Origin of the sequence: Cohnella ginsengisoli (genome assembly GCF_029525555.1) — a bacterium.
In the GTDB taxonomy this organism is placed as follows: domain Bacteria; phylum Bacillota; class Bacilli; order Paenibacillales; family Paenibacillaceae; genus Cohnella; species Cohnella ginsengisoli.
In genome coordinates this window covers 208,131-438,816 of record NZ_JAPDHZ010000002.1, presented here as the reverse complement: position 1 = coordinate 438,816, position 230,686 = coordinate 208,131, and the positions used below count along the sequence as shown (strand labels likewise).

Below are 230,686 nucleotides of genomic sequence, written 5' to 3'. Positions count from 1 at the left end.
ATGAAAATGATCATCGACGGCACGCCCTTTTCCGCATTTTTGAAGCGAGCGCCCATCTTTAACGTGAAGTTGATCGGTCCCGCCGCTCGCCTGTTGATGTTCAAAGGGCTGTACAGCGGCGACACGCTCGAAACGTGGGCCGAAAAGCTGCTGGCTGCTCGCGGGATCCGAACGTTCGGGGACTTGCCCCCGGGCCGTTTGCGCATCGTCGCATCGGATATAACGAACGGCAAACTTCTCGTGCTGCCGGACGACATCGCGGATTATGGGATGGATCCCCGCGATCTGGGCGTGGCCCAGGCGATCCGCATGAGCGTGAGCATCCCTTACTTTTTCGATCCCGTCATCATACGCAGCGCTTCCGCCTACCGCCCGTTCAAACGCGACAAGCGTCAAAACAAGAGCTTGATCGCGCACGGCTCCTATGTCGTTGACGGCGGACTGCTCAGCAACTTTCCGCTTTGGCTTTTCGAAGAGCCTGATGCGAAGGAGCCCGCGCTGCCGGTGGTGGGCTTCCAAATGGTCGGCAGGCCGAATCCGAAAGGGCATCGGATCAGCGGGCCGTTCACGATGTTCTATGCCATGTTCGAAACGATGCTGAGCGCCCACGACGAGCGTTATATCGAAAAAAAACAACCGCGTGCGGACGATCAAGATCCCGACGCTCGGCGTCCGGACGACGGACTTTCATTTGTCGGAAGCGCAAAGCGAAAGCCTGTACCAATCGGGGTTAAACGCGGGCAGCGCGTTTTTCGACCTGTTCGACTACAGGACGGGGGTATGCCCGCCAGACCTGCCGAATATGCATCCGCATTCCGTCCATGCGTCAAGCGCGCCCAAAGTTCGATTCGGATCTGTCAAGCCGCCGGAACGGCCAAATAAAAAAGGATTGAGGCGGGAGCCTCAATCCTTTTTGCGCAGCGCGCCGTTAAAACGGTCGATCAATGATAGGTCGGCGGCTCGTCGTCGCGTCCCTTGCTGCCTTCGATGACGCGGAAAGGCGAGGGGCTGCGGCGCGGCTTGGCGGCGGTTTCCTTGGCTTGTTGGCGCTTTTTGCTCTGCGCCGCCGCGCGCTGATAGTCCGAGCGAGGCGTTCCTCCGCGGGCCCAGCGGTTCGGCGGAAACTTGTACAAGATCCATACGATCGCGATGAGGACGACGGGAATGATGAGCGCTTGGCCGCCGTTCAAGATGCTGGACGCGATACCGATGGCGACTAACGCCAGGAAGACGACAAACCAAGTTGGCATTCGGTTGCGTTTGCGCAATGAGCGTCCCTCCCGTTGAAGTTGAATTATACGGGCCGAATCTCGCGGTCGAGCTCCCGCATGCGATTGAACGAAGCGATGGAAACGGCTACCTGATCGTCATTCGGTTCTTTGGTCGTCAGCAATTGAAGCCAGAGTCCCGGGTACCCGAGCACACGCAGCCCCGGAATATCGCGAGCCGCGTTCGTCCAGCGAAGCACCTCGTAGGAAATGCCGATGACGACTGGGAGCAACGCGATTCGAATCCATATGCGTTCCCATATCGTGTCCCAATGGAAAATCGGGAACGAGTAAAGCACGACGCCGACGATGACCGTGAACACGAGAAAGCTGCTGCCGCAGCGATAATGAAGGCGCGTGAAACGTTGCACGTTTTCGACCGTCAGCTCGACGCCGGCTTCGTAGGCGCTGATTACCTTGTGCTCGGCGCCGTGATACTGGAACAGGCGCTTGATCAATGGCGTCTTGGATATGAACCAAAGATAAAAGAGCAAGAGCGCGATCTTGATGACGCCTTCCAACAGGTTATGCAGGATCATGCTGCTAAATACGTTTTCGAACAGAAAGCCTTCGAGCAGCGCGGGGACGGTCGTGAATACGAGCTTGCCGAAGACGAACGACAGAACGCCTACCACGGCTACCCCAAGCACCATGGACAGGCTCCATTTTTCTTTTTCCTTCGGCTTCTCGGCCGCTTCCGGCTGCGTCTCGTCCTCCGCGTACGCTTCGGCCGAGAAGTTCAAGTGCTGAGAGCCTTTGGCCGAAGACTCGACGATGCCGACGATGCCCCGGATAAAAGGGATCCGCTTCAGCACCGCGAGCGCCCGGCTCTGCTGCTGCTTGCGGGGGAACTTCAAAAAACGCGATTTCTTGGTTCTTGCGCCGCACCGCGGTCACGTGGACGTTCCGTCCGGCGAACATGACGCCTTCGATCACGGCTTGTCCCCCGTATATGGAGGTCGGTTGTTCTGCCAAACCATTCACCATCTCTCGACGAATCTCTTGAAGCTGAGGGCTTCGAGTATCTTCTTATTTTACAGGATAAGGGCCTGCAATGCTACATGGCCGGGCCGCGAAGCGACTAGCGCTCCGGCATGAAGCCCATACTATGCCGACAAGCGGAAGCTTCCGAAAGGATGGAGCGAAAAAGATGGAACAATCGCAAAACAACAGCGAGGGTACGGGAAGAACGAAGCGCCCCGCGGCTTATTGCCTGACGCTCGGCTTTTTCGCCGGATTGATCTGGGGATCGCTCCGTTGGCTGACGGTCGCGATGAATTTTACGAAGGTGCCGCAGGCTTTTTTTGGCCGATCCGTTCATCAAGCGGGAGCGCCTGGACACGATCGCATGGCATTGCGTCGGTTTGGCGCTGTTTGTCGTCATGTCCGTCGTTGCCGCTTATTTGTATTGGTTGATTCTCGGCAAGCTTCGGGGGCCGTGGCCCGGCTTGTTTTTCGGCGCCGCCTGGTGGGTGCTGTTGTTTTTCTGGATCGGACCGGCGACGGGCGCCGTGCCGTCATACAAAGAGATCGGTCTTGGCAGCGTGTTTACGGAAGGCGCCTTGTATTTGCTATGGGGCCTTTTTTATCGGCTATTCGTTCGCCTTCGAATACCACAACGAGTCCGCGCGCGAGCCGAAGCGGGCGAACGGCGAAGAGAGCGGGCGCTCAGGCGATCCCGAGCCCGCTTGACGGAAGGCTGAACGCGAGACCGCGTGTGGCGACGCCTCGGGACGTTGTGATACAATGACTGATGAATTTATCGCTGAAAATCAAGGAAGGAGTGCCGGACTTGCCCAGTATCTTGGTTCTGAACGGACCGAACCTGAATATGCTCGGCGTCAGAGAGCCGGGGGTGTACGGCACCGCCACGCTATCGGACATCGAGCGGAATCTAAGGGAGGCGGCCGAGCGCGAAGGGGCTTCTCTTTCCTTTTATCAATCGAATCACGAGGGCGGATTGCTGGACGAGATGCATGCCGCATTCGGCCGGCACGACGGCATATTGATCAATCCCGGCGCATACACCCATACGAGCATCGCGCTTCGCGACGGGATCGCGTCCGTCGGTCTCCCGACGGTCGAAGTCCACTTGTCGAACATCCATAAGCGCGAATCTTTCAGACATACGTCGATGCTCGCGCCGGTGTGCGTCGGCCAGATCGCCGGCTTCGGCGCGTACGGCTACGAGCTCGGCCTGCTCGCGCTGCTGCGGCATCTGCGGCAGTCGGCTCGCCCGTAAAGCTTATTTGGAAGAGGAGGCGCGATCGATGAGCGAAGCTAGAATCGCAAGATTAAGAGGCGAGTTGGCGAGCCTTGGCGGTGATGCCATGTTGGTGACGGGCGGACACAATCGGCGTTATCTGACGGGGTTCACCGGTACGGCGGGCGTCGTGCTGGTGACGGCCGGAGGCGCCGTGCTGTTCACGGATTTCCGCTATACGGAGCTAGCGAATGCGCAGGCCGTAGGCGTCGAAGTCGCGGAGCACCCGCCTACGGGTTATTACGATCGGGTCGCGGAGCGTCTGAGAGGCGCCGGCGTCCAGCGGCTGTTGTTCGAGGACGGCACGGTCAGCTACGCGCAATACGCGCTGCTGAAGGAGCGTCTGGCGCCGGTCGAGCTCGTGCCCGCGGGCAAGGCGCTTGAAAAGCTTCGGGCCGTGAAGGACGCAACGGAGCTTGCCGTCATACAGGAAGCCGCCGACGTCGCCGACCGGACCTTTTCGCATATTCTCGGCTACCTCAAGCCAGGCGCGAAGGAATCCGACATTGCCTTGGAGATGGAGTTCTATATGAGGAAGCTGGGCGCCTCGGGCACGTCGTTCGATACGATCGTCGCCTCGGGCGAGCGCTCCGCGATGCCGCACGGGGTGGCGAGCGACCGGATAATCGGGCCGGGCGAATTCGTCACGCTCGATTTCGGCGCATCCTACAAAGGCTACTGCTCCGATCTCACCCGGACGGTCGTCGTCGGTCCGGCGACGGAACGTCACAAAGAGATCTACGGCATCGTGCTCGAAGCCCAATTGCACGCGCTCGCGCACCTGAAGCCGGGAATTACCGGACGGGAAGGCGACGCCTTGACGAGAGATATCATCACGCGGTATGGTTATGGAGATCAATACGGCCATAGCACCGGTCACGGGATCGGACTCGAGATTCACGAGGAGCCGCGGCTCAGCTATTCGGCGCCGGATACGATTTTACTCCCGGGTCATGTCGTTACGGTCGAACCGGGTATTTACGTACCGGGCTTCGGCGGCGTACGGATCGAAGACGACGTCGTTCTGACGGATGACGGGATTAAAATACTTACGCGTTCCCCGAAGGAACTGATCGTTCTGGAATAGGGAGCCACGTTCCTACAGGAGGGAATTTAGCAGTGATTTCCGTTAACGATTTTAAGACAGGCCTTACCATTGAAGTGGACAACGATCTGTGCACCGTCATCGACTTCCAGCACGTCAAACCGGGCAAGGGCGCCGCGTTCGTCCGCTCCAAGCTCAAGAACCTGCGCAACGGCAACGTCATCGAGAAAACGTTCCGCGCCGGGGAGAACGTCGTTCGCGCCCATATCGAAAACCGCGCCGTGCAATACCTGTACAACTCCGGCAGCGAGTACACGTTCATGGACAACGAGACTTACGACCAGTTCAACCTGGACAAGAAGCAGCTCGAGTGGGAAGTCAACTTCCTGAAGGAAAACATGACGGTCAACATCACCAGCTATCAGGGCGAGATTCTCGGCATCAACCTGCCGAACAACGTCGACCTGAAGGTCGTCGAGACCGAGCCGGGCATCAAGGGCAACACGGCAACGGGTGCCACCAAGAATGCGAAGCTCGAGACGGGCCTCAACGTTCAAGTGCCGCTCTTCATCAACGAAGGCGACGTCTTGCTCATCAATACGACCGAAGGCAAGTACATCTCCCGCGCATAAATTTCGACAAAATCCTCCGCGTCCTTCCAAGGATCGGAGGATTTTTTTTCGTTTCTGGGCCGTCGGGCTTATGCTATAATATATTGCTGTATGCACAGTGTAGATGAGGAGTGGAACCGCGTTGTCCTTAATCGTGATGAAATTCGGCGGCAGTTCCGTCGGGACCACGGAGCGGATGCAGCGCGTGGCCCAGCGGATTATCGACAAAAAGCTGCAGGGCCATCGCGTCGTCGTCGTCGTGTCCGCCATGGGCGATACGACCGACGATCTGATCGACAAGTCCAAGGAATTAACCGACAATCCCCCGGCCCGGGAGTTGGATATGCTGCTGACGACCGGCGAGCAGATCTCGGTCGCGCTGCTCGCGATGACGATTCATAAGCTCGGCCATGAAGCCAGATCGTTCACGGGCTGGCAAGCCGGCATCGTGACGGAAGCGGTGCACGGAAAAGCAAGAATATCCGAGATTACGCCGACTCGGCTGCATGCCGCAGTTGACGGCGGGGCGATCGCGATCGTCGCCGGCTTCCAGGGCATGACCGAAGACGGAGAGATCACGACGCTCGGACGCGGCGGCTCCGATACGACGGCGGTCGCGCTCGCGGCGGCGATCAAAGCGGACGTGTGCGAGATTTATACCGACGTGGACGGCATTTATTCCACCGATCCCCGCGTCGTGAAGAACGCGCGCAAGCTGGACGTCATCTCGTACGACGAGATGCTGGAGCTTGCGCATCTCGGCGCGGCGGTGCTGCACCCCGCGCGGTCGAATACGCGAAGCACTACAACGTTCGTCTCGTGGTGCGTTCGAGCTTTACCCAGAATGAAGGAACGCTCGTGAGGGAGGAAGCGGCAATGGAACAAGGGGTCGTCGTAAGCGGCATCGCTTTTGATAAAAATGTAGCCCGCATCAGCATCGTAGGCGTGGCGGATATCCCGGGCGTACTGGCGAAAATCTTCGGCGCGCTGGCGGACGAGTCGATCGACGTCGACATCATCGTGCAAAGCGGCATTTCGAACGGCAAGGCGGACTTCTCGTTTACGGTCTCCTTGGCGGATCGCGCTCGGGCGCTCGGCGTCATCGAACGCGTTCGCGGAGAGGTGCCGTACGACGAGGCGACTTACGAAGAAAACCTCGTAAAAGTATCCATCGTCGGCGCCGGCATGGTGTCGAACCCTGGCGTGGCCGCCAAGATGTTCGACGTGATCTCGAGAGCGGGCGTCAGCATCAAGATGGTCAGCACGTCCGAGATCAAGTGCTCCTGCGTCATCGCGGCCGAGCCTTTGAACGAAGTCGTGCGCGCGCTTCACACCGCGTACGGTCTGGATACGGCGGATGCGGCTTTCGTCGGCGGACCGCAGGACAGACGTTAAGCTTGTCAATGATATTTTAGTTTTTTAAGCTATTATTGGATATTTATAGTCCTTTTGCTAAAATTCATTTAGCAAAGGTCCCTGCCTCCTTCCGCCCCCATGGAGGTCATACCTGTCGAATTGCGATTTGTTTTGTCGTCGGCGGTATTATCCCTTGAAGGAGGAAGCGAGCTTGAGCGAGCAGGTGCTGGAGACGATTTTGGTAGAGTTGAAAGGAATGTCCAAGCGGTTCGACGCGATCGACCGGCGACTGGATGGGATCGATCACCGGCTGGATGGCATCGACAACAGGCTGGACGGGATCGACCACCGGCTGGACGGGATGGATGCGCGGTTGGACGGCATTGACAGGCGCTTGGACGGCTTGGAGGCGACGCTGAATCAAGTGGCTGCCGCAGTCATGGACACGAATGATCGGTTATCGAAGGTGACGGACATTCAGGAAGAGCACGCGATCGCCCTCGATTCGTTGCAGACCGAGCAATCCAGGCAAGGGAAAGCGATCGAAGCGCTCGCCTTCCGCGTGCTGGAGCACGATACGGAGATTAGAGCGCTGAAGCGAGCGAAGTAGTAGCAAGACATGACAGGCCCGTCCGGGTTCGGACGGGTCTTTTTCGCGTTTTCAAATGAATCTCTCATTTTCTCGCAGAGATAGGCAAGTTGTCCGTCTCCGCCGCATAGCGTATACCACGGAGCATGAATCGAGCGAGCGAAAGGAGGTGAGAGCGGCTTGGATAAATCCGTATTCAGCATGGCGCTGCTCCGGATTTTGTCCGGGAGCATCGAATTGACGGCCGCGCTGGTCATGCTGAAGCTGAACGACGTCACCAAGGCGCTAAGCGTAAATGCGATGCTGGCGCTGGTCGGACCGTTGATTCTGATCTCCACGACGACGATCGGCCTTGTCGGCATGTCGGACAAGCTTTCTCCCGTCAAATTAGTCTGGATAGGCGCCGGAGTCGCTTGCCTGCTCATCGGCATTCTTAAAAAATAAGTGAATCGGGTCGCCCAATCTATTAACGGAAAAAGAGACTTCCCAAGCATAAAAGAGAAGCGTCCAAGCATATGCATGGAAGAGCGAAGGACAACTTGCTTACGCCGGAGAGGGGGAGGACGATTGTCGCTGCCGTTGCTGGAACTGTTCCCCGCCGGTCTGCGGGGGCGGCTGGAAAAGCTGCCGGAGACGCTGCTGCTGCAGCTCGAGGAGATTCGCGTCAGGGAAGGAAGACCGCTTGAGATCGGCTACGGAGGCGGCTCGGCATTCGTTTGTCCACAAGGGAAAGCCGTGACGGACAGCGCCGAAGCCTACCGCCCGACCCGCGAAGACTGCAGGGCGTTGCTGGAGCGCGTGACGAACCATTCGTTGTACGCGGTTGAGGAGGAGCTGAGGCGCGGATACGTAACCGTCGCCGGCGGCCATCGGATCGGCTTGGCGGGCCGCACGGTGCTCGAGGGCGGACATGTTCGCCATCTGCGGGACGTCGCGAGCTTCAATATTCGGATCGCGAGGGCCCGAGCCGGCTGCGCGGCGGGACTGCTGCCCGAGCTGCTGGATCCGATCGCGCGGACCGTGAAGCATACGCTGATCGTATCCGCGCCGCAACAAGGCAAGACGACGCTGCTTCGGGATTTGGCCCGCTCGATCAGCGCCGGGCAATGGTACCACCCCCAGGCGCAGCGCTGGGGGGGCGCAAGGTCGGCGTCGTGGACGAGCGCTCCGAGATCGCGGCTTGCGACCGAGGCGTGCCGGCGTTCGATCTCGGTCCGCGCACCGACGTGCTCGATGCTTGTCCGAAGGCGGAGGGGCTCATGATGCTGGTGCGTTCGATGTCGCCGGAAGTCGTCGTGGCCGACGAGATCGGCCGGCCGGAGGACGCCTACGCGCTCAAAGAAGCGCTACATGCGGGCGTGCGGGTCGTCGCGACCGCGCATGCGCTCGACCTGCGCGACGTATTCGCCAGGCCCGTGCTGGCGGAGCTCGCCGCCGAAGGCATGTTCGGCGCCTACGTCCTGCTGTCCCGCTCCGGCGGCGTCGTGAGGCATCGCGTCGTAGGCGCGGACGAGGCGGAGGCGGAAGCGCGCAAGTCGTCGGGCTGCCGATCCGTGCCGGTCATCCGGTCGCCGAACGGGGACGGGGTGCGCCATGCTTAAGCTGGCTGGCGCGGCGCTCATTTTGTTCGCGGGCACGATGATCGGCTTCATGCAAGCCGCGAAGTTCGCGCAGCGGCCCAAGCAGATCCGTCAGCTGCTCCATGCGCTCCAGCGGCTGGAGACGGAGATCGGCTACGGCCAGACGCCGCTGCCGGGGGCGCTCGCCCGGATCGCAGCGGCGCTGACGGCGCCGGTGTCGGCGCTGTTCGCGGAGGCTTCCGCCCGTCTCGCGTCCGGGACCGGGGAGACGGTGTCGGACTGCTGGGAACAAGCCTTCAAGGCTGGATGGCCGGCAACTTCGATGCGTCCGCCCGAGCGGGATACGATGCTGAGGCTCGGCGAGACGCTCGGCGCGAGCGGCGCGGAGGACCAGCTGAAGCATCTGAAGCTGGCGATGTATCAGCTGCAGGCGGAAGAGCAGGCGGCGCGCGACGACCAGCAGAGATACGAGAAGCTGTGCCGAAGTCTGGGAGTGCTCACGGCCGCCCTGGTCGTCATTCTCATGATGTAGTAGGGGGCCGTATTCATGAATATCGACGTGAGCACGATTTTCCAGATTGCGGGCATCGGAATCATCGTCGCGATGATTCATACCGTGCTCAAGCAGATGAACAAGGAAGACATGGCGCACTGGGTCACGGTAATCGGGTTCGTCGTCGTGCTGTTCATGGTCGTCCGGCTGCTGAACGATCTGTTCCAGGAGATCAAGACGATCTTCCTGTTCCAATAGGCGGTCGCTTATGGACATCTTGCAGATCGTCGGCATCGGATTGTTGACGGCCATCCTGATTCTCGTCATCCGCGAACAGAAGCCGATGTTCGCGTTTCTGCTGGCGACCTTTTTCGGCATCGCGGTCTTCCTCGCGCTGATCGGCAAGATCGGCGGCGTCGTCTCGATGATCGAAGAGCTGGCCGACCGTTCCGGCATCCAGTCCGTGTACCTGAAGACGATGCTCAAGATCATCGGCATCGCCTACATCGCCGAGTTCGGCGCCCAGATCGTCCGCGACGCGGGTCTCGACAGCATCGCCTCCAAGATCGAATTCGCGGGAAAAATGCTGATCCTCGTCATGGCGGTGCCGATCATCAGCATCATCATCGAGACGGTGCTCGGATTGCTGCCGGCGGGGGGAGGAGCCTAAAGATGAGTCGACCGGGATTGCTCGAGCGGCGGACAGGCTGGATTCCGTTCGCGCTTCTCATGTGCGCGATGCTGCTGTCGTTCTGGCCGCGCACGGCCGCCGCCGCCGCCGGGGACGAAGGACGTCAAGCCGCTGCCCATGCGCCTCGATCGGAGGCCGTTATCGCGCCGGACAAAGACGGCACGTACGGCACGGACCCGGGGACATTGTCCGGCGAGCTGGCGGAGTCGCAGACCGAAGAGCTAAGCCTGGGGCAAATCGAGCAATTCTGGAACAAGCTCAAAAACGATTACGGCGGATTTTTTCCGGAAGGCGAAGCCCCGACGCTGAGGGAGCTCATGTTTCCGAAAGATGGCGAAGGCTGGAGCGTCAAGGATGTCCTGCTCGCGCTGGCGAGATTTTTCCTTCACGAAGTGCTGTACAGCGGCAAGCTGATCGTCACGATCGTCCTGCTGGCCATCTTCACGATGCTGCTCGAGACGATGCAGAGCGCCTTCGAACGCCAGGCCGTCAGCCAGGTCGCTTATGCGATCGCGTACATGGTCCTGCTCATCATCGCCGTGAACAGCTTCCGGACGGGAGCCGGCTACGCGGCGGACGCGATCGCGGGGATGGTGCAGTTCATGCTGGCGATGGTGCCGCTCCTGCTGACCTTGCTGGCGAGCACGGGAGGCGTGACGACGGTCGCCGTCTTGCATCCTGTCATCGTGTTCATGGTCCACTCGATCGGCACCGTCATCCACCTCGTCGTGTTCCCGCTCTTGTTTTTCTCGGCGGTTCTGCATCTGGCCAGCACGGTGTCCGAGCGATTTAAGGTGACGCAGCTGGCCAATCTGCTCCGCACGGCCTCCGTCGGCCTTCTCGGCGCGATGCTGACCTTGTTCCTCGGCGTGCTGTCGATCCAGGGCGCTACCGGCGCGATCGCGGACGGCGTCGCGCTTCGGACGGCGAAGTTCGTCACCGGCAACTTCGTGCCCGTCGTCGGCCGCATGTTTTCGGACGCAGCGGATACCGTGCTGTCGGCGAGCCTATTGGTCAAAAACGCGGTCGGCCTCGCGGGCGTCGTCATCCTGATTTTTCTGTGCGCCTTCCCGGCCGTCAAGATTCTGACGCTGGCCTTGATCTACCGATTGTCCGCGGCGGTGCTCCAGCCGCTCGGCGACACGCCGATCGTGCAATGCCTCCAGGTCATCGGCAAAACGCTCGTCTACGTATTCGCCGCGCTCGCGTCGGTAGGCCTTATGTTTTTTCTGGCGGTGACGATCGTGCTGACGGCGGGCAACGCATCCATTTTGATGAGATGAGCCGGACGGCGTTCCGGAGGGGGAGGCGAATACCTTGATGGAAGCGCTCGGCGGCTGGCTCCGCCAAGTCGTGGCCGCGGTCCTGCTGGCCGCGCTGATCGATCTGCTGCTTCCTAACCGCACGATGCAGCGTTACGTGCGGCTGGTGGCGGGACTTTTTATCCTGCTGACGCTCGCCGGACCGCTGCTATCCTGGATTCAGGGAGACATGGACGCCAAGCTGGCCGCGGGCATCGAGTGGGCGGAGCGGGAGCCGGTAGGCGGCGAAGACGGCAGCCAGCTTGAGGCCATCATGGCGGAAGCGAAGCGGATCGGAGCCGGCAGGGACGAACAGGCTGCCCAGCTTGCCGTAGCGGGGCTCGAGGCCCGGATCAAGGCAGTCGTCGAGCAGGAAGAGGACGTCAAGGTCGATTCGGTCAAGGTTTCGGCGGAGCAGGCTGCGGACGGAACGCTGGCAGTCGAGGCAGTTCAGATTCGGCTGGTCGTTCCCGAGGCCGGGATCGCGGCGGAAGGCGGCGAGCCGATCGCCGAGGTGAAGACCGTCTCCCCCGGTCGTCGTCGACATCGAGGTCGGAACGGATACGGATGACCGGAGCCAAGAAGACGGCGTCCGTTCGGTGCCGGCTGCAGCGCAGACAGTTGAGGCAGCGGCGGACGACGGTCGGTACGGACGAATCGCGGCGCTCATCGCCGGAAGGTTCGGGATCGGGACGTCCAAGATCGAGGTCGCGGCAACGGGCGGATGACAGGAGGAGCGAGAAATATGGCCAAGTGGCTGCAGAAGCTGGAAACCTATATCGGAGGCGGGCCCGGCGGCCCCAAGCGGGTGAAGACGTTTCGCTGGCTCATCTTGATCGGGCTTGTCGGCGCCGCGCTCATTCTGGCCTCCTCGTTCATCAAGATGAAGCCCGTGACGCCCCCTGACGGGGATGGCGCCGTGCCGCCGGGCGACGGAGACAAGCCGGCGCAGCAAGAGACGTTTCTGGGAACGGGAGAAGGCAAGGACGATCCGTTCGCCGAGATCGAGACCCAGCTCGATATCCGGCTGAAGGAAATGCTGGAGAAAATCGCCGGCGTCGGCACGGCGGACGTCATGGTGACGGTCGATTCGACGGAAGAGACGGTCGTGCAGCTGAACGAAAAGAAAACCCAGCAAATTACCGACGAAACGGACAAAAACGGCGCAAGACGACATATCACCGACGTCACGCAGGACGGTCAGGTCGTGTTATACGAGGTATCGGGCGGCAAATCGCCCATCGTCGTGAAAAAAGATCAAGCCCCGGCTAAGAGGCGTGCTGATCGTGGCGAAAGGCGCGGAGAACGCGACCGTTCGCCGGATGATCTCGGAGGCGGTCGCCTCCGGATTGGACGTGCCGATCCATCGCGTTTCGGTCATGCCGCGCACCGCCAAGTAAGGAATTGCTAGGCAAGCCCAATTCCCAATTCCCAATCCCCAATACGCAGGAGGTCAAAAACAAATGAACAACAAACGGCAAACGATCTGGCTCGTCTCGATGCTCTCGCTTATGGTCATCCTTTCCGCTTATTATCTGTTCACCGAGGACGTCACGCAACCCGATCGCACGGCGCAGGAACAGAAAATGGCCACGGACGCGACCGGCGTGACCGGCGCGGCGGATGACGACGGCATCGAGATTACCTCCGTCGACGGCGCCGGCGGACTAAGCGACGAAGGCGCTGCGGCGGCGAGCGGCGGCAAGTCCGCTTCGACGGACGGCACAGCCTCGCCGGGCAAGGAAGCGTCTGCTTCGCCGGACGCTTCGGCAGTGCCGAATAAAGAGACTTCGGCTTCGCCGGATGCGTCGAAAGGAACGGACAAGGAAGCCGCCGCTTCTCCGGACGCGGGCAAGGACGGCCAATCCGCGGTATCGCCCGCGGACCAGGAAGTGCTGAAGGGCATGAACAACCTCTCCGCGCGCGAGCAGTTCGACCAGATTCAACTCGAACGCGAACAAGCGGCTTCCAAAGCTTACGAAGACTTGGATAAGATCGTCGCCGACAGCTCCAAGTCGCAGGACGAAGCCGCCGCCGCGGTCGAAGAGCAGGGCCGCATCACCGCGACCGAAGAGCGCATCGCAAGCCTGCAGGACAAACTGGTGTCCGACTACGAGAACGCGGTCGTCAAGCAAGAGGGCGACAAGTTCGAGATCATCGTGCAGGCGGACGCGCTCGACTCGAAGCAGGCGGTCAAGATCGTCAAGCTCGCGACCAAAGAGCTTAGCGTAAAGCCGGATGCCGTTTCCGTGCAGTTTATCCAATAATCCGAATTCGCGCGCCGGGCAACCGGCCAAGAGCCGGCCGGCGGGCCGGCTCTTTCCATTTCTTTCGATTATGTTATAATGAGTCCGTTATGGGTACGTACAGGCTTTGCTATTCATACGAAGACGAGATCGGGCCGTACGACGGCTCAGTATGGACGGCGGCTTGCTTTAATTGCCCTTTGAACGAGGGCGGCGAGGCCGCTTGGATTTCATACGGCAAATGAGACAGCCAAGGAGCGTAGGGCGAATATGTTCAAACTTAGCGAAATCAAAGAATTAATCAAACTCGTGGATCAAACCTCCGTGCATGAGCTCGAGATCGAAAACGAGGGCGCGAGGATCTCCATCCGCAAACCCGGACGCACGGAAGTCGTGAACGTACAGACCGCGGCTGCGGTCCCTCATACATACGTACAGGCGGCGGCTCCGGCTCCTGCCGCGGCGGCCGCGCCGTCCGAAGCGTCGCAGCCTGCGGGCCGGGACCTGTCCGGCCTGCACCAGATCGTGTCGCCGATGGTCGGCACGTTCTACCGCGCGCCGTCTCCGGACGCGCCGTCGTTCGTTAACGAAGGCGACAAGGTCCATGACAAGACGGTCGTATGCATTCTCGAAGCGATGAAGCTGATGAACCCTCTGGAAGCCGAAGTGAAGGGCGAGATCGTCGAAGTACTGGCGCAGAACGGCCAGCTCGTCGAATTCGGGCAGCCGCTGTTCCTCGTCAAACCGGAATAACGCGCGCTATTTCCGGCCCCGTACCCCGGCGGCCGGAACTACGAAGGGGGACTTGTGCTTTGAATATCCATAAGATTCTGGTGGCCAACCGGGGCGAGATCGCCGTGCGCATCATCCGCGCTTGCCGCGAGCTCGGCATCTCCACGGTGGCCGTATATTCCGAAGGAGACCGCGAGTCCCTTCACCTGAAGCTTGCGGACGAAGCCTACTGCATCGGACCGATCGCTTCCAAGGACAGCTATCTGAATCTCACGAACATCATGAGCGTCGCCACGCTTACCGAATGCGACGCGATTCACCCGGGTTACGGGTTCCTTTCCGAAAATGCCGATTTCGCGGATATCTGCGAGACGTGCAATATTGTATTTATCGGCCCTTCCGCCGAAGCGATCAGCCGGATGGGGGACAAGGCGGTCGCCAAGCAGACGATGAAGGATGCCGACGTGCCGGTCATTCCGGGCTCCGACGGGCTTGTGGAGGATATCGACGAAGCCGTTCGCGTCGCGAGGGAGATCGGTTACCCGGTCATCATCAAGGCGACCGCTGGCGGCGGGGGGCGGGGCATTCGCCTCGCCGACGACGAGGAGATGCTCGTTCGCGAGATCTCCACGGCGCAGCAAGAGGCGCAAAAAGCGTTCGGCAACTCCGGCGTATATCTGGAGAAGTATTTGACGGGCATGAAGCATGTCGAAATTCAGATCATCGCGGACAAGCACGGCAACGTCTGCCATCTCGGCGAGCGCGATTGTTCCGTGCAGCGCCGCCGCCAGAAGCTGGTGGAAGAAGCGCCATGCCCGGTCATGACGCCCGAGCTGCGCGAGCGCATGGGCCTAGCGGCCGTGCGCGCCGCTCGCGCCGTTAACTATTCGGGCGCCGGGACGATCGAGTTCCTGCTCGGACCGGACGGCAACTTCTACTTCATGGAGATGAACACCCGGATCCAGGTCGAGCATCCCGTCACCGAGCTCATCACCGGCATCGATCTGATCAAGGAAATGATCTCCATCGCCGAAGGCCGCCCGCTTAGCTTTACGCAAGAAGAGGTTCGCTTCGACGGCTGGAGCATCGAGTGCCGCATCAATGCCGAGGATCCGGATCGCGGCTTCATGCCTTCGCCGGGCCGAATCGGGTTCTACCTGCCCCCGGGCGGTCCCGGCGTGCGCGTAGACAGCGGCGCTTATCCAGGTTATATGATCTCGCCTCATTACGATTCGATGATCGCGAAGCTCATCGTGTGGGGACCGACGCGCGAAGAAGCGATCGCGAGAGCGCGCAGGGCGCTCGGCGAGTTCATGATCGAAGGCGTCAAGACGACGATTCCGTTCCATCTGAAGCTTTTGAACCATCCGATTTTCAACAAGGGCACGTTCGATATCAAGTTCCTCGAGGAGCATGACGTCGACGCGCCGTACGGCGAAGCCTAAACCTTCTAGGATCGGCCGAAGACCGGCGGGCGCGCTGCGTCCTTCTTTCGAGGCGCGTACGGAGGTTTGTCATAATTCTTGGCCTTTGCTATAGTATTAATAATGAAGGCCTGGCCGACGACAAGACGCGAGGAGGTGTACCAGCGAATGGAAACATTGGTGTCAGACTTCGAGAAAACCGACATGGGGACCATCCAGATCGCGCCGGAAGTCATCGAGATTATCGCGGGGCTGGCAACGGTCGAAGTGGAGGGCGTCGCGGGAATGAGCGGCGGCATCTCCTCGGGCATCGCCGAACTGCTGGGGCGCAAAAATTTGTCCAAAGGCGTTAAGGTAGAAGTGGGTCAAAGAGAAGCCGCGATCGACGTATCGATCATCGTCGAGTACGGCAGGCGGATCACGGAGATCGCTTCGGAAGTTCAGCACGGCGTCAAGCGCTCGATCGAGACGATGACCGGCCTGAACGTCGTCGAAGTGAATGTCCATGTCCATGACGTGCTGTTCAAGCCGGCGGACAAGATCGAAGAGGAAGATGGGCAACTGCGCGTGAGATGACGCCGGCGTCTGCCGGACACGGCAGTCGTCTCTCTTGGAATTGCGGGTGACGGCGCCTTGATGGCCTGACCTTACGAGGGAGGGCGCATCGGGCGCTTTTTCGACCATATAGGCTGTTCGGCGTTCAGGATAGGTTCATGACAGGAGGAGTCGGTTACGTGTTCAAAGTATGGGACAGGCTGCTGCTATTCATTTATTCCTTGGCGATCGTCGTCGCCTCGGCTTTTGTCGTCGCGGTAGCGCTCGGCGCTTTTTCGATGGAATGGCTGACCGAAGTCGTCGACCAGACGACCGGCGACTATCGTCCGCTGCAGATCGGCGTAATCGTAGTGGCGGCCGTACTGATTCTGATCAGCCTCCGTTTTCTCGTGCTGTCCGTCGGACGTTTGAACGCGGCGGCTCCGACGATCAACCAACGGACGGAGCACGGGGATATCCAGATCTCCATCGAGACGGTCGAGAATCTGGCGCTGAAGGCGGCGTCCCGTTCGAAGGGCGTCAAGGATCTTCGCGCTCGCGTGCGGGTTGCGGAAGCCGGATTGCATATTACGATTCGCGCTTTCGTGGACGGGGAAGGCTCGATCCCGACATTGTCCGAGGATATGCAGCGCACGGTGTCCCAGCAGATCGAAGAGACGACCGGTATTCCCGTTTCGGACGTGACCGTGTATATCGCTAACGTAACGCAGGCGCCGACGACGTTCAAAAGCCGCGTGGAATAGGGGGCCTTGCCATCCATGTGGAGAATATGGTGGGAAAATTACGGCGGCCGGACGCTGGGCGTAGCCGCCGGCATGCTTTGCGGCCTTATTTATTTAATCGTCGGATTCTGGGACATGCTGTTCTGCGCGCTGCTCGTCGGCATCGGTTTTGCCATAGGCAAGCAGCGCGACGAGCGGCGGGGCCCGCTTTTTCATTGGGGCAGACTGACGGAATGGCTGTCCGACAGGTGGCCCGGCGGACGTAGTTAAGACTTAATTCGGGAGGATTCATGAAGCGCAGATTGGCGAGAGAGATTGCGGTACAAAGCCTGTACCAGATGGAGATGAACGGCGTGTCGGCGCAAGAAGCCGTCGATGCCGTAATGGAAGAAGCGAAGGGCGACAACGAGATGGAGACGGAGGTCGCGGAGCTGGCAGCCGTCGACGGCTTTACGCGCGAGCTCGTGCTTGGCGTGAAGTCGAATCAGGATGCGTTGGACGCTCAGTTGGCGGGGTACCTGACCGGCTGGCAGGTCGATCGGCTGTCCAGGGTAGACAGGCAGATTTTAAGGCTGGCCGCCTATGAGATGAATCATCGCGAGGACGTGCCAGCCAAAGTCGCCGTAAACGAAGCGATCGAGCTGGCCAAGCACTTCGGCACGGACGAATCCGGCAAGTTCGTCAACGGCGTGCTGGGGCGGTTGATTCGCGAGCGCGGCCAAACGAAAGGCAAAGACGCCGCCGAAGAAGAAGCCGGGTCGGAACCCGCTTCCGAAGGGGAGGAACAGGCATGAGCGCGCAGATCATAGACGGCAAGCGAATCGCGGCCGAGATCCGCGAAGAGATCAAGCGGGAGACGGAATCCCTGAAGGCGAAGGACGTGCGTCCCGGACTCGCCGTCGTGCTGGTCGGGGAAGATCCGGCTTCGCAAGTATACGTCCGCAACAAAGCGAAGGCGTGCGAGGAGCTCGGCTTCTACTCCGAGGTGCATCGCTTGTCTGCGGAGACGACGCAGGAGGAGCTGCTGTCACTCATCGCGCGGCTTAATGCGCAGTCGGATATTAACGGCATCCTCGTGCAGCTGCCGCTGCCCAAGCATATCGAAGAGAAGGCGGTCATCGACGCCATCTCGGTGGAAAAAGACGTCGACGGCTTCCATCCGGTCAGCGTGGGCAATTTGCTCATCGGCGACGATGCGCTCCAGCCGTGCACGCCTTCAGGCGTCATCGAGCTGCTGAAGCGCACGGGCAACGATCCGGCGGGCAAGCATGCCGTCGTTATCGGCCGCAGCAACATTGTAGGCAAGCCGGTGTCGATCCTGCTCCTTCGGGAGCATGCGACCGTGACGATCTGCCATTCTCGCACGCCGGATTTGCCTGCGGTCGTCCGCGGCGCCGACATCGTCGTAGCCGCCGTGGGCGTGCCGAAGCTCGTCAAAGGCGACTGGGTGAAGCCGGGCTCGGTCGTGATCGACGTCGGCGTCAACCGACTGCCTGACGGCAAGCTTTGCGGCGACGTCGATTATGAAGATGTCTCGCCGGTCGCCGGCTGGATCACGCCAGTGCCGGGCGGCGTCGGACCGATGACGATCACGATGCTCATGCTGAACACGCTGAAGTCGGCGAAGGCCGCGCACGGCATCGAATAGGACGGGGGCGAGGACATGATGGACCAACCGGCCCGCGTCCTCAGCATTCGGGACGTTAACCGCTACATCAAGATGAAGCTCGAGGGAGACCCCAAGCTTCAGGATATTTGGCTGCGCGGGGAGATTTCGAATTTTACCCATCATTCTAGCGGCCATATGTATTTCACGCTGAAGGACGAGAGCGGACGCCTCAAGAGCATCATGTTCGCGTCCCACAATCAGCGCTTGCCTTTCAGGCCCAAGGACGGCATGAAGGTCATCGCGCGGGGCGGCGTGTCCGTGTACGAACGGGACGGTCAATACCAATTTTACGTGACCGCCATGCAGCCGGACGGCATCGGCAGCCTGTTCCTCGCCTACGAGCAGCTCAAGAAGAAGCTTCACGGGGAAGGGCTTTTCGACGAGGCGATCAAGCGTCCTATTCCTAAATATCCGAAATCGATCGGCATCATCACGTCCCCGACGGGAGCGGCCGTGCGGGATATCATCATCACGCTGCAGCGCAGGCATCCATCGGTGGCGATCGTGCTGTATCCGGTCTCGGTTCAGGGGACGGGGGCTGCGCCGTCGATCGTGAAGGCGATCCAGGCGATGAACCGGCTCGCCGAGACGGACGTGCTGATCGTCGGTCGCGGCGGAGGCTCGCTCGAGGAGCTGTGGGCGTTCAACGAGGAGGCGGTCGCGCGGGCGATTCGCGCGTCGGCGATTCCCGTCATCTCGGCCGTCGGCCACGAGACGGACTTCACGATCGCGGACTTCGCGGCCGATCTCAGAGCGGCTACGCCAACCGCCGCGGCGGAGCTGGCCGTGCCCCATATCGCCGAACTGCAAGAGCGGCTCGGCCATCTGGAGCAGCGGATGGCGCGCTCGCTCGGCAGCCAGCTCGGCCGCGCGCGCGAACGATACCGTCATGCCGCCAGATCGCCTTACTTTACGCAGCCTAGGCGTTCGCTGCTCGCTTCGGCCGAACGGCTCGATCGGCTTCGGGACAGGCTTGGGTACCGGACCGGCGCGCTCGCCGACCGCAGCCGGGAGCGGCTCGCGCGCCTGAACGGCCGGCTGGCCGGCTCGAGCCCGACCGAGCAGGCGCTTTACGCGCGCAAACGCAAGGAAGCCGCGGCAAAAGCATTGACCGCGGCCATGCGCGGCATCGTGCGGGACGGACGGAGCGCCTTCGGCTCCGCGATCCGTCAGCTCGACGCGCTCAGCCCGCTTAAGGTCATGGCGCGCGGGTACAGCTTGACTTATGACGAAGAAGAGAAAAAATTGCTTAGGTCCGTGCGCGATACGAAGGTCGGCGACAGACTCGTCGTGCGGCTGGCGGACGGCAAGCTGTCTTGCAGCGTATCGGCGGTGCAGGGGGGAGGCGAATACGAGTGAGTCATGAATCGGAAACGGCGCTTTCCTTCGAGCAAGCGATGGAAAGGCTCGAAGGCATCGTATCCAAGCTGGAGAGCGGAGACGTGCCGCTTGAAGCGGCGATCGAGCTCTATCAGGAAGGCATGGCGCTGTCCAGGCTGTGCGGCCAGAAGCTGGAGCAGGTGGAGCGCCGGATCGAGATGCTGATGGAGGACGGAGACGGCTTGCAGCGCAAGCCTTTCGCTCCGCAGCAGAGCGAGGCAGGCGGCAAAGGAGAGTAATCGAAAAGGTGCAGACGGAAGACATATCGGTCTATCTGGCGTCCCGAAGGACGATGGTCGAGCAGGCGCTCGAAAATGCGATACCCGGAGATTGGCGCGTGAACGAAAGGCTAAAGGAAGCCGCGATCTATTCGCTTGCCGCAGGCGGCAAGCGTCTTCGTCCGATTTTCGTGCTGGCTGCGGCGGAGGCCGTTCACGGCGACGAGAAGGCGGCGAGCCTGGCGATGCCCTTCGCCGTTGCCGTGGAAATGGTGCACACCTACTCATTGATCCACGACGATCTGCCCGCTATGGATAACGATGATTACAGGCGGGGCATCCCGACCAATCATAAAGTGTTCGGCGAGGCGACTGCGATCCTGGCCGGCGACGGCCTGCTGACGCACGCCTTTTATGTCGCGTCCGAAGCGGCGGCGATTGGCGTGCCGGCCGAGCGGACGCTGGCCGTCGTCCGCGACTTGGCCCGCCTGGCGGGGTTTCCGGGCATGGTGGGCGGACAGGCCGACGATATGGAAGGCGCGCAAGGGATCACGTCCATTGACCAGCTCGAGCATATCCACCTGCACAAGACGAGCGACCTCATCGCGTTCTCCTTGCGGGCGGGCGGGCATGCGGCCGGCGCCACCGATCGGCAACTAGAGGCGCTAGCCCGCTTCGGCACGAACGTCGGCTTGGCCTTTCAGATCCAAGACGACATCCTCGATATTACGGGCGATCAAGACAAGCTGGGCAAGCCCGTGGGCAGCGACGAGCGACAGGGCAAAGTCACATACCCCTATTTGATCGGACTCGAGCAAAGCCGCAGGCGCGTCGAAGAGCTGACGGAGCAAGCGATCTCAGCCGTCAGATCGGCGGAGCTGGCCGACAGCGGACGGCTGGAGCAGATCGCAATGCGGCTGATCTCGAGGGATAACTAATAAGCGAATGGGCAAGTTCATATCCGCCCAACGAAGCATTTCTCATCGGTCATCGGCTATCCGGGACCGAAGCGGGGATGCTTTTTTGCTTGTTTAGCGAGACGGGATGTTGGGTAAAAATGTACGATAGGTGCGCTCCGAAATCGGCGCGCAGTTTTTTTATACATAAGGATAGTCTTTAAGTAACGGTCATGACAGCGGACGGCTTGCAGATTCGTATGCAAATGGGAGGGATTAGGGGGGGCGGAGGAGTTTTTAAACGGTCAGTATGTTATAATACGTTTAGACTAAAATCGACGAATCGTGATGCGTTGACTAAATTCAACATAGCAATCGTTTTTGGAAAGCGGGGAATTCCTATTGCTGCTCGACAGCATCCATAGTCCAACCGACCTGAAGCGGCTGTCCACGTCAGAGCTTCCTCAGTTGGCCCAAGAGATCAGACAATTCCTAATTGAAAAGCTGTCCGTTACGGGCGGGCATCTGGCGCCTAACTTAGGCGTCGTCGAACTGACGCTCGCGATGCATTACTTGTACGACAGCCCGACCGACAAGTTTTTGTTCGACGTGGGTCATCAGGCTTATGTCCACAAGATGCTGACCGGACGCATGGACCGGTTCGACACGCTTCGGCAGAAGGACGGACTGTGCGGCTTCGTCAAGCGCGCGGAGAGCGAGCACGACGTCTGGGAGGCCGGCCACAGCAGCACCTCCCTGTCCGGAGCGATGGGCATGGCGCTCGCGCGCGATATGCAGGGGCGGTCCAACAAGGTGATCGCGGTCATCGGGGACGGCGCGCTCACCGGCGGTATGGCGCTCGAGGCGCTCAACCATATCGGCCATGAAAAGCGCAAGCTCACCGTCGTTCTGAACGACAACGAGATGTCGATCGCGCCTAACGTAGGCGCGCTTCACAACTATTTGGGCAAAGTCCGCAGCGACAAGACGTACCGCAAAGCGAAGGACGAGTTCGAGTGGCTGCTGCGCAAGGTGCCGGCGATCGGCGGCAAGCTCGCCAAGACGGCCGAGCGGCTCAAGGACAGCCTGAAGTATCTGGTCGTTCCTGGCATCCTGTTCGAAGAGTTCGGGCTCAAGTATCTCGGACCGGTCGACGGCCACGATACCGAAAAGCTGATCGAAGCGTTCCGCCAAGCGGATAAATGCGAAGGTCCCGTCCTTGTCCACATCCTCACCGTTAAGGGCAAGGGGTATTCCCCGGCTGAAGCGGATTCTCACAAATGGCACGGAATCACCGGTTCCTACAAGATCGAGTCCGGCCAGGTGCTGAAGCCGGTCGGCCCGCCGATGTACACCGAGGTGTTCGGCAACGCGCTGATCGAGCTCGCCGAAAAGGACGAACGGATCGTCGCGATCACGCCGGCGATGCCGGGAGGCTCCGGCTTGCTCGGCTTCGCGCAGCGATTCCCCGGCCGGATGATCGACGTCGGCATCGCGGAGCAGCATGCGGCCACGATGTCCGCCGCGCTTGCGATGGAAGGCATGAAGCCGGTTTATGCGGTCTATTCGACCTTCCTGCAGCGCGCATACGATCAGGTCGTACACGATATTTGCCGGCACAACGCCAACGTGATTTTCGCCATCGACCGCGCCGGCTTCGTCGGCGGCGACGGCGAGACGCACCAAGGGGTTTACGATATCGCTTATCTTCGTCATATCCCGAACCTCGTCTTAATGATGCCTAAGGACGAAAACGAGTTGCGCCGCATGATGGCGACGGCAGTGGCGTACGGCGACGGCCCCATCGCGATCCGCTATCCGCGCGAGCAGGGCAGAGGCGTCGCGATGGACGAGGAACTCGCGCCGATCCCGATCGGCTCATGGGAAGTCGTGAGAGACGGCGACTACGCGGCGATCCTCGCGATCGGACCGATGGTTCACGTCGCCGAAGAAGCGGCGGAGCTTTTGAAGCGCGAAGGTCTGAACGTACGCGTCGTCAACGCGCGCTTCGTCAAGCCGCTAGACGCGGCGATGCTCGCGCAGCTCGCAAAGGAGCGCCTGCCGATGCTGGTGCTCGAAGAGACGGCGGTTGCGGGCGGACTCGGCAGCGCGATCCTCGAGCATTACGCGCAGCAAGGCCTGAAGCCGACCGTACAGCTCGCGGGCGTCCCGGACCGCTTCATCGAGCATGCGACGATCAAGGAGCAGCGCGCCGAAGTCGGCCTGACCGCCGAAGAGGCGGCGAAGCACCTTCGGTCGTTCGCGCTGCTGAAGCGCCAGCGGCAGACGGCGAACTGAGGCGATGACGACGATCCCTAAGGAACGTCTCGACGTGCTGCTCGTCGAGCAAGGCTTTTTCGACAGCCGGGAAAAGGCCAAAGCGGCGATTATGGCCGGACTCGTCCTCGTCGGTACGGAGCAGGTGGATAAGGCGGGGACGAAAATTCCCCGCGACGCCGCGCTTACCGTCAAAGGCGCCGTCCATCCTTACGTGAGCCGCGGCGGCCTCAAGCTGGAAAAAGCGATTCACGAGTTCGGCATCGATTTGAAGGATGCGGTTATGTTGGATATCGGCGCGTCGACCGGCGGGTTCACGGACTGTGCCCTTCAGCACGGCGCTTCGTTCGTCTATGCGATCGACGTCGGCTACAATCAACTGGATTGGAGCCTCCGTCAGGATCCGCGAGTATGCGTGATGGAACGCTGCAATTTCAGGCATATGACGTCGGACCAACTGACGGGCCCGGCGCCTGCATTCGCGTCGATCGACGTGTCGTTCATTTCGCTGAAGCTCATCCTGCCTGCGCTGCGCCCGCTCCTTGGACCCGGAGCGGGCACCGTGGCGCTGATCAAGCCTCAGTTCGAGGCCGGACGCGAACAGGTCGGCAAGTCGGGAGTCGTAAGGGATTCTGACGTTCACCTGAACGTTCTGCGCGAAGTGTTGTCCGCGGCGAACGCGCTGGGCTTTAAGTTGAGAGGCCTGACGTATTCCCCGATTACGGGAGGCGAAGGCAACATCGAGTTTCTCGCGTATTGGCGACTGCCCGATTCATCGTCCGAACAGGCTGCCGGCGTATGGCCCGAAGGCTTGGACGGCGACAGCTTGCTCAGCCATGTCGTCGAAGAGGCGGCGGCTAAGTTCAGGCATCGCGCATAAAAGTGGACAGTCGCCGGCGCCGATTCAGACGAAGGTCCCTAGCGGCAATCGGCACCGGCCGAAAGGCCGCCGGACTACATAGGATTCCGCGTCCGCCGAAGCACGGCCGGCCGGTAGGCGCGCAAGCGCCCTCCGCACCGGTTTTTTTGCTTGCTCCCATAGAGGAAACCCGGCCCGCCGCCGCGAATGAATCAGGATGCGGAGGAGGCGGGGCGATGGCTAGGTTCGGGGACGGTCTGATTTTTGCTGCCGCGGTAGCGGCGATCCTATGGTGGGTCTGGCGCAGGTTCAGGCATTGGCTGTACGAGCCGCCGAGCTCTCGTCTGCGCAGGCTGGCCCGGGACGGAGCGCCCGACGAAGATGACGAGGCGGCGGCGCTGCTGCGCGAGCATGGTTACGAAGCGCTCTCCGGCAAGCACCGGATTCCATTAGGCGTATCGGTCGACGACGGGCCATACGAGGCGACCCGCTTGTATTTCGACTATATCGCCTCCAAGGAAGAACGCTACTACCTCGTGAAGCTGGAGCGGCCGAGGCAGCCCATGGATTGGACGGCCAGCGGGATTCGGGAACGGCTGCTCGTCTATGCGCTTTTGTTTCCCGAGTGCGAAGGCGTGATCGTCGCGGACATACGCGACAGGACCGTTAGAACGGTAAAATTCAAAATAGAGGAGGGCAAAGAATGAAAGGTCAGCGGCAAAGGAAAATTCGCGAGCTCATCGGCGCGAGCGAGATCGAGACGCAGGAAGACCTGGTGGAAGCCCTCCGCGCCCAGAGCTTTAACGTGACGCAAGCGACCGTCTCCCGCGACATTAAGGAGCTGCAGCTCATCAAAGTGCCGCTGGGCGACGGCAGATATAAATATGCCATCGCGCAGGATCAGCGCTTCAATCCGACGATGAAGCTGAAGCGGGCGATGATGGATCACTTTATCCATGCGGAAGCCGCGGAGAATCTGGTCGTCGTGAAGTGTCTGCCGGGTACGGCCGGCACGATCGCTTCGCTGCTGGACGGCATGGATTGGCCGGAGATCGTCGGTACGATCGGCGGAGACGACACGACCTTGCTCATCTGCCGCACGAAGCAGCAGGGCGAAGAGATCGTCGCCCGCATTTTGGATATTATTCGTTAAAAGCCCGGCGACCTGCGCCGGCTGGGGAGGATGAGCGCCACATGCTGCAAGAGCTGTCCATTCGCCACTTGGCGGTAATCGAAAATATTCGGGTATCGTTCAAGCGGGGCTTCGAGGTGCTGACAGGCGAGACGGGGGCCGGCAAATCGATCATCATCGATGCGCTGGGCCTCATCGCGGGAGGACGCGGGTCCGCCGAGATGATCCGCCATGGCTGCGACAAAGCCGAGATCGAGGCGGTATTCGATCTCGATCCAGCGCATCCTGTATGGGGCGTGCTCGACCGGCACGGCGTGAACGCCGATCCCCACGAAGCGTTACTGGTACGACGCGAGCTCCAGGCACAAGGAAAATCGTCCGCGCGCGTAAACGGGCAGCATGTTACGCTGACGATGCTCCGCGAAATCGGCGAGAACCTCGTCAACATTCACGGACAGCACGAGCATCAGTCGCTGCTGCGTACCGACCGCCATTTGGAGTGGCTCGATTCTTTTGCGGGAGACGTCATCGCCTCGCTCAAAACCGAGTATCAAAGCCGGTACAGGGAGTACGCGACGGTCAGCCGCGAGCGAAGGGAACTTGACGAGCTCACTCGCCAGCAGATGCAAATGCTGGACCTTTACCGTTATCAGCTCGAGGAGATCGCCGAAGCGCGACTGAAGCCGGGAGAGGACGAGTCGCTTGCCGATGAGCGCCGCAAGCTCGCGCACGCCGAGAAACTGGCCGAATCGGCGACTGAAGCTTACGACCTCCTGTACGGCAACAAGGGGCTAAGCGTCCTTTCCAAAGCCATCGCGAAGCTGGAGGATATCGTCAAGGTCGACCCGGCCAAGCTCGGGCCGCTCGTCGAACAGCTGCAGTCGGCCTATTATGCCGCCGAGGACGTCGCTTACCAGCTGCGCGATTACAAAGAAAGCATCGAATTCAATCCGGAGCGGCTGTCCGAGATCGAGACGCGAATCGATCTCCTGTTCGGGCTTCGACGCAAGTACGGCGAGAGCGTCGAGGACATCCTGCAATATTATGCCCGAATTCAGGAAGATACGCAGCGGCTTGAAAATCGCGACGAACTCCTCAAGGAGTTGAACGAACGCGAGGTGCGCTTGGAGAGCGAGCTGCGCGCGCTGGCCGAGCGGCTCGGCGCGATCCGCAGAGAAACAGCCGCGCTGCTCGCCTCGGAGATCGAGCAGGAGCTCAAAGGGCTGCAAATGGAACGAGCGGCTTTCGAGGTGCGGCTAGTGAGCACGGACAACTTGACTCCGACAGGCACGGATTCGGCCGAATTTTTATTGTCCACGAACCCAGGCGAGCCTCCGAAGCCGCTGGCCCGCATCGCGTCCGGCGGCGAGATGTCACGGGTCATGCTCGCGCTAAAAGCGATTTTTGCCCGAATCGATCAGATTCCGGTTCTGGTGTTCGACGAAGTCGATACGGGCGTCAGCGGGCGCGCGGCCCAATCCGTCGCCGATAAGCTGTCCAGGCTGGCGGCGCACTGCCAGGTGTTTTGCATTACGCATCTTCCGCAGGTCGCGTGCATGGCGGACGATCAATTCGAGATCGCCAAACGCGTCACCGACGACGGCAGAACGTCGACGCGCGTGCGGATGCTTAACGCCGACGAGCGCGTGGAAGAGCTCGCGCGCATGCTGGGCGGGGTGGAAGTCACCGATCGTACGCGCCATCACGCGCAAGAAATGTTAACGCTGGCCGATGCCCAAAAATCCCGTCAGGACGCGTAAATTCGTGTTTCAAGGAAGGTTTTCGGCAACATAAAAGGGGGGAGGCCGCGGTTACCTTATAGTTACGTCGCCGGGCAGTGTCACGGTTCGCCGGTGTAGTCTGTAGGGAAGTGGTGAGAACTTGAACGGGAAGTCCTCTTGGCGTCGCGTTTTTGGTCTATTCCTAGCGCTTATTCTAGGATTTGCCGTCTGTTCCGCACCGATGCGTCATTATGCCGCATTCCCGAATGAGCTTCGGTTATTCGAGGGACAGGACAAGCACCTTCATTATGCGATGCCGGTGCACGCGCAGGGCTCGCTATCCGATTCGACGGTCGCCGAAGTCAACGGCTCGACGAGCGCGAACCTACGGATCGACCTTAATCATCCGGTGTCCATTCATTCCAAACGCAGCGGTCAAACAGAACTCAAGCTTAAGCTATTCGGCCGAATACCGTTTAAAACCGTCAAGCTGCAGGTCGTACCGGATCTCAAAGTCATTCCCGGCGGCCAAACGATCGGCGTCAAAGTCAAATCGGCGGGCATCATGGTCGTCGGCCATCATCTCGTACAAACCGGCGATCAGTCCCGCGTATCGCCCGGAGAAGAAGCCAAGCTGCGCATGGGCGACCTGATCGTTTCGATCAACGGGGAACCGGTCAACGACGTGAAACGCGTCGCTCCGTTCGCGAAGCAAGCAGGCGCCACGGGACAGCCGCTTAAACTGGTCGTTCAGCGGGGCAAAGCGCAATTTCGAACGACGCTGACGCCGGTTTTCGACCGGGAAGACAAAGCTTGGCGCGTCGGCCTCTATATACGCGATTCCGCGGCGGGGGTCGGTACGTTGACCTTTTACGCGCCTGACCAGGGCGTATACGGCGCGCTTGGCCATGTCATTACGGATATGGACACGCAGACGCCGATCACCGTGGGCAGCGGGCAAATTCTTCAGTCGAACGTCACGTCGATCGCCAAGAGCGAAAACGGCGATCCGGGGGAGAAGCGGGCCGAATTCGTGCCGGGCAGCAAAACGCTCGGCAACGTAGAGCGCAATACGCCTTTCGGCATTTTCGGCCAGATGGGCGAGCTCCCGGGTCATGCATACCAGGCGGAACCGGTACCGGTCGCGTTCGCAGAAGAGGTCAAGGAAGGGCCGGCGGAAATATGGACGGTCGTCGGCGGCCAGAAAGTCGAGCGCTTCAAGATTGAAATCGTGCACGTGTCCCGGCAATCGTCGCCTGCGACGAAAGGGATGGTCATCCGCGTCACCGATCCGGATCTGATCAAACGCACCGGCGGTATCGTTCAAGGCATGAGCGGCAGTCCGATTCTGCAAAACGGGAAGCTGGTCGGCGCCGTCACGCACGTCTTCGTCAACGATCCGGCGTCGGGCTACGGCTGCTACATCGAATGGATGCTTCAGGATGCGGGCATTATGTTAAAGCCGGGCCAAGCAAAATCCAAGGCAGTATGACGCCTTGGATTTTCTCGTTACCTCAAACGACATTGCTTTGTCGAAAAAAACCGAAATAGATCGCCATATGACGTAAATTCTTTATTATATGTCATGCAGATAAAAAAAATAAAGAAAAAAATTACGACAAGAAGGAATTGCAAACGCTTTGTCGAATTCGGATAAGCAGGGAACGGTGAGCGTTTCTAACATCATCTTAAGCTTGTGAGGGAGGATACAACATTGCCGCGGATTGAAGTATTTCTTGCAGACGATAACCGAGAATTCACCAACCTGCTGTCCGAGTATATCGAAGAGCAGGAGGACATGACCGTCATCGGCGTGGCGTACAACGGAGAAGAGGTCATCCGTCAGCTGGAAGAAACCCGGAATATTCCGGATGTGATGATTCTGGATATTATTATGCCTCACCTGGACGGGCTCGGCGTATTGGAAAAGCTGCGGGACATGAACCTGTCCCCCCATGCCGAAGATCATTATGCTCACCGCGTTCGGCCAAGAGAACATCACACAACGCGCGGTACAGCTGGGCGCCTCCTATTATATTTTGAAGCCGTTCGACATGGACGTGCTCGCGAATCGTATTCGCCAGCTTGCAGGCACGCCGTCGCAGATTCCGGTATCCGTTTCTTCGTCAGCATCCTCTTCCTTCAGCGGAGGCTCGCGTTCGAATATCGTGCCGATCGGCAAGCCGAAAAATCTGGACGCCAATATCACGAGCATCATTCACGAAATCGGCGTGCCGGCGCATATCAAGGGCTATCAGTATCTGCGCGAGGCGATCACGATGGTCTACAATAACATCGAGATCCTGGGCGCGATTACGAAAACGCTGTATCCCGCTATTGCCGAAAAGTTCAAGACGACGCCTAGCCGCGTCGAACGCGCCATCCGGCACGCCATCGAAGTCGCATGGACGCGCGGCAACATCGACTCGATCAGCCATTTGTTCGGCTACACGATCAATATCGCCAAGTCCAAGCCGACCAACTCCGAGTTCATCGCGATGGTCGCGGACAAGCTTCGGATCGAGCACAAGGTGAGCTAGGAAACGGGGCGAAATTAAGCAAGATCGATCTGTTCGCGTTCTTCGGGAAACGCCGCTTCATCGTCGGATGCTTGCCGCCGACGATGAAAGCGGCGTTTTTTATGGTCGACACTGCTGGTATACGATGGTAAGATAGGCCTGTTGTGTCCAATTGGTGAACGCGAGAAGAATCCAGAGAAACAGGGGGGAAGGCATGATGAACAATGCGATACAAAGACGCATCGCGGATCTGGAGCAGTACCGTCCGGAACTGACCGCGGAGCCGGATCTCGACGCATTTTGGGGCGAGACGCTGAACGCTGCGAAGGACAAGCCGCTTAACGGTACGCGGCTGCTGACAAAGACGCCGCTCGACAGCATGGAAGCTTACAAAGTCGAATACGAAGGCTTCGACAGTACCCGCATTCACGGCTGGTTCATTTTGCCGAAAAACAGGCCTGCCGACGCCAAGCTCCCTTGCGTCGTTCTTTATCACGGTTACACGGGCAGCAAGGGGTACCCCGAGGATTTCGCGCAATACGCGATGTTGGGCGTCGCGGCATTCGCCGTTGACATACGCGGCCAAGGCGGGGATACGGGTAACCTGCTCGCGCAGCGGCACGGGATGACGCGCGGATGGCTGACGCAAAACATTTTGGACAAAGAAGAATGTTATTATAAAGCGATCTCGATCGATGCGCTGAAGGCGCTCGAGTGGGCCGCGGCGCAGCCGGAAGTCGACGCCGGGCGTATATGCGCGAGCGGCGGCAGCCAAGGCGGGGGGCTCGCGCTGCTTGCGGCTGCGCTGTCGGAGGTGCCTTCCATCGCCGTCGCGCACATCCCCAACATGTGCCATATGGACTTCGGCATTTTAAATTCCACCAGTTCGCTGACGGAAGCCGCCGATTTCCTGAACCGTTTCCCGGAAAAGCTCGACGAGGTGCTGCGAACGCTCAGTTACTTCGACATGATGAACCTGGCGCATCGCATTCGCATTCCGCTCCTCGTCTCCGTCGGTCTCAAGGACCCGGTCACGATGCCGGAGACGATATTCGCCGCCTACAACCGGATCGAGTCGGACAAGCGGATTGAGATTTATCCGTTCCAAGGACATGCGGTAAGCGGAGATCAAAATCGCAAGGCGCTCGAATTTATCCGTTCCCGCTTTAATTTTTAGCTGGCTTTAAGGTATCTTGTCCATAATTTGATATAGTGGATGAATAATTCGTATACACTCAAGGAGGAAAAATAGGAATGAGCGATTTGGAAAAGGACCCGAACAACCCGGTTCGAGAGAACGGCGCGTCGGACGATAATAGCGAGAAAGCGTCCTTTGAATCGGTCGATCCGGCGTTCGAACCGGTCGATCTGGACAAGGAGGGCATCGCGCCGGAAGCTGAAGTGCCGTCGGAGCCTGCGGCAAACACGCCTTCGGCATCGGGAGCCAAAGCATCGGTCATCGTTCCCTGGGTCGTCGCCGTCATCGCGGTCATCGCGCTGGCGGTCGTCCTGATCCGCCAGAACGACGACGGCGGCGGCAACCTGAAAGGCGCGGTCGGCACGCTGAACGGGAAGGACATCACCAAGTCCGAGTTTTATACGGTCATGTACGATCAGGTCGGCAAGGACCAAGCAGGCTCCATGCTCGACAACTACATGACGCTGAAGCTGATCGACGGCGAAGCCGAGAAAGCCGGCTTGACCAAAGCGGCCGCCGAAGAAGCGGTCGCCCAAGAGGTCGTCAAGATCAAGGCGCAATTTAACTTCGCCACGGACGCCGACTTCGAAAACGCGCTGTCCTCTAGCGGCACGACGCTCGAAACTTACAAGAAAAACCAGATTCTGCCGCAGGTCGAGCTTCGCGCGATTTTCGAAAAGAAGCTTGCGCCTAAGGAAGAGGATCTCAAAGCTTATTACGACGCGAACAAAGCCACCTTCGACACGCCTGAACAGGTTCGCGCCTCGCACATCCTGCTGGCGACGAAGGCGGAGGCCGAAGCGGTCCTCAAGGACCTTAAGGGAGGCGCCGACTTCGCGACGGTCGCGAAGGAAAAGTCGACCGACACAGGCTCCCAGGCGAACGGCGGCGATCTCGGTTTCTTCGGCAAAGGCGTCATGAACGAGCAATTCGAGACGGCTGCCTTCAAGCTCAAGAAAGACGAAATGAGCGGCGTCGTCGAGTCGCCGAACGGCTTCCACATTATTCTCGTCACGGACCGCAAGGAAGCCGTCACGTCGACCTACGATTCGGTCAAGGACAAGGTGAAGGCCGCGTATCTCGACGAAAAGGTGAACGAAGGCGCATCCGAATGGATCGAAACGGCTAAAAAAGAGGCAGGCTACGAAAACCTGTTGACGAAAAAAGAAGAGCCGGCCGCATCTCCGGCGTCTTCGACCGCACCTGCCGCTTCCGGGGCCGCTTCTCCATCGGCTACGTCCGCAGCGTCGCCGTCGGCCGGCGCAAGCAAATAAAAACGCATCGAGACTGCATTGCAGCCGCCGCTTTCTCTCCGGAGAAGGCGGCGGCTTTGTTTGATGCGAGGCGGACATTCGTCAAAAACGTTTGAAATCAATAATGATATTCATTATCATTGATACATGCGTATTCGGCCTTGTCTAACCGGAAGCGGCGGGGTATGCTGGTCACATCGCGTTCCGACAGCCGGAAACGAAGACGCACACCGACGGGGCGGCCGAACGGCGGCTGCTGTCGCATGGGAGGAACATGGATTTGATTCGCCGTTTTATGTCTTATTACAAACCGTATAAAGGCTTGTTTTATCTCGATTTTTGCTGCGCGATTTTAGCGGCGCTGCTGGAGCTCGGATTTCCGCTCGCGTTGAACCAAGTCGTCGATAAGCTGCTGCCAAGCAAGGATTGGGAGCCGATCCTATGGGCGTGCGGCGGCCTGCTCGCCGTCTATGTGCTCAACGCCTTCATGCAGTTCGTCGTGACTTACTGGGGTCATATGCTCGGCATCAACATCGAGACCGACATGCGCCGCAACCTGTTCGCGCATCTCCAGAAGCTTTCTTTCAAGTTTTACGACAACACGAAGACCGGTCATCTCATGTCCCGCATGTCCACCGATCTGATGGACATCGGCGAAGTCGCCCACCATGGTCCCGAGGACGTGTTCATCGCCGTCATGACGCTCGCCGGCGCGTTCGGACTCATGCTGTACATTCATCCGGGCATGGCGCTCATCACGTTCGCCACCGTTCCCGTGCTGATCGTGCTGTCGATCTACTTCAACGGCAAAATGACGGGCGCCATGAACAAGATGTTCGGCAGCATGGGGGGATTATAACGCGCGGGTCGAGGACAACATCGGAGGCATCCGCGTCGTGCAGGCGTTCGCTAACGAGGAGCACGAGATGTCGTTGTTCCGCGTCAACAACCAGCTGTTCCGCAAGGCAAAGCTGCTCGGCTACAAAATTCTCGCGCGCAGCTCGACCGCAAGCTATATGCTGATGCGGCTCGTAACGCTGATCGTCATGGTCGCGGGCGCCTGGTATGTGATTCGAGGCGAGCTTCAATACGGCGAATTTCTGGCCTTTGTTTTGCTGACTAACGTACTGTTCAGACCGATCGAGAAAATCAACGCAGTCATCGAGCTGTATCCGAAAGGGATCGCGGGATTCAAGCGCTATATCGAGCTCATGGATACCGAGCCGGATGTGTCCGATGCGGACGGCGCGATCGAAGTCGGCAAATTGGCCGGCGAAATTCGTTATCGGGACGTGTCGTTCGGCTACGAGTCGCACACCCAGGCGCTAAGCGGCATCGACCTGTCCATCAAGGCGGGCGAGACCGTCGCGTTCGTCGGTCCGTCGGGCGCGGGGAAAACGACGCTTTGCAGCTTGCTGCCGCGCTTCTACGAGGTGTCGGGCGGTTCGATCACGATCGACGGCATCGACATCCGCCGGATGAAGCTCGTTTCGCTGCGGCGTCAGATCGGCGTCGTTCAGCAGGACGTCTTCCTTTTCGCCGGCACGGTAAGGGAGAATATCGCTTACGGCAAGCTGGGGGCGACCGAGGAGGAAATCTGGACGGCGGCGCGCAGGGCGAAGCTCGAACCATTCATCCGCGCGCAGCCGCTCGGATTGGATACGGTCATCGGGGAGCGGGGCGTGAAGCTGTCCGGCGGCCAGAAGCAACGTCTCGCGATCGCCCGTATGTTTCTGAAAAATCCGCCCATCCTGATCCTGGACGAAGCCACTTCGGCGCTCGACACCGAGACCGAAGCCGCGATCCAGCAATCGCTGTCCGAGCTTTCCGAAGGCCGCACGACCCTTGTCATCGCGCACAGGCTCGCGACCGTCAAGGATGCCGACCGCATCGTCGTCGTCACCGAGGACGGCATCGCGGAGCAGGGAAGGCACGAGGAGCTCGTAGGGACCGGCGGCATTTACAGCCGTCTACACCAGGCTCAGTTCAGCGCGGTACGCTAGTCATTTAACGTTACAGTCGAGGCAGGTATTGAATCTATGGCAGCAAATTCGAACGGGGCGGGAGCGGAAGCTTCCGCGAAAAAGCTTCGCACCCGGCCCCTGGCGGCGTCCGTCATTTTGATCGGCGGCCTGGCGCTGCTCGCGTTCAGCATGGCCTTATCCATCTCGATCGGTGCCAAGGACATCGGCTTGTCCGTCGTATGGGACGCGATATGGCACTTTAATCGCGATCTGACAGACCATCAGATCGTTCGCTCGCTGCGGATGCCGCGCACGATCGCCTGCATGCTCACGGGCGCGGCGTTCGCGGTCGCAGGCTCCGTCATGCAGGGCATGACGCGCAATCCGCTGGCCGATCCCGGGCTGCTCGGGATTAACGCGGGTGCCGGCTTCATGCTGGCAATCTGTTTTGCCTTTATCCCGCATCTGCTGTTCGGCCAGCTGATCTGGATGTCGTTCGCCGGCGCTGCCGGCGCCACGGCGCTCATCTACGGTCTGGGCAGCCTGTCGCGGGGCGGGCTGACGCCGGTTCGCCTGGCGCTCGCCGGCTCCGCCGTATCGGCGCTGCTGCTCGCGCTCAGCGAAGGCATCGCCCTGAAATACCGGATCGGCCAAAACTTGGACTTCTGGCTGTTCGGCGGCGCCGCGGGCGTCCGCTGGGCGCAGGTGGACGTGATTCAGTGGTGGATCGGCGGCGGTCTGTTGGCGTCCATGTTGCTGGCGCGCTATATCACGCTGCTTAGCCTTGGCGACGAGACGGCTGCGGGTATCGGCGTAAATGTCGGTTTGATCAAGCTGATCGGCGCCGTCGTTATACTGGTCCTGGCCGGCGCTTCCGTGTCGGTCGTCGGCTTCGTCAGCTTTCTCGGGCTGATGGTACCGCACATTACCCGTTATCTCGTCGGCGTCAGCTATCGATGGATCGTTCCGTGCTCGGCGATTTTAGGAGCGCTATTGTTCGTGCTCGCCGATCTGGGCGCCAGAATGGTGCGCCCGGGGTCGGAGACGCCTGTGGGCGCGGTCATCGCCATCATTGGCGTGCCGTTCCTCCTATACCTGGCCAGACGCGAAGGGAGGGAGCTGTAATGGCCGCCAAATCGATCTACGCAGCCTCGGACACGAGGCGAAGAGCGAAGGCATGGTCCACCGTCGTCGGCTTGGCGCTGCTCGTCGTCGTCGTGTTCGTGGTCAGCATGAACACCGGATATATTCGTCTCAGTCCGCTTGACGTCGGTAAAACGCTTTTGGGCTTCGGCACGGAAAAGCAATCGCTTATTTTGTTCCAGTTCCGGTTGCCGCGCATCGTCATCTCGGTGCTGGTCGGCGCCGGCTTCGCGCTCGCCGGCTGCATCCTGCAGGGCATCACGCGCAATCCGCTCGCGGATCCCGGCCTTATCGGCGTCAACTCGGGCGCAAGCCTGATGGTCATCCTGTTCGTCGCGCTGCGCCCGTCCATCAGCGCCTCTCCGCCCTACACGCTGCCGTTCCTTGCGTTTTTCGGCGCGGCGGCGGCCGGCGCGCTCGTCTACTTCCTCGCGTACAAAAAATCGGACGGCGTCTCCGTTCTGCGTCTCGTCCTCGTCGGCATCGCGGTGCAGGCGGGCATCAGCGCGGCGATCATCGTCCTGACGCAGCGCCTTAATCCGGAGCAATACCAGTTCGCCGCGACCTGGCTCGCCGGCAGTTTGTGGGGCGTCAACTGGAAGTTCGTCCTGACGCTGCTGCCCTGGATGGCGGTGCTGATCCCGTTCGTCATGGCGAAGGCCAGGACGCTGAACGTGCTCAGCCTGGGCGATCACTTGTCCGTAGGGCTGGGCGCCCGGCTGCAGCGGGAACGTCTGCTGCTGCTCCTCGCGGCGGTCGCGCTTGCGGGCAGCTGCGTCGCCGTCGGCGGCGCGATCAGCTTCATCGGGCTGATCGGTCCGCACCTCGCCAGACGTCTCGTCGGCTCCAGGCACGAGATCCTGCTGGCCGCTTCCGCGCTGTCCGGCAGCGTGCTGCTGATCGCGGCGGATACGATCAGCCGCATTTCCGACACGCCGACAGGCATGATCGTCGCGATCATCGGCGCGCCGTATTTTATTTATTTGCTGGCGCGCGCCAGATAAAGCGCCGACACAAAAAGAAGGAGCCGCCCCTCGGTCATTTACATGACGATAGGGACGGCTCCTTCACTGCGTCTATGCCAAATCTTAAAGCTCGATCTCGATGCGGCGCTCGCCTGCAGAGCGGCGTACTTTCAGGCCGAGTCCGTCCGCCGCGGACGCTTCGCCGCCGGTCACGGCGCGAACCGCTTCGATCCCGCGCAGCTGAATCGACCAGTCGGCGGTGTCGGCGGCTTCGCCCGTAGCCGTGACCGAGATCGTGCCGCCGCTGCGCTCGGCAGTGACCGCGAGACGGACTGCGCCGTCTTCGCCGACGATATCCGCGGAGGCGGAAGCGCCGTCGCCGAGCTCGAACAGGTGCAGCGTTACGCCGGTCGTATAATCGTAGTCCGGACGGTCGTCGGTCGCGCCGACCGCGATAAGCGATCCTTCGCGGGCGTATAACGGCAGACTCATGTAATCGTAAGTCTCGCGATGCCACGAGCCGCCTTCGACGACTTCGCCGGACAGGAAGTGCGTCCATTTGCCCTTCGGCAAGTAATAGGCCGATTCGCCGTCGCTATTGAAGATCGGCGAGACGAGCAGGGAGTCGCCGAGCATGAATTGGCGATCCAGATAATCGCAGGCCGGATCCTCGCCGAACTCGAGCAGCATGGCGCGCATCATCGGCAGGCCGATGCGGCTTGACTGGGCCGCCTGGGCGAACAGGTACGGCATGAGGCTCGCCTTCAGCTTGGTAAAGCGGCGGAGCACGTCGACCGCTTCTTCGTCGAACAGCCACGGCACCCGGTAGGAGGTGCTGCCGTGCAGGCGGCTGTGGCTGGACAGCAGTCCGAAGGCGACCCAGCGTTTGTAAAGGTCCGGCGTAGCGCTTTGCTCGAAGCCGCCGATGTCGTGGCTCCAGAAGCCGAAGCCCGAGAGACCGAGCGACAGGCCGCCGCGCAGGCTTTCCGCCATCGATTCGAACGTCGCCTCGCAGTCTCCGCCCCAGTGTACCGGGAACTGCTGGCCGCCGGCCGTCGCCGAACGGGCGAACAGCGCGGCTTCGCCGCGGCCTTTTTTCTCCTCGAGCACGTCGAATACGACCTTGTTGTACAGCTGGGTATAGTAGTTATGCATCTGCTGTGGGTCAGATCCGTCGAAGTAGACGACGTCTTCCGTCGGGATCCGCTCGCCGAAGTCGGTCTTGAAGCTGTCGACGCCCATATCGACGAGCGCACGCAGCTTGTCTCCGAACCAGCGGCAGGCATCCGGATTCGTAAAGTCTACGATGCCCATGCCGTACTGCCACAGGTCGCTCTGCCAGACGCTGCCGTCCTTCCGCTTGAGCAGATAGCCTTGCGCCATGCCTTCGTCGAACAGCTTGGAGCGCTGAGCGATATACGAGTTGATCCATACGCAGATTTTGAGCCCCTTCGCCTTCAGCCGATCGAGCATGCCCTTCGGATCCGGGAAGACGCGCTCGTCCCATTCGAAGTCGCACCATTGGTACTCTTTCATCCAGAAGCAGTCGAAGTGGAAAACGGACAGCGGGAGATCGCGCTGCGCCATGCCGTCCACGAAGCTGTTCACGGTCTCCTCGTCGTAATTCGTCGTGAAAGACGTCGTCAGCCACAGTCCGAACGTCCAAGCGGGAGGAAGCGCGGGCTTGCCGGTGAGCGACGTGTAATTGGCGAGCACGTCCTTCAGCGAATCGCCGCCTACGATCATGTATTCGAGCTGTTCGCCCTGCACGCTGAACTGCGTTTTCGACACCTTTTCCGATGCGACCTCGAAAGAGACGAGCTCCGGATGGTTGACGAACACGCCGTAGCCGCGATTCGTAACGTAGAACGGCACGTTTTTATACGCTTGCTCGGAGGCCGTTCCGCCGTCCTGGTTCCAGATATCGACGCTTTGCCCGTTTTTGACGAAAGCGGAGAAGCGCTCGCCGAGTCCGTATACCGTCTCTCCGACCGCCAGATCGAGCTGCTCGCGGAAGTAATGAACGCCGTCCGCGCCCCTCACGAATCCGGTCTGGCGGAATCCGCTGCCGGTCAGCTTGCGGCCTTTATAATAATAAGTAATGCGAAGCGGATGCGCCTTCGCGATCGAGACGCTCGTATCGCCGCTGGTCAGCGTAACCCGATCCTCGTCGTCCTCGATCGTCACTGCAGCGGCTTGTTGACCGCCGGTCAACGGGAAAGCGCCCGGCGACAGCCGTTTGCGTCCCTTGTGGTGATACAACTTTACCCGAATGACGTCGGGAAGGGGGGGGAATCGAACTCGATCGTCGTGAGCGCTTCGTTCAGCGTATTGCCGCGATGCTCGAGATGGCGATGCGGCGCGAACACCGTCAGTTTGTTCGGGGCGATGTCGATGCTGTGCACCTCGTAAGGCGTCAGCACCTCGAAGCCTTCGCGGGTCAGCCAATAGCCGTTGCTGAATTTCATGAAATCGGACCTCCTGTTCGAGCGTAGGAAACCGCTCTCTTTGATTAACATAATACCGATTGATTTATCGAATTTCTTGCAATATTATGTTTAAAAATAACACGATTATGAGGCGGCTGCGAGCGCGTGGACAATAAATTGTTAAAAGAGGACCGCCGACACGGCACGCCGGGCTTCCCGGTCGGTTTCTATCAGCAAGCGCGGACGTCCCAGGAAGGCATTCTCGATTTTCATTGGCACGAAGAGATCGAATTTTTAAGGGTAACGTCCGGGCGCGCCGTGTTCCAAATCGGATTGTCCGCCTACGAAGTGTCCGCAGGAGAGGCTTTGTTCATACCCGGCGGGCTGCTGCACGGCGGATACCCGCTCGATGCGTCGGACTGCGCGTACGAAGCGCTCGTCTGCGACCTTGGCTGGCTGGACGGCGGCCCGGACGACGCGATCTCCGCGCGCTATTTGCGTCCGTTGCAGCGCGGGCGGTCCGGGCCGCCGCATCACTGGACGCCGCATACGCCTTGGGGCCAAGAGGCTATCGCATCGATCGCCGCGATTCAGAGGCTCGAGCATGCCGCCGATCCGGCCCGGGAGCTTCGGGTAAAGGCAGGCCTGCTGACTCTGTTCGCGGATCTGATCGACGCAGGTCAATGGCAATCGCGGTCGCCGGCGGACGAAGGCGAGAGCCATTCGGCAGAGCGGCTGAAGCAAACCTTGGTTTACATGGAGACGAACTTCGCGCGGAAGTTAAGCCTGCGGGAGCTGGCCGACGTGGCCGGCATGAGCGAAGGGCATTTTAGCCGCATGTTCAAAGCGTATATGCGCAGGACGCCGGTCGAATATCTGAACCGTCATCGAATCCGGTATGCGGCGGGCAGGCTGACCGCGTCCGAATCGACGATCTCCGAGGTCGCACTGGAGGCGGGGTTCGATAACTTCAGTTATTTTATCAAGCTGTTTCGCGGCATTTACGGCTGCACGCCAAGCGCCTATCGAAAGGCGGGTTCGGCGGACAAAGGACTTGCATCGCATGCCCGAGAAACAAAAAAAAGAATAGCGCCGCGATTCGCGAAGGCGCTATTCCTTTTTAATCATTTATTGACCGCCCGACTTGCTGCCGTCGCGCGGAGGACGCGGAGGGCGCTTCGCGCGGAAGCGGGGCGACACGTAGTTGTGCTTGCGGTCGCGGAAAAAAATCCAGCCGCCGATGAAGCCGACGCCGACGAGAAATAAAACGAATCCCAGCAAGAAGTGCCAAAGGTCAAAATGGGGATCGGGCAGGTTGACGTTCCCGAACTGCGCGAAATAATCGAACAAGGCGTCCTTCATCAGCAGGAAGCCGTATGCGGCGGCGAGGCCGGGCACGACGAGCAAGAGAATGGCGATCAAGCGCGAGATAACGAGCTTCAACGGTCATGTCCACCTTCCTGTTCTATGCTCTAATGATAGCGATTTATCGAGAATATGTCCATCGTAAATGAGAACGTAAAGGACGTGCGTGCAGGGGATCGTTCGCTTTTAGCAAAAAATGGCGGGAATTGGCCTTCGATCCGCCGCCGAGACGCCGAACTTTTTTTGTTGCGGCGCGAGACGCTATAATGATAGGGTCGGCGGGAATGAAGAAAGCGGCGTGCTTTTCCGAAGACGCCAAGCTCTAAATACATAATCATGCTGCTCCAAAGCCTACAGATCCGGAGGTACCTTCATGCCAATCGAAGTCGACGTCGCCATCCTGGGCGGCGGTCCCGGCGGCTATACCGCCGCCGTCCGTGCCGCTCAAGCGGGACGGAGCGTGGCTATTATTGAAAAGGACAAGCTCGGCGGAACGTGCCTGCATCGCGGCTGCATTCCGAGCAAGACGCTGCTTCGCAGCGCCGAAGTATACGCTACGGTTCGAAGCGCGGCGTCTTACGGCGTCCGCCTGGCCGAGGCCGATGGCGTCAGCGTGGACTGGAGCGCCGTCATGAACCGCAAAGACGACGTGGTCGGACAGCTTCACAAGGGCGTAGAGGCGCTGATGAAGCAAAACCGCATTCAAGTGATCCGGGGAGCCGGCCGGTTGACCGGTCCGTCGATCTTCTCGCCGCGCGGCGGCGCGATCGCCGTAGAGCTCGAGGACGGAGAGTCGGAGACCGTCGTGCCTCGTCATCTCATCTTGGCGACAGGATCGCGTCCGCGGAGACTCGAAGGGCTGCCGTATGACGGCGTTCGCGTCGTGACGAGCGACGAAGCGTTGACGTGGCCGTCGCTTCCGGCCAGCGCGATCATCGTCGGCGGCGGCGTCATCGGCGTCGAATGGGCGTCGCTGCTCGGCGACTTTGGCACGGCGGTGACGCTCGTCGAGACGGCGGACCGCCTGCTGCCCGGCGAAGACAAGGATATCTCCTCGGAGCTGGCCCGCCAGCTCGAGAGGCGAGGCGTGAAGCTGCGTCTGGGCGCGAAGCTGGACGCTTCGTCCTGCGCGTCGGCCGAGGGGGGGCGTGTCCGTCCGCATCGAGACGTCCGCAGGCGAAGCCGAGACGCTCGAGGCGCAGCGCATGCTCGTATCCGTCGGACGCGTCGGCAACGTCGACAACCTCGGCTTCGAAAATACGGACGTCAAGGCGGCCGGCGGGTTCGTGACGGTGAATCCGGCGACGCTGCAGACCGGGGAGCCGCATATTTACGCCGTCGGCGACGTCATCGGCGGCGTGCAGCTGGCGCACGCGGCCATGCACGAGGCGGAGGTCGCGGTCGCCCATATACTCGGGCAGCCGATTCCCCGCACGCCCGACCGCGACGTGCCGCGGGCGATCTACAGCCGGCCCGAGGCCGCGGCCATCGGATGGACCGAGGCGGCGGCCAAGGCGGCCGGCTTCGAGACGCGCGCGGCGAAGCTGCCGATGCGCGTCTTCGGCAAGGCGCTCGTGCACGGCGAGCCCGAAGGCTTCGCGAAGGCGGTCGTCGACCGGAAGACGGGCGATCTGCTGGGCTTCCATCTCGTCGGTCCCCACGCGACCGACCTAATCGCCGAGGCATCGCTCGCAAAGCTGCTGGATGCGGTGCCGTGGGAGATCGGCCGCGCCATTCATCCGCATCCGACGTTATCCGAAGCGATGCAGGAAGTGATGCAGGCCGTCTCCGGCTCCGCTTCGCACGGTTCATAAAGGAAGCAGCGCCAGGCTTTCGCCGCGGCGCTTCGCGCACGCGGTTTCGCCCGTTTTTCAGGCGAGGCCGTTTTGCGTTGCGGGAGCCGGCCGAAGACGCGGCGCACGCTTGAACGGGCCTCACCCGAGACGGATAACCGAACCCCGCTCCGCCCGCGGTTTCTTTTTCGATCGCGCCGCTGTATAATAGGTTCTAGGTTCAAGTATTAAGACCAGGTTATAACACTAACGACAACTTCTAAAACAAATCCTAAAACAAAAGCCGGGAGGGACGCTTCATGACCCAGAAAGGCAGCGTAGACCAACAAGCGCGGCATATCGCGCTGGGCTTGACGGACGAGCGGGCCGTCGCCATGTACGAGACGATGATGCTCGCGCGCAGGTTCGACGAGCGCGGCCAGGTGCTGCAGCGCGCCGGGAAGGTGAACTTCCACATATCGGGCATTACGCAGGAGCCGTCGCAGGTGGCGATGGGCTTTGCCATGGACCGCGACAAAGACTGGTTTCTCCCTTATTACCGCGACTACGGCCTGGTGCTGACGGTCGGCATGACCGTCAAGGAGCTGATGCTGGCGCTTTACGGCAAGGGCGAAGACCCGAACAGCGCCGGACGCCAGATGTCCGCGCACTTCGGATGCCGCAGGCTGCGCATCGCGACGGGCTCGAGCCCGGTTACGACGCAGGTGCCGCACGCGGTCGGCTTCGCGCTCGCCTCGAAGATTCGCGGCGAATCGTCCGTTGCGATCGTCTCGTTCGGCGAGGGCTCGAGCAACCAGGGCGACTTTCACGAAGGCTGCAACTTCGCGGGCGTACAGAAGCTGCCCGTCATCTTCGTCTGCGAGAACAACGGCTACGCGATCTCGGTGCCGCTGTCCAAGCAGACGGCCGGCCGCATCAGCGACCGCGCGCTCGGCTACGGCTTCCCCGGCATTCGGGTCGACGGACATGATCCGCTTGAAGTATACCGCGTGTTCCGCGAAGCGCACGAGCGGGCGCTGGCCGGCGAAGGGCCGACGCTGGTGGAGATCATGACGTACCGCGTCACGCCGCACTCGACGTCGGACAACGACATGGCCTACCGTACCAAGGAAGAGGTCGACGAAAACCGGGCCAAGGACGCGCTGCCGGCTTTCCGCGCGTATCTGGAGCAGCTCGGGCTTTGGTCGGAGGAGCGGGAGCAGGCGCTGCAGCAGCGCATCCGCAAGGAGCTCGACGAGGCGACGGCTTATGCCGAGCAAGCGCCGTACCAGTCGGCGGAGGACGCTTTCCGCTACGTGTACGCCGAAGACAACGGGGAGGTGCGCTAACGCATGCCGGTAATCGAATATATCGACGCGATCCGATTGGCCATGAAGGAAGAGATGGAGCGGGACGACAGCGTGTTCGTCCTCGGGGAGGACGTCGGTCTCAAAGGCGGCGTGTTCGGCACGACCAAGGGACTGCAGCAGCAGTTCGGCGAGGATCGGGCGATCGATACGCCGCTGGCGGAATCCGCGATCGCGGGCGTCGCGATCGGCGCCGCGATGGCGGGCATGAAGCCGATCGCCGAGATGCAGTACTCCGATTTCATGTTCCCTGCGGCCAACCAGATCATCAGCGAGGCGGCGAAGATCCGCTATCGCTCGAACAACGACTGGAGCTGTCCCGTCGTCATCCGCGCGCCGATCGGCGGCGGCGTGTTCGGCGGCCTGTACCATTCGCAGTGCACCGAATCGGTGTTTTTCGGCACCCCGGGCCTCAAGATCGTCGCGCCTGCGACCGCCTATGACGCCAAGGGTCTGCTCATCTCCGCGATTCGCGATCCGGATCCCGTCATCTTTTTCGAAAATAAAAAATGCTACCGTCTCGTAAGCGACGAAGTGCCCGAAGGCGAGTACACGGTGCCGATCGGCAAAGCGAACGTGCTGCGCGAAGGCAGCGACATCACGGTGATCAGCTACAGCATGCCGCTTCATTTTGCGATGCAGGCTGCCGAGGAGCTGTCGCGCGAGGAAGGCATCGAGGCGCATATCCTCGACCTGCGCACGATTCAGCCGCTCGACCGCGAGGGCATCCTCGAAGCGGCCGCGCGCACCGGCAAGGTACTGATCGTTCACGAGGACAACAAAACCGGCGGCATCGGCGGCGAAGTCGCCGCGATCATCGCCGAGGAGCTGCTTTACGACCTCGACGCGCCGATCCGCCGTCTGTGCGGTCCCGACGTACCGGCCATGCCGTACAATCCGGTGGGCGAAAAGCAGTTCATGCTGAACAAGGATAAGCTGAAGGCGGCCATGCTGGAGCTGGCGCGATACTAGAACCGTCACGGGAAGGAGATGAACGGAATTGAGTAAAAAGATTACCGAAATCATCATGCCGAAGCTGGCCGAATCGCTGGAAACCGCGACCGTGGACCGTTGGCTGAAAAAGCCGGGCGACTACGTCGAAATGTACGAGCCGCTCTGCGAGCTTATCACGGACAAGGTAAGCGCCGAGCTGCCGTCCATGGCCCGCGGCGTGCTGGTCAAGGTGCTGGCGGACGACGGCGAGACGGTGAACGTCGGCAGCGCGATCTGCCTGATCGAGACCGAGGAGGCCGACGCCTACGCGGAGATTCCGGGCGGCGCGCTCGCCGCAGGCCTTCAGCCGACCGACGACGCGGTGCGCGCGGCCGAACGCGAGGCGAACGACAGGCCGCCGACGCAAGGGCAGTCTTCGGTGCCGTCCGCAGCGGCCGCGGGCCAAGAAATGCGCCAGCGCTATTCCCCGGCGGTGCTGAAGCTGGCCGCCGAGCACGGCATCGATCTGGCCCGCTTGGCGGGCACCGGCATGGGCGGCCGTATCACGCGCGCCGACGTGCTGGCGGCAGCATCGCCGGGCGGCGCTGCCGGTTCGCAGCCGCAGGCGGCTCCCGCCGCGGACGCGCAGCAAGCCGCTCCGACGCCGGCTGCGCCGGCGAGCGCTAGTTCTGCGCCTTCGTCCTCGAAGCCGTTCGAGCAGATGGATCCCCCGCGTGCAGGTACGCTCGGGCGGTCTTCACCTGTCCGAATCGCCGCGCATCCCGACGATCGAGATCGAGGGTCACGAAGTGCCCGGCCGCGGCGAATATTTCATCGACGTCACCCCGATCCGCAATACGATCGCGACGCGCATGCGCCAGAGCGTGACCGAGATTCCGCATGCCTGGACGATGATCGAGGTGGACGTGACGAACCTCGTCGTGCTTCGCAGCAAGCTGAAGGACGAATTCAAGCGGACGGAAGGCATCAACCTGACGTACATGCCGTTCCTCGTCAAGGCCGCCGTCGGCGCGATCAAGGATTACCCGATCATGAATTCGGTGTGGGCGACGGACAAGATCATCGTCAAGCGCGACATCAACATGGCGCTCGCGGTCGGAACCGAGGATTCGGTCGTTACGCCGGTCATCAAAAACGCCGACCAGAAAAACATCGCCGGCATCGCGCACGAGATCGACGATCTGGCGAACCGCGCGCGTCACGGCAAGCTGAAGCTCGAGCATATGCAGGGCGGCACGTTCACGGTCAACAACACGGGCTCGTTCGGCTCGATCCTGTCCCAGCCGATCATCAACTACCCGCAGGCCGCGATCTTGACGTTCGAATCGATCGTGAAGCGCCCCGTCGTCATCAACGACATGATCGGCGTGCGTTCGATGGTCAATCTGTGCCTGTCGCTCGACCACCGTATTCTTGACGGCGTCATTTGCGGCAGGTTCCTGCAACGGGTCAAAGAAAACCTCGAGAGCTACAGTCTCGACACCAAGCTTTATTGATAAAAGGCTTGAACCGATTCGGCGAGAGGTCGCCCGCGAGCGCGCAAGGCGCGGCCGCGGGCGGCCTTTTGTCGCGGCGCATGCCCGGTTTCGTTCGTTTGCGGCCGCTTCGGGCATGCGCTACAATAGGGAGGTTAACGGGAGGCGAGATGGACATGAGCATGCTGGACACGGCCAAGCTGGGCCGGATCGAGTACGGGGAAGCGTGGGATCTTCAAAAAGCGCTGATCCGGGACATCGGGGCGGGGCAGCGCGAGGATACGCTGCTGCTGCTGGAGCATCCGCCGACCTACACGATCGGCACGGACCGTCATCCCGAGCATCTGCTGATGTCGCCGGACGAGCTTAAGCGACGGGGCATCTCGGTATTCGAGATCGACCGGGGCGGGGATATTACGTATCACGGCCCGGGACAGCTCGTCGGATATCCGCTGCTTTATTTGGACGCCGAAGGGCTTGATTTGCACAAGTATTTGCGGGATCTCGAAGAAGCGCTGATTCGCCTGCTCGCGGAGTTCGGACTCGTCGGCGGCAGGAAGCCCGCGTATACCGGCGTCTGGATCGGCGACCGCAAGGTCGCGGCGATCGGCGTCAAGTTCAATCGCGCGCGTACGAGACGCGGCTTCGTGACGAGCCACGGCTTTGCCTTTAACGTCAAGCGGGGCGTAGAGCAAGAGGGGTTCGGCGGCATCGTGCCGTGCGGCATCCAGGAATACGGGGTCACCTCGCTCGAAGCCGAGACGGGCCTAACGCTCGAGGTCGAGGAGATCGCGGAGCGGGTGCTCCCGCACTTCCGGGACGTATTCGGTTACGGGAGCTTGCGGACCGTCACTGAAGCAGCGATCCGATCGACAGCAGCACGGTAGAAGCCAGCATGGCGATCAGCATGACGTAGACGACGATTTTAAACCAACGCGCGTTGTTCATCGGAACCATCCTTTGCGGCAATATGACTTGAATGAGCATATTTCTTATTTTAACCGATTTCACGCACGCTTACGAGGAGGATCCGCATGGTCCAAAAAAGAACGGCTGATCGAAGAATTCATGGAACTGGTGCAAATCGACAGCGAGACGAAGCACGAACAGGCCATCCGCAAGGCGCTCATCGCAAAGTTCGAGGCGCTTGGCCTTTCGGTCGAGGAAGACGACGTCGCGGAAAAAATCGGCCACGGCTCGGGCAACCTGTTCGCCTGGCTGCCGGCGACGCCGGACGCCGAATCGGCGCCCGTGCTGCTGTTCACGTCGCATATGGACACCGTCGCGCCGGGGCTTGGCATCAAGCCGCGGCTGGACGACGACGGCTATATCCGCAGCGACGGCACGACGATCCTCGGCGCCGACGACAAGGCGGGTCTCGCCGCGATTTTCGAAGCGCTGCGCGTGCTGAAGGAGACGGGCGCATCGCACGGCGCCATCCAGTTCGTCATCACGGTCGGCGAAGAGTCGGGCCTGCTCGGCTCCCGCGCGATGGACGGCTCGCGTCTCAAGGCGAAGTTCGGCTATGCCCTCGATTCTAACGGCAAGGTCGGGGAGATCGCCGCCGCCGCCATCACGAACTCCCGCCAGTACATCACGATTCACGGCAAGGCGGCGCATGCCGGCGTCAATCCCGAGGACGGCATCAGCGCCATCCAGGTCGCGTCCAAGGCCGTCTCCAAGATGAAGCTCGGACGGATCGACAAAGAGACGAGCGCCAACATCGGCCGCTTCGAAGGCGGCGGCGAAGTGAACGTCGTCGTCGACAAAATCAAGATCTACGCCGAAGTGCGAAGCCGCTCGAACGAGAAGCTCCATGCGCAGGCGGAGCTGATGCGCCAGGCGGTCGCCAACGCCTGCGAAGAGACGGGCGCGACGTTCGAATTCGTGAGCGAAGTCATTTATCCCGCTTACAGCTATACCGAAGCGGACGAAGTCATCCAGATCGCGAGCGCGGCGATCCGCAGCGTCGGCCTCAGCCCAAGCCTGTTCGCGTCCGGCGGCGGCAGCGACGCCAATATGTTCAACGGCAACGGCGTGCCTACCGTCAATCTGGCGGTCGGTTACGAGGATATCCATACGACGAAGGAACGGATCAAAGCCGACGACATCGTCAAGGTGACGGAGCTTGTGCTGGCCATCGTCGAAGAAGCGCAGCGTCACTGACGCCCCGCGTCTCCATCTTTAAAAAGCCGGATCAGGCGGCGCGAGCCGCCTGATCCGGCTTTTTCGCGTTTCGGCGGCTCTTTCGGACAGAGCTCAAAAAAGTCGAGCGCCAGACCGCTTGTCGTCTTGCAAGAGGACGGCCTACTGTATCCAGGACCGGGGAGAGAAGCTGGACTGCGGGACGGATTCGTACTCGTATAAAGACGGCTGACGTACAGAACGGCCTTGAGCGAGGCGGTTAGATCGATATGTTCGATCAAGAGGCCAACGCCGTTTAAATAGCGCATTGTCAATCCGGTCATTATCCCTTAAACTGAGGATATTAAGGATAACGATTACCTTATTCGTTGCGAAGATGATATGAGATCATATCGTCTATTTTTATAACGTTTAAGGAAATCGATTACCCTCGCAAAGGAGAGTCAACGAACGATGGAAACGGTCCGTTTAACGACAGCGCAGGCGCTTGTCCGGTTCTTAAACAGTCAAATCGTCGAATTCGAGGGCGCGCGTCAGCGGCTTATCAAAGGCGTGTTCACGATCTTCGGCCACGGCAACGTGCTCGGCATCGGGCAGGCGCTCGAGGCCGAGGCGGGGGGTCTTGAGGTGTATCAGGGACGCAGCGAGCAGGGAATGGCCCACGCGGCAGTCGCTTTCGCGAAGCAGAAGCGGCGCAAGCAGATCATGGCTTGCACCGCGTCGGTCGGTCCCGGCTCGGCCAATATGGTGACGGCCGCCGCGACCGCTTCCGCCAATCAGATTCCCGTGCTGCTGCTCGTAGGCGATACGTTCGCGACCAGGCAGCCGGACCCCGTGCTTCAACAGATCGAGCAGCCATACGACCTGACGCTGACGACGAACGACGCCTTCCGCGCCGTGAGCAAATTCTGGGATCGGATCAATCGTCCGGAGCAGTTGATGTCCTCGCTGATTCACGCGATGCGCGTGCTGACGGATCAGGCGAACACGGGAGCCGTGACGATCGCGCTGCCGCAGGACGTACAGACCGAAGCGTACGACTATCCGGTCGATTTCTTCAAGGAACGCGTGCACCGGATCGGCCGCAGCGTCCCTGCCGCAGACGAGGTTGCGGCCGCCGCGGCGCTAATCAGCGCCAAGCGCAAGCCGCTCATCATCTGCGGCGGCGGCGTCCGCTATTCCGAGGCGGCCGAGGCGCTGAAGCAGTTCGCTACGCGCTTCCATATTCCGTTCGCGGAGACGCAGGCCGGCAAGAGCGCGGTCGAGAGCGACCATCCGTACAATGTCGGCGGCATCGGCGTGACCGGCAATCTCGCGGCCAACCGGCTGGCGCAGGAGGCGGATCTGATCATCGGCGTCGGCACGCGCTACACCGATTTTACGACCGCATCCAAATGGCTGTTCAGACATCCGCAAGCCGGCGTGCTCACGATCAACGTCTCGCCGTACGACGGCTACAAGCTCGACGCGGTCAAGCTGACGGCGGACGCCAAGCTGTCGCTTGAAGCGCTGGAGGTCGAATTGGCCGCAGCGGATTACCGATCCGCATACGACGGCGAGATCGCGGCCGCCAAATCGGACTGGCAGGCGGAATTGAAGCGGCTGCACGAAGCCTGCTACCGCGACGGGGAACCGTTCGTGCCGGAGGTGCCGGGCCAACTCGATGAGGTGCTTGCCGAGTTCAGCGAGCGGTTCGGGTCCGGGTTGACGCAGACGAGCGTCATCGGCGAAGTGAACCGGCTCATTGACGAAGACGCCGTCATCGTCGGCGCCTCGGGCAGTCTGCCGGGCGATCTGCAGCGGATGTGGGAGAGCCGTCGGCCGAATACGTACCACATGGAATACGGCTACTCCTGCATGGGCTACGAGATATCCGGGGCGCTCGGCGCGAAGCTCGCGGAGCCGGACAAGGAAGTGTATGCGATGACCGGCGACGGCAGCTATCTGATGCTGCATTCGGAGCTGGTGACGAGCCTGCAGGAGCGGCAGAAAATCAACGTCCTGCTGTTCGACAACGCGGCGTTCGGCTGTATCAACAATTTGCAGATGGGCAACGGCATGGGCAGCTTCGGCACGGAGTTCCGCTACCGCAATAAAGATACCGGACGTCTGGACGGCGAGCTGATGCACATCGACTTCGCGCAAAGCGCGGCGGGCTACGGCGTGAAATCGTATTCCGTTCGCACGCCTCAGCAGCTGCGCGAGGCGATCATCGATGCGAAGCGCCAGACCGTGTCCACGCTGATCGATATCAAGGTGCTGCCGAAGACGATGACGCACGACTACGATCAATGGTGGCATGTCGGGGTAGCCGAAGTATCCGGCAGCGAGGCGACCGGGCAGGCTTACGCGAGGAAGGAACAGACGCGCAAGGAAGCAAGGCCGTATTGATCGGATCACGAAGCCAAGGAGGAATCGGCATGCTGGAGAAATCGGACATCAAGCTCGCCATCGCCCCGATCGCGTGGACGAACGACGATCTGCCGGAGCTGGGCGGAGAAAATACATTTGAGCAGTGCATCAGCGAAATGGCGCTCGCCGGCTTCGCGGGCAGCGAGGTCGGCAACAAATATCCGCGCAGCCCGGAGGTGCTTCGGCGCTATCTGGCGCCGCGTGGCCTGTCGATCGCAAGCGCCTGGTTCAGCGCCTACCTCCTGACGAAGCCGCTGCAGGAGACCGTGGACGCGTTCGTCCGGCACCGCGATTTTCTCCACGCGATGGGGGCGAAAGTAATCGTCGTTTCGGAGCAGGGCCAGAGCATTCAGGGCTTGCAGGACGTCCCGGTCTTCGACGGCAAGCCTTCGTTCACCGAAGCGCAGTGGCGGTCGCTCGCGTCCGGCCTGCACAGGCTGGGCGAGCTGGCGCAGGAGAAAAGGATGGACATCGTCTATCACCATCACATGGGCACGGGCGTACAGACGGCGTACGAGATCGACAAGCTGATGGCGCTTACCGATCCGTCCCTTGTCTCGCTGCTGTTCGATACGGGCCACCTGGCCTTCTCTGGCGACGATCCGCTTGCCGTGCTGGCGAAGCACGCCGGGCGCGTGAAGCATGTGCATCTGAAGGATATTCGCCCGGCCGTGGTGGAGCAAGTGCGGCGGGAGCGGCTCAGCTTCCTGCAGGCGGTGAAGGCGGGGGCGTTCACGGTGCCGGGCGACGGCGCGTTGGACTTCCGTCCCGTGTTCGCCAAGCTGGCGGAGATGAAGTATGCGGGCTGGCTCGTCGTAGAGGCCGAACAGGACCCGGCCAAGGCGAATCCGTTCGAATACGCAGTCAAGGCACGCCGCTACATTCGCGAGCATACCGGCTTGTAACCGGCCGGATGCCGGCGAGCGGGCCGGCGGACGGCAATCGATCAAGAGGAGGAAAACAATGATTGCCAATTTGATCGTTCCTTCGCAGGCGCCGGATCAAGACGGCAAGGTGCTCGGCATCACGCCGGCGTCTGCAGGCTGGGAATATGTAGGTTTTGAAGTGTATCGGCTGCAGACCGGCCAATCGCTGACCCGGGAGACGGGAGACATGGAGGCTTGCCTCGTTCTGCTGTCCGGCAGGGCGTCGGTCGGCACGCGGCATGCCAGGTGGAACGACATCGGCGCGCGCATGAGCGTATTCGAGAAAATCCCGCCCTATTCGGTCTACGTGCCAAGCGGCGATTCGTTCGCGGTCGAGGCGCTGACCGAGCTGGAGCTGGGCGTATGTCTGGCGCCGGGAAAAGGAAGCTATCCCGCACGGCTCATCCGTCCGTCCGACGTCGGCGTCGAGCGCAGAGGCGCGGGCAACATCGAACGACTCGTTCACAACATATTGCCGGAGCGGCAGGAAGCGGACAGTCTGCTCGTCGTCGAGGTGTTCACGCCCGAAGGACACTGGTCGAGCTATCCGCCCCACAAGCACGACAAGGACAATCTGCCGCACGAGTCGTATCTGGAGGAGACGTACTATCATCGGGTCAACCCGGGGCACGGCTTTGCATTGCAGCGCGTGTACAACGACGACCGCTCCCTCGACGAGACGCTGGCCGTGAAGGACGGCGACGCGGTGCTCGTGCCGGAGGGCTATCATCCGGTGTCGGCGCCTCCCGGCTACGAGGGCTACTACTTGAACGTCATGGCCGGGCCGGTTCGGACGTGGGTGTTCCACAACGATCCGGCGCACGCCTGGATCATGCCGTCCAAGCTCGCCGAGGCTGCGGGCGGCAGCGAAGAGGGAGGAGAGCAGGAATGAACAACCTTTCGTTTCCGGCGGGCAGAGCGCTCGACTTTATCGCGCTGGGGCGCGCCTGCGTCGATCTGAACGCCAACGAGATCCATCGCCCGATGGAAGACACCGTCACGTTCACCAAGTATGTCGGCGGCTCGCCGGCCAATATCGCGATCGGGATGGCCAGACTCGGGATGTGCACAGGCTTTGTCGGCCGGGTGTCCGACGATCAGATGGGCCGCTTTATCGTCCGCTATTTCGAGCGCAACGGCATCGATACATCCGGCATGATTACGGACCGGCCGGGCAGCGTGACCGGTCTTGCCTTCACCGAGATCAAGAGCAAGGACGACTGCAGCATCCTGATGTACCGCGACCATGCGGCGGATCTGAACCTTGAGCCGCGCGACGTCGAGGAATCATATATCGCCAATGCGAAGGCGCTGCTCATCTCCGGCACGGCGCTGGCGAAAAGTCCGTCGCGGGAGGCCGTGTTCGTCGCGCTTCAGTACGCGCGCAAGCATGGCACCGTCGTCCTGTTCGATCTCGACTATCGGCCTTATACGTGGGCTTCCTCCGAGGAGACGGCCGTCTATTACAATCTGGCGGCCGCGCAATGCGACGTCATTATCGGCACGCGGGAAGAATTCGACCAAATGGAATCGTTTGAACGCCATACGGTCAAAGACGACGGCTATACGGCCGGCAAGTGGTTCGATCACCATGCGCGGATCGTCGTCATCAAGCACGGCAAGGACGGCTCGTTTGCCTTCACGAAGGAAGGCGAGCGGATCGAAGGCACGACATTTCCCGCCAATGTGGTGAAGACGTTCGGAGCGGGCGATTCCTATGCGGCGGGCTTCATACATGGCCTCATTCAGGGCTGGGACATCGCGAGGTCGATGGAATACGGCGCCGCGGGCGCCTCGATCGTCATCTCGAATCACAGCTGCTCCGATGCGATGCCGACGCTTGCGCAAGTCGAGGACTATATCGCGCTCTGCAGGAGCGGCCGGTTCGTCAGTCAATCTTAACTCAGGGAGGATCATCCATGTCTACGACAGAAGTACAGACGCTATCCAATTTGATCGGCGGCCGGTGGGTCGCTTCGACCTCCGGCAAGTCGGAGCCGGTATACAATCCGGCGACCGAAGAGATTTTGGCCCGAGTGCCGCTGTCGAACGGCGACGATGTGGATCTGGCCGTCCGAACGGCCAAGGAAGCGTTCAAGTCATGGAGCGCGACGGCGGTTCCCCGCAGAGCCCGCATTCTGTTCCGCTACCAGCAGCTGCTGGTAGAGCATCGGGAGGAGCTGGCGCGGCTCATTACGCTGGAGAACGGCAAGAGCTACAACGAAGCTTACGGCGAAGTGCAGCGCGGCATCGAATGCGTCGAATTCGCGGCAGGCGCGCCGACGCTGATGATGGGCAAGCAGCTGCCCGACATCGCTACGAACCTCGAATCGGGCATGTACCGATACCCGATCGGCGTCGTCGGCGGCATTACGCCCTTTAACTTCCCTATGATGTGCCCATGCTGGATGTTCCCGCTCGCCATCGCCTGCGGCAACGCCTTCGTCCTGAAGCCGTCGGAGCGCACGCCGCAGCTGGCCAACCGGCTCGGCGAGCTGATGAAGGATGCGGGACTGCCGGACGGCGTCCTGAATATCGTCCACGGCGCGCATGACGTCGTGAACGGCCTGCTGGAGCACAAGGACGTGAAGGCAATCTCCTTCGTCGGCTCTCAGCCGGTGGCCGAATACGTATACCGGAAGGGAACGTCCCACGACAAGCGCGTCCAGGCGCTGGCAGGGGCCAAAAACCATACGATCGTCATGCCGGACGCCGACCTGGATTATGCCGTGAACCAGGTGCTGAACGCCGCGTTCGGCTCGGCCGGCGAGCGCTGCATGGCCGCTTCGGTCGTCGTCGCCGTCGGCGAAGCGCATGCGCCGTTCCTGGCGAAGCTCAAGGCGGCGGCGGACCGGATCAAGATCGGCAACGGCCTTGAGGACGGCGTTTTCCTCGGTCCGGTTATTCGCGGCCCGCACAAGGAGCGGACGCTGGGCTACATCGAGACCGGCGAAAAGGAAGGCGCGCTGCTCGTTCGCGACGGCCGCACCGATTCGGCGGTCGGCGGGAAGGGCTACTTCGTCGGCCCGACGATCTTCGACGGCGTCACGACGGAGATGCGCATCTGGCAGGAAGAGATTTTTGCGCCGGTACTGTCGGTCGCGCAGGCCGATTCGCTGGACGAGGCGATCGCGATGGCCAACCGGTCGGAGTTCGCGAACGGCGCTTGCATCTTCACGAAGGACGGCGGCAACGTACGCAAGTTTCGCGAGGAGATCGATGCGGGCATGCTGGGCGTCAACCTGGGCGTTCCGGCGCCGATGGCGTTTTTCCCGTTCTCCGGCTGGAAAAAGTCGTTCTATGGCGATCTGCATGCCAACGGCTCGGACGGCGTCGAGTTTTACACGCGCAAAAAAATGGTGACGGCGCGCTGGTAGCGCGCGGCGGAGGGCATTAAAAATGGCATTGACGTCAATGGGGCCGATGCTTCGGGAAGCATGCCGGGACGGCTATGCGGTCGGTCATTTCAACATAAACAATCTGTCGTTCGCGCAGGCCATTCTGGAGGCGGCGGAGCAGGAGCGGTCGCCGGTCGTATGCGCCGTCAGCCCGGGTTACATTGCCCATCTGGGCGGACTGCGCACGGCGGCCGCGATCGTGCGAGCGCTCGTCGAGGAGCTGGGCATATCGGTGCCCGTCGCGCTGCATCTCGACCACGGCAGCTCTTATGAAATGTGCATGGATGCGATCAAGGCGGGCTTCTCGTCCGTCATGATCGACGCCTCCCACCATCCGCTGGCGGACAATATCCGCATCACGAGGCAGGTGTCCGAGGCGGCGCGGGCGCTCGGCGTATCGGTGGAGGCGGAGCTCGGCCGGATCGGCGGCCAGGAAGACGATCTGACGGTCGCGGAGGAGGATGCGCTGCACGCCGTGCCCGAGGAATGCGAAGCGCTCGTGCGGGAGACCGGCGTCGATTGCCTTGCGCCGGCGCTCGGCTCCGTGCACGGGCCGTACAAGGGCGAGCCGAAGCTGGGCTTTGCGCGAATGGCGGACATCCGCCGCCTGACCGGCGTTCCGCTCGTGCTGCACGGCGGCACGGGCATCCCGGAGCCCGACATTCGGCGGGCGATCTCGCTCGGCACGGCCAAGATCAATGTCAACACCGAAAATCAAATCTCGAGCACGGCGGCTATTCGCGAGATGCTCGCAGCGAACCCCGCTCTTTACGATCCGCGGCAGTATATGGACGCCGCGCGCGAAGCCGTGAAGCATACGGTGATAGACAAGATGCGCTTATTCGGCTCGTCGGGCAAAGCCTGAGTGCCTTAAGTGCCCAATAGAACAGAGACGATCAGTGGGAGGGCATCCGACAAGATGACATTACGGGTAGGCGTGATCGGGACCGGCGCGATCGGCCGGGACCATATTCGCCGCATGACGCAGGTGCTGAAGGGCGCGGCGGTCGTCGCCGTCACGGACGTCAATGCGGCGCAGGCGCAGCAGGTCGCGAACGAATTCAACCTGCAGGCGGCCGTCTATGACAACGGCCTGGATCTGATCCGCGCGCAGGAGGTGGACGCGGTCATGGTCACGTCCTGGGGCGCGACGCACGAGGAATTCGTGCTGGCGTCGATCGCGGCCGGCAAGCCGGTATTTTGCGAGAAGCCGCTGGCCGTGACGGCCGAAGGCTGCAAGCGAATCGTCGAGGCCGAGGCGGCCTTCGGCAAAATGCTGGTGCAGGTCGGATACATGCGCCGTTACGACCGGGGCTACCGCGTGCTGAAGGAGACGATCGACAGCGGCGTTATCGGACATCCGCTCATTTTGCATTGCGCGCATCGCAACGTGTCGGTGCCGGATTTTTATACGCGGGACATGTCCGTCGTCGACACGTTCATCCACGAGCTTGACGTTCACCGCTGGCTGCTGGACGACGATTATGTGTCGGTTCAGGTCGTTCGGCCCAGAAGGTCGAGTCTTTCGGGCGAACATCTGAACGATCCGCTGCTCGTCTATATGGAGACGGCGAAGGGCGTCCGGATCAACGGCGAAATTTTCGTCAACTGCAAGTACGGCTACGATATTCAGTGTCAGGTCGTCGGGGAGACGGGCATCGTCAGCCTGCCGGAGCCGATGAGCGTGACGATGCGCAGCGAGGCGAAGCTGTCGAACGCGCTGCTGACCGACTGGAAGGACCGCTTCATCGAAGCTTACGACATTGAGCTGCAGGACTGGATCGACGCGACGCTGCGCGGGGAGATGAACGGTCCGTCCGCCTGGGACGGCTACTCGGCGGCCGTCGCCGCCGATGCCTGTCTGGCGGCGAGAGATTCGGGCGACATCGTGCGCATCGACATGCCGGAGCGTCCTTCGTTTTATCGATCGAAACATTCGGAATCGGCAGCAGAAGCCATACGTTAGGCAGAAGAACGCCAGGCGGCGAGGAGGCTTGGCGTTCTTCCCATTTTGAAGGCAGTTCGCTATACTGGACACAACATGAAGAGATGAGAGCGTGCTGCGATGAAACCGACGATTTACGATATCGCCCGCGCTGCGGGCGTGTCGACGGCGACCGTATCGAAGGTCATGAACAATAAAGGCAAGATCAGCGAGAAAACGCGCAGCAAAATCAAAAGAATCATGCAGGAGCAGCGTTACGAGCCGAGCGTGATGGCTTCCGCCATGAAAGGGAAGGGCACGCGCACGATCGCCTTCATCATCCCGGATATCGACAACCCGATCTATGCCGAATATTTGAAGCGGATCGAAGCGTGCGGCCACGAGCTCGGCTATACGATCGTCATGGCGACGACGGAGCGCGATCCGGAAAAGGAGGAGCGTCATCTTTCGCTGCTTCGCAGCAAGGTGGACGGCTATATTATCGCAGCGCGGTTCAGCAATCTCGGTCTGTTGAAAGCGTTGATCGAGGACGGCGTGCCGATCGCCCTCTTTTCGCACGAACGCGACGAGCTGTCCGTCGATAGCGTGACTGTCGACGACTATTTGGGCGGCTACCGCGCAACCGAATATTTGATTGAGCTCGGTCATGCCCGCATCGGCATGGTAGGCGAGGATACGATCAGCAGCCAGGAGCGGATTCGCGGCTACAGGCAGGCGCTTCGGGACAGCGGCATCAAGACGGAGGAGAGCCTGATCCGCGTCGGCGGACATACGATCGACGGGGCCGCAGAGCAGGCAGGTCACTTGCTCGAACGAGCGGACCGCCCGACGGCGATCTTCGGCTACAACGACATCTGCGCCGTCGGCGCCATGCTGGCAGCGAGAGCGCGCGGCATCCGCATGCCAGACGAGCTGTCGGTCATCGGCTTCGACGACACGATGCTGTGCCATATCGTGGAGCCGAAGCTCTCGTCGGTATCCATGCCGACGCAGGAGATGGGCGATCAGGTGGTGAATCTGCTAATCCGCAGAATCGAGGATGCGGACATGCCGAAGCAGCGCCTCAGACTGCTGCCGGAGCTGGCGCTGCGGGGGTCGACGAGCCGTCCGGGCGGCGACGAAGCGATCGAGCGTTCGGGTCGGCCGGCAGGTCTATGACGAATAAAAGGCCCCGTTTATTCAACGCGGCCGCTCAGCATCCGGCGAGAATCGGCACGATCAGCTCGGCGAACGGATCGGGTTGCTTGCGCTTGCGGCTGTCCTGGGTCACGACGGCGACGAGCTCGGCTTCCGGTACGACGTACACGAATTGGCCGCCGAACCCGCGGGCGTAAAAATAATCGGAGGGCTGCGCGCGATTGCCGTCATCCTTGCCGGCGGAAACCTTACGCGTAGGCACGCAAGCGCCGCACCACCAATGCCAGCCGTACTCGCCTTCGTAAGGCGGACTTGCCGGAGCGAAGGGGCGAACGGCAAGGTCGGCCCATTCGCCGGGGAATAGCCGCGTACGGCCATGCATTCCCCGGTTCAGCATGAGCTCGCCGAGCTTCAGCAGGTCTGCCGGGCGCAGTCGCAGTCCGAAGCCGCCGGTATGAATCCCCTGCGGATCGGTCTCCCATTCGTACGTCTCGATGCCGAGCGTCCCGAACAGCGTCTGCTCCGCGAATCGTGCGACGGTCATTCCCGTCGCTTCCGACAAGATGCCGGACAACAGTTGCGAGACGCCGGAATTATAAGTCATTCGCGTTCCAGGCGGTTCGGAGAGCGGCTGTTCCAGCACGTGCGCGATCCAATTCGACTCGCGCGTCATGCGCGGGAAGGAATTCAACCCGCCGAATTCGTCCCACCGGAAGCCTGCGGTCATCGTCAGCAGATGCAGCAGCGTCATGTCGCGCTTGCGTATATCGGCGTCGGTTTTCAACTGAGGAAAAAAGGCGGACACCGGCGTAACCCGTGGGTCGGGCAGCAGCCCACGGCCGAGGGCGACGCAGACCAAAGCGGACAGCACGCTTTTCGTGCAGGAATTGATGATAGCCGGCACTGTCTCGAAACTGGGCTCCCGGTAATGCTCGAACAGGAGGCGTCCCTGGCGCTTGACCAGGCAGCTCCGGGGATTCAGCGACGCGATCGCCGCAGGCAGATGGCTCGTGATCGTATGCAAGGGGCGTTCACCTCGGCGTTCAATATAACCCCATTTTACCCGATGCGGTCAATCGATGCGCGCGAGGGAGGTCCGAAATCGGGCGCCGGCGCCGTTTCGTTTTTTTTCTGATAACGTGCGTTGCCGACCGAGAGCGCGACGAGCGCGCCGGCGATCATGACGATCAGCGATAAGATGAAGCCATGCGAGATCGCGCCTCCGATCGCTCCGCGCATGAAGGCGAGCAGGTCCGCGGGCAGCTGCGAAGCACCCTTGATGACCGTCTCGGGATTCGCCAGCGTGCCGGCTTGATCCGAAGGGATGTCGAACTTGGCGATCGCCTCCCGCGAGCTGTCCTTGAGGCTCGCATTGACGAGTACGGCCATGACGGAGGCGCCGATGACGCCGCCGATATTCCGCCAAAAGCCGACGACCGAGGAGGAGATGCCGATATATCGCGGATGCACGGACATCGCGACCGCGGTCTGGCCGAGGCTCATGAGCGGGCCGATGACGCCGAAGCCGAGCAGGAGCATGATGCCGATAACCTGCCAGTAAGCCATGTCGGGAGACAGGTTCATGAGCAGAACGGCCGCTACGACGCCGAGCGACATGTTGGCGAACAGCACCGTACGGAAGCGAAGGCGGGCGACGAAAAACCCGGAGACGATGGCGCCGGCGATCAACGAAGCCATCATCGGCGTCAAAATGCCGTTGGAATTGGTCTTGCCGAGAACGGCCGTCGCGTACAAGGGAAGATAGGCAATAGCGGAAAACATGATGACGCCTTGGCAGAAACAGAGCAGGCTGACGCCAAACACGAGCCGGTTTTTAAAAATGGACAAAGGAAGCACGGGTTCTTCGGCCTTGAGCTCCACGGCGACGAACGTTGCGCCGGCGATAGCGCCAAGCGCGAACAAGCCGAGAATTTGCCAGGAGCCCCAGGCATAATCCTTGCCGCCAAGCTCGAGCGCCATGAGCGCGGAGACTGTCGCTGCGACAAGCAGGAACGCGCCCCAGTAGTCGATGCGCGGCTTCTTCTCCGCCTTCGATTCGCGCAGCGAGAAGACTAAAATGAGCATCGAGGCGATGCCGATGGGCACGTTCACGTAGAAGCACCAGCGCCAGCTCATGTGCTCGGAGATCAACGTGCCGAGCTGGGGACCGGCGACGGAGGACAAGCCGAATACGGCGCCCATCACGCCTGACAGCTTCGCCGCCTGCTTCGGATCCGCGAACAGGGTGAAGATGATCGAGAAGGAAATGGGGAACACCGAGCCGGAGCCGACGCCCTGGATGACGCGAAACCAGATGAGTTGGTCGATCGACTGCGCCATCCCGCAAAGCGCGGAGCCGAGCAGGAATAAGCCGATGCCGATCAAATAAAACCGTTTGCGTCCGAACATGTCGGACAGCTTGCCGAAAATGAGCATCGTGCTGGTAGAAGCGAGCATGTAGGCGGTGAACACCCAAGATACTTTCTCAAATCCGCCGATGTTCTCGATCACCTTGTTAATGCTGGCGGACACGATCGTATTGTCCAGCGAGGCCATCAGCAGGCCTAGCGCCATGGATAACACGATGAGTCCCGTATTTTTGGATACGGTCGACATGGTTTTCGATTCTCCTTTTTCGAGATGGACAGCATGTTTTTAGGACCCACTATTGAGCGTGGACGTTTCAGGCGTCCGATCCCGTAAGTCGTTTGAGCGCCTCGCGCAGCGTTTGGGCTTTCGAGGCATTCAGGTCGATGCCGATATCGAGGCATAGCGTTTTCGACGCCGGCATGTCTTTCGCCGAAGCCGTTTTCATCCGATCAAGCTCCTCCGCGGCCGTATCCGCTTTGCGGATCTCGTCGCGAATCCAGTCGGCGAGCGTCTCTTCGTCCGAATACTCTCCGAAAAACATCCGCACGAGGAAGTCCGAGCGGTAACTGTCTTTTTCGACGGGCGCATGCAAATAGCGTTCGAACTGCGTCCTGCCGTCCCCGGTCAGCGAGTACACGTTCTTGTTGGGCCGACCCTCTTGCACGACGCTCTCCTTGACGATATAGCCCATCGCCTCCATCTTCGCGAGCGTCGGATAGATCGTCCCGAAGCTGGCATCGAAAAAAAGAGAGCGGCATCTCAAGCTTCTGCTTGATCTCGTAGCCGGATAGAGGACCTCGGTGCAGCAAGCCTAAAATGACGTCTTGGCTGTTCATGCGGCGGTTCTTCCTTTCGTATTCTGTATATATTTAACAGGGTCATTATATCGATTCGATATATATCGTGTCAATATAACAATGAAACAGGGACGAGTCGCTTGGCAGCGATTCGTCCCTGTTTTCGAGCACCGGGAGGGCTTATCCCTTTCGCTCAATGAGCTATTTTTGTCCATGTTGAGCGAAAGGGATAAGGTAGCGCAGGCGGTGTTTGTATCGATAGTGAGCGAAGGGGATGAGCCCCCCTCCGGTCCCCGGAGAAGCTTATAATCGCGGGGCCTACCTGCCCTCAGGAGCGCGACCGGATTTCCTGGCGCATGAACGCGACATAAGCGGCGGCGAACGATACGGTCGTCTCCGCGACGATCGCCACGACCTGCGGCCATACGAGCAGGAGGCTCTGGCCGAACGAGAGCGGCGCATTAATGGCAAGATACGCTTGATCCTGCGTGATAAATGGATTCAGCGTCCGCGTATCCGGCAGCATCAGCGTCGAGGCGGCTTCCTGGAACAAATAGGCGGGCGACAGCCGCGACAGCAGCATCATCCAATCCTGATGCCGGATGACGACACTGGCGGCGGCCGTCTCGGCGGGCGATGTCGCATTGCCGACGAGGCTAACGATCATGCCGTAGAAAACGAGGAAAAAAAATCCATAGCGCGATGCCGCAAAGCGCCGAGGTCGCCGCCTGGCGGAAGCGGACGGAAAACAGCAGCGACAGGTTCAGCCACAAGCCGACGTACACGACGGTGATCAACAGCATGACGACGACGCGCCAAAACTCCTCGGGCGTAGGCGGGTAGCCGATCGTGAACAGGCCCATGCCCATGACGAGGAAGCCGAGGGAGAAGATGACGACCGCGATGAGCAAGAGGCCGGCGACAAACTTGGCGTTCAGGAAGTCGTCCCGGTACAGGGGCTGGGACAGCAACCTGCTGAGCGTGCCCTTGTTGCGCTCCGTGTTGACGGAGTCGAAGCCGAGCGCGATGCCGATCAGCGGCGCCAGAAAGGACAGGAACGTCAGGAAGCCCGGCAGCGAGCCGTCGGTTTCCGTGAACATTTTCAGAAACAGAAAGCTGGAGCTGCCTTCGCCGGACGCGGCGCTCGCCGACTGTCCGGCCTTCAGCGCCGAGACGGACGCGTACAGCGAGCCGGCGCATGCCAGGACGACGATGGCAAGCAGGATGACGAACCGCCAGCTGCGGATATGATCGCCGAATTCTTTGCGGACCATAACCCAGAAGGGGGGAAGGGCCGCGGAGCGCGGACGCCGCGGGACGCCGCTCTCCTGTCCCGGCGAGCGCGGGCTTCAGCTTTTCAATGAAGTTGGCCAACGGGATTCCCTCCTTCGAAGTATCGGTGATAAATCTCGTCGAGCCCGTAGCGCAGCGGCCGCAAGCCGAGAAGCGAGGCGCCGCTGCCGACGACGACCGCGGCCAGCTCCGCGGCGATGTCGTCCGTGCCGGTTACGCGGACGGTGACGACGTCGTCCGACCGGTCCGCCGCGCTTAAGGCGTCCTTCTCCTGCAGGTCGACGGCGGTCACTCGATCGAGTCCGCGCAGCGCGGATTCGACGCCTTCGGACCAGCCGCCGACGTCCAGCTCGACGGCATAGGACGAGCTGCCGTCCAGCAGCTGCGACAAAGCGGCAAGGTCGCCTGACGCGATGAGCCGGCCGCCGACGAACAAGCCGACGCGGTCGCAAATCTGCTGGACCTGGTGCAGATGGTGCGAGGACAGCAGCACGGTCAGTCCCTCGTCGCGGCTGAGCTCACGGATCAGCGCTAATAGCTCGCGCACGCCCTCGGGGTCGATCCCGAGCGTCGGCTCGTCGAGAATGACGACTTCGGGCCGCTTGATCAGCACGTCGGCGAGGCCGAGGCGTTGGCGCATGCCTCTGGAGTAGGCGCCCGTTTTTTTGCCGGCCGCGGAGCCGAGCCCAACTTTATCCAGCAGCTCGGTCGCCCTTCGCCTGGCTTCTGCCTCGGGCACCCGATTCAGCATGGCTGTATACATCAGGTTGTCGAGACCGGTCCGATCCTCGTAGAAGCCGATGTCGTCGGGCATATATCCGACTCTGCGCTTCACCTCGATCGGATTGCGCGTGGCGTCGATGCCGCATACGGTCGCCCGCCCGCTCGTCGGCTCGGCGAGTCCGAGCATCATGAGAATGGTCGTCGTCTTGCCTGCGCCGTTCGGCCCGAGCAGTCCGAATATCTCCCCTCTGCGAATGGACAGATCCAGCTCGGATACGGCGGTGAATTCGCCGTAACGCTTGGTCAGGCGGCTAAGTTCGATTACCGTTTCGTCCATGGCTTAACGCCTCCCGTACTTGCGGAACAGCCAATAGACGCCGGCCAGCACGACGAGGATGATGAGCACGCCGATCCAGCCCCACAGCACCGAGGTTTTGACCGTCACGCGGATGGCGGCGTCCGCCGATTTTTCGGATGCCTGCGCAGTCAGCCCGACGACATAATCGCCGGACAGCGATTTGTCCGAGCTATGGATGGTGGCCGTGACGGGCACCGATTCGCCCGCTTTGATCGACGGAATCGTCTTCGGCTCGAACGTGACTTCCCAATCGGTCGGCGCGGTGTTGGTAAGGCTGACGTTGGTCAGCTCGGCGGTTCCCGTGTTCGTCACGGACAGTTCGAGCGTCCGTTTGCCGCCGGCCGTGACGTTTGCGCTAAGGACCTGGTTGCTTGTCGTCAGGCCGATGCCGTAGGTGCCCGTGATGACGGCCTCCATCGTGACGTCGGCGGAGGTGTTGCTGTTGGCGGCATGGACGGGAATTTTGTACGTTTTCGCTTCGGCTTTTTCGGATGGCGTCAGCGTCAGCGTGATCGAAGAGGTCGCGTTAGGCTCGATGTCGACGGCCGTTACGTTATTGCCGCCGGAGCTGAACCGCGCGTCCCAGCCGGCCGGCGGCTCTGCGGTCAGCGCATACTGCTGCTTGCTGGCGGTCCGGTTCGCTAGCGTCAAGTTATAAGTGAAGGTGGAATCGCTGTGGCCTTCCATGTTCGGCTGCTCGGCGCTAAGTTCCGTCTTGTAGGTGCCCTGCTCGGTCACGTTGATCTTGAGCGTCAGGCTGCCGAATGCGCCCGCGTTCAGCTGGAGCGCGTAGCTGCCTTTCGCGACTTCGAACGGCACGAGCACGCTTAACGATGCCGTCTGCGATTCGTGCGGCTTGACCGCGAATTCGGAGATTGGATGACCGCCTGCGGTCAGATCGGTTTTCCAATCCTTGGACGGTGCCGTATAGCTGAGTGCCGCGGTCTGAATGCCGTCGCCGTCGTTGATCAGGTCTACATCGTACGTGATCGATTCGCCCGGCGCCGCGGACAGGCTGACGTAAGGCGTGTACAGCTTGGCGGTTCCCGCGGCCGACGCGGGCGCGGAGAGCCCGAGTACGCCGAGCGCCATTAGCAGTGTCATCGCGAAGTTAGCCCATTTTCCGAATCCTGGTTTGAACATGATTTCAAGACCTCCCGGCAATCTGTTTTTTTTTCACCCTGAGTACGCGGGAAGGAGCGGCGCGGATTTAATTTTGAGCGGGTTTTTTACATAAAAAATCGCTTAAAGCAAGCTTAAAATCAGATAAAAATCGCGTTTTCACATTACGCGGACGGGTCTCGATCTGCTATGAATATAGTAAAAACGATGGTCGACGGAGGGAACAGCGACATGAACGGGACTTCGGCGGAGGCTGTCCTGGAGATGGCCGAATGGCTGAAAAAATGGAGGAAGGCGATCCGCGGGCGTTCGAAAAGCTGTACGAGCAGGCCGTGCCCCACCTCCTGCCGCTGGCTTGCCATCTGCTCGGAGACCGGATGGAGGCGGAGGATGCCGTTCATGACGTGCTCCTTGGCGTCATTCGAAGTCCGGGCCGATACGACGCTTCCCGCAGATCGGCGCAAGCATGGCTCGCCGTGCAGGTGAAAAGCAGATGCCTCGACCGGCTCCGCAAGCGCAGCCGGACGGTGCTGCGCGGCGAGACCGAGGACGCGTCCGCCATAAGCGCGGCGAGCGCGCAGCCGGAGACGGCGGTGCTGGCGCGCATGGAGCGCGAAGCGGTGCGCAGCGCGCTCGGCCAGCTGCCGGGCTTACAGCGCGAGGCGTTGGCGGCCGCTTACTTCACGCCGCGCAGCCACAAGGAGCTGGCCGATGCGTGGCATGTCCCGATAGGAACGGTCAAATCCCGCGTGCGCTACGGCCTGGGTCATTTGCGCAAGGCGCTCGACCGCATGGGCTGGGGAGCCGGGGAAGGAGGCGGAAGGCATGAGTGAACGATCGTGCGGCGTTTCTGAGGAACGCTGGGTCGACCTGCTCTGCGGCAGGCTGGGCGCGCGGGACGCGAAAGCGCTCCTGACGCATAAGGACGGGTGTCGCGATTGCGGCGACGTGCACGCGCAGTGGGCGGCGCTGCTAGGCGGCGAGCGCGGCCCTTCGCGGCAGCCTGCCGGGCGCGATGCGGATCGGCTTGCCGATCGGGCTTTGCCGAAGCAGAAGGCTGCGTCCGCAGTTATTGCCGCGCAGCCAAGCGACGCGTTGGCGTTGTCGGCGGGTCGGCGCCGCAGCCTGTTGCTGCGCGCAGGCGTCTATGCCTTTGCCAGGCGCGCGACGCGCGCGCTGCTTGCGGCAACGCGGCGGCCGGCGCTCGCCGCGGCTTGCGGACTTGGCGCGGCCGTTGCCATCGCGCTTCTGCTGCTTCATCCGTTTGCGCGAGATAACGCTCAGGAAGCAAGAAGCGTATTAAGCCCCGCCGGCTATGCGCGTCTGCATGAGCCGGCAGGCGTTTCGGTTCTTAGCGAACCGGATACGGTCGTATACAGAGCGGGGGAAAGCGGGCTCTCCGGGATGGCTTTCGGCCTTCCGGCTGGAGCGAAAGAGACGCTTTGGCTGAACGCGCGCACGCATGAGCTCTTTTTACTAATGGAAGGACTGCTGCCTTCGACCCGCACCGACGTCCAGGCATGGGCCAGGTTCGGCGCGACGAGCGCCAATCTCGGCGTGCTGAGCTTCCATGACAGCCGCGGGCATTTATATGCCGCTAACGTGCGCCCCGAGGAATGGGAGTCCGTGCTGCTCACGATCGAGCCCAAAGGCGGAAGCCTAATCCCGACCAAGCCCGAGACCGTGTCGATTCCGCTTCGCGAGCTGACGGAATGAACCTTCTGGAATGATCCTTCTGCAATGAGCCTTCTGCGAAGCAGGCTGTTCGACGCGCGCGTTAAGCTTGCTCGCGATTTTCCGTTCGCGCCTGACGGCGGACGAAGAGGCCGCTCGCCGCGAATGCGGCAAGAGAAAGCGCCAGACTAACCGACGCGAACAGTCCGATCGGCATATAACCGCCGAGCTGAACGTATAGCAGGCCGGCGATCCAAGCCCCGAGCGTATTCGCGCCGTTCATGGTCGCGTTGGCGAGACTCGAGATCGTGCCGCGGAGGGTAGCGTCGAGCGACGTCAGCGCGCCCATGACGATCGGGAAGAGAATGCCGAGCACGGCGAAAACGATCACGTAGCAAACGGTCGCCAGGGACAGATGCGGAAGCCGTGGCAGCAGCGCATACAACGCGATCAACAGCATCATGCCTGCGTACACCGTGCCCGCTGCGCCGAAGCGGCGGGACGCCGACGCGCTGACCGTGCTGCCGAGCATATTGCCGAGTCCGAGAAAAAGCATGGCGATGCCGATCTGTCCGACGGTCAGTCCGAAGACGTCGGACATCCACTTGCCGGCGAAGGCGAACGCGGTGCCTCCGCCAAGGTGCAGAAGCAGATACGCGGTAAACCCGCCGCGGGCCTTGGCGCTGCGAATCAGCGGTCGATATCGGCTGAATATCGCGATGCGTCCGACTGCCGCCTCAGGCTTGATGTCCGGCAGCTGCCAGTAAGCGAACGCGGCAAGCGCGAGCGACGCCGCGCCGATCGTCCAGAACGGCATCGGCCATCCGGCGGACGCGAGCCAACTGCCGATCGGCACGCCGAACGCTTGAGACGCGGCAAGACCGGCGTAGGCGACGCCCATCGTCTTGGCGATTTTGGTTGGGGGCATGACGGAGGGGATGGCGGCCCAGACTTGCGGAGCCGTGAACGCGGCGCTGATGCCGGCAGCCAGCCGGAACAAGCACATCGTCCAGAAGCTGTCGGCGAATCCGCAAAGGAACGTCGACGCGGAGAAGGCGATCAGGCCGCACGACAGAACGGTGCGCCGGTTCCAGCCGTCCGACAGCGGCCCGGCGATCAAGGCGAAGACGGCGGAGCCCAGCGTATAGGCGCCGAGCATCCAGCCGGCATGCTCGGTCTTAACGCCGAATGCGGCCTGCAGCTCGGGGAGCAGCGGCGAGATGAGGAACGTATCCGTTCCGATCATGAACATGACGAGGAAAAAGAGCAAAGCGTACTTGAACATCGATGGATCACTCCCGCGGAAAGGTTGCTTGCGGTTCCCATCATAAGTCATAATGGTGACAGTAATTGTCATGAACCCACCAAGCTCTTCAAGGGAATAGGAGGACCGTCAGATGCCCAAGTCCAAGCGATTGATGGAGCTGATGATGACCGTGAACCGCAAGCGGCGGTTCAAAGTGCAAGAGCTGGCCGATGAATTCGGCGTATCGAAGCGCACGATTTTAAGGGATTTACAGGAGCTTGGCGAGCTTGGCGTGCCGCTTTATTCAGAGGTCGGTCCCCACGGCGGATACCAGGTCGTCCGGGAGCGCGTGCTTCCGCCGATCGCTTTTACCGAAGAAGAGGCGGTGTCGATGTTTTTCGCCGTGCACGCGCTTCGCCATTACGCCTCGCTCCCCTTCGAAGCCGAATCGGCGTCGGCGCTGAACAAATTTTACCTCCATATGCCCGGCGACGTGAGGGACCGAATCGACGGCATTAAGCATCGGGTCGACTTCGTGACGCCCGCGCGCCGCGGCGATGCGCCTTGCCTCGCCGCGCTGCTCGACGCGGCCGTTAGGCAGCAGGTTCTTGCGATCGTCTACGTATCCGGGGAAGAAGAAGAGCGCGAGAGGCTGATTCAACCCGTATGCATATACGCGAACAACGGACTTTGGTACTGCACGGCCTACTGTTTTCTTCGAGCGGGATTCCGCGTGTTCCGATGCGACCGGATTCGCGAGGCCGTGCCGGACCCGGCAGGCACGTCGCCGCGCGACCTTGGCGAGATCGCGCTCAGCCGGCGAGAAGCGGCCGAACCGATTAATCCAGTCCGGCTTCGAGCAAAGCTCAGTCGTGCGGGCGTTCAGCGCTGCGAAGCCGAGCTCTGGCTCGCGCCGATGCTGGACGTGCGGGAGGACGGCAGCGGTTTGATCGATCGGGACGTTCCCGCGAGCGATCTTCCTTTTTTACGCCGACTTTTTTCTGGGCTTGGGCCGAGAGGCGACCGTCGAAGGGCCGGAGACGCTCAGAGAAGCGATTCGCGGCAAGCTGTCTGAATTGCTCGCGCGCTATAGCTAATCGGTCGGCGGCTTATAATGCCAGGCGCCATCACCTTTTTCTCGTGCTTTCGAGACGGGACGCAGGAGCGTCATCTCCGGCAGTACGTCTTTCAGGCGGGCGTTCCCGCCTTTTTTGACGTTCGAGGACGCGAATCGCGTTTTTGATCTCCCAGGCTTTGCCCGTCCACCGGATTCGCTCCGGCTCCGCGTATCGTTTCAGCATGGTATGGCCCCCTTCTTCATGCGCCGCCGGCTCTTCTTGCGATCTTGCATTTGGCCGGACGAGCCTATATGGTTGATCTATGCGCCGGCGTGCCGGCAGATGACAACAATTCGAATTGCAGGGGGCCAGAACAATGAGCGTCGAGCAGCAACATGCGGGTGGCGGCAAGCACCCTTTCTATGAGGAAACCGTATCTTCGGACAAACGATTCGAAGGAAAAATCATTTCCTTGCAAGTGGATACCGTCCGGCTGCCGGGGGGGAGGCACGGCGACGCGGGAGATCGTGAAGCACCCGGGGGCCGTCGCCGTCATCGCGGTGCACGAAGGCAAGCTGCTGGTCGTCGATCAATTCCGCAAGCCGCTCGAGCGCATGCAGGTGGAAATTCCGGCGGGCAAGCTGGATGCCGGGGAGCAGCCTGAAAAAGCGGCGATCCGCGAGCTGGAGGAGGAGACGGGTTATCGGGCGCGAAGCATTCGGTTCGTGCGGACGTTCGCGACGTCGCCGGGATTCGCCGACGAGCTGATCCATCTGTATTTCACCGACGACCTGGAAGCGGGCGAGCTGAAGCCGGACGAGGACGAGTTTTTGAACGGCGAGTCGCTGACGCCCGAGCAAGCGGACGAATATATCGCGAACGGCCGCATCTGCGACGCCAAAACGCTGATCGGCGTGCTCGTCTGGCGCCATTGGCGGCAGACGGGGGAATTCGGGGCGTGAGCGGTCTGCGTCCGTGCTTTGCGGACATGCACGTGCATATCGGCAGCAGCGGGGACGGCCGTCCGGTGAAAATCAGCGCGAGCCGCGGCCTTACCTTCCAGGCGATCGCGGAGGAGGCGTCCGAACGGAAGGGGATCGGGCTGCTCGGCGTGATCGACTGCCATTCGCCCGCGGTGCAGGCCGATATCGACCGCCTGCTGGATGCTGGCGAGATGTCGGAGGCGGCGGACGGCGGCATTCGCTACCGGGACACGGTCATCCTGCCAGGCGCGGAGATCGAAGTCCGCGAGCCGGGCTGGGGCGGCGGGCCTTATCACTTGCTCGCTTATTTGCCGTCGCTCGCCGCGATAAAGGAATGGACGGCCTGGATGTCGCCGCGGATGAAAAACGTGACATTAAGCTCGCAGCGCATCCGCGCGACCGGTCGCGCGCTCCAGCGGGAGCTGCTCGATCGGGGCGGCTTGCTCGTGCCCGCCCACGTCTTCACGCCGCATCGCGGACTGCTCGGCTGTTCGGCGGATCGCCTGTCCGATAGGCTCGATCCGGACGGCATCGCGGCGATCGAGCTCGGCCTCAGCGCGGACAGCGCGATGGCGGGCAAGCTGTCTCAGCTGGACCGCTACCCGGTGCTGACGAATTCGGATGCGCATTCCACCGGAATGATCGGTCGCGAGTGCAACGAGCTGCTCATCGGCGAGCCCTCCTTTGCCGAGTTCGCCGCAGCGCTCCGGGGACAAGACGGCAGGCGGGTGACCGCGAATCTTGGCCTGCATCCCAAGCTGGGCAAATACCATGCCAGCTATTGTCCTTCCTGCCGCTCGCCGCTGCCGGCCGGCGCAGCCGACGACGTCTGCCCCGGCTGCGGCAGTCCGCGTCTCGTGACCGGCGTCGACGCGCGGATCGCCCGGCTTGCGGACCGGGAGACGCCTGTTCAACCCGCCGGCAGGCCGCCGTACCGGCACCAAGTGCCGCTCGGCTTTTTCCCGGGCGTGGGGCCCAAGATGAGGGAGCGGCTGCTGCGGGAAGCCGGCACGGAGATGGACATCCTGCACCGGCTCGATCGGGGGCGCATCGCGGCCGTGGCGGGCGAGCGAATCGCGGACGCGATCCTGGATGCGCGCGAAGGCCGGCTGAAACTGACGGCCGGGAGCGGAGGGACTTACGGCCGTATCGGCGAATAAGCGGTCGCGAAACCGGAAGTCCGCGAATAACGGCGGCTCGGACGGCATACGTATAGGCGTTGGAACAAGCCTATGCGGCGGGAGGCGGGCGACCGGTGATACGCGGCGCGATGGACAGGCCGCTTGGCGGCAAGCTCAATCTTTATTTATTCGTCGGCGTGCTGATCGCCGTCGGGGCGGTATTCGGGGCGCTCGTCGTGAACGCGCTGTCGCTCGAACAGCAGCAGAGCCTATCGGACGAGCTAGGCGCGTATCTGGGCGGGACGTCCGCCGGCGCCGAGGCGCCGATAGACGTGTTTCGCGACCGTCTCTTTTTCCACTTGAAGTGGCTGGGATTGATCTGGTTTCTCGGCATTTCCGTCGTCGGCAGCCCTTTCGTGCTGGCATTGGACTTTTTAAAAAGGGGTGCTGATCGGGTTCGCGGTCGGATTGACCGTGCGGCATCTGGCCTGGAAGGGCGTAGCCGTGTCGCTTGCCGTCGTCGCGCCGCAAAATTTGGTTATCGTTCCCGCGCTTGCGATCGCGAGCGTGTCCGCGATCCGTTTTGCCTACTATGTCGGACGCGAGCGGCTCTTCCTTGGCAGAGGCCGGTTGCTGCCACCTTTGGCTTCGCATACGGGCACGTCCGCCGCGCTTTTCATCGTGCTCGGCATCGCCGCGATGTGGGAGGCGTTCGTGGTGCCCCACCTTATATCCAGCCTGTCCGACTGGCTGTGAAGACTGCTGCGGACGCGGATATTGGAGGATGGCGGCGCTTGCCGGCGAAGCGTGTTTGACTTCCTGAAGAGGCTCCCCCTATAATGAAACCAAGTGTGTTTTGGGGCGGAGGGGGAAGGACATGGAAGCCCGTATTGACAAAGTGAAGCAGCAGCTGCAGTCGCAGGGCTACAAGCTGACCCCGCAGCGGGAAGCGACGGTCCGGGTACTTTTGGAGAACGAAGAGGACCACCTGAGCGCCGAAGACGTTTTTATGCTCGTGAAGGACAAGGCGCCGGAGATCGGTCTCGCCACGGTATACCGTACGCTTGAACTGCTCAGCGAAATGCATATCGTGGAAAAAATGAACTTCGGGGACGGCGTCGCGCGCTACGATCTTCGCACCGATTCGAACAAGCACCATCATCATCATTTGATCTGCGTGCAGTGCGGGACGATGACCGAGATCATGGAGGATTGGCTGACGCCGCTCGAAGAACGGCTGGAGCGCGAATACGGCTTCAATGTGCTTGACCACCGCCTCGATTTTCAAGGGATTTGCGCCAAGTGCCAAGCGAAGAACGAAGCCGCGGCGAAGAGCGCCGAAGAAGCGGCGGCTTCCGGCATCTGACGAGTAACGTTCGAAGCGAAATAGCAAGCGAAATAGCAAGCGAGATATCAAGTCAGAAGCCCCGGCATCGTTCATGCCGGGGCTTTGGCTTTTATGGGGAAGATTAGAGCAGGTCGCGGATTCTGCCTTCGATTTTCTCGGGCGTATCCGTCGGGGCGTAGCGCTTAATGACCTTGCCGTCGCGGCCGACGAGGAATTTGGTGAAGTTCCATTTGATCTTTCTCGTCCCGAGCAATCCCGGCGCTTCGCGGCTCAGATGCTTGAATAGCGGGTGCGCATCCTTGCCTTTAACGTCGATCTTGGCGTACAGCGGGAAGTTTACGCCATGATTGAGCTCGCATGCCTCCGCGATCGCCTCGCCCTCCAGCGGTTCTTGGTTCGCGAATTGATTGCTCGGGAACCCGAGTACGGCAAAGCCCTCGTCCTTATATTTGTCGTACAGCTTCTGAAGGCCTTTGAACTGCGGCGCGAATCCGCACTTGGTCGCCGTGTTCACGATCAGCAGCACTTGTCCTTTGTATTCGGACAGCGGATGTGAGTTGCCTCGGGCATCGGATACTTCGATATCGTAGAGCGACATGGGAATGCCTCCTTTGTTTGATCTCGTCAAATTAAATTGTATGCAATTAAAATAAAAAGTCAAGCGATTGACACCGGACTTCGGGAAATATAATATTGGATTTGATTCGATTGCAGACAATTTAATTGTGCATCCTATAGTCGTCTTATAGGCGTGCCATCGCAGAGAGGAGAGGAGGTTCCATGTCTTCCGAAGAAGCGCTGAAGCTGGAAAATCTAACTTGCTTTGCCGTCTACGCCTGCGCCAAAGAGATCACGAGGCTATACCAGCCCGTTCTCAAGGAGCTGGGCTTGACCTATACGCAGTACATCGCGATGCTCGCCCTGTGGGAGCGGGACGCCGTCAGCGTGAAGGAGCTTGGGGAGCGCTTGTATCTCGATTCCGGCACGCTGACGCCACTGCTTAAGAAGCTCGAGGCGCAAGGCCTGCTTACCCGCGCGCGGGACGCGGGCGACGAGCGCCAACTGCTGATCCGTTTATCGGCAGCGGGGAAGGCGCTGAAGGAAAAGGCGCTGGAGGTGCCGGAAAAGGTGTTTTGCCAGTCGGGCGTGAACGTCGAGATGTTATTGAAAATACGCAGCCAAATGGGCGAGCTGATGACCGCGCTGCAGCCGGCCGGAGCCGCCGATCAGAGAGGGGAATAAACGATGTCCGTATATGAATTCAAAGCGCCTTCCATCCGGGGCGAGCAAGTCGATCTGTCCGAGTATCAAGGCAAGGTGCTCGTCATAGCCAACACCGCCAGCAAATGCGGCCTGACGCCCCAATACGAAGGCCTGCAGGCGCTCTACGAGAAATACGGCGACCAAGGGCTTGTCGTTCTGGGCTTTCCTTGCAATCAATTCGCTGAACAGGAGCCCGGCACGGAGGCGGAAGTCGAGAGTTTTTGCAAGCTGAATTACGGCGTCACTTTCCCGCTGTTCGCCAAGGCCGACGTGAACGGCGACGAGGCTCTGCCGCTGTTTAAATATTTGAAGAGCGAGACGGGCGGAGCGGATATCGCTTGGAACTTCACGAAGTTCGTCATCGACCGCGAAGGCCGCGTCGCTAAGCGCTTCGAACCGAAGGAAACGCCGGAGACGATGGCTGCGGACATCGAGTCGCTGCTTTAAGCCAGGCCTGCGTAAGCCCGAAAATCCCCCTCGCCGCTATGAAGGCGTGGGGATTTTTGGCGTCTTTGGGAAGCCTGTGGCGCAGCTTATGCGGCCTGCCTAACTCAGTTAAGGCAATTAAGGCCGGATGCGCTTGGCGCGCGCACCGCCGCCCGCGCGAGTACGGCGGGCGTGCTTCGTAAGGAGCGCCGCAGCGGCGGGCGCCACCTGCAGCAGGCCGGCGCCGACCGCCCTGCGGCCGCCCGGCAGCGGCTTGGCGGCGGCGACGAGCTTGCGCGCGATGCACGCGGCGCGGGCGGCGGGCGCAAGCGAGCGGAGCAGCGCCGCTCCGCCGGCGGCATGGGGCGAGGACATGGACGTGCCGCTCATGCGCACGTAGCCGCGGCCGGGCGCGGTGGACAGGATGTTTACGCCGGGCGCGGCCAGCGCGATCCCTTTCCCGCGGCTCGAGAACGAAGCGACGCGATTGCCCTTGGTCGTGGCCGCGATGCCCAGTACGCCGGGATACCTCGCCGGCGCGTCGATGCGCGCATTGTTCGGGCCGTCGTTGCCGGCGGAGGCCGTCATCAGGATGCCTTTGCGCCGCGCGCGGGCGACGGCTTCGCGGAGGACGCGGCTTTCTCCCGTCAAGCCGAAGCTCATATTGATGACGTCCATGCGGTTCTTGACGCACCAGTCGATGCCTTCGGCGATATCGGAGACGAAGCCGACGCCTAATTCGTCTAGCGCTTTGACGGCGTACAGCTTCACCCTCGGGGCCGCGCCGTAAATCCGCTTGGTCCCGGTTGCCGCGGCGATGCCCGCGACATGCGTGCCGTGTCCGTTATCGTCCTTGAACGATCCGCCGTCGATCGTATTGACGCCTCCGGCGATCGTCAAGTCGGGATTCGGTCCGATGCCCGTATCGATGACGGCGAGCTTCGCGCGCTGGCCCTTCGTCCGCTTCCAAACGGGGGGCGCCTCGATGCGGGCGATGTTCCAGGGTATTTTGGCGGGATCGATTCGGCACTTGGCTTTTACGCGCACGCCTCGAATCCGTCCTGAATGTACCGCCCGGCCATGTGCCTTGACGAGCCGGTCCTTCTCGATATAGGCTACGCTAGGATGGCGTCTTAACGCCTTCCAGTCGACGCCGCGGGGCGCTTCGCAGCCGATCAGGCGGCATCTCCGCACGGCTTTTACGGGACGGATGCCCGCCGCTTTCAGATGCCTTATACACTCGTCATAGCCCTTTTCGTGTTTGAGCACGATGACGCTTCTCGTCGTTCGCCCCGGCGATTTGCGCCCTGCTTTCATCTGCCGGGCAAGCTTGCGAATCGTCTCCTTCATGACAGTTGGCCCCCCCGGATCGGCTTTGCCGGCGTTATCGTACGCGAGCAGTGTACGGCCGGCGGGGGCTGATGGTGCAGCGTCCGGGTCATTGGCCCGGGCATGATCGGCCTCGCACGCACATACGGTGTTTGTAGAGAGGACGAGCGCGCACAAGGAGGAAAATAAATGGATCGATCGATCGGAAAATGGTGGGATCGCCTGCAATTTACGCTTCTGTTTTTGTCGTTGACCGTGGCCGCCCACTACGCGTACGGCTGGCTGCAAACCGCGTTGTCCCCGCTCGATCCGTACAGAGTGCCCGAGGGACGTGCCGAAAAGGTGTTCGGCGCCGACGGCACGAATGCGGGTCCTTCGTCGCAGGCAGACAGGCTCCGGCTGTTCTACTGGCTCGGCGAATAGCGGCCGAGGAAGGAATCGCGGCGCCACACGTGGAATTAAGCGGTATAGGCAAACGAGGAAGGGAATAACGGCCCATGAACCAAGACATCCAACCGTTTCTGTCTCACCTGAAGGCGACGCGGCATCTGGCAGCCAATTCGCTGGACGGATACCGCCGCGACCTGGAGGATCTATCGCGCGAGCTGCAGGCGCATCATGACATCGTCCGTACGGCGGATATCAAGCCGCATCACTTGTCCGCGTATATTCACCGGCTGAAGGAGCAAGGGCGTACGAATGCCACGATCTCTCGCAGGATCGTCTCCTTTAAAGCCTTTTTTCAGTTTGCGCTCGAGACCGGCTTGACGGCTGCCAATCCCGCGCTGCGGCTCGCACCGCCCAAAGCCGAGCGAAAATCCCCGCGGGCGCTCTCTTTATCGGACGTAGAACGGCTGCTGGAGGCGCCCGACCTCGGCGACGAGGCGGGCATTCGGGACCGCGCCATGCTCGAGACGCTGTATGCGACGGGCATGCGCGTTACCGAGCTTACGAATTTGAACGTAGAAGACGTGCGAACCGATCTCCGTCTATTGGCATGCCGCGGAACGGGCGGACGGGAACGAATGATCCCGATCAGTTCCATGTGCCGCGATTGGATGATAAAATACATGCAAGAAGCCAGGCCTAGGCTGCTGCGCGACGGGGCGGTCGAACATGCCTTGTTCGTCAGCCACCTGGGCAGCCGTATGACCAGGCAGGGCTTCTGGAAACTGATCAAGAAACACGCGGCTTCGGCCGGCGTCAGCACCGAAGTGACCCCGCATACGCTCAGACATTCCTTCGCCTATCATCTCGTCGACAACGGCGCCGACCTTCGCGCGGTTCAGGAGATGCTCGGGACATTCGGATCTGACGGCGACGCAGGTGTATCAGCCTTCCAGCAAGGCTAAGCTTAGAGACGTATACGACAGCTTTCATCCCCGCACTCGCGGCGGGCAAGACGAAGCGGAAGAGTGAGCGATTAACGGAGACGAGGGAGGACGACAAGCATGCCGTTTAAAAGAATAGCCGTCATCGTGCTCGACAGCGTCGGCATCGGCGAGCTTCCCGACGCAGCCGATTACGGAGACGCGGGCGCCCATACTTTGGGACATATCGCGTCCGGGCCGACCGGACTGTCGCTGCCTAATCTTAGGCGGCTCGGCCTCGGCAACATCGCTCAACTGGGCGAATGGCAGCCGGACGAAGCCCCCAAGGCCTATTTCGGCAAAATGGCGGAGGTCTCGGTCGGCAAAGACACGATGACCGGTCACTGGGAACTGATGGGACTGAAGATCGATAAACCGTTCCGGACGTTTCCGAACGGCTTTCCGAGAGGGTTGATCGAGGCGTTCGAGGCGGAAACCGGACGAAGCGTCATCGGCAACAAGCCGGCTTCGGGCACGGAAATTTTGGACGAGCTGGGCGCGGAGCAAATGAGGAGCGGGTCTTGGATCGTTTATACGTCGGCGGACAGCGTATTTCAGATTGCCGCGCACGAGGACGTCATCCCGCTCGAGGAGCTGTACGAAGCTTGCCGCATTGCGCGTAGGCTGACCCACAAAGACGAATATTCCGTAGGCCGTGTCATCGCCAGGCCTTTCGTGGGCAAGCCGGGCAGCTTCCAGCGCACGCCGAACCGGCATGATTATGCCGTCAAGCCACCGGAGCCGACCGTGCTGAATGCGCTCAAAAAAGGCGGGCAAGGACGTGATCGCCGTGGGCAAGATCAACGATATTTTTTGCGGGGAAGGAATCACGAAGGCGATTCCGACGAAAAGCAATCAGGACGGCATCGAGACGACGATTCGGCAATTGGAAGGTTCGTTCGAAGGTTTGCTGTTCACGAACCTCGTTGATTTCGATTCCCTTTACGGGCACCGGCGCGAAGTGGCCGGGTACGCCCGCGCGCTCGAAGCGTTCGACGCCGCCCTTCCCGCGTTGATCGAACGGCTTGGACCCGACGATCTGATCGTGATTACCGCGGACCACGGCAACGATCCCGTACATCCGGGAACCGATCATACGCGCGAATACGTGCCGATCCTTGCGTACGGTCCCTCGCTGCAACAGCCCGGCAATTTGGGCACGCTCGCGACCTACGCCGATCTTGCGGCGACGATCGCCGACAATTTCGGCGTCTCGAAGACGACGCACGGGACTAGCTTTCTGGACAAGCTGCTTTAATCATCTCAGGGACATATAAAGGAGCGTATTCCATTGGTGTATCCAACTATCCATATCATTGAAGAAGCTGCGGCCTATATCGCCGAACGCACGGATTTGCGACCGGAGATCGGACTCATCCTCGGCTCCGGGCTTGGCGTCATCGGAGACGACATGGAGCAGGCCGTGACGATTCCCTATGAGGACATTCCTCACTTCCCCGTATCGACGGTCGAAGGCCACGCGGGAGAGCTCGTCGTCGGAAGACTGCAAGGGCGTCCCGTCGCGCTGATGCGCGGACGCTTCCATATGTACGAGGGCTATGAGCCCGAGCGCACTGCGCTGCCCGTTCGCGTCATGAAAATGCTGGGGATCAAAACGCTTTTCGTAACGAATGCGGCCGGCGGGGTAAACTTGGCATACGAGCCGGGCAATCTGATGATTATTTCCGACCACCTGAACCTCACGGGACGCAATCCGCTCGTCGGTCCGAACGACAACGCCCTAGGCGTCCGCTTTCCCGACATGTCCGATGCTTATACGCGCAGATTGCGCCAGATCGCCAAGGAGACGGCTGCCGAACTCGGCATTCCGGTGCGCGAAGGCGTGTATGCGGGCCTTCTCGGACCCAATTACGAGACGCCGGCCGAGATCCGGATGCTGCGGGGCGTCGGTGCCGACGCCGTCGGCATGTCCACCGTATCCGAGGTGCTCGTCGCCCGGCATTCCGGTCTCGAGGTGATCGGCATTTCCTGTATTAGCAACATGGCGGCCGGCATTCTCGATCAGCCGCTGTCCCACGAAGAAGTCATGGAGACGACGGAACGCGTCAAACAGCAGTTTATCCAACTGGTGCTGGCTCTTTTGCCCAAGCTATAATCCGCAGGCAAACAAGTGAAGGAGGTCGCTGCGACCATGAGAGCCGTAGACATTATACGCAAAAAACGGTTCGGCGGCGAACTGACCGATAGCGAGATCGGCTTTTTGATCGCGGGCCTCGTAGACGGCACGATTCCCGATTATCAAATTTCCGCCTGGGCCATGGCCGTCTGCTACATGGGCATGACCGACAGAGAAACGGCAGCTTTGACGATGGCGATGGCAAACTCGGGGGACACCGCGGATCTGTCGCCGATCTCCGGCGTCAAAGTGGACAAGCATAGCACGGGCGGCGTCGGAGACAAGACGACGCTTATCGTGGCGCCGCTCGTCGCGGCATGCGGCGTGCCGGTCGCGAAGATGAGCGGCAGAGGGCTCGGCCATACGGGCGGCACGATCGACAAGCTCGAATCGATACCGGGGTTCCGAACGGAGCTCGGCCGAGATGATTTCTTCGCGCAGGTGGACGAGATCGGCGTCGCCGTCATCGGACAGAGCGGCAATATCGCGCCTGCCGACAAGAAGCTTTACGCCCTTCGCGACGTGACCGCCACGGTCGAGTCCATTCCCCCTGATCGCGAGCTCCGTCATGAGCAAAAAAGATCGCGGCCGGCGCGGACGCGATTTTGCTGGACGTTAAGACGGGAGACGGCGCGTTCATGAAAACGCCGGAAGACGCCGCCAAGCTCGCTTCGGCCATGGTCGCCATCGGCAGCCAGGTCGGCCGCCGCACCGTCGCGGTCATCAGCGACATGGACCAACCGCTGGGCCGTACGATCGGCAATGCGCTGGAGGTTCGCGAGGCGATCGAGGTGCTGCGAGGCGAAGGTCCCGAAGACCTAAGAGAGGTCTCGCTCGTGCTCGCCAGCCATATGCTCGTGCTCGGCGGCATTGCGGAAGACACCGATTCCGCGCGTACTCGCCTTGAGACGGCGATTTCCTCGGGCGAAGCGCTGCGCAAGTTCGCCGCCTTTGTAGCGGCGCAGGGCGGCGATCCCGGCGTCGCGGAGGATTTGTCGAGACTTCCGCAGGCGCCGCTTCGTCTGCCCGTGCAAGCCGCTAATGAAGGCTACGTCTTGGCCATCGAGGCAGAAGCTGTCGGACTGGCTGCCATGACGCTCGGCGCGGGCCGCGCGACCAAGGACGACGCGATCGACTACGCGGTCGGCATCGAACTAGCGGCCAAGCCCGGAGACTTCGTTCGCGAGGGCGACTTGCTCGCCATGCTCTACGTGCGAGCCGACGACGAGCGGTCGGCTAGCGCTATCCAAGCCGTTCGAGCCGCCTATCGGCTTGGCGCAGAGCGGGGCCCGGACAGACCGCTGCTTCACGGGATCGTACAATAATAAACGAATACGCGCCGTAATAAACTCATTCCTGTGGAATGGGTTTATTGTTTTTAGGTGGAATATTATGGATTGTGCTTCGCGAATAACGCTCGCTGATACGTTTCCGGGCTTATTCCGTTCGCTCAGCAGAATTGTTGGAAAGGCTTGACAGCACATCGCCATAAACGATAAATTAAGAACATAAGTTCTCATTTTTTGGGTGATAGTTTGATGACAATCGCATTTCCGGAAGGATCGTGCGCGTCGTGGTCGGAGGACCAATGCGTCGAGGCGCTTCGCCAGGCTCGCTGGCCTAACGGTTTTCGCTGTCCCGCTTGTCGGTACCCTTATTGTTCGGTCATTCGGACCCGCAAACATCCATTGTATGTTTGCTCCTCCTGCCGCCACCAGACGTCGGTTACTGCAGGAACTGTCATGCACGGTACGCGTACGCCCTTGCGGTACTGGTTCAGGGCTATGCAATGGATCGGTGAGGAATCGACATCGGTCGAGCTCGCCGAGATACTAGGCGTGACTTACAAGACCGCTTGGCTGATCGGACATAAGCTGAGAGACGCATTGACTTTGGAGGCTGATGAAATAAAACTGACCGGCTCCGTTGCCGTGACAGGGGGCGTATATGGATGGCGTTGCTATTCAAGTCTGATTACGGAGCCGACGGACCAGCCTATAGTGATCGGCGCTGAGATGGGCGGAGAGGACGTTCAATTCGTAAAGCTGGTTCAAATGAATCCTCGCTTGGCAGGCAAATCGCGATTGTTGACTCGATACGTTTACGACGTTTTTTCCGAGTATCATGTTGAAGCGGAATTTAAAACGGTGAAAACCTTCGCCTATCGGGGGGATGAGAAGCCTAAGGCCCTTATCCGCCGTCTTGATGCACGCCGTTTATTGGTTTGACCATACGCTTCAAGGTCTTGGACCTAAACATCTGCAGGCCTATTTGAATCATCAATCATTCGTTTTCAATTTCTCCCGCAGACGAACGCAGATGCAGGGCCATCTCTTGCGCTTGTGCAGCTGTATACGGTCCATTACTTATCGTGAATTGACGCAACAAAAGAGTGGATACATAAATGACTGCCAGGCAGCTTAATTTGACGCTTTTTGAATGGAAAGTCAAGATTTTGTTTCGCGGTAACGCTCGTATCTGTTTCTCATGGTTTTCGTTTGTGCAGGTCATTTTAATGCAGCTTTAATACTTTCGACGATTGAATCACTGCGTTTCATAGTTGAGCGAAGGGGATAAGCCTAGAAACGCGTTGAAAAGGTACAATCGGTTTACTCCAACCATATAATTCCAGTCCTATTTATTTTGCTCGGATACCCGTTCCTTCCTTGTCGATTTTAAGATACGCCCCACAACTTGGAATATGATGCAGATGCTGCGGGCACAATAGGTCTCAAGACGAATCCAGGGCGGCGACTCGGCCGGCCGGCAGGAGGGACATCATTCTTGAGCCACCAGCAACAAAAATTTCACAGACGTCCTTGGGGACGGGCATTGACGCTTAGCATCGCGGCATCGCTGCTGCTCCCCGCATCGGCATGGGCGAAGGAAAGCGCCGCTCCGCCATCCGGCGGTCCGCAAACGGACCTAGCTGCAAACGCTCGATCGGCCGTGCTCATGGATGCGGACAGCGGCACCGTCGTCTACGAAAAGAACAGCCACTCGGCATTGCCGCCGGCGAGCATTACCAAAATTATGACGATGCTGCTCGTCATGGAAGCAATCGACGACGACCGGATCAAGCTGACGGATCAGGTGTCGACCAGCGAGTATGCGGCTTCGATGGGCGGATCGCAAATTTTCCTTGAGCCGGGCGAGCAGATGACGGTGAACGACATGCTGAAGGGCGTCGCGATGGCTTCCGGGAACGACGCTTCGGTAGCGCTGGCTGAAAAGCTGGCCGGCAGCGAGGAAGAGTTCGTGAAGATGATGAACAAACGCGCCGAAGAGCTCGGCATGAAAGACACCAGATTCGCGAATTGCAACGGACTTCCGGCAGCGGGTCACGTATCGTCCGCGCATGATATCGCGGTCATGTCGAGAGAGTTGTTGAAGCATCCGGAGATCACCAAGTACACGGGAGCTTACCAGGACTATCTGCGTAAAGACAAGGAAAAGCCGTTCTGGCTCGTCAACACGAACAAGCTGGTACGCTTTTATCCAGGGGCGGACGGTTTGAAAACCGGATTTACAAGCGAAGCGAAATTCTGCTTGTCCGCTACCGCGAAGCGGGACAATCTCCGCATGATCGTCGTCGTGATGGGAGAGCCCAATACGAAGACGCGCAACGCGGAAGTTTCCAAGCTGCTGGATTACGCGTTTTCGCATTATTCGAACGTTCAGATCTATAAGGCCGGCGATGCGATCGGCAAGCTAAAGATCGAAAAGGGCGAATACCCCGAGCTGCCTCTGACGGCGAAGCATTCCTACAGCGTGCTCGTGCGCAAAGGCGAGGGCGGCAAAGATATCCGCCATGAGCTGGCTTTGCAGGACAAGGTTATGGCGCCGGTCACCGCCGGCCAGCAGGTCGGCAAACTGATCGTGTATCGGGGCAACGAGGTGCTCGCGGAGTTCCCGATCGAAGCGCCGGAGCATGTGGACAAGGCGGGTTATTGGACGCTGCTCAAGCGGTCGACGGGCAAGCTGTTTTTGGGCGGAAAATGAACGGACGCAAGGCGGCGGGGCGAATAATCGTCCCCGCTGCTTTGCGTATTTTGTCGCCTTTTCGAAGGCTTCTTCTAGTTTTGTCGGAGAGCAGGAATGCAGAAGCGATTCGTAGAAAGATATGCATCTACCATAAACTTAAGGCGCATGAGAGGAGAATCGTAATGAGTTTGCAGGTGGAACTGGAGCAACAGCGCAACGTGCTCATCGTTCGCTTGAGAGGGGAATTGGACCATCACACGGCGGATATCGTCCGCTTCAAGATGGAGGATGCGATACTGCGAGGCAGATGCGACCACGTGGTGCTCAGCCTGAGAGACCTGCAATTCATGGACAGCTCGGGACTCGGCGTCGTATTGGGACGCTACAAACTCGTGAAAGGGCGCGGCGGCCGGATGGTCGTTTGTGACGCGCACGACAACGTCAAACGGCTCTTCGAACTTTCAGGCTTGTTCAAGATTCTATCGTTCTATGACAATGAACGCTCGGCGCTGGCCGGTCTGGAGGTCGTATCATGAGCATCGACAACCATATGAAACTTTCCTTTGCCGCAAGATCGGAAAACGAAGCTTTCGCACGGGTCGCGGTCGCTGCCTTCGTGTCGCAGCTCGATCCGACGATGGAACAGATCAACGATATTAAAACGGTCGTGTCGGAGGCGGTCACCAATTCCATTATTCACGGCTATGACAACGACCCTGCGGGCATCGTTCATCTCGAAGTGGAGATCGCGGGCGATACGATCTCGATCATGATCCGCGACGAAGGCCGCGGCATCGAAGACCTCGATATCGCGCGTCAGCCGTTGTTCACTTCGAGGCCGGAGCTGGAGCGCTCGGGCATGGGCTTCACGATTATGGAAAACTTCATGGACGAATTCGAGGCGACGAGCGCGCCTCGCCAAGGGACTAGCCTGAAAATGAAGAAGCGCATCGAGTCCAAAAAAGCATTGTTCAACTAATACCGCGGCAGGGGTTGGGGGCATGGATATCGAATGGAAACGATCTTCGCCGCCGGGTTATCTTGAAGATGCGGAGGTCAAAAGGCTCATCGCGCTTAGTCAATCGGGCGATAGTTCGGCCCGCGACACGTTGGTGTCGAGCAATATCAGACTCGTCTGGTCCGTCGTGCAGCGCTTCGCCGGCCGCGGCTACGATCCGGACGACTTGTTCCAGATCGGCTGCATCGGGCTGCTGAAGTCGGTGGACAAGTTCGATCTCTCTTACGAGGTCAAATTTTCTACTTATGCGGTCCCCATGATCATCGGCGAGATTCAAAGATTCCTGAGAGACGACGGAACGCTTAAGGTCAGTCGGTCGCTCAAGGAAATGGCGGGCAAGGTAAGAAAGACGAAGGACGAGCTCTCCAAGGTACTGGGGAGGCAGCCTACCATCGGAGAGGTCGCCGAGCGTCTCGGCGTCACGCCTGAAGAAATCGTGTTCGCGCAGGAGGCCAACAAGCCGCCGACCTCGATTCACGAGACGGTATTCGAGAACGACGGCGATCCGATCACGCTGATGGACCAGATCTCGGACGACGCGCAGGAGAAGTGGTTCGACAAGCTGGCGTTGACGCAGGCCATTCAGGCTTTGTCCGAAAGAGAGCGATTGATCGTTTATTTGCGGTATTTCCGGGATCAGACGCAATCCGAGGTCGCCAGCCGCCTGGGCATCTCCCAAGTTCAGGTAAGCAGGTTAGAGAAAAAAATATTGCAGAGCATCAAGGAGCAAATCGCGCAATAATCGCGCTGATGAGTGCGAGAGCGACTTGCAAGCCAAGACCGTGCGCCCGTATGACGGGACGCGCGGTCTTTTTTTTGCCTTGGGAGCGGATGGGATGCCTGGCGTTGCTTCATACTACATGGAAACGATCGCTGGAGGTGCGGCGGTTGAAGGCTGGTATCGTGTATTTACGCTTGCGGAGGCGCGTCGACGTGCTGCCTGGCGCGGTAATCAAGCTGGGAGACATTGCTTCGATCGAGACCGATCGCCGTTATGCAGACCGCATTCGAGAGTTGATCGTCTGGAAAATGCGTCCGGAAGACGGCAATTTGTTAATGATCGACATGCTTCAGATCGTGCGGCTGATTCGTCGCTTCGACCCCGATCTCACGGTCGAAACGTTCGGAGAACCGCATGTTTTGCTCGAAACGACGCAAAGCGGCAAGGTGAAGCCGAGATATGCGCTGCTCGTCGCCGCATGGCTGCTGCTCTTTTTCGGATCGGGCATGGCGATCATGAACTTCCATGCGGACGTAGACATGCCGGTCGTCCAAAGGCGAATCATCGAGCTGCTGACGGGTCGTCCGGACCGTCACGCGTTATTGTTCGAAGTTCCGTATTCGCTCGGCGTCGGGCTCGGCATGCTCATTTTTTTCAACCGCGTCTTCCGCAAAAGGCTGAACGACGAACCGAATCCGTTGGAGGTCGAGATGTTCATGTACCAGGAAAACGTGAATCACTATGTCATCACGGAAGAGTATGCCAAAGCAAGGGCGCGGGAAGGAGAGACGGATGCGTGAGCTTGGAGGCGAAGCGCTTGTCGCGATCGTCGGCCTGTCCGGCGGCTTCGCGGTCGGGAGCGCGTTCGTCGCGCTGCTGATCGTGCTGGATCTCGTGCCGAGGCTTGTGCAGCTGACGCGTGCTTACCGCCGCTCGGCGTTGTTCGAGTCGGCGCTGCTCGCGGGCGTCATGGGATTCAACTGCGCGGACCTATTCGATTGGCGGCTGTCGCTTGGAAAAGGGTGGCTGCTCGTGCCGTCCATTTTCCAAGGCATTTTCGTCGGCATGCTGGCTGCCGCATTGACCGAGGTGCTCAATGTCATCCCGATCGTCGCCAAGCGGCTTCGGCTCGGTCCGTATCTGTTCGCGCTGCTGATCGCGATGGTGCTCGGCAAAGTGGCGGGCTCGTTGGCGGATTGGCTGCTGTTTCAACCGATGCATGAATGACAGGAGGCGCTGGCAAGCATGGACATGACGGAACATGGAAGCATGGAGCTGAAGACGGAAGGCGAACCTCGCTTGGATGCCGAATCGAAAGAGGCGGAAATACCGTCGATTCGTCCGTTGATACCGATCGGTCCGGACAGAAAAAAACGCACCGGCAAGGAGAAGTTCGTAAAGCACGACGATGAGCATAACGATAAGCGGCAGCGGCAAGCTGCCGGTGCGAAGAAAAAGGAAGATGCCATACCTGCAGAAATCGACGATTGGCTGGATAAAGTCAAGCACACGCTCGGCATGTCGGCTTCCTTCGATGTGCAAATCAGAGAAATGACATTCAGCGGACAGCGTACGGGGCTTTTGTTCTTGAGCAGCTTCGCCAAAGACACGGCGCTGACCGAAGTGTTAAAACGCCTAACCTATCTGTCCCCCGACAGTGTCGGCCATGACGCCCTAGAGAGTTTCCTGAAATACTACGTGCCGTCGATTCAAATCCGCGAGATCGATTCGTTTACTGAAATGGTGAACGATGTGCTCGTGGGAAATGCCGCTTTTTATGTGGACGGCGAGCCGCGGGCGCTGCTGATGGACGTCAGGCAATATCCGGGACGGCAGCCGGATCAGCCCGAGCTTGAAAAAGTCGTTCGGGGCAGCAAAGACGGCTTCACGGAGGCCATATTAACCAACGTCGGATTAATCCGGCGCCGGCTGCGCGATCCGAAGCTCCGCTTTGAGATTACGAAGGTAGGCGAGCGTACGCAAACGGACGTCGCGATCGTATACATCGACGACTTGGCGGATACGAAGCTCGTCGAATCGGTGCGGGACAAGATCAAATCGGTCAAGATCGACGGCATTCCGCTTGCGGACAAGCAGCTGGAAGAACTCACGGTCAAGACGGGGTGGAATCCCTTTCCGCTCGTGCGTTACTCCGAACGGCCGGATGTCGTCGCCTCTCACCTGCTCGAGGGAAGCGTGACTGTCCTTGTCGACACGTCCCCTAGCGTCATGATGCTTCCGACCACCTATTTCGACTTGATCCAGCATGCCGAAGAAAATCGGCAAAATCCCTTTATCGGAACTTATTTGCGGTGGATCCGTTTTTTCGGCCTGCTGGCTTCCATGTTTCTAATGCCGATGTGGTATATGTACGCGCAATCCCCGGAACTTCGGCCATCATGGCTGTGGTTCCTCGGCGCCGATAAAACCGGCGATCTGCCGCTCATCTTACAGTTCCTGCTGGTCGAGATCGGCGTCGACCTGATGCGGCTCGCCGCCGTTCATACGCCGACGCCGCTCGTGACGGCGATGTCGCTGGTATCCGCCATCTTGATCGGAGACATCGCCGTCAAAACCGGGCTTTTTTATCAACGAGGTCATCTTGTACATGGCGGTGGCCGCGATCGGAACCTTCGCTACGCCAAGCTACGAGCTAGGGCTGGCCAACCGAATCGTCCGGCTGGTGCTGCTAGTCGCCGTGTTCTTGTTCCAGCTGCCGGGCTTTGTAGCCGGCGCGGCGATCATGCTCATCGCCATGGTCATGATTCGTTCGTACAACACGCCTTATATGTGGCCGTTCATTCCTTTTAACGGTCCGGCGCTGTTCAACGTGTTTTTACGCAGGCCGCTGCCTAAGATCCGCATGCGACCGTCGATCTACAGACCGAAGCAAAGCGGAAAGCAACCCGCAGAATGAGGCGGGACGGCGCTTGCGCGAAGGAATGCAAATGATGCGCCAAATCCTCCATTTCCCCGGATCGCATACTGGGATATACTCAGCTTATCGCGTATAAGGGCGGTTATTGGGACTTGTCCATGCGTACGCCGCGATCGAATTCCAGTCCGAAAAGGGGAAATCATACATGTACTTTCACGGTACCAGCCGCATCAACGACAAGGGACATCTCGAGATTGGAGGCGTCGACACGCTTGATCTCGCCGCGCAGTTCGGCACGCCGCTGTACGTCGTAGACGAGGCGCTCGTGCGCCAGCGCGCCCGCGAATACGTCGAAGCTTTCAAGGCGACCGGCCTCAAGTTCCAAGTCGCTTACGCATCCAAGGCTTTCTGCGTCATGGCCATGTGCCGCGTCGCCGAAGAAGAGGGCATGAGCCTCGACGTCGTATCGGACGGCGAGCTGTATACGGCGCTGCAGGCGGGATTCCCGCCGGAGCGCATTCACTTCCATGGCAACAACAAAACGCCGGACGAGATCGAGATGGCGCTGAACGCCGGTATCGGCTGCTTTGTCGTCGACAACTTCACCGAGCTCGCGCTGCTGAACGCCATCGCCGCAGAGCGCGGCCAGAAGGTCAACATCCTGCTGCGCGTGACGCCGGGCGTCGAGGCGCATACCCACGATTACATCTCCACCGGTCAGCAGGATTCGAAGTTCGGCTTCGACATCGGCAACGGGACGGCGCTTCGCGCCGTTGAAGAGGCGCTCCGCCAAGCGCAGCTCAACCTGCTCGGCGTGCACTCGCATATCGGCTCGCAAATTTTCGAGGTCGAAGGCTTCCGCATGGCGGTCGAAAAGGTCGCCGCTTTCTCCCTCGAAGTGCGCGCGAAGCTGGACAAAACGTTTACCGTCATCAACCTGGGCGGCGGCTTCGGCATCCGCTATGTCGAAGGCGATGCCCCGTTGCCGGTAGCGACTTACGTCGAGGCGATTACGGGCGCCATCATTTCCTCGTTCACCGCAGCCGACTACCCGCTGCCGGAGATCTGGGTCGAACCGGGCCGCAGCATCGTAGGCGACGCCGGCACGACGCTGTACACGGTCGGCACGAGCAAGGACATCCCCGGCGTCCGCAAGTACATTGCCGTCGACGGCGGCATGACGGACAATCCGCGTCCCGCGCTGTACGAATCCAAGTATGAGGCGGTGCTTGCCAACCGTCCCGAAGACGAAGCGACGGAGCTTGTGTCGGTCGCGGGCAAGTGCTGCGAGAGCGGCGACATGCTCATCTGGGACCTCAAGCTGCCTGCCGTACAGTCAGGCGACGTGCTCGCTGTGTTCTGCACCGGCGCTTACAACTATGCGATGGCGAGCAACTACAACCGCATTCGCCGTCCTGCGGTCGTCTTCGTGAAGGACGGACAAGCAGACCTTGTCGTCGCGCGCGAATCGTTCGAAGATATCGCCCGCAACGATCTGCTGCCCGAACGTCTCCGGAAGCAAGCGGTTCACGGTTAAGCCCATTTTGGGAACGGCATCGGCATCGCATATTTAGCTTTGCGACGTTGGCCGCCGCTTGCGGCGGCCTTTTTCCTTTTTTCTCAAAATGTAGTATGATGGGACAAGTCAAAAACAGCGAATGAGAAGGAGCGTTGATCTTTCATGTCTAAGCAAGCTACGATCAAACTGGCCAACGGCAACGAGGTCGTCGTCGAACTGTTCGACAAGGACGCCCCGAACACGGTCGCCAACTTCGAGAAGCTGGCCAACACGGGCTTCTATAATAACCTGAGCTTCCACCGCGTCATTCCGGGCTTCGTCGCCCAGGGCGGATGCCCCAACGGCAACGGTACGGGCGGTCCCGGCTACGAGATCGACTGCGAGATCAACCCGAACAAGCATGAGCGCGGCGCTCTTGCGATGGCCCACCGCGGCAAGAATACGGGCGGCAGCCAGTTTTACATCGTCTATTCGCCGCAGCCGCACCTGGACGGCGTACACACCGTCTTCGGCAAGGTCGTCTCCGGCATGGAGCATGTCGACGCGCTGCGCGGCGGCGACAAGTTCGAGTCCATTTCGGTAACCGAGTAACTATTTATTTCAGCCGGCCCGCTCATGCAGCGGGTCTTTTTTTTCTCTCGGTCATTATTCCGTAGAGCCGCCAAGGGAAAGGATGAAAATCCTTGCTTTTTTTCATTAATGGTGCTAACATGCCTATAAATCGTTCAATCCGATTCTCGGACTCGGATATAGGTTGTCAGTCTCGACCGATGAGGATTCCGCGGATGACGAACGATTTTTGATGCTTACCTTCGGGGCGGGGTGCAATTCCCCACCGGCGGTGATCGGCATCCTTGCGATACGATCGCGAGGACAGCCGTCAGTCCGTGACCCGTATTAGCGCCCTTCATTCCGATGACGGCGCGAGGCGGTGGATCCGGTGAAAATCCGGAACCGACAGTAACAGTCTGGATGGGAGAAGGAAGCGCAGCACGGCCGAACATGTACAGAGGCAGGCAGTGCGGCAATGAATGATGCGAAATTCGATCAGCATCGATTGTGTTTGTGCTACTTTTCACAATTGATTGCGGCGGTTTTTTCGTCGTTCGTGCCGGACGACTTCTTCATGCATGCAGCAGGTCTGTTTCATGCTGTGCGACTATTCGACCCGGGGAAAGGCACTCCGGGTTTTTTTGCGTTATCGAGCAAGTCCCAAGGCAGCTATGGAGAAGGAGTGACGGGGGATGGAGCTGCTGAACGACGCGTTCTACATGCGCCTCGCGCTTCAAGCCGCGGCTGGGGCCGCAGGCCAGACGGGGATCAATCCGATGGTCGGCTGCGTCGTCGTCAAGGAAGGACGCATCGTCGGCATCGGCGCGCATTTGAAGCGCGGCGAAGCGCACGCGGAAGTTCACGCGCTCAATATGGCGGGCGCCGAAGCGTCTGGCGCGACGGCTTATGTCACGCTCGAGCCTTGCAGCCACTACGGCCGGACGCCGCCCTGCTGCGATCGGCTGATCGCGGAGGGCGTCAGCCGCGTCGTGGTGGCGACGGAGGACCCGAACCCGCTCGTCGCGGGCAGCGGCATCGCCAAGCTAAGGGCAAGCGGCATCGCTGTCGATGTCGGCCTTTTAGGCGAAGAGGCGCGAATGCTGAACGAGGCGTTTAACCACTTTATCGTCACTGGCATGCCGTTCGTGACCGTGAAGACCGCGCTTACGCTGGATGGAAGGATCGCTACGCGCACCGGACACAGCCGATGGATTACCGGTCCTTCGTCCCGCGAAGCCGTCCACACGCTTCGGCACCGCCATAACGCGATCATGGTCGGCGCGGGAACCGTGCTGGCGGACGACCCCGAGCTGACGACGCGGCTAGCGGTGCCGGGGCTTCATCCCGTCCGCGTCGTCGTCGATTCGCGGCTACGCACGCCGCCGGACGCCCGCGTGCTGAACGGCGTCGCGCCTACCGTCGTGCTAACGACGGACGAGGCCGATGAGGCGTCCGCTCGCAGGCTCGCCGAATCGGGCGCCGAGATCGTCCGTTGCGGACCGGGTCCGCGCGTCGACCTGAAGGCGGGGCTCAAGGCGCTGGGCGAACGCGGCATCGGCTCGGTGCTGGCCGAAGGCGGCGGCGTGCTGAACGGCTCGCTGCTCGAAGCCGGTCTCGTCGCCAAGATGATGCTCTTCTACGCGCCCAAGATCGTCGGCGACGGGGCGCCTTCGGGCTTCGCGTTCAACGGGCCGGAACAAATGGGAGACGCGGCGAATATCAAGATCGCGTCGATCGAGCGCTACGGGGATGACTGGTGCGTCACCGGCTATCCCGAGCGGCGCGGAGAAGGAGGTTAGCGGATGTTCACGGGTCTCATCGAAGAGGTCGGCAAACTGCAGCGAATCGAGAGCCGCGGCGAGGCGCTGCTGGTGACGGTGTCCGCGCGCAAGGTGCTGGAGGACGTGAAGCTCGGCGACAGCATCGCCGTGAACGGCGTTTGCCTGACGGTCGTCTCTTTCAACGGCAGCGGCTTCAGCGCGGACGTCATGCCGGAGACATACAGGCATACCAATCTCAAGCATCTAAAACCGGGCGAACCCGTCAATCTCGAACGGGCGATGCTCGCAGGCGGCCGTTTCGGCGGCCATATCGTTCAAGGGCATGTAGACGGCACGGCATTGATCGTGTCCCGCACGCATGAAGCGAACGCGGTCGTATTCAGGCTGCGGCCGGAGCAGCCGCATCTGCTGCGCCTTGTCGTACCGCAGGGCTCGATCACGCTGGACGGCATCAGCCTGACGGTCATCGATGCGGACCGGACGTCGGGGACGCTGGCGGTATCGATTATCCCGCACACGCTGGCGGAGACGGCGCTTGCGAACAAGCAGCCGGGCGCGTCGGTCAATGTAGAAAACGACATTTTGGGCAAATATATCGATCATCTGCTGCATGAGAGACACGGAGGCCGGCCGGCCGCGCCGGCGGCTGCAGCGGGGCTCACGGAAGCGAAGCTGAGAGAATTCGGCTTCTGACTTGGACGGTACAAGGGGGGAAACGGGCCATGGAAAACTGGACTTTCGATACGATCGAGTCGGCCTTAACGGATTTGAAGCAGGGCAAGATGGTTCTTGTCGTGGACGACGAGGACCGGGAAAATGAAGGCGACCTGATCGCGCTCGCCGAGAAGGCGACGCCCGAAGTGATCAACTTCATGATCACGAAGGCGCGCGGGCTCGTCTGCGCGCCGATCACCCAGGAACGCGCGGAGCAGCTCGAGCTCCCGCCGATGGTTAGCCACAACACCGATTATCACGGTACGGCGTTCACGGTATCGGTCGACCATATTTCCACGACGACGGGGATTTCCGCATATGAACGCGCCATGACCGTGAAGGGCTTGATCGATCCGGAGGCCAAGCCGGGCGATTTCCGCAAGCCCGGACATATTTTCCCGCTGATCGCGAAAAAGGGCGGCGTACTGCGCCGTTCCGGCCATACGGAAGCCGCGATCGACCTCGCGATTCTATGCGACTCGGCGCCGGCAGCCGTCATCTGCGAGGTCATCAAAGAAGACGGGACGATGGCGCGGCTGCCCGATTTGCAGCTTTTCGCCAAGGAACACGACCTGAAGCTGATCTCGATTCAGGAGTTGATCCGCTATCGCAACGATAAGGAAAAGCTCGTGAAGCGGGAGGTCGCCGTCCGCATGCCGACCGACTTCGGCGAGTTCGAAATGGTCGCCTACTCCAACGAGGTGGACAACAAGGAGCATGTCGCCCTCGTCAAAGGGGTCATCGACGACAGCGAGCCCGTGCTGCTGCGGGTGCATTCTGAATGCCTGACCGGCGACATCTTCCATTCGCACCGCTGCGATTGCGGCCCGCAGCTTGAAGCCGCGATGCGTCAGATCGCCCGCGAAGGACGAGGCATCCTTCTTTACATGCGCCAGGAAGGCCGCGGCATCGGCTTGCTCAATAAACTTCGCGCCTATCAGCTGCAAGAAGAAGGATTGGACACGGTCGAGGCGAATATTAAATTGGGATTCGCGCCCGACCTCCGGGATTACGGCATCGGCGCGCAGATTCTCAAAGATCTCGGCGTCCGGCGCATCCGGCTTCTGACGAACAATCCGCGCAAGGTCCGCGGTCTCGAAGGCTATGGATTGGAAATCGTGGATCGCGTGCCGATCCAAATGACCGAAAACGAAGACAACAAATCGTACTTACGGACGAAGCGTTCCAAGCTGGGTCACCTGCTCACTTTCGCAGAAGACCAAGAGCAGCCGCTAGCCACGCTGCAGACGATCGAGCAAAACGAACAGACCGGCCTTGCGCCGAAGAGAGGATGAAAAGAACATGGCATTCGTATATGAAGGCAATCTCATCTCCCAAGGATTAAAATATGGCATCGTGGTAGGCCGTTTCAACGAGTTTATCTCTTCCAAGCTGCTGAGCGGCGCGCTCGACGCGTTCAAGCGCCATGGCGCCGAGGATCACGAGGTGGAGGTCGCCTGGGTGCCGGGCGCATTCGAGATTCCGCTGATCGCGCAGAAAATGGTCGAGAGCGGCAAGTACGACGCGGTCATCACGCTCGGCGCCGTCATCCGCGGCTCCACGCCGCATTTCGATTATGTGTGCAACGAAGCCGCCAAGGGCGTCGCGGCGGTCGGACTCAAGACAGGCGTGCCGACGGTGTTCGGCGTGCTGACCGTCGACAGCATCGAGCAGGCGATCGAGCGCGCGGGCACGAAGGCCGGCAACAAGGGCTGGGAAGCCGCGGCGACGGCGATCGAGATGGCCAACCTGACGCGGGCGCTGCAAGGCTGAACGCACCGGCCGACGGCCGGAGGCTTATGAAGGCGGCGGGACGATACGCCGCCTTCGGCGCTGTCCGGGGCTTCGCTTGAACGCTGGGGAAGGGTGATTGAACATCGGCACGACCGTTTTATACAAGCTGGAAACGTTCGAAGGCCCGCTCGATCTGCTGCTTCATTTGATCGACAAAGCGGAGATCGCCATCGAAGACATCTCGATCAGCGACATTACCGATCAATACATGTCCTATCTCGAAGCGATGACGGAGCTGGAGCTGGACGTAACGAGCGAATTTCTCGTGATGGCGGCGACGCTGCTGTCGATGAAGAGCAGGCAGCTGCTGCCCAAGCCGCCGGTTACGGACGAGCCGTGGCTGACGGAAGTCGACGACTTCGGAGAGGATCCGCGCGAAGAGCTCATCCGCAAGCTGATCGAATACCGAAAATACAAGGCGATCGCCGGGCAATTGCGCGAGCACGAACTCGAGCGCAGCCTGGTGTTTACGCGCGAGCCTTACGACTTGTCGCCGTTCGAGCCGAGCGTTAAACGCAATCCGGTCGAAGGGCTTCACGTCGACGATTTGGTCCGGGCATTCCGCAAGGCGCTGAGGCGCGCAGCCGGCAGAAACCGAATTTCCGCCATCCAGCGGGACGAGATCTCCGTCAAGGATCGGATCCGCGACATCATGTCGGTGCTCAAGACGCGCGGCGGGGCGGGGGAAGCGAAGGTGATGTTCTCCCAGCTCATCGGCGATTCTCCGGTGCGCGAGGAGATCGTAGCCACCTTTCTCGCCGTGCTGGAGCTCATGAAGCGGCGCTGGGTCAGTTGCCATCAGAGCGGGCTGTTCGACGAGATCGTGCTGACGTGGACGGGAAGGGAGGCCGACGACGATGGATTATTCGACCTTGAAATCGGTACTTGAAGGGCTGCTGTTCGTCGCGGGAGAAGACGGGCTTACGAAAAAACGATCGCGGAAATCGTAGAGGTGGACGGCGACGTCGTCACGGACATCGTCAAAGATTTGCAAAAGGATCTCACCCGGCGAAAGCGGGGCATACGCATCGCGGAGATCGCGGGAACGTACCGGCTCACGACGGCGCCCGAGCATGCGGCTTATTTCGAAAAGCTCGCTTATTCGCCGGCGCGAACGCCGCTATCGCAGGCGGCGCTTGAAACGCTGTCCATCGTCGCTTATCGCCAGCCGATCACTCGCGTAGAGATCGAAGAGATCCGCGGCGTCAAAGCCGAGCGGCCGCTCCAGACGCTGGTCGCCAAAGATTTGATCGAAGAGGTCGGCCGCGCCGAACAGATCGGGCGCCCGATCCTGTACGGGACGACCAAAGCTTTTCTCGATTATTTCGGCTTATCCGGCATCGAGGACCTGCCGGATCCCGTCGTCGCGGCCGATGCCGACGAAGACATGGAGGAGCGCACGCGGATGCTGTTCGAGCGGATCGAGGGCAGGCAGCTGTCGCTCGACGACCTGGATCGCGCACTGCTCGAGGGTCTGCCTGCCGATGACGAGGAAGAAGCGCCTTCGGCGGATCGGATCCGCGCGGACGACGGCGAGGAAGAGGAAGAGGAAGAAGAGCGTTTGCCTGCCCCTGCGCCTAAGTCCGACGATTGGGAATTCTAATCTAAATGATGCGCATGAACCCATGTGCCGAGGCCATACTATCCCCATGCGAAAGGCGGGGAGCGTATGGTTTTTTGGTATTGGGCCGCGGCGGCATGCTTCCTGGCAGCCGTAGTCGCCGCCTGTCTATCTTTCGTCCGCATCCGAATCCGATATTCCCGCAGCGGCAAGCTCGACCAGCTCATCGTGATCGTGCACGCGCTGTATGGACTGTACCGTTTTAACGTAGAGATTCCTACGATCAAAATTTCGAAGACTGGCCTATCGTATCATGTAAAGGAACAGGCGGAGGCGACTGGCGCCGGGCCGACGTCATCTAAGGCGGGGAAAAGGCTGATCAATTTACGAAGTCTCCGGCGACTTAAGCTCGCCATCCGGGAGATCCTCGCGTCCGTAAGAGAATTAAAAAGGGTGGATGTTCGAAGGGCTCCGCAAAATCGAATGCACGCGCTACCGGATGGATATCCGGATCGGGACCGGCGACGCGGCGTCGACTGCCTTAGCGACGGGGCTTTGCTGGTCGATCATGGGGATCGCGACCGGCGCGCTGGACCGCTTCATCAAACTGAGAACGCATCCGCACGGTCAAGTGGAGCCCGTTTACGCCGGAATCGAGCTGTCTGTCGTATGGGAAGCGGATTTTCGAATCCGGGCGAGCGCCGTGCTCGCGCATGGGCTGAGGCTGCTCCCGCGGCTACGGTACGGTTCGGCGCTGCGCAAGGCGTACCGGGATTGGCGCGCTGTCCCGGGGCAAGCGTCCAGAACTTAAGGCGCGATCCGGCAGAAAAGAAAAAAGCGCCTACGGTATAGGGGAGCAGGTTTACATATTCCGCGCGGGGGGGCGGTTAACCTATAGCTGGCGGAAGGCTTTATTTATCCGAATGCCGCGCAGCAAACAGCATAGGAGGCGAGCGAGAGCATGTCCGAACATCCGATTCAAGGCTTGATGCAGACCGCCATGGAAAACATCAAGGAAATGGTCGACGTCAACACGATCGTCGGCGAGCCCGTTCAGACGCCGGACGGGAGCGTCATCCTGCCGATCAGCAAAGTAGGCTTCGGATTCGCGGCCGGCGGCTCCGAATTCCAGGGCATGGACGAGCATGGCAAGCGCAAGCAAGGTCAAAACCAGCAAGAAGGCGGCCATAACGCGAGCGTGCAAATGCCGTTCGGCGGCGGCAGCGGCGGAGGCGTATCGATCAGCCCGATCGCTTTTCTCGTCGTAGGCGCCCAAGGGGTCAAGGTCGTGCCGCTTGATAATCAAACGCATCTGTTTGAAAGGCTGATCGACGCGGCGCCGACCTGGGTCGACAAGCTGCAGCGCATGTTCCGCGGCGACAAGGAAGAGATGATCGAGGATCGCCGGATCGCTTCGATCCCTACGGACCCCGACCTGAACTCGCACTGAGCCCCTGCGCGCGAGCGATCGAGAAGTTCAGCGCAAGGCTTGCCCGTACCGGGTGTATGCCTTGCGCTTCTTCATGCGCCAACGCAGGGCGCGAGGGGGGCCGCATAAGCGCGGACATGCCCGCATACAATGGAGAGACGGTTGGCAGACAAGCAAGCCCGCAGGGAGGAAACCGTTAATGCAAGCTCGAACGAAAAGGCGCCGACGCTCACGCGCCATGGCGCTCGCGACGGCCGCTGCGGCCGCGTTGTCGCTGGTTATTTCGCCGGCCATTCCGTCGGCATCCGCTTCGCACAGCGTGAAGGACCGCATGCCCGCAGCGTCCGCGAAGCCGGCGCAGTCCGAGCCCGCCAAGCCGTCGACCCATGCGAAGGCGGCCGCGCTGATCGACGTGACGAGCGGCCGGCTGCTCTATAGCAGCCGCGGCGACGAGCCGATGCTGATCGCGAGCACAACCAAGATCATGACCGCGATCATCGCGATCGAGCATGGCGATCTGGACGGCATCGTGACCGTAAGCAGCCGGGCCGCCGGCAAGGAAGGCTCTTCGATCTATCTGAAGGCCGGGGAGAAAATGAAGCTGAAGGACATGCTGTACGGGCTCATGCTTCGCTCGGGCAATGACGCCGCGACGGCGATCGCCGAGCACGTCGGCGGTTCCCTGGACGGCTTCGTCTTTTTTAATGAACGCGAAAGCCGAAGAAATCGGGATGACGAACAGTCGCTTCGCCAATCCGAGCGGTCTTGATCAAAAAAGGGCACTATGCCAGCGCGAACGACATGGCGAAGCTGGCGGCTTATGCGCTGCACGACCCGACATTCAGGGAGATCGTCGGCACCAAGGTCAAGACGGCGCCGAATCCCGAAGAGGAATGGGATTATAAATGGGTCAACAAAAACAAAATGCTCCACATGTACGAAGGCGCGGACGGCGTCAAGACGGGCTATACGAAGCAGGCGTTGCGGACGCTCGTCAGCTCGGCGACGCGCAGCGGCAGGCAACTGGCCGCCGTGACGCTTAACGACGGAAACGACTGGAAAGATCATGCCAAGCTGCTGGACTACGGCTTTGCCGCTTACCGGCTGGAGCAGGTGATCGACAAAGGCGCGGCCATCCCGAATTATCCGTTCGTAGCCGCTTCTTCGATAAGCTATCCGTTCGCTGCCGGCGAGCGGGACAAGGTCCAGCTCCGACTTGATTTATACGGACCCGATACGACCGATTACAAGTTAGGCTACAGGGGTAGGCTTTCATACCGGTTAAACGGCGAGCCGATCGGCGCCGTCGAGCTGCTGCCTCAGGCGCCGACACCCGATCGACAATCGAAATAAAGGAGGCGGCCTTATGGTCAACTGGATCTGGCTGGCGATGATCGCGCTCAGCGTCGTTTTCGGAGCCGTCAACGGGCGTGTCCAGCAGGTTACCGAGGCCGCCTTTTCTGGCGCCCAGACGGGCGTCACCGTATGCTTCGGCTTGATCAGCATCCTCGTATTTTGGATGGGACTCATGAAGATCGCCGAAGTATCCGGCATCGTGCGGCGACTGTCGCTGCTGATGGCGCCTATCGTCCGCTGGCTGTTCCCGGACGTGCCGAAGGATCATCCGGCGCTCGGTTACATTTTGTCCAATATGAGCGCCAACCTGCTCGGACTCGGCAATGCGGCCACGCCGATGGGCATCCGCGCCATGCAGGAGCTTCAGAAGCTCAATCCGAATCCGTCCGTCGCGACGCCGGCCATGTGCACGCTGCTGGCGCTGAACACGGCGAGCATCACGATCGTGCCGACGACGCTGATCGCCATTCGGATGAACTTCGGCTCGGCGCATCCGGCCGATATTATCGGACCGACGCTGCTCGCGACCGCGATATCGACCGGGGCCGCCGTCGCCGCCGACCGCTGGTACCGCCGCCGACAGCGCGCCGCGCCGCCGGTTCGGCCGCCGTCCGCGGGTAAGGCCAGCCAACGGCCGGCTAGCCCGCCGGCATCGTTATAGACGCCTCTTTGCAGGTTCCGTGTGCTAGATTCCGAGGGAGAAAGGAGCGTTCGCCATGGTTGCCGCCTTGCACGCGCTCTCCGCTTGGGCGATCCCCATGTTTATCGTCCTTATCCCGCTCGTCGCCGCCTTTCGCAAGGTCCCGGTGTACGAAACGTTCGTCGACGGCGCCAAGGACGGCTTCCAGACGGCGATCGGCATCATTCCTCATCTCGTCGGCATGATGACCGCCATCAGCATGTTTCGAGCCTCCGGCGCGATGGACATGCTGATCGGCTGGGTCGCCCCGTTTTTCAGCGCGCTCGGCATTCCCGCCGAAGTGCTCCCGCTCGGCCTGCTTCGTCCGATTACGGGCGCGGGTTCCCTCGCTTTTGCGACCGACCTCATCAAAACGTACGGACCCGACTCCCTGATCGGGCGGATCGCTTCCGTCGTCCAGGGCAGCACCGACACGACCTTGTACGTCGTGACGGTTTACTTCGGCGCCGTCGGCATCCGCAACGCACGATATGCGCTCAAAGTCGGCCTGTTCTCCGATGCCGTCGGATTTTTCGCGGCCGTGTTCGCATGCTGGCTCCTTTTTTTGATCGAACCCTCCTTCAGGATTCCCCGCCCAAGTTGTGCAAATCCCGCCATGGGAGTATGATGGGGGGTGAGGTGAACCATCAGTGGAAGAACGATTGCAGAAAATACTCGCCAACGCAGGCGTCGCATCCAGACGCAAATGCGAGGAACTCATCGCGGCCGGCAAGGTGACGGTCAACGGCGAAGTGGTCAAAGCGCTCGGCGTCAAGGCCGATCCCGCCAAAGACGCCATCGCGGTGAACGGCAAAAAAATCAAATCCGAGAGCAAGCTTTATTTGCTGTTTAATAAGCCCAAAGGCGTCATAACGAGCATGCATGACGAAAAGGGCCGCACGGTCGTGACGGATTTTCTCAAGGGCGTCAAGGAACGCGTATACCCGGTCGGCCGGCTCGACTACGACACCGAGGGGCTGCTCTTGCTCACGAACGACGGCGAGCTCGCCAATCTGCTCACCCATCCGCGCCATCACGTGGCCAAGACCTACTTGGCGACCGTTGAACGGGTGCCGCACGGCGACGCGCTGGACAAGATTCAGAAGGGCATCAAGCTCGAGGACGGCATGACCGCGCCCGCCGAGATCGAATATCACGACGTCGATCCGGAAGGCAAGCAAGCGACGATCTCGATCACGATCCGCGAGGGACGCAACCGGCAGGTGAGACGGATGTTCGAAGCGATCCATCATCCGGTCATCCGGCTGAAGCGCATCTCGTTCGGCGGTCTCACCCTGGACAACCTGCAGCGCGGCAAATACCGCAAGCTGTCGGACGCCGAGGTTCAATCGCTGCGCGACGCCGCGAAAAAAGCGGAGCGAGGCGAGTAAACCTGCGGTTCCGGCACAGGACGCAACCGTGTCACGGCGTGTCACACAATGTTCAAAACCGGAGCTCCGGGCGCTTGCCTGCGAATCCGGTATTTTCGCTATAATGGAAGAAAAGACGCCGGTGGTGACAAAGTGAAGCGTTATCGCAAACCGATCCAATATATCATACTGGCCGTCGTACTGCTTGTCGGGGGATACGCGATCGGCCAGTCCTTTTTTGACGCCGAATAAAGCGCTTAAACCCGGAAGCGAAGCGCCCGCGTTCGAATTGCTCGGCCTAGACGGCCAGGCGCACAGTCTGGAATCTTATCGGGGCAAGCCGCTCGTGATCAATTTTTGGGGAACGTTTTGTCCGCCTTGCCGTAACGAGATGCCCGCGCTTCAGGCCCAATACGACAAATGGAAGGATCAGGGCGTCCAGCTGGTCGGCATCAATCTGAGCGAGGACCGCGTCAGCGTAGGCAGCTTTTTGAGATCCTACGATATCCATTTTCCCGTGCTGCTCGACAAAAACAAAAAAAACGGAACGCAAATACGGCCTGAAGGAGTATCCGACGACTTTCTTCATCTCGGCCGACGGCAAGATTCAGGATATCGTGATCGGCGGCCCGATGAGCGAGGAGACGATCGAATCCCGCATCGCGCTGCTGCTCGGCAAGGATTAGGGCTCTGACAGGAGGCAGCAAGAGTTGATACACAATACCAAGTGCGAGTGCGGTCACCAGAATCCGACGGGAACCGTGCTCTGCGAATCCTGCGGCAAGCCGCTGGTGGACGATCTTCCGCTCGATTCGCCGCTCGAGATGCGCTACGACGGCGCGGCCAGGCGCTCGCAGAAGCAGAATCCGGCGGTCATCGATCGCGTATGGAACTTCTTTTCGTCGGTCAAGATCGCCATCTGGCTCATCATTCTCACGCTGGTCGGCGCCGCGATCGGCACGATTTACCCCCAAGAGAGTACCTTTATCAATCTGGACGACCCGGCTGCATTTTACAAAGAAACGTATGGCGCTTGGGGCGCGGTGTACCAGGCATTGGGCTTGTCCCGCACGTACGAATCCTGGTGGTTCATCGGCCTGCTCGTCATGATCGGGACATCGCTCGTCATCTGTAGCTTGGACCGCGTGCTTCCGCTTTACAAAGCGCTGTCCAAGCAGCAGGTTCGCAAGCATCCGACCTTCCTGACACGCCAGCAGACCGTGCTGGAGGCCGATATCCCGGGAGATGCCGAAAAGTGGGTCGCAGACTTCGGCGCCCAGCTGAAGCGCAAGCGCTATCGCGTATGGACGGACGGCACTGCGCTGCTTGCCGAGAAAAACCGGTTCAGCCGGTGGGGGCCGTACATCAACCATATCGGATTGATCCTCTTCCTGCTGGCGGTGCTTGGCAGAAGCGTACCGGCTTGGCATATGGACCAGTACGTGAGCATCGACGAATATCAGGTCAAGCAAATCCCCGGTACGAACTATTACGTCGGCAACGACAAGTTCACCGTCGATTACTACAAGGACGAGGAGCTTCCCAAGCAGTTGAAGGGCACGCTTCGGGCCAAGCTGTACCAGACCCAGGCTACTCTTTACGCGTGCACGCAGTATTGCGATGACGACCCGCTGCACGATCCGGTGCTCAAGAAGGTCGAATCCCACGACATCGAAGTGAATTCGCCGCTCGAATACAAGGGGCTCAAGCTGTATCAGTACAATTTCGAGCAAAAGATCCGGCTCATCGAAGTCAAGCCGATGCTGCTCGATGCCAAGAGCGGGAAATCGTACGGGCCGTTCGACCTGCAAATGAACGATCCGGCGGAGAAGTCCGAGGCAGGTCCCTACACGCTGACGCTGAACGACGTGTACCCCGACTTCGGGCTCGACGAGGAAGGCCGCCCGATGACCAAGTCCCGCGACTTCAACAATCCGGCGTTCGTCTTCCGGATCACGGGACCGGATCTGGCCGAGGAGGGAGAGTTGTACATCTACTTCCCAATGCCGAGCGCCGACGACAAGGGCGTCCAGCAGCAGATCAACGACAGCTTCAAAAAGCTCGGCAGCAATTCGGGCCGTTTCAATTTCAAAGTCGGCAAAATGGAAAACGTGAAGTTCTCGCAGTACACGACTTTCCTTAACGTTCGGGTCGACAGGGCGATGCCGTACGTATGGGTTGGCGCGGCAATCTCGATGATCGGTCTCGTGATGGGCTTTTACTGGCATCACCGGCGCATCTGGCTGCGCATCGACGGCGGCAGGCTCACGCTAGGCGCGCACACGAACAAAAATACGTACGGCATTCGAAACGAAACGGCGTCGGCCCTCGCCAAATGCGGCATCGCCGTCGATCCGAAGGCGCTCGATAACAGGAGGAATTCACGTTGAACCACTGGCTTGATATCAGCAGCACCGCATTCCAGGCCGCCTTTTACCTTTACTGCGCATCGTTCATCTGCTATGCGATCGCGGTGGGCGGCAAGCGCTGGAGCAACCGCGAGCCCGAGCACCACAATCGCCGCTGGGGCCGCTTCGGCTTCGTTTTGGCGGTCGCCGGCTGGGCGTGCCACCTGACCTTCTTCTTCACCCGCTGGAAGGGCGGCGGCCATATCCCGACGAGCAATATGTACGAGTTCATGACATTCCTGGCGATGGCCATCGTCTTCGCCTTCATCATCGTGCACCTGATCTATCGCAACAACCTGCTCGGCGCGTTCGCGATCCCGCTCGTCGTCATCATTATCGCGTATGCGGCCGTGTTCCCGTCGGAAGTGCAGCCGCTCATCCCTGCGCTCAACAACTACTGGCTGAAAATTCACGTGACGACGGCCGCTACGGGCGAAGCGTTCTTCGCGGTCGGCTTCGCCGCCGCGCTCGTGAAGCTGCTGCGCGTCATCGACTTCTCGCGCACGGACAAAGCCGGCCGCCGCGAGCAGCGGTGGGTCGAGTTCGTCCTGTTTTTCATGGTCGTGATCATCGGCTTCCTCGTGTCCGTATTCGCCTTCCGCGGAGGCGGCTATGAAGCCAAGTTCCAGCAGGAGAAAGTAAGCATCGACCAGCAGGGCGTCGAGAATAGCGTTACGCAGACGGTCGAATACGGCTTGCCGCCGATCGTGGCGCCGTACAATAGCGAAAAGCTGTCCATGCAGCCGTATCTCGGCATCAAGGATCCGCTGTTCGAAGCGCCGTCGTGGATGAACGGCGTCAACGCGGGCCGCAAGCTGAATACCGTCATCTGGTCGCTGCTGTCGGGCGCGATCTTGTACGGCCTCCTGCGGCTGATCGCGCGCAAGCCGATCGCCGCCGTCATCCACCCTCATCTGTCCGACATCGATCCGGAGGATCTCGACGAGATCAGTTACCGGGCGATCGCGATCGGGTTCCCGGTATTTACGCTCGGCGCGCTCATCTTCGCGATGATCTGGGCACAGATCGCCTGGTCGAGATTCTGGGGCTGGGATCCGAAGGAAGTATGGGCGCTTATCACTTGGCTGTTCTACAGCGCCTATCTTCACCTGCGGCTCTCCAGAGGCTGGCAAGGTACCCGGTCGGCATGGCTCGCGGTCATCGGCTTTATCGTGGTGCTGTTCACTCTGATCGGCGTCAATCTCGTCATCGCCGGCCTGCATTCCTACGCGGGCGTATAACCGTTATAATGAGACAAGCGGATTTTAGTGAAGAAAGGGGCCGAGCCCTATGATGAGCGCCGGCAATCGCATATTGGTGGTGGACGACGAGGAGCGTATCCGTCGTCTGCTGCGCATGTACTTAGAAAAGGAAGGTTACGTCATCGAAGAAGCCGAGGACGGGGAGACTGCGCTAAGGCTGGCGCTGCAGGAAGAGTACGACCTGATCGTGCTCGACCTGATGCTGCCCGGCATCGACGGCATGGAGGTGTGCTCCCGCCTGCGCCAATCCAAGGCGACGCCGGTCATTATGCTGACGGCCAAGGGAGAAGAAGTGAACCGCGTCCAGGGCTTCGAAGCCGGCGCCGACGATTATGTCGTCAAGCCGTTCAGCCCGCGCGAGGTCATCTTCCGCATCAAGGCGATCTTGCGCAGATCGTCCGCGACCGCCTTTTTGTCCAAGGAGCTGAACACGAGCAATAATATCGTCTTCCCGCATCTGGTCATCGAGCATGACGCGCATCGCGTCACTGCCGGCGGGCAGGAAGTGAACCTGACGCCCAAGGAGTACGAGCTGCTGCATTATTTGGCGAGTTCGCCGGATAAAGTGTTTTCCCGCGAAGATCTGCTGAAGGATGTCTGGAACTACGACTTCTTCGGGGATTTGCGCACGGTCGATACGCATGTCAAGCGGCTGCGCGAAAAGCTGAACCGCGTCTCGACCGAAGCCGCCGCGATGATCACGACCGTATGGGGCGTCGGCTACAAGCTCGAGGTGGCGAAGTAAGCGATGGCGATCTGGAGAACCGTAGTCGGCAAGCTGTGGCTGACGATCATCCTGCTGGTCGCCGTCGTCATCTCGACGGTCGGCTTGTTCCTTCTGAAGATCGTCGACGTGACGGTCAGCGCGGACTCGCTGGCCGAGATCAAGCATCTATTCATTTATTCGGGCGCCGTAGGCTTCTTGCTTACGACGTTCTTCGCGTTTTTCCTGCTCACGAAGATTACGCAGCCGCTGCGGGAGATGAAGCAGGCGGCGAACCGGGTGGCGCAGGGCGAGTATTCGACGCGTCTCGTCGTCCGTTCGTGGGACGAGATCGGCGAGCTGGCCAACAGCTTCAACCAGATGGCCTCGGAGCTTAATACGCTGATTCGTGACATCCAGCACGAGCGGGATCAGCTCGACGGCGTTTTGCGCAGCATGAGCGACGCGGTTCTGCTGTTCGACGCGAACGGCAGGGTAAAGCTGACGAATCCGGAGGGGCAGCATCTGCTCGAAATTTGGCGCGGCCTCAAATGGGAAGACGAGGGAGAAGCGGACGAGCGGGTCACGGTGCCGGATCCGCTCCGCGACATTTATAATACGCTCATTTCCAAAGGCACGACGCACACCGGCAAGATCCACGTGCAGAGCGGCGTATGGTCGGTCGTCATGACGCCGGTTGCGTCCGGCGAAGGCAGCGGCGGCGGTGCGGTCGCGGTGCTGCGCGACGTGACCGAGGAGTTCAGGGTAGACAAGATGCGCAAGGACTTCGTCGCGAACGTGTCGCACGAGATCCGTACGCCCGTCGCGATGGTGCAAGGATATAGCGAGGCGTTGCTCGACGATATCGCTCAGACGCCAGAAGAGCGGCGCGAATTGGTGCAGGTCATTCACGACGAATCGCTGCGTATGGGCAGGCTCGTGAAGGATCTGCTCGACCTTGCCCGCCTCGAGGCCGGCTATCTGGACATGATGATGCAGGAGGTCGACGTGAACGCCCTGCTGCAGCGCGTCCATCGGAAATTTTCGGCGCTGGCGAAGGAACGTGGCATCGAGCTCATTCGTTCGGGCGAGGAAAGCGGCCTGCTTCTCCGGCGCGCCGATCCCGATCGGCTCGAGCAGGTGCTCACCAATCTGCTTGACAATGCGCTGCGCCACACGGCGTCCGGCGCTTCCGTCACTTTGGGCGCGTGCACCAAGTTCGGCGACAAAGGCGCAAGACAAATCGAGATCGTCGTCAAGGACGAAGGCGAGGGCATCCCAACAGAGGACCTTCCTTACATCTTCGAGCGCTTTTATAAGGCGGACAAGGCACGCAAGCGCGACTCCAAGGTCGGGACTGGACTGGGCCTGGCGATCGTCCGCAATTTGGTCGAGGCGCACGAAGGCACGATCCGGGTGTCGAGCGCGTTTGGAGAAGGGACTGAGTTCAAGCTGCTGCTTCCGGCAGGGGAATAGCGCCGAGAGAGACGAACTTAGGGCAGATCGATCGACATCGCGCGGTAAATTTCAAATCCAAGCTTCGGGAGACGATGGATGCATGAAACGAATGCCATTCGAGCGCCCTACGGATTATTATGACGAGCGCATCAAAGAGATCGATGAGCAGTTATGCCGGCTTCTGAAGGACCGCAAGGAAATATCGGGGGGACCATGCCGGATTCCCGCCGCTGGAATGGATCGAACAACGTTCGCGCGAATTTGGACTGTACGAGGATTTTCTCAAATCGTTGTTCGGATTGCTGATGAACGAATCGGTATTCAGGCCTGTCGTCGAGCCGGAGGGGTTCAGGAAATTTATTCCGGTCCTGTTGTCGCAGGAACTTGGCGGGGAGTTATATACCTTGGCTTCCGTTCGACAGTACGTCAATGCGAGCGCGGTTACCCTGCATATCGATGCAAGCGAGGCTTCACCGTCCTTGGAAATGCATATTCGCACCTTCTACGAGCTTAAAGTCGGCGCAGACTATGACTGCAGGAGGTCCGACGGCGGCAGTTCAGGCAGCCACCTTTTTCAGGAATATATCGTCAGCCCTGCATTGCCGGACGATCTGACCGGCGTTACGTTTCATTTTAACGCGTACGCCAAGCCATTCAAAATAGAACCGATCGAAAAGACGTTCTCGTTTACCGTCTGAAGCGAAAGACCGCCGAGGCTGTTAATATAGCCTCGACGGTCTTTTTTTCGGTTAGATGAGCTGAATTTCCTTCGCCGAGTTGAGGTCCGGCAGTTCTTCGAGCTGCGACAGCACTTCCTTCGGAACGGCTTTGTCGACGCCGAGCACCATGATCGCGGCGCCGCCGACGATTTTGCGGCCGACCTGCATCGTCGCGATATTGACGTCGTTCGTGCCGAGCAGCGTGCCGACGCGGCCGATAATACCGGGCTTGTCGTGGTGGGAGATCAGCACCAGATGACCTTGCGACTCGACGTCGACCGGATACTTGTCGATTTGCGTGATGCGCGGACCGAAGCCGTTAAGCAGCGCGCCAGCGGCGGAGCGTTCCTCGCGGCCGGTTTTTAGCGTGACCGTCACCAGGTTGGTGAAGCCTTTGGCTGCCTGGGACTTGGTGGTGACGATGTTGACTTCGCGCATCTTGGCCAAGTGCATGGCGTTGACGGCATTCACTTGATCGGAGCCAAGGTGATGCGCGAGCACGCCTTGTACGACTTGACGCGTCAATGGCTGCGTGTCGACGTCGGCCAGTTCGCCTGCATAAGAGACATTGATCTCCTTGACAGGCCCATCGGTGATTTGCGCGGCGAAGCTTCCGAGCTTGCGGGCGAGCGTGAAGTACGGCTCGAGCTTCGCAAGCAAGTCGCCGGGTACAGGGGGGCATGTTGACGGCGTTTTTGTACGGCTCGTTCCTCAAAATATGCAGCAGCTGCTCGGAAACATCGATCGCGACGTTTTCTTGCGCCTCGACCGTAGAAGCGCCAAGATGGGGGGGTGACGATGACCTTGGGGTGCTTCAGGAACGGATGGTCGGCGGCAGGCGGCTCTTCCTCGAATACGTCGAAGGCAGCGCCTGCGACGCGTCCCGCATCGATGGCTTCGATCAGCGCTTGTTCGTCGATGATGCCGCCGCGAGCGCAGTTGACGATCCGTACGCCCGGCTTAATAACCTCGAACTGCGCTTTGCCGATCATATGGCGAGTCTCGGGCGTCAACGGGGTATGGACGGTGATGAAGTCGGCTCCGCGTACGACCTCGTCGACGGTGGCCAGCGTCACGCCCAGCTTGTCTGCGCGTTCTTCGGTCAGGAAAGGATCGTAGCCGAGCACTTTCATGCCGAACGCCTTGGCGCGTGCGGCAACCTCGCTGCCGATCCGGCCCATGCCGAGCACGCCCAGCGTCTTGTTGCGAAGCTCGACGCCGACGAACGATTTGCGGTCCCATTCGCCGCCGATCGTCTTGGCGTACGCTTGCGGGATGTGGCGGGCGAGCGCCATCATCATCGCGAACGTATGCTCGCAGGTCGTGATCGTGTTGCCGTCCGGCGCGTTGATGACGACGATGCCGCGCTTGGTGGCGGCGTCGAGGTCGATATTGTCCACGCCGACGCCGGCGCGGCCAATGACCTTAAGCGATTTGCCGGCGGTCATGATCCGTTCGGTGACGCGCGTCTGGCTGCGCACGAGCAGCGCGTCGTATTCGCCGATGATGGCGACGAGTTCGTCCTCGGACAGACCGGTTTTCTTATCGATGGAAATGTCGCTTGCCTCGACGAGGAGCGAGATGCCGAGATCGCTGATCGGATCCGATACCAACACTTTAAACATAGTAATCCCCCCTGTACTACGAAGTGATGAATATATAGAAAACACCCTAAAACCCCCCGCGGCCCTACCGGACCAACAGCGTTTTGAGGGTGATCTCGTAAAAGCGGCGATTCTTATTGTAAAGCAACGCGACTTGAAAATGCAATGGAAAATGTGGAACAATCGCTGCCCATTTGACGTAATATTACGTGTCCGAAGAGAAGAAGGGCAGCAGCGGCACGAGCTCCTTGGCGTAATACCTAGATTTGAGGGATAAATAGTCCCCGCTGCGAATCGCATCCGTGCTGTTCAGCATGTCGACGATCGAACGGATCGTTTTTTGCTTCATCTTGGCGGCTTGGCCCGAATTGATGAATTGGTCGATCCTCGCGGTCAGATCCTGCGGCAGGTAATCGTATTGGGCCCGGTTCATGAACATGTACTGCGCGGCCACCGTGTTTTTGACCAGCAGCGGGAGCTTGGACCATTCCGTATTCGCAAGTACGTTCGGCAGCTCGTAAGCGTCGGGCAAGGACAAATTGACCGTGGCGCCCCACTTGAGCATCGAGTCGTAGTATTGGCTTTGCGCGAGCAGTCCGAGCCGCACCGCCTCGGTAAAGTAAGCGTCTTTGGAGACGCGCGCGAGCGCGTCTGCGGCCGAACCTTCGTTGGCATGCGCCGCGAGCTGTCCGAAGCTGCTCTCGTACAGCTTCAGGCTCTTCAAATAATTGTTTTGCGCGTTCATGAGACCTGGCGTCAGGCTCGATACCGTCGTCACTTTGGACTCGTTATACTTGCTTGCCGCCAGCTTGGCCAGCTCCTTCAGCGAGGAAGCGCGATCGACCGTATCGTCCGATTGCCAGCGCGTGCGGGCCGCGGACCATTCGGCCATCCATTCCCGATGCGGCTGAAATACGTTATGATAGAAGGATACGAGATCCTGCTGGGAATACGCATTGGGAGATTCGGCCGCTTTGGGCGCCTGGGCGCCGGCAGGCTTCGCGTAGAGCGCTTCCGTACGGTCGGTGCCGACTTTGACGCCGCTGAAGAAGGCGGCGATCGCGACGATCAAAAAAAAACAAAAAGCCCAGGGCGAAGATCAGGTCCGTTCGTGAGAGACGTTTTTCCATTTAAGACTCCTCGTGTAGATCGACATGATTAGTTTAAGTATAAGGAAATAATTAGCATACGTACATAACAAAAATTTACATCAGACGAGGTAACATGCCTAAATTCGACATTAAAAACATAAAACTAAGAAAAGTGACCGTAGACGAGCTCAGCGACAACATGCTGCTCATCAACTTGTACGCCACGCAGGCGCTTACTTTCATTATCGGATTGGCCTGGGCGTTTTTTCAGGGGCAGAATATATTGGAAATATTCCGCTTTCAAGGTTCGCCGTCGATTCTCTATTGGGCGGCCGGTTTGGCCGTGCTTGTCGTCGCGTTCGACGTCGGCATATCCAGATGGATCCCGGACGAGGCGAAGGACGACGGCGGCGTCAACGAGCGGATTTTCCGCAAACGGCCGCTGTGGCACATCGCCTTGCTGTGCGCGGTGGTCAGCATTTGCGAAGAATTGTTGTTCCGCGGCGCGATCCAGCATGCGTTCGGACCTTATTGGACGAGCATCCTTTTCGCCGCCATCCATGTCAGATACCTGCGTCACTGGATTCCGACGGGCATGGTATTCGCTATCAGCTACGGTCTCGGATGGCTTCTTGCGTACACGGGGACTATCTGGGCGCCAATATTTACTCACTTTTTAGTCGATCTCACGATGGGGATCATCATCAGGTACCGGAGGGAAGAGGAGTAATGAGCGAGGAGCGTCGTCCGACAGCATGGGATAAATACGTAGAAGCCAAGCGGCACGCGTTGTCGCCGGACGAGAAGGAAGCCGCCGATCACGAACCGCTGTCGATCGAACAGCTGGAGCTCGCGATTGCGGAAGCGGCGGCCGCTTCGGGATTGCCCGAAACCGGCATGCCGCCCAGGGCGGTCGTGCATCCTTCGGCCCGCAAAAGCTACAGCAAATGGTTTTACCGCTTGCTGCTCGCTTTGTTTTCGGGGCTCGTCGGCTTTTTGCTCTGGTGGGGATACGAGCATTATTCGACGGTGTAAAATCAAAGCGACGCCTCCGGTTCGCCCAGCGAAACGGAAAGCGTCGCTTTTTTTGTTTAAAAGCCGGTCTCGATGGCCGAAGGATCGACAAACGAATATCCTTTGCCTTCCAACGTCGTCAGCAACTGGTCCAACGCGGCTGCCGTCCAGGACAGCTCGTGCATTAAAATGTTGCTGCCCGCATGAAGCTGCTCCGTCACGTTGTCGACGATGGCCTTCGTTTTGTCTTTGATTTTCGTACCGGACATTGTCCAGTCCAAGGAACCGTTGGACCACGTCATGAACAAAAGTCCGTTGTCGGCCGCGATCTTGTGCACGTCGTCGTTCGCAGAGGCGTTGGGCGGCCGGAAGAACACGGGGCGCTTGCCGACCGTCGCTTCGACGATATCCTGGACCTTCCCGATCTGCGCCTTGATCGATTCGGCGTTTTCCTTGCCGAGCTGGATATGCTCGTAAGAATGGTTGCCGATCGTTTGGCCCCGCCGGTCGATCTCTTTAAGCAGCTCCGGATGCGCCTTGACGCGGTAGCCATTGACGAAGAAGATCGCTTTGGCATGATGCTTATCCAACGTATCGAGAATCGGCTTCAGCGTTTTTTCGTCCTTCGGACCGTCGTCGAAAGTCAGAAGCACGACTTTTGCACTGTTCGCGGATTTGTCGATCGGCACGATGTCGTAGTTTTTGTTCATTTTGTAAGTCTTCTCGGCGGACTGCGGCACTGCCGGCGCGGTCGGCGTCGGCGTGGGCGACGGCGTCGGAGATGCTGATGGAGATGCTTCGGCAGCAGGCGCTGTGGAGGACGATTCCAAAGTAGGTGCCGGCGTTGACGTAGCGGTCGGGATGGCGGCGGAAGGCGATGCCTTCCCGTCCCCGTTGCCCCCGCATGCGGACAGGGCGACGGCCAGCACGCCGACGGCGTACCAGCCTTTGGCGGTTTTCGGCATGTACATGACTTCCTTTCGGCTGAGCTGGAGCTTCTAACGATTGTACCATACCCGCCGCCCGAGGCGTCCAATCTTCTTCCTGAATTTAAGCGGGATGACGCGGTTCGCAGAGGCCAAACTAAGCGTGGATCCGCATTAGGCTTAACAGCTGTCAAAAATCGTGAAGAGGAGGCGATAGCATGAAGATGGCTACGTTCGTCATAGGCGGCATCGTGGGCGCGGCGCTGACAGTCGCGATTCGCCGCAGTCCGAAGTGGTCCGTCGCGGCCGGCATGCTCGGCCGCGAGCTTAAAAACCGCTCCTTCGGCATGAAGGAGGGCGCGCTCGGCAAAATGTTCGACATGCGCTCCGGTTCGGACCATGCCGAACGCAGAGGCGAACACGCGAGCGAGAGCTTCAAGCAAACGGCGTCTAGAAAAACCGGCGCGGACAGCCTCGGAGAGATCGCGAGCATCGTCTCCAAGGATCCCGGCGTCCGCGAAGACGTTAACGAAATTCTCGCGGAGAGCGGGCAGCACCGGATTTGAATCGCCCGCGGCGGCGTCGCGGCGTGTTCCCGGAAGGGAGGCGCCAGACGCCGTTTTTTTTATGCCAGACATGCACTCGGCCCGAAAGAGTCGCGGCAGCGGTTCATTCTATACTTAAAATTGTGGGTTTTGGCTAGTGCATTTCAAGGGTAGAAGTGATAACATATGTTAAAGCACAAAATACACACGTATCGCCTGCCGCGTCATACGCTGTTATCACCCATCGTGTGCAGAAGGGAGGATCCTGTCATGAGGATGGAGCGGCTTAGCCAAGACAAGATTAGGATTTTCCTTACCTTTGACGATCTGTCGGAACGCGGGATCCAGAAGGAAGACATGTGGCGGGAAATTCCGAAGGTTCACGAGCTCTTCAGCGAAATGATGGATCAGGCATACAGCGAGCTGGGCTTCGACGCTTCCGGGCCGCTGGCCGTCGAGGTGTTCGCGATGCCCGCGCAAGGCATGGTCGTCATCGTCACGAGGGGCAAAATGGAGAGGGATTCCGAGGCGGGCGCCGAGGAAGAGCTCGACGAAGAAGTGTACGAAATGGAAGTCACGCTTGAACAGAGCGAAGCCATCATATATCGGTTCCGGGACATCGAGGACGCGATCGGCGCCGCCAAGATGCTGAAGTCCCAGATCACGGACGAGGGTAGGATGTACAAATACCAGAACCATTGGATTTTGTGCTTCGATCCGTCCACCGGCGAAAACGCGAACGATAACGCGCTAATCGCGATTCTCGCGGAATACGGCGACGCGACCTCCGTGACGCCGGCCGTGCTTGAAGAATACGGTCAGTTGGTAATCCCGGCCCATGCCGTGCAAGTGCTGACGGAGCATTTCGCCTGAATCGGCGCTCCCAGACGGACATGCTGCATAAAAACGGCGATCGTTTTTAATGCGGCTGTCCTTTTTTTGCGCTTATGATACCAGAAGGAAAGGAGGGGATTCGCCGTGCTGATCTTCTCCGTGCTGGCTGCGGCTATCGCGCCCGGCCTCGCTTTGCTCGCCTATTTTTACTGGAAGGACCGGTACGATACGGAGCCGCTGTCGATGGTGTCCAAAATGTTCGTGACCGGGGCGCTGATCGTGCTGCCGATCATGATCGTGCAGCGGGGACTCATGATCTGGCTCGGCGAATCGCCCTTTGCGTTCTCTTTCGTCATCTCCGCCGGCGTCGAAGAGTTTTTCAAATGGTTCGTTCTTTATCATATCGTCTTCAACCATACCGAGTTCGACGAACCGTACGACGGAATCGTGTACGCGACTGCGGTCTCTCTGGGTTCGCTACGATCGAAAACGTGATGTACGCGTTCGCCGAGCCCGCCACCTTCGGCTCGCTGCTCGTCCGCGCGCTGCTGCCGGTTTCCGGACACGCGCTGTTCGGCGTCGTGATGGGGTACTTCATGGGCAAAGCGAAGTTCTCCAAGGGCAATCAAGCCCGCTTGTTCCAGTCGATGGCGTTCGTGCTGCCGATCGCTTGGCACGGCATTTACGACTTCTTGATGCAGTCGCTGCCCAGGACGTGGATGTGGATCATCGTGCCGTTCATGCTCCTGCTTTGGTTCCGCGGCATCCGGTACGTCCAAAGCGCAAACGACGTCTCGCCTTTTAGGCTCATGCATCGCGAAGAAGGCGGTTAAGGCCCCGGAATTTGGACATAATGGTATTAACAGTTCCGGGAGCGAGGGGAAACATTGAATAGCGTGCGCGTCAAAGTGACGATCAGATGCAAGTCCTGCGGGGAAAAGTTCATTTTGCGGGGCAAGCGGGAACGCGGAAAGGTCGACACCGGGTTCAGGCAGTGCGTTTGCGGCAACGCGGACCGATTCGACATCGAAGAAAACCATGCATAAAGGCGGCTCCTCATACCCACACTAACGGCAATCCGTAGTCTGGGAATGAAAGGGGCCGTTTTTTTATGTACAAACGCTTGAGCGCAGTAATGTTTCCGCTTTGCGCGCTGCTGTTCGCGGGCGCCGTTTTTTGGGGATACCAGGAGCATCAAGAGAAAAACGCGGTGCTGATCAAGGCGGAAAACCAATATCAGCGGGCTTTTCACGATTTGACGAACCATATGGGCAGTTTGCAGGATCAGCTGGGCAAGACGCTGGCGGTTAACAGCGCTTCTTATCGCATGCAGCGCAAAGGCTTGGTCAACGTATGGCGTCTTACGAGCCAGGCACAAAACGAAGTGAACCAACTTCCGCTTACATTGCTGCCGTTTAATCAGGCGGAAAACTTTTTTGACCCGCATCTCCGATTTTGCTTACCGGACGTCGGTCCGTGACCTTACGAAGGAGCCGTTGTCCGACAAAGAGACGCAAACGATGCAGTCCCTTTACGCCAAAGCGGCCGACATCAACAAGGAGCTTGGCAAAGTTCAGGATGCGGTGCTGTCCGATCATCTGCGGTGGATGGATGTCGAAGTCGCGATCGCGAGCGCCGACCAAACGGCCGACAATTCCATTATCGACGGCTTCAAGACCGTCGACAAAAAGGTGTCCTCCTACCCGGAAAACGACTGGGGACCTTCATCCGCCTCCCAGCATCTTCAGCGCGCGCACGGCAATGCCATGGGGCCGAAGATCTCCCCGGAGGAGGCTCGCCGAAACGCAAGCGAATTCCTAGGCATCGCTTCTCTGGATTCAGGACGGGAGATCATGATCTCCGAAAACGGAACCAAAACCGATCATCCGACCTATACGGCCACCGTAAGCGGGAATAAGGACGCCTCCAAGGAAGCCGGGAAGCCGCGGATCGTCATGGACTTTGCGGCAAAGGGCGGAAAGCTGCTGTGGTTCATGAACCCGCGCGTCGTCAAGACCCGGAGTTTAAACGTCGCAGCCGCCAAACAGAAGGCGATCCAATTTTTAAAAGAGAAGGGCTATCCTTCCATGGCGCCTGTCACGTACGACGAATACGATCACGTCGCGGTATTCACCTTCGTAGCCGAGAAAAACGGCGTGCTGATCTATCCCGACAAAGTGACCGTGCGGATCGCGCTGGACAACGGGGAGGCCGTCGGCCTGCAAGCGGCCGACCATGTCTATCGCGAGGCCGGCCTCGCCGTCGGAAAAGCGTCCGTCGACGAAGTCAAAGCCAAGTCGGTGCTTCATCCGAAACTTCAAGTGACCGGCCATCATCTGGCCGTCATCGAGAACGACGAAGACAAGGAAGTGTTGTGCCACGAATACACAGGCAAGATCAACGGGGCGCAATATCGCATTTACGTTAACGCGGAGACGGGCATCGAAGAAAAGGTCGAGCAGATCCCGGATTCGGCTAGAGCGATTTTGTAGCCTCCTCGGTTGAATGCGCCGGGCCGATAATCGGTCCGGCGGATTTGAATATTTTGACCGCTTGGCATCTGCCGCCGGACAAGCGATCGTGCTATAATGCAAAGGATAATACGAACTTTAGAACGATGTTCGCATGAATCCGACATTATACAGCAGTCGCATGGAGGTGCAGCGTGCTTCCCAAGATAGGTCAAATGCTCTACATTCAGCCCCATGCGGCGACGAATGACGATGGGCCGCCAGGCATGCTCAGATCGCGGGTCACGGACGCGGACGATCGGTTTTTGTACGTGGATATCCCGATAGACGAGCAGACGCGCAGGCTGCATCGGACCCAGCCCGGGGACGAACTCAAGCTTACATACTTTACGTCCGAGGGCGTCAAGCATCAGTTCGGCGCCCACGTCCATTCGATACGCAGGGAAGGCATCAGCCAGCTGGTCATTCCGAAGCCCGATCCGGATCAGATCACCAGGGAGCAGCGCAGAAGCTTCCTTCGCGTCGAGGCGCAGCTCGAGATAGCCGTCCGGCTCGGCGAAAAGCTGCGTTTTACGGCGCTGACCGACGATGTCGGCGGCGGCGGCGTATCATTCAGATGCGACCGCAAGTGGCCGATTACGCCGAACATGAAAGCAAGCTGCTGGCTGCTGTTGAGCTATAAATCGGGCGCCGTCTCGCATGCGCAATTCGAAGCCGAGATCGTCCGGATCGTGCCCGTCGAGCCGCACCACCATCTGGTCATGATGAGGTTCCAGGACATCCAGGATACCGATCAGCAGAAGATCATCCGCTATTGCTTCGAAAAGCAGCTCGAGCGTAGAAAAGATTAGGCTTAGAAGGGCAGTGGCGGCATGAACGGCGAAGGAGACCGCAGGCGTTCGGATCGCGGAAGGGCGGCGGAGCGCATCGACGGATACCTGCGCGCGGCGGTTTTGGTCGGCGCAATCTTGCTCGTAATCACGCAGCTGCTGCTGCGCGTGCCCGAGATCAGGACGCTGATCGTCCCCGGCGAACGCGCCGAAGGAATACCCTACGAAGCCGGATAGACCCGTGTCTATTCGGCTTGCTTTTTTGCATCTGAATATATGCTGTGGTATAATTTGTTCATTCGTGCGCAGGCGGTCGCCGGCTAGTTTTATGCTTAAGCAGGCGTTGCCGAACAGCTCCGTCTCCGCCTTGCCGCAGGCCGATGGACCTCCTGTCTATTCGACCGGATGCATCAATGTTTGTGCGCTCTAGGAGGCTTGTTGCTACTTCATGAATGAACGTTATCCGCACCGCATCAACATTGCGATCGACGGACCGGCCGGAGCGGGCAAGAGCACGGTCGCCAGATTGGTCGCCAGCGAGCTTCAATACGTTTACGTAGACACGGGCGCTATGTACCGCGCCGTCACCTTCGTCGCGCAGTCTCGCGGGCTTCGGTTGGACGACGAGGACGGCCTGGCATCGCTCGCGTCGGGACTGGACATCTCGCTGCTGCCCGGCGAAGGGGGGCCAGATCGTATTGGCTGACGGCAAGGACGTCACTGGCTTGATTCGCACGCGCGAGGTGACGGCTGCCGTCTCGGCGGTTTCCGCGAATGCCGCCGTCCGGTCCCGCATGTCCGAGCTTCAGCGCTTGATGGCTGCCGCCAAGGGCGTCGTCATGGACGGCCGCGACATCGGTACGCACGTTCTTCCCGACGCTGAGCTCAAGGTTTTCTTGACCGCTTCGCCCCGGGAGCGCGCGACGCGCAGATTTTTGGAGCTCGGGGAAAAGCCCGGCGTTACGCTCGATCAGCTCGAAAAAGAGATCGCTTTGCGCGACCGGATGGACAGCGAACGCGATATCGCGCCGTTGCGCCAGGCCGCGGACGCCAGGCTGATCGATTCGACGGGGCGCTCGATCGCCGAGATCGTGGACGAGATCGTATCGTTCGGCCTTGCGGCCGCGCAGGCGATCGCCGCAAGGGAGAATTGACCGATGCTTTACCGATTTGCGAGATTGCTGCTCAGAGTCCTGTTCAAGCTATTGTACCGCTTTGAAGCCATAGGTGCGGGGCGAATCCCCGCGGAGGGCGGCGTGATCCTGGCCAGCAACCATACGAGCCTTCTCGATCCGATCGCGCTCGGAATCGGCGTCGAACGCAAGGTGCACTATATGGCGAAGGCGGAGCTGTTCAATATTCCCGGCTTCGGCGCGCTGATTACGAACCTTGGCGCTTTTCCGGTAAAGCGAGGCGGCGTCAGCAAAGAGGCGATCCGTACGGCAATCGGCATACTGCGCGAAGGCAAGGTGATGGGGATTTTCCCCGAAGGAACGCGCAAGGACGTCGGTCTCATGGGCAAGCGGGGCGCGATGAGCATGGCGCTTCGCGCCGGTTCGGCTGTCGTGCCGGTAGCGCTTGTCGGTAGCTATCGTCCCTTTACGAAGATGAAAGCCGTATACGGGGCGCCGCTCGACATGGAGAAGCTTGCGGGCGACGGTTCGCCGGAAGCCCAAGAAGCCGCTACCGAGCTGCTGATGTCGAGGATCAAGGAAATGCTGAACACCGGCAAGCCCGCGCAATAATTTAATTCTTCCGGAGCATACTACGGTCGTTCGTCCTATTTTTATACTTAAGTGATTTAAACCCCGCGTCGCGGGTTTAAATAAAGTTGTGGTAGAACTGAGGAGGTTATTTCCATGTCTGAAGAAATCAATGTCCAGGAATCCGCCGCGCAGGAGCCTGTCGCTGCCGAAAATGCCGCAGAGACGGTAACGCAAGACGAGCTGGAGAACGTCGTATCGCTGAAAAAGGGCGATACCGTGAAGGGAACCATCGTTAAAATCGAAGACAACCAAGCTTACGTAAGCCTTGGATATAAATACGACGGTGTCATCCCGCTTCGCGAGCTCTCCAACGTCAACCTGGAGAATGCCTCCGACGCCGTTCAGATCGGCCAGGAAGTAGAAGCGAAGGTCGTCAGCATCAACGACGAAAAGGCAAGCCTCGTCCTCTCTAAGCGTCAAATCGACGGCGCGAAGGCATGGGATGATCTCCAAAGCAAATTCGATAACGGCGAAGCGTTCGAAGTTACGGTTGCCGACGTCGTCAAAGGCGGCCTGGTCGCTGACGTAGGCGTTCGCGGCTTTATCCCCGCTTCGATGGTCGCGCGCACCTTCGTCGAAGATTTCTCCGATTACAAGGGTCGCACGCTTCGCGTTAAAGTGAAAGAAATCGACCGCGAAAACAACAAAGTGATTCTGTCGGCCAAGGAAGTGCTCGAAGCCGAATACGAAGCGCAAAAGCAATCGGTTATGGCATCCCTGCAACCGGGTCAAGTGCTCGAGGGCACGGTTCAACGCCTGACTCCGTTCGGCGCGTTCGTCGACATCGGCGGCGTAGACGGACTGGTTCACGTTTCAGAGATCGCCTGGAACCACGTGGCGCATCCGGCCGACGTCGTCTCCGAAGGCCAAAAGGTTAACGTGAAGGTGCTGAGCGTCGACACGTCGATCGGCAAGATCAAGCTGAGCATCAAGGCAGCACAGCCGGGTCCGTGGGAATCGGTCAACGGCAAGTTCAACACCGGCGATGTCGTCACCGGCGTCGTGAAGCGTCTCGTGAGCTTCGGCGCTTTCGTCGAGATCGCGCCTGGCGTCGAAGGCCTCGTGCACATCTCCCAGATCGCGCACCGCCACGTCGCTACGCCGCACGAAGTACTGAAGGAAGGCCAAGAAGTTCAAGCGAAAATTCTGGACTTCAATCCGGCCGAGAAGCGCGTGTCGCTCTCCATCAAGGAGACCGAAGAAGCGCCTGCTCAACCCGAGCGTGCGCCGCGCGAACCAAGAGGCAGACGCGAGGAAGCGAACATCCCGGCTCCGGAAAGCATGAGCTTCACGCTTGCCGAGAAGTTCGGCGACAAGCTGAGCAAGTTCAAGTAAGTTCTAACCAAATAGGTGACAGGCGCTGCAGAAGCTTTTCTGCAGCGCCTTTTTTGCGTCTCGAAAATAATCCTTTTGCGCACGTTTAAGCTGCGCATACTAAGGAATGGAAAGGAATCCGGCTAGAGGAGGAGAAGGTCATGATTACGGCAAAGTGGCTGGCCGGCCATCACGAGCTGATCGGCGTGACGCTGGGTACGTTATTCGGTTTTTTGGCACGGGTCGTCATGCTGCGCAGCGATTACAGACAGTATCCCGCCTATCCGCACGGAAAAATCATACATCTAGCGCTCGGGCTCATCGCCGGCGCTTTAGGGGCGGTTGCCGTTCCCGCGCTGATGAGCAAGGACTATACGGCGATCACGTTTTTGTCGCTCGCGGCGCAGCAATTCAGGGAAGTGCGCAACATGGAGAGAGGGACGCTGACCGCAATCGATCATCAGGAGCTCGTCCCGCGCGGCGCGACCTATATTGAAGGCATTGCCGTCGTTTTCGAAGGGCGAAACTATTTGTCGATAGCGACTGCGCTTTTGGTGAGCTTTGCGGCAACGATATTCGGCTGGATCTGGGGCGTGCTGCTTGGTATCGTATGCATCGCGATCGTCCTGCGGTTCATGAAAGGGAAAACGATCAAGGATATCGCGCTTGTTTCATTTGCGCCGGTGAAGGCTGAAAACGCAAGCGTTACGGTCGGAACCGTCTATATGATGAATGTCGGGCTCGAATCGGACCTTGAAATCATCCGCAAACTGGCGATCGGTTTTATCCTCACGCCCGTGAGCGATGATGCGAAAGTAACGCTTTCTAACCTGGGTCTTAGGCAGGCGATCCTGCACGATTTGTCGACAAGACTCGGCGTTTATCGGGATGACGGAGAACCGTCGCTTTTGCCGATTGCGAAGCTCGATTTGGATACCGGAGCGCTTGGCGTGCTGCTGCTGCCTAGGGAACATGGGATGGAGAAGGCGCTCAAAGCGATGCGCGACGTCCCGCTGCTCGAATCGGCGGTCCGCAGACCGACGAAAGCCAACAAGACGAAGGGAGAACCCGCCCATGGCTAAAATCGTCATGCTCGTGACGACGGATCCGACCAATATATCCGAAGGTTCAGCCGCCTTGATCGCAAAGTCGGAGGAGGAGCTGCAAAACTTGACGAATATGCTGGAAAAAATACTGGACTGCGCCGCCCATAAATTGAAGGACGGCCTGTTTATGATTGTCGACCGGCATTAGCAATCGCGCCGGTGCGCGCATGCCGAGGTACCGTTAGCCAAGCCGGGGTATTTTTGTTATGATACTCTTTGTATGATTCAGAGGAATCCCTTAAGGAGTGAAAGCATGGCAAGACCTGTCATTGCCATCGTAGGACGTCCCAACGTAGGGAAGTCGACGATTTTTAATCGCATAATCGGTGACCGCCTGGCCATCGTCGAAGATAAGCCGGGCATTACGCGCGACCGAATCTATGGCACCGGAGAATGGAGCGGCCGCAGCTTCAGCGTCATCGATACCGGCGGTATCGAGATCGACGGAGAAGACGGCATGCTTCGGCTTGTCCGGATGCAGGCCGAGCTCGCGATCGAAGAGGCGGATCTCATTGTGTTCATGGCCGATGCCAAGTCGGGCGTCACGAATGCGGACGAAGAAGTCGCCCAGATTTTGTTCCGTTCGGGCAAGCCGGTCGTCGTTGCGGTGAACAAGGTGGACAACCTTCAGCGCATGGACGACATTTACGAATTTTACAGTCTGGGATTCGGCGATCCGATCGCGCTCTCAGGCTCGCACGGCATCGGAATCGGCGACCTGCTCGAGGCTTGCGTGGAGCGCCTGCCTGCCGGCGAGGATCAGGAGTACGATGACGACGTGATCAAGGTCGCCCTTATCGGACGCCCGAACGTCGGCAAGTCCTCGCTCGTGAACGCCATCCTGGGCGAGGAGCGCGTCATCGTCAGCGAGATCGCGGGCACGACGCGCGACGCGATCGATACGCCTTTCGCAAAGGACGACCAGCGCTACGTCCTGATCGACACCGCCGGCATGCGCAAGCGGGGCAAGGTGTACGAGACGACCGAGAAGTACAGCGTCATGCGGTCGATGAAAGCGATCGAGCGCGCGGACGTCGTGCTCGTCGTCATCAACGGCGAAGAAGGCATCATCGAGCAGGACAAGCATATCGCGGGATACGCGCACGAGATGGGCAAGGCTTCCGTCTTCGTCGTCAACAAGTGGGACGTCGTCGAGAAGGACGACAAGACGATGCAGCACTTTACCAATACGATCCGCGATCACTTCCTGTTCATGTCTTATGCGCCGATCGTATTTCTTTCTGCGCTGACGAAGTCCAGGCTGCACCGCCTGCTGCCCGTCATCGACCGCGTCGCCGAGCAGCACGCGATGCGCGTGCCGACGCATCTGCTGAACGACGTCGTCGCGGACGCTGTGGCGATTACGCCGCCGCCGACGGATAAAGGCCGCAGGCTGCGCGTGAACTACGCGACGCAAGTGTCCGTCAAACCGCCGACGATTCTTATTTTCGTGAACGATCCGGAATTGATGCACTTCTCGTACGAGCGTTATTTGGAAAACAAGATTCGGGCCGCGTTCGACTTCGAGGGCACGCCGCTGCGCCTCTTCACGCGTCGCAAGTCCGATCAGGAATAGGAGAGAACCGAATTGCTGCCAGCCGTCATCGCCGTCGTCGTCAGTTATTTGCTCGGCTCCGTCTCCTTCAGCATCCTGTTCGCCCGCTGGCTCCGCAAGATCGATATCCGCCAGCACGGCAGCGGCAATGCCGGCGCGACGAATACGCTTCGCGTTCTCGGTAAAGGACCGGCAATCGCCGTTTTCCTGCTGGACATCGCCAAGGGGCTCGTTGCCGTCGCTCTTGGCCAAGCGATCGCGGGGGAGCAGGGGTCCTGGCTCGCCGTCGCTTGCGGGCTGGCTTCGATCGCCGGGCACAACTGGCCGCTTTATTTCCGCTTCAAGGGCGGGAAAGGCATTGCGACGACAGTCGGCGCACTCATCTACCTGGCGCCGCTGCCTGTCGTCGCCGCGGGCGTCGTAGCCATTATCCTCATCGTTATTACGCGATACGTATCGCTCGGATCGATGGTTTTTGCCGCGCTCGTACCGATCATTCTCGGCTTGGCGGGCGAGATCGGCCCCGTTTTTTGGGGGGCGCTCGTATTAGCGCTGCTGGCGATCATACGTCACCGCAAAAATATCGTCAAGCTGATGAACGGCACCGAGAACAAAATCGGCGCCAAGAAGAAGGAGGATTCGCATGGCATCTAGCCAAGTTACCGTCCTGGTAGCGGGCAGCTGGGGCACGGCGCTGGCCTGCGTGCTCGCGGACAACGGTCACCAAGTCAAAGTATGGACGCGCGGTGCCGCCCAAGCGGAAGAGATCAACGAATCCCATACGAACCGCAAATACCTGAAAGATGCCGAGCTGCCGAAGTCGCTGCGCGCGACGACGGACATGGCCGAGGCGCTTCGCGAAGCGGACGCCGTCGTGTTCGTGGCGCCGTCTTCCGCTATGCGCGAGGTCGCGAAGGCGGCCGTGCCGCATCTCAAGCCGGGCGCGCTCGTCGTACATGCGACCAAAGGCTTTGAGACGGGCACTTTAAAACGGATGTCTCAGGTGCTCTCCGAAGAGCTGGGACGCGCCGAAGGCTCGATCGTCGTGTTGTCCGGGCCCAGCCATGCCGAAGAAGTCGTCCTGAGATTGCCGACGACGGTCGTCGTTGCCGCCAGCGACCTGGAGCAGGCGGAAGCCGCCCAGGATTTATTTATCAACGATGCCTATTTCCGCGTCTATACGAACCCCGACTACATCGGCGCAGAGACCGCCGGCGCGATCAAAAACATCATCGGCCTCGGCGCGGGTCTGTCTGACGGTCTCGGCTTCGGCGTCAACGCCAAATCCGCGCTCGTCACCCGCGGCCTGGCCGAGATCGGCCGGTTGGGGTCCGCGATGGGCGCCCATATGCTGACGTTCGCGGGTCTCGCAGGCGTAGGCGACTTGATCGCGACGTGCACGAGCAGACACAGCCGGAACTATCGCGCGGGCGAGCTGCTGGCCCAGGGACTTGGCTACGAAGAGGTCCAAGAGCGGATCGGTATGGTCGTCGAAGGCGTCCGCACGACGCTGGCGGCTTCTAAGCTCGCGGTCCAGTACGGCGTGGAGATGCCGATCACGGCGCAGCTTCACGCGGTGCTTTTTGAAGGGAAGCCTCCACTGCAAGCCGTAGAAGCGCTCATGGGAAGAGTGCGTACGCACGAGATCGAAGAGACCGTTCTTTTTAACCGTACATAGCGTGCTTGCACCTGCCTTATCCGCCTTCAAGCCCGCCCACACCGTCGTCCCCCCGTGCCTCATAGGATACAAGGCATGAGTTGCGGAGGAGGGGGAAGCATGGACAAGAAGATGTCCAAGGATGTTCTTCATTCGGTCAGCAAGAAGACGGGTAAGCCCGTATCGGAAGCGTCGCTCAAAAAAAATCGCGCAAAAGGTGTCCCCGGACATCCTGCAAAACGAAGCGCAAATCCGCCAGCTGATCAAGCAAGTTTCGAGCACGGCAGGCGTGCCGGTATCGGAAGACACGATCAAGGAGATCGTGGGCGCCGTCAAAAAAAGCGGATTGAACATCGGCAATCTCGAAGGACTCATGAAAATGATGCTCAAAAAATAAGGCCGGACCCGCTAAAGCCCTCTCCCTTGCATGGTGCATGGGAGCTGGGCTTTTTCGCATGCCCGGCGCCTTCGATCGCGCATGCACTTAAGCTGGAGAAGCATCCCATTCATTGTTTTCGCGCAATCGGGCAACCTGTAGCAGTATCAACTCAAACCGAATGCCGAAAAGGGGAGACAAACTGCCATGACGATGGATACGAGTGTCCGCGACCACTTTCTGGCCGCCGTCAGACAGCGTCGCAGCTTCTACGGCATCAGCGACGAAGCGGTCGTGCCGGACGAGCGGATCGAGGAGATCATTAAGGAAGCGGTCAAGCACACGCCGTCTTCGTTTAACTCCCAGAGCGCCAGGATCGTGCTGCTGCTGAAGCAGGAGCACAAGAAATTTTGGAACATTACGACGGAGACGCTTCGCAAAATCGTCGCCGACCCCGAGCAGTTCAAGGCGACGCAGGAGAAGATGAATGCATTCGCCGCCGGATACGGCACCGTGCTCTTTTTCGAGGATCAGACCGTTATCGAGGGCTTGCAGCAGCAATTCGCCTCCTACAAAGACAACTTCCCGAAGTGGTCGGCGCATTCTTCGGGCATGCATCAGTTCGTCGTGTGGACGGCCCTCGAGACGGAAGGCTTCGGCGCCTCCCTGCAGCACTACAATCCGCTCGTCGACGAAGAAGTCAAACGGACCTGGGGATTGCCAGACAGCTGGTCGCTGATCGCGCAAATGCCGTTCGGCAAACCGGTCGCGCAGCCGGGGGAGAAAACGTTCAAGCCGCTGGAGGAAAGAATCAAGATTTTTAAATAATAGCGAAAGGCCGCCGGAGCGAAGCAACGGCGGTTTTCGTCATTTTTGCGCGCGAAACGCGATTGTCCCCCAAGAATGTGGTATAATATGTTCCGTTTTATAGAATCGAAAACCGGCCGTTCGTGTCTTCGCGCGAGTGGTTCTCGTTATACATAAGGCTGCAGGGTTAGGGAAGGGACTGTTATCTTGCAATGGATCCGATGATGAAAATGTGGGTGTCGTTCGTCGGCATCGGACTGATGGTGCTGTCGGCGGTGCTGATCATGCTCGCCAGGGCGAAGACCAAGGGCGCGCTGCGCTTCGCGCTCTCCTTCGTCGCCTTCATCATGCTGCTCGTGGGCATGGTCTGCGGACTTATATCGATCATCTGACAACGAAGAACGAAGCCGGAGGATTTGCTATGCTGACGTTAAAAGGTAGAACGATCGAAGCGCGTATCGAGCCGCGAGTGGGCGCTACGCTGCTGGAGCTTGCGCTTGGCGCGGGCGTCGATTGGCAGTTCAATTGCTCGAGAGGGACATGCGCGCGCTGCCGCTGTCTCATTACGGAGGGCGGCGAGCAACTGGAGGAGTCGACCGACGCCGAATGGATCCGTCTCGGGCCGGAAGAGCTGGATGCGGGCTATCGCCTCGGCTGTCAGGCGCGAATCGAGACGACCGGCGGCACGATCTCGGCCGTCAACCGGACGTACTTCTAAGGAGTTGAAGACATGCCGATGGAAGTAGCGGGAGCGGGCGAGAGCATTCTGCGCGCCCTGTCCGCTTTTGCGGCGTTGACAGGGGACTGCGACGCGCGCTGGGTGGTCGGGGGCAGCGCCGGACTCGCGCTTCGGGGAGCGCGGCTTGCTTCGGCGCCGAGAGATCTGGACATTTATGCGGATGCCGCCGCGGCCGCCGCGCTTCATGAACGAGCAGCCGGTTGGGCCTCGGACGGTCCGGCATGGGACGAGACGGGAAGCTACCGTTCGTTGCTGTCCCATTACCGGTACGGCGGCGTGACAATCGAGCTTGTTGGGGATTTCGAGGTTCAAGTGCCAGGCTCCCGCTACCGGACCGAAGTCGACGCCTTTTTATATGCGCATGGGGACGATTGGATGCCGTACGACGGCGCCCGGCCGATCCGTCTTATGCCGCTCGGACATGAATTGATCTTTAACCTGCTGCGCGAGCGCCGGGACCGCGCGCTCGAAGCGGCCAGGCTGATCCGGCTGGAGCCGGAAACGCACTTGCCTGCGCTTCAGCGGCTAGCCGCGAGACAGTCGCTGTCCGGCGACATCAGGAGAGAGCTGCGGCGACTAACGGCCGCGGAGCCGGAGGAGGGCGCTGACGATGGGCGATAAAGGCGGCTGCGAAGTCGAGTTCGGACCGGAAGGGCAAGTGGCGAGCGTCAGGTCCGGCACGACATTGCTCGAAGCGTCCAGAAGGGCGAGGGCCCCGGTGCGCACGCGGTGCGGCGGCGTGGCCGGCTGCCTCATGTGCAAGGTGGACGTGCCTCCGGCTTACGGGGACGCGCTCACGCTGCCGACGGAGGCGGAGCGGCGCAAGCTCGGTCCGCTGCTTGAACAGGGCGTCCGGTTGTCATGCCAGGCTCGGGTCCGCCGCTCCCTTCGGGTGGAGGTTCCCGAGGACCCGCTCAAGGCTGCCGTTCGCAGGCAGCTTGAACGGCAGCGCTCGGACGATCTATGGTAAACGAAAAGCCGATAATGAAAGCGAACACGGGGGGGCTTTTGGATTTGAACAGGACGCAATGGATGATTAACGTCCGGCTGGCGGCTAAGCGAGCTGCGATGTTCGCAGTCGCGCTCGCGCTGCTGCCGCTGGCCGGCTGCTTGTACCCGGACGAATACACGCCTTCGAATCAGGTGTCGGCCAAAGAAGCGGTGAACGCCGTACAGGCCGCGGTCGACAGCTACCGCAAGGACACGGGGCTTTTGCCGATCGAAAATGCTTCGGAGGGGACGCCGTTATACGAGAAATTCCGTCTTGACTTCGCCAAGCTGAAGCGGATGGGATATGTGACCGACATTCCCAAGGAGGCGTTCGAGAGCGGCGGCTCCAACCAGTTTCTCATCGTCGACGAAGAGAAAGACCCCAAAGTGAAGCTGCTGGATCTGGCCGTCTACCAGGCGATCGGCGCGGTCCAGTCGAAGGTGAACGCTTACGTGCTTAAGCATAAAGGGAAGCAGCCGGTTGCGGACGAGATCTATCCGGACTTCCGCAGGGTCGATTACAACGCGCTCGGCATCGACGATCCGGCGATCCGCAGCATGTACACCGGCCGGGTGATCGAGCTCATGATCGATCCCGGCAGCGCCGTCTACGCCGATTACGGCATCGATATCGTCAAGGCTTTGGAAAAATCGCAAGCCAAGCCTAGCGAGGCGGACGATTTGCGAGCGCTGCTGGCGGACGAATCGTTTTACGTTCCCGTCAAATCGCCGATTTATCGGCTGGTCGACGGCGAACCGCGGGCTTCTCTTAAATAAGCGAAATGGCCATAACGGCCGAACCGTTCCGCTTGCGGAACGGTTTTTTTTGTTGCTTCTCCGGACATAGGCGCCCTGTTCCTGTCATAAGATCATTTGGATGAGCGAAAGGCGGGCGGGGCGCTTTAAAAATTACGACCGCTCGTCATATTCGCCGGCATGGCACATACAATGATACTAGTCCAAGTTCATGTACGAGTCCGTCGCGCTGACGGAACCGCAGGCTTCGCGATTACGAAGGGGAGGGAATCTCAGTGGAAAAAGTGGATATTTTCAAAGATATCGCCGAACGTACGGGCGGCGACATCTACCTCGGGGTCGTCGGCGCCGTCCGGACAGGCAAATCGACCTTTATCAAGCGATTCGTGGAAACGGTCGTGCTGCCGAACATCGCACATGAAGCGGATCGCGTCAGGGCGGTCGACGAACTGCCGCAGAGCGCGGCGGGCCGTACGATCATGACGACGGAGCCCAAGTTCGTGCCGAACAACGCCGTTCAGATCAAAGTCAGCGAAGGCCTCGAGGTCAACGTTCGGCTGGTCGATTGCGTCGGCTACGCGGTCGAGGGCGCCAAAGGCTACGAGGACGAAAACGGTCCTCGCATGATTACCACGCCTTGGTTCGAGGAAGCGATTCCGTTCCAGGAAGCGGCGGAAATCGGCACGCGGAAGGTGATCCAGGAGCATTCGACCCTGGGCGTCGTCGTAACGACCGACGGTACGATTGCGGAAATCCCGCGCAGCTCCTACGTCGAGGCGGAGGAGCGCGTCATTGCAGAGCTTAAGGAGGTCGGCAAGCCGTTCGTGCTGATCGTCAACTCGACGAGGCCGAAAAGCGATGAAGCGCAGGCGCTCCGCGCCGAGCTTGCCGCCAAATACGATATACCCGCCATCACGCTGAGCGTGGCGTCGATGGGCGAGGACGAGGTGCTCGGCGTACTGCGCGAGGTGCTCTACGAATTCCCCGTCCACGAAGTCAACGTCAACCTGCCGAGCTGGGTCATGGTCCTGCAGGAGCAGCACTGGCTGCGATCGAGCTACGAAAATTCGGTCCGCGACACCGTCCGCGACATTCGTCGCCTGCGCGACGTCGACCGCGTCGTCTCGCAGTTCCTCGAATACGACTTCGTCGACCGCGCCGGTCTCAGCGGTCTCAACATGGGTCAAGGCGTCGCCGAGATCGACCTGTACGCGCCGGACGAATTGTACGACCGGATCTTGCAAGAGGTCGTCGGTACGGAAATCCGCGGCAAAGACCACTTGCTGCAGCTGATGCAGGAGTTCTCCCACGCCAAGCGGGAGTACGATCGCTTCGCCGAGGCGCTCGAAATGGTGAAGACGACCGGCTACGGCATCGCGGCGCCGACGCTTGCGGAGATGCAGCTCGACGAGCCGGAGCTCATCCGGCAGGGCTCGCGATTCGGCGTCCGGCTTAAGGCGACCGCGCCTTCGATCCATTTGATCCGCGTCGACGTCGAATCGGAGTTCGCGCCGATCATCGGTACGGAAAAGCAGAGCGAGGAGCTCGTGCGCTACCTCATGCAGGACTTCGAGAAGGATCCGATCAAGATCTGGGATTCTGACATCTTCGGGCGCTCGCTGCACTCCATCGTCCGGGAGGGCATTCAAGGCAAGATCGCCATGATGCCGGACAACGCCCGCTACAAACTGCAAGAAACGCTCGGCCGTATCATCAACGAAGGCTCAGGCGGACTCATCGCCATTATCCTTTAAACGCAAAGCCCGCGCGCCGTTAAAGGCTCGCGGGTTTTTTGCGTTGCGAGGACGAAGGAGGGCGACAGGTTCTTATTTTATTCTTGTTATATCGACATCGTTCGCCTAAAATAGATTCTTGTGTATGATAGCCGATGGTCTATAAACACAAAAACCAATTGACATACTTGGTAATAAAGAATATATTATTTGACAGAATGATTTAATAGATTAGGGAGGCCATTCTAGTGAAAAAGCAATTTCGTTTTGGGACCTGGCTCGCGCTGACGTTGGCGCTTGTTCTGCTCCTGGCCGCATGCGGCAACAAAAACAACAACAATGCCGCATCCGGCGGCTCGGCATCGGCATCTCCGTCCGCTTCGGCATCCGAATCGGCGTCGCCGTCCGCATCCGACGCCGGCGGAGACGCAGATGCGCTTAAGGGCAAGAAGATCGCGCTGATCATGCGCCTGAACACGGGCACGTTTTCCGCCCAGTACGTCGACGGCGTTAAAAAGCAAGTCGAAAAGTTCGGCGGCCAGTTGACCGTCATTCCTTCCGACAACAAGCTCGACGTCATGGCGACGAACCTGGACGCCGCCGTTACCCAGAAGTACGACGGCATCCTGCTCGACCACGGCGACGCAGGCGCGCTGACCGCGGGCGTGGACAAGGCTATCGCGGCCGGCATCCCTGTCGTGGCATTCGACTCGGGCCTGACCAACGCCGGCGTCACGAGCATCGCGCAGAACGACCAGAAGATGGCCGAGCAGACGCTTGCCGCGCTCTCGAAGGATTCGGGCGGCAAGGGCAGCATCGTCAAGATTTGGGTTGCAGGCTTCCCGCCGATGGAGTCCCGCCAGATCGCCTACAAGGCATTTTTGGACGCTAACCCGGACATTAAAGAAATCGCGGCATTCGGCACCGCGGACGGCGCGCAGCTCGACGCGCAGACGAAGACCGAAGCGATCCTCAAGCAATATCCGGAAAAGGGCAGCATCACCGCCATCTGGGCGGCTTGGGACGAGTTCGCCAAGGGCGCAGCCAACGCAGTCAAGCAAGCCGGCCGCGACGAGATCAAGATTTACGGCATCGACCTGAGCGACGAAGACCTCGCGCTGATTCAAGATCCGACGAGCCCGTGGGTAGCTTCCGCGGCCGTCGATCCGGCATCGATCGGTCAAGTCCAAGTCCGTTACCTGTACCAAAAGCTGCACGGCGACGAAACGCCACCGACGGTTCAGCTCGACTCCGTATACGTAAGCCGCGACGCGCTGCCGACGGACAAGAAAGTAACGACCGCCGATCTGTCCCAATACGTGGACGGATGGGGCGCGAGCGATACGGGCAACACGGATTACCTCAAGGCGCTTGAGCAATCCGTCGGCGCCAAGTAAAATAAGGTAGACACGAGGACGGCGCGGGATTCTGACCGCGCCGTCCTGTATTGCGATCGGAGAGATATCCCGAAAGGAGGAGCGCAAATGAGCGACGCCTTATCGCTCGCGATGAAAGACATATCGAAATCGTTCGCCGGCGTCAGCGCGCTCGGCGGCGTCGACTTTACGCTGCGCCCGGGGGGAAGTGCATGCGCTGCTCGGCGCGAACGGCGCCGGCAAAAGCACGCTGATGAAAATATTGTCCGGCGCATACGAAGCTGACGGCGGCACGATCCGGATCGGAGAGCGCGAGCTGTCGATTGCGTCGCCGGCCGACGCCAAGGCGGAAGGCATTCACTGCGTCTACCAGGAGGTCGACACGTCCTTGGTACCGCATCTCAGCGTGGCCGAAAACATGATGCTAGACCGGATCGCGGCAGGCAAGGGACCGATGTGGATGAACTGGGCGGCCATCGGCCGGGAGGCGGAAGCGGTGCTTGCCCGGATCGGATCGCGTATTCCGGTCAAGCGCAGGGCGGACGAGCTTACCCTGGCGGAAAAGCAGATCGTGCTGATCGCCAGGCTCCTCGCGCAGGAGGCCAAATTCGTCATTCTCGACGAGCCTACGGCCCCGCTTAGCCTTGAAGAAGCGGACCGGCTCTTCGGCATCATGGACGAGCTGAAAAAGCAAGGCATCGGCATCGTATTTATTTCGCATCGGCTGCCCGAAGTCAAGCAGGTCAGCGACCGGATCACCGTCATGCGCGACGGCAAGGTCGTGCTGTCCGAGCCGGCATCGGCGGTGGAATCGGGCGATATCGTTCGAGCGATGCTCGGCCGCAGCTTCGAGGAGGAATATCCGAAGGCGACCTTACCGATCGGCGAGACGCTGTTCGAGGTCGAGGACATCGCGGCCGGTCATCGCGTTCGGGGCGTGAACCTCACCGTTCGCCGCGGCGAGATCGTCGCGGTCGTCGGCCTCGTCGGCGCAGGCAAGACGGAGCTGTCGAGACTGCTGTTCGGAGCGGATCCGGCAGACCGGGGCAAGGTTAAGATCGCCGGCAAGAAGGTGAGCGCCGCATCGCCGGCGGATGCCGTCCGCGCCGGGATCGCGCTCGTGCCGGAAGAGCGGCGCAAGGAAGGCATTCTGGTCGGCTCTTCGGTCCTCCATAATCTGAGTTTGCCGATTTTGAAGCAGCTGAGCGGCGCGCTCGGCTTTCTTTCCAGGCTGTCAGAGCGCAAGCACGCGGAAGGCATGGTCGGCCAGCTTGGCATCCGTACGGCCTCGACCGGCCAGCTCGTCGGCTATTTAAGCGGCGGCAACCAGCAGAAGGTCGCGATCGGCAAATGGATGGCGACGGACGCGGAAGTATTTATGTTCGACGAGCCGACCAAAGGCGTGGACGTCGGCGCGAAGCGCGACATTTTCCGCATCATCGGCGAGCTGGCCGCGGCAGGCAAGGGCATCCTGTACTTGACCTGCGAATTCGCCGAGGCGCTGGGGCTCGCGGACCGCATCCTCGTGATGTGCGACGGCGCGATCGTCAAGCAGTTCGCCCGAGGCAGCGTCACCATGGAAGAGCTTCTTTATTACGCGAGCGCAGGCAAGGAGGATCTGGCGTGAACAACCGGCTGTTGCAATTTTCGTACAAATACGGCGCGCTTATTTTTATCGGGCTCGTCATCTTGTTTTTTTCGCTGCGCAACGAATACTTTTTCACTTATTCGAATCTCGTGGACATTTTGCGGTCGATCTCGATTCTCACCTTCGTGGCGATCGGGGTGACCATCTCGCTGACGGTCGACGGCTTTGATCTGTCCGTCGGGTCCACGGTATCGCTGACGACGGTCGCCACGGCCACGATGATGATCTGGTACGAGCTGCCGCTGGCGGTCGTGCTCGTCGTGCCACTGCTCATCGGAGCCGTCGTAGGCCTGCTGAACGCCTTTCTGATCGTCAAGGTCCGGATTCCCGACCTATTGGCCACCTTGGCGGTCATGTACATCGTGAGCGGCATTCACAAGACCTACACGAAGGGGTATTCGATCTATAACAACATGCAGTTCCAGGACGGCACCAAGGCCCCTGGCGTCATGAACCCCGATTTTCTTTGGATCGGCCAAGGCAAGCTGTTCGGCGTTCCCTTCCCGGTCATATTAATGATCCTGGCGGTGATCGGGGCGCACGTGTTTCTTAAATATACGCGCTTCGGCCGCCAGACCACGATGACCGGCGGAAACGAGGAGGCCGCGCGTCTGTCCGGGGTCCGGGTTCGTCGCGTCCGCGCGTGGGCTTACGTCGCATCGGGCGTCTTCGCCGCCATCGGCGGCATTCTGTACACCGCGCGCGTCGGGTCCGGCCAGATCGACGCCGGCGCGCCTATGCTAATGGACGCCGTCGCGGCCGTTTTCGTCGGCTACTCCGTTTTCGGAGCCGGCCGCCCGAACATTATCGGGACTTTCGTAGGGGCCGTCCTGACGGGCATCCTGATCAACGGCTTGACGATGCTGCATGTCCAATATTACACGACGGATATTATTAAAGGGGCCGTCTTAGTGCTCGCGCTGACCGTCACGTTCGTGCATTTGAGCCGCCGAAGAGCGTGAATATCGGGCGCGCGCCGCTTGCCGCTTGCGGCGCCGCCGTTTTCATGTGTATAATTTTCGTTGAAACGGATAAACAGATACTACGCCAGTTGTCCGTATGGGAGGTGAATGCATTGAACAAGACCGAACTGATCGCGAAGGTTTCCGAGCTTGCCGACCTTTCCAAGAAGGACGCGACATCCGCGGTGGACGCCGTTTTCGACGTCATCTCCGAAGCGCTCCAATCCGGCGATAAAGTACAGCTCGTCGGCTTCGGCAACTTCGAGGTTCGCGAACGCTCCGCCCGCAAAGGCCGGAACCCGCAGACCGGCGACGAGATCGAGATTCCGGCAGGCAAGATCCCCGCGTTCAAGCCGGGGAAGGCGCTCAAGGACGGAATTAAATAATAAGACCTAAGCGTTTGGCGCTAGCGCTACATACCGCGTGCCGGGTACGCTGCGCACGGGAAGCCATCTTAGCCTGTATCAAGGGCGAAGATGGCTTTTTCTATTCTTTGGCGGTCCTCGCGGCCGGCTTCATATTTTGCGATAAAGCGATTTACACGCATCGACACGAATGTTAGTATTTTATCAGAATAGGTATTCAGGTGGATTTTGTAAAATAATATCTTCCAACAGTGGATGATTTTATCGTTTTATAGTATTTTAGATAAAAGGGGCTCAAAGCCAATGCATTATGTACCATTCATAGTAGGAGCCGCCATCGAATGCTTCGGCGTTTTCCTGGTCATGTTTTCCCTTTTTCGCTTCCGACTCAACAGGAGGGCCTTCATCACCGTATCGATCGTTGCGTTCATGATGAGCCAGGTTTCCTACTTTACGAGATTGAATCCGGAGACCGTGAACCTTTCGACTTATATACAATTCTTTCTCTACGTCATCATTTTATGGATTCTGTTTCGGGTCCCGATTTTCTATTCGATCATTATGAATTTCGCAGGTCTATCGCTGCTTATCGTCGTCCAAGGCGTCACGATCCTCGCACTGGGGCGGTACAACTCCATATCCGTCGAGACGATCAAGGACGACGAGGCGATCAGCGTATCGGCGCAGCTGCTCACGTTTATCTTGATGTTCGTCGTCGCTCGCATCATCAAGCGATTCAATTGGGGATTCGACTTCGTGCCGACCTCGCGCAGGCACGATTTGGAGTTCAAAGGGACCAATGCGACGTTGATTGCCGTCATCATTTCTGCGATCGTCGCGTTTATGGTGCTAGCCTACGTATTCCGCAATGAATTCGAAGATTACGTCGTTTACGCGAGTCTCGTATTCATATTAACCTTGCCGCCGTTTCTTTATATCGCTTTAAGGAAGGACAATGAGGATGCTGCGTAAATATTCGGAAGGCCTCAACTTCAGGATGACCGAAGCGGGCGTTCAGGCGCCTTCGGCGGACGTCATTGAATACGCGCTCAAGATCATCGTCAATACGGTGCTCATCGCGACGGTCACGCTTGTACTGGGCTTGGTGACCGGAGAGCCGGCAGCGACCTTGGCCGTCATCGTATCCTTTGCGATTCTCCGTCTGGCGACGGGAGGATATCACCTGCACTCGAACGTCGGCTGTATCGTCGGTTCTACGATCGTCTTGACGTTGATCCCGCATATCCACCTCTCGAATGCATGGTCGCTCGGGCTGACGATTTTTGCCTTCGCGATGGTCGCGATTTTCGCGCCTTCCAACTTCGACAAATACGCATGGATCAAGCCGAGACACTATCCGATTCTCAAGGCGATCGGGCTCGCGATCGTCGTTTCGAATCTGTGGATTCGATCCGATCTGCTCGCTTTGACCTTCGCGGTCCAGACGCTTCTGCTGCCATTTAAGGAAGGAGGTGAAGAAAAATGAAAAAACGCGCATACAGTATGGTAGGTTCCCTGCTGGTAGCTGTCGCTTCCTTGTTCGCATTTACGGGCTGCTACGTATTCCTGAACAAACCTACAATGCCGAAGGAGCTCCGCAGATGAGCAAATTGATTCCGGTTTCCATTCGCCGCGGCAAAGAGGTTGAAGTGATCGAGATTCCGCTCGAAGATGTGCTGTTCCAGTTCATCGAGAACGGAGTTATCAAGTTTCAGACATCGTACGGCGTCTTCAGCCATCTCAGCTCCCTTGAAGAATTCGACCGCTACTTATCCGGTGAAGGCTTCCGAAAAGTCGAACGCGGCTATTTGGTGCAAACGGATAAAATCCAGCGGTACGACGGAGATCTCGGGCGCGTGTTTTTTGAAGGCGGCATCAGCGCGCCGGTGTCCAGGGCCCATCACAAGGACTTGGTCGCATTCCTCCGTGAAGGTTCCGAGGCGCCTGCTTACAGATTGAATCTCAAGCCTTCCAAAGCTTAAGAGGAATGGCCGACGGCACTGCTAGATCGCCGTCGGCTACCTGGGATCGATCGCTCCAAATATTTTTTCGAACGATCGAGTTAAGCTTGCAAGCGAATCGTAGAGCATGCTATAATCACATACGTTCGCTATTATTCCGGGACGTAGCACAGTCTGGTAGCGCGCACCCTTGGGGTGGGTGAGGTCGTGGGTTCGAATCCCGCCGTTCCGACCATTACATACGTGAACAAGACTGCTTCCCGCGGCTTCGACCCGGGGAGCTGTTTTTAATTAGTAGAGCCGTTCTAATTTTGAGGCAGACAGCCGTCAAAAAGATGACAAGGAGGCAGTCGATATGGAATTACCTAACCAAGCGGATTATATCGTGGTCAAAGCCAAAGAAAGCGGCGTGAACGTGATCGGATTGACGCGCGGGCAGGATACCCGATTTCACCATACGGAGAAGCTGGACAAAGGCGAGGTTCTGATCGCTCAATTTACCGACCATACGTCCGCCATTAAGATTCGCGGCAAAGCCACGGTATTGACCAAGTACGGAATCGTCGAGACGGACAACTAAAGCATGTCTCGTAGAGCAGGCATAGCCTGCCCTTTTTATTTATACAATGGAAGGAGCGAAGACCAGGCTCGGTCACGGGAGGGATATCGATGCGTCATTGGTGGAGCGGGATTGCGCTGCTTGCGGCCGGCGTTTGCGTCATCGTGCTGCTCAGCCTGATTCAACCTGCTCGGCCTGAACGCACCCGATCGGGCGCGGAAGGGCTGTTCGTCCCGATTCGCAGCGAACGTCTCGTAGACGAGGGCGTCGCCGATCTGATCGATCCTTTGCCGCTCGCGAATGCGATTAACCGCGTCAGATGGGAGCCCGGCATCCTAAGCGTGGATCTGGCGGTCGCGCCGGGTTCGGGCGGCACCGAAGCGCTTTTAGGGGACCTATACGAGCTGTCCAGGGCTTCGTTCGAGCGCGTGAACAATGTCAGGCAGCTCTTGATACGGATCTATTTCCCTGAGGAAGATCGCAGGGTGTTGCTCGCATCGGCTGACATCAGGGCCGCGGATTGGGCGGCGTTGAACGAATCCATGCAGTCCGAAGGGGCGCGTGCTTCCCGATTTCGCTTGAACTGGACGGCGGCCGGGCGGTCCTGGCTCGCAAATTTAGCATTTTAATGAACGGTTTGCGCGTCTCATGCGGCGCGCAAACGGTTATGTTATAATTAATCAATTGAAAAAGCGACGACACCCGCGTTTTGCAACTCCGGAGGCTGAACATGACACGTAAACCAATCGCGCAATTGGCCCGCAAATATACAGAATACGATATGATCGCTAGGCATACGGACCTGCCCGAGTTCCCGGAAGGGCGCGTTCGTCTGCTTCAAGCCGTGCTTGCGGACCTGCAGGAGATGGGCGGACAGGCGGAGTTGTATCCGCTCGCGACTTCCTTGGTCCAGCTGGGCCTCGATACGCACGATCTCGTCGAAAACGAAGAGAGCGGCGCCAAAGCCCAAACGAAGCAAATGCGCGCCAGGCAGATGAAGGTACTGGCAGGCGACTATTTCAGCGGCCGTTTCTATCATTTGCTGTCCCAAGCCGGCCAGATCGAAACGGTCAAGCGGCTGAGCGAAGCGGTATGCGAAGTGAATCGGATCAAGATGTCCTTGTACGGCAAAATGAAGCAAATGCGCATGAACGCCGAAGAATACGTCAGCTACGGTTCAGCGATCCGGGGCGTTCTTTTCATGTCGTTCGGCCATCTGATGAACGGCATGTATGCCAAGCTGTGGCCCGAGCTCGTCGAACGCTTTTCCCGGTGCGAGCTGCTCCTCCAAGAACTGCTCCGGCTTCAGCGCCCGGATGAGCTGAGCGGAAGCTGGGGCGTATGGCATGTCATGGGCGAAGGCAGCGCCGAGGACCGGAGAGCGCTCGAGGAGCGGGCGGACGATCACGGCCTGCTTCGCCAGCTGATGGACAAGTATGGCGTTGCGGACAAGCTCGTCGCACAGCTGAGGCAGTCCGCCGGACAGCTCCAAGCGATGCTGCCCAAGCTTCCGTCGGACAAACTGGCGGCGGAGCTGGCGAGTTTAATCGAGCCGTTTCTACAGGGACCGGCGTGGGTGCCGGCCGCGGCGATCAAGGAGTTGGGATGACCAGAATGGATGCGAAGTCCAAGCAGAATCACGTTCATTCCGTCTTCGAGAGCATCGCGCCGAAGTACGATATGATGAACGACATTATCAGCTTCCGCCGCCACAAGGCGTGGCGGAAATTCACTATGCGCAAGATGAACGTAAAAAAACGGCGAGACTTCGCTGGATCTCTGCTGCGGCACCTGCGACTGGACCATCGCGCTGGCCGAGGCGAGCCGTACCGGACGAACCGTCGGACTGGACTTCAGCGCCGGCATGCTCGCCGTCGGCCGGGAGAAGGTCAAGCAAAAGGGCTTGGACAAACAGATCGAGCTCGTGCAGGGCAACGCCATGGAGCTTCCTTTTGCGGACAACGCGTTCGATTATGTGACGATCGGCTTCGGGCTTCGCAACGTGCCCGATTACGCCAAGGTACTTTCCGAAATGCATCGCGTCGTCAAGCCGGGCGGACAGGTCGTCTGTCTGGAGATGTCCAAGCCGGGTTGGCAGCCGTTTAAAGCCATTTATTATTTCTACTTTAAAAAGTTGATGCCCCTGCTCGGCAAGCTCGTGGCGCGCAAGTACGACCAGTACCGCTGGCTGCCCGAGTCGCTGGCCGATTTTCCCGACCTGCCGAGGCTTGCCGAGATGTTCAGAGAGGCCGGCCTGCAGGAAGTGCGCGCGTATCCGCTAGCCGGCGGCGTCGCGGCGTTGCATATGGGGAAGAAAGGGAATGAACGGGCATGATTCGGAAGTTAAAGATTTTCCTCGAAATGATTAAGTTTGAACATACGATATTCGCTTTGCCCTTCGCCTACGTCGGCACGATCCTAGGCTCCGTCACCGTTAACCGCGAGCTGCCTTCGTGGGCGCAGTGCGGTTGGATCCTGCTCGCGATGGTCGGCGCGCGGACGGCCGCGATGAGTTTGAACCGGATCATCGACAAGGCCATCGACGCGCGCAACCCGCGAACGGCGGGAAGAGCGATTCCTGCGGGCTTGCTGAAGTCGTCCGAAGCGGTGCTCTTCGTTATCGTTTCCTTCGCTCTGCTGTTCTGGGCGGCATCGCAGTTGAACCCGCTGGCGCTTAAGCTGATGCCGGTCGCGGTATTTATGACGGTCATCTATTCTTACACCAAGCGCTTCACGTGGGCCTGCCATCTTGTGCTGGGGCTCACGCTCGGACTCGCCCCGCTCGGGGGCTGGGTGGCCGTCACCGGGACGATCACATGGCCTGCAGTCGTGCTGTTCGCGGCGGTCGCCTTGTGGTCGACGGGCTTCGATATTATATACGCCTGCCAGGATGTCGACTTCGACCGCAAGGAAGGCTTGTACTCATACCCGGCGCGCTTCGGCATCGCCACGGCACTGATGACCGCCAGGGTCATGCATGTCGTCACGCTCGCCGGCTTCGTTTTGCTCCTAGCCATGACGGACCTCAGCTGGTGGTATCTGGCCGGCACCATCGTGGCGGCCGTGCTGCTTTACTATGAGCATCAGCTTGTGAAGCCTAACGATTTGAGCAAGCTGAATGCCGCTTTCTTTACGATGAACGGCGTGCTTAGCACGGTTTTGTTCGCGTTTACCTTCATTGATCTCGTGCTGGTGCACAGATGGTGAGGCAGGCGGATCGTCCTCGTCGTTGGGCGGTCGGAATTACCGGCGCGAGCGGTGCGACTTATGGCATCAGCTTGTGCCGGGAGCTGCTGAGAGCGGGTATCGATGTACACCTGGTCATCTCCGAAGCGGGATGGCGCGTGCTCAAGGAGGAGCTCGGCTGGAACGCGACCAAGCGCGCCGCTTCTGTAGCCGAGGCTTTCGCGGACATAGAAGGCGGCGAGCTGGTCTACTATCCGCCCGGCGATATTGGCGCCGCGATCGCAAGCGGGTCCTTTCGATGCGAGGGGATGGTCGTCGTCCCTTGCTCGATGGGGACGCTCTCCGCGATCGCCCACGCCAGCTCGGACAACCTGTTGACGCGGGCGGCCGACGTAACGATGAAGGAAGGGCGCCCGCTGCTGCTGGTGCCGCGTGAGACGCCGCTTAGTGCGGTGCATTTGGAAAACATGCTGAAGCTCGCTCGGATCGGCGTCCGCATCATTCCTGCGATGCCCGCGTTTTACCAAGGTCCGCAGTCGCTTGAAGATGTCGTCAGGTTCATGACCGGCAAGATCATGGACGTCATGGGACTGGATCATCATTTATACAGCAGATGGGGCGAAAGCAATGAATCTTGACCGAACGGAGCCGATCCGGATCGGCAGAATCGACTATACGAACGTATGGCCAGTGTTCCATCACTTCGAGCCCGAGCAGCTCCGCTGCGCGCCTAAGCTGGTGCGGGCAATGCCCGCCGAGCTCAACCGGCGGCTGCGCGAAGGCGCGATCGACATGGCGGCGATCTCTTCGTTCGCCTATGGCCTTAACAGCGAAGACTACGTACTGCTTCCGAATCTGTCGGTGAGCGCACGCGGTCCCGTACAGTCGATTCTGCTGTTCCTGAAGTCACCGCTCAAAAAAGGTGCTGGACGGCGGTCGGATCGCCATGACGACCACGTCGGCTACCTCGGTGAATCTATTAAAAATTTTGATGGAAAAATTTCACGGCGGCCATCCGGTATACGAATCCGCCGAACCTGACCTTGATTCGATGCTGAAGCATGCCGACGCCGCGCTTCTCATCGGCGACCACGCCATTCGGGCCTCCTGGGTAAACCATGGCTACGAGGTCGTCGACCTGTCGGACAGCTGGTATCGGTTTACGGGCATGTGGATGACCTTCGCGGTATGGGCCGTCAGACGGGAGGCCGCCGCCGAGAAGTCTGCGGACATCGGAGAGATCTACGGGGCCTTGGTCAACGCCAAGCGGCGTTCGTACGGCGACATGCGGCCTGTGATCGAGCACGCGCTTCGATCCGTCGGCGGTACCGAGGCCTATTGGAAAAGCTACTTCGACGGGCTGAACCACGATTTCGAGGCGGGACAGCGCGAAGGCTTGTCGTTGTTTTTCAAATACGCGAGAGAGCTCGGCTATATGGACAAGAATGTCGCGATCGAGGAATGGAGCTTGGCCGGACCGGTCGCGACGCCAGCGGCACCACCACAATGAACCGAAGGTGACTATATGAAGTTGATGCAGCTCTACGCTTCACTCAAATCCGATCTGCAGGCGATCGAAGACGCGCTGGCAAGCAGCGTCGCCAGCGACCTGCCGCTCCTGAACGAATCGGCGCTGCACCTGCTGAAGGCGGGAGGCAAGCGCCTGCGTCCGGTGTTCGTGCTGCTGTCGGGCAAGTTCGGCCACTATTCGCTCGACCAGCTCAAGCGCGTCGCCGTGCCGCTCGAGCTTATTCATATGGCGTCGCTCGTGCACGACGACGTGATCGACGACGCGGACACGCGCCGCGGGCAGCCGACGGTCAAGGCGAAGTGGGACAACCGCATCGCGATGTTCACCGGCGATTATCTGCACGGCAAGTCGCTCGTCATCGCGACGGAGCTCGCGCAACCTCGCATTCATCAGATTTTGTCCGGCGCGATCGTTCAGATGTGCATCGGAGAGATGGAGCAGATTCGCGACTTTTTCAACACGGAGCAGAGCGTCCGCAACTATTTGCTGCGCATTCGCCGCAAGACCGCGCTGCTCATCGCCATCAGCTGCCAGCTCGGCGCGATGGCGGCGGGCGCGCCTAAAAAAGCAGTGCGACATCTTGTACCGGTACGGCTACAACGTCGGCATGCTGTTTCAAATCACGGACGATCTGCTCGATTTGTGCGGCACGGAGAAGGCGATCGGAAAGCCGCCGGGCAGCGACCTGAGGCAGGGCAACATTACGCTGCCCGTCCTTTACGCGCTGCAGGAACCGGCGCTTCGGGACAAGCTGCTGGGCGAGATCGCCAGCATTCAGGCCGCGGGCGGGATGGCGGATTCGAGCGCGGCCGTCAAGCTCGTGCGGGGCAGCTCGGGCATTCGGCAGGCCGAGGCGCTGGCCGAGCGGTACATGGCCAAGGCGCTTAAGCTGCTTGAAGGCTTGCCGTCGATCCCCGCGCGCAAAAATTTAGCCGATATCGCGAGATTTGTGGCGCAAAGAAGCTATTAATCGGCATGATTGTGGTAAAATGATGGAAATGCCGCGGATGCGCCGGACAGGCCTTTCGTAATACAGGGGGTTGAATGATGGAACGCACGTATCTCATGGTAAAGCCTGACGGCGTCGAACGGGGGCTGATCGGGGAGATCGTCGGCCGCTTCGAGCGCAAGGGACTGAAGCTGATCGCCGCCAAGCTGATGCGGGTAACGCCAGAACTGGCCGAGCGGCATTACGCCGAACATAAGGGCAAGGTCTTTTACGACCGTCTGATTACCTTCATTACTTCCGGCCCCGTTTTCGCCATGGTATGGGAGGGCGATGAAGCCGTCGCGGCCGCCCGCCAGCTGATCGGCAAGACGAGCGGCATCGAGGCCGCTCCGGGGACGATTCGCGGAGATTACGCGATACATACGAATTACAACTTGATTCACGGCTCGGATTCGCACGACAACGCGCTTCGCGAGATCGGCATCTTTTTTTGACGAGGATGAGCTTCTCGACTACGAAAAAGTCATTCAAGTGTGGATCTAGGCAGTTTAGCCAGCGTTACGAACCGACGGGGAGCATGGGCATGAGCGAACATTCAGCGCGGATGGCGCCGGAGGACGAGGATTTCGCCAATTTTATCGCGAACGTCCGCAAGGCTACGTCCATCGATCTTTCGCAGTACAAAGAAACGCAGATGCGCAGGCGGCTTACGACGCTGCGCGTCAAAAACGGTTTTGCCGATTTTTCTTCCTATTTTAAAGCGATCATGGACGAACCGCGCCTTCGCAACGAATTTTTGGACCGCATGACGATCAACGTCTCCGAATTTTGGCGCAACCCGAATCGCTGGAACATGTTGATGGAGCGATTTCTGCCGGACATGATCAAGCGTTCGCCCAAACTTAAAGTTTGGAGCGCCGCATGCTCGACGGGAGAAGAGCCTTATACGATCGCGATGATCCTCGACCGGCTCGGGGCCCTCGGCCAAGCGACGCTGCTCGCGACCGATATCGACGAGGGCGTGCTCGCCAAAGCCAAAAACGGCATCTACCCCGAGCGCTCGATCCGGGAAGTGCCGAAAGGCATGGCGGACGTTTACTTCAAAGGCGGCGGCGACTTCTTCCAGGTCGACGACAAACTGAAGCGCGCCGTCCGGTTCCAGAAGCAAAACCTGCTTTTCGACTCGTTCCAGGACGGCTTTGACTTGATCGTCTGCCGCAACGTCATGATTTACTTTACCGAAGAAGCGAAGCAGCAGCTGTACGAGAAGTTCGCCAAGGCGCTGAAGCCGGGAGGCATCCTCTTCGTCGGCAGCACCGAGCAGATTTTCTCGCCCGGCCAATATGGGCTGGAGACGGCTGACACTTTTTCTACCGCCGCATCGTATGAAGCGGCCTCCGCTGCGCGATACTAGGAGCGATCAAGAGGCAGCGGAGGGAATCATGGACAAGCGCAAAGCGATCGAAGCCTATCGGAACGGGCTCATCACGGCGCAGGAATGCGCGCAAATCATGGGGCTAGAGCATCCGTCTCTGCTTAGCCTGGTGCCTGAAGCGGTGCAAGCTCGCCTCGCGGCGAAGGACAAAGCCGTCTCCGGCGAAGACAGGCGAGACATGGCCGGCTCCCGCGACTGAAGCAGCGTCGGGAAGGGCCGCGCCGAATCCCGGTCCGTCCGTATGGGCGGGCTCTTTTCTTGTCAAAAGCTTTAACGCTGTACTATAATAAACAAAAGTATTCGAGGTTGCCGCAAGACTCGGGGAGGAACTCACTTGACACTACGCTACTTAACCGCGGGGGGAGACGCACGGCCCGCAGCTTACCGCTATTATCGAAGGTTTGCCGAGCAATCTGGAGCTTGATTTCGAGGCGCTTAACTTCCAGCTTCAACGCAGGCAAAAGGGACACGGCCGCGGACGGCGGATGCAGATCGAGCAGGATACGGCCCAGATCGTGGGCGGCGTACGCCACGGCCGCACGACCGGCGCGCCGGTCGCGCTTATCGTCGCCAACAACGACTGGAAGCACTGGACTTCGGTCATGAACGTCGAGCCGATCGAAGGCGGCGACGAGGCCAAGCGGCGCGTGCACCGTCCGCGTCCGGGCCATGCCGACCTGAACGGCGGCATCAAGTACGAGCAGAAGGACCTTCGCAACATTTTGGAGCGTTCCAGCGCGCGGGAGACGGCTGCCAGAGTGGCCGTCGGCGCCGTCGCAAGACAGCTGCTCGCCGAATTCGGCATTCGCGTAGCCGGCCACGTCGTCTCCATCGGCGGGATCAAAGCGCCGCCGCTTCCTGCGGACATCGGCGTGGACGAACTGATCGAGCGTACGGAGTCTTCCTCCGTTCGCGTCATCGACGCCGAGACGGAGCAGCGGATGATCGAGCTGATCGATAAGACCAAGGCGGACGGGGATTCCATCGGCGGCGTCGTCGAATGCATCGTGACGGGCCTGCCGATCGGTCTCGGCAGTCACGTACAGTGGGATCGCAAGCTCGACGGTCGTATCGCCCAGGCGGTCGTTTCGATCAACGCCTTCAAAGGCGTCGAGATCGGCATCGGCTTCGAGGCGGCCGATCGTCCCGGCTCGCAGGTTCACGACGAGATTTTATATACCAATGAAAAGGGCTATCATCGGGCGAGCAACCGATTGGGCGGCTTCGAAGGCGGCATGACGAACGGCGAACCGATCGTCGTGCGCGGCGTCATGAAGCCGATCCCGACGCTGTACAAGCCGCTGAAAAGCGTTGACATCGACACGCGCGAGCCTTTTACCGCTCAGGTCGAGCGTTCGGATGCGTGCGCGGTGCCGGCGGCGAGCGTCGTGATGGAGAACGTGGTCGTCTGGGAAGTCGCCAAAGCGTTTCTTGAAAAGTTCGGCGGGGATTCCATGGAAGAAATCCGCGCGAACTACGAGAATTATATGAAGCAGACGAGGGCCTATTAAATGGCCGCCGCGGGGGGAAGTCCGCGAACTGACCGTCGATCTTGGCGAACGCTCCTATCCGATCTATATCGGGTCGGGCCTGCACGCGAAGTCCGGCGAATACTTTGAGCGGCTGGGCTTGCCTGCAGGCTCGCCGCTGCTGCTCGTCACCGACGCGTCCGTTCATGGCTTGTATGCGGACAACATCAAAAAATCGCTGCAAAAAGCGGGTTACCGGGTGACCATGTCCGTTGTGCCTTCGGGCGAATCGTCCAAGTCGCTTGCGCAGCTTGACGCGCTCGTCGCCGATGCGCTGACGGGCGGACTCGACCGCAAATCGACGGTCGTCGCGCTGGGCGGCGGCGTCGTAGGCGACCTGGCAGGTTTCCTGGCGGCCGTCTACATGCGCGGCGTTCGCTTCGTGCAGATGCCGACGACGATACTCGCGCACGACAGCAGCGTCGGCGGCAAGACCGCGGTCAACCACAGTCTCGCGAAGAACATTATCGGCGCCTTCCATCAGCCCGAAGCGGTGCTGTACGATCTGGACGCGCTCGTGAGCCTGCCTGAACGGGAGGTCCGGTCCGGCTTGTCCGAGGTGATCAAGCACGGCCTCATCTGGGACGCCTCATTCGTGGAGTGGTGCGAGCACAATGCGGAGCGACTGCTCGCGCTCGAGCCCGACGCGCTCGGATACGCGCTCTATGAAGGCTGCAAGGTCAAGTCGATCGTCGTCTCCAGGGACGAGCGGGAAAACGATCTTCGCGCGATCCTCAATCTTGGCCATACGATCGGGCATGCGCTCGAGGCTGCGGCCGGCTACGGCGAGCTGCTGCACGGCGAAGCGATCGCGATCGGAATGGTCGGCTCCGCGCGTCTTGCGGCCCGGTTCGGCTATGGAGAAGAGATCGCCGATCGAACGGAAGCGATCTTCCGCAAGTTCGGATTGCCGGTTCGCATACCTGCCCACCTTGACGCCGTCGAGATCATGAAGGCGATGCAGCACGACAAAAAGTTCAGCGAAGGCAGCATGGTATTCGTCGTGCCGACGTCGATCGGCAGCGTCGAGATTAGACGCGACGTAAGCGCAGCATGGGTAAGAGAGACCGTCGAAGGGTTGACAGAGGAGGCTTGAAGCGCATGAGCATGAGAGGCATTCGAGGCGCCATTACGGTGGACGCCAATGAAGCAGCACCTATATTAGAAGCGACGATCGAGCTGCTGGACGCGATCGTCGAAGAGAACGGTACGCGCCCCGAGGACATTTGCAGCGTATTCATCACGGTGACGCCGGATTTGGACGCGACGTTCCCGGCCAGCGCAATTCGGAGAATGGCGGGCTGGGAGCTGGTGCCGTTGATGTGTTCCGTGGAGATTCCCGTCAAAGGCGGGCTCGAGCGCTGCATACGGCTCATGGTTCACGTGAATACGGATGCGACGCAAGCGGAGATTCGCCATGTCTATCTCGGCGAAGCGGTCAAGCTTCGGCCGGATCTCTCGTCCGCCCGTTGACGCCCTCCCTCCGGCGATGCTATAGTAGAAACATTACTTGGCGCAGAACCGTCGGCCGGAGGGACGACGACTTACGCGCGGGTGAGACGAGCAGAGATGAGATGAGCGGAGCGGCCGAATACGGTTCCTTGCGGATCGTGAAGTCGGCATAGGCAGCGAGCGAACCGAGACATTCGTCCGGGCGATTGCGCGTCTACATATCCCTTATCCATGATGTCACCTCTGCGGTCGCAGAGGTGATTTTTGCGTTTTCAAGGCTCGTGATTCAATCGCCGGTATCAGAGCCGGCGCATCGGCGGGTTCGCATCGGTTGCGGATCTGGAGAGGGGAGAGACAAGAGATGGAACAGCAGCGCGGGAAAGAGCTTCAGGAGGTTATTCGGCTGTCCGCCGCCTATAATGTCATTCCGGTCGTCAGAAGGTTGATGGCGGACACGGAGACGCCGATTCGCGTCTTCCAGCAGCTCGGCCAGGGGGGGGCGCGCCTTCTTGCTCGAAAGCGTGGAGGGCGGCATCAAATGGGCGAGATATTCGTTCATCGGCACGGATCCGTTCATGGTGCTTCGGCTGAAAACAAACAAAGTGACCATCGAGCAGGGAGGACGCGAGGAGACGTTCGAGACGACGGATCCGCTGAAGCTCCTGCGAGAGCGACTCCGGGGCTATCGCAGTCCCGCGCTGCCTGACCTTCCGCCGTTTACGGGCGGCGCGATCGGATTTTTCGGTTACGACCTGCTGCAGTATTACGAGCGCAGGCTGCCGCCGCATCGCGAGGACGACCTGAACATGGACGACATGCACTTCATGTTCTGCGACCGAATCGTCGTTTTCGACCACTTCAAGCAGCAGGTGCTCGTCATCGGCAACGTGCATGTATCAGACGGCGCAACCGAAGAAGAGATCGAACGCGAATTCGATAAGGTTTCCGCAAGCATGGACGATACGATCGCGCGCATGCGTCAGCCGCTGCCGCCATCTGCGCCTGCCGTGGGTACGCCGCCCGCGGATCCCGAACTCGGGGATGTAAGGTCGAACCTGACCAAAGAGCAGTTCATCGCGAACGTGGGCCAAGCGAAGGAATACATCAGGGCGGGCGATATTTTCCAAGTCGTGCTCTCCCAGCGCTTTCACATCGAGACGGAGGTCGATCCGCTTCAAGTGTACCGGATGCTGCGGACGATGAACCCTTCGCCCTACATGTACATGCTGAAGCTGGGCGACGAGGTGATCGTAGGCGCCTCGCCCGAGCTGCTCGTCAAAGTCGACGGCGACCGCGTCGAGACCCGGCCGATCGCGGGCACGCGTCCGAGGGGCCGAACGCCCGAAGAAGACGCCGCTCTCGCCCAGGAGCTGCTCGCGGACGAGAAGGAGCGCGCGGAGCATGTCATGCTCGTCGATCTGGGCCGCAACGACCTGGGGCGCGTCTCCGAATTCGGCACCGTGCGCTGCGATTCGTACATGGAGATCGAGCGGTACTCGCACGTCATGCACATCGTGTCCAACGTCACGGGCAAGCTCGCACCGGACAAAACGTTTTTCGACGCGTTCCTGTCCTGCCTGCCGGCAGGCACCGTGTCCGGCGCGCCGAAGCTGCGCGCGATGGAGATCATCTCCGAGCTTGAGCGCGAGGCGCGGGGCGCGTACGCGGGCGCCATCGGCTACTTCGGCTTCTCCGGCAACATGGATACGTGCATCACGATCCGCACGATCGTGTTCAAGGGCGGCAAAGCCTACGTGCAAGCGGGAGCGGGGATCGTATGGGATTCCGTGCCGGAGAGCGAATATGAAGAGACGGTCAATAAGGCCAAGGGCTGCCTCAAGGCCATCCGCGCCGCGGAAGCGATGTTCCCTTCGCCTGCGAAGACGAAGCAAGGCAGGCTGATCGTCATGGCGGGCGACCGCGGCACGAACCTGGACTACGATTGATCGGCTCAAAATAAAGCTCGGGAGGGTATGACGATGACGGTAATAGACGCGAATATTACGATGCCGCAAGCGATGGCGAAGCTCGATGGCCGGCCACGATCTGCTGAAGGAAGAAGCGCATGGCGTGATGAGCCTCATCATGCGGGGCGAAGCGACGCCTGCGCAGATCGGCGCGGCGATGGTCGCGCTCCGGCTCAAAGGCGAGAGCATCGAAGAAATCACCGGCTTCGCGGAGGCGCTGCGGGACTTCGGAAGCAAGGTGGCGGCTCCTCACGAGGACCTGCTGGATACCTGCGGCACGGGCGGATCGGGCATTCATAAATTCAATATTTCCACCTCGTCGGCGATCGTCGCGGCGGCGGCGGGCGCCAGGGTCGCGAAGCACGGCAACCGCGCGATGAGCGGCAAAGCCGGCAGCGCGGACGTGCTCGAGGCGCTTGGCGTGAACATTCAGCTTACGGCGGACCAAGCCGCGTCTTGCCTGCGCGATACGGGCATCACGTTCATGTTCGCCCAGCTGTACCATCCCGCCCTGAAGCACGCTGCTGGCCCGCGCCGCGAGCTCGGCGTCCGCACGATCTTCAATATGCTCGGGCCGCTCGCGAATCCGGCAGGCGCCGATCGCCAGCTGATGGGCTTGTACGACAGGACCAAGACCGATGTCGTCGCCGCCGTGCTCGGCAGGCTTGGCTTGAAGCGGGCGATGGTCGTCGGCAGCCATGACGGACTCGACGAGATCAGCCTTTCCGCGCCGACGCAAGTGTCGGAGCTGAAGGACGGCGTCGTCACGACTTACGATATTACGCCTGAAGATCTGGGCCTTGCGACACTGCCGCTCGGGGAGCTGATCGGCGGCGACGCGGCCGAAAACGCCGTCATCGTGCGCCGCATTCTGGCCGGTGAGCGCGGCGCCTACCGCGACGTCGTTCTGGCTAACGCAGGCGCATGCATTTATGTAGCGGGCCGGGCTAACAGCCTGGCGGAGGGCGTCAAGCTCGCCGCGGAGACGATCGACTCGGGCGCAGCAAGCGCGAAGCTGGCGGAATGGATCAAGCGGACGGAGGAGCTCGGACATGTTTCTTGATCGGATCGTAGCGACGAAGAAAGAAGAAGCGGAGGCGTTGAAGTCTTCGATGAACTTGAGCGCGGCGGAGCGCGAGATCGCGAGCCTGCCCGCTTGCCTGGGCTTCGAAGCGGCGCTTCAAGCGGGCCGCCGCAACCGTCCGGTCGGATTGATCGCCGAGGTGAAGAAGGCGAGCCCGTCCAAGGGGCTCATCCGGCCGGACTTCCATCCGGTTCAGCTTGCTAAAGCCTACGAGGCAGCCGGCACGGACTGCATCTCGGTGCTGACGGACGTTCAGTATTTTCAAGGCAGCAACGATTATTTGCGCGGCGTCCGCGAAGGCGTGAACGTCCCGCTGCTGCGCAAAGACTTTACGATCGACGAGCGTCAAATCTACGAAGCGCGGCTCATCGGCGCCGACGCGATCCTGCTCATCGCGGCCATACTGGACAAGCGTCAGCTCGACGCCTATCATCGGCTCGCGCGCGACATCGGGCTGGACGTGCTCGTCGAGGTCCACGACCGTCCCGAGCTCGAGACGGTGCTCGAAGTCGGGCTCGCGACGCTCATCGGCGTCAACAACCGCAACCTGCACACGTTCGAGACCGATCTGTCGGTCACGGAGCAGCTGATCGCCCTCATGCCGCAGGGCGTCACGGCCGTCAGCGAGAGCGCGATCGCTTCTCGGGACGATATCGCGTTCGTCGGCCGGGCGGGCGCGCAAGCCGTGCTCGTCGGCGAGCACTTCATGCGGCAGCCGGACGTCGGCGCGGCGATCGAAGGTCTGCTCGGTCCTGTCGTAAAGACGGGAGCCGCAGGATGAACGGTACGGACGATAGAAATCGGACGCCGCTGACTACGGCGGATCCATCCGCGCGTCCGGCGGTAAAAATATGCGGCATCATGCAGGCCGAGACGCTGAAATCGATGGACGGCATGCCCGTCGACTATATCGGCTTCATCTTCGCGCAGAAAAGCCGGCGCTACGTGGCGCCGGAGCTGGCGGGAGAGCTGATCCGCGCGTCGCGCGAATCCAGGATGGCGGGAGGCCGGCCGCCGCTTGCCGTCGGCGTGTTCGTCGACCCGACGCTCGAGGCCCTCGAAGCCGCGCTCGCGGCCGCGGAGCTAGACGTCGTGCAGCTGCACGGCAAAGGGGAGACGCCGGATTTTTGCCGGGAGGTCGGCCGTCGCTTTAACGTAGAAGTATGGCGCGCGCTGTCCGCTGGCGGCGAAGACATAGCATCGGGCGGATTTGCGGCCGAAGGCGAAGCGGCAGATAACGGGCCCTCGCGGCTGGCAGCCTACGCCGGCGCCGTATCCGCCGTGCTGATCGACACGGCCGGCGGCGGCACGGGACGCGCCTTTCCATGGGGAACGATTCCGGCCTACGAGCGGGCGGCCGAGTCTGCCGGCATTCGTTTGTTCGTGGCGGGCGGCCTGGATCCGGACAACGTAAGGGAACTGCTGTCGGCCTATAAGCCTGACGGCGTTGACATTTCAAGCGGCGTCGAGACGAACGGCGTCAAGGACGCGACTAAAATCGCCGCATTCGCGGAAAGGGTGAAGCAGCAATCATGACGACGACTCAAGTGCCGGACACTTACGGCCGATTCGGCAGCTTCGGCGGGCGGTACGTGCCCGAGACGCTGATGAACGCGCTGTACGAGCTGGAGGAAGCATACGACCGTTACAAGGACGATCCCGATTTTCTGGCGGAAGTGCGTTATTTGCTCAAGCAATATTCGGGACGTCCGACGCCGCTGTACTACGCGGAGCGCCTCACCGAGCATCTCGGGGGAGCCAAGATCTATTTGAAGCGCGAGGACTTGAACCATACCGGCGCCCACAAGATCAACAATACGATCGGTCAAGCGGTGCTGGCGAAGCGGATGGGCAAGAAGAAGATCATCGCCGAGACGGGCGCGGGCCAGCATGGCGTCGCTTCCGCGACGGTCGCCGCGCTGCTCGGCCTCGAATGCAAGGTGTTCATGGGCGAGGAGGACACGAAGCGCCAGGCGCTGAACGTTTTCCGCATGAAGCTGCTAGGCGCCGAGGTCGTTCCCGTTACCTCGGGTACCCGCACGCTGAAGGACGCCTGCAACGAGACGCTTCGCTACTGGGTCAGCCACGTCGACGACACGTATTACATTCTCGGCTCGGTAACGGGCCCGCATCCTTACCCGATGATGGTTCGGGATTTCCAGCGCGTCATCGGCCTCGAGACGAAGGATCAGATTCTCGAAGCGGAAGGCAGGCTGCCCGACGTCATCGTCGCGGCGGTCGGCGGCGGCAGCAATGCGATGGGCATTTTCCATCCGTTCGTAGCGGATACGTCCGTACGCCTGATCGGCGTCGAAGCGGCAGGACGGGGCGTCGACACCGACAAGCACGCGGCGACGATGACCAAGGGGACGCCGGGCGTCTTCCAGGGATCGATGAGCTACGTGCTCCAGGATGAAGGCGGACAGGTGCAAGAAGCGCATTCGATCTCCGCGGGTCTCGACTATCCGGGCATCGGGCCGGAGCATGCTTACCTGAAGGACGTCAAACGCGCGGAGTACGTGCCGATCACGGACGCGGAGGCGCTTGACGCGCTCCAGCTGCTGTCCCGCAAGGAAGGCATCATCCCGGCGCTCGAATCGGCGCATGCCGTCGCGCACACGCTGAAGCTGGCGCCGACGCTGCCGAAGGACAAGACGATCGTCATCAGCCTTTCCGGGCGCGGAGACAAGGACGTTGAATCGATCATCGGATATTTGGGAGGGGATCTGCCATGAGCACGGCCACGGCGAACGCGATCGACACCGTATTTGCGGAGCTTGCCGCAAGGGGAGAGACGGCGCTCATTCCTTTCCTGACGATGGGCGATCCCGACCTTGACACCTCGGTCAAGCTGATTGCCGCCGCCGAAGCGGCCGGCGCGCATATGATCGAGCTCGGCGTGCCCTATTCGGATCCGCTGGCCGACGGTCCGGTCATCCAGCGCGCCTCCGAGCGGGCGCTCCGTCACCGGATTTCGTTGACCGACTGCATTGGCGTCGCGAGCAAGGCGCGCGCGGCAGGCGTACGGATGCCTTTCATTTTGTTCACGTACTTTAATCCGGCGCTGCAGCTCGGACTCGAGCGGTTTTTCGGCCTGCTGCAAGAGCATGGCTTCAGCGGGGTCATCATTCCCGACCTGCCACTCGAAGAGGATACTGAAGTGCGCGGGATCGCGGAGCGGACGGGCGTCCATCTCATTCCGCTCGTCGCGCCGACGTCCGAAGCGCGCGTCGAACGGATCGCTTCCAAGGCGAAAGGCTTCGTCTATTGCGTGTCGTCGCTCGGCGTGACCGGCGTGCGTTCCGATTTTCACGCGGGCATCGACCGGTTTTTGGAGACGGTCCGCCGCGCGTCCAGCGTGCCGATCTGCGTCGGCTTCGGCATCTCCTCGCGCGAGCAGGCGGAGCGATTCGCGGGCGTGGCAGATGGCGTCATCGTCGGCAGCGCGATCGTGCGCCAGGTCGAAGCGTCGCTGCCGCCGGAGGCGCTCGGCGATAACGCGCTGACGGAGGCCGGGCTGGCCGCGGTACAGGCGTTTATCGCGGATTTGAAGCCGCGCAAATCCGAGAAAGCCTAGTAGGGAAGCGAGCGGACGCCGGCAGCTATCGGGCGGATGCGTGGGAACGGAAAAGCCAGCGAGCGGTAGGCGCTCGCTTGAAAGCTTTGCATCTGTACAGCGACATAGAGATATGTCACAATAGAAGCATGTTGTTCTTGGGACGGAGCGGACAATCGCTCCGTCCTTTATGATGAAGCCAGGGAGGAAACCATCCGATGCAGCCCAAACCGAATATCGTCGATTTGCCCGTCTATCAACCCGGCAAGCCGATCGAAGAAGTAAAGCGCGAGCTTGGCCTCGACGAGGTCATCAAGCTGGCTTCCAACGAAAATCCTTTCGGCAGCTCCCCCGAAGGCGGCGGACGCGATTCGCCGCGAGCTCGAGCAAATCAGCATCTATCCGGACGGCGCGGCCGTCGAGCTGACGAACGCGATCGCGAAACGAACGGGCGTGAACGCCGATCAGATTATTTTCGGGGCCGGCTCCGACGAAATTATATTGATGATCGCGCGCGCTTACTTGCAGCCGGGAGACGAGACGGTCATGGCCGTCGAGACGTTCCCGCAGTACAAGCATAACGTCACGATCGAAAACGGCGTCAGCGTCGAAGTGCCGCTCGCCGACGGCAAGCACGATCTGCCGGCGATGCTGGCCAAAGTCAACGACAAGACGAAGATCGTATGGGTCTGCAATCCGAACAATCCGACGGGCACGATCGTGAGCGACGACGAGTTGACGGCGTTCCTCGACCAAGTGCCGGACCGCGTCCTTGTCGTGCTGGACGAGGCTTATTGCGAATACGTGGAGGATCCGTCCTATTCGGACGGATTGGCGCTGCTGAATCGCTATCCGAATCTCATCCTGCTGCGTACGTTCTCGAAGATCTATGGACTCGCCTCGCTTCGCATTGGCTACGGCATCGGGGCGCCGGGCTTGATTCGCTCGATCAACCAGGTCCGCGAGCCGTTCAACACGTCGAGATTCGGCCAGGCGGCCGCGCTCGCTTCGCTGAACGACGACGAGTTCCTCGACCGCTGCCGCACGGCTAACCGCGAAGGACTTGCGTTTCTTCGTGCCGAGTTCGACAGGCTGGGACTCGACTACTTCCCCCGCGCACGGCAACTTTATTATGGTTGACGTAAAGCGTCCTTCGCTGGAAGTATTCGACGCGCTGCTCCGCAAAGGCGTCATCATCCGGGCCGGCCAGCGCGGCTATCCGACGCGCATCCGCATCACGGTCGGGAGCGCAGAGCAGAACGCGAAGGTCGCGGAAGCGCTTGAAGCCGTTCTGCAGGAAATCGGGGTGCAAGCGTAGGGTATGATCGAAGGCAAAGCCGTTCACGAAACGTCGCAAACGACACCTAACGGAAAAGCTCTCCGGATCGCCATTTTCGGCGTCGGATTGATCGGCGGCTCGCTGGCGCTATGCTGGAAGGGCAAGCCCGGGCTTACCATCGTCGGCCATTCGGTGAACGCGGCATCGGTCGACAAATATTTGGCGCTCGGCGTCGTGGACGAAGCGACGACGTCGGTCGAAGCGGCAGCGGCCGACGCGGACGTCATCGTGCTATGCGTCCCGGTGGGCATGCTCGACGATTATTTGAAGCGGCTGTCCGAGCTGCCGCTGAAGGCGGGATGCATCATCACGGACGTCGGCAGCACGAAGGCGTCCGTCGTGAGCTATGCGGAGCGGCTGAAGCTGAGTGGCGCGGTGTTCATCGGCGGTCATCCGATGGCCGGTTCGGAGCGCTCCGGCGTCGAGGCCGCCACTCCGGATTTGTACGAAAATGCGTTTTACGTGCTGACCCCGTCGCCGGGCACGCCGCCTGAGACGATCGAGCGGCTCGAGGAGCTGCTTCGCTGGACGCGCGCCAACATCGTCAAGATCGAGGCGGGCCTCCACGACGACATCGTCGGCGCGATCAGCCATCTGCCGCATATCATCGCGGTCGCGCTGGTCAACCAGATCGCGGGATACAACGAATCCAACGATTTATATCGACGCCTGGCCGCCGGCGGATTCCGCGACATTACGCGGATCGCGTCCAGCGATCCATACATATGGCGGGACATTCTGCTAGGCAATCGCGACGTCCTGCTCAAGCTGCTCGCCGACTGGCGCGGCGAGATCGCCGCGTTCGAACGGCTGCTCGAGGATCGGGATGGCGAAGGCATCGTCGAGCGGTTCAGCGGCGCTGGCCGGTTTCGCGACAATCTGCCCGAACGGCGCAAGGGCATGATCACGTCGTTGCACGAATGCTACGTCGACGTGCCCGATCAGCCGGGCATCGTCGGACGGATCGCGACGGAACTCGGGCAGGCTCGGATCAATCTCAGCAATTTGCACATTATCGAGAGCAGAGAGGACGTGCCCGGCGTGCTGCGGCTGTCCTTCCGTCACGGCGAAGATCTCGATCGCGCCGTCGAACTTCTCCGAACGCTCCAATACTCGGTTTATTTTTAGCTTCGAACGTCGCAGGGTCCTACAGGGTCCTGCGGTTTTTATTTTTAATAAAAAATGAAAACGCTTATTGACAATATGAAAACGGATACATATAATAAAAGTACAGTATGGTTTCTCTCCACTCCTATCCTAATCCTGAATGCTTTATGCATTCGCACCGCCCGTTGTGGCGGTGTTTTTTTTTCTGCCTTTAAGTTTCACACGAGAGGAATACGAAGATAAATACATCGGATTTTAATTTGCTTGCCGCGTTTTGGTTCGTTCAAACCCAATATTGAGAAATTTTTAAGGCTAATTTAATTCTTTACGCCAGCTTACTATGATACAATGATGATATCTTATGTAAAAAAATGGGGATGCCATGAATCTTTTGGCTGCAATCGCAACTTTATGTCCGAACGCCGGTATAACGTTATACAGGCTGAAGACGTCCCCCGGAAGGTGGAGGTCGCGTTAAAATGATGACCGATTCTCAACTGATTCGGGAAATCAAGGAAGGCAACGCGGAGTTGTATTCCGAGTTGATGGCCAAGTATCAGAAGAAGATCCTGTCTTTTATTTATCATATGCTGCGCGGCGCCAAGCTCGAGATGATGGCCGAAGACCTGTGCTCCGAGACTTTTTACAAGGCTTATCGGAGTTTGCATTCGTTTCGAGAGGTTGACGCTTCGTTTTCCACCTGGCTTTATACGATTTCGCGCAATACGGTGCTGAGCGAGCTTCGCAAGCAAAAGGCGGCCCATTTGTCGCTCGACGATACGACCTACGTGCCGCTCGCTCCTTACGAGGCGGCGCCCGAGCAGACGCTGCTCCGCAACGAAAAAGTGGCGATGGTGCGCGAGGCAATCAATAACCTGCCCGAGAAGCAGCGATCCGCGCTGGTGCTAAGAGAGTATGAGGGGCTCGATTATCAGGAGATCGCGGGCATCCTCGGACAGACGGTAAGCGCGGTCAAGTCGCTGCTGTTTCGCGCCAGAGCCAGCGTGAAGATTCAATTGGAAAAGTACTTTCACGAGCCCGAGCCGGCCTTGATGAAGGTATACGAGGAGTTGAAGTCAAGATGACCCTGACGTGCGGACACGTTCAGCAGCAGATGGAAGCGTATTGGGATCTCGAAGAGGGCGATCCGCAGCGGCGCGAGATCGACGCGCACGTCGCGGGCTGCCCGGCTTGCGCTGCCGAGTTCCGGTGGTGGGAGGAGAGCGTGGCGCTCATACGCGAGGTGGCGCTTGAAGAATCCGGGTCGGTGCCCGCGCAGGCAGCCCAGGCGGTTAACGCCAGCGTGATGAGCCGAATCTACGCGGAGGACGGCTGGCTGCTGCCGCCTGCGCGCAGGGCTTACACGTTTACCGGCCCGTTCCGTCGAAGGGTCGTCACGATCGTCGCCTGTCTGCTGGCGTTATGCGGCAGCGGCATTTTGCTTACGCTTTACGACCGCATGCATGCGGACCGGACGCAGTCGGCGAGCATTATGGAAGCGGCCGGCGCGGGCGATATGCACGGAGCGCTGCAGATCGATATGCCCGTGTCCCGCATGAGCGATCCGTTCGTGCTGAATTCTTCGCCGGCGATGCCCGGTTATTGGATTATGCTGTCCGTGCTCGGCATATTGACGGCATTTCTCATCGTAAATTGGTATACGAGGTTGAAAAAAGCATGAGCGGCAGGATGAAATTAGGTTTGGTCAGACACGGCGTCACCGCTTGGAACATAGCCGGCCGGATCCAAGGCGCGACGGACATTCCGCTCAGCGCGGAGGGCGAACGTCAAGCGCTTCTGCTGGCGGACAGGCTTCGCCGGGAGCCGGCGACCTGGGACGGCATCGTCAGCAGCGACCTGATGCGCGCGAGGCGAACGGCCGAACTGATCGCGGAGCGGCTGGAGCTGCCGCTCGTCAGCGATGCCATGCTGCGCGAACGCGGCTTCGGCGAAGCGGAGGGCACGACGGAGGATGAGCGCGTGGCGCGGTGGGGCGCCGATTGGCGCGGACGGGTTCCCGGCCAGGAGTCGGATGCGCAAGTGAGAGCCAGAGGCCTGGCTTTCGTAGAGGGGTTTGCCTCGAGCCACCCGGGGCAGAGCTGGCTGGTCGTGACGCACGGGAGCTTTTTGGCACAATTGCTGCAGGCGCTCGATAGCGGCGTGGACGACAGCCGAATCGCGAATTTGTCCCTGACGATTTTGGAGCGCGAAGACGGAGGCTGGGTACCCACGCTGCACAATTGTACGGCGCACCTGGGGATGGCGTGAACTGCGTTTCGCGCGTCTTCCTGATGCCTGTCCTTGCTAGATTCGAATGGAAGAATCGACTGCTGCTCGCGTAGCGGTCGATGCGTCACGAACCCTAATTTATATGATTGAAGCCGACCGGCAGATTCCGGTCGGCTTTTTTTACGCGGGCGCCCGGTATGCCGCGTACGTTTAAATGCGGGTCATCGCGACGATACTGCTCCTATCAGCGGTTTTAGGAGGGATCCCGATGAATCTGGCGGACATGCTCAGCTATGCGGACATCGCGCAGTTGTCCGGCATCGCGGAAGTCTATCAATGCGAATGCAGCAGCCATTCCAAAAACGAGCTGATCCAATCGATCTTGAGCGCCGTGCAGCGGCGCGAAGTGCTGGCGCGGCGCGTCGAAGAGATGAGCCTCGGCGATCTCCGGTTTTTGAACTCCCTTCTTTTCGAAAAGCGGGCGGCCTACAGTCTCGAGGACTTGACGGCAAGAGCCGCGCTCGCGGCAGATCCGGCACTTCCGCAGGCGGCCGATGCCAAGCAGCAGGCACCGATCGGCGCGACCCAAACGAACGGTGCCGGCAAAGGCAGCGGCCCAGCCGCTAATCGCACGGCTTCGGGCGGCCGGAAAAAAGCAAAGCAGCCAGAGGAACCGAAAAGTCCGGCCGACGAACGAAGAAGCGCGATCGCGAGGTTCAAGCGCTACGGCTGGCTGTTCGGCGGCATCACGCAGCAGACGCGGTATTTGTTCCATGTGCCGGAGGATGTGAAGAAAAAGCTGTGCGACGCAATCGAAGACCAGTTTCGCGGGGGCATCGCGCTTCGCGACGAACCGCCGGCGTACCGCGACGAGCGTGGCATGATGGCCGGGGACCTTGTCCGAATGCTCAAGTTCGTCAGAGACCACGATACGCCACTGACCGCGGAGGGATACCTCTATAAGAGGCAGCTCCAGCAGCTGCTGGACACGTTTTCGGTGTTGGAGCAGGTGCCTGCGAAGACCGCTTTCCGCTTCGGATACGGCCGGCGCTTCAAGGAATATCCGGAACGCTTCTCCTTGCTCTACGACTATGCTTACTATTCTGGCTTGCTTCTTGAAGAGGACGGCGAGCTAAGGCTCTCGGAACGGGGGCGGGAGATGACCGACGGCAATTCGTCTTGCGATCCCGCGGATTTGTACCGGTTCTGGCTGAGACTCTACAAGCTGCCCGTACAGAATCTGCAGGCGCTGGCGCAGTGGGTCATGCGGCTATCCAGACATTCGTGGGTGACCGTCGCTTCGCTTGGCGCCACGCTGCTGCCGCTTGTGAAGCCCTACTACTACGATACGGAAAAAAACGTGTTCGAGCAACGTACCCTGGCGATGATGCTTCACCTGGGTCTGTTGAGGCTCGGAGAGACGGCAGAAGGGGAAGCGGTCGTAACGATGACGCCGCAGGGCGTCGTACTCGTCGCCGGAAGCGAGATCGGATTCGAGGATTCGCTGCCCTGGTCGTACGGAGCCGTTTAAAGCGAAGGGGATTCCTGCGCGAGTCGTGCGAGGCCTTGAAGGAGCAGGCTATGGGACGGAAGCGAAGGTCCGGCAATCACGTCGCGGCTTAGGCCGCCAAATAAGCGCGAGGCACGGTTAAACGCCGGATGCCACGCGAACGATCAGGAGGGCAACCCATGGACATTAGAATCGCATACGAGACGATGCTCGGCCTCGCGGCCGAGATGACGCTTGACGAGGCGCTGCGCAAATACCGCAAGGAGCAGTTATACGGCGAGATCGACCACGCGCTCGAAGAAGGAGATTCCGAATCGTTCCTGCGGTTGACCGAAGAGCTCAAAGCCATCCTCCATTAGGAGAGGCCCCGTTTATCAGGCAGGCTCGCCCGCGCGCCGGGGCGGGCTTTTTTGCTAGCCTGCAAATGAGTCAAAAAATGGCTTGCAAGCGCGTGTGAATCGGGTAGGATAGAGGAAGCATGCGGAAAGGAAGGAAGTCGAAGCGATGAGATTCAGCGAGTTTGACGAAGACAACTGGGGCGACCTTCAACCCTATCTGGACACCGCGCTGCTGCCCGTGACGGGATTGCTCGGCGGCGAGACGCCTCCGTCCGCGGCCGAGCTCGTCGGCGCGGCGGGAGATTGGCTCGCGCCGATCGAATCGGCGTTCAAGGGCAGGACGGTCACCTATCCGGCCAATCATTACATAGGTCCGGGCGACGAAGCTTCGCTCGACGCGCTTTGTAACAGGATCAAATCAGGCGGCTTCAAGTTCGTCGTCGTCGTGTCGGGGAAGCCCGGCTGGGACGCGACGCGCGTGCCGTCGGCGGATCTTTTCGCCGGTCCGACCGGCGAAGAGAGCGTCCCGGACGCGGACGCGCTGCGGCGAAGCGTGTCGGATATGTGGAAGCGTTCGCCGCAGGGATGAGGCAAGCCCGCGCCCCGGTCTGCATAGGATCGGGGGAACGGGGCATAACAAAAGCATGTTGGCCCTCGGTTAAATGTGACAAAATGACAACATTTTAGTTCGCGTAAAACCGAGATGTGTCCAAATCGGGAACGGGCATTCTTGACGCTCTTTGACACGTGGGATATTATAGGTATGTCCTTGTGAACAAAAGGTGAAAGTCCGTACCGGACGCGATTTTGGTGGGCAAAGGGGGTAGAAAAAATGGACCACAATCAGCAGCACGAAACCTCGCATAAGCCGATCAAGCGCAATGAAATGACAAGACGTCAATTTCTATCTTATACGCTCGGCGGAGCCACTGCATTCATGGCGGGCGGAGCAATCTTGCCGATGCTGCGCTTCGCTGTAGACCCGCTTTTGCAGAAGAAGGCTGAGACCGCTTTCGTTAAGGCAATCGAGGAGAAGGACGTGACCAAGGAGCCGAAGAGCATCGACTTCAAGGTTCACCAGGTCGACGGGTGGTACGAGAGCGACCCGAAGCTCCAAGCTTTCGTAGCGAAGGGCGACGACGGCAAGATTTTCGCGCTGTCCCCGGTGTGCAAGCACTTGGGCTGCACGATCAGCTGGAGCGGCGAAGAAGCGCCGAATCTGTATCACTGCCCTTGCCACGGTGCAAGATATACGAAAGACGGCAAAAATCTCAAGGTGGCGCCGAAGCCGCTTGACGAATACCAAGTCAAGGTCGAAAACGGCTGGGTATATCTCGGACCGCTGGAATCGAACACACGGGTATAGAAGGAGGGCGTCTCGTCCATGTTTAAAGGCATGTATAACTGGATTGACGAACGTCTCGATGTTACGCCGATGTGGAGAGATATCGCGGACCACGAGGTGCCTGAGCACGTTAACCCGGCTCATCATTTCTCCGCGTTCGTATATTGCTTCGGCGGACTGACGTTCTTTATTACCGTCATCCAGATCCTTTCGGGGATGTTTCTTACGATGTACTACGTGCCGGATATCATCAACGCGTATTACAGCGTCGACTATCTGCAGCACCAGGTCGCCTTCGGCGTGATCGTCCGGGGCATGCACCACTGGGGCGCGAGCCTCGTTATCGTCATGATGTTCCTACATACGCTTCGGGTCTTCTTTACCGGCTCCTACAAGGCGCCGCGCGAGATGAACTGGGTCGTGGGGATGCTCATTTTCTTCGTCATGCTGGGACTGGGCTTCACCGGTTACCTGCTTCCGTGGGACAACAAAGCATACTTTGCAACCAAGGTAGGCATGGAGATTGCGGGTTCGGTCCCGTGGATCGGCGGATATATCAAGGAGTTGCTGGCCGGCGGCACGATCGTCGGCGCGCAGACGCTGACTCGATTCTTCGCGATTCACGTGTTCTTCCTGCCCGGCGTGCTGCTCACGCTGCTTGCCGCACACTTCTTCATGATTCGCAAACAGGGCATTTCCGGGCCGCTGTAAGAGAGAGGAGTGGCAAGCATTGGCACATGGTAAAGGCAATTCTAACGAGAAGATCGTATTCGTAGGCGACTCGCGCATTCGCAAGCCGCACCCGGACAAGCCGGCGCCGCCGGACTACACGGCGTTTCCCGGCAAGTCCGAAGCGTTCATTCCGAACTTCCTGCTGAAGGAATGGATGGCGGGCGTCGTCGTGCTCGTAGGCTTCCTGACGCTGACGATCGCGGAGCCCGCACCGCTCGGCTATCCGGCGAACCCGCTTAACGGCGCGTTCATCCCGATGCCGGACTGGTACTTCCTTTTCATCTATCAGCTGCTGAAGTATCCGTACACGTCCGAACACTATATCGTACTCGGTACGATCGGCATCCCGGCGATCATGTTCGGCGCCCTGTTCCTCGCGCCGTTCCTCGATACGGGCAAGGAGCGCCGCTTCTATCGGCGGCCGATCGCCTCTGCGCTCATGTTCGTCACGTTGATCGCCAGCGTCTACCTGACTTGGGTATCGTGGCATCACTATACGAAGGAGCTCGAAGCGAGCGGCACGATTCCCGAGCATATCGAGCGGGAGATGAAGTCCGAGGAGCAAATCGCCGAAGGCAAGGGCCGCTTCATCTACGGCAAGGAGAAGGTGCCGGCACTGGTCGCGCCGGAGGACGAAGCGTTCTCCGTCACGATGAAGGCGCAGTGCATCGCCTGCCACGGCACCGAGCTTCAGGGTCAGGTCGGCCCGATGCTGGCGGGGATCGGCGATACGCTGAACCACGATCAGATCAAAGAGATCGTTACCAACGGTAAAGATGGCATGCCTGCCTTTAAGGGCACGCTGTCCGACGAAGAGATCGACAAGGTCGCGACTTGGCTGGCGAAGCAAAAGGCCGCAACCGAATAAGACATACGATCAAAGGGCCTGACCGGCATGGTCAGGCCCTTTTCCAGATTTTTGAGATGGCCGAGGTGCATGGATGGATCCGAACGTATTGTTGTCGCGCCGATTTCTGACGCAGAATGGGGTTATGACGCTGCTCATGATCTTTTATGTATTCGGGACGATTTACGGTTACTATTGGTATAAAAATCAGCTGGTCGATACGATGCAGACCCATCCCGCATGGCAGATACCTTTCGTGCCCGACAGTCCGACGGCGTCGCTGTTTTTCACGTTCGCTGCTTTATGGCTATGGCTATCGCCATTCGGCAAGGGCGAAAGCAAGCTTGCGAGGGGGATGAGAGGCGTCGTAGAAGCGCTTGCGGTCGTTACTTCCATAAAATATGGCGTATGGGCGACCGTGATCATCTTCGCTAGCGCCGCTTATGGGAGCCCGATCGTTTGGCAGGATTGGATGCTGATCGTTTCGCACTTGTCGATGGCGGTATGCGCCGTTCTGTACGGCAGATTTTTCTTATACGGCACGATCGCGGTCGGGATTGCGGCCTCATGGACGCTGCTTAACGATACCATCGATTACAGCTTCGGTGTCTATCCGAGCCTGCCGCAGTCGCTCGACGATCGGCTGCTCGGCGTCGCGATATTTACCTTTGCGCTGACCGTCTTCAGCGTCGGCGCAGCTGCGCTTGTATCGTTCGCGAACCAACGCGTCAGACGAACGAGCGCGTTACGGAGCGAGGTCTAAACTCGGACATCCCTTCATAGCTATTAGTGGAGGGATGTCCATGTCGACGAACGGTATTCGCATTCGCATGTCGCGCCGCGCGATCGTGGCCGCGTTATTCATTTTGTGGCTTGAAGCTTTGCTGGGCGGACAAGCCGCAGCGTCACCAAGCGCGGCGGCTCCGCGGGCTCCGGTCGATGCGTTCCGCTTGACGGCGGAGGCCTTATATAGATCCGTCAGCGCCGGCGACCCGCTCGTCGTGCTGCGAAACGTCACGCAGGCGGAAGAAGCGCTGCTTGCGGTTCCGGCGGAAAGCCTGCCTGCGCCGGAGAGCGCGGCGGCGCTCAGATCCGCTATGGAAAGGATGCGCCGGGCGGTATCGGCGCTTTCTCCGGACGCTAAAGAAGTATATGGTGCCTCGGCATCGCTCAGGTTGGCGGCGGACGCGGTATCTCCGCAGGGGCAAGGGCTATGGCTGGAGTATCGGAGATTGATGCGCGAGGATGCGGCTGCGCTACGGACCGCGATCTCTACCGCGGAGGGCAGGTCAAGTCTCGATGCGGCGGAGCGGCTCGCTTCGCTAAACGGTCATTACGGCCTCATTCGCGCGGCCGTCGTCGCCACGGGAAGGGCGGATCAAGCGGAACGCGCCGATGCCGTCCTGCGTTATGCGGGACGGATCCTGTCGGCAGCTTCGCCGGACCCGTCGCTGGCGGCCAAGCTCGCGCCGCAGATCGGGGCGGCGGTCGAAGATCTTTACCCGCCCGCTGCAGAGGCTCCAGCTTCCGGACCGCTAGCAACGGCGCCTCCGGCCGGATTTTTCTCCGCGATCGGCGCGTTTATCCTCACGGCGCTGACGTATTCAGGATGGCGCAAATACCGTGGCGAGCAGCGAAAAAAATGAATGAGCTTATTCTTCCCTGAAGCCTTCGCCGAGCACGTCGTGCACGTCGGCGATGACGATAAAAGCCTGTCTGTCGTGCTGACGGACGAGGCTTTTTAATTTGCGAACCTCGAATCGGCTGACCACGCAATAAACGGCCATTCTGGCCTCGCCCGAATAAGCGCCTACCGCGTTCATGAGGGTAACGCCGCGCTCGAGCTCGCTCGTAATTTGCTTGGCCAGCTTCTCGGGCTCCCGGCATAAGATCGTGAAGGCTTTGGCGGCATAAGCGCCTTCCTGTACGAAATCGATGACCCGCGCGGAAATAAAAACGCTGACGAGCGTATACAGCACCTTTTCCTTGGGGATGAAGATGAGCGAGGTGCCGAGGATGATGACGTCCATGAGCAAAATGAATTGGCCCATGCTGATTCCGCCTCGGCGGTTCGCGATCCGCGCGATAATATCCACCCCGCCTGTCGTGCCCCCGGAGTAGAAGACGAGTCCGAGTCCTGCGCCCAACGTCACGCCGGCATAGAGAACGACGAGGATGAAGTCCTGCTGCGTCGTAAATGGAGTTAGCCAGCCGTGATCGACCATCGCTTGCCAGAGCCATAGAAATACGGACAACGATACCGTTCCGCCGAATGTATACACCATCGCCCGGAAACCTAGCTTGCGCCAGCCGAGCCAGAAGAGAGGCAAGTTGAGAATAAGCGTCGTAAGCGAAGCGGGCAGGCCCGTCGCATAGAGCAGCAAAATGCCTACCCCTGTCACCCCGCCCTCCATCAACCGGTTCGGTACGATAAAATAGACGATCCCGAATCCGTAAATCGCGGTACCGAGCAGCAAAATGCTCCACGTTCGGACCGAAGCCCACAGCTTTTGCCGAGTCATGCGCAATACCTCCATGCGGAAATTCATTTGATTTTTGCAGACATCTTAAGCTAACATAAGAAGAAACCGATGGAAAGGACCGTACACGTGGCTGAATCCAAAATCGCGGACCTTGTTCTCGCCGAGCGGCATCTGTCAGACATTCAGCGAGACGTCGACGCCTATATTACGCAGTTCAAGGAAGGTTACTTCTCGCCGCTGGCGATGCTGGCCAGATTGACCGAAGAAGCAGGCGAACTGGCGCGGGAAGTCAATCACAAATACGGCGAAAAGCCGAAAAAGGCGGACGAGGCCGACAATTCCATCGAGATGGAGCTTGGCGACGTCCTGTTCATCGTCCTGTGCTTCGCTAACCGGGAAGGGATCGACCTCACCCGGGCCATCGAACGAGTACTGCACAAGTTCGGCACGCGCGACGCGGACAGATGGACGAAGAAGCACACGGATACCCCGTAGATACATATGCTGTATCATCCCCAATTCGAGGAGGATGGTACATGTGAAGGACGGGGAAACTTGCTTGCGCCGCGCCTACGAAGCCATCCTGGCCTCGGACTTCGAAGCCGCGGTCGATTGGTTTCGGCAGGCAGTGGAGGCGGAGCCGGACAATGCTTCCTACTATTATAAAGGCTCCATCAGTCTCGCGCGGAGCGGGAAGGTCGACTTGGCGCTCGATTACGCGCGCAGCGCCGTGCGGCTTGACCCGAGGGAGGCCGACTATCGCCTGCACCTTCGGCTGGTCGAAGGACGGCAGCTCGCCCGGCAGGCCAAGGCGCTGCTGGCGAAGCCGCAGCCTGAGCCGGATACGGCCATCGAGCTGCTGCAGGAGGCGGTCGAGCTCGATCCGCTCGACGCTGGCGCTTACTTGCTGCTTGGCATCGCGTGCAGGCTCGCGGGCGAGCTCGACCGGGCGATCGAAGCGCTGCGAACCGCCAAGGAGATGAACCCGATGATGATCGAAGCGGGCCGGCTGCTCCGGGAGACGAAGATGGAGCGCGCGAGGCGCTGGCGGCTCATTTATACCCATTATACTCAGACGAAGGAACAGGTGATCGCGGATGTCGCAGCAAATCAAAGTCGCCGTAGCCGGCGCAGCGGGAAGAATGGGGCGCGAAGTCGTCAAAATGGTGCTAGAGGATCCGACGCTCACGCTCGTAGCCGCAATCGGCCGATCCGCGTCCGGCGAGGATGCGGGTCGGCTCGTCGGCCTGCCCGATGCGGGCGTCGTTATGACCGACGATCTGGAGCGGTCGCTTCGAGACAGCCGACCGGACGTGCTCGTGGACTTCACGAACCCGAAGTCCGCGATGCCCAATACGATGACTGCGGTCAAGCTCGGCGTCAGACCCGTCGTCGGGACGACGGGTTTTACGCAGGAGCAAATGGACGAGATCGATCGCGAGTGCCGCGAACGCGGCATCGGCTGCCTGATCGCGCCGAACTTTTCGATCGGCGCCTTGTTGATGATGAAGTTCGCCGCCGAAGCGGCCAAGTATATGCCGCATGTGGAGATTATCGAGTACCACGGCGACCAAAAGCTGGACGCGCCGTCCGGCACCTCGATCAAGACCGCGGAGCGGATCGCCGAGTCGCGGCGCGAGCTGCGCCAGGGCAATCCGAACGAGGAAGAAGTCATCGAGGGGGGCCCGCGGCGGTTATTTCGGCGGCTTCCGGATACATAGCGTGCGTCTTCCGGGCGTTTTCGCCCAGCAGGAGGTCATCTTCGGCGGGCACGGCCAGACGCTCAAGATACGTCACGACAGCTACGACCGCGCGGGTTACATGCCCGGCGTCGCGACGGCCGTCAAGAAAATCGTGGACGTGACCGGACTGGTGTACGGCTTCGAACATTTGCTCGACTGACCGCTCGACAAAGCAAAGGGACATACACACCTAATTATCCCGCTCCCGGGAGAGGAGACGCGGTTCAACGATGCTGAATATCGCACTGATCGCACACGATCGCAAAAAAGACGAGATGGTGAACTTCGCCATCGCTTATGAACATGTTTTTAAGCCTCACAAGCTGTATGCGACCGGCACGACCGGCGGGCGTATCATGGAAAATACGTCGCTGCAGGTACACCGGTTCGCGTCGGGACCGCTTGGCGGCGACCAGCAGATCGGGGCGATGGTCGCGACCAACGAAATGGATTTCATTATTTTTCTTAGAGATCCGCTCATGGCTCAGCCGCACGAGCCGGACATCATCGCGCTGCTGCGTCTGTCCGACGTTCAGGGCATCCCGGTAGCGACCAATGTCGCGACGGCGGAGCTGCTGGTCAAATGTCTTGAGCGCGGGGACTTCGCGTGGCGGGAGCTCGTACACAAGTACAAGCCCGGTATCGAGTCGTGAACGACGCCGTACAGCTCGACTTGCTCGTATTCGCGGCACATCCGGACGACGCCGAGATCGGGATGGGCGGCACGATCGCCAAGGCTGCACGTGCGGGACGGCGCGTCGGCTTGTATGATTTGACCTTCGCCGAGATGTCGTCCAACGGCGATCCCGATACGCGCCAGCGGGAGGCAGCCAAGGCGAGCGAGCTGCTGGGATTGACCGTGCGGGGCAATCTCGGACTGCCCGACCGCGGACTGAAGGCCGGCTCCGAACAGGTGGACAAGCTGGTCGAAGTGATTCGCCGGCATCGTCCCCGCGTCGTGTTCGCGCCTTATTTCGAAGACCGGCATCCCGATCATACGGCTTGCAGCCGGCTTGCCGAAGAAGCGGCGTTCAACGCGAAGCTGCGTCGCTATCGGCCCGAATGGGACGCGTGGACGCCGGATGCTTTTTGTTACTATTTCATTAACGACATGCATGCGCCGCAGGTGGTCGTCGATATTACGGAGTACCAACCGATCAAGATGGACGCGCTGTCCGCTTACCGGTCTCAGTTCGCTCCGATGGAGGAGACGAAGGACTGGGTGCCGACGCCGCTCACGACGGGCTACCTGGACAACGTCGCCGCCCGCGACCGGCTGTTCGGCGCGCCTCACCGCGTCGCCTACGCCGAAGGCTTCATTTCCAAAGGTTCGCTGAAGCTGGACGGATTTTAATACGCCTATAGGCATACATCACGATCGCCGGCGGTTCCCCTGCATGGATCTTCTGCTTGGATTCCTGCATGGCAGGCCGTCGCTCACGCTCGGGAAGAAGGGACTCGCCAATGTTCAGACCGCTTAAGATCGGCATTACTTGCTATCCTTCGCTGGGCGGCTCGGGCGTCGTGGCTACCGAGCTCGGCAAGCTGCTCGCGGAGAAGGGACACGAGATTCATTTTATTACGCAAAGCATGCCTTTTCGGCTCGGAAAGTTTCAGCGCAACATTTATTATCACGAGGTGGAAGTGTCGGACTATTACGTTTTCCGATACCCCCCTTACGATCTGTCGCTCGCCAGCAAAATGCACCAGGTCGCGAAGCTGCAGGAGCTCGACCTGCTGCACGTCCACTATGCGGTGCCGCATGCGATTTGCGCGCTGCTGGCCAAGCAGATGTCAGGCGGCAAGCTGAAAATCGTCACGACGCTGCACGGGACTGACATCACGGTGCTGGCGCAGGACGAAACGCTTAAGGACATCATTCGCCTCGGCATTGGAGCCAGCGACGCGGTCACGGCCGTCAGCCGGGATCTGATCCGCGAGACGCAGGAGCTGCTCGATATCCGGACGCCGATCGAGTTAACGTACAATTTCGTGGACAAACGCGTATATTATCCGCGCGAAGTTTCCGACATGCGCAAGGATTTCGCGGAGCCGCACGAAAAAGTGCTCATGCACATTTCCAACTTCCGGCCCGTCAAGCGGACTTCGGACGTCGTGGACATCTTCGCGAAGGTGCACGCTGAGCTGCCCGCCAGGCTGCTGCTCGTCGGCGAAGGACCGGATCTGCCGAAGATCCAGTCGAAAATCCGGTCGATGGGCCTCGAACATCGCGTCCATTATCTGGGCAAGCAGGACGATGTCGCGGAGGTGCTGTCGCTCGCGGATCTCTTGCTTCTTCCTTCGGAAAAGGAAAGCTTCGGTCTCGTTGCGCTCGAGGCGATGGCCTGCGGGGTGCCTACGATCGGCTCCACAGCCGGCGGCATTCCGGAGCTGGTCGTCAGCGGGGAGACGGGTTTTCTCGCCCCGATCGGGCATACGTCCGAGATGGCGGCGCATGCCGTGCGGCTGCTTTCGGACGAGGGAATGTATGCGCAGTTTAGGGAAGCGTGCCTGATGCGCTCTCGCACGCAATTTTGCAACGATCTGATCACCGCGCAATACGAGAAAATCTATTATGACGTGCTGGGCATTCCGGCCCCCATCACCGAGCCGGCCTGCGAACCCCGCTGACGAGGGGGCGGCGATTCGCCGGAAGGCGGACCCCGGCCGATAAAGGAGGGTTCCGCCTTGATGATTTACGCAGGCGCGCAATGGGAAGCGGGAGTTGAAGTGCTTCAAGCCTTGAACCGATCGGGCTGCGAGGCTTATTTCGTCGGCGGCTGCGTCCGCGACGCCTTGCTCGGGATCGAAGCGAGCGATATCGATATCGCGACGTCGGCCGATCCCGAGGAAGTACTGCGTTTGTATCCGGATGCGCTGCCGACGGGCCTGAAGCACGGCACCGTGACGGTTCGCCGTTCGGGCTTTTTTTTTGAAGTGACGACGTTTCGCCAGGAAGCCGGCTACAGCGACGGCAGACGCCCTGACGACGTTTTCTTCGTACGGGACGTTCGCGAAGACCTCGCCCGACGCGATTTTACGATTAACGCGATGGCGGCGGGCGCCGACGGGGCGATCGTCGATCCGTTCGGCGGCATGGACGACCTGCGCGCGCGCACGCTGAGGGCGGTCGGCGAGCCGGCTCGGCGGTTCGGCGAAGACGCGCTGCGGATCGTCCGCTGCGTACGCTTCGCGGCCCGTTACGGCTTCGCCGTCGACGCGCCGACGTGGGCAGGCGTGCTAGCCTGCCGGGACAAGCTTAGGCTCGTCGCGATGGAGCGCATCGGCGCCGAGCTCGACAAGATGATGGCCGCCGGCGATCCCGGTCGCGCGGTCGCGCTGCTCCTCGCCGCTTCGCTGCCGGAGCGGTTCAAGCTGCCGCTGCCGGAGCCGTGGTTGGCGCGTCTTAGGCAGATTGAAGGAGCGGCCGGCGGAGCCGATGAAGCGCCGATCGGGATGTCGGCGACGCTGCGCAAGGGGCTCTCGCGGTATTTGCCCGAACATGCGGAGGCCGATCTGCGTTGGGCGGCGCTGTTCCTCGCAGGCACGGCGGCGCCGGAGGAAGCGGAGGAAGCCATGAAGCGGCTTCACTTCGCGGGGAAAAGAATCAGGCGGATCGGCGATCTCCTTCGCCTGCACTTGAGCTTGTTCAAGGACTCCGATCCGGAGGCGTGGCGTCGGAACTGGACGATCGGGGTGCTTGATCGGGGGACCGCCGCCGCGGCGGACTGGCAAGCGCTTTTCGATTCGCCGGGTGTCCGCGCGGCGTTCGGCGTGCCAGGCGAGCTGCGGGCGGCCGCGGCCGGATGGACGGCTGCGCTGCCCGCGGTACGGGTCGCGGACCTCGCGCTGAGGGGCGACGAGTTGGCGGAGGCCGCCGGTTCGCCTCCGGGACCCTGGATCGCGATCGCGCTGCGGGGCCTGCTCGAGCAAGTAGCTCTGGGCGAGCTGAACAATGATGCAAATTCGCTGCGCACCGCTTTTTTTGCAGGAGCATAGGGAGCGTTAAAGTCGTCTTTGCGTCTCGTCGTACATCGGAATGCGCATTTTTATAGGATGCGTATGCAACGAACCAAACGATTCGGCGTGATTCAGGATCAGTCGACGTAGTCCGGAGAGGAAGGGGAGCATTCATGGAACAATCGCAGCTGTTGACGCTGCTTGAAGGGAAGCGGGATGCGTTCGTGTCCGGCGAGGAGATCAGCCGTCTGCTTGGCGTGAGCCGAACCGCCGTCTGGAAGCAAATACGCAAGCTCGAGGCCGAGGGCTTCGCGATCGAAGCCGTGCCTCGCAAAGGCTATCGTCTGACAGGAAGGCCTTCCCGTCTGAATGCCGCAGAACTCCAGAGCAAGCTCGGGACGACGGCTTTCGGCAGGCATCTGCATATTCGCGAGGTCGTTACTTCTACGCAGGACGTACTGCGCAAGCTCGCCGAGGAGGGTGCGCCCGAAGGAACGCTCGTCATCGCCGAACGCCAGGACAACGGCCGGGGGCGCATGGGCCGCTCATGGGTGTCGCCGCCCGGACGCGGCGTGTCGATGAGCCTGCTGATGCGTCCGGACGTTCCGCTGCAGCTGGCGCCCCAGCTTACGCTTCTCGCGGCAGTCGCGCTGTGCCGAAGCCTGGGCCGCGAGACCGGCTTGCCGATCGGGATCAAATGGCCGAACGACCTGCTCGTGGACGGCCGCAAGATCAGCGGCATCCTTTTGGAGTCGGCTACCGAGGACGAGCGTTTGCGATATGTTGCGGTCGGACTCGGCATCGCGGTGAATCTGGATGCCGACGATTATCCGGAGGAGCTGCTCGCGCGCGCGGTTTCTCTGAAAATGGCGGCAGGGCGCGCGTTCGACCGCACTGCGCTGATCGCCGCCGTGCTGCTCGAATTCGAGCAGCTGTATGCCGTTTACAAAGAGCGAGGCTTCGAGCCGATCCGGATCCTTTGGGAGACCTATTCAGTGACGTTGAACCGCACGGTAGCTTTGAACGCCGGACAAGGATTTTTCGAAGGCGTGCCGAGAGGCTTGGACGAGAGCGGAGGACTGCGCGTCGAGCTGCCGGACGGCGGCGTCCGAACGATCTATTCGGCGGAGATCGGCGACGCGGCGCCGCTGCCGGACGCCAAGGGCTAGAACGGTCGTCAGCGGCGCCGATTGGAGGAATCGGGCCGTTTACGGTCCTCGCATGCTCTGTTATAATATAGCTCTCGGGCGGTATCATGACGAACCGCACTGAGAGACATGCTAACCAATGACGAGCTTTAACGAAAAGAACCGAATACCCGTGATGATTCGCGGCGGATTCTGCTCTGAGCCCAAGGGACCGAGACAGAAGGACGTGAAGCGTTCCTGCTGAATGGACACCTTCTTTGCTCATGGGCAAACGAAGGTTTTTTTGCGCGCTCGGATGGCTGGCCGCCCACAGGAGGGAGCTCAAGCGACATGAGTCAACCGTTAACGCCGCCAAAAATGAAATCGATGAAAGCCCAGGGTTCGCCGATCGCCATGGTGACCGCCTATGATTACCCTTCCGCAAGACTGGCTGAGGAAGCCGGGGTGGACGTTCTCCTCGTCGGAGACTCGCTCGGCAACGTCGTGCTCGGCTACGAGACGACCGTGCCGGTGACGCTCGAGGATATGATCTACCATACGAGAGCGGTCGTTCGGGGCGCTCCCCGTACGATGATCGTGACGGACATGCCGTTCGCGACCTACCGCGGGAGCAAGGAACAAACCCTCCGCAACGCCGCGCGGCTGATGCAGGAGGGCGGCGCTCACGCGGTGAAGCTCGAAGGCGGAGCGGAGCTCGCCGAAGAAGTCGCGCTGCTCGTATCCGCCGGCATACCCGTGATCGGCCATCTGGGGCTTACTCCCCAATCCGTGCTGCAGATCGGGGGCTACAAGGTGCAGGGCCGCGACGAGGCGGAGGCCGCGCGGCTGCTGGCCGACGCGAAGGCGCTCGAGCAAGCCGGCGCAGCGGCCGTCGTCCTCGAGCTGGTCGTCGAGCCCGCGGCTGCGGCCGTATCGCGCGCGCTGTCGATTCCGACGATCGGCATCGGCGCCGGACGGGGCTGCGACGGGCAGGTTCTCGTTTACCATGATCTTATCCGCTACGGCTCGGGCATCCGCGACAAACGGTTCGTGAAGGCCTACGCGGACGTTGGAGAGACGATACGCGGCGCCGTTTCTCAATACGTGAACGAAGTCAAGACCGGACGATTCCCGGAAGAAAACCATGCGTTCCCGATGCAGGCGCAACAAAAAAGAAACGCCGGCCACCAAACTGTACGGAGGCGAATCCCAATGACGGCAACTCTAACTTCGACGCCAGCGGTCGTCCGTACGATCGCGGAAATTCGCGCTGCGATTCGCGCCTATCGGGCGGAGGCCGGCGCGACCGCATCCGTCGGCTTCGTGCCGACGATGGGTTTTTTGCACGAAGGCCATGCGAGCTTGATCGGCAGATCCGCCCAAGACAACGGACTGACGGTGCTCAGCATTTTCGTCAATCCGCTTCAGTTCGGTCCGAACGAAGACTTCGAGCGGTACCCGCGGGACGAGGCCAGAGACCTGGACGTAGCCGCGCGCGCCGGCGCGGATATCGTCTTTATGCCCAGCGTGTCCGAGATGTACCCGACCTCGGCGGCCACGCAGATCACCGTTTCGGGCGTCACGGAACGCCTTTGCGGAGCAAGCCGGCCGGGACATTTCGACGGCGTCGGCATCGTCGTGACCAAGCTGTTCAACATCGTGCAGCCCGATCGCGCGTACTTCGGCCTGAAGGACGCCCAGCAGGTTGCCGTCGTCGAACGCATGGTCGCCGATCTTAATCAACCGGTCCAGATCGTACCGTGCCCGATCGTGCGAGAGGCGGACGGACTGGCCATGAGCTCGCGCAACGTATACCTGTCGGCCGACGAACGGCGCGAAGCGCTCGTCATCTCCCGCACGCTCGCCAAGGTGCCGGCCTGGATCGATTCGGGCATGAATGCAGCGCAATTGACTGCGGCGGTGAGGGAAGGCATCTCGTCTTCGCCGATCGCCGATATCGACTACGTCGAGACCCTAACCTATCCCGCGCTTCAGCCGCCCGCTCCGGACGCCCCGGTGTCCGTTTCGGACGGGCGGATCATCGTCGCGGCGGCGGTCCGGTTCGGACGCACGCGCCTAATCGACAATATTCTGATTTCCCTTCCGGAGGCGCAGCCATTATGATGAGACAAATGATGAAGTCCAAGCTTCACCGAGCCACGGTGACCGAAGCCAACCTGAATTACGTCGGCAGCATCACGATCGATCAAGATTTGCTGGATCTGGTCGATATTTTGCCGGACGAAAAGGTGCAAATCGTGAATAACAACAACGGCGCCCGGTTCGAGACGTATACGATTCCGGGGCCGCGCGGTTCCGGCGTCATCTGTCTGAACGGCGCCGCGGCCAGGCTCGTGCAGCCTGGAGACAAGGTAATCATTATCGCTTATGGCTACATGGAAAACGAAGAAGCGAAGCGACACAAGCCGCGGGTCGCCATATTGGACGAAGGCAACCGCGTCGTTCAAATGATGGCGCAGGAGCCTCATTCGACCGTCGTCTAAGGCGTATGAAAGGCCTCCGGCAAACGCAGAATGAGCAATACAATTCATCTGCGACTGGGGGCCTTCTTCCGTGATTCAGCCTTTTTTCTCCGCCATGAACGACGTGCTGGACGAGATGATCGAACGCTATCCGAATTCGTCGCCGGATGAAAAGTTGGCGCTGGAAGAGCAATGGAACGTGTTAAAATCGATGAGTGATGATATCATTGAGTCATGGCTCGCGCTCGAGGAAAAAATGGGCGATTACAGGCGGCGGCGCCAAGCGGGCGATGCGGGGGGGCTTGAGCGGCAAGTCCGCGGTCTCCGTGCCGCCGGCCGAATGGCCCGTTCCGTTCGTAAAAGGCCAGGGATACTTCAAGCTCCATATGTTCCGCGAATGCGCCTGCCAGTTCGAACAACTGCTGGCCCGATACGCGGAATGGTCCCTTGCGCGACTGTATCTGGCGATGAGCCGGATGCATCTCGGCGAATTCGTCGAAGCGCACCGGCACTTTCAGCTCGTGGCGGGAACGGCCGACGAGCCCAAGCTTCGAGCGATCGCCTACAATGCGATGGGCTGCGTGCAGGCGGTTCAAGCGAATTTGGCGCAGGCACAGCATTTTTTCCGCAAGGCGATGGAGCTCGACCCCGGCTTCGCGGACGCGAAGCATAATTTGGACGCCTGTCTTTGCGATGCCGGCAGCGTACAGCTCTCCTTCGGCAGCGCCGAACTGACGGCGCTGATGCCAGGCTAAGGCCTGCCTCGCGCGGCGTACTTCGCGGCGCGTCGAAGGCGAAGTGCAAGAAAGGAAGTCATTCATGAAATTCGCGGTTCTCGACTTTGAGACGACGGGAACGTCGTCCCAGCACGATGAAATCATACAAATCGGCATCGCGGTCGTGGACGACACGGGCACGGTGTCTTCCGTATATCAATCGCTCGTGAGGCCGTCCCGTCCGATTCCGGCTTTTATTACGACGCTGACGGGCATCGGGGACGCGGACGTGGCCGATGCGCCCGCGCTTGAAGACGCGGTAGCCGAAATGGTGCCGCTGCTTCACGATGCGGTGCTCGTCGCGCACAACGCCGGCTTCGACGCCGCCTTCTTGCAGGCCGCTCTGGACAAGAGCGGTTATTTGCCGTTTTCCGGCAGGGTGCTGGATACGGTCGAACTCGCAAGGCTTGTATTCCCCTTTTTGCCTTCGTACCGGCTGACGGCGATTACGCATGGTCTCGGCATCGCGCACGACCGGCCTCACCAAGCCGACAGCGACGCGCTCGCCACGGCCGAGGTGCTGACGGCATGCATCGGCAGGCTCAGGGCGCTGCCGACGCTGACGCTCGAGCGGCTGTGCGAGCTGACCGACGGAGAGCGCAGCGATCTCGGCTGGCTGCTGACGTCGCTTCGGGCGGAGCGGGATACGACATGGTTCGAAGAGCCGGAAGGCTATCAATACTATCGCCAGTTCGCCATGCGCATCGCCGACTGGACGGACGATGACGAAGGCCGCGAGGCTCAGCGCCTGCAGGCGGAGCGTTCGCTGAACGACTTGCCCTTCGAGACGTATCTCGACACCGTCGCCGATCGCATGAAGGCGCTGTTCCCGGGCTATGAGCCGAGAGAAGGACAGCGCATCATGTACGACGAGGTGCATCAGGCGCTCGCCGGCGATTCCCATCTGCTGGTCGAAGCCGGCACGGGTACGGGCAAGTCGCTCGGCTACTTGCTGCCCTCCCTGTATTATGGATTAAAAGAAAATAAAAAAATCGTCGTGACGACGCATACGATCCAGCTGCAAGAGCAGCTTCGCCAGCGGGACCTCCCGCTTCTGCAGGACGTGCTTCCCGTACCGTTCAAGGCCGCGGTATTCAAAGGGCGAAGCAACTATATGTGCCTGCGCAAGTTCGAGCAGCAGATGCAGACGCCGGCGTTCGCGCTGTCCCGCGAGGAAGCCGTGGCGCGCGGACAGCTCGCCGTATGGCTGTCGGAGACGGAGCGCGGCGAAGCCGAGGAGCTCAATCTCGGCAGCCGCTCCAAGGAAGAGTGGAATGCCGTCGCGAGCGACGCGGACTCCTGCTTGAACCGTCAGTGTCCCTGGTTTCGCAAATGCTTTTACCACCGCGCGCGCCAGGATGCGCTGAAGGCGGATCTCGTCATTACGAACCACGCCATGGTATTCACCGACATGCGCGCGGAACACCGGCTCCTTCCTGCGTACGACCGGCTCATCGTCGACGAGGCTCATCATATGGAAGAGGTGGCGAGCAATCATCTCGGGCGACGGATCGGGTACGGTGCGCTGCCTTCCGCGCTGGCCAGGCTCGCCAAGGACGCGAGGACGGGACAGCTCCCGAGCCTGATCTCGCAGCTGACCGGGACGGCGGAGAGCGCGAGCGGGACGTGGTCGGAAAAGCTGGAGGAGCTGCTGCCGCGCGTGCAGGAGCTTCGCGAATCGTGGGAACAATGGACGGACAGGCTGTACGGCCTGCTTGCATCCGGCGCGGCCGCGGACGAGACGGGCGGGCTCAGCTATCGGCTGAAGCCAGACGCGCTGCCGCGGGATTGGGAGTCGATTCGCGTCGACGGCGACAATGTGGTGCTTCGGCTTTCCGACCTCGTGCGGCCGCTCGAGAAGCTGCTGGCGGAGATCCGCGACCGAAGCGAAGACCTTGCCCTGCAAAGCCTTCTGACCGACATGAACGGGTCCGTCAAAGAGCTGTCAGGCATCCGTAGCGACGTGCAGTCGTTCGTCTCGATGTCGGAGGCGGAGTGCGTCTACTGGATCGAAGGCCATACGCAGTACAAGAGCCGCTCGCTATGGATGTATATCGTGCCGGCAGACGTGAGCGGATTGCTAAAAGACGGCTTGTTCGGTCAAAAGGAAAGCGTCGTGCTCACGTCGGCCACGCTGACCGTGGACAAGTCGTTCCAATACGTCAAGGAGCAGCTCGGCCTCGACGAAGCGGAACAGCAGGGCAGACTGCGCACGGCGCAGCTCCCTTCGCCGTTCAACTACCGGCAGCAAGCGCTGCTGCTCATTCCGCGGGACTTTCCGTCGATCAAAGGCAGGGACGGCGAAGCCGCGTTTTTGCAGGCGCTGACGACATCGCTGGCCGAGGTGGCGACCGAGACCGACGGCCGCATGCTCGTGCTGTTTACTTCGCACAAGATGCTGAAGACCGTGTACGAGCCGCTCAAATCCGCGCTAGCGCCGGCCGATATCCAAGTGCTCGGGCAAGGGATGGACGGCAGCAGCCGAAGCCGGCTCACGAGCCAGTTCATGGAGCAGCCGCGATCGGTGCTGCTCGGCACGAGCAGCTTCTGGGAAGGCGTCGACCTTCCGGGCGACGCGCTGACCTGTCTCGCGATCGTCCGGCTGCCTTTCCAGCCGCCGAACCATCCGGTGACGGAGGCCAAGAGCGAGCGCCTTACGGCGCAGCGCAAAAACCCGTTCATGAAACTGTCGCTGCCGCAAGCGGTCATCAAGTTCAAGCAGGGCTTCGGCAGACTCGTGCGGACCGCTTCCGACAAGGGCATCGTCATCTTGTACGATACGCGCGTCATCGATACGAGCTACGGCAAATACTTTTTATATTCGCTGCCCGGGCCCAAGATGGAGCATCTGCCGCTGGCGGGCTTGGTGCCACGCGTCAGGGAATGGCTGCATCCGGCTCATGCGGCAAGCGCAGAAGCCGCTTCAGACGCAGAGCGTCCGCCTTCGTCGGCGTCCGCGCCGGACGTCCCACCGCCCTCGGACGCCGCGCCGTCCCCCGGAAGCGTCCGACGGTCCGCCCGCCGGGGAGGCCGGCCAGGCGGCAACCGTACAGTCCGGCGAACCCGGCGTTCCGGCGGAGACGGCACATGAAACGGCACCGGAAACGGCCAAGGTTAAACGGACCAGAGCGAAAAAGCCGAAGCAGGCAACCGATGCGAGGGAAGGAGAAGTCTCCAGTTGAAGCAAATCAAAATTTCCGAGGCGGTCGTCAGGCGCCTTCCGATCTATCTGCGCTATTTGAACGAACTCAGCATCAGCGACGTGCAGACCGTGTCCTCGCAGGATCTCGGAGACAAGCTCGATCTGAATCCCGCCCAAATCCGCAAGGATCTCGCCTACTTCGGCGAGTTCGGACGAAAGGGCGTCGGCTACAATGTCGGGTACCTGATCGAGAAGATCCGCCATATTCTCAACCTCGACCGTCCGATCCACGTGGCGCTCGTGGGCGCGGGCAATCTGGGCCGAGCCCTTTGCAACTACAATATGTATCTCAAGGACAATATGAAGATCGTCTCGGTATTCGACGACGATCCGGCCAAAAAAGGCGTGGCGATCGGCAATTTGACCGTGAATCCGATACAGATGCTCCCGGACGAGGTGAAGGACAAGGATATCTCGATCGGGATCATCACCGTGCCGGCCAGCGAAGCGCAGAAGGTCGCGGACCGTTTCGTCGAAGCGGGGATCCGCGCGATCCTGAATTTCGCGCCGACGGTGCTGAAAATTCCCGCAGGCATTCGCATTCATCACGCGGACTTTACGAGCGACCTGCTAAGCTTGGCTTATTATATGGATCACGATTTGGATTCGGACGCGGCGGAAGACCCCGTTAACTCCGACGACGCAGAAGGAGCGGAACAATGAAACGTTGGCTGATCGAGAACGGAATTTTCGCGGAGCCGTCCGCGGAACGGCAAATTTTCGAAGGGTGGTTGTACGTCGAGGAGGGCTATATCGCCGCGTCGGGAGAGGGCGCCGCTCCGGCGGAGCTTCGCGACCAGGCGGAGGAGATCGTGAACGGCAGCGGGCTGCTGTTCATGCCGGGATTGATCAACACGCACGGACATGCGGCGATGTCGCTGCTTCGCGGATTGGCGGACGATCTCGTTCTGCAGGATTGGCTTGAAAACCATATGTGGCCGATGGAAGGTAAATTTACGGGAGAGGACGTCTACTGGGGGACGTCCCTTGCCGCGGCGGAGATGATTCTGAGCGGCACGACCACCTTCGTCGACATGTACGACCATATGGACAAAGTCGCCGAGGTCGCCGCGCAAGCCGGACTTCGGGCGACGCTCACGCGCGGCGTCATCGGCCTTTGCCCGCCAGACGTCCAGACCGCGAAGCTGAACGACGCGATCCAGTTCGCCAAAAATTGGCAGGGTGCGGAGAACGGCCGCATCCAGGTCATGATGTCCCCGCATTCGCCGTATACGTGCCCGCCCGACTACATCGAACGCATCGTAGCGGCCGCACACGAGCTGGATCTGCCGCTGCATACGCATATGTCCGAGACCGCTGCCGAGGTCGCGTTGAACGTGAAGCAATACGGCGCGCGTCCCGTCGAGCATCTGGACAAGCTCGGCCTCTTTTCCCGTCCGTCGCTTGTCGCGCATGCCGTGCATCTGAACGACGACGAGATCGCGCTGCTCGCCGAGCGCCACGTCGCCGTGTCCCATAATCCGGTCAGCAATCTGAAGCTGGCCAGCGGCGTCGCGAGAGTGCCCGATCTGCTGCGCGCCGGCGTGACCGTCTCACTCGGCACGGACGGCGCGGCGAGCAACAACAATCTCGACCTGTTCGAAGAGATCCGGCTCGCGGCATTGCTCCACAAAGGCGTATCCGGCGATCCGACGGCCGTTCCGGCTGCCGAAGCGCTGCGCATGGGCACAATCTACGGCGCCCGTTCGATCGGCCTCGGCGACGTCACCGGCAGCCTTCGTCCGGGTTTTAAGGCCGACATTACCGCCGTCTCGATCGACAAGCCGCACTTTATGCCGCGTACCGATTATATTTCCCATCTCGTCTATTCGGCCAGCGGTGCGGACGTCGCGCACGTATGGGTCGACGGCCGGCGCATATTGCGCGACCGGGAGCTGCTGACGCTCGACGTCGAACGGATCCGTTACGAAGCGCAGCGCTGCTTCGAGAGGCTGCGGGGATGACGCCGAGCCGCATCTCCGAACGGAGGCGCCTATCGGCGTGGACGGGGTGGCGTTTGACACTGATCGCCCTCGGCTTTCTCGTTTTTATCGCGGTCGTATTCGTCGTCTATATTCGAAACGCGGATGCCGGATACCGGGGCGAGGAGCGGGCCGCGGTCTCGAGGGCGAAGCAGGAAGCGGGGCTGACCGAGATCGACGCCGTTTCCAAGCATGTATGGGACGATTCGGTCTGGGTCGTAGAGGGCAAGGACGCCTCCGATACCGACTGGTTCGTGTGGCTGCGCGACGACGGCGCGGTCAAGGAGAAGGTCGCGGACGGCTACGGCGAGGACGGCATCCGAAGCCGGTTCAATGCGGATCATCCGGGCAAAAAAGATCGCGCGTTTGCTGCCCGGTTGGTTTTCGGGACAGCCGGCCTGGGAGATTCGCTATATCGACGATCCCGATACGAAAAGGCAAGCGATCGTCTTTTATTCCTTCAAGGACGGCAGCGAGCTGAGGACGTATAATTTGGTCTCCTAGAATTTTAGCCCCGCAAAAGTTCGGTTTCATACGTAATCGATTCGGCCCACGCCCTTGCGGCGCGGGTCTTTTTTTTGCAAGCAACCTATCATTTACCCCGCACGCAAATATTTGACACAACTTTTTAAGCGAGGATATATATTTAGTCTATCAGAATATGATATACTAGCTGATGTATTGTTGATGCAGCAAAGACTGGAACACATTTTATATCAAACTAAAGGAGGCCAATGCCTAAATGAAATTGCGAATCCTGCCTATAGCGACGACGGCCTTGGTATCGGCGGCTCTGTTGTTCGGCGGTTGGTTTGCTTATCGTCATTATGGCGTGGAGCAGCCGCTCGACCGCGCTGCAGCGAAGGTGCCGGGCGTCGAATCGGCCCGCTCGGACATGAATGCGGACAACGTTACGATCAAGGTGAAGCTCAGCGATTTTGCCGATTTGGCGAATGTATATAGAACGGTCAAGGAAGAAGGCGCCCGCGCGATCGGTTCGAAGAGCTTGACGCTGGTCGCTGAGAATTCGGATAATGAAGCGCTCGAGAAAATCTGGCGTTCGGCTTTGTTCGACGTCGCGCAAGCGATGGACCGCAAGGAATACACCGAAATCCGCGATGCCATGGCCAAGCTCCAGTCGCAGACGCCGGGGCTTACCGTTTCGACCGACATCGACGAGGAAAACGTTTATATCAGCCTTCGTCTTTCCGGCAGCGCCAAGTACGTGATTTTACCTCGCCAGGGCGAACAGTTGGGGGTGTGGCCGAATGCGTAATTGGAGATCCTACGGCAAAGAGATCGCGATCGGCTTTGTGCCGGTGTTTATCGTCTTTATGATTTTCGTAGGCGTACCCGCGCTACCGCTGCTGCTCGCCGCGGGGCTCGTCACCGGCCTGCTGTTCATGGCCAAGTCGCGCAGCGGCATGGCTTTCGGCGGCGCGGTGCGCAAGGGACCTTCGCGTCCGCCCGCATACTTGACGTTCGAGGATATCGGCGGGCAGGAGCAGGCCAAGCGTGAGCTCGTCGAGGCGCTCGATTTTCTCGTCCAGCGCGAGCGGATCGCCAAGCTCGGCATTCGTCCGCTGAAGGGCATCCTCCTAACGGGCCCTCCCGGAACGGGCAAGACGCTGCTGGCCAAGGCTGCGGCAAAGCACACGAATTCGGCATTCGTAGCGGCGTCGGGCAGCGAGTTCGTCGAGATGTACGTCGGCGTCGGCGCCGGCCGCATCCGCGATATCTTCCGCCAAGCGCGTTCGCTGGCCGCCAAGCAGAAGCGCGACAGCGCGATCATCTTCATCGACGAGATCGATGCGATCGGCGGCAAACGCGACGGCAGCCAGAACAAAGAGTACGACCAGACGCTGAACCAGCTGCTGACCGAGATGGACGGCATTCAAGGCGACGAGTCGGTCCGCGTGCTGATCATCGCCGCGACCAACCGCAAGGAGCTGCTGGATAACGCGCTCACCCGTCCCGGACGCTTCGACCGGCACATCCAAGTCGACATGCCGGATCGGCACGGACGGGAGCATATTCTCCGTCTGCATGCGAGGAACAAGCCGCTGGCCGAAGAGGTGTCGCTGGCGAAGATCGCCGAGGAGACGTTCGGCTTCTCCGGCGCCCAGCTCGAGAGCGTCATGAACGAAGCCGCGATCTACGCCATGCGCGAGGAGAGCGAGGTTCTTCGTCCGGCGCATCTGGCGCAGGCGATCGACAAAGTCATGATGGGCGAGCGGATGGACCGCGAGACGACGAGCGAGGAGCGGGAGCGCGTGGCGCTTCACGAGCTCGGCCATGCCATCGTCGCCGAGCGCGTACGGCCGGGCAGCGTCGCGCAGGTGTCGTTGACGCCGCGCGGCCAGGCGCTCGGTTATGTCCGTCACCATCCGCGCAAGGACAGCTACTTGTATACGAAGACCTATCTCGAGGCGCAGATCCAGATCGCGCTGGGCGGCGCGGTCGCCGAAGAGCTGCACTACGGGGGCCGGAGCACCGGCTCGCGCGGCGACTTCGACCAGGCGACCAATATCGTCAAGACGCTGATCGAGTCGGGGATGACGGATCTTGGAATCATTCATCCCGAAGCGCTGACGGCGGAGCAGTGGTCCAAGGAAAACGGAGCCATTTTGGACACGTTGACGGACGCCACCCGGAAGCTGTTGTCCGCGCATATGGAGACATTCGCGAAGCTGCTCGATATCTTGATCCGCGAAGAGACGCTGTCTGGCGACGAGCTTCGCGCGCATCTGAGCGCCGTAGCCGCCTGACCGACACCAAGAGGCCGTTCCGCTTAGCCGAGCAAGGCTGCGGGACGGCCTTGTTTTTTTGTTCTCGTTCCCGCGGATTTCTGCCGAGGGCGCCTGCATCGCCGGGGACGACAGGAAATGACCGAACCAAATAATTGTGGTAACATAATAATTTGAACCGGAAGTCATTTGTCTTCGTCCAATAATGAGGTGGTTGTTTGCAGAACTCCGACGCCAATTTCGAATACCTAAAATATATGAGCGATTCCGACGACAAAAAAAACGGTGCTCCACGAGCTGATGACCGCCTACGGCAAAGAGGTGTGGAATTTCGCCTACAGCCTGACGCGGAAATGGGACGTGGCGGACGACGTTACGCAGGACGTATTCGTCAAGGTTTTCAAAAACCTGGACACGTTCCGGAGCGACTCGTCCATACGCACCTGGCTCCTCACGATTACGCGCAATACGGTGATCGACCATCAGCGCTCGGCGTTTATCCGCCGGGTGTCGCTGACGGACTGGAGCCTCGATACCGGCCAGCGGCGCTCCGTCGAGGACGACGTCATCGAGCAGTACGCCGTGAACGACCTGTGGAAGCAAGTGCTGAAGCTGCCGGTCAAATCGCGCGAAGTGCTGATCCTATACGCGCATCATCAGCTGTCGCTGAAGGAGATCGCAGACGTGCTCGGCGTGACCGAAGGGACCGTCAAGTCGCGGATGTTTCACGCTCGTCGCAAAATCGCGAAAATGAAGGAGCGCAACGGCCATGGAACCGAATGATAAAGACCTCAAGCAGCAGCTATCGCGCGGCCCGCTCATCAAGCACGGTTTTGACGCGCGGCTGGTCGCCCGCATCGAAGAAGCGATCGAGCGTCCCGTGGGGCGCCGCCATCCGCTCCTTCGGTTCGGCTGGCACGGCGCGGGTCTCGCGGCGATGGCCATGCTGCTTCTGTTCGTAGGCTTGTGGCATTGGTCGTTCGGCTCGGGCGGCCCTGCCGGTTCGATGGATCTGCAGGGGGCCGGCCAGACCGCCGGCACGGAAGCGCCTCTATTCGCCGATGCCGACGCGGAGCTGCATTCCGCGCTTCTGCTCGGCCTTCGCGAGGACCCCAAGAGCGAGGACGGCAGCGTCGTCAGCAGCTATCGCACTCTCTTCATTGCGCCGACGGACGGTCAGTTCGAGCTTACGGCGCAGGGAGACGGCATCGTCATGCCATACGGCCAGAACTTCTGGAAGATCGAAGCCGTCATGTCTGACGCAGGCAGCCCGGCGCCCGCCCAGAAGCTGATCGCCTATCCCGTGACGGGCAAGGATGCCGCCAAGGCCGACCTCGGCGCGCTCCGCGAATCGAGCGCTGCGCCGCTGGCCGAACGGCTGCTGTTCGTGGGCAACAAGTACGTATCGATCGAGCAGAATCCGTCGGACGCCCCGAACCGCGTCTATCGATGGGTGAAGGACATGGATCAGCTGGCTGCGGGCGCCCTGCGCACTTCGTTCGAACCCGAATCGGAGCCGCATGTCTCGCTCGAAGATGCGATGAAAACCGCCGAGGCGACGGAGACGCCGGTCGCGCAAAAGGATGCGGCAGCGCCAGAACAACGAACGGAACAATGGTCGATCATCCGTCGTACGGGCAGCTGGGTAGCGGCTGCCGCCGACACGGCGGGGCAGCCCTACGCCCCCCCTCGCGAACAAGACGCTGACGGAGCTGTCGACCCCGCTGCCCGAAGCGATCAACAAGTTCGACACGCTTTATCCGACCTGGTCGCAGATTCTCGAGATCGAACCAACCGCCAAGGATGCTTTTTCGTCGCCTAACGAGGACATGCTCGTGATCGTATTGGACGGGGAACTCGTAGTTTACCCCTATCATCTGTTGGGCGGGGACCAGGATCCGCTTCGCATTCCGCTTCACTCGAACGAATCGCTCATCATGGCGCAGTGGGCGAAGGAAGACAAATACTTGGACAGCTGGAAAAAACAGCTCGCTTCGGTGCTTGTGGACGATGCGACCGCACGCAGCTTGAAGTAATGACGTCAATAAGGCTGCACTTCGCCGTCGGAGCGCGATTTGCAGTCTTGCTTTTTGCATTAACGCTTTACTATATTAACGCGTTGATATAATATAGCATCATCAAGCAAACAGGAGCTGAACGATGCTATGAAAAACCTTCATCCGTCCATCGAACCAGCCGTATCAACGATACAAGGCCCGGCTGCGCCTGGCCCGTCGCCGCGTGCGGCGCTCGCGGCCATGCAGCCTTACTTACCCGGACGTTCGATCGCTGACATCCGAGCCGAATACGGACTCGAACGGGTCGTCAAGCTGGCGTCCAACGAAAATCCGCTCGGTCCGTCCCCGCTCGCCCTACAAGCCGTCCGCGATATGCTGCCGGATATGCACCGATATCCCGACGACCGTGCAGCGTTGCTTAGAAGCAAGCTGGCGGCGAAGCTGTCTCTGGATGCCGCCCGGTTCATCGTAGCGAACGGTGCGGACGAGCTCATCACGCTCATCTGCGAAGCTTATCTCGAGCCGGGCGACCGGATCGCGACGTATTCGCCGACGTTCAGCGAATACGCCTTCGGCGGGCGTCTCATGAACGCGGAGACGATCGCAGTTCCGCTGTCCGCTTCCTTTGCGCTGCGGGCCGAGGACCTGCTGGCGGCGGTGGATGCGCGCACGAAGCTGGTCTTTGTCTGCTCGCCGAACAATCCAACCGGTACGTACATGCCGAGGACCGAACTGTCGTACCTGCTGTCTCGTTTGCCGGAAGGCTGCCTGCTTGTGCTGGACGCCGCCTACTCGCATTTTGCGGACGCGCAGGATTATGCCGACGGATTCGAGCTGCTGCGAGAGGGCGCCCGGCTCGTCGTGCTGCAGACCTTTTCCAAAGCTTTCGGGCTTGCGGGTATGCGGGCGGGATTCGCCGCAGGCCCGGCGGACGTCATCGCCCATATGCTCGCCGTCAAGGAGCCGTTCAACGTCAACGCGCTCGCCCAGGCCGCGGCGGCGGCGGCCCTGGACGACGAGGCGCACCTCGAAGCGACATTGCGTACGAACGCGGCGGGCCGCATTCGCCTGCGCGAAGGCCTCGAACGTATCGGCGTCCGGTCCGTGCCGTCGCAGTCTAATTTCGTACTTGCCGACTTCGGCGCGCGGGCGGCGTACGTATGCAGCGAATTGCTAAAGCGGGGCGTGATCGTCCGAAGCGGAGCGGGATGGGGATTGCCCGATTGGCTGCGCATATCGGTGGGTACCGCGGAGGAGATCGACCTGCTGCTCGCTTGCTTGTCCGACGTTTTACGAACCGATAAATAGACGCCTTACGAGCCGGAAGTACCGAATTTTGAAGGACGTGCGCCGCTTTCCCCTCATACCGGATGGCAAGATTGCGCGCTTGTCACATTCCCGACGCAAAACCGACGCAAACCCTTCCCGGATTCCGCGGGCCGCGTCGGTTTATGTCGGAGAGCGGGTATGTTAATATGGGAAAGTCAGGTTGGATGCAGAACGTGCAATCGGGGGAAGGGGAACGGCGGATGTTTCGGACGATCGGGGTAGTAGGGGCGGGGACGATGGGCCAGAGCATCGCGGAGATGCTCGCCGCCAAAGGGCTGGACGTTCATATGACCGACAGCTCCGGCGCGCGCCTGAAGCAGGCGCAGATCGCGCTCGAAAAAAATCTCGACCGTCAGATCGAGCGCTGGGCCATTACGCAAGCGGAGAAAAAACTCATATTGAACCGGATCCATGCCGAGCCTTCGCTAGAACATCTCGCCGAGTGCGATTTGATCATAGAGACGATCAGCGAAGATCTGGAAAGCAAGAAGTCGGTTTTCCAGCAGCTGGACGATATTATACCCGAGGGCCGCGTGCTGGCGAGCAATACGTCGACGCTCAGCCTTACCGAACTGGCCAGCGTGACCAAGCATCCCGAGCGGGTGATCGGCATGCACTTCGTATATCCGGCGTTCCGCATCGATGTCGTGGAGATCGTGCGGGGCTTGCAGACGTCGGACGACACGTACGAGCGGACGAAGGAATTCATCGAGCGGGACCTGTCCAAAAAAGGGCATCATGGTGTTCGAGTCGCCGGGCTTCGTGACGACGCGGCTCATCTGCCTGCTCATCAACGAGTCGCTGAACGTGCTTCAGGAGGGGGTGGCCTCGCCGGAGGATATCGACGCGGCGATGCGCATCGGATACCAGTTTCATTACGGCCCGCTCGAGATGGCGGATCGGTTCGGCCTGGACTCGGTATGGGCCGCGCTCGACCGGATGTTCAGGGAATACGGCGAGCTCAAGTACCGGCCGTCGATCCTGCTTAAGAAGAAGGTTCGCGCAGGCCAGCTCGGCGTGAAGACGGGACAAGGCTTCTTCAAGTATACGAAGGACGGTGAGCGCCAGCCATGAACGTGCTAGTCATCAACGCGGGAAGCTCCTCGCTGAAATACCAGCTGTACGACATGAAGACGGAAAACGTGCTCGCCAAAGGCCGCGTGGAACGGATCGGCATGGAGTCGTCGATTCTGACGCACGAGGTCGAAGGTCAGCCGGAAGTACGCGAAGTCAGCGAGATTCTGGAGCATACGACGGCCGTCCGCAAGGTGCTCGACATGCTGACGCACCGCCGCTTCGGCGTGCTGCGCAATATCGACGAGGTGCAGGCCGTCGGCCATCGGATCGTGCACGGAGGGGGAGACGTTCAGCGAGTCGGTGCTGATCGACGCGGACGTCAAGTTGGAGGTTCGCAAGCTGTTCGACCTGGCGCCGTTGCACAATCCGGCCCATATGATGGGCATCCTCGCCGTGGAGACCAACCTGCCGGACGTTCCGCAGGCGGTCGTATTCGATACGGCTTTTCATCAGACGATGCCCAAGACCTCGTACTTGTACGCGATTCCGATGGTGCTCTACCGCAAGCATCAGATCCGGCGCTACGGCTTCCACGGGACGTCGCACGATTACGTGAGCAAGCAGGCTGCCGAGTACCTGGCCAAGCCGCTTGAGGAGCTGAAGATCGTCAGCTGCCATATCGGCAACGGCGCGAGCTGCACGGCGATACTGGGCGGCAAATCGTTCGATACGAGCATGGGCATGACGCCGCTCGAGGGGCTCATGATGGGCACGCGCAGCGGCGATCTGGATCCCGCGATCGTGCCGTACGCGATGAACAAGGAAGAGCTGACGCTGTCGGAGGTCAACTCGATGCTGAACAAGCACAGCGGGCTGATCGCGATTTCCGGCATCAGCAGCGACATGCGCGAAGTCGTGCAGGCGATGAACGAAGGCAGCGAGCCTGCGAAGACCGCGTTCGAGATGTACGTCTACCGCATCCGCAAATATGTCGGCGCGTACGCGGCCGCGATGAACGGCATCGACGTACTGCTATTCACGGCCGGCGTCGGCGAAAACTCGGACGTGCTTCGCAAGGCGGTCTGCGAGGGTCTGACGTTCCTCGGCATCGAGCTCGACGACGCGCGCAACCGGGTCCGTTCCGGCGAATCGCGCAGAATCTCGACGGATGCCTCCAAGGTCGAGGTACTCGTCGTGCCGACGAACGAGGAATTGCTTATCGCGCGCGACACGTACAGGCTCGTGAAGGCGGCCGAGGAGGCTGCGGCCGATGAGTGACGCCGGCGGCATGGCGGCCAGCCTGGCCGAAGCCTACATGGACGGCGCGGCCAGCATTCCTTACGCGCTGCTGCGCGTCTACCGGATGCTGGGGCTGTCCGACACCGACTGCATGCTGCTGATCCAGGTCGTCGCCTTCAGGCAGCTGGAGCAGAACGATTTTCCGACGATGGAGCAGCTGCAGCAGCGGCTCGGGGCATCGGGCGCCGTCATCGGCGAGTCGCTGCAGAAGCTCATCCGCCGCGGCTTGATCGCGATCGACGAGATGAGCGACCCGGTGTCTGGCATCAGGGCCGAGCGCTACAATCTGGCCGGCCTCTTCCAGGCGATCGCACAACTGGTCGTGTCGGGAGAAGCCCCTGTTCGGGCTGCGGGGTCCCAGACGCCGTCCGCCATTCAGGGAGCCGCGGACTTCGCGGCCGGAGCCCGTTCGGTCCCGGAGGACGGTCCGCACGCGGAGACGGTCAGCCTGTTCGCCGTATTCGAGCGGGAGTTCGGGCGTCCGATCTCGCCGATGGAGGCGGAGACGATCGCCGGCTGGCTCGATCAAGACAAGTATGCGGAAGAATTGATCTTGTTCGCGCTCAAAGAATCGGTGTTTGCGGGCAAGCTATCTTTTCGATACATGGACAGAATATTGCTCGAATGGAGCCGCAATCGGGTCCGCAGCGTAGAGGACGCAAGGGCGCACGCCCAGCGCTTCCGTACCGGGCGCTGACCGAGGGGGCAGGCCGTTCGACCAGATGACAAGAAGGAGCATGCGACGATGGAAAAGCCGCTTTATCAAAAATTGTATTACAAAACGGGGAGGGCGCTCGTATACGGGGCGCCGGAGGGCTTCGACCTCGGCGTCGACGTCGAGACGCAGGCGGAGGGCAGATTCGACTTTGTGCTCGTGTTCGTCAAAAACACCGAGGACGTCCTGAAAACGCTGCCGAAAATCATCCCGCTGCTGCAGCCGGACGCCGTCTGCTGGATCTCGTATCCGAAGCAATCCGCCAAGGTTCAGACCGATTTGAACCGCGATCTGCTGTGGCGGATCATGGAGACCCGGACCGATTACCGCGTCGTCAGCAATGTCGCGATCGATGTCGTCTGGTCGGCGCTCCGCTTCCGCCACGTCAGCAAGATCAAGTCCACGAAGCCTTAAGGGACGGGTTTCCGATCCTTCAAGGCGGTTCCGTTTTTTTCAGTTAAGTTTTCGGACCGAGCCGCGTACATATAGGTATAAGCGGCTAGGCCGGCGACAGGAACTGAGAGGAGCGGATCGATTTGGACATTTTGGGCGAACTGCAGGTCATTCTTCCGGTTCTGTTCTGCGTGGTACTCGGCATCATCGCGATCTTCGGCGTCCGTAGCATCGGAGAGTGGAGCCACAACAACAAGCAGCCGCTGTTGTCCGTCGCCTCCCGCGTCGTCTCCAAGCGTTCGCTCGTCCATTATCGCCATCATCACGACGACGGCATCTCCCATCACCAGTCGGATACTTATTACTACGCGACGTTCGAGCTCTCGGACGGCGCCCGCATCGAATTCAAGATGAGCGGCGGCGAGTACGGCCTGCTGGCGGAGCAGGATGCCGGCATGCTGACTTATCAGGGCACGCGCTTCTACGGCTTCGAACGGGAAAAGGACAGGGGCTTGCGTCTCGTCGGCAGGTCGTGAGCGAATCTCATACAAAAAACAAGCCCGCGCTTCCGGGAAGGAAGGCGGGCTCTTTGCATGCGCGGTAGCCAATCGGTCAGCGCTTCAGCAGCGCCATCCGGTATACGTATTCGAACAGAAACTCGAACGCCTCCAGATGCTTGCGCGCTTCGAACGCGTCGCGGCCCCAGGCATAGATGCCGTGTTTGCGCAGAAGAATGCCGGGGATCCGCTTGTCCAGACGATCCTTGACCTCCGGCACGATGCGCGGAATGTCGGCGAAGTTGGAGACGATGGGCACGTCGATGACGGCTTCTTCGTCCCAGATGTTGAACGCTTTGATCAGTTCGACGCCTTCAACGGGGACGGCGCGCCGCTCCCAGAACAGCTCGGAGACGATGCTGTTGAACACGGAGTGAATATGGAAAATGGCGCCGCAGCCCGTCTGGCGGTAAATCTCGCAATGAATCAGCGTTTCCGCGGAAGGCTTGAGCCGCGTAGCCTCGATCGGCGCGCCCGACTGATCGACGAGCAAAAAGTCCTCCGGCGTCGACGCAGCCTTGTCCTTGCCGCTCGCCGTGACCGCGAATGCGAAGCTTCCCGGCTCGAAGCCGCCGACCCGCATCGACAGATTGCCGCTCGTCCCGGGGAACCAGCCCCGGGCGGCGAAGTCCGATTTGACCGCGTCCAGTTCGCGGTATACCCGCTGCTTGTCTTCAAGTAAAATGTCGCTCATCGAATTACCAATCTCCTTCATCCAAATGTCTGACGACGTCGTGGAACGTCTCGAACGGTATATGCGGAAGTCCCAGCTCGGCGCAGCGCTCGGTCAGGTGGGAGCGGGAGAACACAAGATCGACCAGCTTCGCCCCCGCAAAATCCGTCACGCTGTCTCCGATGAGAATGCGCGTATATTGTTCTTTCGGAAAACGGCGAATGACCGTTGTTTTGCACATGCCGCAATCGTTGTCGCACGCGCCGTCGCAGGCATGCGGCCACAAAATCTCGATACGCTCTCCCTCGAAGCTGCTGCCGTTGCAATAAATATGGTCGAGCGGAATCTCGAAAGGCGCGAGCATCGGATAGACGAAAAAGTCGATGCCGCCGCTCGTCACGTAAAACTCGACGCCGCTCGCCTTGCACCAATCGAGCAGCGATTGAAAGCCGGGCCGGATGCCGGCCGTAGACAGGATGTAATCGGTGATCTCCTGTCGCCGGGCGGAAGGGATCAAGGCGAACATCTCGCCGACGCCCTGGCGCACGGACTTGCGCAGCGCGACGATGTCATCGACGATCGGCCGCCAGCCGGGCGGATCGAACTGCTTCATGACGGCGACGATATTGTCGCTGAGCGTGATCGTGCCGTCGAAGTCGCAGAACAAGACGGGCGGCTTGTTGAAGGTTCGCTTGCTCAAGGGCGGCGCACCCCCCCAGCGCTCGATCGCGAGCTTCAACTGCTCGCGGTCGCCGCCGGCGGACGCATAGGCTTCAAGGTCCTGGCCGGCGAGCACGGCGTCGATCGCCTGGCGGAAGGCTTGTCCGCCGGCGGCCGCGCCGAGCGGATGGCCGTGGACGCCGCCGCCCGCATTGACGACGACGTCGCGTCCGAAGTCGTGGACGATGAGCGGTACCAGGCCGGGATGAATGCCTGCGGACGGTACCGGCAAGACTGCTTTTTGAGGCAGCGCATCGTTTACGAGTGCGTCCTGGACCGCCAGGTTCTCGGCCTTCGGCATGACGACGGAGCCGTAAGGCGAAGGGAAGAGGGACAGATCCGCGCCGGCGATCCGGATGAGGGTGCCGAGCAGGACGGACGCGGAGATTCCGTAGTGCGGCGATGGATAATAGGCACCGGCCATCGCCGGATGTGCCGCGATGGGGACGTTGACCGCCGGATCCGCAGCCAGCTCGGCCAGCGCGTCGAAGCCGTACGCCAGCACGTTGAACAGCAGGCCGTTGACGCCGGCATCGATGGCCCGCAGCGCGTTTTCGCGAAGCTTGGACGTCGGTCCCGTCAGGTTGGCGAAGTAGATCAGCTTCTGGCCGGTGACGGATTCGGCTTCGCGCGCGGCGGACATGCACGCCTCCACGCGGCGCTCCAGCGGCGTGAGCGGATTTTCGAACAAAATCTCGTCGTCCTTGATCAAGTCGACGCCGCCGAGCGCCTGCTGGAGGAACTGCTCTCGCAGGCCGGACAGGTCGTATCCGATGACGGATTTGAAAATGCTCATGAGGAGCGGACGATCGTTCACGCCTAGATATGCCCTGACGCCTTCGAGTCCGAGCTTGGGACCGGGGAAGGCGGAGAGGAACTCGCCGGACGGCTTCAGACCGGTCAGCTTGATGCGGCCGTCCATCGACAGCTTGCCGAACACGGTCACGAGCAGGGCCGGAATGTCCCGGCTGAAGTTGACGTCGGGATATTCGATCGTAATGTCGGCGTAGCGCTCGCCGGGCCTCGCGCCGTCGGGTTCATGCGTCTCGACGGAGACGACCCGCCCGAGATGCTTCTCCATTTTTTGCTTGGCCACTTCCGGCAGCTCGGTCCAACTTCCGACGGTTAGGCCGACGGCGATGCCTTCGGCTTTTTTTGGCGAAGTCCGCCTTGTCGTCGAACAGGCGATAGGACGCCTGGCTCATGTTCACGCTCATTTCGCGATACCTTCTTTCTGTTAACAGATGCTGTAGATGCTGTAGATGCTGTTGAAATGGTTGAGAATTCGCGTCCCGTAATTGGGAGGCGACATGCGGAGACGGCCCATCAACCGCCTAACGCCTCTTCGGCGATCGCGCGTCCCAGCTCGCCGGCGCGCGCCGCGCAGCGATCCATGGCGGCGGAGAACGCTTCGTCGACGCCAAGCCGCTGCAACGTTTCGATCGCCGCCTGGGTCGTGCCGTTCGGCGAAGTGACTTTGCGGCGCAGCTCGGCCGGCTGCTCCCCGGTAATCCGAACCATGTCCGCCGCGCCGCGAACCGTCTGCACGGTCAGCTCGCGCGCGGCTTCGGGGGTGAGGCCTTGTGCGACGCCTGCGGCGATCATTGCTTCCATGACGTAGTAGATGTAGGCGGGGCCGCTGCCCGACACGGCGTTTACCGCATCCATCAGACGCTCTTCGACGACCTGCGCGATGCCGACGGCGCCGAACATGTCGAGGGCGAGACGCTGCGCGTCATCCGGCAAGCCTTCGGAGAAGGCGATGCCGGTCGCGCCGAGTCCGATGCTGCTGGACGTGTTGGGCATCGTCCGCACGACGGGCTGGTCCGCGCGGGTCAGCTGGCGGATCGTATCGATCGATAGGCCGGCGATGACCGAAACGATCAGTTGCTCCGCGCGCAGCGCAGGCGCAAACGCCTTCAATGCCGCCGCGGCATCTTTTGGCTTCATGGCCAACACGATGACGTCCGCGGTGAGCAGCGCGTCTTGCCTCGCGGCTTCGCTGTCCGCGGTCAATACGCCATAGCGTCCGCGAAGCTCGGCGAGCCTTTCTGCATTCGACCGGTTGAACACCGTGATGTTGCCGGCTGGCGCAGCCCCGGTGTCCACGAGACCGCGTATAATGGCTTCTGCCATCGAACCTGCGCCATAAAAACATATTTTAGAATGGGTGAGTATGTCTTGCGTCGCATTCATCGATGTTCGTCTCCAATCCTTTATTTAACGTCATTAATGGTTAATGAACCAAATGGTTATCCGCGCGTCTGTCCGTTACCCCGGATCCGGTATTTGGTCGAGGTCAGCGCGGGCAGTCCCATCGGTCCCCGCGCATGAAGCTTCTGGGTGCTGATGCCGATCTCGGCGCCGAAGCCGAACTCGAAGCCGTCGGTGAACCGGGTAGAGGCGTTGTGATAGACGGCCGCCGCGTCGACCTCTTGCAGGAAGCGGTCGGCGTTCGCCTGATCCTCGGTCACGATGCATTCGGAATGCTTCGTGCCGAACCTGGCGATATGCGCCAGCGCTTCGTCGAGATCGCCCACGACGCGAACGTTCAATATAAAGTCGTTGTATTCGGTCGCATAGTCTTCGTCCGTCGCTTCGATCGCCCAAGATACGCGGGCTCTTGCGGCAGCATCGGCGCGCAGCTCGACGCTAGCCCGGCGAAAGCTGTCGGCCAGCCGCTCGAGATGCTTGCCCGCGAAGTCCGCGTGGATCAGCAGCGTTTCCATCGAATTGCAAACGGAAGGGCGCTGGATCTTCGCGTTCAGCGCGATTGCTTCGGCCATGTCATAGTCGGCCGTCGCGTCGACGTAGGTGTGGCAGATGCCCGCGCCGGTCTCGATGACGGGCACGGTCGCGTTTTCGACGACGTTGCGGATGAGCGCCGCGCCGCCGCGCGGAATAATGACGTCGAGGAGGCCGTTCAGCTTGAGCATCTCGTTGGCCGAAGCTCGGCTCGCGTCCTCGACGAGCTGCAGCGCGTCCTCGGGTACGGCGCTTTGGCGCAGCGAGCCGCGAAGGGCGGCGACGATGCGCTTGTTCGATTCGAGCGCCGCGGATCCGCCGCGGAGCACGACCGCATTGCCCGTTTTCAGGCATAGCCCGGCGGCGTCCACGGTCACGTTCGGCCGCGCTTCATAAATGATGCCCACGACGCCGATCGGTACGCGCAGCTGTTCGATCCGAAGGCCGTTCGGCCGTTCGAACGCGGCGATCGTCTCGCCGACCGGATCGGGCAGGGCGATGACCTCGCGCAAGCCTTGCGCGATCGCCTCTATGCGTTTGTCATCGAGCCGCAGCCGGTCGAGGAGAGACTCGGACGTGCCGCCTGCCCGTCCGCGTTCGATGTCGATGACGTTGCCGGCGATGATATCGTCCCGGTTCGCGACGAGCGCGTCCGCCATTAGAGCGAGCGCTTCGTTCTTTTGCGCCGTCGTCAGATTGTTCAAGGCCGCCGTCGCCGTACCGGCCGCGATCGCTTTGTTTCTCGCTTCGCTCATGATCCTTTCGCCTCCTTGGGTACGTATGTGGTGACCCATTCGTCTCTGTGTATGATCTCGATGCGCCCGACTTCTACGCGTCGCGCGGCTTCTTCGCTCGACAGTCCGGCCACCGCGGTGATCTGCCAGGCGTCATAATTCGATACGCCGCGCCCGAGCGTTCGGCCGCCGCTCACGACCTCGACCACGTCGCCGGGGTGGAATTCGCCCTCGACATGCGTGACGCCCGCTGGCAGCAGGCTGCGTCCGCCGTTCAGCAGCGCCGCTTCGGCGCCGGGGTCGACGAAGACGCGGCCCTGGGGGACCGACAAGAAGCCGATCCATTGCTTTTTCGCGGGCAGCGAGTGAAGGGAAGCCGCGAAGTAGGTGCCCTTCCCGCGGCCTTCGACGGCAGCGAGCAGATCGCCCGGTTCGGTCGAGCGTCCGACGAACGTCGGCACGCCGCCGCCCATGGCGATGCGCGCCGCTTCGATCTTGGACCGCATGCCGCCCGTGCCGACCGACGAGCCGGCGCCGCCCGCGATCCGGTACAGCTCCTCGGAGATGACCTCCACGCGGTCGATGCGCACGGCCGAAGCGTCCTTGCGCGGATCGGCCGTGAACAGCCCCTCAATGTCAGTCAGAATATACAGGCCGGTCGCCTTTACGAGATTCCCGACGAGCGCGGAGAGAGAATCGTTCTCCCCGAATTTGATCTCGTCCACGGCGACGGTGTCGTTTTCGTTAATGATCGGCACGACCCCTTGGCGCAGCAGCTCCTCGATCGTGCGCTGCGCGTTTTGCGCGCGCTGTCGCTGGCTGAAGTCGGGCCGCGTAAGCAAGATTTGCGCGGCGGCGATGCCGTAGGGCGCGAACGCCTCCTGATAAGCCTGCATCAGCAGCGCCTGGCCGACGGCGGCTGCCGCCTGCTTTTCGTGCACGAGCTTCGGTCTGGCCTCGTAACCGACCGCCCGGTAGCCGGCCGCGATGGCGCCCGAGCTGACGAGCAAAGTTTGCACGCCCTGACGGTGAAGGGCAGCGATCTCGGCGGCGAAGTAACCGAAGCTTTGCCGATTAAGCCCGCCGGATTCGCCCGCGAGCGAGCTGCTGCCGATCTTGACGACGATGCGACGCATCCTTACCGCTTCCTTTCCTTATGCATGATCGAGCTTTTGCGCGTAAACCGCTTAAACGCAAGCAAAAAGGCCCCCGTCCTGTTCAAAGGACGAGAGCCTGACTCCCGCGGTACCACCTTCGTTGACGCTCCCTGCCGCGAAGGCGAAGAAAACGTCCGCTTGAACGCCCGGTAACGGCAGGCTCCGTCCGGCTCTTCGCCGGCCGCTCGGGGATGGGGGAAGGAGGGCGACCGCGCAAATTCTCCCAGCCAATGGAATTTGCTCTCTGATCGGCGCGAATTTCCTTCGTTTCCCGTCATAGCGTTTAATGGAGGACGGAGGCAGCGCCATGGCTGGCGATGCCGGTTGGTTTAAGAATAGCACGGCCCTACGCCCTTGTAAAGAAAGCGAACGTCCGGCAGGCGGATCGGCTCAGCGGAACAGCCCGAGCCGTCCGATACGCGCGGCGGCTTCGCGGAGCCGTTCTTCCGACGCCAGCAATCCGAGGCGGACATAGCCTTCGCCGTGCGTGCCGAAGCCGATGCCCGGCGCGACGACGATATCGGCTTCTTCAAGCAGCAGGTTGGCGAAGGAAGCGGAATCGTGGCCCTCCGGCACCGGCAGCCAGCAGAAAAACGAGCCGTCGGGCTTCGGCGCGTGCCAGCCGTGAGAGGCAAGGGCGTCGTAAAGCGCGTCGCGGCGGCGTTCGTAGACGGAGACGAGGTCCGCCACCGCCTGCTGCGGGCCGGTCAACGCGAGCGCGGCCGCTTCCTGGATACCGCCGAAAAGGCTGCAATAGTAGTGGTCCTGAATCAGGTTGAGCAGCTCGATGATCTTGCTGTTGCCAAGCGCGAAGCCGACGCGCCAGCCGGCCATGTTGTACGTTTTGGACAGCGTATAGAACTCGATGCCGACCTCCTTGGCGCCCGGCGTCTCGAGGAAACTCACGGGTCGGCGGCCGTCGAAGCCGATCGCCCCGTAAGCGAAGTCGCTCGCCACGACGACGCCGTGCCGCTCCGCGAAGCGTACCGTGTCCGCGTAAAATTCAGGCGTCGCGACGGCAGAGGTGGGATTATTCGGATAATTGAGGAACATGAGCTTCGCGCGAGCCAGATCTTCGGCCGGAATCGCCTCGTAGTCGGGCAGGAAGCCGTTTTTCGCGAGCAGCGGCATCTGGCTCATTCTCGCGCCAGCAAGCGCGACGCCCGACCAGTAATCGGGATAGCCGGGATCGGGCACAAGACAGACGTCGCCGGGATTGAGCAGACACTGGCTGATCTCCACGAGGCCGGTCTTGCCGCCGAACAGGATCGCGACTTCGCTAACGGGATCGAGCTTGACACCGTAATCTTCTTTATAACGCTTCGCGACGGCTTCCTTCAAAAAAGGGAAATCCGCGAAACGGCGGATATTTGTGGTACAGCGGATTTTCGGCCGCTTCCTTCAGTTTATCGACGATATGCGAAGGGGTGGGCAGATCGGGATTGCCCTGGCCGAGGTTGATGACGTCGCGTCCGGTCGCGGCGCGGGCGTTCGCCCTGCCGACGAGCGCGGCGAAAAATTGCTCCGGCAGCCCGGCCATGCGGTCCGCGGGTTGTATGGAGATGGACATGAGACAGCTTCACGCTCCGTTGCTTTCATAGAGTGCTTTTCGTAAGGGTCACAAAGTTGACTATACAATCTACGTAGACCAAAGCACAAGGGGTTGAGTAGGACAATCGGAAAAGAAGGAAATGTCGCTTCTTGTCCGGCTGCCGCGAATCGGTTACGATGAGGCTACCTGAAGGCTCGGGCGCGATCTCGAGCCGTTTTAATGAAGGAGCGATCAGAAATGAACAACAAGCTGAAGCTGGCTCTCATCCAAATGGATATACATGCCGGATATCCGGACGATAATTTCGAACGCTTGGCGGCGCTGCTGGAGCGAGCGGCGGGCGAAGAGAGCAAGCCCGACGTCATCGTCGTGCCGGAAATGTGGAACACGGGCTACGAGCTGGCGCGCATTCGCGAGATTGCGGACGCGGAGGGCGCGCGCACCATCGACTTCATCTCCTCGTTCAGCCGGAAGCACGGCGTGAACGTGGTGGCGGGCTCGGTCGCGGCCAGCCGCGCCGCCCTCGGCGGGGGCGTCACCAACACCTTTTACGCTTTCGACCGCACGGGCAGCCAGATCGCGGAGTATGCCAAGATTCATCTATTCAAGCTGATGGACGAGCATCTGCATCTCGAAGCAGGCGAGCGGCCGGGGCGGTTCGAGCTCGAGGGCGTGCCGGCCGGCGCGATGATTTGCTACGACATCCGTTTTCCGGAGCTCGCGCGCAAGCTCGCGCTGGACGGCGCGAAGGTGCTGTTCGTGCCGGCGGAATGGCCGCATCCGCGCCTGCACCACTGGCGGACGCTGCTCCAGGCGCGGGCCATCGAGAACCAGATGTACGTCGTCGCCTGCAATCGCAGCGGCACGAGCGGAGAGACGCGGTTTTTCGGCCATTCGATGGTCGTGGACCCGTGGGGCGAGATCGTCGTCGAAGCGGGCGAGGAAGAGACGATCTTGCGCGCCGAGATCGATTTGTCGCTGACGGACGAGGTTCGCGGGAGAATCCCCGTCTTCGAAGACCGCAGGCCGACGCTCTATTAAGAGGATGCGCCCTCGGCTCTGGAGGGTTCCAGCTTGCGCATCGTATCCCGGAACGTCGAGATGAACGCCTCGGCCGCGTTGGACAGGTACCTGCCTTTGCGGTAGGCGATGACAAGCGTTCGCGTCGGCCGTCCCTTCAGCGACAAGTAGACCGGCTGGAGGCCGTCGTGCTCCCTGCGCGTGATCATCTGCGGGACGAAGGCGATGCCCATGCCGGCGGCGACGAGCGATTGCACCGTCTCGATATTGGTGCTCTCTACGGCGACGCGCGGATCGAAGCCCGCCTGGCGGCAGAGGCCGACCGCGATCGCGCGGAAGCCCTGGCCCTTTTTAAGCATGACGAACGCCTCGTCCGCGAGCGCGCCGACGTCCGCCTCGGCCGCGCCGTTCGCCGCCAACCGATGATCCCGGGGGACCGCGAGGCAGATCTCTTCCTCGAGGATCGGATCGTAGGCGAGGGTCGGTTCGACCAAGGGCAGCGTGAGCAGGCTGACGTCCGTGCCGCCGCTCGCGGTCAGTTGTTCGAGCGTGGCCGAAGCCTCCTCGACGAGCGCGATCTCGATGTCGGGGTAAGCCTCGCGGAACGCGGGCAGCACGTGCGGCAAGATGTGCGAGCCGGTGATCGGCAAGGTGCCGACGACGACGCGGCCTTTTCGCAGGTCGGCGATATCCTCCATCTCGCGCCGCAGCTGCTCGGTCATATCAACGATCCGCTGGGCCTTTTCTACGAATACCGTTCCGGCATGGGTCAGCTCGACGCTGTTGGTCGTCCGCTTGAACAGCAGCACGCCGAGCTCCTTCTCGAGCTTGGACAACTGCTGGCTGAGCGAAGGCTGCGCGATATGAAGCTTTTCGGCGGCGCGCGAGAAATTCCGTTCGGCGGCAATTTGAATGACGTAATGAAGCAATCTGAATTCCATGGAAGTTTCTCCTTATTCGATTGAACTATCAACTTTATAGATATTATATCTTGGAACAATGATAGAACCAATGTTATTATAGAATCATTCTAGACGAGGATATCTACACGGGGTGAATGTAAAATGAGCAAACAAACGATGTTCGAGAAAATTTGGAACAATCACGTGATTCATTCGGAAGCGGGCAAGCCTAGCATTTTGTATATCGATCTGCACCTCGTTCACGAGGTTACGTCTCCGCAGGCGTTCGAAGGCCTGCGCATGACCGGCCGCAAGGTTCGCCGTCCCGACCTGACGTTCGCGACGATGGACCACAACGTGCCGACCAAGGATCGCTTCAATATTACCGATCCGATCTCCAAGCAGCAGATCGACACGCTGACGGCCAACGCCGCCGAATTCGGCGTCAAGCTGTACGACCTGAACACGATCGACCAGGGCGTCGTTCACGTCATGGGCCCCGAGCTCGGCCTGACGCATCCGGGCAAGACGATCGTGTGCGGCGACAGCCACACCTCGACGCACGGCGCGTTCGGCGCGCTGGCGTTCGGCATCGGCACGAGCGAAGTCGAGCACGTGCTCGCGACGCAGTGCCTGCAGCAATCCAAGGCGAAGACGATGAAGGTCAACTTCATCGGCAAGCGCCCGGCCGGCATCACGGCGAAGGATCTCATCCTCGGCCTGATCGCCAAGTACGGCACCGACTTCGCGACCGGCTACGTCATCGAGTACACCGGCGAAGCGATCACGGGACTGACGATGGAAGAGCGCATGACCGTCTGCAACATGTCCATCGAGGGCGGCGCCCGCGCCGGCCTGATCGCGCCGGACGAGACGACGTTCAACTACCTGCGCGGCCGCGAATACGCGCCGCAAGGCGACGACTTCGACCGCGCCGTCGAGCAGTGGAAGGCGCTGGCGACGGACGAAGGCGCCGTCTACGACGCCGAAGTCGACCTTGACGTCGCTTCGCTCGTGCCGCAAGTCACCTGGGGCACGAGCCCGGGCATGGGCACCGGCATCACGTCGATCGTGCCTTATCCGGAGCAGCTGCCGACCGAAAACGAACGCAAAGCCGCCGAAAAGGCGCTCGAATACATGGATCTGGCGCCCGGGACCCCGATGTCGGAGATTCCGATCGACTACGTGTTCATCGGCTCCTGCACGAATGGCCGGATCGAGGATCTGCGCGCCGCTGCTTCCGTGGCCAAGGGCCATAGCGTGAGCCCGAACGTCACCGCGATCGTCGTGCCGGGTTCCGGCCGCGTCAAGATCCAGGCCGAGAAAGAAGGCCTGGACAAGATATTCACCGCCGCAGGATTCGAATGGCGCGAAGCGGGCTGCTCGATGTGCCTGGCGATGAACCCGGACGTTCTGCAGCCCGGACAGCGCTGCGCGTCGACGTCCAACCGCAACTTCGAAGGCCGTCAGGGCCGCGGCGGACGCACGCATCTCGTGTCGCCGGAGATGGCTGCGGCAGCGGCGATCAAGGGCAAGTTCACCGACGTCCGCAACTGGGAATTCAAGTCCGAAGTGACGGCTTAAGAGGGGAGACATACGCATATGCAACCATTTATCAAATCCACGGGTCTCGTCGCGCCGGTCGACCGCGTGAACGTCGATACCGACGCCATTATCCCTAAGCAATTCCTGAAGCGCATCGAGCGCAGCGGCTTCGGCCAGTACCTGTTCTTCGAATGGAGATTCGACGAGCAGGGGGCGGTTATCCCCGAGTTCAACCTGAACAAGCCGCGCTACCAAGGATCTACGGTCCTGCTGTCGCGCGCCAACTTCGGCTGCGGCTCCTCCCGCGAGCACGCGCCTTGGGCGATTCTCGACTACGGCTTCAACGTCATTATCGCGCCTTCTTACGCGGACATCTTCTACAATAACTGCTTCAAGAACAGCATTCTGCCGATCAAGCTGAGCGAGGAGCAGGTCGACGACCTGTTCAAGCGCACCGAGGCGAACGAGGGCTACAAGCTGACCGTCGACCTGGAGAACAAGGTCATCACCGACGATCAAGGGCTGAGCATCCCGTTCGAGCTCGACGAGCACCGCCGCCAATTCCTGCTTCAAGGACTGGACGATATCGGTCTCACGCTGCAGCATGCGGACGAGATCGCAGCATACGAAGCCAAAAACGAAAAGAGACTGGCGAACGTATTTTAATCGCCGATTTGGAACGCTATATGGGTCTTCTTTCCCGGGTCGACACTTTTCGGGAAAGAAGGCCTTTTTTTTCCGCTTTAACTCGCAACTTTTGACATTGCCCGGCGTCTAAATTAGGGTGGACAAGCCAAAAAAGCGCCCCTTCCGCTAGAAAGGTCTGCTTAGGACTTTTTTAGCGGAAGCGCCGCTTTTGGAACGGCCCAATCATTGACACCGAGGTGAAGCATGAGGTACTGGATTTCCCTGATTTTTGTCGTATCGATGCTGTTAACGGCCGCCGGTCTCGCTTCGGCGGCGACCGTCACGCCCCAGTTGATTCTGGACGGCGTCGTATTGACGCCGAAGGAACCGCCTGCCTTGATCGACAGCCGCGTCATGCTGCCGATCCGCACCGTAACGGAGAACCTGGGGTTCACCGTCAAGTTTGATAACGCGACCAAGACGGTCACGGTTACGAACGGGAATTCGGTCATCGCCATGACCGTCGGCAGCAAAAAAGGCGACCATCAACGGCATCGAGAGCCAGCTCGAGGCGGCGCCCATTATCAAGCAGACGACGCCCCAGACGGCCACGACGATGGTACCCCTCATCTTCGTGAAGGACAACTTCGGCGCGGATATCGTCTGGGACAACAAGACGAAGTCCGCGTTCATCTACACGTCCAAGGCCGATTCAGGCGGAACGTCGGGCGGGACGAACGGGGCAGGCGCCGGCGGAAGCGGCGACAATTCGTCCGGCGGCGGCATGATCGGCGTCGTCGACGAGGATCCGCCAGCGACGGACGGTTCCACGGGGGGGCGGCAACGGCACGGCAGGCGGAGACACGGGCACGACTGACGGAGGCACCGGCACGACGGTCGCCGACCCTAACGCGAGCCTCGCTTACATTCACGGTATCCGCTTTGAAAACGAAACCGTGATTTTAAGCTACGAGGGTACGGTCCAGCCGGTCGTCACCTCGCTCACCGGGCCGGACCGCATCGTAGTCGACGTACCCAAGTCCGATTTCGCTTCGGACTTCGGACAAAATCTCGTCGTGAACGGTACGACGGCGAAGAGCGGCGTCTATCCCGTAGCCGGGCATCCCGTGCTTACGCAGGTACGCTATTCGCTGTTCCAGAGCAACCCGAACGCCCTGCGTTTCGTGCTTGACCTGAGCAGCGCTTACGGCTACGAGGTTCAAAACGACGCCTCGGCGGGCGAACTCAAAATCAAGCTCAGCGCGGACGCGGTGCCGCCGGTTAACGAAGTGCCGCAAAACAAGGTATACACGGTCGTGCTCGACGCCGGACACGGCGGATCGGACTCCGGCGCGATCGGCGTCAGCGGAAAGTACGAGAAAAACTTCAACCTGGCCGTCATTTTAAAGGTACAAGCGCTGCTAGCGACCGATGCCCGCATCAAGATCGTGATGACGCGATCGGCGGATACGTTCCCTTCGCTTAGCGACAGGTATAACCTGGCCAACTCGGTCAAAGCCGATTTGTTCCTGTCCGTTCACGCGAACAGCAACACCAAAAATACGGTCAGCGGCACCGAAGTTTACTATACGCGCGCGGAAAGCGTTGCCTTCGCCAACGTCGTCAAACAGTACGCGACGCCGGCTACGGGATTGGCGGACCGCGGCGTCATCCAGAAGAGCTTGGCCGTCACGCGGGAGACCAAGATGCCGGCCGTGCTGTTCGAAGCCGGATATCTGTCGAACGCGACGGAAGAAAAGAAGCTGTTCACCGAGGACTTCCAAAACCGCACGGCCGCCGGCCTCGCCGCAGCGGTCAAAGCTTATCTTAATTTAGCGTGACGGCCGGCGAGTCCGGCGCGCGCGATCGGGGAGATCACACGATGTCGCTCAAACCACGTAAATGGCTATTATCCATTCTCCTGCTGGCGCTGCTTTGGTCCGGCGCCGCAGCGGTCGGTTCTGCACCGACCGCTTCCGCGGCCTCCAAGACGCCGTTCACCGACGTCGTAGCCGGCCACTGGGCGGAAAAGCATATCGCCAAGCTGGCGCTCCAAGGCTTGATCGCGGGCAAGGGCGGTAATCTGTTCGCGCCGAACGACAGCGTCAAGAGACAGGATGCGGTCATCATCGCGATTCGCTTCCTCGGCCTCGAACAGAAGGCGCTGGATTCCGGCGTTGCCGCTTTCCCGAGTACGTTTAACGTCAGCTCCTACGCCAACCTGTACGTTAGCTACGCGCTGAAGGAAGGACTGCTTAACCGATCCGAAGAGTTCGCGCTCGCCGAAGCCGAGCCCAAGGTCAATTGGGGCGAAGCGCCCGCGACGCGCGAATGGATCGCGCGGCTGCTCGTCCGCACGATCGGCAAGACGGCGGCTGCCGGCACGACTTCCTTCGCCGACAACGCCTCGATCGACAAGGATTTGGTCGGCTTCGTCAAAGCGGCCGTCGACCTGGATCTCGTGAAGGGACTTAGCGGCAATAAGTTCGCGCCCAAGGGCGTCGTGACCCGGGCGACGGCGGCGACGCTGTTCAGCCGCGCGGAAGCCGCGAAGCAGGTCGCTTACCCGAAGCAAACGACCGGCATGCTGCTCGGCGCCGACGCCAATGCCGTCACCGTGCTGCAAGCGAACGGCACGGCGACGGCCTACACCGTCGGCATGGGCACGATGTATTCTCGTCTCGACAGCGAAGCGCTCACCGCGCAAGACGCGCTTAAAGTTTACGGCACGGTAAACGTTATCGCGGCCGCGGACGGCTCGGCGGCGTACGTCGAACAAGTAAGCGATACGCCTCAGGTTAAGACGGTGCAGGGCAAGCTCGTCGTCGTGAGCGCTTCGAAGTCCGCCATTACGCTGCTTAGCGGCGAAGACGTGCAGTCGTACGCGTACGATCCGGCTCGGCTGCCGTCCGTAACGGACGCGGAGAACAACAAGGTCGCGCTTGCCGATCTGCCGGAAAACGCGGATCTCACGCTTACGATCGATACGTACACGCAATCCGGCAAGGTCCTCGCAGTCAAGACCGGCCAATCGTCCGTCGCGAAGTCCGGCACCGGCACGGTGATCGGCGTCGATACGGTCGGCCGCAAGCTCGAGATCAAGGACAACGCCACATCGATCGCGGATACGCGGGCGCTTGACGCCAACGCGGTGCTGCGAACGGTCAGCGGCGTGCCGGCGGCGATCGGCGACATCAAGGTCGGCGATACGGTCTCCTACGAGATCAAAGGCGGCCTTTATACGAAGGTGACGGTCACGAAGAGCGCCGTCGCGGCTAGCGCGACGGGGACGCTGTTCAAGATCGATACGACCGCGCAGACGATCCAATACAGAATCGCCGGCGCGAGCGACATCATCGGCAAGGAATACGTTGCCGGCGTCGCGGTCAAAATCTCGGGACTGAACGGCGCGACGCTGGCGGATCTGTATCCGGGCGACGCGGTCACGCTGACGCTGAACGCGGAAGGCAAGGTCACCGCGGTCGAGGCGACGGGACGGAGCGTTCAGGTCCAGAACGGGCTGATCGTGTCTTCTTACGATTACGACGCCAAGGTGCTCATCCTGAAGGATGCCGCAGGCAACGTCAAGACGTTCGCGCTCGGCTCCGGCGTCCGCTACGATTTGAACGGCACGACGATTTCCGCGGACGCGGGCACGGGCATGCTCTATAAAGGCCGCAAGGTCGATATCGGCTATTCGGGCAGCAACATCGTCTCCATTTCTTTCGTCGCCCAGTACAAGGGAACGGTGTTGGCAAACAACACGACGACGAAGACGCTTCAGCTTTTGCTGGACAACAACTCGACCGTGACGGTGCCTTACACTTCGCCGACCGTCGAGATATACGGACAGACCAACCGCACCTACGCGGACATCAAGGCGGGCGACAAGATCGTCGCGCTGCTCGACGGTGGCCAAAACTACGCGGTCGGGCTGCAGGTCGTGAAGACGGTTCAGTTCGAAGTCGTATCCGTCGACGCGGCCGCCGGCAAGCTCAAGGCCAAGGCTTCCGACGGCTCGGTCGCCGAATGGACGGTCGGCAGCGGCTTCGCGCTTCAGGACGCAAGCGGCAACGCGGCGCAGCTGTCCGGCTTTGCCGCCGGGACGTTGCTTAACGTAACATTGCAGGGCGCGACGCCAACGCTGGCCAAGATCGTGCCGTCGACGTTCGGGCGGGTCGTCGCGATCGATACGGCCGCAGGCACGATCGACCTTCGCGCCGGCACCGGCGCCGCCGTGAAGCAAACGGTCGGCGTGACGCCGCTCGTCGTGCGCAATGGCGTATCGTCCAACACGCTGTCCGCGATTCAGCTGGACGACCGCGTCGAGCTTCGCAAGGACGAGAACGATCGCACGATTCTGAACGTCGTGACGCCGGTCAGCAAGACGTACTGGCGCACGGACAAGACGACGAACACGTTTTATTATCAGAAAGAATCGCTGAGCGACGACAACTACTCGGTCGCGCTCTCCCCGCAAGCGTACATTCACCAAGGCGATACGCTGATCACGACCGACAGCCTGAACTTCGGCGATCCGATCAACGTATACGTCCTGCGGGGCAAGGCGATCGAGATCGTGAAGCCTTAACGAACGACTTTATCGGAATGTAATCGCTAGACGAAGGACGGCTCCGCTTATCGGCGGGGCCGTTTTTCTTGTCGAAACGCCGAACTTCCGCTACACTGAAAGTTAATGCTTTAAAGGGAAACAAGGCATGGGAGATGGAAGCAAGCGATGAATAAAACGAAGATGCGCTATATTTTGGACGAGATCGCCAAAATGTTCCCGGACGCGCACTGCGAGCTGAACCACCGCAATCCGTTCGAGCTGACGATCGCCGTGCTGCTGTCGGCGCAATGTACGGACGAGACGGTGAATCGCGTCACGGCCACGCTGTTCGAGAAATATAATAAGCCGCAGGATTACTTGAACGTTCCGCTCGAGGAGCTGGAAAACGATATTCGGCGCATTGGCCTGTTCCGCAACAAGGCGGCCAACATTCAAAAGCTGAGCCGAATCTTGATCGACAAGTACGAAGGCGAAGTGCCCGCCAGTCATGAAGGGCTGACCGAGCTGCCGGGCGTCGGGCGCAAAACCGCCAACGTGGTCATGTCCAACGCCTTTGACGTGCCCGCCATCGCGGTCGATACGCATGTCGAGCGGGTGTCCAAGCGGCTCGCCGTCGCGAAGCCGGACGACTCCGTGCTCGAGGTGGAGAAAAAGCTGATGAAGCTCGTGCCGCGGGAGGAATGGACGCTGACGCATCACCGGCTCATCTTCTTCGGGCGCTACCATTGCAAGGCGCAGAGTCCGAAATGCGAGATTTGCCCGCTGCTGGACATTTGTCCGGAAGGCAAACGCAGAATGAAGAAGGCACCGGTTACCAAGCGGGGAGGAGCAGTATCATGACGGCGGGAAAAATGGAAACCGTGACGGAAAGACCCGTCGCGGCGGAAGGCAACTTGGGTACTTATGGCGATGCGCTGCGGCGCATGTCCGAAGCCGCGGCCGATGCGGGAGACGCCACGACGGGCGGCAAGCTGGCGGAGCTCGCGGGCAAGCTGTCGCTGGACATCGCCACGTTGGCGTTCTGCGGACACTTCTCCGCAGGCAAGTCGACGCTCGTGAACGCGCTGTGCGGCGCGCAGCTGCTGCCGTCGTCGCCGATCCCGACGAGCGCGAACGTCGTCACGATCGCGAACGGCGAGCCGGCCGTCAAGGTCGAGTTCGTCGGCAAGGACGGTTCGGTCAAGGAAATTCCGGGCGTGTCCGTCGACCGGCTCGGCGATCTGGCCGTGGACGGAGAGGGCGTGTCGTCGATCGAAGTCCGTTACCCGATTCCGCTGCTCGGAGATTCCCTCGCGCTCGTCGATACGCCGGGGGTCGACTCCACGGACGGCGCGCATCGCGCCGCGACGGAGTCCGCGCTGCATCTGGCCGACGTCGTCTTTTACGTGACCGACTATAACCACGTTTTGTCCGACGTGAACTTCAGATTTCTTCGCATGCTGCATCAATGGGGCAAGCCGACGTATTTGATCGTCAACCAGATCGACAAGCATCGGGAGAGCGAAGTGCGCTTCGACGCGTTCCGGGAGGGAATGTCAAGCGCGCTGGAGGCATGGCGAATCGAGTTGGCGGGCTTGCTGTTCCTATCGATGCGCAAGCCCGATCATCCGCTGTCGCAGATGAGCGAGCTGCTGCGCGTTATCGAAGCGCTGAAGGGCGAAAAGGAGAAGCTGCTGCTCCACAGCGCGGACCGCTCGGCGCGGCATTTGGCCGGCGAGTTCAAGGAAGGGCTCCTGCAGCGTCAGGCGGAGCGGCGGGAGACGCTGCTCGCGCAGGCGGGCGGAGAGAGCGGTCTTGCCGAGCTCGCGGAACGGCGCGCTGCGCTAGCCGTAGAGCTTGAGGCGGCGCGGACGGCGGGCGAGCGACAGCTGGACGGCTTGAAGCGCGAGCTTGACCAGCTGCTGGGGAACGCCGGGCTCACGCCGGCGGAGACGCGAGAAAGGCGCGTGCCGTACTAGAGAGCCGGCAGGCGGGCTTCAAAATCGGCTGGCTCGGCAGCGCCGCCAAGACAGAAGCGGAACGGGAGCGCAGGCTCGCCGAGCTCGCGCAGGACTTCGCCGCGCAGGCGGAGGCGAACCTGCACGTCCACGTGCGGGCGATGCTGCGCCGCGAGGCCCGCGGTGCCGGGAACGGCGACGCGGCTTGGGAATCGTCGCTGGAGGCGGCCTTCCCGGCGCCGGACGCCGACTGGATCGCGTCGCTCGTCAAGCCCGGAGCGGGCGCCGGCGGCGATGCGACGCTTCAGTACGCGTCCGAGCTGAGCGCGGAATGGAAGAGAAAGGTGCGGAAAACGGCGCTCGAGCGATTCGAGGAGATCGTCGCGAGCCGGCAGCCTGAGCGCGAAGCGGCGGCCGCCGCGCTCGCAGGCTCGCTAGGCGAGCTGGGCGATAGACAAGCCGCCGCCGACCGTCTGCGGGCGCTTGACGCGGAGGCGGACGAGGCGCAGAGCCGGCTGCTCGGGATGCTGCCGATCGCGGTCGTGGCCGAGATCGCGGAACTGAAGCTGCCGGCGCCGACGCCGCTAGCGGCGCAGACGGCGTCGGCGCCGGCGCCGGCGGAAGCCGCGCCGGCCGTCAGCCTGTCGATCGCCGGCGGAGAAGCGGCGACGGATGAAGCGGCCCAGGCCGGCGAGAGCGCCTCTTACGGCGCCTCCGCCGGCACCGCGGATATGCTCGAGCGCGGCGCCGCGATGCTGGCGCCGTTCCCCCGAGCTGGCGCGGCAGCGCGAAGCGTTGGCCGCCAAGGCGGCGCAGCTGCGGGACAGCCGCTTCACGATCGCGCTGTTCGGCGCCTTCAGCGCCGGCAAGTCGTCCTTCGCCAACGCGCTCGTCGGACAGCCGGCGCTGCCCGTATCGCCCAATCCGACGACGGCGACGATCAACCGGATCGTCGCGCCGGCGGACGACGCGCCTCACGGCACGGCCCGCATCTATATGAAGGAAGCGGACGACATGCGGAGCGACCTGGCGCATTCGCTGGCTCGTCTCGGCGTCCGGGAACGCGACATCGAGGCCGCCGCGGCCCCGGCAGCGCTGTTTGCGCTTGCGGCGCGCATGTCGCCGGACGACATCCACCCGCGCGGACGGCCGCACCTGGCCTTTCTGCGCGCGGCCGCCCGCGGCTGGGAGCGCTATGGCCCGTTGCTCGGGACATCGTTTACGGCGGAGGGGGGCGGATTACCGCCGTTACGTGGCGGACGAGGAAGCCTCCTGCTTCGTCGCCTCGGCCGACCTGCACGTCGACTCGCCGCTGACGCGCAGCGGCGCGGTGCTGGTCGATACGCCCGGAGCGGATTCGATCAACGCCCGTCATACGGGCGTCGCGTTCGAGTACATTAAAAACGCGGACGCGGTCCTGTTCGTCACCTATTACAATCACGCCTTCACCGAGGCGGATCGCAGCTTCCTGCATCAGCTCGGCAGCGTCAAGGACGCCTTCGAGCTCGACAAGATGTTTTTCGTGCTGAACGCCGCGGACCTCGCATCTTCGGCCGAGGAGCTGGCGGGCGTCGCCGCGCACGTCGAGTCGCAGCTGCTGAAGCACGGCATCCGGCAGCCCCGCATTTTCCCTGTCTCCAGCCTCCTTGGCCTCGAAGCCGAGCTGGCCGGCGATGCGGCCGGACGCCGGAATTCGGGGCTGGCGGACTTCGAGGCGGCCTTCCGCAGATTCGCCGGCGAGGAGCTGGGCAGCCTGGCCCTCGCATCCGCGCGCAAGCAGCTGGATCGAATCGGCGCCCGCATCGACGGCCTGCTCGGCTCCGCGAGCGAGGATGCGGCGAGCCGCCAGGCGTCCGCGTCCGCGATGCTGGGGGCCGCCGAGGCGCTCCGGGAAGCTTGGTCGGCCGGACCGCCGGAAGCGGCCATCCAGCCGCTCGTCGAGGAGCTGGGCGAGCAGCTGTACCATATGCGCCGCAGAGTGCAGTACCGTTTCGGCGAGCACTTCATGACGGCATTCCATCCGTCCGTGCTGCAAGACGACGGCCGCGACCTTCGCAAGCTCATCGTCTCGTGCTGGCTGGACCTGAAGCGCGGCGTGGGCGAGGACCTGCAGCAGGAGCTGCGGTCAGCGGGTCTGCGCATGGAGACGGCTCTCGGCCGTCTCATCGGCCGACAGGTCGAGGACGGGATCGCGCGGGCCGGACTCGGCGGCTTCGAGACGGAGCCGCCGGCAGCGCCGTCGCTCGGCCTGCCGGTGCCGGAGCCGTTCGGATCGGGCCCGGACTGGGACGGCCGCAAGCTCTGGCAGGCGTTCCGCAGCCCGAAGCACTTTTTCGAGCGCGAGGGAAGCGCGGCGCTTAAGAACGAGGCGGAGGCGGTGCTTTTCCAGGCAGCCGACACCTGGCTCGCCGGCATTCGGCAAGCCTGGGCAGAACGGCTTGCCGCCGCGTTCGAAGGCGAGCTTCAAGCGGTCGCGGTCCGGCTCTCGTCGGAGCTGGCGGCCTACGCGGACGGCGTCAGGCGCGCGCTCGAGACGCCCGGCTTGGAAGTCGCGCTGAGACGTTTGCAGAGCGATTGGCAACATTTAAAATCGGGCGTTTAAGTCGATTTTTCACCCGCTTAGTATCCACCCATATCGGCCCTTCTCGCATCGTCACGCGATGCGGGAGGGGCCTTTGCTTGCTTTTGCTCCCGATTCCCTTGTTTTACTGCCGCATACCGGGATGTAAGGGCTTAAAAAGGATGATTTAAGAGATATCGGTCTCATTGCCATGCTTAATCGCTCTCGTACGTACTCAGCGTTTCTCCTTCCGGCATACGGCGTTTGAACGGTTGTGACAATCCTGTTACACTTCCGTGGGGATGCTCACAGGGGAGGACTGTCGCTTGGATATTTTCAAAGGCCTTAAGCAATTTTTCTGGCCGGACAAAGGTTTTCTGATAGGCTCGGTGCTCGGACTCGCCATCGCTACGGCGATCGGCCTCGTGTATCCGCTGCTCCTCAGGGCGTTGATCGACGACGTGATCAAGCCGAAGGAGTTCGACGGCATCATGGCGCTCGCGCTGCTTGCGGTCGCGCTGATCGTCGTCAAAGCCGCTTTTCAGTACGTGCACGGCTTTTGCGGGGGACGGCTCGGCAACAGGCTCGCCTACCGCATGCGCAATGCCAGCTACGACAAGCTCCAAAAACTTTCGTTTTCGTTTTACGACCAAGCAAGGACAGGCGACCTGATGTCGCGGTTGACCGCCGACATCGAAGGCATCCGCAACTTCGTCGGATTCGGCTTCGCCCAGTTGCTGAACACGCTGTTTCTGGTGCTGTTCGGCTTCGGCATGATGTTTTACGTCGACTGGACGATGGGTCTGATGACGCTTGCGATCATCCCGGTTATCGGCTATTTCGCCATCCGTTTCGAGCTGCAGATCCATCCGATTTTCCGCGCCATCCGGATCGCGATCAGCAAGCTTACGATCAGCGTGCAAGAAAACATCATGGGCGTAAGAACCGTCAAATCTTACGACAGCGCGGATCACGAGTACGGCAAGTTCGACGAAGGCAACAGCCAATACAAAGAAAACAATTTATCGATCGCCGCCGTATGGGCGACCTATTTCCCGATCATCGAATTCGTCGCCAGCTTCAGCATCGCCCTGCTTCTGCTCGTCGGCGGCTGGCGCGTCATCCATCACCATATGACGCTCGGCGATCTCGTTTCCTTGAACGGCATGCTCGGCATGATCGTCGCACCGCTGTGGACGCTGGGCTTCCAAATCAACAACTATACGATGTCCAAAGCCTCGGGAGAGCGGATGCTCGAGCTGCTGAACCGGCATGTCGACGTGCAGCCGCCGGCGCATCCCGTCCAGCCGAAGCCGAACGGAACGGGGCTCATTCGTTATCACGACGTGAATTTCCGCTATCCGAACCATGAGCACCAGCCGTCCGCGCTGACGGGCTTCGATCTGACGGCAGGGCCAGGCTCGGTCATCGGCCTGCTTGGCGGCACGGGCTCGGGCAAATCCACCGTCGTGCAGCTGCTGCTGCGGGCTTACGACGTGACGAGCGGGGCGATCGCGCTGGACGGCACTGACATCCGCCAACTCGATTTGAACGCGCTGCGCAGCCGGACCGCGATCGTGTTCCAGGAGTCTTTCCTGTTCTCGACGACGATCCGGGAAAATATAAGCTACGGCTGCGCCGAAGCAACGCAAGAGCAGATCGAGCAAGCCGCGAAGCTGGCCGACGCGCACGGCTTCATCATGGAGCTCCCGGGCGGCTACGATACGATCGTCGGGGAGCGGGGCATGGGCTTGTCCGGCGGACAGAAGCAGCGGATCGCGCTTGCCCGCGCCTTCCTGATCCGTCCGCAAGTACTCATCCTCGACGACTCGACGAGCGCGCTGGACATGGAGACGGAGCACCGCATCCAATTGGCGCTGCGTCAGGTGATGGAGGGACGGACGGTGTTCATTATCGCCCACCGCATCTCCTCGCTTCGCCACGCCGACGAGATTCTCGTTATGGATAAAGGACATGTCGTGCAGCGCGGCAGGCACGAGGAGCTGGTGCGGCTGCCGGGTCTGTACCGGGAGACGTACCGTACGCAGTACGCCGACCGGCCCGACGAACTCGGCGAAGACGCCGCAGGCGGCAGGAGGGTGAGCGGATGAGCAGGCAGTTTCAATACCAGGACGACGTCCTGATCGAGAAATCGTTCAACTGGAAGCAGATGGCCCGTCTGTTCGATTATTTGAAGCCGTATAAGGGCGCGGTGACGCGGGTCGTTTTCGTCATGATGGTTTTCGGCATGTTGACGCGCCTCGCGATCCCTTACTTAATCAGTCTCGCCATCGACAAGGTCATCGATCCCGACGGCGGAAGCGGCAGCATGGGATACTTGTCGATCGTGTTCGGCGTGATGGTGGCCATGTACGGCCTCCGCTGGTGGGCGCAAAACTATACGATCCGGCATACGAACGATATCGGGCAAAAAGTCATTTACGACCTGCGTTCGGCGCTTTTCAAGCACGTACAGACGCTGTCTTTCCGCTTTTTCGACAAGCGGCCGGCGGGCTCCGTCCTCGTGCGCATCACGAACGACGTCAACGCGCTGCAGGACCTGCTCTCCAACGGCGTCGTGAACTCGGCGATCGATATCGCGCAGCTCGCGGGCATCGTCGTCATTCTGCTCGTGCTGCAGCCGAAGCTGGCGCTGGCGGTCATGATCACCGTGCCGCTGCTCATCATCGTCTCCTCCTCGCTTCGCAAGCGCACGCGGATGGCATGGCAAACCGTGCGCATCAAGCAATCCCGGATCAACTCGCATTTGAACGAAGCGATCCAAGGCATGCGGGTGACGCAGGCGTTCGCGCAGGAAAAGGAAAACCAGCAATTTTTCGAAAAACTGAACGGCAGCAGCATTCGCTCCTGGAATACCGCGTCCGCGCTCAATCAGCTGTTCGGACCGGTGATCGAGGTCACCTCCGCGATCGGGACGCTGATCCTGCTGTTGTACGGCACGCGCCTGATTCAGCAGGACGAATTGACCGTCGGGGTGCTCGTCGCGTTCATTACGTACGTCAGCAACTTCTGGGAGCCGATCAACCGGCTCGGCCAGATGTACTCCCAGCTGCTCATCTCGATGTCTTCGGCGGAGCGGATCTTCGAGTACATGGACGAGAAGCCGATCGTCGCGGAAAAGGAAGACGCAAAGCCGCTGCCCAACGTCCTCGGTCGCGTTCAGTTCGACCATGTCGTCTTCGGCTACGATCCGGATCGCCTGGCGTTGAAGGACGTCAGCTTCGACATCAAGCCGGGCATGACGGTCGCGCTGGTTGGCCATACCGGCTCGGGCAAGAGCACGATCGTAAACCTGCTCTGCCGTTTCTACGACGTCACCGCAGGTCGCGTGCTCATCGACGGCACGGACGTCCGCGACGCGACGCTGGACAGCTTGCGCAGGCAGATCGGCATCGTCATGCAGGATACGTTTATCTTTTCCGGTTCGATCCGCGACAATATCCGATACGGCCGGCCCGACGCGACCAACGCCGAGGTCGAAGCGGCCGCGCGGTCGGTGCGCGCGCACGACTTTATCGTCAAGCTGCCGGACGGCTACGATACGCAGGTACAGGAGCGAGGTACCGCGCTGTCGATGGGACAGCGCCAGCTGCTGTCCTTCGCGCGGGCGCTGCTGGCTGACCCGCGCATTCTTATCATGGACGAGGCGACCGCCAGCATCGACACCGAGACCGAGGTCCGCATCCAGGAAGCGCTCGGCACGCTGCTCGAGCACCGCACTTCGTTTATCGTCGCTCACCGGCTGTCTACGATCCGCCACGCAGACCTTATACTCGTGCTCGACCATGGCGTCATCGTCGACCGGGGCAACCATGACGAGCTCATGCGCAGGCCGGGACATTACCGCAATCTGATCGAAGCGCAGTACCGGTTTTTGTCGGCTTAGCGGCGAATAAGGCAGCACTCCCGTCCGGGTATCGGGCGGGAGCTTTTCGCGTATGCGGGCTGGCGGGCATTGGAGAGGGCGCCGCATCGCGCCCCGATTTGAAAAACCGGTTCCGATTCGGTAAATTGAGGGAAACGGAAAAGCCGCGAAAAGCCGCTGGACGGCAACGGCGTTACGGAGAGGAGGGGGAGGCTTGAAAAGGAGAAAAGACCGGCTCTGGCCGGTATTGGGCACGGTATGCCTGCTGTGTACGGCGCTGCTGCTGCTTGGATTCGGCTGGGCGCTGAAGGATACGTGGGCGCCTTCCCCGGGGCTGGTGCTTCCTTCGCCGACGCAGGCGGCGCCGCAGCAGGGCAGCCAATGGACGAGCCTGCCGGAGATCAAGGCGATCGCGATCGGCGATTCGCTCACGCGCGGCGTCGGCGATGTCGCGGGCAAAGGCTACGTGGAGGACAGTCTCGCGCAGCTTTCCGAATCGCTGGGCAAGCCGGTCAGGCTGAACGGCAATCTCGCGGTCAGCGGTCTTGAAGCCGCCGAACTGGACGATAAGCTTGACGGCAAAGCGATGCAGGATGCGGTTGCCGGCGCCGATCTGGTCCTGCTCACGATCGGAGGCAACGATTTATTCCGCTCCTCGCAGCAAGCCGGTGGCTCGATCGCGGAAGGCGGCGGCGTCGATCCCGACCTGGCGGAGCGGCGTTTGCCGGCGACCGAGGAGCGGCTCAAGGCCGTATTTACGAAGCTTCGCGCGCTTAATCCGTCCGTTCGGATCGCCTATGTCTCGCTGTACAACCCGTTCTACGAGCTCGCGCAACTGCGGGCGCCGATCGCGTCCATTTTAGCGGACTGGAACGGATATGCAGCACATCTCGCCGAAGCCGACGGCAACATCGTCGTCGTTCCGACGGTCGATTTGTTCCAGTCGCAGTCGGCGCGGTATTTGTCATCGGACCATTTCCACCCGAACGAGGCGGGCTATGCCCGCATCGCGGTACGCGTGGCGCAGGCGCTTAATTAGTTTGAAGGGGGCAAAGGTATGCAGACGGACGTGAAGGCCCGGGACATAAGCGACAAAGCTTCGAATTCGTCTGAAACGGAACGGGAACGCGCGAATCGCGCGAATCGCTCGCGGCTTGAGCCGCCCGTGCTCTCCGTCGAGCATCTGTCGAAGTCGATTCGGGGACGCAAGATCATCGACGACATCTCCTTCGACGTTCGCGCCGGGGAGATCTACGGATTCCTGGGTCCTAACGGCTCGGGCAAGACGACGACGATCCGCATGCTCGTCGATCTGATCAAGCCGACGTCGGGACGCGTGTTCGTATGCGGCGAGGACGTGAACAAGCATCCCGAGCGGGCTCTTCGGCACGTCGGCTGCATCGTCGAAAATCCGGAAATGTACGGCTATATGACCGGCTGGGAAAATCTCGATCTGTTCGCGCGCATGCAGGAAGGCATCGGCGACACGCGCATCGAAGAGGTGGCCCGGATCGTGCGGCTGGACGCGCGCATTCACGACAAGGTCAAGACGTATTCGCTCGGCATGCGGCAGCGGCTCGGCATCGCGCAGGCGCTGCTCGGCGCGCCTAAGCTGCTCATCCTGGACGAGCCGACCAACGGACTCGACCCGAAGGGCATTAAGGAGCTGCGCGCCTTTATCGCCGAGTTGGCCGCAGAAGGGATGAGCGTGTTCGTGTCCAGCCATCTGCTGAGCGAGATTCAGCTCCTGTGCGACCGCGTCGCCATCATCGACGGCGGACGGGTAATCGCGGTGGGCGACGTGCACGAGATGATCGCCCAGGCGGAGGCGCACACGCTGTGGCTTTTCGAGGATCCCGAGGCGGGCCGGCGGCTGCTGTCGGACGATCCGCGCGTCGACGTCGCGGACCAAGACCGCGCGCTGCTGGACGAATCCGTCCTGCTTGCGCTGCCCGGTGCCATACCTACGCGAGTAAGCCAGGCCGATATTCCGGCCGTCGTCGCCCGCTGCGCGGCGGCCGGCGTCGGCGTGCTCGCGGTGCAGCGCGTCGTGCCGACGCTGGAGTCTTTATTTCTCAGTCTGACGGGGGGCGGGCGCGATGCGTCGGGATCTTGAGCTGATCCGCAACGAAACGGTCAAAGTATGGAAGAAAAAGCGGTTCGCCGTCATCGTTCTTATCTTGCTCGCGCTCGTACCGGTATTCGTGTACGCGCAGATGAAAATCGCGCAAAGCAGCCAGGGCAAGTACGAAGATTGGCGGGCGGAGCTGCGGCAGCGCATCGCCGACAACACGAACGCGCTCACGAGCGACCGGATTCCCGAGGAATGGAAAAAGTGGCGGGTCGCGCTCGTGCAGCAGCTCCAATATTACCTCGACCGGGACGTCAATCCGAACACGCCGAACGCGGTTCGATTCACCAACACATTTTTGCAAAATGCCGTTGGCTTGTTCATCCCGCTCATGGTGCTCGCCGTCGCTTCGGATATCGTCTCCTCCGAGCGGTCGGGCGGCACGATCAAGATGCTGTTGACCCGGCCCGTACGCCGCTGGCGCATTTTAGCATCCAAGCTGGTTACGCTCACGATGTACGTCTCCTTGATTCTCGTAACCACGGCCGCCGTCAGCTATCTCGTATCGGGCCTCGTCTTCGGGTACGGCGGCTGGCGCGAGCCCGTTTTCGTCGGCTTCAGGCTGAACGGCTCTGATATGGACACGACGGGCGTGCACGCGATAACGCAGGGGGCTTATATGCTCATGCAGCTCGGCCTCGTCTGGTTTTCCGCGATGACGGTAGCGGTCATCGCCTTCATGGTGTCCGTGCTCGTCCGCAGCACGGCGGCGAGTCTCGTCACGATGATGGCCGCGGTCATCTCCGGTTCGATCCTCGCCAACATGGCTTCGTCCTGGCACAGCGCCAAGTATTTGTTTAACGTCAATCTCGACCTGTCCGTATACTTGCAGGGCTCGCCGCCGCCGATCGAAGGCATGACGCTCGGATTCTCCTTGGCCGTGCTGGCCATATGGTCGCTGGCCGCGATCGGGGTATCGTTCGCCGTCTTTACGAGGCAGGACATATTGGCGTAGTGCATGGATGGATTTTCCAAATGTCCATTCCGATTGGAAGGTTTAAGTGGGTTCGGCGCCGTTCTTGTCCATGCTATTATCGGCTGGAAAGCGTCGAGCAAAAGGTGGATCAGGTTGAACTGCGCTTAGATCGAGTCGAGCACAAAGCAGACCGCATCGAGACGAAGCTGGATGCAGCATTCGAGCAAGTCGCGAAGAGCACCGAGCACGAGGTGGCGTTTAACGATCTTGCCTCAACGGTGGCCGGGCATACGACGGATATCAGGCTGCTCAAAAAAAATCGTCGTTGCCAGTTAGCGCGAGTCCGGTTACACTCTAAACGTCAGCATACATGACCGTTTCTGCATCGCGCAGGCGGTTATTTTTATTTGCGGGGCATCATTACGTTACGGACGCCTTGTGCATTTTCTGCCTTTTAGCTTAAAATGAACGGAAGGCGCGTCCCTGATGGACGCTAGAAGCAGCAAGGGGGGATCATTCGTGACCGAACAAACAGACCTGTATGCGGAGAGCGCGGCGCAGGCGGGTACGACATACGGAGCGGACGACATACAGGTGCTAGAAGGACTGACCGCCGTCCGCAAGCGGCCCGGCATGTATATCGGCAGCACTACCTCTTCGGGCTTGCATCACCTCGTTTGGGAGATCGTGGACAACGCGGTCGACGAGCATCTGGCCAAGCATTGCTCGCGGATCGACGTGACCATTCACGGCGACAACTCCGTCACCGTGCAGGACAACGGCCGCGGCATACCGACCGGCCTTCACAAGACTGGCGTGCCGACGCCGCAGGTCGTTTTTACGATTTTGCATGCAGGAGGCAAGTTCGGCGGCGGCGGCTACAAGAAGTCGGGCGGCCTGCACGGCGTCGGCGCTTCTGTCACCAACGCCTTGTCGCAGTGGCTCGAGGTCGAGATCTACCGCGAAGGCAAGACGCACCGGATGCGCTTCGAGACTTGGGTCGACAAGGACGGCAGGGAGCACGTAGGCGAGCCGGTCACGGGCCTCGAGGTGCTCGGCAATACGAACAAGACCGGCACGAAAGTGACGTTCAAGCCGGATCCGAAGGTTTTCCACGGCAATGTCTCGATTAACTACGACACGCTGTCCGAACGGTTGCAGGAGATCGCGTTCCTGAACTCCGGCCTCAAGGTGACGGTCAAGGACCAGCGCTCGGGCAAGGAGGACGTATTTCACTACGAGGGCGGCGCGAAGCAATTCGTCCAGTTCCTGAACGAGGAAAAAACGGTGCTGCACGACGTCGTGCACTTCACCGCCGAACGCGACGATATCGAAGTCGAGGTGGCGTTGCAGTACAACGACGGTTACACAGAGACGATCGCATCCTTCGTCAACGCGATTCCGACGCGCGGAGGCGGCACGCACGAGACCGGTTTCAAAACGGCCTATACGCGCGTCATGAACGAATACGCCCGCAAGATCGGCCAGCTCAAGGAGAAGGAAAAGAACCTGGAGGGCAGCGATCTGCGCGAAGGCATGATGGCCGTCATCAACATCAAGATGTCGGACGTCGAGTTCGTCGGGCAGACCAAGGACCAGCTCGGCAGCGCCTCCGCGCGGAGCGCGGTCGACGCCGTCGTGGCGGAGAAGATGGCCGTGTTCCTCGAGGAGAATCCGCAGGTCGGCCAGCAGCTTATCCGCAAGTCGGTGCAGGCGTCGAAGGCGCGCGAAGCGGCCCGCAAGGCGCGCGAGGAGATTCGCAGCGGCAAGAAACGCAGCGAGAGCGCGAGTCTCGGCGGCAAGCTGTCGCCGGCGCAGTCCAAGGATTACACGCGCAACGAGCTGTTCATCGTCGAGGGCGATTCAGCCGGCGGCTCGGCCAAGCAGGGACGGGATTCCAAGTATCAGGCGATCCTGCCGCTCAAGGGCAAGCCGATGAACCCGGAGAAGGCCAAGCTGATCGACATCCTGAAGAACGAGGAATACAAGGCGATCATCGCGGCGACGGGCGCCGGCGTCGGCCCCGAATTCGACGTCGAGGAATGCAACTATTCCAAGATCATCATCATGACCGATGCCGATACGGACGGCGCTCACATTCAAGTGCTGCTCCTGACGTTTTTCTACCGGTACATGAAGCCGCTGATCGACGCGGGCAAGGTGTTCATCGCGCAGCCGCCGCTCTACAAGCTTACGCGCAAGTCGGGGAAGCTCGAGACCGTGCGTTATGCCTGGACCGACGAACAGCTGCAGAACTATCTCAAGGAAATCGGCAAAGGCGCCGAACTGCAGCGGTACAAGGGGCTTGGGGAGATGAACCCCGAGCAGCTGTGGGAGACGACGATGAATCCGGAATCGCGCACGCTGCTTCAAGTGCAAATCGAGGACGCCGCGAAGGCGGAGCGACGCGTGTCCACGCTGATGGGCGACAAGGTCGATCCGCGCAAGCGCTGGATCATCGACAACGTCGACTTCACGGAATACGAGGAATAAGAACGGAGAGACTTTTATGAGCTTGCTCGAGAACTTCTTGCCCGCGTTTCTGGAGGAGGTCGTTGGCGACCGCTTCGGACGCTATTCCAAATATATTATTCAAGACCGCGCGATTCCCGACGTCCGCGACGGATTGAAGCCAGTTCAACGCCGGATTCTGTATGCCATGTTCGACTCAGGCAATACGCCGGACAAACCGTACCGCAAATCCGCGAAGACGGTCGGCGACGTCATGGGCAACTATCACCCGCACGGCGACTCTTCGATCTACGACGGCATGGTGCGCATGGCGCAGCCCTGGAAGATGGGTCATACGCTCGTCGACGGCCACGGCAACTGGGGCTCGATGGACGACGATCCGCCGGCGGCGATGCGGTACACCGAGGCGCGCCTGTCGCCGATCGCGATGGAGCTGCTGCGGGACATCGACAAACGCACGGTCCTTTTCAAGGACAATTTCGACAACACGACCAAGGAGCCGGTCGTGCTGCCGGCGCGTTATCCGAACCTGCTCGTCAACGGCGTCAGCGGCATTTCCTCCGGCTTCGCCACCGAGATTCCGCCGCACAACCTGCGCGAGGTCATCGACGCTTGTACCGCACTCATCGACAATCCCGACATGACGGTCGGCGACCTGATGAAAATCATGCGCGGACCGGACTTCCCGACCGGGGGCCGGATCATGGGCGAGGACGGCATTCGCGAAGCTTACGAGACCGGCAAAGGACGCATCTACGTTCGGTCCAAGACGGCGATCGAGGACATGCGGGGCGGCAAGCAGCAGATCGTCGTGACCGAGATTCCTTACCAGGTCGTCAAGTCCAAGCTCGTTAACAGCATCGACCAGCTTCGGCTGGAAAAGAAGGTCGAAGGCATCGCGGAGGTGCGCGACGAGAGCGGAAGAGCCGGCATGCGCATCGTCATCGAGCTGAAGAAGGACGCGGACGCCGAAGGCATTCTCGCCTATTTGCTCAAAAAAAACCGACCTGCAGGTCGCTTATAATTTCAACATGGTCGCCATCGTCAACAAGGCGCCGCGCCAGCTCGGCGTAAAGGCGATGCTCGAGGCCTATGTCGCGCATCAGCGCGAGGTCGTCACGCACCGCACGCAATACGATCTCGAAAAGGCGGAAGACCGGGCTCATGTGCTCGAAGGACTCGTCAAGGCCTTGAACCTGCTCGACGCCGTCATCGACACGATCAAGGCATCGAAAAACCGCCAGGACGCGCAAAACAACCTTGTCGCGAAGTTCGAATTTTCCGAACGGCAAGCCGATGCGATCTTGACGCTGCAGCTGTACCGGCTGACCAATCTGGAGATCAACTCGCTCCAGAAGGAACACGCCGAAACGATGAAAAAAATCAATCAGCTGCGCGGCATTCTGAACAATCCCAAAAAGCTGATGGGCGTCATCAAGGACGAGCTCGGCGAGATCCGCGGCAAGTTCGGCATCGATCGGAGATCCGTTATTCAGGGCGAGGTCGAAGAGCTCAAAGTCAATCTCGAAGTGACCGTTCCGGCCGAGGAAGTGCTAGTGACGCTGTCGCGCCACGGCTACGTGAAGCGCACGAGCATGCTGTCGTTCACGCGGTCCGGCGGCGATCTCGGCAGCACGGGGCTCAAGGAAGGCGACCAGCTGCGCTGGAGCCTGCAGCTGAACACGCTGGATTCGCTGCTGCTGTTCACGCAGAAGGGGATGTATTACCAGCTGCCGGTGCATCAGATCTCCGAGTTTAAGTGGAAGGAAAACGGCACCGCGATCGTCAATCTCATCGCGCTGCCGAAGGATGACCGGATCATGGCCGTCATCCCGGTAAAAGCAGGCGAGTGGAAGACGCTGGCCGACCAGGGCGAGCAGGGGCCCGCGCTCGTGTTCGTCACGAAGCGCGGCCAGGTCAAGCGCACGCTGATGGCCGAATACGCGACCAACCGCAGCGCCGCGATCGCGGCCGTAAAGGTCGCGGACGGCGACGAGGTCCGCTCTGCGTTCCGCAGCGATTCGCCGCAGGAGATCTTGCTCGTGACGGAGCAGGGGCTCAGCATCCGGATCCAAGAGGCCGATGTGAGCCTTCAGGGCCGCGTCGCCGGCGGGGTTCGCGGCATCCAGCTGCGCGAGGGCGATGCCGTCACCGACGGCCTCCACGTGTCGGGCGACGAGGGCGAGATTCTCGTCATCTCCGATTACGGTTTCGCGAAGCGCTCGCTGCTGCTCGACTATCCGCCGCAGGGTCGCGGCGGCAAGGGGATTCAGACGTTCGAGATCAAGGAAGGCAAGCGCGTGCGTCCGAATGGCACCCGCCTCGTCGCCGCGTACTACGTTAAGGACGACATCGGCATCGTGACCGTGACGGCCGGCGGCGCCTATGGCGAATTCCGTTCCGACAGCACGCCGCTCGAAGACCGGAGAGGCACCGGCAGAACCGTGGGGGCGATCGAGCGGACCGATCCGCTGGTCGAGACGTTCCTCAAGCCGCTGCCGCCGCAGACGCATTGAAGCCAAGCGGCTGGAGAAGTTAGCAACATAAGATCTGAGCAAGTCGAAAAAACCGTGCAAGCTACCATATAAATTCCGAGTTCACCAGCAAATCAGCCCCGGCCGCATGGCGACCCGGGCTGATTTTGTCTGCTTGCCTCAATCGTACGGACCGTCCTGCGGATCGTAACGGTCGATCCACTTCAGCATCATTTCCAACACGAACCAAAGGGGCACCGGCTCCGTAAGCCGGCTCAGCCACCCCGGATCATCTATAATACCGGCTTCGCGCGCCATGATGCCGATCATCCGTATGCGTTCGTCCTCCACAGCCATAGAAGACCTCTCCTTCTTTTCACTCCGCACGGCGGGCGGCCGTTGCCGCCAGCTGTCAGCATTATATGTCATAGGCTGTCGTCCCGTACCACACCTTGCGGATTTATGGCGTAAATCATTAATGCGCTTAATCTATCTTTCGACATCGGGTTTGCATATAATTAAAGGAGAAGAGATTAATCGGCATCATTTTGAAGAGGAGAGGTGATCCAGAGGTGGAACCGGCCGCAGAGTTTGTGAAGAGCTGGATGAAGCTATCAAAGGATTGGCAATCGCAGATGGAGGCGGAGATGTCCCCCCCGACTGACCGGAGGACAGCTTCAAGTGTTGGAGCTGCTGCAGGCGAACGAGCCGATGAAGCCCTCCGAGCTTCTGCCGCACCTGGAGACGACGCCGGCGGCGGTGACGACGCTGCTCGACCGCATGGAACGGAACGGACTCGTGAAGCGTACCCGAGACGAAAACGATCGCCGCATCGTGTGGATCAGCACGACCGACTTCGGCCACACCGAGCGCGAACGCGGACTTCGCATCCGCAGCGAGATCGTGAACCGCTCGCTCGACCGGCTATCCGCCCACAACCGTCAGCTGCTCGTCTATCTGATCGGCAAGGTTTCGGGCACGAGGGACAAAAAAGCTGGCCGCGTCCGGCGAAGAAGCGACTGCCATTCAGGCGACGTCCTGAATCCGAAGTAGCTGTGCATTTTGCCGCCCGGCTTGCTACAATTGAAGGGAGCAGGACAGCGTCCAGAAGGAGCATCGGTTTACGATGACGAAAAAGTACGAAAATGCCGACGGCTCTTCGAACATTAAATCGTTCGCGGAGCTGCGGCAGTGGCAGAAAGAACGCCGATCGAAAAAGAAAGACCTGTCTTTTGTCGTGTCCCGCGCAGAACCGGATACGGCCATGCTGTCCGCGAACCGCACCGAGCCGACCGTGACGTTCGTCGGACATTCGACCTTTCTCGTCCAGCTCGGGGGGACTTAATATCGTGACGGACCCCGTCTGGGCGTCGCGAATGGGCTTCGCCCCGAGACTGTCGCCTCCGGGTCTGCCGATCGAGTCGCTGCCGCCGATCGACGTCGTCGTCCTGTCCCATGCGCATTACGACCATCTTCACTTGGGCAGCCTGCGCCGTCTGCCCGGCGATTTCGTCGCGCTCGTGCCTGCCGGCTTGGCAACCTGGTTCAGGCGTAAAGGCTTCAGGCGCGTCGAAGAGCTCTCCTGGTGGTCCGAGACGCGCGTCGGAGGCGTTACGTTCGGCTTCGTGCCGGCCAAGCATTGGACGAGGCGGACGCCATGGGATACCAATACGTCGCATTGGGGCGGATGGGTGATGCGTCACGATTCCGACTGTCTGTATTTCGCCGGCGACAGCGGCTACGACGGCAGCTTTCGCGAGATCGGCGCGAAGTACGGAGACATCCGCGTCGCGCTGATCCCGATCGGGGCTTATGAACCGGAATGGTTCATGGGAGGCTCGCATATGGCGCCCGAAGAAGCGATACAAACATTTGAGGACGTGGGCGCGCGTTATTTCGTACCGATGCACTACGGATCGTTCCGGCTGGCCGACGATACGCCCAAGGAGGCGCTGGACCGGCTTAACGCCGAATGGGAACGGCGGGGGCTTCCGCCTGATAGGCTATGGACGATGGAGCACGGCGGAACGAAGCTGTGGTCCGCCTCCAGTACAAGCTTATAAAAAAACCTTATAAAAAACCGAACAACCGCCCGAGCCTTCGGCTTGGAGCGGTTGTTCGGTTTTTTTTATCGTTTATTCCGCGCTTTCCCATCGTCCGTAGATCCCGCACGGCAGCGTCAGGCCGCTTCGCGTAATCGGCAGGCCGATCTCGCCGCAATCGATCTTGCCTCCGTGACGGCGGCCGATGGACATGTGCAGCAGGTTGTGCAGCACGGTCGGCGACAGGCCGGTCGTGTAGGAGTTGACGAGCACGAACAGCGGATCGTCGGAGAGGATGCTCTTGCACTCCTCGAGGAACGGGTACAAGCTGTCCTCGAGCTTCCAGGTCTCGCCCCCGGGCCCGCGGCCGTAGGAGGGAGGATCCATGATGATGGCGTCGTACTGCTTGCCCCGGCGCTGCTCGCGCTGCACGAACTTGAACACGTCGTCCGTAATGTAGCGCACGGGCGCGGATTCGAGGCCCGATAGCGCCGCGTTTTCCTTCGCCCATTGGACCATTCCCTTGGCGGCGTCGACATGGCACACTTCGGCGCCGGCAGCAGCCGCGGCGACGGTCGCTCCGCCGGTATAGGCGAACAGATTGAGCACGCGGATCGGTCTGCCGGCTTCCTTGATTCGCTTCATCATCCAGCTCCAGTTGACCGCTTGCTCGGGGAAGAGGCCCGTGTGCTTGAAGTTGGTCGGCTTGATGTGGAAGCGGAGCGGGCCGTAGGCGATCGTCCAGCGCTCGGGCAGCTGCTTGTTGAACTGCCACTGGCCGCCGCCGGAGGAGCTGCGGAAGTAGTGGCCGTCCGGACGCTGCCAGTCGGCGGATTCCTTGGCGAGGGGCCAGATGATCTGCGGGTCGGGACGTCTTAGGATCACGTCGCCCCAGCGCTCCAGCTTGTCTCCCGCGCCGGTGTCGATGAGCTCGTAGTCTTGCCAGTCGGTTGCCATTCTCATGTTCCGTTTAACTTCCTTTACTATTCGAATTAATCGGTCAGCGCGCGTCTTGAAGCGATTGGCAATCCGTCAAGAAGCGATATCCGAAGCCGCGCACCGTGTGGATATACACCGGATTTGACGGGTCGGGTTCGATCTTTTTGCGAAGATTGCTGATATGCACCATCAGCGTCCGGGTGTCGCCCATGCTGTCCGTATGCCAGACGAGCCGGTACAGCTCGTTCATCGCGAAGATCCGGTTGGGCTGGCGCGCGAGGACGCACAACAGCTCGAATTCCTTGGCGGACAGCGGGAGCGTCTCGCCGTCCCTCCGGACCTCGAACCGGCCGGGATCGATCTCGAGGCTCCCAAACGCCATCAGGCCCTGCTGCTCTTCGGCTTGCGACCGTTCGCGCTGGCGCCTGCGGCGGATATGGGCTTGCACGCGGGCCACGAGCTGCCGCGGACTGAACGGCTTGGTAATATAATCGTCGCCGCCCTCGGAGAGGCCGAGGACGATGTCCGCATCCTCGCTCTTGCAGCTGAGAAAAAGAATCGGCACGTCCGCGCAGCCGCCTTCGCGCAGCCGCTTGCACACCTCGATGCCGTCCATGTCGCCGAGAGACACGTCCAGGATGACGAGATCCGGACTTAACGCTTCGGCGATGCGCAGCGCATCCTCTCCGCCCTCCGCGGCATGCACCGCGAAGCCTTCTTTAGTCAGGAACAACCCGATCAGTTCGGTGATCTCGCGCTCGTCGTCGACGACGAGAACGGTGCCAATCGGTTTGCTCAAGGTAATTCCCTCCCATGCCATGTCAACGTTCGACTGTACCATATTATACTGAAAGCGTTGACGCATAAGCAATGCGCGTTTACGATGAGGACAGCGTTTCAAGGCAGGAGCGAATGGAAAATGAAAGCAAAAAAAAACGAGAAGGAGACAAGGGGCGCTGCTTGTCTTCGTCTTCGTCATGACGCTGGCCGGATTGGCGGGCGGCTTCGCGTTCGGCGAAGGCGGTCCGAGCGGCAAGCCTGCCGCGCAGGACGGCATCGTAGATCTTGAAGGTTATTCATTTGATAAGAGCGGCACGGTACCGCTCGAGGGAGAATGGCGCTTTTCTTGGGGCGAGCTGCGCCAAAGGGCCGCATTCGACCGCACGATTCCCGTTCCCGGCACATGGAGCGGTCTGCCGGACGGGCAAGGCGGCCGTTTGCCGAGCCAGGGTTACGGCACGTACCGGCTTGAGCTGCGGCATCTGCCGACCGAGTCGCGCATGCTGGGCATTCGGCTTCCGAATTTATCGACGGCTTACGCCCTTTACGTCGACGGCGTCCTTGTCGGATCGAAGGGCGTGCCCGGCGAATCGAGGGCTTCGACGAAGCCATACCAGCTGCCGGACATCGTGTTTTTCCAGCCTTCCGGCCCCTCGGCGATTATCACGCTGGAGCTGGCGAATTTCCATCACCGGACAGGCGGCATCCGCAGCGCCCTCGTGCTCGGCACGCCCGAGCAGATCAAGCAGCTCGCCTTCGTGCACGAGGCCAGGGAGTTTATCGTGCTGGGCTGCCTGCTCATGATCGGCATCTACCATATCGGGCTGTACGCGCTGCGGAGAAAAGAGCTGGACAATCTGCTGTTCGCCATGCTCTGCATCTGCGTCGCGGGTCGGATGAGCGTCATCGGCGAAGGATTGCTCCCAAGGTTCGTGCCGGAAATGACGTGGACGGCGGCGGGGAGAATCGAGTACAGCTTTTTCGTGCTGAGCGCGCTTAGCGGCTTTGCGTATTTCCGCCGCGCGTACAGCAAAGAAATCACGCGCAGATGGACGTTCGTGGCGTGTACGGCTGCGGGCGCTTTGATGGCGCTCACCTGGGGGCTGCCGCTGCTCGCGTCGAGCTCGCTCATCCTATGCTATCAGGCGTTCGTAGTCGCCTTGAGCGTCGCATCGTTGTACTTGCTTATCGTGGCGCTGATACGAGGGCGAGAGGGCGCCGCCCTCTCCCTGATCGGCGTGGCCGGGCTCGTGGGCACCGTGCTCAGCGACATCTTCTTTTATAACGGTTGGTGGCGCGCGCCCGACATGGTTCCGTTCGGGCTGCTGTTTTTGGTCGTCATGAATTCCTTCCTGATCTCGCTGAGGTTTTCCAGGTCGTTCGCCAAGGCCGAAAAGCTGTCGGCGGAGCTCCGCAGATGGAACGGACAGCTCGAACAACGCATCGCGGAGCGTACGGAGGCGCTGCACGCGGCGGAGCAGTCACGAAGGCAGCTCGTCAGCAATATCTCGCATGACCTGCGGACGCCGATGACGCTTATTCAAGGGTACCTCGAGGCGCTTCGGGACGGCGTCATCTCCGATCCCGGGCAGCGGGAGGCGGTCATCGGCGCCATGCTAAAAAAAGCGGAAGGGCTGAACGAGCTGATCCGGGATTTATTCGACTTGTCCATGCTCGAGGCGCGTCAAGCCCAAATGACATACGAACTCGTCCCGCTGCCCGCGTGGCTCGAACGTCTCGCGGAGAACTACCGCATGGAAATGGTCACCAAGGGCATTGCGTTCGACTGCCGGGCAGAAGGTCCGGCCATCGAGACCGCCTGCCTGAAGATCGACGAGCGGCGAATGGACCGGGTCATATCCAACCTGATCTACAATGCCATCCAGGCGACGCCTCGCGGAGGAGAGATTCGCATCCAAGCGCGACGCGGCGAGTGGCCGTTCGAGGCGGAGATCGCGGTGCTCGACAATGGCGCGGGCCTGTTGCCCGAAGACTTGCCGAAGCTGTTCGAACGATTTTACAGAAGCGACAAGGCGAGAAATTATTCGTCCGGCGGCAGCGGACTGGGCCTCGCGATCGCGCGCGAGATCGTGGAGACGCACGGCGGCCGCATCGAGGCGCGCATCCGTCCGGAAGGGGGGAGCGCCTTCGCGATCACGCTGCCGCTAGCCATGCGAATGAATGAGGAGGAAGAGCAATGACATTAACAAACGCGCAAAAAAGAACGATCTTGATCGCGATCGCCGTGTTGGCGGCGCTGTTCGCGACGATCACGTCCTTGAGGGCCGGCGGCTATGCCGGGTGGGACGTTGCGGCTGCGGATGCGGCCTCGACCACCCGCGCGCCTGGCTGGACGAGCTTGTGGCGTACCGTGAACGATATGGGCAGGTCGGCCGTCATCGCCGCGATCACGCTGTTGTCCGCGGCCTGCTGGTGGCGGCTTCGTTCATGGAAGATCGCCGTCTCTTTCATTGGCGTCGTCCTGGCTGCCTACGTCCTGCAAATGATGCTTAAGTCCGCATTCGGATACGAGCGTCCGGACGGCGCATGGGGCATCGCGCATGACGGTTACGGATATCCGAGCGGCAACGCGACGATCGCAGCCGCGATGTACGGCTGGTGGCTGTTGCTTGGCGGGCTCGCGCTGCGCGGTCGCTTTTGGAAAAACGTCGTCCGTGCGCTCGCGATCTTTCTCATCGCGGCGACTGGCTGGAGCCGAATCTATTTCAGCGTTCACTATCTTTCGGACGTATGCGCGGGATTGTGCGTCGGCGGGCTGTGCGCGCTTGCGTCCGCTATCCTTTGCTTTTGGCGACGGACCTGACGGGTTTCTTTCGCTCGCCCTCGACGATGCCGAGTAGGAGTCCGATCGACTGCTGGCGCTGCTCCTGATCCATGGACTTGAACAGCTCGAGGATCTTGTGCTCCTGGGGTTCGGCCGGATGCTCGGGGCGCTTCGCGCCGGCGCCGCCGATGATATAGTCCAGCGAGACGTTGAAGTAATGCGCAAGCTTGATGAGCGTCTCGTAAACCGGATGGCGATTGTTGATTTCATAATGACTGTAGGCGGATCTCGTGATGCCAACCTGTCGCGCCACTTCCTCTTGGGATAGATGGCGTTCGAGGCGAAGCTGTCGAAGGCGGTCTCCCATGCTCATATCGCTTAGCTCCTTCTTGCTATATTAAGTGGACTATTTGTTTATAACTGTATGATACAAAATGTATCATGTCAAGCGTTTTCATTCGAACGCGCCGATTTCTTTTATGGGAGCCATCGGTTATAATAGTTTAGAATCATTACAATCTGCATGGCGATATACCGTCATGCGGACGAAGGGGGCAATCCCGATGACGACGTTCGACGATCAACTGATTAAAATAAATAAGCAGCTGCTGAGCAAAGGCTACAAACTGACTTCGCAGCGCGAGGCTACGGTTCGTGTGCTGCTCGAGTACGAGCAGGATCACCTCAGCGCGGAGGAAGTGTTCATGCTCGTTCGCGAAGTGCATCCGGACATTGGCCTTGCGACCGTGTACCGTACATTGGAACTTCTGGCCGAGCTGCATATCGTCGAAAAAATGAACTTCGGCGACGGCGTCGCGCGGTTCGACCTTCGGAGCGACGAGAGCGCGCATATGCATCACCATTTGATCTGCACCGTTTGCGGGCGTCTGAAGGAGATCAAGGAAGACTGGCTCGGAGAGCTGGAACAGCGTCTCGCGCGGGAATACGGTTTTCACGTGACCGATCATCGTCTTGAATTCACGGGCACTTATACAAGCTGCGGGCGGGAAGGATGCAAAAAAAGCGAGCAAAGCCGTCTCTTGAACGGCTCGCATGCCGATTCGGGATTAAGGCTTCGATTAATCGTAAATGGAAACGGCCCACGCGGGCGAAGCGACGGCTTCGGCTTTGCGGGGGCCGTTCGCGCTTTACCGCCTGTCCGATTTGCGCTTCAGCTCTCTCGCGCGGAACATCAGCCACCCGACGGCGACGATCATTAGGATGAACATCATCGTGTATGCGACAATCATGGCTGCACCTCCAGTGATGTTAATGTTTACCCTTCCAGCGCGATTATGCAGCGGTCGTCCCGGCGGCGGGGCGACGAAAATCGGCCGGGATTGGCCTAACTGTTATGCGATCGGTTACAATAGAGAGGAATTCATATCGAGGAGGAGATTCGCTAGTGAAATTCAGTCAACTGGGAAAGTCGGGCCTTAAGGTCAGCAAGCTGTGCCTCGGAACGATGAATTTCGGCGTGGACACGGACGAGAAGGAAGCGTTCAGAATGATGGACGCCGCGCTCGACGCTGGCATCAATTTCTTCGATACGGCGAATATTTACGGTTGGGGCGAAAACGCGGGCCGCACCGAGGAAATTATCGGACGCTGGTTCGCCCAAGGCGGAGGGCGCAGAGAGCGCGTCGTGCTGGCGACCAAGTTCTATGGAGACATGAGCGACCCGAGCGACGGGCCGAACGGCGAAGCGGGACTGTCCGCTTACAAGCTGCGTCGCCACCTTGAAGGTTCGCTGCGCAGGCTGCAGACCGATCATATCGAGCTGTATCAAATGCATCACGTCGATCGCAACGTATCGTGGGACGAGCTGTGGGACGCTTTTCGCATCGCGCAGTATCAGGGCAAGATCGGATACGTGGGCTCGAGCAACTTCGCGGGCCGCGATCTAGTCAAAGCCCAATACGAAGCCAAATCGAGAGGCATGCTCGGGCTCGTGTCCGAACAGCACAAGTACAGCCTGATCACGCGCCTTCCGGAGCTTGAAGTGCTGCCGGCCGCGCGCGAGCAGGGCATCGGCGTCATCGCCTGGAGTCCGCTGGACGGCGGCCTGCTGAGCGGCCGCGCGCTGAACCCGGCGCCGGGCTCGAAGCGGGCGAGCGATCAGTCGCGCGTGGACAAGTACCGTCCGCAGCTCGAAGCGTTCGCCAAGCTCGCTGCGGAGCTGGGCGAATCCGAGGCGAATCTGGCGCTCGCTTGGACGCTGGCGCATCCCGCGATGACCGCGCCGATCATCGGGCCGCGTACGATGGAGCAGCTCGAGGGGGCGCTGCGCGTCGTCGACATCGAGCTTAGCGAAGAGACGCTGAAGCGTCTGGACGAGATTTTCCCGGGACCCGGCGAAGCGCCGCGCGCCTATGCCTGGTAATTGATAGGATCAGCTTGAAGCCGTTCGCGATGGCGAACGGCTTTTCGCGATTCATTTCGGATTAAAAGTATAAAACGGAACACTTGATCGACAAATATCGATGAATTATGATGAATTGCGCCAAGAATTGGGTGTACTATGCTTCGAATCCACGTATAATGGGTAAAAGCGCGGCTCATTTTTCGCAGCGCAAGATTTGGCAGGGAGGCCACCAACATGACGCATACGCACGGATCATACGATCTCTCTCTCGTCTTGCTCTC

At 60.5% G+C, this 230,686-nt stretch carries 212 protein-coding genes, 1 tRNA gene, 40 pseudogenes and 1 riboswitch (2 of these 254 only partly in view); of the genes and pseudogenes, 220 read left to right on the top strand and 33 right to left on the bottom strand.

Annotation, left to right across the window (positions count from 1 at the left end):
* Positions 1-763 (top strand): annotated as a pseudogene (locus OMP38_RS02255) (patatin-like phospholipase family protein) (its annotated part extends 162 nt beyond the left edge of the window); the annotation flags it as partial.
* 178 nt (positions 764-941) lie between these two features.
* Here the strand turns inward: OMP38_RS02255 and OMP38_RS02250 are convergent.
* Both OMP38_RS02250 and OMP38_RS02245 read right to left on the bottom strand, forming a co-directional pair.
* Entirely contained in the window at positions 942-1,268 is a 327-nt protein-coding gene (locus tag OMP38_RS02250; protein ID WP_277563694.1) for an SdpI family protein, read from the bottom strand.
* Positions 1,269-1,294: 26 nt separating this feature from the next.
* Positions 1,295-2,255, bottom strand: a pseudogene (locus OMP38_RS02245) (DUF1385 domain-containing protein).
* Between the two features lie 317 nt (positions 2,256-2,572).
* Between OMP38_RS02245 and OMP38_RS02240 the strand changes: the two are divergent.
* From OMP38_RS02240 to OMP38_RS02050, 38 genes and pseudogenes are all read left to right on the top strand, one after another.
* Positions 2,573-2,971: a YqhR family membrane protein gene (locus OMP38_RS02240; RefSeq protein ID WP_277563693.1), complete on the top strand. Its 399-nt coding sequence runs from the start codon at positions 2,573-2,575 to the stop codon at positions 2,969-2,971.
* Between the two features lie 89 nt (positions 2,972-3,060).
* The gene (gene aroQ, locus OMP38_RS02235; protein WP_277563692.1) at positions 3,061-3,510 is read left to right on the top strand and encodes a type II 3-dehydroquinate dehydratase; all 450 of its coding nucleotides are present in this window, start codon (positions 3,061-3,063) and stop codon (positions 3,508-3,510) included.
* A gap of 28 nt (positions 3,511-3,538) precedes the next feature.
* The gene (locus OMP38_RS02230; RefSeq protein WP_277563691.1) at positions 3,539-4,618 is read left to right on the top strand and encodes a M24 family metallopeptidase; all 1,080 of its coding nucleotides are present in this window, start codon (positions 3,539-3,541) and stop codon (positions 4,616-4,618) included.
* A 32-nt stretch (positions 4,619-4,650) separates the two neighbouring features.
* Entirely contained in the window at positions 4,651-5,208 is a 558-nt protein-coding gene (gene efp, locus OMP38_RS02225) for an elongation factor P (RefSeq protein ID WP_277537007.1), read from the top strand.
* A gap of 121 nt (positions 5,209-5,329) precedes the next feature.
* Positions 5,330-6,582 (top strand): annotated as a pseudogene (locus OMP38_RS02220) (aspartate kinase).
* A 172-nt stretch (positions 6,583-6,754) separates the two neighbouring features.
* Entirely contained in the window at positions 6,755-7,153 is a 399-nt protein-coding gene (locus tag OMP38_RS02215) for a hypothetical protein (protein ID WP_277563690.1), read from the top strand.
* A 159-nt stretch (positions 7,154-7,312) separates the two neighbouring features.
* Positions 7,313-7,576, top strand: coding sequence for a YqhV family protein (locus OMP38_RS02210; RefSeq protein ID WP_378119216.1), 264 nt, complete (start codon positions 7,313-7,315; stop codon positions 7,574-7,576).
* Positions 7,577-7,705: 129 nt separating this feature from the next.
* Positions 7,706-8,733: pseudogene (gene spoIIIAA / locus OMP38_RS35460) on the top strand (stage III sporulation protein AA).
* Positions 8,726-9,244, top strand: a complete 519-nt coding sequence (spoIIIAB, locus tag OMP38_RS02195) for a stage III sporulation protein SpoIIIAB (protein WP_277563687.1) — start codon at positions 8,726-8,728, stop codon at positions 9,242-9,244. The pseudogene spoIIIAA and the gene spoIIIAB overlap by 8 nt, the downstream one beginning before the upstream one ends.
* A 15-nt stretch (positions 9,245-9,259) precedes the next feature.
* Positions 9,260-9,463, top strand: a complete 204-nt coding sequence (gene spoIIIAC / locus OMP38_RS02190) for a stage III sporulation protein AC (protein WP_090113099.1) — start codon at positions 9,260-9,262, stop codon at positions 9,461-9,463.
* 10 nt (positions 9,464-9,473) lie between these two features.
* Complete coding sequence (spoIIIAD, locus tag OMP38_RS02185) at positions 9,474-9,875, top strand: stage III sporulation protein AD (RefSeq protein ID WP_090113088.1); 402 nt, start codon at positions 9,474-9,476, stop codon at positions 9,873-9,875.
* Between the two features lie 2 nt (positions 9,876-9,877).
* A complete protein-coding gene (gene spoIIIAE, locus OMP38_RS02180; protein ID WP_277563686.1) occupies positions 9,878-11,179 on the top strand; it encodes a stage III sporulation protein AE in 1,302 nt (433 codons plus the stop codon).
* A 37-nt stretch (positions 11,180-11,216) separates the two neighbouring features.
* Positions 11,217-11,768, top strand: a complete 552-nt coding sequence (locus OMP38_RS02175) for a stage III sporulation protein AF (protein ID WP_277565140.1) — start codon at positions 11,217-11,219, stop codon at positions 11,766-11,768.
* 28 nt (positions 11,769-11,796) lie between these two features.
* Positions 11,797-11,925, top strand: coding sequence for a hypothetical protein (locus OMP38_RS02170; RefSeq protein WP_277563685.1), 129 nt, complete (start codon positions 11,797-11,799; stop codon positions 11,923-11,925).
* Positions 11,926-11,942: 17 nt separating this feature from the next.
* Entirely contained in the window at positions 11,943-12,608 is a 666-nt protein-coding gene (locus tag OMP38_RS02165; protein ID WP_338130388.1) for a stage III sporulation protein AG, read from the top strand.
* A gap of 52 nt (positions 12,609-12,660) precedes the next feature.
* Positions 12,661-13,464 (top strand): SpoIIIAH-like family protein, encoded by an 804-nt coding sequence (locus OMP38_RS02160; protein WP_277563684.1) that lies wholly within the window; start codon positions 12,661-12,663, stop codon positions 13,462-13,464.
* Positions 13,465-13,713: 249 nt separating this feature from the next.
* Positions 13,714-14,196 carry an acetyl-CoA carboxylase biotin carboxyl carrier protein gene (gene accB / locus OMP38_RS02155; protein WP_277563683.1) on the top strand — a complete coding sequence of 161 codons (483 nt, stop codon included), beginning with the start codon at positions 13,714-13,716 and terminating at the stop codon, positions 14,194-14,196.
* Positions 14,197-14,255: 59 nt separating this feature from the next.
* Positions 14,256-15,620 (top strand): acetyl-CoA carboxylase biotin carboxylase subunit, encoded by a 1,365-nt coding sequence (gene accC / locus OMP38_RS02150; RefSeq protein ID WP_277563682.1) that lies wholly within the window; start codon positions 14,256-14,258, stop codon positions 15,618-15,620.
* Between the two features lie 147 nt (positions 15,621-15,767).
* Positions 15,768-16,175: an Asp23/Gls24 family envelope stress response protein gene (locus OMP38_RS02145; protein ID WP_277563681.1), complete on the top strand. Its 408-nt coding sequence runs from the start codon at positions 15,768-15,770 to the stop codon at positions 16,173-16,175.
* 158 nt (positions 16,176-16,333) lie between these two features.
* Positions 16,334-16,897, top strand: coding sequence for an alkaline shock response membrane anchor protein AmaP (gene amaP / locus OMP38_RS02140; RefSeq protein ID WP_277563680.1), 564 nt, complete (start codon positions 16,334-16,336; stop codon positions 16,895-16,897).
* A gap of 15 nt (positions 16,898-16,912) precedes the next feature.
* A complete protein-coding gene (locus tag OMP38_RS02135) occupies positions 16,913-17,146 on the top strand; it encodes a DUF2273 domain-containing protein (RefSeq protein ID WP_277563679.1) in 234 nt (77 codons plus the stop codon).
* 20 nt (positions 17,147-17,166) lie between these two features.
* The gene (gene nusB, locus OMP38_RS02130) at positions 17,167-17,670 is read left to right on the top strand and encodes a transcription antitermination factor NusB (RefSeq protein WP_277563678.1); all 504 of its coding nucleotides are present in this window, start codon (positions 17,167-17,169) and stop codon (positions 17,668-17,670) included.
* Positions 17,667-18,524 carry a bifunctional methylenetetrahydrofolate dehydrogenase/methenyltetrahydrofolate cyclohydrolase FolD gene (gene folD, locus OMP38_RS02125; RefSeq protein WP_277563677.1) on the top strand — a complete coding sequence of 286 codons (858 nt, stop codon included), beginning with the start codon at positions 17,667-17,669 and terminating at the stop codon, positions 18,522-18,524. The genes nusB and folD overlap by 4 nt, the downstream gene beginning before the upstream one ends.
* Before the next feature lie 15 nt (positions 18,525-18,539).
* On the top strand, positions 18,540-19,904 hold the full coding sequence (gene xseA / locus OMP38_RS02120; RefSeq protein ID WP_277563676.1) for an exodeoxyribonuclease VII large subunit: 1,365 nt from the start codon (positions 18,540-18,542) through the stop codon (positions 19,902-19,904).
* Positions 19,901-20,164, top strand: a complete 264-nt coding sequence (xseB, locus tag OMP38_RS02115; RefSeq protein ID WP_277563675.1) for an exodeoxyribonuclease VII small subunit — start codon at positions 19,901-19,903, stop codon at positions 20,162-20,164. The genes xseA and xseB overlap by 4 nt, the downstream gene beginning before the upstream one ends.
* Positions 20,165-20,217: 53 nt before the next feature.
* Positions 20,218-21,081, top strand: coding sequence for a polyprenyl synthetase family protein (locus OMP38_RS02110; protein WP_277565139.1), 864 nt, complete (start codon positions 20,218-20,220; stop codon positions 21,079-21,081).
* Positions 21,082-21,441: 360 nt separating this feature from the next.
* On the top strand, positions 21,442-23,337 hold the full coding sequence (dxs, locus tag OMP38_RS02105; protein ID WP_277563674.1) for a 1-deoxy-D-xylulose-5-phosphate synthase: 1,896 nt from the start codon (positions 21,442-21,444) through the stop codon (positions 23,335-23,337).
* 4 nt (positions 23,338-23,341) lie between these two features.
* Positions 23,342-24,196: a TlyA family RNA methyltransferase gene (locus OMP38_RS02100; protein WP_277563673.1), complete on the top strand. Its 855-nt coding sequence runs from the start codon at positions 23,342-23,344 to the stop codon at positions 24,194-24,196.
* A 215-nt stretch (positions 24,197-24,411) separates the two neighbouring features.
* Positions 24,412-24,882: a hypothetical protein gene (locus tag OMP38_RS02095; protein ID WP_277563672.1), complete on the top strand. Its 471-nt coding sequence runs from the start codon at positions 24,412-24,414 to the stop codon at positions 24,880-24,882.
* Positions 24,879-25,328, top strand: coding sequence for a transcriptional regulator AhrC/ArgR (gene ahrC, locus OMP38_RS02090; protein WP_277563671.1), 450 nt, complete (start codon positions 24,879-24,881; stop codon positions 25,326-25,328). Before OMP38_RS02095 ends, ahrC begins: the two co-directional genes overlap by 4 nt.
* Positions 25,329-25,369: 41 nt before the next feature.
* Positions 25,370-27,067: a DNA repair protein RecN gene (gene recN / locus OMP38_RS02085; RefSeq protein WP_277563670.1), complete on the top strand. Its 1,698-nt coding sequence runs from the start codon at positions 25,370-25,372 to the stop codon at positions 27,065-27,067.
* Between the two features lie 121 nt (positions 27,068-27,188).
* Entirely contained in the window at positions 27,189-28,520 is a 1,332-nt protein-coding gene (gene spoIVB, locus OMP38_RS02080; protein WP_277563669.1) for a SpoIVB peptidase, read from the top strand.
* A gap of 222 nt (positions 28,521-28,742) precedes the next feature.
* Positions 28,743-29,568 (top strand): annotated as a pseudogene (gene spo0A / locus OMP38_RS02075) (sporulation transcription factor Spo0A).
* A 193-nt stretch (positions 29,569-29,761) separates the two neighbouring features.
* Positions 29,762-30,724: an acetylxylan esterase gene (locus OMP38_RS02070; RefSeq protein ID WP_420869578.1), complete on the top strand. Its 963-nt coding sequence runs from the start codon at positions 29,762-29,764 to the stop codon at positions 30,722-30,724.
* A 77-nt stretch (positions 30,725-30,801) separates the two neighbouring features.
* On the top strand, positions 30,802-32,019 hold the full coding sequence (locus tag OMP38_RS02065; protein ID WP_277563668.1) for a peptidylprolyl isomerase: 1,218 nt from the start codon (positions 30,802-30,804) through the stop codon (positions 32,017-32,019).
* A 259-nt stretch (positions 32,020-32,278) separates the two neighbouring features.
* A pseudogene (locus OMP38_RS02060) lies at positions 32,279-34,001 on the top strand (ABC transporter ATP-binding protein).
* 36 nt (positions 34,002-34,037) lie between these two features.
* Entirely contained in the window at positions 34,038-35,087 is a 1,050-nt protein-coding gene (locus tag OMP38_RS02055; protein ID WP_277563667.1) for a FecCD family ABC transporter permease, read from the top strand.
* The gene (locus OMP38_RS02050) at positions 35,087-36,109 is read left to right on the top strand and encodes a FecCD family ABC transporter permease (RefSeq protein ID WP_277563666.1); all 1,023 of its coding nucleotides are present in this window, start codon (positions 35,087-35,089) and stop codon (positions 36,107-36,109) included. The genes OMP38_RS02055 and OMP38_RS02050 overlap by 1 nt, the downstream gene beginning before the upstream one ends.
* An 84-nt stretch (positions 36,110-36,193) precedes the next feature.
* On the opposite strand, the pseudogene yicI reads toward OMP38_RS02050, so the two are convergent.
* Positions 36,194-38,538 (bottom strand): annotated as a pseudogene (yicI, locus tag OMP38_RS02045) (alpha-xylosidase).
* A gap of 126 nt (positions 38,539-38,664) precedes the next feature.
* Here yicI and OMP38_RS02040 point away from each other — a divergent pair.
* Positions 38,665-39,519, top strand: a pseudogene (locus OMP38_RS02040) (AraC family transcriptional regulator); the annotation flags it as partial.
* Positions 39,520-39,627: 108 nt separating this feature from the next.
* Here OMP38_RS02040 and OMP38_RS02035 read toward each other — a convergent pair.
* A complete protein-coding gene (locus tag OMP38_RS02035; protein WP_338130462.1) occupies positions 39,628-39,897 on the bottom strand; it encodes a DUF2627 domain-containing protein in 270 nt (89 codons plus the stop codon).
* Between the two features lie 340 nt (positions 39,898-40,237).
* Here OMP38_RS02035 and lpdA point away from each other — a divergent pair.
* The 5 genes and pseudogenes from lpdA to lipB all read left to right on the top strand — a co-directional run bounded on the left by lpdA (position 40,238) and on the right by lipB (position 46,319).
* Positions 40,238-41,678, top strand: a pseudogene (gene lpdA / locus OMP38_RS02030) (dihydrolipoyl dehydrogenase).
* 278 nt (positions 41,679-41,956) lie between these two features.
* Positions 41,957-42,985 (top strand): thiamine pyrophosphate-dependent dehydrogenase E1 component subunit alpha, encoded by a 1,029-nt coding sequence (locus tag OMP38_RS02025; protein WP_277563664.1) that lies wholly within the window; start codon positions 41,957-41,959, stop codon positions 42,983-42,985.
* A gap of 3 nt (positions 42,986-42,988) precedes the next feature.
* On the top strand, positions 42,989-43,975 hold the full coding sequence (locus tag OMP38_RS02020) for an alpha-ketoacid dehydrogenase subunit beta (protein ID WP_277563663.1): 987 nt from the start codon (positions 42,989-42,991) through the stop codon (positions 43,973-43,975).
* 55 nt (positions 43,976-44,030) lie between these two features.
* A pseudogene (locus tag OMP38_RS02015) lies at positions 44,031-45,453 on the top strand (dihydrolipoamide acetyltransferase family protein).
* Positions 45,454-45,602: 149 nt separating this feature from the next.
* A complete protein-coding gene (lipB, locus tag OMP38_RS02010) occupies positions 45,603-46,319 on the top strand; it encodes a lipoyl(octanoyl) transferase LipB (RefSeq protein WP_277563662.1) in 717 nt (238 codons plus the stop codon).
* Here lipB and prli42 read toward each other — a convergent pair.
* Positions 46,282-46,380: a stressosome-associated protein Prli42 gene (gene prli42 / locus OMP38_RS02005; RefSeq protein ID WP_277563661.1), complete on the bottom strand. Its 99-nt coding sequence runs from the start codon at positions 46,378-46,380 to the stop codon at positions 46,282-46,284. The genes lipB and prli42 overlap by 38 nt on opposite strands.
* Before the next feature lie 39 nt (positions 46,381-46,419).
* Here prli42 and OMP38_RS02000 point away from each other — a divergent pair, with 39 nt between their 5' ends.
* From OMP38_RS02000 to OMP38_RS01960, 9 genes are all read left to right on the top strand, one after another.
* On the top strand, positions 46,420-47,598 hold the full coding sequence (locus OMP38_RS02000; protein ID WP_277565137.1) for a M20/M25/M40 family metallo-hydrolase: 1,179 nt from the start codon (positions 46,420-46,422) through the stop codon (positions 47,596-47,598).
* 432 nt (positions 47,599-48,030) lie between these two features.
* On the top strand, positions 48,031-49,968 hold the full coding sequence (iolD, locus tag OMP38_RS01995) for a 3D-(3,5/4)-trihydroxycyclohexane-1,2-dione acylhydrolase (decyclizing) (RefSeq protein ID WP_277563660.1): 1,938 nt from the start codon (positions 48,031-48,033) through the stop codon (positions 49,966-49,968).
* 29 nt (positions 49,969-49,997) lie between these two features.
* Positions 49,998-50,894, top strand: a complete 897-nt coding sequence (iolE, locus tag OMP38_RS01990) for a myo-inosose-2 dehydratase (RefSeq protein WP_277563659.1) — start codon at positions 49,998-50,000, stop codon at positions 50,892-50,894.
* Positions 50,895-50,955: 61 nt separating this feature from the next.
* Positions 50,956-51,807: a 5-deoxy-glucuronate isomerase gene (iolB, locus tag OMP38_RS01985; protein ID WP_277565136.1), complete on the top strand. Its 852-nt coding sequence runs from the start codon at positions 50,956-50,958 to the stop codon at positions 51,805-51,807.
* Entirely contained in the window at positions 51,804-52,817 is a 1,014-nt protein-coding gene (gene iolC, locus OMP38_RS01980) for a 5-dehydro-2-deoxygluconokinase (RefSeq protein WP_277563658.1), read from the top strand. Before iolB ends, iolC begins: the two co-directional genes overlap by 4 nt.
* A 17-nt stretch (positions 52,818-52,834) precedes the next feature.
* A complete protein-coding gene (locus OMP38_RS01975; RefSeq protein WP_277563657.1) occupies positions 52,835-54,292 on the top strand; it encodes a CoA-acylating methylmalonate-semialdehyde dehydrogenase in 1,458 nt (485 codons plus the stop codon).
* Between the two features lie 22 nt (positions 54,293-54,314).
* Positions 54,315-55,178 (top strand): class II fructose-1,6-bisphosphate aldolase, encoded by an 864-nt coding sequence (fba, locus tag OMP38_RS01970; protein ID WP_277563656.1) that lies wholly within the window; start codon positions 54,315-54,317, stop codon positions 55,176-55,178.
* Positions 55,179-55,232: 54 nt separating this feature from the next.
* The gene (gene iolG / locus OMP38_RS01965; RefSeq protein ID WP_277563655.1) at positions 55,233-56,279 is read left to right on the top strand and encodes a bifunctional inositol 2-dehydrogenase/D-chiro-inositol 1-dehydrogenase; all 1,047 of its coding nucleotides are present in this window, start codon (positions 55,233-55,235) and stop codon (positions 56,277-56,279) included.
* A gap of 99 nt (positions 56,280-56,378) precedes the next feature.
* Positions 56,379-57,416 (top strand): LacI family DNA-binding transcriptional regulator, encoded by a 1,038-nt coding sequence (locus OMP38_RS01960; RefSeq protein WP_277563654.1) that lies wholly within the window; start codon positions 56,379-56,381, stop codon positions 57,414-57,416.
* 34 nt (positions 57,417-57,450) lie between these two features.
* On the opposite strand, the gene OMP38_RS01955 is transcribed toward OMP38_RS01960, so the two are convergent.
* The 7 genes from OMP38_RS01955 to OMP38_RS01925 all read right to left on the bottom strand — a co-directional run bounded on the left by OMP38_RS01955 (position 57,451) and on the right by OMP38_RS01925 (position 64,079).
* Positions 57,451-58,419, bottom strand: a complete 969-nt coding sequence (locus OMP38_RS01955; RefSeq protein ID WP_277563653.1) for a serine hydrolase domain-containing protein — start codon at positions 58,417-58,419, stop codon at positions 57,451-57,453.
* Between the two features lie 35 nt (positions 58,420-58,454).
* Positions 58,455-60,011, bottom strand: coding sequence for an MDR family MFS transporter (locus OMP38_RS01950; RefSeq protein WP_277563652.1), 1,557 nt, complete (start codon positions 60,009-60,011; stop codon positions 58,455-58,457).
* Between the two features lie 67 nt (positions 60,012-60,078).
* A complete protein-coding gene (locus OMP38_RS01945) occupies positions 60,079-60,528 on the bottom strand; it encodes a helix-turn-helix transcriptional regulator (protein WP_277563651.1) in 450 nt (149 codons plus the stop codon).
* A gap of 362 nt (positions 60,529-60,890) precedes the next feature.
* Positions 60,891-61,229, bottom strand: a complete 339-nt coding sequence (locus OMP38_RS01940; protein WP_277563650.1) for a hypothetical protein — start codon at positions 61,227-61,229, stop codon at positions 60,891-60,893.
* Positions 61,219-61,836, bottom strand: coding sequence for an ABC transporter permease (locus tag OMP38_RS01935; RefSeq protein WP_277563649.1), 618 nt, complete (start codon positions 61,834-61,836; stop codon positions 61,219-61,221). Before OMP38_RS01935 ends, OMP38_RS01940 begins: the two co-directional genes overlap by 11 nt.
* An 83-nt stretch (positions 61,837-61,919) precedes the next feature.
* Positions 61,920-62,915, bottom strand: a complete 996-nt coding sequence (locus OMP38_RS01930) for an ABC transporter ATP-binding protein (RefSeq protein WP_277563648.1) — start codon at positions 62,913-62,915, stop codon at positions 61,920-61,922.
* Positions 62,916-62,918: 3 nt separating this feature from the next.
* Positions 62,919-64,079 carry a COG1470 family protein gene (locus tag OMP38_RS01925; protein ID WP_277563647.1) on the bottom strand — a complete coding sequence of 387 codons (1,161 nt, stop codon included), beginning with the start codon at positions 64,077-64,079 and terminating at the stop codon, positions 62,919-62,921.
* Between the two features lie 251 nt (positions 64,080-64,330).
* Between OMP38_RS01925 and OMP38_RS01920 the strand changes: the two genes are divergently transcribed.
* Positions 64,331-64,891 (top strand): RNA polymerase sigma factor, encoded by a 561-nt coding sequence (locus tag OMP38_RS01920; RefSeq protein ID WP_277563646.1) that lies wholly within the window; start codon positions 64,331-64,333, stop codon positions 64,889-64,891.
* Entirely contained in the window at positions 64,884-65,774 is an 891-nt protein-coding gene (locus tag OMP38_RS01915; protein ID WP_277563645.1) for an anti-sigma factor domain-containing protein, read from the top strand. The genes OMP38_RS01920 and OMP38_RS01915 overlap by 8 nt, the downstream gene beginning before the upstream one ends.
* 61 nt (positions 65,775-65,835) lie before the next feature.
* Here OMP38_RS01915 and OMP38_RS01910 read toward each other — a convergent pair whose 3' ends face one another.
* Entirely contained in the window at positions 65,836-67,017 is a 1,182-nt protein-coding gene (locus OMP38_RS01910; protein WP_277563644.1) for an MFS transporter, read from the bottom strand.
* A gap of 112 nt (positions 67,018-67,129) precedes the next feature.
* Here OMP38_RS01910 and OMP38_RS01905 point away from each other — a divergent pair.
* A pseudogene (locus OMP38_RS01905) lies at positions 67,130-68,075 on the top strand (helix-turn-helix transcriptional regulator).
* Positions 68,076-68,105: 30 nt separating this feature from the next.
* Here the strand turns inward: OMP38_RS01905 and OMP38_RS01900 are convergent.
* Positions 68,106-68,279 carry a hypothetical protein gene (locus OMP38_RS01900; protein WP_277563643.1) on the bottom strand — a complete coding sequence of 58 codons (174 nt, stop codon included), beginning with the start codon at positions 68,277-68,279 and terminating at the stop codon, positions 68,106-68,108.
* Positions 68,280-68,412: 133 nt separating this feature from the next.
* On the opposite strand from OMP38_RS01900, the pseudogene OMP38_RS01895 reads away from it, so the two are divergent.
* From OMP38_RS01895 to fur (OMP38_RS01880), 4 genes and pseudogenes are all read left to right on the top strand, one after another.
* Positions 68,413-68,998, top strand: a pseudogene (locus OMP38_RS01895) (NUDIX domain-containing protein).
* Entirely contained in the window at positions 68,995-70,179 is a 1,185-nt protein-coding gene (locus OMP38_RS01890; protein WP_277563642.1) for an endonuclease Q family protein, read from the top strand. The pseudogene OMP38_RS01895 and the gene OMP38_RS01890 overlap by 4 nt, the downstream one beginning before the upstream one ends.
* A 405-nt stretch (positions 70,180-70,584) precedes the next feature.
* Positions 70,585-70,896, top strand: coding sequence for a stage II sporulation protein M (locus OMP38_RS01885; RefSeq protein WP_277563641.1), 312 nt, complete (start codon positions 70,585-70,587; stop codon positions 70,894-70,896).
* Positions 70,897-71,017: 121 nt separating this feature from the next.
* A complete protein-coding gene (gene fur / locus OMP38_RS01880; RefSeq protein WP_277563640.1) occupies positions 71,018-71,506 on the top strand; it encodes a ferric iron uptake transcriptional regulator in 489 nt (162 codons plus the stop codon).
* Between the two features lie 103 nt (positions 71,507-71,609).
* Here fur (OMP38_RS01880) and OMP38_RS01875 read toward each other — a convergent pair whose 3' ends face one another.
* Entirely contained in the window at positions 71,610-72,086 is a 477-nt protein-coding gene (locus tag OMP38_RS01875; protein WP_277563639.1) for a glutathione peroxidase, read from the bottom strand.
* Positions 72,087-72,268: 182 nt separating this feature from the next.
* Here OMP38_RS01875 and OMP38_RS01870 point away from each other — a divergent pair, with 182 nt between their 5' ends.
* Together OMP38_RS01870 and OMP38_RS01865 are read left to right on the top strand one after the other, a co-directional pair.
* On the top strand, positions 72,269-72,730 hold the full coding sequence (locus tag OMP38_RS01870) for a MarR family winged helix-turn-helix transcriptional regulator (RefSeq protein ID WP_277563638.1): 462 nt from the start codon (positions 72,269-72,271) through the stop codon (positions 72,728-72,730).
* A 3-nt stretch (positions 72,731-72,733) separates the two neighbouring features.
* Entirely contained in the window at positions 72,734-73,198 is a 465-nt protein-coding gene (locus tag OMP38_RS01865; protein ID WP_277563637.1) for a glutathione peroxidase, read from the top strand.
* 117 nt (positions 73,199-73,315) lie between these two features.
* On the opposite strand, the gene OMP38_RS01860 is transcribed toward OMP38_RS01865, so the two are convergent.
* Entirely contained in the window at positions 73,316-74,527 is a 1,212-nt protein-coding gene (locus OMP38_RS01860) for a S8 family peptidase (protein WP_277563636.1), read from the bottom strand.
* Between the two features lie 168 nt (positions 74,528-74,695).
* On the opposite strand from OMP38_RS01860, the gene OMP38_RS01855 reads away from it, so the two are divergent.
* From OMP38_RS01855 to OMP38_RS01695, 35 genes and pseudogenes are all read left to right on the top strand, one after another.
* A complete protein-coding gene (locus OMP38_RS01855; protein WP_277563635.1) occupies positions 74,696-74,929 on the top strand; it encodes a DUF4227 family protein in 234 nt (77 codons plus the stop codon).
* 74 nt (positions 74,930-75,003) lie between these two features.
* Complete coding sequence (locus OMP38_RS01850; RefSeq protein WP_277563634.1) at positions 75,004-75,858, top strand: tyrosine recombinase; 855 nt, start codon at positions 75,004-75,006, stop codon at positions 75,856-75,858.
* A 99-nt stretch (positions 75,859-75,957) separates the two neighbouring features.
* Positions 75,958-77,134: pseudogene (locus OMP38_RS01845) on the top strand (phosphopentomutase).
* 33 nt (positions 77,135-77,167) lie between these two features.
* Positions 77,168-77,992, top strand: a complete 825-nt coding sequence (locus OMP38_RS01840; RefSeq protein WP_420869576.1) for a purine-nucleoside phosphorylase — start codon at positions 77,168-77,170, stop codon at positions 77,990-77,992.
* Between the two features lie 36 nt (positions 77,993-78,028).
* Positions 78,029-79,338: pseudogene (locus tag OMP38_RS01835) on the top strand (pyrimidine-nucleoside phosphorylase).
* A gap of 213 nt (positions 79,339-79,551) precedes the next feature.
* Positions 79,552-79,719 (top strand): annotated as a pseudogene (locus OMP38_RS35455) (transposase); the annotation flags it as partial.
* 36 nt (positions 79,720-79,755) lie between these two features.
* Entirely contained in the window at positions 79,756-80,241 is a 486-nt protein-coding gene (locus OMP38_RS01830) for a hypothetical protein (protein ID WP_277563633.1), read from the top strand.
* A 604-nt stretch (positions 80,242-80,845) separates the two neighbouring features.
* Positions 80,846-82,015, top strand: coding sequence for a D-alanyl-D-alanine carboxypeptidase family protein (locus OMP38_RS01825; RefSeq protein WP_420869615.1), 1,170 nt, complete (start codon positions 80,846-80,848; stop codon positions 82,013-82,015).
* A gap of 164 nt (positions 82,016-82,179) precedes the next feature.
* Positions 82,180-82,533 carry an anti-sigma F factor antagonist gene (spoIIAA, locus tag OMP38_RS01820; RefSeq protein WP_090112966.1) on the top strand — a complete coding sequence of 118 codons (354 nt, stop codon included), beginning with the start codon at positions 82,180-82,182 and terminating at the stop codon, positions 82,531-82,533.
* Positions 82,530-82,976 (top strand): anti-sigma F factor, encoded by a 447-nt coding sequence (gene spoIIAB, locus OMP38_RS01815; protein ID WP_277563631.1) that lies wholly within the window; start codon positions 82,530-82,532, stop codon positions 82,974-82,976. Before spoIIAA ends, spoIIAB begins: the two co-directional genes overlap by 4 nt.
* A 22-nt stretch (positions 82,977-82,998) precedes the next feature.
* Positions 82,999-83,757 carry an RNA polymerase sporulation sigma factor SigF gene (sigF, locus tag OMP38_RS01810; protein WP_277563630.1) on the top strand — a complete coding sequence of 253 codons (759 nt, stop codon included), beginning with the start codon at positions 82,999-83,001 and terminating at the stop codon, positions 83,755-83,757.
* Between the two features lie 161 nt (positions 83,758-83,918).
* Positions 83,919-84,536, top strand: coding sequence for a stage V sporulation protein AA (locus OMP38_RS01805; RefSeq protein ID WP_277563629.1), 618 nt, complete (start codon positions 83,919-83,921; stop codon positions 84,534-84,536).
* On the top strand, positions 84,529-84,963 hold the full coding sequence (locus OMP38_RS01800; RefSeq protein ID WP_277563628.1) for a stage V sporulation protein AB: 435 nt from the start codon (positions 84,529-84,531) through the stop codon (positions 84,961-84,963). The genes OMP38_RS01805 and OMP38_RS01800 overlap by 8 nt, the downstream gene beginning before the upstream one ends.
* Positions 84,964-84,981: 18 nt before the next feature.
* Positions 84,982-86,265, top strand: a pseudogene (locus tag OMP38_RS01795) (spore germination protein); the annotation flags it as partial.
* A gap of 79 nt (positions 86,266-86,344) precedes the next feature.
* A complete protein-coding gene (locus OMP38_RS34375) occupies positions 86,345-86,653 on the top strand; it encodes a spore germination protein (protein WP_338130387.1) in 309 nt (102 codons plus the stop codon).
* Between the two features lie 166 nt (positions 86,654-86,819).
* The gene (gene lysA, locus OMP38_RS01790; RefSeq protein ID WP_277563627.1) at positions 86,820-88,151 is read left to right on the top strand and encodes a diaminopimelate decarboxylase; all 1,332 of its coding nucleotides are present in this window, start codon (positions 86,820-86,822) and stop codon (positions 88,149-88,151) included.
* A 144-nt stretch (positions 88,152-88,295) separates the two neighbouring features.
* Positions 88,296-88,724, top strand: a complete 429-nt coding sequence (locus tag OMP38_RS01785) for a peptidylprolyl isomerase (protein ID WP_090112954.1) — start codon at positions 88,296-88,298, stop codon at positions 88,722-88,724.
* Positions 88,725-88,937: 213 nt separating this feature from the next.
* Positions 88,938-89,121: riboswitch (FMN riboswitch) on the top strand.
* 256 nt (positions 89,122-89,377) lie between these two features.
* The gene (gene ribD / locus OMP38_RS01780; RefSeq protein ID WP_277563626.1) at positions 89,378-90,484 is read left to right on the top strand and encodes a bifunctional diaminohydroxyphosphoribosylaminopyrimidine deaminase/5-amino-6-(5-phosphoribosylamino)uracil reductase RibD; all 1,107 of its coding nucleotides are present in this window, start codon (positions 89,378-89,380) and stop codon (positions 90,482-90,484) included.
* 3 nt (positions 90,485-90,487) lie between these two features.
* Positions 90,488-91,159: a riboflavin synthase gene (ribE, locus tag OMP38_RS01775; RefSeq protein ID WP_277563625.1), complete on the top strand. Its 672-nt coding sequence runs from the start codon at positions 90,488-90,490 to the stop codon at positions 91,157-91,159.
* 29 nt (positions 91,160-91,188) lie between these two features.
* Positions 91,189-92,475 carry a bifunctional 3,4-dihydroxy-2-butanone-4-phosphate synthase/GTP cyclohydrolase II gene (locus tag OMP38_RS01770; protein ID WP_277563624.1) on the top strand — a complete coding sequence of 429 codons (1,287 nt, stop codon included), beginning with the start codon at positions 91,189-91,191 and terminating at the stop codon, positions 92,473-92,475.
* Positions 92,476-92,482: 7 nt separating this feature from the next.
* Complete coding sequence (ribH, locus tag OMP38_RS01765; RefSeq protein ID WP_277563623.1) at positions 92,483-92,953, top strand: 6,7-dimethyl-8-ribityllumazine synthase; 471 nt, start codon at positions 92,483-92,485, stop codon at positions 92,951-92,953.
* Between the two features lie 97 nt (positions 92,954-93,050).
* On the top strand, positions 93,051-93,863 hold the full coding sequence (locus OMP38_RS01760; protein ID WP_277563622.1) for a segregation and condensation protein A: 813 nt from the start codon (positions 93,051-93,053) through the stop codon (positions 93,861-93,863).
* Positions 93,832-94,577 (top strand): annotated as a pseudogene (scpB, locus tag OMP38_RS01755) (SMC-Scp complex subunit ScpB). Before OMP38_RS01760 ends, scpB begins: the two are co-directional and overlap by 32 nt.
* Before the next feature lie 415 nt (positions 94,578-94,992).
* Complete coding sequence (locus OMP38_RS01750; RefSeq protein ID WP_277563621.1) at positions 94,993-95,346, top strand: DUF2953 domain-containing protein; 354 nt, start codon at positions 94,993-94,995, stop codon at positions 95,344-95,346.
* 150 nt (positions 95,347-95,496) lie between these two features.
* A complete protein-coding gene (gene ytfJ, locus OMP38_RS01745; RefSeq protein ID WP_277563620.1) occupies positions 95,497-95,985 on the top strand; it encodes a GerW family sporulation protein in 489 nt (162 codons plus the stop codon).
* Positions 95,986-96,295: 310 nt separating this feature from the next.
* Positions 96,296-97,317, top strand: a pseudogene (locus tag OMP38_RS01740) (D-alanyl-D-alanine carboxypeptidase family protein).
* 13 nt (positions 97,318-97,330) lie between these two features.
* The gene (locus OMP38_RS01735; protein ID WP_277563619.1) at positions 97,331-97,981 is read left to right on the top strand and encodes a nucleoside recognition domain-containing protein; all 651 of its coding nucleotides are present in this window, start codon (positions 97,331-97,333) and stop codon (positions 97,979-97,981) included.
* 55 nt (positions 97,982-98,036) lie between these two features.
* A complete protein-coding gene (locus OMP38_RS01730) occupies positions 98,037-98,627 on the top strand; it encodes a spore maturation protein (RefSeq protein WP_277563618.1) in 591 nt (196 codons plus the stop codon).
* 22 nt (positions 98,628-98,649) lie between these two features.
* Complete coding sequence (locus tag OMP38_RS01725; protein WP_277563617.1) at positions 98,650-99,390, top strand: pseudouridine synthase; 741 nt, start codon at positions 98,650-98,652, stop codon at positions 99,388-99,390.
* A 217-nt stretch (positions 99,391-99,607) separates the two neighbouring features.
* A complete protein-coding gene (locus tag OMP38_RS01720; protein ID WP_277563616.1) occupies positions 99,608-100,063 on the top strand; it encodes a peroxiredoxin family protein in 456 nt (151 codons plus the stop codon).
* Positions 100,064-100,079: 16 nt separating this feature from the next.
* Positions 100,080-101,759, top strand: coding sequence for a cytochrome c biogenesis protein ResB (resB, locus tag OMP38_RS01715; RefSeq protein ID WP_277563615.1), 1,680 nt, complete (start codon positions 100,080-100,082; stop codon positions 101,757-101,759).
* Positions 101,756-103,018, top strand: a complete 1,263-nt coding sequence (ccsA, locus tag OMP38_RS01710; RefSeq protein WP_277563614.1) for a cytochrome c biogenesis protein CcsA — start codon at positions 101,756-101,758, stop codon at positions 103,016-103,018. The genes resB and ccsA overlap by 4 nt, the downstream gene beginning before the upstream one ends.
* Positions 103,019-103,067: 49 nt before the next feature.
* On the top strand, positions 103,068-103,784 hold the full coding sequence (locus OMP38_RS01705; protein ID WP_277563613.1) for a response regulator transcription factor: 717 nt from the start codon (positions 103,068-103,070) through the stop codon (positions 103,782-103,784).
* Positions 103,785-103,787: 3 nt separating this feature from the next.
* Positions 103,788-105,218: a sensor histidine kinase gene (locus tag OMP38_RS01700; RefSeq protein WP_277563612.1), complete on the top strand. Its 1,431-nt coding sequence runs from the start codon at positions 103,788-103,790 to the stop codon at positions 105,216-105,218.
* Between the two features lie 272 nt (positions 105,219-105,490).
* Positions 105,491-105,898, top strand: coding sequence for a hypothetical protein (locus OMP38_RS01695; protein WP_277563611.1), 408 nt, complete (start codon positions 105,491-105,493; stop codon positions 105,896-105,898).
* Between the two features lie 51 nt (positions 105,899-105,949).
* Here the strand turns inward: OMP38_RS01695 and serA are convergent.
* Together serA and OMP38_RS01685 are read right to left on the bottom strand one after the other, a co-directional pair.
* Positions 105,950-107,544, bottom strand: a pseudogene (gene serA / locus OMP38_RS01690) (phosphoglycerate dehydrogenase).
* 184 nt (positions 107,545-107,728) lie between these two features.
* The gene (locus OMP38_RS01685) at positions 107,729-108,595 is read right to left on the bottom strand and encodes a hypothetical protein (RefSeq protein ID WP_277563610.1); all 867 of its coding nucleotides are present in this window, start codon (positions 108,593-108,595) and stop codon (positions 107,729-107,731) included.
* A gap of 152 nt (positions 108,596-108,747) precedes the next feature.
* Here OMP38_RS01685 and OMP38_RS01680 point away from each other — a divergent pair, with 152 nt between their 5' ends.
* Together OMP38_RS01680 and OMP38_RS01675 are read left to right on the top strand one after the other, a co-directional pair.
* Positions 108,748-109,344, top strand: a complete 597-nt coding sequence (locus OMP38_RS01680) for a CPBP family intramembrane glutamic endopeptidase (protein WP_277563609.1) — start codon at positions 108,748-108,750, stop codon at positions 109,342-109,344.
* Positions 109,344-109,649 (top strand): hypothetical protein, encoded by a 306-nt coding sequence (locus OMP38_RS01675; protein WP_277563608.1) that lies wholly within the window; start codon positions 109,344-109,346, stop codon positions 109,647-109,649. The genes OMP38_RS01680 and OMP38_RS01675 overlap by 1 nt, the downstream gene beginning before the upstream one ends.
* A gap of 56 nt (positions 109,650-109,705) precedes the next feature.
* Here OMP38_RS01675 and OMP38_RS01670 read toward each other — a convergent pair whose 3' ends face one another.
* Positions 109,706-110,593 (bottom strand): polysaccharide deacetylase family protein, encoded by an 888-nt coding sequence (locus OMP38_RS01670; RefSeq protein ID WP_277563607.1) that lies wholly within the window; start codon positions 110,591-110,593, stop codon positions 109,706-109,708.
* A 179-nt stretch (positions 110,594-110,772) separates the two neighbouring features.
* On the opposite strand from OMP38_RS01670, the gene OMP38_RS01665 reads away from it, so the two are divergent.
* The 67 genes and pseudogenes from OMP38_RS01665 to OMP38_RS01350 all read left to right on the top strand — a co-directional run bounded on the left by OMP38_RS01665 (position 110,773) and on the right by OMP38_RS01350 (position 162,686).
* Complete coding sequence (locus OMP38_RS01665; RefSeq protein WP_277563606.1) at positions 110,773-111,120, top strand: hypothetical protein; 348 nt, start codon at positions 110,773-110,775, stop codon at positions 111,118-111,120.
* A gap of 249 nt (positions 111,121-111,369) precedes the next feature.
* On the top strand, positions 111,370-111,972 hold the full coding sequence (locus tag OMP38_RS01660; protein WP_277563605.1) for a genetic competence negative regulator: 603 nt from the start codon (positions 111,370-111,372) through the stop codon (positions 111,970-111,972).
* A gap of 105 nt (positions 111,973-112,077) precedes the next feature.
* A pseudogene (prsW, locus tag OMP38_RS01655) lies at positions 112,078-112,766 on the top strand (glutamic-type intramembrane protease PrsW).
* A 54-nt stretch (positions 112,767-112,820) separates the two neighbouring features.
* The gene (locus OMP38_RS01650) at positions 112,821-112,979 is read left to right on the top strand and encodes a hypothetical protein (protein WP_277565241.1); all 159 of its coding nucleotides are present in this window, start codon (positions 112,821-112,823) and stop codon (positions 112,977-112,979) included.
* 65 nt (positions 112,980-113,044) lie between these two features.
* Entirely contained in the window at positions 113,045-113,413 is a 369-nt protein-coding gene (locus OMP38_RS34370; RefSeq protein WP_338130385.1) for a hypothetical protein, read from the top strand.
* Positions 113,370-114,425, top strand: coding sequence for a PepSY1/2 domain-containing protein (locus tag OMP38_RS01645; RefSeq protein ID WP_338130384.1), 1,056 nt, complete (start codon positions 113,370-113,372; stop codon positions 114,423-114,425). The genes OMP38_RS34370 and OMP38_RS01645 overlap by 44 nt, the downstream gene beginning before the upstream one ends.
* Positions 114,426-114,598: 173 nt before the next feature.
* On the top strand, positions 114,599-115,255 hold the full coding sequence (locus tag OMP38_RS01640) for a flagellar brake protein (protein ID WP_277563604.1): 657 nt from the start codon (positions 114,599-114,601) through the stop codon (positions 115,253-115,255).
* Between the two features lie 21 nt (positions 115,256-115,276).
* Positions 115,277-115,471, top strand: a complete 195-nt coding sequence (locus OMP38_RS01635; protein ID WP_277563603.1) for a hypothetical protein — start codon at positions 115,277-115,279, stop codon at positions 115,469-115,471.
* 211 nt (positions 115,472-115,682) lie between these two features.
* Positions 115,683-116,388: pseudogene (gene cmk, locus OMP38_RS01630) on the top strand ((d)CMP kinase).
* Positions 116,389-116,391: 3 nt separating this feature from the next.
* Positions 116,392-116,979, top strand: coding sequence for a lysophospholipid acyltransferase family protein (locus tag OMP38_RS01625; RefSeq protein ID WP_277563602.1), 588 nt, complete (start codon positions 116,392-116,394; stop codon positions 116,977-116,979).
* A 114-nt stretch (positions 116,980-117,093) separates the two neighbouring features.
* The gene (rpsA, locus tag OMP38_RS01620) at positions 117,094-118,335 is read left to right on the top strand and encodes a 30S ribosomal protein S1 (RefSeq protein WP_277563601.1); all 1,242 of its coding nucleotides are present in this window, start codon (positions 117,094-117,096) and stop codon (positions 118,333-118,335) included.
* Positions 118,336-118,475: 140 nt separating this feature from the next.
* Entirely contained in the window at positions 118,476-119,396 is a 921-nt protein-coding gene (locus OMP38_RS01615) for a YIEGIA family protein (protein ID WP_277563600.1), read from the top strand.
* The gene (locus OMP38_RS01610; RefSeq protein WP_277563599.1) at positions 119,389-119,568 is read left to right on the top strand and encodes a capping complex subunit for YIEGIA; all 180 of its coding nucleotides are present in this window, start codon (positions 119,389-119,391) and stop codon (positions 119,566-119,568) included. Before OMP38_RS01615 ends, OMP38_RS01610 begins: the two co-directional genes overlap by 8 nt.
* A gap of 105 nt (positions 119,569-119,673) precedes the next feature.
* The gene (gene der / locus OMP38_RS01605; protein ID WP_277563598.1) at positions 119,674-120,996 is read left to right on the top strand and encodes a ribosome biogenesis GTPase Der; all 1,323 of its coding nucleotides are present in this window, start codon (positions 119,674-119,676) and stop codon (positions 120,994-120,996) included.
* Between the two features lie 12 nt (positions 120,997-121,008).
* Positions 121,009-121,629, top strand: a complete 621-nt coding sequence (plsY, locus tag OMP38_RS01600; RefSeq protein ID WP_277563597.1) for a glycerol-3-phosphate 1-O-acyltransferase PlsY — start codon at positions 121,009-121,011, stop codon at positions 121,627-121,629.
* Entirely contained in the window at positions 121,619-122,653 is a 1,035-nt protein-coding gene (locus OMP38_RS01595; protein WP_277563596.1) for an NAD(P)H-dependent glycerol-3-phosphate dehydrogenase, read from the top strand. The genes plsY and OMP38_RS01595 overlap by 11 nt, the downstream gene beginning before the upstream one ends.
* Positions 122,654-122,752: 99 nt before the next feature.
* Positions 122,753-123,029 (top strand): annotated as a pseudogene (locus OMP38_RS01590) (stage VI sporulation protein F).
* Positions 123,030-123,215: 186 nt separating this feature from the next.
* On the top strand, positions 123,216-123,836 hold the full coding sequence (locus OMP38_RS01585) for a nitroreductase family protein (protein WP_277563595.1): 621 nt from the start codon (positions 123,216-123,218) through the stop codon (positions 123,834-123,836).
* Between the two features lie 191 nt (positions 123,837-124,027).
* Complete coding sequence (locus OMP38_RS01580; RefSeq protein ID WP_277563594.1) at positions 124,028-124,207, top strand: DUF2768 family protein; 180 nt, start codon at positions 124,028-124,030, stop codon at positions 124,205-124,207.
* A 29-nt stretch (positions 124,208-124,236) separates the two neighbouring features.
* Positions 124,237-124,533: a 2Fe-2S iron-sulfur cluster-binding protein gene (locus tag OMP38_RS01575; protein WP_277563593.1), complete on the top strand. Its 297-nt coding sequence runs from the start codon at positions 124,237-124,239 to the stop codon at positions 124,531-124,533.
* Positions 124,534-124,545: 12 nt separating this feature from the next.
* Complete coding sequence (locus OMP38_RS01570; protein ID WP_277563592.1) at positions 124,546-125,175, top strand: nucleotidyltransferase family protein; 630 nt, start codon at positions 124,546-124,548, stop codon at positions 125,173-125,175.
* Positions 125,165-125,524, top strand: coding sequence for a 2Fe-2S iron-sulfur cluster-binding protein (locus OMP38_RS01565; protein ID WP_277563591.1), 360 nt, complete (start codon positions 125,165-125,167; stop codon positions 125,522-125,524). Before OMP38_RS01570 ends, OMP38_RS01565 begins: the two co-directional genes overlap by 11 nt.
* A 44-nt stretch (positions 125,525-125,568) precedes the next feature.
* Positions 125,569-126,321: a hypothetical protein gene (locus OMP38_RS01560; RefSeq protein ID WP_277563590.1), complete on the top strand. Its 753-nt coding sequence runs from the start codon at positions 125,569-125,571 to the stop codon at positions 126,319-126,321.
* A gap of 254 nt (positions 126,322-126,575) precedes the next feature.
* A complete protein-coding gene (spoIVA, locus tag OMP38_RS01555; RefSeq protein ID WP_277563589.1) occupies positions 126,576-128,054 on the top strand; it encodes a stage IV sporulation protein A in 1,479 nt (492 codons plus the stop codon).
* A gap of 227 nt (positions 128,055-128,281) precedes the next feature.
* Positions 128,282-129,430: a sugar ABC transporter substrate-binding protein gene (locus OMP38_RS01550; RefSeq protein WP_277563588.1), complete on the top strand. Its 1,149-nt coding sequence runs from the start codon at positions 128,282-128,284 to the stop codon at positions 129,428-129,430.
* 87 nt (positions 129,431-129,517) lie between these two features.
* Positions 129,518-131,036 (top strand): annotated as a pseudogene (locus OMP38_RS01545) (sugar ABC transporter ATP-binding protein).
* Entirely contained in the window at positions 131,033-132,019 is a 987-nt protein-coding gene (locus OMP38_RS01540) for an ABC transporter permease (RefSeq protein ID WP_277563587.1), read from the top strand. Before OMP38_RS01545 ends, OMP38_RS01540 begins: the two are co-directional and overlap by 4 nt.
* A 113-nt stretch (positions 132,020-132,132) precedes the next feature.
* Positions 132,133-132,405 (top strand): HU family DNA-binding protein, encoded by a 273-nt coding sequence (locus OMP38_RS01535; RefSeq protein WP_090112863.1) that lies wholly within the window; start codon positions 132,133-132,135, stop codon positions 132,403-132,405.
* 408 nt (positions 132,406-132,813) lie between these two features.
* Positions 132,814-133,356, top strand: coding sequence for a hypothetical protein (locus tag OMP38_RS01530; RefSeq protein WP_277563586.1), 543 nt, complete (start codon positions 132,814-132,816; stop codon positions 133,354-133,356).
* Complete coding sequence (locus OMP38_RS01525) at positions 133,346-133,870, top strand: accessory gene regulator B family protein (protein ID WP_277563585.1); 525 nt, start codon at positions 133,346-133,348, stop codon at positions 133,868-133,870. Before OMP38_RS01530 ends, OMP38_RS01525 begins: the two co-directional genes overlap by 11 nt.
* Positions 133,867-133,989: an AgrD family cyclic lactone autoinducer peptide gene (locus OMP38_RS35450; RefSeq protein WP_420869575.1), complete on the top strand. Its 123-nt coding sequence runs from the start codon at positions 133,867-133,869 to the stop codon at positions 133,987-133,989. Before OMP38_RS01525 ends, OMP38_RS35450 begins: the two co-directional genes overlap by 4 nt.
* Complete coding sequence (locus OMP38_RS01520; RefSeq protein ID WP_420869574.1) at positions 133,986-134,366, top strand: LytTR family transcriptional regulator DNA-binding domain-containing protein; 381 nt, start codon at positions 133,986-133,988, stop codon at positions 134,364-134,366. The genes OMP38_RS35450 and OMP38_RS01520 overlap by 4 nt, the downstream gene beginning before the upstream one ends.
* Positions 134,367-134,503: 137 nt before the next feature.
* Positions 134,504-134,580: transfer RNA gene (locus OMP38_RS01515), tRNA-Pro, on the top strand.
* 120 nt (positions 134,581-134,700) lie between these two features.
* Positions 134,701-134,925, top strand: coding sequence for a trp RNA-binding attenuation protein MtrB (gene mtrB / locus OMP38_RS01510; RefSeq protein ID WP_277536868.1), 225 nt, complete (start codon positions 134,701-134,703; stop codon positions 134,923-134,925).
* 89 nt (positions 134,926-135,014) lie between these two features.
* Entirely contained in the window at positions 135,015-135,533 is a 519-nt protein-coding gene (locus OMP38_RS01505; RefSeq protein ID WP_277563583.1) for a hypothetical protein, read from the top strand.
* A gap of 101 nt (positions 135,534-135,634) precedes the next feature.
* Positions 135,635-136,513 carry a heptaprenyl diphosphate synthase component 1 gene (locus OMP38_RS01500; RefSeq protein WP_277563582.1) on the top strand — a complete coding sequence of 293 codons (879 nt, stop codon included), beginning with the start codon at positions 135,635-135,637 and terminating at the stop codon, positions 136,511-136,513.
* Positions 136,514-136,518: 5 nt separating this feature from the next.
* Positions 136,519-137,239 (top strand): annotated as a pseudogene (locus OMP38_RS01495) (demethylmenaquinone methyltransferase).
* On the top strand, positions 137,236-138,111 hold the full coding sequence (locus tag OMP38_RS01490) for a UbiA-like polyprenyltransferase (RefSeq protein WP_277563581.1): 876 nt from the start codon (positions 137,236-137,238) through the stop codon (positions 138,109-138,111). The pseudogene OMP38_RS01495 and the gene OMP38_RS01490 overlap by 4 nt, the downstream one beginning before the upstream one ends.
* Positions 138,105-138,728: a UbiX family flavin prenyltransferase gene (locus tag OMP38_RS01485; protein WP_277563580.1), complete on the top strand. Its 624-nt coding sequence runs from the start codon at positions 138,105-138,107 to the stop codon at positions 138,726-138,728. The genes OMP38_RS01490 and OMP38_RS01485 overlap by 7 nt, the downstream gene beginning before the upstream one ends.
* Positions 138,718-139,131: an MqnA/MqnD/SBP family protein gene (locus OMP38_RS34365; RefSeq protein WP_338130383.1), complete on the top strand. Its 414-nt coding sequence runs from the start codon at positions 138,718-138,720 to the stop codon at positions 139,129-139,131. The genes OMP38_RS01485 and OMP38_RS34365 overlap by 11 nt, the downstream gene beginning before the upstream one ends.
* Positions 139,037-139,600: a menaquinone biosynthesis protein gene (locus OMP38_RS34360; RefSeq protein ID WP_338130382.1), complete on the top strand. Its 564-nt coding sequence runs from the start codon at positions 139,037-139,039 to the stop codon at positions 139,598-139,600. The genes OMP38_RS34365 and OMP38_RS34360 overlap by 95 nt, the downstream gene beginning before the upstream one ends.
* Before the next feature lie 15 nt (positions 139,601-139,615).
* Positions 139,616-140,591, top strand: a pseudogene (locus tag OMP38_RS01475) (polyprenyl synthetase family protein).
* 77 nt (positions 140,592-140,668) lie between these two features.
* A pseudogene (gene ndk, locus OMP38_RS01470) lies at positions 140,669-141,113 on the top strand (nucleoside-diphosphate kinase).
* A gap of 34 nt (positions 141,114-141,147) precedes the next feature.
* The gene (locus tag OMP38_RS01465) at positions 141,148-141,984 is read left to right on the top strand and encodes a CheR family methyltransferase (RefSeq protein WP_420869573.1); all 837 of its coding nucleotides are present in this window, start codon (positions 141,148-141,150) and stop codon (positions 141,982-141,984) included.
* A gap of 28 nt (positions 141,985-142,012) precedes the next feature.
* Positions 142,013-142,204 carry a hypothetical protein gene (locus OMP38_RS01460; protein WP_277563578.1) on the top strand — a complete coding sequence of 64 codons (192 nt, stop codon included), beginning with the start codon at positions 142,013-142,015 and terminating at the stop codon, positions 142,202-142,204.
* Positions 142,205-142,339: 135 nt separating this feature from the next.
* Positions 142,340-143,516: pseudogene (gene aroC / locus OMP38_RS01455) on the top strand (chorismate synthase).
* Complete coding sequence (aroB, locus tag OMP38_RS01450) at positions 143,512-144,630, top strand: 3-dehydroquinate synthase (RefSeq protein ID WP_277565134.1); 1,119 nt, start codon at positions 143,512-143,514, stop codon at positions 144,628-144,630. Before aroC ends, aroB begins: the two are co-directional and overlap by 5 nt.
* A 5-nt stretch (positions 144,631-144,635) precedes the next feature.
* Complete coding sequence (gene aroH / locus OMP38_RS01445; RefSeq protein ID WP_277563577.1) at positions 144,636-145,007, top strand: chorismate mutase; 372 nt, start codon at positions 144,636-144,638, stop codon at positions 145,005-145,007.
* 500 nt (positions 145,008-145,507) lie between these two features.
* Positions 145,508-146,932, top strand: coding sequence for an anthranilate synthase component I (gene trpE, locus OMP38_RS01440; RefSeq protein WP_420869614.1), 1,425 nt, complete (start codon positions 145,508-145,510; stop codon positions 146,930-146,932).
* Positions 146,933-147,017: 85 nt separating this feature from the next.
* Positions 147,018-148,016 (top strand): anthranilate phosphoribosyltransferase, encoded by a 999-nt coding sequence (gene trpD, locus OMP38_RS01435; RefSeq protein ID WP_338130381.1) that lies wholly within the window; start codon positions 147,018-147,020, stop codon positions 148,014-148,016.
* Positions 148,006-148,818 (top strand): indole-3-glycerol phosphate synthase TrpC, encoded by an 813-nt coding sequence (gene trpC / locus OMP38_RS01430; RefSeq protein ID WP_277563576.1) that lies wholly within the window; start codon positions 148,006-148,008, stop codon positions 148,816-148,818. The genes trpD and trpC overlap by 11 nt, the downstream gene beginning before the upstream one ends.
* Positions 148,815-149,573 carry a phosphoribosylanthranilate isomerase gene (locus OMP38_RS01425; RefSeq protein ID WP_277563575.1) on the top strand — a complete coding sequence of 253 codons (759 nt, stop codon included), beginning with the start codon at positions 148,815-148,817 and terminating at the stop codon, positions 149,571-149,573. Before trpC ends, OMP38_RS01425 begins: the two co-directional genes overlap by 4 nt.
* Positions 149,570-150,772, top strand: a complete 1,203-nt coding sequence (trpB, locus tag OMP38_RS01420) for a tryptophan synthase subunit beta (protein WP_277563574.1) — start codon at positions 149,570-149,572, stop codon at positions 150,770-150,772. The genes OMP38_RS01425 and trpB overlap by 4 nt, the downstream gene beginning before the upstream one ends.
* A complete protein-coding gene (gene trpA / locus OMP38_RS01415) occupies positions 150,769-151,614 on the top strand; it encodes a tryptophan synthase subunit alpha (protein WP_277563573.1) in 846 nt (281 codons plus the stop codon). Before trpB ends, trpA begins: the two co-directional genes overlap by 4 nt.
* Positions 151,615-151,811: 197 nt before the next feature.
* Positions 151,812-152,911 (top strand): annotated as a pseudogene (gene hisC / locus OMP38_RS01410) (histidinol-phosphate transaminase).
* Positions 152,912-152,914: 3 nt separating this feature from the next.
* Entirely contained in the window at positions 152,915-154,060 is a 1,146-nt protein-coding gene (locus OMP38_RS01405) for a prephenate dehydrogenase (protein ID WP_277563572.1), read from the top strand.
* A gap of 461 nt (positions 154,061-154,521) precedes the next feature.
* A complete protein-coding gene (locus OMP38_RS01400; protein WP_277565133.1) occupies positions 154,522-155,124 on the top strand; it encodes an RNA polymerase sigma factor in 603 nt (200 codons plus the stop codon).
* A complete protein-coding gene (locus OMP38_RS01395; RefSeq protein WP_277563571.1) occupies positions 155,121-155,720 on the top strand; it encodes an anti-sigma factor family protein in 600 nt (199 codons plus the stop codon). Before OMP38_RS01400 ends, OMP38_RS01395 begins: the two co-directional genes overlap by 4 nt.
* Positions 155,717-156,307, top strand: a complete 591-nt coding sequence (locus OMP38_RS01390) for a histidine phosphatase family protein (RefSeq protein WP_277563570.1) — start codon at positions 155,717-155,719, stop codon at positions 156,305-156,307. Before OMP38_RS01395 ends, OMP38_RS01390 begins: the two co-directional genes overlap by 4 nt.
* 229 nt (positions 156,308-156,536) lie before the next feature.
* A complete protein-coding gene (locus OMP38_RS01385) occupies positions 156,537-157,799 on the top strand; it encodes a hypothetical protein (RefSeq protein ID WP_277563569.1) in 1,263 nt (420 codons plus the stop codon).
* A gap of 158 nt (positions 157,800-157,957) precedes the next feature.
* A complete protein-coding gene (locus OMP38_RS01380; RefSeq protein ID WP_090112787.1) occupies positions 157,958-158,137 on the top strand; it encodes an IDEAL domain-containing protein in 180 nt (59 codons plus the stop codon).
* Between the two features lie 145 nt (positions 158,138-158,282).
* A complete protein-coding gene (locus tag OMP38_RS01375) occupies positions 158,283-158,705 on the top strand; it encodes a DUF2487 family protein (RefSeq protein ID WP_277563568.1) in 423 nt (140 codons plus the stop codon).
* A 243-nt stretch (positions 158,706-158,948) separates the two neighbouring features.
* Entirely contained in the window at positions 158,949-159,482 is a 534-nt protein-coding gene (locus tag OMP38_RS01370; protein WP_277563567.1) for a Rieske (2Fe-2S) protein, read from the top strand.
* A gap of 18 nt (positions 159,483-159,500) precedes the next feature.
* Positions 159,501-160,172 (top strand): menaquinol-cytochrome c reductase cytochrome b subunit, encoded by a 672-nt coding sequence (gene qcrB / locus OMP38_RS01365; protein ID WP_090112781.1) that lies wholly within the window; start codon positions 159,501-159,503, stop codon positions 160,170-160,172.
* A gap of 19 nt (positions 160,173-160,191) precedes the next feature.
* Positions 160,192-161,061, top strand: coding sequence for a menaquinol-cytochrome c reductase cytochrome b/c subunit (locus OMP38_RS01360; RefSeq protein ID WP_277563566.1), 870 nt, complete (start codon positions 160,192-160,194; stop codon positions 161,059-161,061).
* 73 nt (positions 161,062-161,134) lie between these two features.
* Entirely contained in the window at positions 161,135-161,803 is a 669-nt protein-coding gene (locus OMP38_RS01355) for a DUF1405 domain-containing protein (RefSeq protein WP_277563565.1), read from the top strand.
* Between the two features lie 40 nt (positions 161,804-161,843).
* Positions 161,844-162,686: a sporulation protein YpjB gene (locus OMP38_RS01350; protein ID WP_277563564.1), complete on the top strand. Its 843-nt coding sequence runs from the start codon at positions 161,844-161,846 to the stop codon at positions 162,684-162,686.
* A gap of 6 nt (positions 162,687-162,692) precedes the next feature.
* Here OMP38_RS01350 and OMP38_RS01345 read toward each other — a convergent pair whose 3' ends face one another.
* Positions 162,693-163,562, bottom strand: a complete 870-nt coding sequence (locus OMP38_RS01345; RefSeq protein ID WP_277563563.1) for a YitT family protein — start codon at positions 163,560-163,562, stop codon at positions 162,693-162,695.
* Between the two features lie 87 nt (positions 163,563-163,649).
* On the opposite strand from OMP38_RS01345, the gene OMP38_RS01340 reads away from it, so the two are divergent.
* Entirely contained in the window at positions 163,650-164,018 is a 369-nt protein-coding gene (locus OMP38_RS01340; protein ID WP_277563562.1) for a nucleotide pyrophosphohydrolase, read from the top strand.
* Between the two features lie 34 nt (positions 164,019-164,052).
* Positions 164,053-164,454, top strand: a pseudogene (locus OMP38_RS35445) (tetratricopeptide repeat protein); the annotation flags it as partial.
* On the opposite strand, the gene OMP38_RS01335 reads toward OMP38_RS35445, so the two are convergent.
* Positions 164,424-164,579: a hypothetical protein gene (locus OMP38_RS01335; RefSeq protein ID WP_277563561.1), complete on the bottom strand. Its 156-nt coding sequence runs from the start codon at positions 164,577-164,579 to the stop codon at positions 164,424-164,426. The pseudogene OMP38_RS35445 and the gene OMP38_RS01335 sit on opposite strands and share 31 nt — an antisense overlap.
* Before the next feature lie 41 nt (positions 164,580-164,620).
* Here OMP38_RS01335 and dapB point away from each other — a divergent pair.
* The 25 genes and pseudogenes from dapB (at position 164,621) to OMP38_RS01210 (ending at position 188,849) form a co-directional block, all read left to right on the top strand.
* Positions 164,621-165,425, top strand: a pseudogene (gene dapB, locus OMP38_RS01330) (4-hydroxy-tetrahydrodipicolinate reductase).
* A gap of 70 nt (positions 165,426-165,495) precedes the next feature.
* Positions 165,496-165,918: a methylglyoxal synthase gene (locus OMP38_RS01325; protein ID WP_090112765.1), complete on the top strand. Its 423-nt coding sequence runs from the start codon at positions 165,496-165,498 to the stop codon at positions 165,916-165,918.
* Positions 165,915-166,619, top strand: a complete 705-nt coding sequence (bshB1, locus tag OMP38_RS01320) for a bacillithiol biosynthesis deacetylase BshB1 (RefSeq protein WP_277563560.1) — start codon at positions 165,915-165,917, stop codon at positions 166,617-166,619. Before OMP38_RS01325 ends, bshB1 begins: the two co-directional genes overlap by 4 nt.
* A gap of 110 nt (positions 166,620-166,729) precedes the next feature.
* Positions 166,730-167,896, top strand: a complete 1,167-nt coding sequence (gene bshA / locus OMP38_RS01315) for an N-acetyl-alpha-D-glucosaminyl L-malate synthase BshA (RefSeq protein ID WP_277563559.1) — start codon at positions 166,730-166,732, stop codon at positions 167,894-167,896.
* A 60-nt stretch (positions 167,897-167,956) separates the two neighbouring features.
* Positions 167,957-169,264 (top strand): CCA tRNA nucleotidyltransferase, encoded by a 1,308-nt coding sequence (locus tag OMP38_RS01310; RefSeq protein ID WP_277565132.1) that lies wholly within the window; start codon positions 167,957-167,959, stop codon positions 169,262-169,264.
* Between the two features lie 134 nt (positions 169,265-169,398).
* Positions 169,399-170,394 (top strand): biotin--[acetyl-CoA-carboxylase] ligase, encoded by a 996-nt coding sequence (locus tag OMP38_RS01305; RefSeq protein WP_277563558.1) that lies wholly within the window; start codon positions 169,399-169,401, stop codon positions 170,392-170,394.
* A gap of 309 nt (positions 170,395-170,703) precedes the next feature.
* Positions 170,704-171,504, top strand: a pseudogene (gene panB, locus OMP38_RS01300) (3-methyl-2-oxobutanoate hydroxymethyltransferase); the annotation flags it as partial.
* Positions 171,505-171,564: 60 nt separating this feature from the next.
* Positions 171,565-172,476, top strand: a complete 912-nt coding sequence (panC, locus tag OMP38_RS01295) for a pantoate--beta-alanine ligase (protein ID WP_277565131.1) — start codon at positions 171,565-171,567, stop codon at positions 172,474-172,476.
* Complete coding sequence (gene panD / locus OMP38_RS01290) at positions 172,473-172,856, top strand: aspartate 1-decarboxylase (RefSeq protein ID WP_277563557.1); 384 nt, start codon at positions 172,473-172,475, stop codon at positions 172,854-172,856. The genes panC and panD overlap by 4 nt, the downstream gene beginning before the upstream one ends.
* A gap of 206 nt (positions 172,857-173,062) precedes the next feature.
* Positions 173,063-173,590: a hypothetical protein gene (locus tag OMP38_RS01285; RefSeq protein ID WP_277563556.1), complete on the top strand. Its 528-nt coding sequence runs from the start codon at positions 173,063-173,065 to the stop codon at positions 173,588-173,590.
* A gap of 64 nt (positions 173,591-173,654) precedes the next feature.
* A complete protein-coding gene (dinG, locus tag OMP38_RS01280) occupies positions 173,655-176,702 on the top strand; it encodes an ATP-dependent DNA helicase DinG (RefSeq protein WP_277563555.1) in 3,048 nt (1,015 codons plus the stop codon).
* An 87-nt stretch (positions 176,703-176,789) separates the two neighbouring features.
* The gene (locus OMP38_RS01275; protein WP_277563554.1) at positions 176,790-177,476 is read left to right on the top strand and encodes a redox-sensing transcriptional repressor Rex; all 687 of its coding nucleotides are present in this window, start codon (positions 176,790-176,792) and stop codon (positions 177,474-177,476) included.
* Positions 177,473-178,777, top strand: coding sequence for an amidohydrolase (locus OMP38_RS01270; protein ID WP_277563553.1), 1,305 nt, complete (start codon positions 177,473-177,475; stop codon positions 178,775-178,777). The genes OMP38_RS01275 and OMP38_RS01270 overlap by 4 nt, the downstream gene beginning before the upstream one ends.
* Positions 178,774-179,286, top strand: coding sequence for a cell wall elongation regulator TseB-like domain-containing protein (locus tag OMP38_RS01265; protein WP_277563552.1), 513 nt, complete (start codon positions 178,774-178,776; stop codon positions 179,284-179,286). Before OMP38_RS01270 ends, OMP38_RS01265 begins: the two co-directional genes overlap by 4 nt.
* Positions 179,287-179,537: 251 nt before the next feature.
* Positions 179,538-180,071 (top strand): hypothetical protein, encoded by a 534-nt coding sequence (locus tag OMP38_RS01260; RefSeq protein WP_277563551.1) that lies wholly within the window; start codon positions 179,538-179,540, stop codon positions 180,069-180,071.
* Entirely contained in the window at positions 180,064-181,563 is a 1,500-nt protein-coding gene (locus OMP38_RS01255) for an AAA family ATPase (protein WP_277563550.1), read from the top strand. The genes OMP38_RS01260 and OMP38_RS01255 overlap by 8 nt, the downstream gene beginning before the upstream one ends.
* 264 nt (positions 181,564-181,827) lie before the next feature.
* Positions 181,828-182,325, top strand: a complete 498-nt coding sequence (locus OMP38_RS01250) for an RNA polymerase sigma factor (RefSeq protein ID WP_338130380.1) — start codon at positions 181,828-181,830, stop codon at positions 182,323-182,325.
* Positions 182,312-183,364: a hypothetical protein gene (locus OMP38_RS01245; protein ID WP_277563549.1), complete on the top strand. Its 1,053-nt coding sequence runs from the start codon at positions 182,312-182,314 to the stop codon at positions 183,362-183,364. Before OMP38_RS01250 ends, OMP38_RS01245 begins: the two co-directional genes overlap by 14 nt.
* 13 nt (positions 183,365-183,377) lie before the next feature.
* Positions 183,378-183,578 carry a hypothetical protein gene (locus tag OMP38_RS01240; protein WP_277563548.1) on the top strand — a complete coding sequence of 67 codons (201 nt, stop codon included), beginning with the start codon at positions 183,378-183,380 and terminating at the stop codon, positions 183,576-183,578.
* 129 nt (positions 183,579-183,707) lie between these two features.
* Positions 183,708-184,868 carry a histidinol-phosphate transaminase gene (gene hisC, locus OMP38_RS01235; protein WP_277563547.1) on the top strand — a complete coding sequence of 387 codons (1,161 nt, stop codon included), beginning with the start codon at positions 183,708-183,710 and terminating at the stop codon, positions 184,866-184,868.
* Between the two features lie 221 nt (positions 184,869-185,089).
* A pseudogene (locus OMP38_RS01230) lies at positions 185,090-185,963 on the top strand (3-hydroxyacyl-CoA dehydrogenase family protein).
* Positions 185,960-187,184, top strand: a pseudogene (locus tag OMP38_RS01225) (acetate/propionate family kinase). Before OMP38_RS01230 ends, OMP38_RS01225 begins: the two co-directional pseudogenes overlap by 4 nt.
* A complete protein-coding gene (locus OMP38_RS01220) occupies positions 187,177-187,902 on the top strand; it encodes a DnaD domain protein (RefSeq protein WP_277563546.1) in 726 nt (241 codons plus the stop codon). Before OMP38_RS01225 ends, OMP38_RS01220 begins: the two are co-directional and overlap by 8 nt.
* Positions 187,903-187,950: 48 nt before the next feature.
* On the top strand, positions 187,951-188,334 hold the full coding sequence (locus OMP38_RS01215) for a hypothetical protein (RefSeq protein WP_277563545.1): 384 nt from the start codon (positions 187,951-187,953) through the stop codon (positions 188,332-188,334).
* Between the two features lie 122 nt (positions 188,335-188,456).
* On the top strand, positions 188,457-188,849 hold the full coding sequence (locus tag OMP38_RS01210) for a DUF2500 domain-containing protein (RefSeq protein ID WP_199408932.1): 393 nt from the start codon (positions 188,457-188,459) through the stop codon (positions 188,847-188,849).
* A gap of 76 nt (positions 188,850-188,925) precedes the next feature.
* On the opposite strand, the gene mtnB is transcribed toward OMP38_RS01210, so the two are convergent.
* From mtnB to OMP38_RS01175, 7 genes and pseudogenes are all read right to left on the bottom strand, one after another.
* A complete protein-coding gene (gene mtnB, locus OMP38_RS01205; RefSeq protein ID WP_277563544.1) occupies positions 188,926-189,564 on the bottom strand; it encodes a methylthioribulose 1-phosphate dehydratase in 639 nt (212 codons plus the stop codon).
* Between the two features lie 4 nt (positions 189,565-189,568).
* Complete coding sequence (locus tag OMP38_RS01200) at positions 189,569-190,210, bottom strand: 2-hydroxy-3-keto-5-methylthiopentenyl-1-phosphate phosphatase (RefSeq protein ID WP_277565130.1); 642 nt, start codon at positions 190,208-190,210, stop codon at positions 189,569-189,571.
* 45 nt (positions 190,211-190,255) lie between these two features.
* Positions 190,256-191,480, bottom strand: a pseudogene (locus OMP38_RS01195) (2,3-diketo-5-methylthiopentyl-1-phosphate enolase); the annotation flags it as partial.
* Positions 191,481-191,589: 109 nt separating this feature from the next.
* The gene (gene proC, locus OMP38_RS01190; protein WP_277563543.1) at positions 191,590-192,459 is read right to left on the bottom strand and encodes a pyrroline-5-carboxylate reductase; all 870 of its coding nucleotides are present in this window, start codon (positions 192,457-192,459) and stop codon (positions 191,590-191,592) included.
* A gap of 56 nt (positions 192,460-192,515) precedes the next feature.
* A complete protein-coding gene (locus OMP38_RS01185; RefSeq protein WP_277563542.1) occupies positions 192,516-193,763 on the bottom strand; it encodes a glutamate-5-semialdehyde dehydrogenase in 1,248 nt (415 codons plus the stop codon).
* The gene (gene proB / locus OMP38_RS01180; protein WP_277563541.1) at positions 193,760-194,878 is read right to left on the bottom strand and encodes a glutamate 5-kinase; all 1,119 of its coding nucleotides are present in this window, start codon (positions 194,876-194,878) and stop codon (positions 193,760-193,762) included. Before proB ends, OMP38_RS01185 begins: the two co-directional genes overlap by 4 nt.
* Positions 194,879-195,289: 411 nt before the next feature.
* Positions 195,290-196,469 (bottom strand): annotated as a pseudogene (locus tag OMP38_RS01175) (aminotransferase class I/II-fold pyridoxal phosphate-dependent enzyme).
* Positions 196,470-196,688: 219 nt separating this feature from the next.
* On the opposite strand from OMP38_RS01175, the gene OMP38_RS01170 reads away from it, so the two are divergent.
* A complete protein-coding gene (locus OMP38_RS01170; protein WP_277563540.1) occupies positions 196,689-197,492 on the top strand; it encodes a carbon-nitrogen family hydrolase in 804 nt (267 codons plus the stop codon).
* On the opposite strand, the gene OMP38_RS01165 is transcribed toward OMP38_RS01170, so the two are convergent.
* Entirely contained in the window at positions 197,489-198,412 is a 924-nt protein-coding gene (locus OMP38_RS01165) for a LysR family transcriptional regulator (RefSeq protein WP_277563539.1), read from the bottom strand. The genes OMP38_RS01170 and OMP38_RS01165 overlap by 4 nt on opposite strands.
* Positions 198,413-198,535: 123 nt before the next feature.
* On the opposite strand from OMP38_RS01165, the gene leuC reads away from it, so the two are divergent.
* The 18 genes and pseudogenes from leuC to gyrA all read left to right on the top strand — a co-directional run bounded on the left by leuC (position 198,536) and on the right by gyrA (position 221,536).
* Positions 198,536-199,957, top strand: a complete 1,422-nt coding sequence (gene leuC / locus OMP38_RS01160; protein ID WP_277563538.1) for a 3-isopropylmalate dehydratase large subunit — start codon at positions 198,536-198,538, stop codon at positions 199,955-199,957.
* Positions 199,958-199,975: 18 nt separating this feature from the next.
* Positions 199,976-200,584, top strand: coding sequence for a 3-isopropylmalate dehydratase small subunit (leuD, locus tag OMP38_RS01155; protein WP_277563537.1), 609 nt, complete (start codon positions 199,976-199,978; stop codon positions 200,582-200,584).
* A gap of 225 nt (positions 200,585-200,809) precedes the next feature.
* Positions 200,810-201,022: pseudogene (locus tag OMP38_RS35440) on the top strand (stalk domain-containing protein); the annotation flags it as partial.
* A gap of 67 nt (positions 201,023-201,089) precedes the next feature.
* Positions 201,090-201,422, top strand: a complete 333-nt coding sequence (locus tag OMP38_RS01145; RefSeq protein ID WP_338130461.1) for a stalk domain-containing protein — start codon at positions 201,090-201,092, stop codon at positions 201,420-201,422.
* Between the two features lie 79 nt (positions 201,423-201,501).
* Positions 201,502-202,386 (top strand): N-acetylmuramoyl-L-alanine amidase, encoded by an 885-nt coding sequence (locus OMP38_RS01140; protein ID WP_277563535.1) that lies wholly within the window; start codon positions 201,502-201,504, stop codon positions 202,384-202,386.
* 41 nt (positions 202,387-202,427) lie between these two features.
* Entirely contained in the window at positions 202,428-205,136 is a 2,709-nt protein-coding gene (locus OMP38_RS01135; RefSeq protein WP_277563534.1) for an S-layer homology domain-containing protein, read from the top strand.
* A gap of 147 nt (positions 205,137-205,283) precedes the next feature.
* Positions 205,284-205,958, top strand: coding sequence for an endonuclease III (nth, locus tag OMP38_RS01130; protein ID WP_277563533.1), 675 nt, complete (start codon positions 205,284-205,286; stop codon positions 205,956-205,958).
* A complete protein-coding gene (locus tag OMP38_RS01125; RefSeq protein ID WP_277563532.1) occupies positions 205,955-207,076 on the top strand; it encodes a dynamin family protein in 1,122 nt (373 codons plus the stop codon). The genes nth and OMP38_RS01125 overlap by 4 nt, the downstream gene beginning before the upstream one ends.
* Positions 207,077-207,727: 651 nt before the next feature.
* Positions 207,728-208,027: pseudogene (locus OMP38_RS01120) on the top strand (dynamin family protein); the annotation flags it as partial.
* A gap of 280 nt (positions 208,028-208,307) precedes the next feature.
* Positions 208,308-209,657 (top strand): dynamin family protein, encoded by a 1,350-nt coding sequence (locus OMP38_RS01115; protein ID WP_277563531.1) that lies wholly within the window; start codon positions 208,308-208,310, stop codon positions 209,655-209,657.
* Between the two features lie 284 nt (positions 209,658-209,941).
* Positions 209,942-211,726 carry an ABC transporter ATP-binding protein gene (locus tag OMP38_RS01110; RefSeq protein ID WP_277563530.1) on the top strand — a complete coding sequence of 595 codons (1,785 nt, stop codon included), beginning with the start codon at positions 209,942-209,944 and terminating at the stop codon, positions 211,724-211,726.
* Positions 211,723-213,522: an ABC transporter ATP-binding protein gene (locus OMP38_RS01105; protein ID WP_277563529.1), complete on the top strand. Its 1,800-nt coding sequence runs from the start codon at positions 211,723-211,725 to the stop codon at positions 213,520-213,522. Before OMP38_RS01110 ends, OMP38_RS01105 begins: the two co-directional genes overlap by 4 nt.
* 193 nt (positions 213,523-213,715) lie before the next feature.
* Entirely contained in the window at positions 213,716-214,540 is an 825-nt protein-coding gene (locus OMP38_RS01100) for a GDSL-type esterase/lipase family protein (RefSeq protein ID WP_277563528.1), read from the top strand.
* 18 nt (positions 214,541-214,558) lie between these two features.
* Entirely contained in the window at positions 214,559-215,617 is a 1,059-nt protein-coding gene (locus OMP38_RS01095) for an ABC transporter ATP-binding protein (protein WP_277563527.1), read from the top strand.
* On the top strand, positions 215,601-216,587 hold the full coding sequence (locus tag OMP38_RS01090; protein ID WP_277563526.1) for an ABC transporter permease: 987 nt from the start codon (positions 215,601-215,603) through the stop codon (positions 216,585-216,587). The genes OMP38_RS01095 and OMP38_RS01090 overlap by 17 nt, the downstream gene beginning before the upstream one ends.
* A gap of 20 nt (positions 216,588-216,607) precedes the next feature.
* Entirely contained in the window at positions 216,608-216,922 is a 315-nt protein-coding gene (locus OMP38_RS01085; RefSeq protein WP_277563525.1) for a hypothetical protein, read from the top strand.
* A gap of 145 nt (positions 216,923-217,067) precedes the next feature.
* Complete coding sequence (gene parE, locus OMP38_RS01080; RefSeq protein WP_277563524.1) at positions 217,068-219,041, top strand: DNA topoisomerase IV subunit B; 1,974 nt, start codon at positions 217,068-217,070, stop codon at positions 219,039-219,041.
* Positions 219,042-219,057: 16 nt separating this feature from the next.
* Positions 219,058-221,536: pseudogene (gene gyrA / locus OMP38_RS01075) on the top strand (DNA gyrase subunit A).
* Positions 221,537-221,674: 138 nt separating this feature from the next.
* On the opposite strand, the gene OMP38_RS01070 reads toward gyrA, so the two are convergent.
* Positions 221,675-221,851: a hypothetical protein gene (locus OMP38_RS01070; RefSeq protein ID WP_158543738.1), complete on the bottom strand. Its 177-nt coding sequence runs from the start codon at positions 221,849-221,851 to the stop codon at positions 221,675-221,677.
* A gap of 324 nt (positions 221,852-222,175) precedes the next feature.
* Between OMP38_RS01070 and OMP38_RS01065 the strand changes: the two genes are divergently transcribed.
* Together OMP38_RS01065 and OMP38_RS01060 are read left to right on the top strand one after the other, a co-directional pair.
* Entirely contained in the window at positions 222,176-222,547 is a 372-nt protein-coding gene (locus OMP38_RS01065; protein ID WP_338130379.1) for a MarR family winged helix-turn-helix transcriptional regulator, read from the top strand.
* Positions 222,548-222,620: 73 nt separating this feature from the next.
* A pseudogene (locus tag OMP38_RS01060) lies at positions 222,621-223,557 on the top strand (MBL fold metallo-hydrolase).
* A gap of 72 nt (positions 223,558-223,629) precedes the next feature.
* On the opposite strand, the gene OMP38_RS01055 reads toward OMP38_RS01060, so the two are convergent.
* Positions 223,630-224,499: a class I SAM-dependent methyltransferase gene (locus OMP38_RS01055; protein WP_277563523.1), complete on the bottom strand. Its 870-nt coding sequence runs from the start codon at positions 224,497-224,499 to the stop codon at positions 223,630-223,632.
* A 37-nt stretch (positions 224,500-224,536) separates the two neighbouring features.
* Complete coding sequence (locus OMP38_RS01050; RefSeq protein WP_277563522.1) at positions 224,537-225,274, bottom strand: response regulator transcription factor; 738 nt, start codon at positions 225,272-225,274, stop codon at positions 224,537-224,539.
* Positions 225,275-225,452: 178 nt separating this feature from the next.
* Between OMP38_RS01050 and OMP38_RS01045 the strand changes: the two genes are divergently transcribed.
* Both OMP38_RS01045 and OMP38_RS01040 read left to right on the top strand, forming a co-directional pair.
* Positions 225,453-227,456: a sensor histidine kinase gene (locus OMP38_RS01045; protein WP_277563521.1), complete on the top strand. Its 2,004-nt coding sequence runs from the start codon at positions 225,453-225,455 to the stop codon at positions 227,454-227,456.
* Positions 227,453-228,079, top strand: a complete 627-nt coding sequence (locus tag OMP38_RS01040) for a phosphatase PAP2 family protein (RefSeq protein ID WP_277563520.1) — start codon at positions 227,453-227,455, stop codon at positions 228,077-228,079. The genes OMP38_RS01045 and OMP38_RS01040 overlap by 4 nt, the downstream gene beginning before the upstream one ends.
* On the opposite strand, the gene OMP38_RS01035 is transcribed toward OMP38_RS01040, so the two are convergent.
* Positions 228,051-228,413: a helix-turn-helix domain-containing protein gene (locus tag OMP38_RS01035; protein WP_277563519.1), complete on the bottom strand. Its 363-nt coding sequence runs from the start codon at positions 228,411-228,413 to the stop codon at positions 228,051-228,053. The genes OMP38_RS01040 and OMP38_RS01035 overlap by 29 nt on opposite strands.
* Before the next feature lie 190 nt (positions 228,414-228,603).
* Here OMP38_RS01035 and fur (OMP38_RS01030) point away from each other — a divergent pair.
* From fur (OMP38_RS01030) to OMP38_RS01020, 3 genes and pseudogenes are all read left to right on the top strand, one after another.
* A pseudogene (gene fur, locus OMP38_RS01030) lies at positions 228,604-229,071 on the top strand (ferric iron uptake transcriptional regulator); the annotation flags it as partial.
* A 374-nt stretch (positions 229,072-229,445) separates the two neighbouring features.
* On the top strand, positions 229,446-230,423 hold the full coding sequence (locus OMP38_RS01025) for an aldo/keto reductase (protein ID WP_277563518.1): 978 nt from the start codon (positions 229,446-229,448) through the stop codon (positions 230,421-230,423).
* 216 nt (positions 230,424-230,639) lie between these two features.
* Positions 230,640-230,686: the 5' end (the start) of a bifunctional diguanylate cyclase/phosphodiesterase gene (locus tag OMP38_RS01020; protein WP_277563517.1), read on the top strand. 2,401 nt of this gene lie beyond the right edge of the window; the window shows 47 of its 2,448 coding nt (coding positions 1-47); its start codon is at positions 230,640-230,642; the stop codon falls past the right edge of the window.

What these genes read in the sequence shown, in the direction of transcription:
- OMP38_RS02230 (WP_277563691.1), top strand. Translation starts at nt 3,539, where the DNA reads ATGAGCGAAGCTAGAATCGCAAGATTAAGAGGCGAGTTGGCGAGCCTT.
- spoIIIAB (WP_277563687.1), top strand. Translation starts at nt 8,726, where the DNA reads ATGCTTAAGCTGGCTGGCGCGGCGCTCATTTTGTTCGCGGGCACGATG.
- spoIIIAC (WP_090113099.1), top strand. Translation starts at nt 9,260, where the DNA reads ATGAATATCGACGTGAGCACGATTTTCCAGATTGCGGGCATCGGAATC.
- spoIIIAD (WP_090113088.1), top strand. Translation starts at nt 9,474, where the DNA reads ATGGACATCTTGCAGATCGTCGGCATCGGATTGTTGACGGCCATCCTG.
- spoIIIAE (WP_277563686.1), top strand. Translation starts at nt 9,878, where the DNA reads ATGAGTCGACCGGGATTGCTCGAGCGGCGGACAGGCTGGATTCCGTTC.
- OMP38_RS02175 (WP_277565140.1), top strand. Translation starts at nt 11,217, where the DNA reads ATGGAAGCGCTCGGCGGCTGGCTCCGCCAAGTCGTGGCCGCGGTCCTG.
- OMP38_RS02165 (WP_338130388.1), top strand. Translation starts at nt 11,943, where the DNA reads ATGGCCAAGTGGCTGCAGAAGCTGGAAACCTATATCGGAGGCGGGCCC.
- OMP38_RS02160 (WP_277563684.1), top strand. Translation starts at nt 12,661, where the DNA reads ATGAACAACAAACGGCAAACGATCTGGCTCGTCTCGATGCTCTCGCTT.
- accB (WP_277563683.1), top strand. Translation starts at nt 13,714, where the DNA reads ATGTTCAAACTTAGCGAAATCAAAGAATTAATCAAACTCGTGGATCAA.
- OMP38_RS02145 (WP_277563681.1), top strand. Translation starts at nt 15,768, where the DNA reads ATGGAAACATTGGTGTCAGACTTCGAGAAAACCGACATGGGGACCATC.
- OMP38_RS02135 (WP_277563679.1), top strand. Translation starts at nt 16,913, where the DNA reads ATGTGGAGAATATGGTGGGAAAATTACGGCGGCCGGACGCTGGGCGTA.
- nusB (WP_277563678.1), top strand. Translation starts at nt 17,167, where the DNA reads ATGAAGCGCAGATTGGCGAGAGAGATTGCGGTACAAAGCCTGTACCAG.
- folD (WP_277563677.1), top strand. Translation starts at nt 17,667, where the DNA reads ATGAGCGCGCAGATCATAGACGGCAAGCGAATCGCGGCCGAGATCCGC.
- xseA (WP_277563676.1), top strand. Translation starts at nt 18,540, where the DNA reads ATGATGGACCAACCGGCCCGCGTCCTCAGCATTCGGGACGTTAACCGC.
- OMP38_RS02110 (WP_277565139.1), top strand. Translation starts at nt 20,218, where the DNA reads ATGGTCGAGCAGGCGCTCGAAAATGCGATACCCGGAGATTGGCGCGTG.
- OMP38_RS02100 (WP_277563673.1), top strand. Translation starts at nt 23,342, where the DNA reads ATGACGACGATCCCTAAGGAACGTCTCGACGTGCTGCTCGTCGAGCAA.
- OMP38_RS02095 (WP_277563672.1), top strand. Translation starts at nt 24,412, where the DNA reads ATGGCTAGGTTCGGGGACGGTCTGATTTTTGCTGCCGCGGTAGCGGCG.
- ahrC (WP_277563671.1), top strand. Translation starts at nt 24,879, where the DNA reads ATGAAAGGTCAGCGGCAAAGGAAAATTCGCGAGCTCATCGGCGCGAGC.
- recN (WP_277563670.1), top strand. Translation starts at nt 25,370, where the DNA reads ATGCTGCAAGAGCTGTCCATTCGCCACTTGGCGGTAATCGAAAATATT.
- OMP38_RS02070 (WP_420869578.1), top strand. Translation starts at nt 29,762, where the DNA reads ATGATGAACAATGCGATACAAAGACGCATCGCGGATCTGGAGCAGTAC.
- OMP38_RS02065 (WP_277563668.1), top strand. Translation starts at nt 30,802, where the DNA reads ATGAGCGATTTGGAAAAGGACCCGAACAACCCGGTTCGAGAGAACGGC.
- OMP38_RS02055 (WP_277563667.1), top strand. Translation starts at nt 34,038, where the DNA reads ATGGCAGCAAATTCGAACGGGGCGGGAGCGGAAGCTTCCGCGAAAAAG.
- OMP38_RS02050 (WP_277563666.1), top strand. Translation starts at nt 35,087, where the DNA reads ATGGCCGCCAAATCGATCTACGCAGCCTCGGACACGAGGCGAAGAGCG.
- OMP38_RS02025 (WP_277563664.1), top strand. Translation starts at nt 41,957, where the DNA reads ATGACCCAGAAAGGCAGCGTAGACCAACAAGCGCGGCATATCGCGCTG.
- OMP38_RS02020 (WP_277563663.1), top strand. Translation starts at nt 42,989, where the DNA reads ATGCCGGTAATCGAATATATCGACGCGATCCGATTGGCCATGAAGGAA.
- lipB (WP_277563662.1), top strand. Translation starts at nt 45,603, where the DNA reads ATGGACATGAGCATGCTGGACACGGCCAAGCTGGGCCGGATCGAGTAC.
- prli42 (WP_277563661.1), bottom strand. Translation starts at nt 46,380, where the DNA reads ATGAACAACGCGCGTTGGTTTAAAATCGTCGTCTACGTCATGCTGATC.
- iolD (WP_277563660.1), top strand. Translation starts at nt 48,031, where the DNA reads ATGGAAACGGTCCGTTTAACGACAGCGCAGGCGCTTGTCCGGTTCTTA.
- iolE (WP_277563659.1), top strand. Translation starts at nt 49,998, where the DNA reads ATGCTGGAGAAATCGGACATCAAGCTCGCCATCGCCCCGATCGCGTGG.
- iolC (WP_277563658.1), top strand. Translation starts at nt 51,804, where the DNA reads ATGAACAACCTTTCGTTTCCGGCGGGCAGAGCGCTCGACTTTATCGCG.
- OMP38_RS01975 (WP_277563657.1), top strand. Translation starts at nt 52,835, where the DNA reads ATGTCTACGACAGAAGTACAGACGCTATCCAATTTGATCGGCGGCCGG.
- fba (WP_277563656.1), top strand. Translation starts at nt 54,315, where the DNA reads ATGGCATTGACGTCAATGGGGCCGATGCTTCGGGAAGCATGCCGGGAC.
- iolG (WP_277563655.1), top strand. Translation starts at nt 55,233, where the DNA reads ATGACATTACGGGTAGGCGTGATCGGGACCGGCGCGATCGGCCGGGAC.
- OMP38_RS01960 (WP_277563654.1), top strand. Translation starts at nt 56,379, where the DNA reads ATGAAACCGACGATTTACGATATCGCCCGCGCTGCGGGCGTGTCGACG.
- OMP38_RS01950 (WP_277563652.1), bottom strand. Translation starts at nt 60,011, where the DNA reads ATGTCGACCGTATCCAAAAATACGGGACTCATCGTGTTATCCATGGCG.
- OMP38_RS01940 (WP_277563650.1), bottom strand. Translation starts at nt 61,229, where the DNA reads ATGATCGTTAGCCTCGTCGGCAATGCGACATCGCCCGCCGAGACGGCC.
- OMP38_RS01935 (WP_277563649.1), bottom strand. Translation starts at nt 61,836, where the DNA reads ATGGTCCGCAAAGAATTCGGCGATCATATCCGCAGCTGGCGGTTCGTC.
- OMP38_RS01930 (WP_277563648.1), bottom strand. Translation starts at nt 62,915, where the DNA reads ATGGACGAAACGGTAATCGAACTTAGCCGCCTGACCAAGCGTTACGGC.
- OMP38_RS01925 (WP_277563647.1), bottom strand. Translation starts at nt 64,079, where the DNA reads ATGTTCAAACCAGGATTCGGAAAATGGGCTAACTTCGCGATGACACTG.
- OMP38_RS01920 (WP_277563646.1), top strand. Translation starts at nt 64,331, where the DNA reads ATGGCTGAAAAAATGGAGGAAGGCGATCCGCGGGCGTTCGAAAAGCTG.
- OMP38_RS01915 (WP_277563645.1), top strand. Translation starts at nt 64,884, where the DNA reads ATGAGTGAACGATCGTGCGGCGTTTCTGAGGAACGCTGGGTCGACCTG.
- OMP38_RS01910 (WP_277563644.1), bottom strand. Translation starts at nt 67,017, where the DNA reads ATGTTCAAGTACGCTTTGCTCTTTTTCCTCGTCATGTTCATGATCGGA.
- OMP38_RS01900 (WP_277563643.1), bottom strand. Translation starts at nt 68,279, where the DNA reads ATGCTGAAACGATACGCGGAGCCGGAGCGAATCCGGTGGACGGGCAAA.
- fur (WP_277563640.1), top strand. Translation starts at nt 71,018, where the DNA reads ATGGAAGCCCGTATTGACAAAGTGAAGCAGCAGCTGCAGTCGCAGGGC.
- OMP38_RS01875 (WP_277563639.1), bottom strand. Translation starts at nt 72,086, where the DNA reads ATGTCGCTCTACGATATCGAAGTATCCGATGCCCGAGGCAACTCACAT.
- OMP38_RS01870 (WP_277563638.1), top strand. Translation starts at nt 72,269, where the DNA reads ATGTCTTCCGAAGAAGCGCTGAAGCTGGAAAATCTAACTTGCTTTGCC.
- OMP38_RS01865 (WP_277563637.1), top strand. Translation starts at nt 72,734, where the DNA reads ATGTCCGTATATGAATTCAAAGCGCCTTCCATCCGGGGCGAGCAAGTC.
- OMP38_RS01860 (WP_277563636.1), bottom strand. Translation starts at nt 74,527, where the DNA reads ATGAAGGAGACGATTCGCAAGCTTGCCCGGCAGATGAAAGCAGGGCGC.
- OMP38_RS01855 (WP_277563635.1), top strand. Translation starts at nt 74,696, where the DNA reads ATGGATCGATCGATCGGAAAATGGTGGGATCGCCTGCAATTTACGCTT.
- OMP38_RS01850 (WP_277563634.1), top strand. Translation starts at nt 75,004, where the DNA reads ATGAACCAAGACATCCAACCGTTTCTGTCTCACCTGAAGGCGACGCGG.
- OMP38_RS01830 (WP_277563633.1), top strand. Translation starts at nt 79,756, where the DNA reads ATGCACGGTACGCGTACGCCCTTGCGGTACTGGTTCAGGGCTATGCAA.
- spoIIAA (WP_090112966.1), top strand. Translation starts at nt 82,180, where the DNA reads ATGAGTTTGCAGGTGGAACTGGAGCAACAGCGCAACGTGCTCATCGTT.
- spoIIAB (WP_277563631.1), top strand. Translation starts at nt 82,530, where the DNA reads ATGAGCATCGACAACCATATGAAACTTTCCTTTGCCGCAAGATCGGAA.
- sigF (WP_277563630.1), top strand. Translation starts at nt 82,999, where the DNA reads ATGGATATCGAATGGAAACGATCTTCGCCGCCGGGTTATCTTGAAGAT.
- OMP38_RS01800 (WP_277563628.1), top strand. Translation starts at nt 84,529, where the DNA reads ATGCGTGAGCTTGGAGGCGAAGCGCTTGTCGCGATCGTCGGCCTGTCC.
- OMP38_RS34375 (WP_338130387.1), top strand. Translation starts at nt 86,345, where the DNA reads ATGGCGGTGGCCGCGATCGGAACCTTCGCTACGCCAAGCTACGAGCTA.
- lysA (WP_277563627.1), top strand. Translation starts at nt 86,820, where the DNA reads ATGTACTTTCACGGTACCAGCCGCATCAACGACAAGGGACATCTCGAG.
- OMP38_RS01785 (WP_090112954.1), top strand. Translation starts at nt 88,296, where the DNA reads ATGTCTAAGCAAGCTACGATCAAACTGGCCAACGGCAACGAGGTCGTC.
- ribD (WP_277563626.1), top strand. Translation starts at nt 89,378, where the DNA reads ATGGAGCTGCTGAACGACGCGTTCTACATGCGCCTCGCGCTTCAAGCC.
- ribE (WP_277563625.1), top strand. Translation starts at nt 90,488, where the DNA reads ATGTTCACGGGTCTCATCGAAGAGGTCGGCAAACTGCAGCGAATCGAG.
- OMP38_RS01770 (WP_277563624.1), top strand. Translation starts at nt 91,189, where the DNA reads ATGGAAAACTGGACTTTCGATACGATCGAGTCGGCCTTAACGGATTTG.
- ribH (WP_277563623.1), top strand. Translation starts at nt 92,483, where the DNA reads ATGGCATTCGTATATGAAGGCAATCTCATCTCCCAAGGATTAAAATAT.
- OMP38_RS01750 (WP_277563621.1), top strand. Translation starts at nt 94,993, where the DNA reads ATGTTCGAAGGGCTCCGCAAAATCGAATGCACGCGCTACCGGATGGAT.
- ytfJ (WP_277563620.1), top strand. Translation starts at nt 95,497, where the DNA reads ATGTCCGAACATCCGATTCAAGGCTTGATGCAGACCGCCATGGAAAAC.
- OMP38_RS01735 (WP_277563619.1), top strand. Translation starts at nt 97,331, where the DNA reads ATGGTCAACTGGATCTGGCTGGCGATGATCGCGCTCAGCGTCGTTTTC.
- OMP38_RS01730 (WP_277563618.1), top strand. Translation starts at nt 98,037, where the DNA reads ATGGTTGCCGCCTTGCACGCGCTCTCCGCTTGGGCGATCCCCATGTTT.
- OMP38_RS01705 (WP_277563613.1), top strand. Translation starts at nt 103,068, where the DNA reads ATGATGAGCGCCGGCAATCGCATATTGGTGGTGGACGACGAGGAGCGT.
- OMP38_RS01700 (WP_277563612.1), top strand. Translation starts at nt 103,788, where the DNA reads ATGGCGATCTGGAGAACCGTAGTCGGCAAGCTGTGGCTGACGATCATC.
- OMP38_RS01680 (WP_277563609.1), top strand. Translation starts at nt 108,748, where the DNA reads ATGCCTAAATTCGACATTAAAAACATAAAACTAAGAAAAGTGACCGTA.
- OMP38_RS01675 (WP_277563608.1), top strand. Translation starts at nt 109,344, where the DNA reads ATGAGCGAGGAGCGTCGTCCGACAGCATGGGATAAATACGTAGAAGCC.
- OMP38_RS01670 (WP_277563607.1), bottom strand. Translation starts at nt 110,593, where the DNA reads ATGCCGAAAACCGCCAAAGGCTGGTACGCCGTCGGCGTGCTGGCCGTC.
- OMP38_RS01665 (WP_277563606.1), top strand. Translation starts at nt 110,773, where the DNA reads ATGAAGATGGCTACGTTCGTCATAGGCGGCATCGTGGGCGCGGCGCTG.
- OMP38_RS01660 (WP_277563605.1), top strand. Translation starts at nt 111,370, where the DNA reads ATGAGGATGGAGCGGCTTAGCCAAGACAAGATTAGGATTTTCCTTACC.
- OMP38_RS34370 (WP_338130385.1), top strand. Translation starts at nt 113,045, where the DNA reads ATGTACAAACGCTTGAGCGCAGTAATGTTTCCGCTTTGCGCGCTGCTG.
- OMP38_RS01635 (WP_277563603.1), top strand. Translation starts at nt 115,277, where the DNA reads ATGAACGGCGAAGGAGACCGCAGGCGTTCGGATCGCGGAAGGGCGGCG.
- OMP38_RS01625 (WP_277563602.1), top strand. Translation starts at nt 116,392, where the DNA reads ATGCTTTACCGATTTGCGAGATTGCTGCTCAGAGTCCTGTTCAAGCTA.
- rpsA (WP_277563601.1), top strand. Translation starts at nt 117,094, where the DNA reads ATGTCTGAAGAAATCAATGTCCAGGAATCCGCCGCGCAGGAGCCTGTC.
- OMP38_RS01615 (WP_277563600.1), top strand. Translation starts at nt 118,476, where the DNA reads ATGATTACGGCAAAGTGGCTGGCCGGCCATCACGAGCTGATCGGCGTG.
- OMP38_RS01610 (WP_277563599.1), top strand. Translation starts at nt 119,389, where the DNA reads ATGGCTAAAATCGTCATGCTCGTGACGACGGATCCGACCAATATATCC.
- der (WP_277563598.1), top strand. Translation starts at nt 119,674, where the DNA reads ATGGCAAGACCTGTCATTGCCATCGTAGGACGTCCCAACGTAGGGAAG.
- OMP38_RS01595 (WP_277563596.1), top strand. Translation starts at nt 121,619, where the DNA reads ATGGCATCTAGCCAAGTTACCGTCCTGGTAGCGGGCAGCTGGGGCACG.
- OMP38_RS01585 (WP_277563595.1), top strand. Translation starts at nt 123,216, where the DNA reads ATGACGATGGATACGAGTGTCCGCGACCACTTTCTGGCCGCCGTCAGA.
- OMP38_RS01580 (WP_277563594.1), top strand. Translation starts at nt 124,028, where the DNA reads ATGGATCCGATGATGAAAATGTGGGTGTCGTTCGTCGGCATCGGACTG.
- OMP38_RS01575 (WP_277563593.1), top strand. Translation starts at nt 124,237, where the DNA reads ATGCTGACGTTAAAAGGTAGAACGATCGAAGCGCGTATCGAGCCGCGA.
- OMP38_RS01570 (WP_277563592.1), top strand. Translation starts at nt 124,546, where the DNA reads ATGCCGATGGAAGTAGCGGGAGCGGGCGAGAGCATTCTGCGCGCCCTG.
- OMP38_RS01565 (WP_277563591.1), top strand. Translation starts at nt 125,165, where the DNA reads ATGGGCGATAAAGGCGGCTGCGAAGTCGAGTTCGGACCGGAAGGGCAA.
- OMP38_RS01530 (WP_277563586.1), top strand. Translation starts at nt 132,814, where the DNA reads ATGATGAGCCAGGTTTCCTACTTTACGAGATTGAATCCGGAGACCGTG.
- OMP38_RS01525 (WP_277563585.1), top strand. Translation starts at nt 133,346, where the DNA reads ATGCTGCGTAAATATTCGGAAGGCCTCAACTTCAGGATGACCGAAGCG.
- OMP38_RS35450 (WP_420869575.1), top strand. Translation starts at nt 133,867, where the DNA reads ATGAAAAAACGCGCATACAGTATGGTAGGTTCCCTGCTGGTAGCTGTC.
- OMP38_RS01520 (WP_420869574.1), top strand. Translation starts at nt 133,986, where the DNA reads ATGAGCAAATTGATTCCGGTTTCCATTCGCCGCGGCAAAGAGGTTGAA.
- mtrB (WP_277536868.1), top strand. Translation starts at nt 134,701, where the DNA reads ATGGAATTACCTAACCAAGCGGATTATATCGTGGTCAAAGCCAAAGAA.
- OMP38_RS01505 (WP_277563583.1), top strand. Translation starts at nt 135,015, where the DNA reads ATGCGTCATTGGTGGAGCGGGATTGCGCTGCTTGCGGCCGGCGTTTGC.
- OMP38_RS01500 (WP_277563582.1), top strand. Translation starts at nt 135,635, where the DNA reads ATGACACGTAAACCAATCGCGCAATTGGCCCGCAAATATACAGAATAC.
- OMP38_RS01490 (WP_277563581.1), top strand. Translation starts at nt 137,236, where the DNA reads ATGATTCGGAAGTTAAAGATTTTCCTCGAAATGATTAAGTTTGAACAT.
- OMP38_RS01485 (WP_277563580.1), top strand. Translation starts at nt 138,105, where the DNA reads ATGGTGAGGCAGGCGGATCGTCCTCGTCGTTGGGCGGTCGGAATTACC.
- OMP38_RS34365 (WP_338130383.1), top strand. Translation starts at nt 138,718, where the DNA reads ATGAATCTTGACCGAACGGAGCCGATCCGGATCGGCAGAATCGACTAT.
- OMP38_RS34360 (WP_338130382.1), top strand. Translation starts at nt 139,037, where the DNA reads ATGACGACCACGTCGGCTACCTCGGTGAATCTATTAAAAATTTTGATG.
- OMP38_RS01465 (WP_420869573.1), top strand. Translation starts at nt 141,148, where the DNA reads ATGGGCATGAGCGAACATTCAGCGCGGATGGCGCCGGAGGACGAGGAT.
- OMP38_RS01460 (WP_277563578.1), top strand. Translation starts at nt 142,013, where the DNA reads ATGGACAAGCGCAAAGCGATCGAAGCCTATCGGAACGGGCTCATCACG.
- aroH (WP_277563577.1), top strand. Translation starts at nt 144,636, where the DNA reads ATGAGCATGAGAGGCATTCGAGGCGCCATTACGGTGGACGCCAATGAA.
- trpD (WP_338130381.1), top strand. Translation starts at nt 147,018, where the DNA reads ATGGCCGGCCACGATCTGCTGAAGGAAGAAGCGCATGGCGTGATGAGC.
- trpC (WP_277563576.1), top strand. Translation starts at nt 148,006, where the DNA reads ATGTTTCTTGATCGGATCGTAGCGACGAAGAAAGAAGAAGCGGAGGCG.
- OMP38_RS01425 (WP_277563575.1), top strand. Translation starts at nt 148,815, where the DNA reads ATGAACGGTACGGACGATAGAAATCGGACGCCGCTGACTACGGCGGAT.
- trpB (WP_277563574.1), top strand. Translation starts at nt 149,570, where the DNA reads ATGACGACGACTCAAGTGCCGGACACTTACGGCCGATTCGGCAGCTTC.
- trpA (WP_277563573.1), top strand. Translation starts at nt 150,769, where the DNA reads ATGAGCACGGCCACGGCGAACGCGATCGACACCGTATTTGCGGAGCTT.
- OMP38_RS01405 (WP_277563572.1), top strand. Translation starts at nt 152,915, where the DNA reads ATGATCGAAGGCAAAGCCGTTCACGAAACGTCGCAAACGACACCTAAC.
- OMP38_RS01400 (WP_277565133.1), top strand. Translation starts at nt 154,522, where the DNA reads ATGACCGATTCTCAACTGATTCGGGAAATCAAGGAAGGCAACGCGGAG.
- OMP38_RS01395 (WP_277563571.1), top strand. Translation starts at nt 155,121, where the DNA reads ATGACCCTGACGTGCGGACACGTTCAGCAGCAGATGGAAGCGTATTGG.
- OMP38_RS01390 (WP_277563570.1), top strand. Translation starts at nt 155,717, where the DNA reads ATGAGCGGCAGGATGAAATTAGGTTTGGTCAGACACGGCGTCACCGCT.
- OMP38_RS01385 (WP_277563569.1), top strand. Translation starts at nt 156,537, where the DNA reads ATGAATCTGGCGGACATGCTCAGCTATGCGGACATCGCGCAGTTGTCC.
- OMP38_RS01380 (WP_090112787.1), top strand. Translation starts at nt 157,958, where the DNA reads ATGGACATTAGAATCGCATACGAGACGATGCTCGGCCTCGCGGCCGAG.
- OMP38_RS01375 (WP_277563568.1), top strand. Translation starts at nt 158,283, where the DNA reads ATGAGATTCAGCGAGTTTGACGAAGACAACTGGGGCGACCTTCAACCC.
- OMP38_RS01370 (WP_277563567.1), top strand. Translation starts at nt 158,949, where the DNA reads ATGGACCACAATCAGCAGCACGAAACCTCGCATAAGCCGATCAAGCGC.
- qcrB (WP_090112781.1), top strand. Translation starts at nt 159,501, where the DNA reads ATGTTTAAAGGCATGTATAACTGGATTGACGAACGTCTCGATGTTACG.
- OMP38_RS01355 (WP_277563565.1), top strand. Translation starts at nt 161,135, where the DNA reads ATGGATCCGAACGTATTGTTGTCGCGCCGATTTCTGACGCAGAATGGG.
- OMP38_RS01350 (WP_277563564.1), top strand. Translation starts at nt 161,844, where the DNA reads ATGTCGACGAACGGTATTCGCATTCGCATGTCGCGCCGCGCGATCGTG.
- OMP38_RS01345 (WP_277563563.1), bottom strand. Translation starts at nt 163,562, where the DNA reads ATGACTCGGCAAAAGCTGTGGGCTTCGGTCCGAACGTGGAGCATTTTG.
- OMP38_RS01335 (WP_277563561.1), bottom strand. Translation starts at nt 164,579, where the DNA reads ATGAGCCGCCAGCGCCTCGCGCGCTCCATCTTCGTCTCCCGGAGCAGC.
- OMP38_RS01325 (WP_090112765.1), top strand. Translation starts at nt 165,496, where the DNA reads ATGCTGAATATCGCACTGATCGCACACGATCGCAAAAAAGACGAGATG.
- bshA (WP_277563559.1), top strand. Translation starts at nt 166,730, where the DNA reads ATGTTCAGACCGCTTAAGATCGGCATTACTTGCTATCCTTCGCTGGGC.
- OMP38_RS01310 (WP_277565132.1), top strand. Translation starts at nt 167,957, where the DNA reads ATGATTTACGCAGGCGCGCAATGGGAAGCGGGAGTTGAAGTGCTTCAA.
- OMP38_RS01305 (WP_277563558.1), top strand. Translation starts at nt 169,399, where the DNA reads ATGGAACAATCGCAGCTGTTGACGCTGCTTGAAGGGAAGCGGGATGCG.
- panC (WP_277565131.1), top strand. Translation starts at nt 171,565, where the DNA reads ATGACGGCAACTCTAACTTCGACGCCAGCGGTCGTCCGTACGATCGCG.
- panD (WP_277563557.1), top strand. Translation starts at nt 172,473, where the DNA reads ATGATGAGACAAATGATGAAGTCCAAGCTTCACCGAGCCACGGTGACC.
- dinG (WP_277563555.1), top strand. Translation starts at nt 173,655, where the DNA reads ATGAAATTCGCGGTTCTCGACTTTGAGACGACGGGAACGTCGTCCCAG.
- OMP38_RS01270 (WP_277563553.1), top strand. Translation starts at nt 177,473, where the DNA reads ATGAAACGTTGGCTGATCGAGAACGGAATTTTCGCGGAGCCGTCCGCG.
- OMP38_RS01265 (WP_277563552.1), top strand. Translation starts at nt 178,774, where the DNA reads ATGACGCCGAGCCGCATCTCCGAACGGAGGCGCCTATCGGCGTGGACG.
- OMP38_RS01260 (WP_277563551.1), top strand. Translation starts at nt 179,538, where the DNA reads ATGAAATTGCGAATCCTGCCTATAGCGACGACGGCCTTGGTATCGGCG.
- OMP38_RS01255 (WP_277563550.1), top strand. Translation starts at nt 180,064, where the DNA reads ATGCGTAATTGGAGATCCTACGGCAAAGAGATCGCGATCGGCTTTGTG.
- OMP38_RS01245 (WP_277563549.1), top strand. Translation starts at nt 182,312, where the DNA reads ATGGAACCGAATGATAAAGACCTCAAGCAGCAGCTATCGCGCGGCCCG.
- hisC (WP_277563547.1), top strand. Translation starts at nt 183,708, where the DNA reads ATGAAAAACCTTCATCCGTCCATCGAACCAGCCGTATCAACGATACAA.
- OMP38_RS01220 (WP_277563546.1), top strand. Translation starts at nt 187,177, where the DNA reads ATGAGTGACGCCGGCGGCATGGCGGCCAGCCTGGCCGAAGCCTACATG.
- OMP38_RS01215 (WP_277563545.1), top strand. Translation starts at nt 187,951, where the DNA reads ATGGAAAAGCCGCTTTATCAAAAATTGTATTACAAAACGGGGAGGGCG.
- mtnB (WP_277563544.1), bottom strand. Translation starts at nt 189,564, where the DNA reads ATGAGCGACATTTTACTTGAAGACAAGCAGCGGGTATACCGCGAACTG.
- proC (WP_277563543.1), bottom strand. Translation starts at nt 192,459, where the DNA reads ATGAATGCGACGCAAGACATACTCACCCATTCTAAAATATGTTTTTAT.
- OMP38_RS01185 (WP_277563542.1), bottom strand. Translation starts at nt 193,763, where the DNA reads ATGAGCGAAGCGAGAAACAAAGCGATCGCGGCCGGTACGGCGACGGCG.
- proB (WP_277563541.1), bottom strand. Translation starts at nt 194,878, where the DNA reads ATGCGTCGCATCGTCGTCAAGATCGGCAGCAGCTCGCTCGCGGGCGAA.
- OMP38_RS01170 (WP_277563540.1), top strand. Translation starts at nt 196,689, where the DNA reads ATGAACAACAAGCTGAAGCTGGCTCTCATCCAAATGGATATACATGCC.
- OMP38_RS01165 (WP_277563539.1), bottom strand. Translation starts at nt 198,412, where the DNA reads ATGGAATTCAGATTGCTTCATTACGTCATTCAAATTGCCGCCGAACGG.
- leuC (WP_277563538.1), top strand. Translation starts at nt 198,536, where the DNA reads ATGAGCAAACAAACGATGTTCGAGAAAATTTGGAACAATCACGTGATT.
- leuD (WP_277563537.1), top strand. Translation starts at nt 199,976, where the DNA reads ATGCAACCATTTATCAAATCCACGGGTCTCGTCGCGCCGGTCGACCGC.
- OMP38_RS01135 (WP_277563534.1), top strand. Translation starts at nt 202,428, where the DNA reads ATGTCGCTCAAACCACGTAAATGGCTATTATCCATTCTCCTGCTGGCG.
- nth (WP_277563533.1), top strand. Translation starts at nt 205,284, where the DNA reads ATGAATAAAACGAAGATGCGCTATATTTTGGACGAGATCGCCAAAATG.
- OMP38_RS01125 (WP_277563532.1), top strand. Translation starts at nt 205,955, where the DNA reads ATGACGGCGGGAAAAATGGAAACCGTGACGGAAAGACCCGTCGCGGCG.
- OMP38_RS01105 (WP_277563529.1), top strand. Translation starts at nt 211,723, where the DNA reads ATGAGCAGGCAGTTTCAATACCAGGACGACGTCCTGATCGAGAAATCG.
- OMP38_RS01095 (WP_277563527.1), top strand. Translation starts at nt 214,559, where the DNA reads ATGCAGACGGACGTGAAGGCCCGGGACATAAGCGACAAAGCTTCGAAT.
- OMP38_RS01090 (WP_277563526.1), top strand. Translation starts at nt 215,601, where the DNA reads ATGCGTCGGGATCTTGAGCTGATCCGCAACGAAACGGTCAAAGTATGG.
- OMP38_RS01085 (WP_277563525.1), top strand. Translation starts at nt 216,608, where the DNA reads ATGTCCATTCCGATTGGAAGGTTTAAGTGGGTTCGGCGCCGTTCTTGT.
- OMP38_RS01070 (WP_158543738.1), bottom strand. Translation starts at nt 221,851, where the DNA reads ATGGCTGTGGAGGACGAACGCATACGGATGATCGGCATCATGGCGCGC.
- OMP38_RS01055 (WP_277563523.1), bottom strand. Translation starts at nt 224,499, where the DNA reads ATGAGAATGGCAACCGACTGGCAAGACTACGAGCTCATCGACACCGGC.
- OMP38_RS01045 (WP_277563521.1), top strand. Translation starts at nt 225,453, where the DNA reads ATGACGCTGGCCGGATTGGCGGGCGGCTTCGCGTTCGGCGAAGGCGGT.
- OMP38_RS01040 (WP_277563520.1), top strand. Translation starts at nt 227,453, where the DNA reads ATGACATTAACAAACGCGCAAAAAAGAACGATCTTGATCGCGATCGCC.
- OMP38_RS01035 (WP_277563519.1), bottom strand. Translation starts at nt 228,413, where the DNA reads ATGAGCATGGGAGACCGCCTTCGACAGCTTCGCCTCGAACGCCATCTA.